At 60.8% G+C, this 228,053-nt stretch carries 202 protein-coding genes, 1 tRNA gene and 9 pseudogenes (1 of these 212 only partly in view); 121 read left to right on the top strand and 91 right to left on the bottom strand.

Annotation, left to right across the window (positions count from 1 at the left end; genetic code table 11):
• Positions 1 to 117: 117 nt before the first annotated feature.
• The 5 genes and pseudogenes from C4J84_RS12445 to C4J84_RS26755 form a co-directional block, all read left to right on the top strand.
• On the top strand, positions 118 to 1,926 hold the full coding sequence (locus C4J84_RS12445; RefSeq protein WP_124429586.1) for an ABC transporter ATP-binding protein: 1,809 nt from the start codon (positions 118 to 120) through the stop codon (positions 1,924 to 1,926).
• Between the two features lie 277 nt (positions 1,927 to 2,203).
• On the top strand, positions 2,204 to 3,301 hold the full coding sequence (locus C4J84_RS12450) for an ABC transporter substrate-binding protein (RefSeq protein WP_124435438.1): 1,098 nt from the start codon (positions 2,204 to 2,206) through the stop codon (positions 3,299 to 3,301).
• A 1,294-nt stretch (positions 3,302 to 4,595) separates the two neighbouring features.
• Positions 4,596 to 5,645, top strand: a pseudogene (locus C4J84_RS26745) (sensor histidine kinase); the annotation flags it as partial.
• A 246-nt stretch (positions 5,646 to 5,891) separates the two neighbouring features.
• Positions 5,892 to 6,180 (top strand): annotated as a pseudogene (locus C4J84_RS26750) (response regulator transcription factor); the annotation flags it as partial.
• A 518-nt stretch (positions 6,181 to 6,698) separates the two neighbouring features.
• Positions 6,699 to 7,037: pseudogene (locus tag C4J84_RS26755) on the top strand (ATP-binding protein); the annotation flags it as partial.
• Positions 7,038 to 7,203: 166 nt separating this feature from the next.
• Here C4J84_RS26755 and C4J84_RS12460 read toward each other — a convergent pair.
• Positions 7,204 to 8,118 (bottom strand): LysR family transcriptional regulator, encoded by a 915-nt coding sequence (locus C4J84_RS12460; protein ID WP_124367023.1) that lies wholly within the window; start codon positions 8,116 to 8,118, stop codon positions 7,204 to 7,206.
• 269 nt (positions 8,119 to 8,387) lie between these two features.
• Between C4J84_RS12460 and C4J84_RS12465 the strand changes: the two genes are divergently transcribed.
• From C4J84_RS12465 to pgm, 4 genes are all read left to right on the top strand, one after another.
• A complete protein-coding gene (locus C4J84_RS12465) occupies positions 8,388 to 9,410 on the top strand; it encodes a zinc-dependent alcohol dehydrogenase family protein (protein WP_124362828.1) in 1,023 nt (340 codons plus the stop codon).
• 703 nt (positions 9,411 to 10,113) lie between these two features.
• A complete protein-coding gene (locus C4J84_RS12470) occupies positions 10,114 to 11,532 on the top strand; it encodes a hypothetical protein (protein ID WP_124435440.1) in 1,419 nt (472 codons plus the stop codon).
• A 36-nt stretch (positions 11,533 to 11,568) separates the two neighbouring features.
• Positions 11,569 to 12,972 (top strand): PLP-dependent aminotransferase family protein, encoded by a 1,404-nt coding sequence (locus C4J84_RS12475; protein ID WP_124435441.1) that lies wholly within the window; start codon positions 11,569 to 11,571, stop codon positions 12,970 to 12,972.
• A 108-nt stretch (positions 12,973 to 13,080) separates the two neighbouring features.
• Positions 13,081 to 14,724, top strand: coding sequence for a phosphoglucomutase (alpha-D-glucose-1,6-bisphosphate-dependent) (gene pgm / locus C4J84_RS12480; RefSeq protein ID WP_124435442.1), 1,644 nt, complete (start codon positions 13,081 to 13,083; stop codon positions 14,722 to 14,724).
• Between the two features lie 126 nt (positions 14,725 to 14,850).
• Here pgm and C4J84_RS12485 read toward each other — a convergent pair whose 3' ends face one another.
• The gene (locus C4J84_RS12485; protein WP_124435443.1) at positions 14,851 to 15,546 is read right to left on the bottom strand and encodes a pirin family protein; all 696 of its coding nucleotides are present in this window, start codon (positions 15,544 to 15,546) and stop codon (positions 14,851 to 14,853) included.
• A gap of 217 nt (positions 15,547 to 15,763) precedes the next feature.
• Here C4J84_RS12485 and C4J84_RS12490 point away from each other — a divergent pair, with 217 nt between their 5' ends.
• Positions 15,764 to 18,205: a UvrD-helicase domain-containing protein gene (locus tag C4J84_RS12490; RefSeq protein WP_124435444.1), complete on the top strand. Its 2,442-nt coding sequence runs from the start codon at positions 15,764 to 15,766 to the stop codon at positions 18,203 to 18,205.
• A gap of 118 nt (positions 18,206 to 18,323) precedes the next feature.
• Here the strand turns inward: C4J84_RS12490 and C4J84_RS12495 are convergent, their stop codons facing one another.
• The gene (locus tag C4J84_RS12495) at positions 18,324 to 18,596 is read right to left on the bottom strand and encodes a DUF1652 domain-containing protein (protein ID WP_026013572.1); all 273 of its coding nucleotides are present in this window, start codon (positions 18,594 to 18,596) and stop codon (positions 18,324 to 18,326) included.
• A 646-nt stretch (positions 18,597 to 19,242) separates the two neighbouring features.
• On the opposite strand from C4J84_RS12495, the gene C4J84_RS12500 reads away from it, so the two are divergent.
• The 8 genes from C4J84_RS12500 to C4J84_RS12535 all read left to right on the top strand — a co-directional run bounded on the left by C4J84_RS12500 (position 19,243) and on the right by C4J84_RS12535 (position 33,526).
• Complete coding sequence (locus C4J84_RS12500) at positions 19,243 to 20,676, top strand: serralysin family metalloprotease (protein WP_124370688.1); 1,434 nt, start codon at positions 19,243 to 19,245, stop codon at positions 20,674 to 20,676.
• A 47-nt stretch (positions 20,677 to 20,723) separates the two neighbouring features.
• Positions 20,724 to 21,080, top strand: a complete 357-nt coding sequence (locus C4J84_RS12505) for a protease inhibitor Inh/omp19 family protein (protein WP_124367029.1) — start codon at positions 20,724 to 20,726, stop codon at positions 21,078 to 21,080.
• Positions 21,081 to 21,183: 103 nt separating this feature from the next.
• Positions 21,184 to 22,926, top strand: a complete 1,743-nt coding sequence (locus C4J84_RS12510; RefSeq protein ID WP_124435445.1) for a type I secretion system permease/ATPase — start codon at positions 21,184 to 21,186, stop codon at positions 22,924 to 22,926.
• Between the two features lie 91 nt (positions 22,927 to 23,017).
• Entirely contained in the window at positions 23,018 to 24,310 is a 1,293-nt protein-coding gene (locus tag C4J84_RS12515; protein WP_124435446.1) for an HlyD family type I secretion periplasmic adaptor subunit, read from the top strand.
• 2 nt (positions 24,311 to 24,312) lie between these two features.
• Positions 24,313 to 25,653, top strand: a complete 1,341-nt coding sequence (locus C4J84_RS12520; RefSeq protein WP_124435447.1) for a TolC family outer membrane protein — start codon at positions 24,313 to 24,315, stop codon at positions 25,651 to 25,653.
• Between the two features lie 32 nt (positions 25,654 to 25,685).
• Positions 25,686 to 28,643 carry an autotransporter serine protease gene (locus tag C4J84_RS12525; RefSeq protein WP_124435448.1) on the top strand — a complete coding sequence of 986 codons (2,958 nt, stop codon included), beginning with the start codon at positions 25,686 to 25,688 and terminating at the stop codon, positions 28,641 to 28,643.
• Positions 28,644 to 28,801: 158 nt separating this feature from the next.
• Complete coding sequence (locus C4J84_RS12530; protein WP_124435449.1) at positions 28,802 to 31,909, top strand: autotransporter serine protease; 3,108 nt, start codon at positions 28,802 to 28,804, stop codon at positions 31,907 to 31,909.
• Positions 31,910 to 32,101: 192 nt separating this feature from the next.
• The gene (locus C4J84_RS12535) at positions 32,102 to 33,526 is read left to right on the top strand and encodes a lipase (protein WP_124435450.1); all 1,425 of its coding nucleotides are present in this window, start codon (positions 32,102 to 32,104) and stop codon (positions 33,524 to 33,526) included.
• 150 nt (positions 33,527 to 33,676) lie between these two features.
• On the opposite strand, the gene C4J84_RS12540 is transcribed toward C4J84_RS12535, so the two are convergent.
• Complete coding sequence (locus C4J84_RS12540; RefSeq protein WP_124370696.1) at positions 33,677 to 33,901, bottom strand: YgdI/YgdR family lipoprotein; 225 nt, start codon at positions 33,899 to 33,901, stop codon at positions 33,677 to 33,679.
• Between the two features lie 187 nt (positions 33,902 to 34,088).
• Here C4J84_RS12540 and C4J84_RS12545 point away from each other — a divergent pair, with 187 nt between their 5' ends.
• A complete protein-coding gene (locus C4J84_RS12545) occupies positions 34,089 to 35,735 on the top strand; it encodes a VRR-NUC domain-containing protein (protein ID WP_124435451.1) in 1,647 nt (548 codons plus the stop codon).
• Entirely contained in the window at positions 35,732 to 37,990 is a 2,259-nt protein-coding gene (locus tag C4J84_RS12550; protein ID WP_124435452.1) for an ATP-dependent DNA helicase, read from the top strand. Before C4J84_RS12545 ends, C4J84_RS12550 begins: the two co-directional genes overlap by 4 nt.
• A 126-nt stretch (positions 37,991 to 38,116) precedes the next feature.
• Here the strand turns inward: C4J84_RS12550 and C4J84_RS12555 are convergent, their stop codons facing one another.
• On the bottom strand, positions 38,117 to 39,067 hold the full coding sequence (locus tag C4J84_RS12555) for an alpha-E domain-containing protein (protein WP_124362847.1): 951 nt from the start codon (positions 39,065 to 39,067) through the stop codon (positions 38,117 to 38,119).
• 2 nt (positions 39,068 to 39,069) lie between these two features.
• Entirely contained in the window at positions 39,070 to 40,479 is a 1,410-nt protein-coding gene (locus C4J84_RS12560; RefSeq protein WP_124362848.1) for a circularly permuted type 2 ATP-grasp protein, read from the bottom strand.
• A 350-nt stretch (positions 40,480 to 40,829) separates the two neighbouring features.
• Between C4J84_RS12560 and C4J84_RS12565 the strand changes: the two genes are divergently transcribed.
• From C4J84_RS12565 to C4J84_RS26435, 3 genes are all read left to right on the top strand, one after another.
• Positions 40,830 to 41,375: a hypothetical protein gene (locus C4J84_RS12565; protein ID WP_124367040.1), complete on the top strand. Its 546-nt coding sequence runs from the start codon at positions 40,830 to 40,832 to the stop codon at positions 41,373 to 41,375.
• Between the two features lie 85 nt (positions 41,376 to 41,460).
• On the top strand, positions 41,461 to 41,676 hold the full coding sequence (locus C4J84_RS12570) for a hypothetical protein (RefSeq protein WP_124429603.1): 216 nt from the start codon (positions 41,461 to 41,463) through the stop codon (positions 41,674 to 41,676).
• Between the two features lie 11 nt (positions 41,677 to 41,687).
• Positions 41,688 to 41,822: a hypothetical protein gene (locus C4J84_RS26435; protein ID WP_256658857.1), complete on the top strand. Its 135-nt coding sequence runs from the start codon at positions 41,688 to 41,690 to the stop codon at positions 41,820 to 41,822.
• Positions 41,823 to 41,857: 35 nt separating this feature from the next.
• Here the strand turns inward: C4J84_RS26435 and C4J84_RS26440 are convergent, their stop codons facing one another.
• From C4J84_RS26440 to C4J84_RS12600, 7 genes are all read right to left on the bottom strand, one after another.
• Positions 41,858 to 43,588, bottom strand: coding sequence for a glycosyltransferase family 32 protein (locus C4J84_RS26440; protein WP_256681408.1), 1,731 nt, complete (start codon positions 43,586 to 43,588; stop codon positions 41,858 to 41,860).
• Entirely contained in the window at positions 43,561 to 46,830 is a 3,270-nt protein-coding gene (locus C4J84_RS12575; RefSeq protein WP_256681409.1) for a hypothetical protein, read from the bottom strand. Before C4J84_RS12575 ends, C4J84_RS26440 begins: the two co-directional genes overlap by 28 nt.
• A gap of 136 nt (positions 46,831 to 46,966) precedes the next feature.
• A complete protein-coding gene (locus C4J84_RS12580) occupies positions 46,967 to 48,316 on the bottom strand; it encodes a sodium:proton antiporter (RefSeq protein WP_124367043.1) in 1,350 nt (449 codons plus the stop codon).
• Between the two features lie 111 nt (positions 48,317 to 48,427).
• On the bottom strand, positions 48,428 to 49,684 hold the full coding sequence (locus C4J84_RS12585) for an EAL domain-containing response regulator (protein WP_124435453.1): 1,257 nt from the start codon (positions 49,682 to 49,684) through the stop codon (positions 48,428 to 48,430).
• Positions 49,685 to 49,693: 9 nt separating this feature from the next.
• Positions 49,694 to 50,077, bottom strand: a complete 384-nt coding sequence (locus C4J84_RS12590; RefSeq protein ID WP_124367045.1) for a response regulator — start codon at positions 50,075 to 50,077, stop codon at positions 49,694 to 49,696.
• Entirely contained in the window at positions 50,062 to 51,402 is a 1,341-nt protein-coding gene (locus tag C4J84_RS12595) for a HAMP domain-containing sensor histidine kinase (protein WP_124362854.1), read from the bottom strand. Before C4J84_RS12595 ends, C4J84_RS12590 begins: the two co-directional genes overlap by 16 nt.
• Before the next feature lie 121 nt (positions 51,403 to 51,523).
• Positions 51,524 to 51,718: a hypothetical protein gene (locus C4J84_RS12600; RefSeq protein WP_124370702.1), complete on the bottom strand. Its 195-nt coding sequence runs from the start codon at positions 51,716 to 51,718 to the stop codon at positions 51,524 to 51,526.
• On the opposite strand from C4J84_RS12600, the gene C4J84_RS12605 reads away from it, so the two are divergent.
• Genes C4J84_RS12605 through xylB form a run of 5 tightly spaced genes read left to right on the top strand, consistent with a single transcriptional unit; the run spans position 51,717 to position 57,682 of the window.
• On the top strand, positions 51,717 to 53,249 hold the full coding sequence (locus C4J84_RS12605) for a sugar ABC transporter ATP-binding protein (protein WP_124435454.1): 1,533 nt from the start codon (positions 51,717 to 51,719) through the stop codon (positions 53,247 to 53,249). The genes C4J84_RS12600 and C4J84_RS12605 overlap by 2 nt on opposite strands.
• Complete coding sequence (locus C4J84_RS12610) at positions 53,242 to 54,225, top strand: ribose ABC transporter permease (RefSeq protein ID WP_124362856.1); 984 nt, start codon at positions 53,242 to 53,244, stop codon at positions 54,223 to 54,225. The genes C4J84_RS12605 and C4J84_RS12610 overlap by 8 nt, the downstream gene beginning before the upstream one ends.
• 34 nt (positions 54,226 to 54,259) lie before the next feature.
• Complete coding sequence (locus tag C4J84_RS12615; protein ID WP_124435455.1) at positions 54,260 to 55,192, top strand: ABC transporter substrate-binding protein; 933 nt, start codon at positions 54,260 to 54,262, stop codon at positions 55,190 to 55,192.
• A 21-nt stretch (positions 55,193 to 55,213) separates the two neighbouring features.
• Positions 55,214 to 56,206, top strand: a complete 993-nt coding sequence (locus tag C4J84_RS12620) for a LacI family DNA-binding transcriptional regulator (RefSeq protein ID WP_124435456.1) — start codon at positions 55,214 to 55,216, stop codon at positions 56,204 to 56,206.
• 15 nt (positions 56,207 to 56,221) lie between these two features.
• Positions 56,222 to 57,682: a xylulokinase gene (gene xylB, locus C4J84_RS12625; protein WP_124435457.1), complete on the top strand. Its 1,461-nt coding sequence runs from the start codon at positions 56,222 to 56,224 to the stop codon at positions 57,680 to 57,682.
• A 129-nt stretch (positions 57,683 to 57,811) separates the two neighbouring features.
• Here the strand turns inward: xylB and C4J84_RS12630 are convergent, their stop codons facing one another.
• The gene (locus tag C4J84_RS12630) at positions 57,812 to 58,252 is read right to left on the bottom strand and encodes an Lrp/AsnC family transcriptional regulator (RefSeq protein ID WP_124362860.1); all 441 of its coding nucleotides are present in this window, start codon (positions 58,250 to 58,252) and stop codon (positions 57,812 to 57,814) included.
• 109 nt (positions 58,253 to 58,361) lie between these two features.
• Between C4J84_RS12630 and C4J84_RS12635 the strand changes: the two genes are divergently transcribed.
• Complete coding sequence (locus tag C4J84_RS12635) at positions 58,362 to 59,270, top strand: DMT family transporter (protein WP_124435458.1); 909 nt, start codon at positions 58,362 to 58,364, stop codon at positions 59,268 to 59,270.
• Positions 59,271 to 59,343: 73 nt separating this feature from the next.
• Here C4J84_RS12635 and C4J84_RS12640 read toward each other — a convergent pair whose 3' ends face one another.
• The 3 genes from C4J84_RS12640 to C4J84_RS12650 all read right to left on the bottom strand — a co-directional run bounded on the left by C4J84_RS12640 (position 59,344) and on the right by C4J84_RS12650 (position 63,004).
• The gene (locus C4J84_RS12640) at positions 59,344 to 61,323 is read right to left on the bottom strand and encodes a U32 family peptidase (RefSeq protein WP_124435459.1); all 1,980 of its coding nucleotides are present in this window, start codon (positions 61,321 to 61,323) and stop codon (positions 59,344 to 59,346) included.
• A gap of 358 nt (positions 61,324 to 61,681) precedes the next feature.
• Positions 61,682 to 62,062: a RidA family protein gene (locus C4J84_RS12645; RefSeq protein ID WP_124404182.1), complete on the bottom strand. Its 381-nt coding sequence runs from the start codon at positions 62,060 to 62,062 to the stop codon at positions 61,682 to 61,684.
• A 72-nt stretch (positions 62,063 to 62,134) separates the two neighbouring features.
• Positions 62,135 to 63,004: an oxaloacetate decarboxylase gene (locus C4J84_RS12650; RefSeq protein WP_124362864.1), complete on the bottom strand. Its 870-nt coding sequence runs from the start codon at positions 63,002 to 63,004 to the stop codon at positions 62,135 to 62,137.
• 288 nt (positions 63,005 to 63,292) lie between these two features.
• Here C4J84_RS12650 and C4J84_RS12655 point away from each other — a divergent pair, with 288 nt between their 5' ends.
• The 3 genes from C4J84_RS12655 to C4J84_RS12665 all read left to right on the top strand — a co-directional run bounded on the left by C4J84_RS12655 (position 63,293) and on the right by C4J84_RS12665 (position 66,664).
• Complete coding sequence (locus tag C4J84_RS12655; RefSeq protein WP_124367055.1) at positions 63,293 to 64,249, top strand: ABC transporter substrate-binding protein; 957 nt, start codon at positions 63,293 to 63,295, stop codon at positions 64,247 to 64,249.
• Between the two features lie 23 nt (positions 64,250 to 64,272).
• Entirely contained in the window at positions 64,273 to 65,595 is a 1,323-nt protein-coding gene (locus C4J84_RS12660) for an LLM class flavin-dependent oxidoreductase (RefSeq protein WP_124435460.1), read from the top strand.
• A gap of 136 nt (positions 65,596 to 65,731) precedes the next feature.
• A complete protein-coding gene (locus C4J84_RS12665) occupies positions 65,732 to 66,664 on the top strand; it encodes a cupin (RefSeq protein WP_124435461.1) in 933 nt (310 codons plus the stop codon).
• Positions 66,665 to 66,693: 29 nt separating this feature from the next.
• Here C4J84_RS12665 and C4J84_RS12670 read toward each other — a convergent pair whose 3' ends face one another.
• Positions 66,694 to 66,954 (bottom strand): metallothionein, encoded by a 261-nt coding sequence (locus tag C4J84_RS12670; RefSeq protein ID WP_177412746.1) that lies wholly within the window; start codon positions 66,952 to 66,954, stop codon positions 66,694 to 66,696.
• Between the two features lie 194 nt (positions 66,955 to 67,148).
• Here C4J84_RS12670 and C4J84_RS12675 point away from each other — a divergent pair, with 194 nt between their 5' ends.
• The gene (locus tag C4J84_RS12675; protein ID WP_124362868.1) at positions 67,149 to 67,379 is read left to right on the top strand and encodes a DUF317 domain-containing protein; all 231 of its coding nucleotides are present in this window, start codon (positions 67,149 to 67,151) and stop codon (positions 67,377 to 67,379) included.
• Between the two features lie 22 nt (positions 67,380 to 67,401).
• Here C4J84_RS12675 and C4J84_RS12680 read toward each other — a convergent pair whose 3' ends face one another.
• Positions 67,402 to 67,629, bottom strand: coding sequence for a hypothetical protein (locus tag C4J84_RS12680; RefSeq protein ID WP_124367059.1), 228 nt, complete (start codon positions 67,627 to 67,629; stop codon positions 67,402 to 67,404).
• 310 nt (positions 67,630 to 67,939) lie between these two features.
• Between C4J84_RS12680 and C4J84_RS12685 the strand changes: the two genes are divergently transcribed.
• Entirely contained in the window at positions 67,940 to 68,557 is a 618-nt protein-coding gene (locus tag C4J84_RS12685) for a dTMP kinase (RefSeq protein WP_124435462.1), read from the top strand.
• Between the two features lie 145 nt (positions 68,558 to 68,702).
• Positions 68,703 to 69,914, top strand: a complete 1,212-nt coding sequence (locus C4J84_RS12690; RefSeq protein ID WP_124435463.1) for a cytochrome c biogenesis protein DipZ — start codon at positions 68,703 to 68,705, stop codon at positions 69,912 to 69,914.
• 49 nt (positions 69,915 to 69,963) lie between these two features.
• On the opposite strand, the gene C4J84_RS12695 is transcribed toward C4J84_RS12690, so the two are convergent.
• A complete protein-coding gene (locus tag C4J84_RS12695) occupies positions 69,964 to 70,212 on the bottom strand; it encodes a DUF6137 domain-containing protein (protein ID WP_124370715.1) in 249 nt (82 codons plus the stop codon).
• A gap of 270 nt (positions 70,213 to 70,482) precedes the next feature.
• Between C4J84_RS12695 and C4J84_RS12700 the strand changes: the two genes are divergently transcribed.
• Entirely contained in the window at positions 70,483 to 74,190 is a 3,708-nt protein-coding gene (locus tag C4J84_RS12700) for a hypothetical protein (RefSeq protein WP_124435464.1), read from the top strand.
• Here the strand turns inward: C4J84_RS12700 and C4J84_RS12705 are convergent.
• Together C4J84_RS12705 and C4J84_RS12710 are read right to left on the bottom strand one after the other, a co-directional pair.
• A complete protein-coding gene (locus tag C4J84_RS12705; protein WP_124435465.1) occupies positions 74,166 to 75,500 on the bottom strand; it encodes an ATP-binding protein in 1,335 nt (444 codons plus the stop codon). The two genes, C4J84_RS12700 and C4J84_RS12705, sit on opposite strands and share 25 nt — an antisense overlap.
• A complete protein-coding gene (locus C4J84_RS12710; protein WP_124370718.1) occupies positions 75,497 to 76,237 on the bottom strand; it encodes a response regulator in 741 nt (246 codons plus the stop codon). The genes C4J84_RS12705 and C4J84_RS12710 overlap by 4 nt, the downstream gene beginning before the upstream one ends.
• A gap of 268 nt (positions 76,238 to 76,505) precedes the next feature.
• Between C4J84_RS12710 and C4J84_RS12715 the strand changes: the two genes are divergently transcribed.
• From C4J84_RS12715 to C4J84_RS12730, 4 genes are all read left to right on the top strand, one after another.
• Positions 76,506 to 77,828: an epoxide hydrolase family protein gene (locus C4J84_RS12715; RefSeq protein ID WP_256681410.1), complete on the top strand. Its 1,323-nt coding sequence runs from the start codon at positions 76,506 to 76,508 to the stop codon at positions 77,826 to 77,828.
• A gap of 62 nt (positions 77,829 to 77,890) precedes the next feature.
• Positions 77,891 to 78,964 carry an alpha/beta fold hydrolase gene (locus C4J84_RS12720; RefSeq protein ID WP_124435466.1) on the top strand — a complete coding sequence of 358 codons (1,074 nt, stop codon included), beginning with the start codon at positions 77,891 to 77,893 and terminating at the stop codon, positions 78,962 to 78,964.
• 14 nt (positions 78,965 to 78,978) lie between these two features.
• On the top strand, positions 78,979 to 79,479 hold the full coding sequence (locus C4J84_RS12725) for a cytochrome P460 family protein (protein WP_124435467.1): 501 nt from the start codon (positions 78,979 to 78,981) through the stop codon (positions 79,477 to 79,479).
• A gap of 22 nt (positions 79,480 to 79,501) precedes the next feature.
• Positions 79,502 to 80,278 (top strand): alpha/beta fold hydrolase, encoded by a 777-nt coding sequence (locus C4J84_RS12730; RefSeq protein ID WP_124435468.1) that lies wholly within the window; start codon positions 79,502 to 79,504, stop codon positions 80,276 to 80,278.
• Between the two features lie 41 nt (positions 80,279 to 80,319).
• On the opposite strand, the gene C4J84_RS12735 is transcribed toward C4J84_RS12730, so the two are convergent.
• Entirely contained in the window at positions 80,320 to 81,039 is a 720-nt protein-coding gene (locus C4J84_RS12735) for a helix-turn-helix transcriptional regulator (protein ID WP_124370723.1), read from the bottom strand.
• Positions 81,040 to 81,113: 74 nt separating this feature from the next.
• Between C4J84_RS12735 and C4J84_RS12740 the strand changes: the two genes are divergently transcribed.
• Positions 81,114 to 82,289: a cytochrome P450 gene (locus C4J84_RS12740; protein ID WP_177412747.1), complete on the top strand. Its 1,176-nt coding sequence runs from the start codon at positions 81,114 to 81,116 to the stop codon at positions 82,287 to 82,289.
• Positions 82,290 to 82,332: 43 nt separating this feature from the next.
• On the opposite strand, the gene C4J84_RS12745 is transcribed toward C4J84_RS12740, so the two are convergent.
• Positions 82,333 to 83,244 carry a LysR family transcriptional regulator gene (locus C4J84_RS12745; protein ID WP_124429622.1) on the bottom strand — a complete coding sequence of 304 codons (912 nt, stop codon included), beginning with the start codon at positions 83,242 to 83,244 and terminating at the stop codon, positions 82,333 to 82,335.
• 121 nt (positions 83,245 to 83,365) lie between these two features.
• On the opposite strand from C4J84_RS12745, the gene C4J84_RS12750 reads away from it, so the two are divergent.
• Positions 83,366 to 84,106, top strand: coding sequence for an SDR family NAD(P)-dependent oxidoreductase (locus tag C4J84_RS12750; RefSeq protein WP_124370725.1), 741 nt, complete (start codon positions 83,366 to 83,368; stop codon positions 84,104 to 84,106).
• A gap of 19 nt (positions 84,107 to 84,125) precedes the next feature.
• Positions 84,126 to 84,341, top strand: a complete 216-nt coding sequence (locus C4J84_RS12755) for a 4-oxalocrotonate tautomerase family protein (RefSeq protein WP_124367070.1) — start codon at positions 84,126 to 84,128, stop codon at positions 84,339 to 84,341.
• 46 nt (positions 84,342 to 84,387) lie between these two features.
• Here the strand turns inward: C4J84_RS12755 and phzG are convergent, their stop codons facing one another.
• The 7 genes from phzG to C4J84_RS12790 are packed head-to-tail and all read right to left on the bottom strand — an operon-like array spanning position 84,388 to position 90,671.
• Complete coding sequence (gene phzG, locus C4J84_RS12760; RefSeq protein WP_124435469.1) at positions 84,388 to 85,056, bottom strand: phenazine biosynthesis FMN-dependent oxidase PhzG; 669 nt, start codon at positions 85,054 to 85,056, stop codon at positions 84,388 to 84,390.
• Entirely contained in the window at positions 85,053 to 85,889 is an 837-nt protein-coding gene (locus tag C4J84_RS12765) for a PhzF family phenazine biosynthesis protein (protein ID WP_124435470.1), read from the bottom strand. Before C4J84_RS12765 ends, phzG begins: the two co-directional genes overlap by 4 nt.
• A gap of 2 nt (positions 85,890 to 85,891) precedes the next feature.
• The gene (locus C4J84_RS12770; protein ID WP_372238209.1) at positions 85,892 to 87,781 is read right to left on the bottom strand and encodes an anthranilate synthase family protein; all 1,890 of its coding nucleotides are present in this window, start codon (positions 87,779 to 87,781) and stop codon (positions 85,892 to 85,894) included.
• Between the two features lie 20 nt (positions 87,782 to 87,801).
• Positions 87,802 to 88,425 (bottom strand): isochorismatase family protein, encoded by a 624-nt coding sequence (locus C4J84_RS12775; protein WP_124435472.1) that lies wholly within the window; start codon positions 88,423 to 88,425, stop codon positions 87,802 to 87,804.
• Positions 88,422 to 89,642: a 3-deoxy-7-phosphoheptulonate synthase gene (locus C4J84_RS12780; protein ID WP_124435473.1), complete on the bottom strand. Its 1,221-nt coding sequence runs from the start codon at positions 89,640 to 89,642 to the stop codon at positions 88,422 to 88,424. Before C4J84_RS12780 ends, C4J84_RS12775 begins: the two co-directional genes overlap by 4 nt.
• Positions 89,643 to 89,665: 23 nt before the next feature.
• Positions 89,666 to 90,154, bottom strand: a complete 489-nt coding sequence (locus C4J84_RS12785) for a PhzA/PhzB family protein (protein WP_124435474.1) — start codon at positions 90,152 to 90,154, stop codon at positions 89,666 to 89,668.
• A 25-nt stretch (positions 90,155 to 90,179) separates the two neighbouring features.
• The gene (locus C4J84_RS12790) at positions 90,180 to 90,671 is read right to left on the bottom strand and encodes a PhzA/PhzB family protein (protein WP_124435475.1); all 492 of its coding nucleotides are present in this window, start codon (positions 90,669 to 90,671) and stop codon (positions 90,180 to 90,182) included.
• Positions 90,672 to 91,072: 401 nt separating this feature from the next.
• Here C4J84_RS12790 and C4J84_RS12795 point away from each other — a divergent pair, with 401 nt between their 5' ends.
• The gene (locus tag C4J84_RS12795) at positions 91,073 to 91,798 is read left to right on the top strand and encodes an autoinducer binding domain-containing protein (protein ID WP_124435476.1); all 726 of its coding nucleotides are present in this window, start codon (positions 91,073 to 91,075) and stop codon (positions 91,796 to 91,798) included.
• A 47-nt stretch (positions 91,799 to 91,845) separates the two neighbouring features.
• On the opposite strand, the gene C4J84_RS12800 is transcribed toward C4J84_RS12795, so the two are convergent.
• A complete protein-coding gene (locus C4J84_RS12800) occupies positions 91,846 to 92,436 on the bottom strand; it encodes an acyl-homoserine-lactone synthase (protein WP_124435477.1) in 591 nt (196 codons plus the stop codon).
• 267 nt (positions 92,437 to 92,703) lie between these two features.
• Here C4J84_RS12800 and C4J84_RS12805 point away from each other — a divergent pair, with 267 nt between their 5' ends.
• From C4J84_RS12805 to C4J84_RS12820, 5 genes and pseudogenes are all read left to right on the top strand, one after another.
• Positions 92,704 to 94,887: a PAS domain S-box protein gene (locus C4J84_RS12805; RefSeq protein WP_124435478.1), complete on the top strand. Its 2,184-nt coding sequence runs from the start codon at positions 92,704 to 92,706 to the stop codon at positions 94,885 to 94,887.
• Positions 94,884 to 95,249 (top strand): response regulator, encoded by a 366-nt coding sequence (locus tag C4J84_RS12810; RefSeq protein WP_124367081.1) that lies wholly within the window; start codon positions 94,884 to 94,886, stop codon positions 95,247 to 95,249. The genes C4J84_RS12805 and C4J84_RS12810 overlap by 4 nt, the downstream gene beginning before the upstream one ends.
• A 207-nt stretch (positions 95,250 to 95,456) precedes the next feature.
• A pseudogene (locus C4J84_RS26760) lies at positions 95,457 to 96,134 on the top strand (PAS domain-containing protein); the annotation flags it as partial.
• 111 nt (positions 96,135 to 96,245) lie between these two features.
• Positions 96,246 to 96,722, top strand: a pseudogene (locus C4J84_RS26765) (methyl-accepting chemotaxis protein); the annotation flags it as partial.
• A 214-nt stretch (positions 96,723 to 96,936) separates the two neighbouring features.
• The gene (locus tag C4J84_RS12820) at positions 96,937 to 97,491 is read left to right on the top strand and encodes a hypothetical protein (RefSeq protein ID WP_124435479.1); all 555 of its coding nucleotides are present in this window, start codon (positions 96,937 to 96,939) and stop codon (positions 97,489 to 97,491) included.
• A gap of 104 nt (positions 97,492 to 97,595) precedes the next feature.
• Here C4J84_RS12820 and deoC read toward each other — a convergent pair whose 3' ends face one another.
• Entirely contained in the window at positions 97,596 to 98,279 is a 684-nt protein-coding gene (gene deoC / locus C4J84_RS12825; protein ID WP_124367085.1) for a deoxyribose-phosphate aldolase, read from the bottom strand.
• A 128-nt stretch (positions 98,280 to 98,407) separates the two neighbouring features.
• Between deoC and deoR the strand changes: the two genes are divergently transcribed.
• On the top strand, positions 98,408 to 99,166 hold the full coding sequence (gene deoR, locus C4J84_RS12830) for a DNA-binding transcriptional repressor DeoR (RefSeq protein WP_124362918.1): 759 nt from the start codon (positions 98,408 to 98,410) through the stop codon (positions 99,164 to 99,166).
• Here the strand turns inward: deoR and C4J84_RS12835 are convergent.
• The 5 genes and pseudogenes from C4J84_RS12835 to C4J84_RS26775 all read right to left on the bottom strand — a co-directional run.
• Entirely contained in the window at positions 99,163 to 100,209 is a 1,047-nt protein-coding gene (locus tag C4J84_RS12835) for an aldose 1-epimerase family protein (RefSeq protein WP_124435480.1), read from the bottom strand. The genes deoR and C4J84_RS12835 overlap by 4 nt on opposite strands.
• Positions 100,206 to 101,537, bottom strand: coding sequence for an L-fucose:H+ symporter permease (fucP, locus tag C4J84_RS12840; RefSeq protein ID WP_124407232.1), 1,332 nt, complete (start codon positions 101,535 to 101,537; stop codon positions 100,206 to 100,208). The genes C4J84_RS12835 and fucP overlap by 4 nt, the downstream gene beginning before the upstream one ends.
• A gap of 26 nt (positions 101,538 to 101,563) precedes the next feature.
• A complete protein-coding gene (gene rbsK, locus C4J84_RS12845) occupies positions 101,564 to 102,484 on the bottom strand; it encodes a ribokinase (protein ID WP_124407233.1) in 921 nt (306 codons plus the stop codon).
• Positions 102,485 to 102,675: 191 nt separating this feature from the next.
• Entirely contained in the window at positions 102,676 to 103,539 is an 864-nt protein-coding gene (locus C4J84_RS26770) for a methyl-accepting chemotaxis protein (RefSeq protein WP_372238019.1), read from the bottom strand.
• A pseudogene (locus C4J84_RS26775) lies at positions 103,534 to 104,289 on the bottom strand (MCP four helix bundle domain-containing protein); the annotation flags it as partial. The gene C4J84_RS26770 and the pseudogene C4J84_RS26775, both read right to left, overlap by 6 nt.
• 134 nt (positions 104,290 to 104,423) lie before the next feature.
• On the opposite strand from C4J84_RS26775, the gene C4J84_RS12855 reads away from it, so the two are divergent.
• Positions 104,424 to 105,620 (top strand): multidrug effflux MFS transporter, encoded by a 1,197-nt coding sequence (locus tag C4J84_RS12855; protein WP_124435482.1) that lies wholly within the window; start codon positions 104,424 to 104,426, stop codon positions 105,618 to 105,620.
• A 3-nt stretch (positions 105,621 to 105,623) separates the two neighbouring features.
• Here C4J84_RS12855 and xerC read toward each other — a convergent pair whose 3' ends face one another.
• Both xerC and C4J84_RS12865 read right to left on the bottom strand, forming a co-directional pair.
• Positions 105,624 to 106,538 carry a tyrosine recombinase XerC gene (gene xerC / locus C4J84_RS12860; RefSeq protein WP_124435483.1) on the bottom strand — a complete coding sequence of 305 codons (915 nt, stop codon included), beginning with the start codon at positions 106,536 to 106,538 and terminating at the stop codon, positions 105,624 to 105,626.
• A 108-nt stretch (positions 106,539 to 106,646) separates the two neighbouring features.
• Complete coding sequence (locus C4J84_RS12865; protein WP_124435484.1) at positions 106,647 to 107,459, bottom strand: M949_RS01915 family surface polysaccharide biosynthesis protein; 813 nt, start codon at positions 107,457 to 107,459, stop codon at positions 106,647 to 106,649.
• Between the two features lie 414 nt (positions 107,460 to 107,873).
• On the opposite strand from C4J84_RS12865, the gene arnC reads away from it, so the two are divergent.
• The 12 genes from arnC (at position 107,874) to C4J84_RS12925 (ending at position 120,914) form a co-directional block, all read left to right on the top strand.
• The gene (gene arnC, locus C4J84_RS12870; protein WP_124367093.1) at positions 107,874 to 108,905 is read left to right on the top strand and encodes an undecaprenyl-phosphate 4-deoxy-4-formamido-L-arabinose transferase; all 1,032 of its coding nucleotides are present in this window, start codon (positions 107,874 to 107,876) and stop codon (positions 108,903 to 108,905) included.
• Complete coding sequence (arnA, locus tag C4J84_RS12875; RefSeq protein ID WP_124435485.1) at positions 108,902 to 110,893, top strand: bifunctional UDP-4-amino-4-deoxy-L-arabinose formyltransferase/UDP-glucuronic acid oxidase ArnA; 1,992 nt, start codon at positions 108,902 to 108,904, stop codon at positions 110,891 to 110,893. The genes arnC and arnA overlap by 4 nt, the downstream gene beginning before the upstream one ends.
• Positions 110,893 to 111,777: a 4-deoxy-4-formamido-L-arabinose-phosphoundecaprenol deformylase gene (arnD, locus tag C4J84_RS12880; RefSeq protein ID WP_124370757.1), complete on the top strand. Its 885-nt coding sequence runs from the start codon at positions 110,893 to 110,895 to the stop codon at positions 111,775 to 111,777. Before arnA ends, arnD begins: the two co-directional genes overlap by 1 nt.
• The gene (gene arnT, locus C4J84_RS12885) at positions 111,774 to 113,429 is read left to right on the top strand and encodes a lipid IV(A) 4-amino-4-deoxy-L-arabinosyltransferase (protein WP_124435486.1); all 1,656 of its coding nucleotides are present in this window, start codon (positions 111,774 to 111,776) and stop codon (positions 113,427 to 113,429) included. Before arnD ends, arnT begins: the two co-directional genes overlap by 4 nt.
• Positions 113,426 to 113,773, top strand: a complete 348-nt coding sequence (arnE, locus tag C4J84_RS12890) for a 4-amino-4-deoxy-L-arabinose-phosphoundecaprenol flippase subunit ArnE (RefSeq protein WP_124435487.1) — start codon at positions 113,426 to 113,428, stop codon at positions 113,771 to 113,773. Before arnT ends, arnE begins: the two co-directional genes overlap by 4 nt.
• Positions 113,770 to 114,183, top strand: a complete 414-nt coding sequence (arnF, locus tag C4J84_RS12895) for a 4-amino-4-deoxy-L-arabinose-phosphoundecaprenol flippase subunit ArnF (protein WP_124435488.1) — start codon at positions 113,770 to 113,772, stop codon at positions 114,181 to 114,183. The genes arnE and arnF overlap by 4 nt, the downstream gene beginning before the upstream one ends.
• Entirely contained in the window at positions 114,180 to 115,559 is a 1,380-nt protein-coding gene (locus tag C4J84_RS12900; RefSeq protein WP_124429647.1) for a UDP-glucose/GDP-mannose dehydrogenase family protein, read from the top strand. Before arnF ends, C4J84_RS12900 begins: the two co-directional genes overlap by 4 nt.
• Positions 115,560 to 115,562: 3 nt before the next feature.
• A complete protein-coding gene (locus tag C4J84_RS12905; RefSeq protein ID WP_124435489.1) occupies positions 115,563 to 117,185 on the top strand; it encodes a glycosyltransferase family 39 protein in 1,623 nt (540 codons plus the stop codon).
• 287 nt (positions 117,186 to 117,472) lie between these two features.
• Positions 117,473 to 117,652: a hypothetical protein gene (locus C4J84_RS12910; protein WP_124435490.1), complete on the top strand. Its 180-nt coding sequence runs from the start codon at positions 117,473 to 117,475 to the stop codon at positions 117,650 to 117,652.
• A gap of 164 nt (positions 117,653 to 117,816) precedes the next feature.
• Positions 117,817 to 118,524 (top strand): HPP family protein, encoded by a 708-nt coding sequence (locus C4J84_RS12915; protein ID WP_124435491.1) that lies wholly within the window; start codon positions 117,817 to 117,819, stop codon positions 118,522 to 118,524.
• 131 nt (positions 118,525 to 118,655) lie between these two features.
• Positions 118,656 to 119,759 (top strand): enoyl-CoA hydratase/isomerase family protein, encoded by a 1,104-nt coding sequence (locus C4J84_RS12920; RefSeq protein ID WP_124435492.1) that lies wholly within the window; start codon positions 118,656 to 118,658, stop codon positions 119,757 to 119,759.
• A 3-nt stretch (positions 119,760 to 119,762) separates the two neighbouring features.
• On the top strand, positions 119,763 to 120,914 hold the full coding sequence (locus tag C4J84_RS12925; RefSeq protein ID WP_124404224.1) for an acyl-CoA dehydrogenase family protein: 1,152 nt from the start codon (positions 119,763 to 119,765) through the stop codon (positions 120,912 to 120,914).
• Positions 120,915 to 121,101: 187 nt separating this feature from the next.
• On the opposite strand, the gene C4J84_RS12930 is transcribed toward C4J84_RS12925, so the two are convergent.
• Genes C4J84_RS12930 through C4J84_RS12950 form a run of 5 tightly spaced genes read right to left on the bottom strand, consistent with a single transcriptional unit; the run spans position 121,102 to position 126,659 of the window.
• Positions 121,102 to 121,875, bottom strand: a complete 774-nt coding sequence (locus tag C4J84_RS12930; RefSeq protein ID WP_124429652.1) for an enoyl-CoA hydratase — start codon at positions 121,873 to 121,875, stop codon at positions 121,102 to 121,104.
• Between the two features lie 11 nt (positions 121,876 to 121,886).
• Positions 121,887 to 123,014 carry an acyl-CoA dehydrogenase gene (locus tag C4J84_RS12935; protein ID WP_124435493.1) on the bottom strand — a complete coding sequence of 376 codons (1,128 nt, stop codon included), beginning with the start codon at positions 123,012 to 123,014 and terminating at the stop codon, positions 121,887 to 121,889.
• Between the two features lie 9 nt (positions 123,015 to 123,023).
• Positions 123,024 to 124,208, bottom strand: coding sequence for an acetyl-CoA C-acyltransferase (locus tag C4J84_RS12940; protein WP_124435494.1), 1,185 nt, complete (start codon positions 124,206 to 124,208; stop codon positions 123,024 to 123,026).
• Between the two features lie 12 nt (positions 124,209 to 124,220).
• Positions 124,221 to 124,988 carry an SDR family NAD(P)-dependent oxidoreductase gene (locus C4J84_RS12945; protein ID WP_124436320.1) on the bottom strand — a complete coding sequence of 256 codons (768 nt, stop codon included), beginning with the start codon at positions 124,986 to 124,988 and terminating at the stop codon, positions 124,221 to 124,223.
• A 21-nt stretch (positions 124,989 to 125,009) separates the two neighbouring features.
• A complete protein-coding gene (locus C4J84_RS12950; protein ID WP_124435495.1) occupies positions 125,010 to 126,659 on the bottom strand; it encodes an AMP-binding protein in 1,650 nt (549 codons plus the stop codon).
• Positions 126,660 to 126,862: 203 nt separating this feature from the next.
• Here C4J84_RS12950 and C4J84_RS12955 point away from each other — a divergent pair, with 203 nt between their 5' ends.
• The 3 genes from C4J84_RS12955 (at position 126,863) to C4J84_RS12965 (ending at position 131,235) form a co-directional block, all read left to right on the top strand.
• Positions 126,863 to 127,921: a HEAT repeat domain-containing protein gene (locus tag C4J84_RS12955; RefSeq protein WP_124435496.1), complete on the top strand. Its 1,059-nt coding sequence runs from the start codon at positions 126,863 to 126,865 to the stop codon at positions 127,919 to 127,921.
• 144 nt (positions 127,922 to 128,065) lie between these two features.
• Entirely contained in the window at positions 128,066 to 129,562 is a 1,497-nt protein-coding gene (locus C4J84_RS12960; protein ID WP_124370772.1) for an ATPase domain-containing protein, read from the top strand.
• A gap of 2 nt (positions 129,563 to 129,564) precedes the next feature.
• Positions 129,565 to 131,235: a response regulator gene (locus tag C4J84_RS12965; protein ID WP_124435497.1), complete on the top strand. Its 1,671-nt coding sequence runs from the start codon at positions 129,565 to 129,567 to the stop codon at positions 131,233 to 131,235.
• Between the two features lie 25 nt (positions 131,236 to 131,260).
• On the opposite strand, the gene C4J84_RS12970 is transcribed toward C4J84_RS12965, so the two are convergent.
• From C4J84_RS12970 to C4J84_RS12990, 5 genes are all read right to left on the bottom strand, one after another.
• Positions 131,261 to 131,638: a response regulator gene (locus C4J84_RS12970; protein WP_124367112.1), complete on the bottom strand. Its 378-nt coding sequence runs from the start codon at positions 131,636 to 131,638 to the stop codon at positions 131,261 to 131,263.
• A 78-nt stretch (positions 131,639 to 131,716) separates the two neighbouring features.
• Positions 131,717 to 132,910, bottom strand: coding sequence for a hybrid sensor histidine kinase/response regulator (locus C4J84_RS12975; RefSeq protein WP_124435498.1), 1,194 nt, complete (start codon positions 132,908 to 132,910; stop codon positions 131,717 to 131,719).
• Positions 132,904 to 133,503, bottom strand: coding sequence for a chemotaxis protein CheB (locus C4J84_RS12980; protein ID WP_124435499.1), 600 nt, complete (start codon positions 133,501 to 133,503; stop codon positions 132,904 to 132,906). Before C4J84_RS12980 ends, C4J84_RS12975 begins: the two co-directional genes overlap by 7 nt.
• Positions 133,500 to 134,330 carry a protein-glutamate O-methyltransferase CheR gene (locus C4J84_RS12985; RefSeq protein WP_372237478.1) on the bottom strand — a complete coding sequence of 277 codons (831 nt, stop codon included), beginning with the start codon at positions 134,328 to 134,330 and terminating at the stop codon, positions 133,500 to 133,502. Before C4J84_RS12985 ends, C4J84_RS12980 begins: the two co-directional genes overlap by 4 nt.
• On the bottom strand, positions 134,331 to 137,828 hold the full coding sequence (locus C4J84_RS12990) for a response regulator (protein WP_124435500.1): 3,498 nt from the start codon (positions 137,826 to 137,828) through the stop codon (positions 134,331 to 134,333).
• 236 nt (positions 137,829 to 138,064) lie between these two features.
• Here C4J84_RS12990 and C4J84_RS12995 point away from each other — a divergent pair, with 236 nt between their 5' ends.
• Together C4J84_RS12995 and C4J84_RS13000 are read left to right on the top strand one after the other, a co-directional pair.
• Positions 138,065 to 138,421: a response regulator gene (locus tag C4J84_RS12995; RefSeq protein ID WP_124435501.1), complete on the top strand. Its 357-nt coding sequence runs from the start codon at positions 138,065 to 138,067 to the stop codon at positions 138,419 to 138,421.
• Positions 138,422 to 138,528: 107 nt separating this feature from the next.
• Positions 138,529 to 139,923, top strand: coding sequence for a DUF1254 domain-containing protein (locus C4J84_RS13000; protein WP_124407255.1), 1,395 nt, complete (start codon positions 138,529 to 138,531; stop codon positions 139,921 to 139,923).
• 54 nt (positions 139,924 to 139,977) lie between these two features.
• Here the strand turns inward: C4J84_RS13000 and C4J84_RS13005 are convergent, their stop codons facing one another.
• The 5 genes from C4J84_RS13005 to C4J84_RS13025 form a co-directional block, all read right to left on the bottom strand.
• Complete coding sequence (locus tag C4J84_RS13005; protein ID WP_124435502.1) at positions 139,978 to 140,649, bottom strand: DUF3313 domain-containing protein; 672 nt, start codon at positions 140,647 to 140,649, stop codon at positions 139,978 to 139,980.
• Positions 140,650 to 140,808: 159 nt separating this feature from the next.
• Positions 140,809 to 141,303: a hypothetical protein gene (locus C4J84_RS13010; RefSeq protein WP_124429663.1), complete on the bottom strand. Its 495-nt coding sequence runs from the start codon at positions 141,301 to 141,303 to the stop codon at positions 140,809 to 140,811.
• A 112-nt stretch (positions 141,304 to 141,415) separates the two neighbouring features.
• A complete protein-coding gene (gene idi, locus C4J84_RS13015) occupies positions 141,416 to 141,958 on the bottom strand; it encodes an isopentenyl-diphosphate Delta-isomerase (RefSeq protein WP_124367120.1) in 543 nt (180 codons plus the stop codon).
• 40 nt (positions 141,959 to 141,998) lie between these two features.
• Complete coding sequence (locus C4J84_RS13020) at positions 141,999 to 142,796, bottom strand: trans-aconitate 2-methyltransferase (protein ID WP_124435503.1); 798 nt, start codon at positions 142,794 to 142,796, stop codon at positions 141,999 to 142,001.
• Positions 142,793 to 145,015 carry a cytochrome P450 gene (locus tag C4J84_RS13025; RefSeq protein ID WP_124435504.1) on the bottom strand — a complete coding sequence of 741 codons (2,223 nt, stop codon included), beginning with the start codon at positions 145,013 to 145,015 and terminating at the stop codon, positions 142,793 to 142,795. Before C4J84_RS13025 ends, C4J84_RS13020 begins: the two co-directional genes overlap by 4 nt.
• Positions 145,016 to 145,270: 255 nt before the next feature.
• On the opposite strand from C4J84_RS13025, the gene C4J84_RS13030 reads away from it, so the two are divergent.
• On the top strand, positions 145,271 to 145,963 hold the full coding sequence (locus C4J84_RS13030; RefSeq protein ID WP_124435505.1) for an aspartate/glutamate racemase family protein: 693 nt from the start codon (positions 145,271 to 145,273) through the stop codon (positions 145,961 to 145,963).
• On the opposite strand, the gene C4J84_RS13035 is transcribed toward C4J84_RS13030, so the two are convergent.
• The 3 genes from C4J84_RS13035 to C4J84_RS13045 form a co-directional block, all read right to left on the bottom strand.
• The gene (locus C4J84_RS13035) at positions 145,960 to 146,472 is read right to left on the bottom strand and encodes a GNAT family N-acetyltransferase (protein ID WP_124435506.1); all 513 of its coding nucleotides are present in this window, start codon (positions 146,470 to 146,472) and stop codon (positions 145,960 to 145,962) included. The two genes, C4J84_RS13030 and C4J84_RS13035, sit on opposite strands and share 4 nt — an antisense overlap.
• Positions 146,473 to 146,685: 213 nt before the next feature.
• Positions 146,686 to 147,828, bottom strand: a complete 1,143-nt coding sequence (locus tag C4J84_RS13040) for a glycerate kinase (RefSeq protein ID WP_124435507.1) — start codon at positions 147,826 to 147,828, stop codon at positions 146,686 to 146,688.
• A gap of 97 nt (positions 147,829 to 147,925) precedes the next feature.
• The gene (locus C4J84_RS13045) at positions 147,926 to 149,026 is read right to left on the bottom strand and encodes a sugar diacid recognition domain-containing protein (protein WP_124435508.1); all 1,101 of its coding nucleotides are present in this window, start codon (positions 149,024 to 149,026) and stop codon (positions 147,926 to 147,928) included.
• 161 nt (positions 149,027 to 149,187) lie between these two features.
• Here C4J84_RS13045 and C4J84_RS13050 point away from each other — a divergent pair, with 161 nt between their 5' ends.
• Positions 149,188 to 150,498, top strand: coding sequence for an MFS transporter (locus C4J84_RS13050; RefSeq protein WP_124404242.1), 1,311 nt, complete (start codon positions 149,188 to 149,190; stop codon positions 150,496 to 150,498).
• A 21-nt stretch (positions 150,499 to 150,519) separates the two neighbouring features.
• Here the strand turns inward: C4J84_RS13050 and C4J84_RS13055 are convergent, their stop codons facing one another.
• Positions 150,520 to 151,224, bottom strand: coding sequence for an SDR family oxidoreductase (locus tag C4J84_RS13055; protein WP_124435509.1), 705 nt, complete (start codon positions 151,222 to 151,224; stop codon positions 150,520 to 150,522).
• A 99-nt stretch (positions 151,225 to 151,323) separates the two neighbouring features.
• On the opposite strand from C4J84_RS13055, the gene C4J84_RS13060 reads away from it, so the two are divergent.
• The 3 genes from C4J84_RS13060 (at position 151,324) to rarD (ending at position 154,339) form a co-directional block, all read left to right on the top strand.
• A complete protein-coding gene (locus tag C4J84_RS13060; RefSeq protein ID WP_124435510.1) occupies positions 151,324 to 152,226 on the top strand; it encodes a LysR family transcriptional regulator in 903 nt (300 codons plus the stop codon).
• Between the two features lie 81 nt (positions 152,227 to 152,307).
• Positions 152,308 to 153,321 (top strand): aldo/keto reductase, encoded by a 1,014-nt coding sequence (locus tag C4J84_RS13065; RefSeq protein ID WP_124435511.1) that lies wholly within the window; start codon positions 152,308 to 152,310, stop codon positions 153,319 to 153,321.
• 136 nt (positions 153,322 to 153,457) lie between these two features.
• The gene (gene rarD, locus C4J84_RS13070; protein WP_124362960.1) at positions 153,458 to 154,339 is read left to right on the top strand and encodes an EamA family transporter RarD; all 882 of its coding nucleotides are present in this window, start codon (positions 153,458 to 153,460) and stop codon (positions 154,337 to 154,339) included.
• Positions 154,340 to 154,895: 556 nt separating this feature from the next.
• Here the strand turns inward: rarD and hppD are convergent.
• Both hppD and C4J84_RS13080 read right to left on the bottom strand, forming a co-directional pair.
• Complete coding sequence (gene hppD, locus C4J84_RS13075; protein ID WP_124370790.1) at positions 154,896 to 155,972, bottom strand: 4-hydroxyphenylpyruvate dioxygenase; 1,077 nt, start codon at positions 155,970 to 155,972, stop codon at positions 154,896 to 154,898.
• Between the two features lie 260 nt (positions 155,973 to 156,232).
• Complete coding sequence (locus C4J84_RS13080; RefSeq protein WP_124435512.1) at positions 156,233 to 157,156, bottom strand: DMT family transporter; 924 nt, start codon at positions 157,154 to 157,156, stop codon at positions 156,233 to 156,235.
• A 73-nt stretch (positions 157,157 to 157,229) separates the two neighbouring features.
• Here C4J84_RS13080 and C4J84_RS13085 point away from each other — a divergent pair, with 73 nt between their 5' ends.
• The 3 genes from C4J84_RS13085 to C4J84_RS13095 all read left to right on the top strand — a co-directional run bounded on the left by C4J84_RS13085 (position 157,230) and on the right by C4J84_RS13095 (position 160,302).
• A complete protein-coding gene (locus C4J84_RS13085; protein WP_124435513.1) occupies positions 157,230 to 158,108 on the top strand; it encodes a LysR family transcriptional regulator in 879 nt (292 codons plus the stop codon).
• 94 nt (positions 158,109 to 158,202) lie between these two features.
• Positions 158,203 to 159,744: an EAL domain-containing protein gene (locus C4J84_RS13090; RefSeq protein WP_124435514.1), complete on the top strand. Its 1,542-nt coding sequence runs from the start codon at positions 158,203 to 158,205 to the stop codon at positions 159,742 to 159,744.
• Between the two features lie 192 nt (positions 159,745 to 159,936).
• Positions 159,937 to 160,302: a histone-like nucleoid-structuring protein, MvaT/MvaU family gene (locus C4J84_RS13095; RefSeq protein ID WP_124435515.1), complete on the top strand. Its 366-nt coding sequence runs from the start codon at positions 159,937 to 159,939 to the stop codon at positions 160,300 to 160,302.
• 100 nt (positions 160,303 to 160,402) lie between these two features.
• Here the strand turns inward: C4J84_RS13095 and C4J84_RS13100 are convergent, their stop codons facing one another.
• Entirely contained in the window at positions 160,403 to 160,939 is a 537-nt protein-coding gene (locus C4J84_RS13100) for a DUF4946 domain-containing protein (RefSeq protein WP_124405805.1), read from the bottom strand.
• A gap of 178 nt (positions 160,940 to 161,117) precedes the next feature.
• Here C4J84_RS13100 and gloA point away from each other — a divergent pair, with 178 nt between their 5' ends.
• A complete protein-coding gene (gloA, locus tag C4J84_RS13105; RefSeq protein WP_124362964.1) occupies positions 161,118 to 161,639 on the top strand; it encodes a lactoylglutathione lyase in 522 nt (173 codons plus the stop codon).
• Positions 161,640 to 161,688: 49 nt separating this feature from the next.
• Here the strand turns inward: gloA and ahpF are convergent, their stop codons facing one another.
• From ahpF to C4J84_RS13120, 3 genes are all read right to left on the bottom strand, one after another.
• Complete coding sequence (gene ahpF, locus C4J84_RS13110) at positions 161,689 to 163,254, bottom strand: alkyl hydroperoxide reductase subunit F (RefSeq protein ID WP_124370793.1); 1,566 nt, start codon at positions 163,252 to 163,254, stop codon at positions 161,689 to 161,691.
• Between the two features lie 123 nt (positions 163,255 to 163,377).
• Positions 163,378 to 163,941, bottom strand: a complete 564-nt coding sequence (gene ahpC, locus C4J84_RS13115; protein ID WP_124435516.1) for an alkyl hydroperoxide reductase subunit C — start codon at positions 163,939 to 163,941, stop codon at positions 163,378 to 163,380.
• Positions 163,942 to 164,074: 133 nt separating this feature from the next.
• On the bottom strand, positions 164,075 to 165,007 hold the full coding sequence (locus C4J84_RS13120) for a site-specific integrase (RefSeq protein ID WP_124362966.1): 933 nt from the start codon (positions 165,005 to 165,007) through the stop codon (positions 164,075 to 164,077).
• Positions 165,008 to 165,178: 171 nt separating this feature from the next.
• On the opposite strand from C4J84_RS13120, the gene C4J84_RS13125 reads away from it, so the two are divergent.
• Positions 165,179 to 166,186, top strand: a complete 1,008-nt coding sequence (locus tag C4J84_RS13125; RefSeq protein ID WP_124435517.1) for a DNA-binding protein — start codon at positions 165,179 to 165,181, stop codon at positions 166,184 to 166,186.
• Here the strand turns inward: C4J84_RS13125 and gorA are convergent, their stop codons facing one another.
• Together gorA and galU are read right to left on the bottom strand one after the other, a co-directional pair.
• Complete coding sequence (gorA, locus tag C4J84_RS13130; protein ID WP_124367137.1) at positions 166,187 to 167,545, bottom strand: glutathione-disulfide reductase; 1,359 nt, start codon at positions 167,543 to 167,545, stop codon at positions 166,187 to 166,189.
• 105 nt (positions 167,546 to 167,650) lie between these two features.
• Positions 167,651 to 168,490 (bottom strand): UTP--glucose-1-phosphate uridylyltransferase GalU, encoded by an 840-nt coding sequence (galU, locus tag C4J84_RS13135; RefSeq protein WP_043049885.1) that lies wholly within the window; start codon positions 168,488 to 168,490, stop codon positions 167,651 to 167,653.
• Between the two features lie 299 nt (positions 168,491 to 168,789).
• Between galU and C4J84_RS13140 the strand changes: the two genes are divergently transcribed.
• Both C4J84_RS13140 and C4J84_RS13145 read left to right on the top strand, forming a co-directional pair.
• Positions 168,790 to 168,975, top strand: coding sequence for a hypothetical protein (locus C4J84_RS13140; protein WP_003173828.1), 186 nt, complete (start codon positions 168,790 to 168,792; stop codon positions 168,973 to 168,975).
• Between the two features lie 143 nt (positions 168,976 to 169,118).
• Entirely contained in the window at positions 169,119 to 169,400 is a 282-nt protein-coding gene (locus tag C4J84_RS13145) for a hypothetical protein (protein WP_124362970.1), read from the top strand.
• Between the two features lie 9 nt (positions 169,401 to 169,409).
• On the opposite strand, the gene C4J84_RS13150 is transcribed toward C4J84_RS13145, so the two are convergent.
• The 4 genes from C4J84_RS13150 to C4J84_RS13165 form a co-directional block, all read right to left on the bottom strand.
• On the bottom strand, positions 169,410 to 169,640 hold the full coding sequence (locus tag C4J84_RS13150; RefSeq protein WP_124404254.1) for a hypothetical protein: 231 nt from the start codon (positions 169,638 to 169,640) through the stop codon (positions 169,410 to 169,412).
• Between the two features lie 75 nt (positions 169,641 to 169,715).
• Positions 169,716 to 170,627: a c-type cytochrome gene (locus C4J84_RS13155; protein ID WP_124435518.1), complete on the bottom strand. Its 912-nt coding sequence runs from the start codon at positions 170,625 to 170,627 to the stop codon at positions 169,716 to 169,718.
• Positions 170,624 to 171,271, bottom strand: coding sequence for a c-type cytochrome (locus C4J84_RS13160; protein ID WP_124435519.1), 648 nt, complete (start codon positions 171,269 to 171,271; stop codon positions 170,624 to 170,626). The genes C4J84_RS13155 and C4J84_RS13160 overlap by 4 nt, the downstream gene beginning before the upstream one ends.
• Positions 171,272 to 171,459: 188 nt before the next feature.
• The gene (locus tag C4J84_RS13165) at positions 171,460 to 171,810 is read right to left on the bottom strand and encodes a hypothetical protein (protein ID WP_034119649.1); all 351 of its coding nucleotides are present in this window, start codon (positions 171,808 to 171,810) and stop codon (positions 171,460 to 171,462) included.
• A 212-nt stretch (positions 171,811 to 172,022) separates the two neighbouring features.
• Between C4J84_RS13165 and C4J84_RS13170 the strand changes: the two genes are divergently transcribed.
• The 10 genes from C4J84_RS13170 to C4J84_RS13210 all read left to right on the top strand — a co-directional run bounded on the left by C4J84_RS13170 (position 172,023) and on the right by C4J84_RS13210 (position 180,657).
• Positions 172,023 to 172,325 carry a DUF1883 domain-containing protein gene (locus tag C4J84_RS13170; RefSeq protein ID WP_124362975.1) on the top strand — a complete coding sequence of 101 codons (303 nt, stop codon included), beginning with the start codon at positions 172,023 to 172,025 and terminating at the stop codon, positions 172,323 to 172,325.
• Positions 172,326 to 172,350: 25 nt separating this feature from the next.
• On the top strand, positions 172,351 to 172,518 hold the full coding sequence (locus C4J84_RS26280; RefSeq protein WP_164484542.1) for a hypothetical protein: 168 nt from the start codon (positions 172,351 to 172,353) through the stop codon (positions 172,516 to 172,518).
• 3 nt (positions 172,519 to 172,521) lie between these two features.
• Positions 172,522 to 173,187 (top strand): DNA oxidative demethylase AlkB, encoded by a 666-nt coding sequence (gene alkB, locus C4J84_RS13175; protein ID WP_124435520.1) that lies wholly within the window; start codon positions 172,522 to 172,524, stop codon positions 173,185 to 173,187.
• Between the two features lie 133 nt (positions 173,188 to 173,320).
• Positions 173,321 to 174,379 (top strand): nitronate monooxygenase family protein, encoded by a 1,059-nt coding sequence (locus C4J84_RS13180; RefSeq protein WP_124435521.1) that lies wholly within the window; start codon positions 173,321 to 173,323, stop codon positions 174,377 to 174,379.
• A gap of 105 nt (positions 174,380 to 174,484) precedes the next feature.
• Complete coding sequence (gene modA / locus C4J84_RS13185; protein ID WP_124435522.1) at positions 174,485 to 175,237, top strand: molybdate ABC transporter substrate-binding protein; 753 nt, start codon at positions 174,485 to 174,487, stop codon at positions 175,235 to 175,237.
• On the top strand, positions 175,238 to 175,918 hold the full coding sequence (gene modB / locus C4J84_RS13190) for a molybdate ABC transporter permease subunit (RefSeq protein ID WP_124435523.1): 681 nt from the start codon (positions 175,238 to 175,240) through the stop codon (positions 175,916 to 175,918).
• Positions 175,919 to 175,923: 5 nt separating this feature from the next.
• A complete protein-coding gene (gene modC / locus C4J84_RS13195; protein ID WP_124435524.1) occupies positions 175,924 to 177,003 on the top strand; it encodes a molybdenum ABC transporter ATP-binding protein in 1,080 nt (359 codons plus the stop codon).
• Between the two features lie 75 nt (positions 177,004 to 177,078).
• Positions 177,079 to 178,128, top strand: coding sequence for a DNA topoisomerase IB (locus C4J84_RS13200; RefSeq protein WP_124370803.1), 1,050 nt, complete (start codon positions 177,079 to 177,081; stop codon positions 178,126 to 178,128).
• Between the two features lie 125 nt (positions 178,129 to 178,253).
• Positions 178,254 to 179,888: an ATP-binding cassette domain-containing protein gene (locus tag C4J84_RS13205; RefSeq protein WP_124435525.1), complete on the top strand. Its 1,635-nt coding sequence runs from the start codon at positions 178,254 to 178,256 to the stop codon at positions 179,886 to 179,888.
• A gap of 64 nt (positions 179,889 to 179,952) precedes the next feature.
• Positions 179,953 to 180,657 carry a YoaK family protein gene (locus tag C4J84_RS13210; protein WP_124429686.1) on the top strand — a complete coding sequence of 235 codons (705 nt, stop codon included), beginning with the start codon at positions 179,953 to 179,955 and terminating at the stop codon, positions 180,655 to 180,657.
• 121 nt (positions 180,658 to 180,778) lie between these two features.
• Here the strand turns inward: C4J84_RS13210 and C4J84_RS13215 are convergent, their stop codons facing one another.
• The 4 genes from C4J84_RS13215 to C4J84_RS13230 form a co-directional block, all read right to left on the bottom strand.
• Positions 180,779 to 181,132, bottom strand: coding sequence for a hypothetical protein (locus C4J84_RS13215; RefSeq protein WP_124362984.1), 354 nt, complete (start codon positions 181,130 to 181,132; stop codon positions 180,779 to 180,781).
• Between the two features lie 172 nt (positions 181,133 to 181,304).
• Complete coding sequence (locus tag C4J84_RS13220; protein WP_124435526.1) at positions 181,305 to 181,616, bottom strand: AzlD domain-containing protein; 312 nt, start codon at positions 181,614 to 181,616, stop codon at positions 181,305 to 181,307.
• Entirely contained in the window at positions 181,613 to 182,308 is a 696-nt protein-coding gene (locus C4J84_RS13225) for an AzlC family ABC transporter permease (protein ID WP_124435527.1), read from the bottom strand. The genes C4J84_RS13220 and C4J84_RS13225 overlap by 4 nt, the downstream gene beginning before the upstream one ends.
• A 71-nt stretch (positions 182,309 to 182,379) precedes the next feature.
• The gene (locus tag C4J84_RS13230) at positions 182,380 to 182,595 is read right to left on the bottom strand and encodes a hypothetical protein (protein ID WP_046068240.1); all 216 of its coding nucleotides are present in this window, start codon (positions 182,593 to 182,595) and stop codon (positions 182,380 to 182,382) included.
• 772 nt (positions 182,596 to 183,367) lie between these two features.
• On the opposite strand from C4J84_RS13230, the gene ltrA reads away from it, so the two are divergent.
• The 4 genes from ltrA to C4J84_RS13260 all read left to right on the top strand — a co-directional run bounded on the left by ltrA (position 183,368) and on the right by C4J84_RS13260 (position 187,335).
• Complete coding sequence (gene ltrA, locus C4J84_RS13240; protein WP_124370008.1) at positions 183,368 to 184,735, top strand: group II intron reverse transcriptase/maturase; 1,368 nt, start codon at positions 183,368 to 183,370, stop codon at positions 184,733 to 184,735.
• 417 nt (positions 184,736 to 185,152) lie between these two features.
• Complete coding sequence (locus C4J84_RS13250) at positions 185,153 to 185,353, top strand: helix-turn-helix transcriptional regulator (protein WP_124370806.1); 201 nt, start codon at positions 185,153 to 185,155, stop codon at positions 185,351 to 185,353.
• Between the two features lie 19 nt (positions 185,354 to 185,372).
• Positions 185,373 to 186,656 carry an arsenic transporter gene (locus C4J84_RS13255; RefSeq protein WP_124435529.1) on the top strand — a complete coding sequence of 428 codons (1,284 nt, stop codon included), beginning with the start codon at positions 185,373 to 185,375 and terminating at the stop codon, positions 186,654 to 186,656.
• A gap of 67 nt (positions 186,657 to 186,723) precedes the next feature.
• Positions 186,724 to 187,335 carry a LysE family transporter gene (locus C4J84_RS13260; RefSeq protein WP_124370808.1) on the top strand — a complete coding sequence of 204 codons (612 nt, stop codon included), beginning with the start codon at positions 186,724 to 186,726 and terminating at the stop codon, positions 187,333 to 187,335.
• Between the two features lie 25 nt (positions 187,336 to 187,360).
• On the opposite strand, the gene C4J84_RS13265 is transcribed toward C4J84_RS13260, so the two are convergent.
• A complete protein-coding gene (locus tag C4J84_RS13265) occupies positions 187,361 to 188,059 on the bottom strand; it encodes a tellurite resistance TerB family protein (RefSeq protein WP_124370809.1) in 699 nt (232 codons plus the stop codon).
• A gap of 125 nt (positions 188,060 to 188,184) precedes the next feature.
• Between C4J84_RS13265 and C4J84_RS13270 the strand changes: the two genes are divergently transcribed.
• Positions 188,185 to 188,712: a DinB family protein gene (locus tag C4J84_RS13270; protein ID WP_124370810.1), complete on the top strand. Its 528-nt coding sequence runs from the start codon at positions 188,185 to 188,187 to the stop codon at positions 188,710 to 188,712.
• 10 nt (positions 188,713 to 188,722) lie between these two features.
• Here the strand turns inward: C4J84_RS13270 and C4J84_RS13275 are convergent, their stop codons facing one another.
• Positions 188,723 to 189,199 carry a hypothetical protein gene (locus C4J84_RS13275; RefSeq protein ID WP_124370811.1) on the bottom strand — a complete coding sequence of 159 codons (477 nt, stop codon included), beginning with the start codon at positions 189,197 to 189,199 and terminating at the stop codon, positions 188,723 to 188,725.
• Between the two features lie 224 nt (positions 189,200 to 189,423).
• Between C4J84_RS13275 and C4J84_RS13280 the strand changes: the two genes are divergently transcribed.
• A tRNA-Leu gene (locus tag C4J84_RS13280) sits at positions 189,424 to 189,510 on the top strand.
• A gap of 336 nt (positions 189,511 to 189,846) precedes the next feature.
• Positions 189,847 to 190,248 (top strand): hypothetical protein, encoded by a 402-nt coding sequence (locus C4J84_RS13290; RefSeq protein WP_124370813.1) that lies wholly within the window; start codon positions 189,847 to 189,849, stop codon positions 190,246 to 190,248.
• A 26-nt stretch (positions 190,249 to 190,274) separates the two neighbouring features.
• On the opposite strand, the pseudogene C4J84_RS13295 reads toward C4J84_RS13290, so the two are convergent.
• Positions 190,275 to 190,528 (bottom strand): annotated as a pseudogene (locus tag C4J84_RS13295) (hypothetical protein).
• Between the two features lie 117 nt (positions 190,529 to 190,645).
• Between C4J84_RS13295 and C4J84_RS13300 the strand changes: the two are divergent.
• Both C4J84_RS13300 and C4J84_RS13305 read left to right on the top strand, forming a co-directional pair.
• Positions 190,646 to 191,092, top strand: coding sequence for a lipoprotein (locus C4J84_RS13300; RefSeq protein WP_124367156.1), 447 nt, complete (start codon positions 190,646 to 190,648; stop codon positions 191,090 to 191,092).
• A 106-nt stretch (positions 191,093 to 191,198) separates the two neighbouring features.
• Entirely contained in the window at positions 191,199 to 191,564 is a 366-nt protein-coding gene (locus tag C4J84_RS13305; protein WP_124370814.1) for a hypothetical protein, read from the top strand.
• Between the two features lie 9 nt (positions 191,565 to 191,573).
• Here the strand turns inward: C4J84_RS13305 and C4J84_RS13310 are convergent, their stop codons facing one another.
• Positions 191,574 to 191,894 (bottom strand): hypothetical protein, encoded by a 321-nt coding sequence (locus C4J84_RS13310; protein ID WP_256660071.1) that lies wholly within the window; start codon positions 191,892 to 191,894, stop codon positions 191,574 to 191,576.
• A gap of 13 nt (positions 191,895 to 191,907) precedes the next feature.
• On the bottom strand, positions 191,908 to 192,183 hold the full coding sequence (locus C4J84_RS13315; protein WP_124362997.1) for a hypothetical protein: 276 nt from the start codon (positions 192,181 to 192,183) through the stop codon (positions 191,908 to 191,910).
• 43 nt (positions 192,184 to 192,226) lie between these two features.
• Here C4J84_RS13315 and C4J84_RS26610 point away from each other — a divergent pair.
• Positions 192,227 to 192,382, top strand: a pseudogene (locus C4J84_RS26610) (integrase); the annotation flags it as partial.
• 357 nt (positions 192,383 to 192,739) lie between these two features.
• The gene (locus tag C4J84_RS13325; protein WP_124367159.1) at positions 192,740 to 192,916 is read left to right on the top strand and encodes a DUF3606 domain-containing protein; all 177 of its coding nucleotides are present in this window, start codon (positions 192,740 to 192,742) and stop codon (positions 192,914 to 192,916) included.
• Positions 192,917 to 193,014: 98 nt separating this feature from the next.
• Here C4J84_RS13325 and C4J84_RS13330 read toward each other — a convergent pair whose 3' ends face one another.
• Positions 193,015 to 194,067: a D-isomer specific 2-hydroxyacid dehydrogenase family protein gene (locus tag C4J84_RS13330; protein WP_124370815.1), complete on the bottom strand. Its 1,053-nt coding sequence runs from the start codon at positions 194,065 to 194,067 to the stop codon at positions 193,015 to 193,017.
• An 80-nt stretch (positions 194,068 to 194,147) separates the two neighbouring features.
• Positions 194,148 to 194,606: a helix-turn-helix domain-containing protein gene (locus C4J84_RS13335; protein WP_124370816.1), complete on the bottom strand. Its 459-nt coding sequence runs from the start codon at positions 194,604 to 194,606 to the stop codon at positions 194,148 to 194,150.
• 95 nt (positions 194,607 to 194,701) lie between these two features.
• On the opposite strand from C4J84_RS13335, the gene C4J84_RS13340 reads away from it, so the two are divergent.
• Entirely contained in the window at positions 194,702 to 195,643 is a 942-nt protein-coding gene (locus tag C4J84_RS13340) for an aromatic alcohol reductase (protein ID WP_124370817.1), read from the top strand.
• Positions 195,644 to 195,720: 77 nt separating this feature from the next.
• On the opposite strand, the pseudogene C4J84_RS13345 reads toward C4J84_RS13340, so the two are convergent.
• Positions 195,721 to 196,236, bottom strand: a pseudogene (locus tag C4J84_RS13345) (POTRA domain-containing protein); the annotation flags it as partial.
• A 161-nt stretch (positions 196,237 to 196,397) separates the two neighbouring features.
• Positions 196,398 to 196,856, bottom strand: a complete 459-nt coding sequence (locus C4J84_RS13350; RefSeq protein WP_124363001.1) for an Hsp20 family protein — start codon at positions 196,854 to 196,856, stop codon at positions 196,398 to 196,400.
• Between the two features lie 229 nt (positions 196,857 to 197,085).
• On the opposite strand from C4J84_RS13350, the gene C4J84_RS13355 reads away from it, so the two are divergent.
• Positions 197,086 to 197,514, top strand: a complete 429-nt coding sequence (locus tag C4J84_RS13355; protein WP_124370818.1) for a hypothetical protein — start codon at positions 197,086 to 197,088, stop codon at positions 197,512 to 197,514.
• 59 nt (positions 197,515 to 197,573) lie between these two features.
• On the opposite strand, the gene treS is transcribed toward C4J84_RS13355, so the two are convergent.
• Together treS and C4J84_RS13365 are read right to left on the bottom strand one after the other, a co-directional pair.
• A complete protein-coding gene (treS, locus tag C4J84_RS13360) occupies positions 197,574 to 199,637 on the bottom strand; it encodes a maltose alpha-D-glucosyltransferase (protein ID WP_124370819.1) in 2,064 nt (687 codons plus the stop codon).
• Between the two features lie 280 nt (positions 199,638 to 199,917).
• Positions 199,918 to 200,688, bottom strand: coding sequence for an AraC family transcriptional regulator (locus tag C4J84_RS13365; protein WP_124372431.1), 771 nt, complete (start codon positions 200,686 to 200,688; stop codon positions 199,918 to 199,920).
• 187 nt (positions 200,689 to 200,875) lie between these two features.
• Here C4J84_RS13365 and C4J84_RS13370 point away from each other — a divergent pair, with 187 nt between their 5' ends.
• The 12 genes from C4J84_RS13370 (at position 200,876) to C4J84_RS13430 (ending at position 219,384) form a co-directional block, all read left to right on the top strand.
• On the top strand, positions 200,876 to 202,501 hold the full coding sequence (locus tag C4J84_RS13370) for an APC family permease (protein ID WP_124370820.1): 1,626 nt from the start codon (positions 200,876 to 200,878) through the stop codon (positions 202,499 to 202,501).
• Between the two features lie 11 nt (positions 202,502 to 202,512).
• Complete coding sequence (locus tag C4J84_RS13375) at positions 202,513 to 203,439, top strand: 4-hydroxyproline epimerase (RefSeq protein WP_124370821.1); 927 nt, start codon at positions 202,513 to 202,515, stop codon at positions 203,437 to 203,439.
• Positions 203,440 to 203,476: 37 nt separating this feature from the next.
• The gene (locus tag C4J84_RS13380) at positions 203,477 to 204,424 is read left to right on the top strand and encodes a dihydrodipicolinate synthase family protein (protein WP_124370822.1); all 948 of its coding nucleotides are present in this window, start codon (positions 203,477 to 203,479) and stop codon (positions 204,422 to 204,424) included.
• Positions 204,425 to 204,570: 146 nt separating this feature from the next.
• On the top strand, positions 204,571 to 206,142 hold the full coding sequence (locus C4J84_RS13390; protein ID WP_124370824.1) for an aldehyde dehydrogenase (NADP(+)): 1,572 nt from the start codon (positions 204,571 to 204,573) through the stop codon (positions 206,140 to 206,142).
• A gap of 3 nt (positions 206,143 to 206,145) precedes the next feature.
• Positions 206,146 to 207,405 (top strand): FAD-binding oxidoreductase, encoded by a 1,260-nt coding sequence (locus tag C4J84_RS13395; protein WP_124370825.1) that lies wholly within the window; start codon positions 206,146 to 206,148, stop codon positions 207,403 to 207,405.
• 221 nt (positions 207,406 to 207,626) lie between these two features.
• Positions 207,627 to 210,254, top strand: coding sequence for a LuxR C-terminal-related transcriptional regulator (locus C4J84_RS13400; protein ID WP_256681350.1), 2,628 nt, complete (start codon positions 207,627 to 207,629; stop codon positions 210,252 to 210,254).
• A 167-nt stretch (positions 210,255 to 210,421) separates the two neighbouring features.
• A complete protein-coding gene (locus C4J84_RS13405; RefSeq protein ID WP_256679870.1) occupies positions 210,422 to 212,500 on the top strand; it encodes a hydantoinase/oxoprolinase family protein in 2,079 nt (692 codons plus the stop codon).
• Positions 212,501 to 212,512: 12 nt separating this feature from the next.
• Positions 212,513 to 214,171 (top strand): hydantoinase B/oxoprolinase family protein, encoded by a 1,659-nt coding sequence (locus C4J84_RS13410; RefSeq protein ID WP_124370826.1) that lies wholly within the window; start codon positions 212,513 to 212,515, stop codon positions 214,169 to 214,171.
• Positions 214,172 to 214,379: 208 nt separating this feature from the next.
• Positions 214,380 to 215,126, top strand: a complete 747-nt coding sequence (locus C4J84_RS13415; protein ID WP_256681351.1) for a hypothetical protein — start codon at positions 214,380 to 214,382, stop codon at positions 215,124 to 215,126.
• A gap of 31 nt (positions 215,127 to 215,157) precedes the next feature.
• Complete coding sequence (locus tag C4J84_RS13420; RefSeq protein ID WP_124370828.1) at positions 215,158 to 215,979, top strand: aspartate/glutamate racemase family protein; 822 nt, start codon at positions 215,158 to 215,160, stop codon at positions 215,977 to 215,979.
• Between the two features lie 20 nt (positions 215,980 to 215,999).
• The gene (locus C4J84_RS13425) at positions 216,000 to 217,322 is read left to right on the top strand and encodes an MFS transporter (RefSeq protein WP_124435530.1); all 1,323 of its coding nucleotides are present in this window, start codon (positions 216,000 to 216,002) and stop codon (positions 217,320 to 217,322) included.
• 127 nt (positions 217,323 to 217,449) lie between these two features.
• The gene (locus C4J84_RS13430) at positions 217,450 to 219,384 is read left to right on the top strand and encodes an avidin/streptavidin family protein (protein ID WP_124370830.1); all 1,935 of its coding nucleotides are present in this window, start codon (positions 217,450 to 217,452) and stop codon (positions 219,382 to 219,384) included.
• Here the strand turns inward: C4J84_RS13430 and C4J84_RS13435 are convergent.
• The gene (locus tag C4J84_RS13435; protein ID WP_124368974.1) at positions 219,377 to 220,360 is read right to left on the bottom strand and encodes a GlxA family transcriptional regulator; all 984 of its coding nucleotides are present in this window, start codon (positions 220,358 to 220,360) and stop codon (positions 219,377 to 219,379) included. The genes C4J84_RS13430 and C4J84_RS13435 overlap by 8 nt on opposite strands.
• A gap of 101 nt (positions 220,361 to 220,461) precedes the next feature.
• Here C4J84_RS13435 and C4J84_RS13440 point away from each other — a divergent pair, with 101 nt between their 5' ends.
• Positions 220,462 to 220,716 (top strand): hypothetical protein, encoded by a 255-nt coding sequence (locus tag C4J84_RS13440; RefSeq protein ID WP_124370831.1) that lies wholly within the window; start codon positions 220,462 to 220,464, stop codon positions 220,714 to 220,716.
• A gap of 7 nt (positions 220,717 to 220,723) precedes the next feature.
• On the opposite strand, the gene C4J84_RS13445 is transcribed toward C4J84_RS13440, so the two are convergent.
• Positions 220,724 to 221,332 carry a LysE family translocator gene (locus C4J84_RS13445; RefSeq protein WP_124370832.1) on the bottom strand — a complete coding sequence of 203 codons (609 nt, stop codon included), beginning with the start codon at positions 221,330 to 221,332 and terminating at the stop codon, positions 220,724 to 220,726.
• A 214-nt stretch (positions 221,333 to 221,546) separates the two neighbouring features.
• On the opposite strand from C4J84_RS13445, the gene C4J84_RS13450 reads away from it, so the two are divergent.
• On the top strand, positions 221,547 to 221,804 hold the full coding sequence (locus tag C4J84_RS13450; protein WP_124370833.1) for a hypothetical protein: 258 nt from the start codon (positions 221,547 to 221,549) through the stop codon (positions 221,802 to 221,804).
• A gap of 33 nt (positions 221,805 to 221,837) precedes the next feature.
• On the opposite strand, the gene C4J84_RS13455 is transcribed toward C4J84_RS13450, so the two are convergent.
• From C4J84_RS13455 to C4J84_RS13465, 3 genes are all read right to left on the bottom strand, one after another.
• Complete coding sequence (locus C4J84_RS13455; protein ID WP_124363016.1) at positions 221,838 to 222,035, bottom strand: hypothetical protein; 198 nt, start codon at positions 222,033 to 222,035, stop codon at positions 221,838 to 221,840.
• Between the two features lie 130 nt (positions 222,036 to 222,165).
• Positions 222,166 to 222,675, bottom strand: a complete 510-nt coding sequence (gene mug / locus C4J84_RS13460; protein WP_124370834.1) for a G/U mismatch-specific DNA glycosylase — start codon at positions 222,673 to 222,675, stop codon at positions 222,166 to 222,168.
• Complete coding sequence (locus tag C4J84_RS13465) at positions 222,668 to 223,294, bottom strand: TetR/AcrR family transcriptional regulator (RefSeq protein ID WP_124370835.1); 627 nt, start codon at positions 223,292 to 223,294, stop codon at positions 222,668 to 222,670. Before C4J84_RS13465 ends, mug begins: the two co-directional genes overlap by 8 nt.
• Before the next feature lie 250 nt (positions 223,295 to 223,544).
• Here C4J84_RS13465 and C4J84_RS13470 point away from each other — a divergent pair, with 250 nt between their 5' ends.
• The 4 genes in view from C4J84_RS13470 to C4J84_RS13485 are tightly spaced (at most 30 nt apart) and all read left to right on the top strand, a layout consistent with a single transcriptional unit that may run on beyond the window.
• A complete protein-coding gene (locus tag C4J84_RS13470) occupies positions 223,545 to 224,666 on the top strand; it encodes an HlyD family secretion protein (protein WP_124367181.1) in 1,122 nt (373 codons plus the stop codon).
• Positions 224,663 to 226,162, top strand: coding sequence for a DHA2 family efflux MFS transporter permease subunit (locus C4J84_RS13475; protein ID WP_124370836.1), 1,500 nt, complete (start codon positions 224,663 to 224,665; stop codon positions 226,160 to 226,162). The genes C4J84_RS13470 and C4J84_RS13475 overlap by 4 nt, the downstream gene beginning before the upstream one ends.
• 18 nt (positions 226,163 to 226,180) lie before the next feature.
• Positions 226,181 to 227,635, top strand: coding sequence for an efflux transporter outer membrane subunit (locus tag C4J84_RS13480; RefSeq protein WP_124367183.1), 1,455 nt, complete (start codon positions 226,181 to 226,183; stop codon positions 227,633 to 227,635).
• Between the two features lie 30 nt (positions 227,636 to 227,665).
• Positions 227,666 to 228,053: the start of an aldo/keto reductase gene (locus C4J84_RS13485; RefSeq protein ID WP_124367184.1), read on the top strand. The gene runs 563 nt beyond the window's last position; only the first 388 of its 951 coding nucleotides appear in the window; it begins with the start codon at positions 227,666 to 227,668; the stop codon falls past the right edge of the window.

Here is a 228,053-nt window from a genome sequence, read left to right on the forward strand (position 1 = left end):
CTTTCAACTTAATAAGATCATCTATTTTTATTATCTGGCCGTTGGATGTGCGCGACGTCATCGCCTGTCATAATCCACCCGTCTCACCCCAGCCCCCACACGGAGTCCATACTATTGATGGTGCTGTTCAATCGATTGAGCGCGTTTTCCATACAGGCGCGCAGGGCACTAAAGCTGGTGTGGGGGACGTCGCGGCCCTTATTCATAGGCCTGCTGCTGGCAACCATCGTTGCCGGTCTGTTGCCTGCGCTGGCTGCCTGGATCGGCCAGCGTATTGTCGATGGCGTGGTGCACGCTATGCAGATTCACGCAGCCGGCAGCCAGGCGCCCGTGTGGCCAGTGATGCAATACGTGCTGGCCGAGGCGGGCGTGTTGGCGCTGTTGGCCGCCGCCCAGCGCGCGTTGTCGATGCAGCAATCGTTGCTGCGGGTGCAGTTGGGGGTGAAGGTCAACCTGATGATTCTGGAGAAAGCCCAGACCCTCTCACTCCTGCAATTTGAAGACGCCGAGTTCCACGACAAGCTGGTGCGCGTGCGCCAGGGCGCGTCGACACGGCCGCTGAGCCTGGTCACCAAGGGCCTGGGGCTGGTGCAGAACCTGATCTCGCTGATCAGCTTTGCCGTGCTGTTAGTGCACTTTTCGCCGTGGGCGCTGGTGATTCTGGTGGTCGGTGCCTTACCGGTGTTCTTCGCCGAGACGCATTTTTCGGGCAATGCGTTTCGCCTGTTCCACCGGCGCGCGCCCGAGACCCGTCAGCAGAATTACCTGGAATCGCTGCTGTCCCACGAGACCCATGCCAAAGAGGTCAAGCTGTTCGGCCTGGCGCCGCTGTTCCTCAAGCGCTACCGCGACAACGCCCGGCGCTTGTACACCGAAGACCGCCAGTTGACGGTGCGCCGGGATGCCTGGGGCTTTGCCCTGGGCCTGCTGGGCACCGCGGCGTTTTATGTGGCTTACGCCTGGGTGGTGCTGGACACCGTGCGCGGCCAGACCAGCCTGGGACAGATGACCATGTACATCGTGCTGTTCAAGCAGGGGCAAAGCGCGATCACCGCCAGCCTCAGCGCGATTGCCGGCCTGTATGACGACAGTCTGTTTCTGTCGGACCTTTATGAGTACCTGCTAACCCCGGTGGTCGTGCCAAGTGGCCGGCTTACCCAGGGCGCGCGTCCCGGCGACGGTCTGCGCTGCGAGCACGTGGGGTTCAGTTACCCAGGCGCTGAGCGGCCGGCATTGACTGATATCAACCTGCACCTGGCGCCGGGGCAAAGCCTGGCTCTGGTGGGCGAGAATGGCTCGGGCAAAACCAGCCTGATCAAACTGCTCACGCGCCTTTACACCCCGCACGAGGGGCGCATTCTGCTGGATGGCAGCGACTTGCAAGACTGGGATGAACAGACACTGCGCCAGCGCACTGGGGTGATTTTCCAGGATTACATCCGCTACCAGATGACCGTCGGCGAGAACCTTGGGGTGGGTGACGTCGATGCGCTGAACGACGAGGCGCGCTGGCGCACTGCCGCAACCCAGGGGGTGGCCGCCGAATTCATCGAGCGCCTGAGCAAGACCTACGGCACACAGTTAGGGCGCTGGCTTGGCGGCCAGGAGTTGTCGGGTGGGCAATGGCAGAAAGTCGCCTTGTCACGCGCGTATATGCGCCAGGAGGCGGATCTGCTGATTCTTGACGAGCCCACGGCCGCGCTGGACGCCGGCGCCGAGGCGGCGGTGTTCGAGCACTTTCGCGAACACGCCAAGGGCCGCATGACGTTGTTGATTTCCCATCGATTCTCCAGCGTGCGCAATGCCGACCACATCATCGTGCTGGACGGCGGGCGAATCCTGGAGGAGGGCAGCCATCACCAGCTGATGGCGGCGGGTGGGCGCTATGCCGAGTTGTTCGATGTCCAGGCGCGGGGGTATCGCTAGGTCCCCGAGCGCCCGTCCGGTCCATGGGGGCAGTCAGCTCGATTTCGCGCGCAGCAGGTCTGTTGAGACTATGCTCATCCCCACCTCGGGCCATGTACTGGCTTCAGTTGTCGTCCGCCAAGGAAAGGAGTCTGTACATGTCTGGTTCTTCATACCCGGTTCTATTGTTGCACTGGCCGAACGAGCAGTCCGACCCGCTGAAATGGCTTCATCGACAGGCTGTCGGCAGGTGTAGAGGGATGACGGTGGGTCAATCCCGGGCGCGATGGAGGACGGCATGAAGGCTCAACCGATCCACACAATCATGTGGCGCTTTGCCGGCTGCCTGGGTGGGCTAGTGATGATTGCCGCCAACCCGGTCCAGGCCGCCGACGGTGGTATCGCCGGCGGCCCTACCGCAAGCTATGGCATTGCCTTCAGCAACTCCTATGCGGGCAGTGATTTTCGCAAGGTGATGGTGCGCAACTGGCAGGAGATTGCGCTCCAGGCGCAAAAAGAGGGTTTGATCGGTGAGGCTCCGGTGGTCAGCGCCAATAACTCGGCCTCGGAACAAGCGGCCCATATTCAGGAGATGATCGTCAACGGCGTCAACGCCATCGTTATCCTGGCCGCGTCCGACACGGCCCTCAACGGGGTGATCCGCGATGCCTGCAACGCCGGCATCGTGGTGGTGGTCATGGCCAGCCTGGTCACCGAACCCTGTGTCTATACGGTGGACTACAACTGGTCCGCCATGGGCCGCGTGGAAATGGATTACATTGCCGAGCGCCTCAAGGGCAAAGGGACACTGCTGGAAATCCGCGGCATTGCCGGCGATGCCACCGATAAAAATATCAGCGACGGCATTCGCAAGGCCGCCAGTGACTATCCGGGCCTGAGGTTCGCCAAGACCGTGTACGGGAACTGGACGGAGTCTGTCGCACGCAAGGAGGTGGCGCTGGCGTTGCCATCGCTGCCCGGCATTGATGCCGTTGCTACTCAGGGAGGCGACGGTTATGGCGCGGCCATGGCGTTCAAGGCGGCGGGGCGTCCTTTGCCGATCATCGTGATGGGGAATCGTCAGGACGAACTCACCCTGTGGCAACAGGAGCGCGATGCCAACGGCTACGAGACCGTCTCCGTTTCCGCTTCTCCAAGTGTCTCCCAGGTGGGGTTCTGGGTGGCCCAGCAGGTGCTGGCGGGCAAGCAGGTGCCGAAGTTCGTCGAAGTACCGCTGGTGCGTATCGATGCGAAAGACCTCGACGCCTGGCTCGCCAGCATGCCGGTGGGCGGCGCCGCCAATCCGCTCTACAGCCAGGCTTCCGTTGCGGCGATGATCGACGCGGCCGCCAACCATACGGCGCCGCCGGCGCCTTTGCCGGAAGTTGCGAAGTAGTGGCGGGCGGGGGGCGCGGCTGCGGGGCGCCATGTTGATATTCAAACCCGTCAGTGATCGGCCCATTGCCGTCAAAATTGGCTTGGCGGTCGCCGCCCTGGTGTTCCTGATGTTGACGGTGTCTCTGGTGAACCTCTACGGCCTGCGAGGCATGGTTCGCGCGGTGGACTCGGCCAGTCATTCCGCAGAAATTCTGGCGTCGGTCAACGCGGCCACCGGGCGGGTGGAAAACTTCATTGCCACCCGCGATCAGGAAAGCTTGTCCCAGGCCGAGGGCAGGGTGGCGACGGCTATCGCTGGCCTCACCGCCATTCCGGTGGCCGAGGCGGAATCGCTCAAGGGCAGTCTGGAGCGGCTCGCCGCCGCGATCGCCGCCTTGCGCACGGCGAGCCTGACCATGGATGGCGAAACGGAGAACATGACCGCCCATTACGGCCGGATGCGAGAGGCGACGACTCTCGTCGAACAGGGCATCGCCGCTGGGTTGAAGGCGGTCGACGCTCGCGCCGTTGAGCACCAGGCGCGGGTGAGCAACATCGAAAGTGCCCACCGCATCCTCGATGTCCTGCGCAACGGCGAACGGCTCATCACCGCCAACGTGGCCAGGATGCTGGTGACCGGTGACGGGGCCGCCGCCACTGCGGTGCGTAATGCCTGCGCGGCACTCCGGCCCGTGGTCGAACAGTTGCGCGAGGTGATGGGGACGCCGCAGGAGAGCGAGGTCCTCGACCAGTTGGCCGCGGCGCTCGCGGCTGCCAGTGTGGCGATAGAGCGTCTTGGCGAGGCACCCAGGCTGCGCGCAGAGGAAGTTTTGCGGCATCTCTCCGCCGTGGGGGATGTGGCCGGGCGCCTCGAGGCGCTGTTGGGTAATGTGGAAGGGGACGTTACCCATGACGCCAGCGACATTCAGGCAGCCACCGGTTTGCTGCACAATGCAGCGGCGTTATCCAAGCGTTTCGCCGAGCGTGTGGCGACCCTGGAAGCGCAGACCCTGTCGTTTCGTCTGTCACCGTCGGCCGAGATCGCCGGCGCCGTCGGCACCCTCCTGGACGAGCTACTCCGTCTCTCTCGGGTGCTTCCTTCCTCCGTGGGGCTGCAAGGCACGGCTACGCCGCTGACTGTCAACGAGCAGATTGCCGGCTACCGGGCGGCATTCGCCAGATTCCATCAGGCGAGCAACGCCTTGAGCGACGCGCGTGACCAGGTTCGCAACGAGGCCCGCAGCGCCGGCCTGTTGGTTGCGCGCTTCGCGGGTCAAGCGCGCTCCGACGCCCTGGTCCACAATGACCGCGGCATGCTTGCGACGATCATTGCGGTTACCGTCGCCATCCTGCTGGCCGGCGCCATTGCCTGGAGCACCTCGCGATTTGTCGCGCAGCCCATCGTGGCTCTGGCCTCGGTCATGCGTCGGCTTGCGGCCGGCGACCTGCATGCCGAGATCGCCAGCGTCGGACGCGGCGACGAGATTGGCATCATGACCCGCGCCGTTCGGGTGTTCCAGGAGAATGCCCTGCGCATCCGGGTGCTGGAGGCCGAGGCCGAAACCGAACGACAGCAGGTCCAGGCCTCTTTGGAGAGAATGGTCGCCGAACGCACCGATACGCTGCACCAACAGACCGAAGTGCTGGAAGCGCAAGCCGTCGAACTTATCCAGGCGCGCAACCAGGCCGAGACGGCCAACCAGGCGAAGAGTGATTTCGTGGCCACGGTCAGCCACGAATTGCGCACACCCCTGACCCTCATTCTCGCACCCCTGGAGCAGCTCTCGGCGGCGGCCACCCCGCCCGTGGATTGGCGCGTGCAGATCGAGCGCGCCCAACGCAATGCGCTGCGCCTGATGAACCGGGTGAACGATATCCTCGATTTCTCCAAGGCTGAAGCGGGCAAGTTTGAGTTATGTCCAACGTCGGTTGATTTGAACAAAGCGGTGGGGGTGCTGGCCGAGGATGCCGCCATGGTGGCCGAGGGCAAGGGTTGCACCTTGACCTGCAGCATCGACCCCGCGCTCGGCACCGTGTTCCTGGACCCCCGACACTTCGAGAAGATCCTGCTCAACCTGGTGAGCAATGCCATCAAGTTCACGCCTGCTGGCGGCACGGTGCACCTGGCAGTGACGCCGATCGATGGCGAGCGATTTGAACTGGCAGTGCACGACTCGGGGATTGGCATCGCGCCCGACAAACTGCCGCTGCTGTTCCAGCGCTTTTCCCAGATCGACAATTCCGCCACGCGCCACTACAGCGGCACAGGCATCGGCCTGGCCCTGGTCAAGGATCTGGTCGAATTGATGGGCGGCGAAGTCGGCGTCAACAGCGAGCCCGGACGGGGCTCGTGTTTCTTTGTTCGACTTCCGCTGGGGGCTGAGCAAGACAGGATAGCGACCGAAGGCCGCCCTCTGTATGAGCAGCCGTCACTGAGCACAACAAGCTCAACCGAGCAGCGCCACCTGCGTTTTGACGACGGCCACCAGGGCGCCCCAACGCCAGACGCAGGCGAGGAGCAGCACCCGGAACACGCCTCGCGGTCCAGAGTGCTGGTGGTAGATGACAGCCCGGAAATGCTCAGCTATCTCACCGAGCTTTTGCACGACGACTACAGTGTCGCCACCGCAACGGATGGAGAGCAGGCCTGGGCGCTCCTGCAGCGTCGACCGATCGATGTCGTCGTTTCGGATGTGATGATGCCGCTGCTCGACGGCTTCGGCCTGACCGCCAGAATCAAGGCCAGCACCGGTTTTGCCCATTTGCCCGTGATCCTGGTGACCGCCCGCGGCGGCGGTGACGCCTGCGTTTCAGGGCTGGAAAGTGGCGCCGATGACTACATCGCCAAACCCTTCTCGCCGCTGGAGCTCAAGGCTCGCGTTCGCGCGGCGCTGCGCATGAGCCAGGTGCAAAGCGAACTGCATGCCAAATCGCGCCAGGCGGGCATGGCCGAAATCGCCACGGCTGTGCTGCACAACGTCGGCAACGTCCTCAACAGCGTGAACGTCTCGGCAGACCTGGTCAGCAACCAGTTGCGCGCATCCAAAGTCCATGGCCTGGGCAAGGTCGCTCAATTGATGAACGAACACGTCAACGACCTGAGCGATTTTCTTACCCAGGACCCCAAAGGCAAGATGCTGCCCGACTACCTGCTCAAGCTGGCGCAGGTGGTGACGGCAGAGCAAAAAGGCATTGTCGAAGAGCTCGGGCAACTCACCAAAGGCATTGACCACATCAAAACCATTGTCGCTGCCCAGCAGTCCTATGCCGTTGCTGTCAGTGTCGTGGAGACAGTGTCGGTCACCGCGTTAATCGATGATGCCTTGCGCATGAGTGCCGGCTCGCTGGAGCGCCAGGGGGTGACGGTGGTCAAGGAAATTGCCGATGTGCCTCTGCTCGCGCTGGACCGTCACCGTGTGCTGCTGATTCTGGTGAACCTGATCAGCAATGCCAAGCACGCGGTGGAAGGCGTGGCCGATCGCAGCCCATGCGTCACGCTCGATGCCGCCCTCGTTGACTCATCAGGGCTGCGTATTTCGGTGACCGACAACGGCAGCGGGATTACGCCAGAGCACCTGGCGCGGATCTTTTCGCATGGCTTCACCACACGCAAAGAGGGTCACGGCTTCGGCCTGCACAGCTGTGCACTGGCTGCGCAGGAAATGGGTGGCCGCTTGACTGTACACAGCGACGGCGCCGGACAAGGCGCCACGTTTACCCTGGATATCCCCCTTGATGCTTCGCTGAGTCAGTGATGAACAGCGGGAAAATGGATTACGCGCTGTGCCAGCCTGCCCAGAGAAGGAAAATCTTGCCCCCGCGGGCTCTGGAGTCCAGTGGGACTGGACGGACGTGACTGAATTAAATTTCACCGTAAGCTTATGTTAATAATGGTTTTTTTCTGACTTTAGTGGAATTCCATTACAAGCTATCGGGGTCCCCAAAAAACATCTGAATCCGCGACCGCAACCACCGCTCCCCCGGATCATTATCCTGCGACCCACGCCACGCCATGTGCAGCTCAAACGAACGCACCGGCAGCGGCGGGTCTTCGGCTCGCAAACCACCCGCCGAGGTCAGCGCCTCTGCCGCGTAATCCGGTACGGTGGCGAGGATATCGGTGCCTGCCAGTAACGTGCCCAGCCCATTGAACTGCGGCACGGCCAGCACGACGTGGCGTTTGCGATCGAGCTTTTCCAGCTCTTCGTCGATGAACCCGCTCAGGTCACCGGCAAACGAGACCAACGCATGTGGGCGGGCACAGAAGTCGTCCAGACTCAATGGGCCGGGTACGCTGTCGGCGCGCAGCAGTTTCGGCAGGCTGCGGCGCAGGACCTTGCGCTTGGCATTGGCCGGCAGGTCGGCGGTGTAGCTGACGCCGATGGAGATTTCGCCGGAGGCCAGCAAGCCGGGCATCAGGATGTAGTTGACGCGACGCACCACCAGTACGATGCCGGGGGCTTCGGCGCGCAGGCGTTTGAGCAATTGCGGCAGCAGGGCGAATTCCACGTCATCGGACAGGCCGATACGGAATACCGCAGTGCTGGTAGCTGGATCGAATTCGGCGGCGCGGCTGACGGCGGTGGAAATCGAGTCCAGGGCCGGGGAGAGCAGGGCGAAGATTTCCACGGCGCGGGCCGTTGGTTCCATGCTGCGCCCGGTGCGTACGAACAGCGGGTCGTCAAACAGCCCGCGCAGACGTGACAAGGCCGCGCTGATGGCCGGCTGGCCGAGAAACAGTTTCTCGGCGGCGCGGGTCACGCTGCGCTCGTGCATCAAGGTTTCGAATACGATCAAGAGGTTAAGGTCGACACGACGCAGGTCGTTACGGTTCATCTTGTGTCCTGGAAGAGTCAGCGAACTTGACGAGAGCGGCCATATCCAGAACCTCCAAGGTTCCGTTCAGAAGCATGACCGGCATGAATCTTACGGGGAAAGGCTGGTACTCTGCACAAGATAATTGAGTTTTCCTACGATAGCTGAGGTCTATGCCTCACATGCGGAATCAATGACAGACATGTCGACTATTAATGGCGACCGGTGGTCTTAGCGGGAAAGCCCAGATAGAGTTCATGGCATTAGAGGTTACTTTGACGAGGTTTGCGATGTCCCGCACGATTCGTTTTCACAAGTTTGGTCCGGCCGAGGTGCTCAAATGCGAAGAGCATGCAACCGCGCAGCCCGCACCGGGCGAAGTGCAGGTGCGTGTCGACGCGATTGGTATCAGCTGGTACGACGTTTTGTGGCGCCAGAACCTGGCGTCGTCCCATGCACGCCTGCCGTCTGGCCTGGGTCATGAAATGGCCGGCGTGGTTGTCGCCCTGGGCGACGGCGTGGATGACTTGGCGGTGGGCGACAAGGTCGCCAGTTTTCCTGCCGAAAGCCCTAACGATTACCCGGTGTATGGCGAGCAGATCGTCCTGCCCCGTTCGGCCCTGACCCGTTACCCGGATGTCTTGAGCCCCATTGAAGCGAGCGTGCACTACACGCCGCTGCTGATTGCCTACTTTGCCTACATGGACTTGGCGCGGGTCAAGCCTGGGCAATTTGCGTTGGTAACCGATGCCAGCCACTGCGCCGGGCCTTCGTTCGTGCAGTTGGGCAAAGCCTTGGGGGTACGGGTGATTGCCGCGACCAAAGACAGCGCGGAGCGTGAATACCTGCTGTCGTTGGGGGCGGAAAAGGTCATCGTCACCGAAGAGCAGGACCTGCTCATGCAAATCAACAAAATCACGGGTGACCGTGGCGTCGATGTGGTGTTCGACGGCCTTGGCGGGCCGCAGATGTCGCTGCTCGGTGATGTGCTGGCGCCGCGTGGCAGCCTGGTGTTGTATGGCCTGCAAGGCGGTAACCAGACACCTTTCCCGGCCTGCGCCGCGTTCCAGAAGAATATTCAGTTTTTCGTGCATTGCATCGGCAACTTCACCGGCAAGCCGGAGTTGGGCATCATTCAGGACCAGGTTGCGTTGCAGCGCGCCTTGCGGGATATCAACCAACTGACTGCCGACCGGGTACTGGTGCCGTTGAAAACCACGGTGTTTCCGTTCAGTCAATTCGTCGAAGCCCACCGCTATATGGACGAATGCCCGTGCCGCGAACGAGTTGCGTTGCAGGTTGAAGCTGTTTGAGCTGTAGGAGTATTCGCAAATGAATACTCCAGCGTCTGCGCGGATGCAGCAGATGCGCCATTTGTCATGGCTTGACCCACGAACGGGTTGAGCCACTCCGAGGGCGTTGCGCCCTGCAAACAATACCTTTGGCCCTTATGCCGCCCTGAAATCCAGCGCGGCGCTGTTGTGTGGGCGTCACTGAAGTTCGCGCCGCAGATCATCTGAACTGCTTTCCTGCGCGGTTCTGTATCTATTAATCATTAGTTGAGTGCCGATAATTGCGGCTTAACCATCATCTCAAGGATTGAGCAATGAACAGCTGCCCGACATTACTGTCTTGCATCAGCAAACTAACGAGGCGTTACCTTGCGCGTCGAAAAAAACGTTCGAAACATCCCTTCTTCTTGCAAGAAGCCAGATTAAGTGGGTGATTTATTATTTGTCGGAGGTTTCGCTAATTAATTAGTTAACGCGCTGTAGGGTAGTGTCGGAACATTCCTAGGAGCTGCCACTTGAGCACACGCGACTGCGGGTTAGCGCGTCTGTCTGTGGGATGGGTTGCCCGCGACTCAGGTGTCCGCTCCGGTAATTTTGTTGCAGGCTGCTAATGTTTAATCATTCTTATGCCCTGCCGCGCAAGACAGACCTACAGATGTAATGGGTCAGGCAACGACGTCGCAGAGTTGCTTGAAACTGATATTTCAACTCAGGTAGTAGAACAATGAGCGCAATTCACGAACAAGCCATGAACTATGTTTATCAGCAAGTTCTGCAACGTTTGATGGGGCACTTCACGCGCGCCGAACGGACTGCACTTCAATTGTTGATCCAGCGAATCGTGGTGGCGGCAGGCGGCATGGAACATGTGGGTAACTATAAAGTATTGATCGCCCACGGCGGCGGCGAAGTCAGCAGTTATACGTTGGCGCTGCTGCGTGCGGCGCAGTTGAGCATCGCCGGCCGTACGCCCAAGACCTTTCACCTGCGCGTGGCGACGCTGCGGCATGCAGGGATGACCCAGGCCACACTGGGCAGGCTGAATGAGGGCTATAGCGCGCTGTTTTTTCACGATGACCCGCGGGTGGAGGTGCTGATGGTGGAAAATCAGGAGGTGCAGCCTTTCAATCATCAGCGGCCCGCTTCCAGCGCCGGCCGTGAGGTCAACCAACGCGACCGGCTGATGATCGGGCACCTGACGTCCGGGGATGTGCGTGCCACGCTGTGCACTGACACTTACCTGGCCCTGGGGGATTTCTACCAGCGTGTGAGCACGTGGAACGGCGGCGTGCATGCGCTGGTCAGCGGCGACTCTGCGCGCAAGCAAAGCCAATACCTGGCCTGGCTGAAGCGTTCGGCCCTGGCTGCGGGTGTCGCTGTCCCGCCGCGCCGGCCCGCGTCGCTCAACATTCTGTTTGCGCGCATGGAAGAATGGAGTACCGGTTGCTACCGTGACCTCTACGGCGAGCAATACGTGGAGGCCCAGAGCCCGGGGCGTGGCGGGCACCGCCATGTGGCTTATATCGGGGTTGCCGACCTGCTCGACGAGGTCGACGTTGCCTCGTCACCGCTGCTCACCGAGTTCCTGGCCCACAAATCGGACCCGTTCGACTTTCACTTCAGTCATCCTGACTATCCCAACCCGTTGCTCATGGCGCATCTGCACGGGTTGCAGGCCCAATGCCTGCGTGAGCTGTCCTACGGCGAAGGCGTCGAGGCTTTTGTGCGGCAGGCGAGGGACGCGATGAGCCGTCGACACATTCCAGACACCTTGATCGACGCATTGGGCGGCCACGATGGGCGCGTATTGTCGACGACCTATGCCCAGGAGTTCTTCGGCCTGGACGAGGGCCAGTTGACTTGCCTGTTGTTCTCGCCCTTCATCCATCATGGCGAGCGCCTCGAGGGTTACCTGCGCCAATGCCATCCCGGCATGCTGGTGGGGCTTCCCGAGTTGCACAAGGCGCTGCAGGGCAAGCCCGCCGCAGAGATGCTGCAGCAGTGGCTGATTGACACCAGCGGCCTGCCATTGCCTCTGTTACAAAACCTGTACCGCAAGCGTCCTCAGCAGGCGGGTCGTGGCACCCAGGCGCGCAAACGGCGTGGGGCGCAGGCGCAGATTGCGCAAGTGTCGGGGCGTTAGCCGCGTGCCTGTGCGTGCGAACCCGGGCGGGCGCTCATGAAACTGCGCGGGGAGCGGCAAGCGGATTTTGCCTACCAGGCGGTGTATCGCTACATGATCAACCTGATCAACGAAGTCAGCCTGGAAAAACCGGTAAAGCTGCCGTCCCTGCGGCAGTTGTCGACCCGCTTGAAGGTGTCGATCTCGACGATCCAGTACGCCTACTCGATATTGGAAAAGGAAGGGCGGATCTACTCGGTGGCCAAGTCCGGCTACTTTGCCTGGCCGGTGGCCGCCAACGCGCCAATGGCCACGAGTGGGGACTTGCTTGAGCGCCTTTACGCGGCAGCGCGGCGGCCTGGCATGGTGGTACTCAGTGGCGACGAACCGGCGCTGCTGGGCTCACTCGATGGTGCGTTGCTTTCACTGGAGCGCCAACTGATCCGCCGCTATCCGCACCACCTGCAAACCCACTCGCAACCCTCCGGCGTCTGGGAGCTGCGTGCGGCGCTGGCGGCACGTTATACCTCATCGCCCACGCGCTGCTGGCAGGCGGACGAGGTGTATATCGGCGCCGACGTGCGTGGCGTCCTGGAGATCCTGATTGACGCCCTGGGCCTCAAGGGCAGCGTGGTGGTGGCCGAATCACCCTGCGATTACCTGGTCTTGCGCCTGTTGCAGGGGGCCGGCGTGCGGGTAATCGAATTGCCCTGGCTCGCCGACGGCCGCTTCGATCTGAGCACCTTTGAACACCTGCTCAGCCACGAGCCGGTGCACCTGGTGGTGCTGTCATCGGCGGTGAGCATGCCGTCGGGCAGTGTGCTGTCGGTTCAGGAGCGCATGCAGGTGGCGCAGTTGCTGGACCGATTCGGCTGCTGGCTGCTGGAGAATGACACCTTTGGCGAACTGAGCTTCGCACCGTCCTCCGTGCCCCTGCGGCACCTGGTCGACCCTGAACGGCTGATAGTGTTCTCCTCGTTCGAGAAGATCCTTGGCCCGGAGGCACCGTTTGGTTTTGTACTGTCGCGCCAGCTGAGCCGCGAGCTGCAGCGTCAGTTTTTATTGCGCGCATTCCGGTTGTCGTCGATTCGTCAGCGCGCCATTGCCCGCTTGTACGAAAGCGGGCGGTTTGACCAGCATGTGCAGACGTTACGCCAGCGCATGCGTGAGCAGGCACAGGCCATGGGCCTGCGCCTGGATGCACGTCTGGAGGGCCGGGTGAGCTATCAAATGCCCGGCGCCGGCGCGAGTTTCTGGCTGCAGTCTACGGCGGCAGTGGACATGCGCCATGTGTTCCAGCGCATGGTCACGCAGCAGGTGGTGATCGCCCCTGGCGAGCTGTTCAGCCTCAGCGGTCTGCATCACCAGCATATGCGGCTGGGGCATGCGTTCAGCGGGCATCCGAACCTGGACATCGCCTTGGATGCATTGGCCGAGGCACTGCAGCAGGCGCAGATTTGACGCGTATGAAATTTCTATATTAGTTGTTGGATCGATACCGTCGCGCCGTAGTCCAAGTCACCGTAAACTGTCATTTTTCCGAATCCTTATTTTTCTCGAGGTTTATGCATGACTATCAGTCCTTTTGCGGGCAAGCCGGCGCCAGCCCAGTTGCTGGTGGATATCCCGCGACTGGTCACGGCCTATTACACCGGCCAGCCTGATGCAGCGATCTCCACCCAGCGTGTGGCCTTTGGTACCTCCGGGCACCGTGGCAGCTCGTTCGAGCTGAGCTTCAACGAATGGCATGTGCTCGCGATCAGCCAGGCCATCTGCCTGTACCGCCAGGCCCAGGGCATCGACGGCCCGTTGTTTGTCGGCCTGGACACCCACGCACTGTCGACGCCGGCCGGCGCCAGTGCGCTGGAAGTGCTCGCCGCCAACGGCGTGCATGTGATGCTCGCCGAGGGCGACGAATACACACCCACGCCGGCAATTTCCCACGCGATCATCTGCTACAACCGTGGCCGCACCAGCGGGCTGGCGGACGGTGTCGTCATCACGCCGTCCCACAACCCGCCGCAAAGTGGCGGCTACAAGTACAACCCGCCTAACGGTGGCCCGGCCGACACCCACGTCACCAAGTGGATCGAAGCCAAGGCCAACGAGCTGCTGGCCAACAAGCTCGCCGGGGTCAAGCGCATCACCCACGCCCAGGCGCTGAAGGCCGATACCACGCACCGGCATGATTACCTCAACAGCTACGTGGCCGACCTGGTCAATGTGATCGACATGGACGCCATCCGCAGCGCCGGCCTGCGCCTGGGTGTTGACCCGCTGGGCGGAGCAGGGGTGCGCTACTGGTCGGCGATTGCCGAGCACTACCGGCTGAACCTGGAGGTGGTCAACACCGAAGTCGACGCTACCTTCCGCTTCATGAGCGTCGACTGGGACGGCCAGATCCGCATGGACCCGTCTTCCAGCTACGCCATGCAAGGCCTGATCGGCCTCAAGGAGCGCTTCGATGTGGCGTTTGCCTGCGACCCGGACCACGACCGTCACGGTATCGTGACCCCGTCCGGCGGGCTGTTGGCGCCGAATAACTACCTGGCGGTGTCCATCGATTATCTGTTCCAGAACCGTCCCGACTGGCGCGCCGATGCGGCGGTGGGCAAAACCGTGGTCAGCAGTGGCCTGATCGATCGCGTCGCCGCACGCATCGGTCGGCGTTTGTACGAAGTGCCGGTGGGCTTCAAATGGTTTGCTGACGGTTTGTTTGATGGTTCGCTGGGGTTTGGTGGCGAAGAAAGCGCCGGGGCTTCGTTCCTGCGCAAGGACGGTACGGTCTGGAGCACCGACAAGGACGGCCTGATCCCGGCTTTGCTTGCGGCCGAAATGACCTCGCGCAAAGGCCAGGACCCGAGTCAGATCTATCGCGGCCTGACCGACGCCCTCGGCGAACCCTTTGCCATCCGCGTCGATGCCAAGGCCACGCCAGCGCAAAAAGCCCTGCTGGGCAAACTGTCGCCGGAGCAGGTGACGTCCACGCAATTGGCCGGTGAAAGCATCCAGCAGATCCTCAGCCATGCGCCGGGTAACAACCAGGCGATCGGCGGCTTGAAAGTGATGACCGAAAACGGCTGGTTCGCCGCCCGTCCATCGGGCACCGAGGACATCTACAAGATCTATGCCGAGAGCTTTATCGGCGAAGATCACCTCAAGCAGCTGGTGGAAGAGGCTCAGGTACTGGTAGATGGAGCAATCTCCCAGTAATCACGCAACACCCATGTGGGAGGGGGCTTGCCCCCGATAGCGATGTGTCAGTCGATATATTCGATGCTGATCCACCGCGATCGGGAGCAAGCCCCCTCCCACATTAGAGGCCCACAAGGCTTGAGATCAGGCGAGATCGACCAACACAATCTCGCTGTCTTCAATCGCCGTCACCCGCAACACCTGCTCATCCGCAACCGCCACCCCGTCTCGAGCCTGTGCACGCAAGCCGTTGACTTCAATCGTCCCCGTTGCCGGCACCAGGTACGCCCGGCGGCCGCTGTCCAGCCGATACTCGGCACTTTCCCCGGCCTTCAGATTGGCCGCCACCAGGCGTGCATCGGCGCGAATGCGCAGGCTTTGCGTGTCTCCGGCCTTGCCGCTGGCCAGGGTCACGAAACCTTCGCGCGCACCCTTTGGAAACGGCCTGGCGCCCCAGGAGGGCGGTAGGCCGGCCTCATTCGGAATGATCCAGATCTGAAAGATCTTGGTCGGCGTGGCTTCCAGATTGTATTCGCTGTGAGCGATCCCGGTGCCAGCGCTCATCACCTGTACGTCGCCAGCCTCGGTACGACCCTTGTTGCCCAGGTTGTCGGCATGACTGATCGCGCCTTCTCGCACGTAGGTGATGATTTCCATGTCGCGGTGTGCGTGCTGCGGGAAGCCGCTGCCCGGCGCAATGATGTCGTCGTTCCACACCCGCAGGTTGCCCCAGTGCATACGCTCGGGGTCATGGTATTCGGCAAATGAAAAGTGATGATGGGCGTCGAGCCAGCCATGGTGGGCGCCGCCCAGGGTGTTGAAGGGTCGAAGTTCAAGCATGATCGTCTCCTGTGGATAGCCCTATGGTCCATCAGTGCATGATCGATAAAAAGCGTAAAAAATGCCTGATTCCTATCTGTTTATTTGATGTTTATTTCAGGTATCAACTTTCACTTCATCGCCTAACCGCATGAGATCAAAGCATTTGGCTGGAACTGAGCGGCAATTCCGGCGACCATGGCGCACTGTAAAAACCTAGCTCATCGCAGGAGTCCGCGTGCCGCACCCACAGCCTGATCTGCCCCCTGAACTGCGCCCCCTGGCTGAAATGCCGCTACTGAAACGGCTTGCCGCGCGCCTGTTCGGCCATGGCCTCACGCGTTTGCGCGCTCAGCACCGGTTTTCGTGGTTGCATGGCCAGGCCGACGGTTTTCGCAGCGGGCATGAAGCCGGGGTGGAATATGGTTACCGCGAGGGCAAGGCGGACGGGTTGGAGGAGGGCCGGCAAGTCTTGCTGATCCGCGATTTCCGGTCCGATGAACCCCGTGCGCCAGGTATTGATGACAGCCTGTTCGACGACTGGCGATTGCCGCTCACCGCTGACATAAAAAAGCGCATCAAGGCCGACGTTGCACGTTTGCTGCCGGCACACGCCCAGCCCAGTGCGGCGCAGTGGAAGATGATCTTCAGCGACACGCCGTCCACTTCGGTGATTGCCGGTGCCGGTGCGGGCAAGTCCACCTCTCTGGTGCTGCGCATCCTGCTGCTCACCCATTACCTGGGCTTCGAGTTGAGTTCGATGACCGTGGTGACGTTTACTCGCGAATCGCGCAAAGACTTCATCCAAAAGCTCATGCACATTCTCAGCTTATGGGGCCAACCCCTTGACCATAAAGAGGCCCAGGCGGTGGTGCGCACCTTTCACTCACGCATCCTGCCGATGGTGCGCAGCCTGCCGGGCTTTGAGCGGCTGCAAGCCTTCGAGAACCTCAGCGCCGGGTTCGAGGATGCCGACAGCAACCCGTTCGACCTGCGCATCAACGACGCCCAGCGTCAGCAGATGAACGCGTGTTACCACCGCTTGCACGGCCGCCATGCGCGTTTTCGCGAGTTGATCGCACCGCTGGCACGCCATGGGCTGCAGCTCAAGGAACTGGAGCGTGATCATCCCGATGTGCAGAAGCGCGTGGCGGTCACGGAATTGGCGGCCAAGCGTGACGAAGAACTCTGTGATGTCATCGAGGACCTGTGGTTTCGTGCTGGCGCCTGGCCCATCAAGGGCATTGAACCAAGCCGGCAAACGTTTGAGATCAATGGCGCGCAGTTTCATTGCCATGGCTATATCCCTGAACTGGATGCCTGGGTAGTGCTGGGCTTCGATTCGCGGGAAAACCCCCAGATCAGCCGGCCGAATGCCAAGCTGTCCGTGCGCGCAGAGTGGGCGGTAAAGCGCACGCTGTTTCAAGCTTTCTGTCGTAAGCCATTGATATGGATAGAAAGCTATGAGTCTTCAAAACGATTGTTAAGCTGCTTGGCGGGCGATGCCACGGCCGGGCCCGGGTTTGATTACAAGGTCAAGGGCGAGCTTGCCTCGGCGCCGCTCCTGGACAGCTTCGTCATGGCCGCCGGCTTTATCGAGAACCTCGGGTTGGATGTGCCCACCGCCGTGGGCCGGATGAGCTTCGCCAAAGACGATCCGGACCGCTTGTTCTTCGAGGCCCTGGGTATTTTCTGGAAGGCTCTGGAAGATCACTTGCTTGAGCAATCGCCGCCGACCATGACCTATAACCGCATGTTTTCGTTGTTTGGCGAAAACACCCCGGAGAACCTCAAGCTGCTCAGCGACGCGCTGCTGCGGCCGATGTCGCACCTGATGATCGACGAATTCCAGGATGTGTCGCCGCAGATCGTCTCGTGGATCCGCGCCAGCCTGCGTGAAATCCGCAGCCGTGGCCCGGCGATGCACGTGGGTCGCGGGGCGCAGCGTTCATCGTTGCTGTGCGTAGGGGATGACTGGCAGTCCATCTATGGCTGGCGCGGTAGCTCGCCCAAGTACTTCATGGAATTCAACAAGGAGTTCACCTCGCCGAGCACCACCCGCGTCATGCTGAGTGAGAATTACCGTAGCCACCAACACATCATCGACGCTGCCGAGCACATCGTACGCAGTGCCCCGGCCATTCCCGGCAAGAAGGCGAAGGCCGCTGGCGAGCCCAGGCCCTTGGTGCCCGTGGTGGTGCTGGAGCGCGACGACGCGGCGTTGGCCCGGCAGTTGATCGAGCACTATCAGCAGGGCGATACAGTATTAATGCTGTATCGAAAAAGCAGCGATAAGCTGTTGATACAAGAACATATTCAGGCGGTACTTAATCTGGATTCCAGCTTGCCGCCCCAGGCGCGCAGGCTGAAACAGCTGACCTACCACAGCGCCAAGGGCCTGCAGGCGGATGCGGTGTTTCTACTCGGGGACTGCCAACACCTGACCAGCTCGCCTTACAAGAACCAGGTCTACCGCATGGCAGGCCTGGGCAAGGACGGCGACAGCGAGGCGTACGACAACGCCCAAAAAGACGAAGTGCTGCGCCTGGCCTATGTCGGCATCACTCGCGCGGTAAGTCACTGTTATTGGTATGTGGAAAAGCCGGAAGGGGTGAATGTGCCAAGGGCGTCGGAGCGAGTAGACGGCAAGAAAGTATTTTTTGAAGATTTGCGCGGTTAGTGTGGGAGGGGGCTTGCTCCCGATAGCGGTGTGCCATTCGACCTGCAGTGACTGACCCAAAGCTATCGGGAGCAAGCCCCCCTCCCACAGTTGGATTTCATAGGTCTGCGGACATCGATCAGGCCCGCAACGACAACGGCGGCACAAAACACTCCAGCTCATCTTCCACCGCTTCAATGATGCGCTCCACATCGGCGGCGTTCATCACGGTGGCGCAGGGAATGCCGGCGATCGCGATCAGCGTCTCGCCGCTGGCCCGGTCGAACAAGCGGGCAACCATGCTGCCGGGGGCGTCCATGCTCCCTTCGAAGCCCATCGGATGAAAGTGCCAGCGCATCAACTGACAGGCGTTGGGGAATGTCACTTTGTTCATGTTGCCTACCTTGTTCATTGAGCGCTTCCTTTAGCTCGCGGCAGGGGCCAGGCCCTTCAATAGCCATGGCGTCGAACACTCAAAATAGCATTCGTTCGCAAGTACGGCGCGACTTTTTCAGGCCCGTTCGGCGGTTCTTTGAGCTGGCATTGACCTGGATCATGTCCCAAACCTACGGATTGCCCAGGTCATGCCCCAATGACGAAGACATGACCACCCAAAACGATGTCGCGGTGCCGGGCATGGCCTGGCCGGCGAGACGGTATTGGACGTGTGGCTGGCGTATATCCTGGTAAAAGGGGACAGCGCCGTTTTAATTGCGTAAGTAGTGGCTCTTTAATACTGCCAATGACACCGTGACAATATATTGGATCCCTTATTCAAGTAGGTTGCACAACTAGGCGGCTTTACTTGTATTTAATATTTAAATATCGCTGTGCACTATTCGGCCGCGTAAACACAATCGCCCCCAACAAACGCTACGCGCGACTTCCTCAAGTTGCATCTGGGTCAGCTTTTCCCCGCTGAAATATGTGTAGACGAAAGATTTCAGATTGTGTCAGTTTTCTTACGCCTTCAAAAGAGGTGAGTGATAGGACTATCCTCGCCCGCGAGGTTCCTATCGAACAAAGACTGATGCACTTGCAAACAAGGAAGTACGTTTATGTCAAAAGTAAAAGACAAGGCTATTGTATCTGCCGCGCAAGCCAGCACTGCTTACTCGCAAATCGATAGCTTCAGCCATTTGTATGACCGTGGCGGCAACCTGACGGTCAACGGCAAACCGTCCTACAGCGTGGACCAGGCAGCGACCCAGCTGCTGCGGGATGGCGCCGCGTACCGGGACTTTGATGGCAACGGCAAGATCGATCTGACCTACACCTTCCTCACCTCGGCATCCTCGAGCACCATGAACAAACATGGCATCTCGGGCTTCAGCCAATTCAACGCCCAGCAGAAAGCACAGGCCGCACTGGCCATGCAATCCTGGTCGGATGTTGCCAACGTGACCTTTACCGAAAAGGCTTCCGGCGGTGACGCACACATGACCTTCGGCAACTACAGCGGCGGCCAGGATGGCGCGGCGGCTTTCGCCTACCTGCCCGGCACCGGTGCAGGCTACGACGGCACCTCGTGGTACCTGACCAACAACAGCTACACGCCGAACAAGACCCCGGACCTGAACAACTATGGCCGGCAGACCCTGACCCACGAAATCGGCCACACCCTGGGCCTGGCTCACCCTGGCGACTACAACGCCGGGAATGGCAACCCGACCTATAACGACGCGACCTATGGACAGGACACGCGTGGCTATAGCGTCATGAGTTACTGGAGCGAGAGCAACACTAACCAGAACTTCAGCAAAGGCGGAGTGGAGGCTTACGCTTCCGGTCCGCTGATCGACGATATCGCCGCGATCCAGAAGCTCTACGGTGCCAATCTCAATACCCGCGCCGGTGACACCACCTACGGTTTCAACTCCAACACCGGGCGTGATTTCCTCAGCGCCACGTCCAATGCCGACAAGCTGGTGTTCTCGGTATGGGACGGTGGTGGCAATGACACCCTGGACTTCTCCGGTTTCACGCAAAACCAGAAGATCAACCTCAATGCCACCTCGTTCTCCGATGTCGGCGGCTTGGTGGGCAACGTTTCCATCGCCAAGGGCGTGACAGTCGAGAACGCCTTCGGTGGCGCGGGCAACGACCTGATCATTGGTAACCAGGCCGCCAACCTCATCAAGGGCGGGGCTGGCAACGACCTCATCTACGGTGGTGGCGGTGCGGACCAACTGTGGGGCGGCGCCGGCAGCGACACCTTTGTGTTCGGTGCCGTGTCCGATTCCAAGCCAGGGGCGGCGGACAAGATCTTTGACTTCACCTCAGGTTCGGACAAGATCGACCTGTCCGGTATCACCAAAGGCGCGGGCGTGAGCTTCGTCAACGCGTTTACCGGGCATGCCGGCGACGCGGTGCTGTCCTACGCATCAGGTACTAACCTGGGTACGTTGGCCGTTGACTTCTCCGGGCACGGCGTGGCGGATTTCCTCGTCACCACCGTTGGCCAGGCGGCTGCCAGCGACATCGTGGCGTGATGTAAAGCGCGGCGCTCCGGCGCCGCGCTCCAGGATGGAGCCAGGCAATGCAGCGTTTTTCCAAAGGGGTCACCCTATTGATCGTGTCGGCAGGAGCCCATGCAATGGCGAGCAGTCTTGTTTTACCCACTACCGCACAGTTGGCGGGGCATTGGCAGTTGCACCAGGATGACCAGGTGTGTGCGCTAGACCTGCTCGAGCAGCCCAACAGCCTGGGGGGCGATGTGGCGTGTGTCGCGCAATGGCTGGGGGATAAACCACTGACGTGGTCGCCGACGCCGGACGGCATCTGGCTGATGAATGCCGAAGGTAGTGGCATTACGCACTTGAATCGCCAGAAGGAGGGCGAATATCAGGCCCGCACTAAATCTGGAGCCGTCGTGGTGCTGCAACGTACACCTTAGTTTCAGGTTATAAGCTTATAACTTCATTTGTTAGTTGGCCGCCCGCTATTCAGGGGTAGGGCAACTAGTGCGCGTACTTTGGGTTCATGGAAGATAAGAAGATATGGCCAAGCCCCATACCGTTGCACCCTTGTTCAAGGCGCTGGGTGAATACAAGAGCATCTTGATCAGCGTTGGCTGTTTTACCGCCTTGATTAACCTGTTGATGCTGGTGCCCTCGATTTACATGCTGCAAGTGTACGACCGCGTGCTGTCCTCCCAGAATGAAACCACCCTGGTGATGTTGACGTTGATGGTCGTGGGGTTCTTTGCGTTTATAGGCCTGCTGGAAGTTATCCGCAGTTTTATCGTGATCCGCATCGGCGCCCAGTTGGAGCGGCAGTTCAACTTGCGCGTGTACAAAGCCGCATTCGAACGCAACCTGAAACGCGGCCAGGGACACGCCGGGCAGTCCTTGGGCGACTTGACCCATATTCGCCAGTTCATCACCGGGCCCGCGTTATTCGCATTTTTCGACGCGCCGTGGTTTCCCATCTACCTGTTCGTGATTTTCCTGTTCAACCTGTGGCTCGGCGTGTTGGCCACGTCCGGCGCTGTGCTGTTGATCGCACTGGCCTGCCTCAACGAATACCTGACCAAAAAGCCCCTGGGCGAAGCCAGCGGTTATTCCCAACAGTCGACTCAGTTGGCCACCAGCCATTTGCACAATGCCGAAACCATCCAGGCCATGGGCATGCTCGGCGCGCTGCGCCAGCGCTGGTTCGCGGTGCATTCGCAGTTCCTCGGCTTGCAGAACAAGGCCAGCGACACCGGTTCGGTGATCACCTCCCTGAGCAAATCCCTGCGCCTTTGCCTGCAATCCTTGGTGTTGGGCCTCGGTGCGCTGCTGGTGATCAAAGGCGATATGACCGCCGGGATGATGATCGCCGGTTCCATCCTGATGGGCCGGGTACTCAGCCCCATCGACCAGTTGATCGCGGTGTGGAAGCAGTGGAGCTCGGCCAAGCTGGCCTACCAGCGCCTCGATGAGCTGCTGCGTGAATTCCCGCCGCAGGCCGAGCAGATGGCCTTGCCGGCGCCAAAGGGCCAGGTGAGCTTCGAACAGGTCAGCGCCGGCCCGCCGGGTCGGCGCCTGGCGACCCTGCACCACGTCAACTTCAACCTCGGCGCCGGTGAAGTGCTGGGCGTGCTCGGCGCCTCGGGGTCCGGTAAATCCACCCTGGCCCGCGTACTGGTAGGCGTGTGGCCGACGCTGACCGGCACCGTGCGCCTGGACGGCGCGGATATTCACCGCTGGGACCGCGACGATCTCGGCCCGCATATCGGCTACTTGCCCCAGGACATCGAACTGTTCAGCGGCAGCATCGCCGACAACATCGCGCGCTTTCGCCAGGCCGACCCGCAGCTTGTGGTCAAGGCGGCGCAACAGGCCGGGGTGCACGAGTTGATCCTGCGCCTGCCCCAGGGCTACGACACCCTGCTGGGCGACAACGGCGGCGGCCTGTCCGGCGGGCAGAAGCAACGCGTGGCCCTGGCCCGCGCACTGTATGGCGGCCCGCGGCTGATCGTGCTGGATGAGCCCAACTCAAACCTCGACACCGTCGGCGAAGCCGCGCTGGCCAGCGCCATCGTGCAGATGAAGGCTCAGGGCAGCAGCGTGGTGCTGGTGACGCACCGTTCCTCCGCATTGGCCCAGGCCGACAAGTTGCTGATCCTCAACGAAGGTCAATTGCAGGCCTTCGGACCCAGTCAGGAAGTGCTGCGCGCGTTGTCCGGGCAGCAAGAGGCACCGAAGGAAAAAACCGGCGGTAGGAGCGAGCTTGCTCGCGAAAGTCGTCAACGATGACGCGCTCCGATTGGATACACACGGTGCATTTGGGTTTTTCGCGAGCAAGCTCGCTCCTACATGTTTTGCGTCAAGCAGTAAGGATACTTGCATGATTTACGAACAACACGACGCACGTTTCTTCGTCCGCATGGGCTGGCTGCTGACCGTGGTCGGCGCCGGCGGTTTTTTCCTCTGGGCCAGCCTGGCGCCGCTGGATCAAGGCATCCCGGTGCAGGGCACGGTGGTGGTGTCGGGCAAGCGCAAGGCCGTGCAAACCCTCAGCCCCGGCGTGGTCAGCCGGATTCTGGTGCGCGAAGGCGAGGTGGTGAAGCAGGGCCAGCCGCTGTTTCGCCTCGACCAGACCCAGCACCAGGCCGACGTGCAGTCGCTGCAAGCCCAGTACCGCATGGCCTGGGCCAGCGCCGCGCGCTGGCAGAGCGAACGTGACAACCTGCCAGGCGTGCGCTTTCCGGCCGAACTGAGCGCCAACCCCGACCCGGCCCTGGCGCTGGTGCTCGAAGGCCAACGCCAACTGTTCAGCAGTCGGCGCGAAGCCTTTGCCCGTGAGCAGGCCGGCATCCGTGCAAGCATCGACGGTGCCACCTCGCAATTGGGCGGCATGCGCCGCGCCCGCAGTGACCTGGCAGCCCAGGCGCAATCCCTGCGTGAGCAATTGAGCAACCTGCAACCCCTGGCCGATAACGGCTACATCCCGCGCAATCGGCTGATGGACTACCAGCGCCAGTTGTCCCAGGTGCAGCAGGACCTGGCGCAAAACGCCGGCGAGACCGGCTGCGTCGAGCAGGGCATTGTCGAATCGCGCCTCAAATTGCAGCAGCACACCGAGGAATATCAGAAGGAAGTGCGCAGCCAACTGGCCGATGCGCAACTGCGCAGCCTGACTCTGGAGCAGCAACTGACCTCCGCCGGGTTCGACCTGCAGCACAGCGAAATCAACGCGCCGGCCGACGGCATCGTGGTCAACCTCAGCGTCCACACCGAAGGCGCCGTGGTGCGGGCCGGTGAAACTCTGCTGGAGATCGTGCCCCAAGGCACGCGCCTGGAAGTGGAAGGGCACTTGCCGGTGCACCTGGTGGACAAGGTCGGCACGCACCTGCCGGTGGACATCCTCTTCACCGCCTTCAACCAGAGCCGCACCCCGCGCGTGCCGGGGGAGGTGAGCCTGATTTCCGCCGACCAGATGCTCGATGAAAAGACCGGCGCCCCCTATTACGTGTTGCGCACCACGGTCAGCGAGGCAGCGCTGGAAAAACTCCACGGCCTGGTGATCAAGCCGGGCATGCCCGCCGAGATGTTCGTGCGCACCGGCGAGCGCTCGTTGCTCAATTACCTGTTCAAGCCGCTGCTCGACCGCGCCGGCTCCGCGTTGACCGAGGAATGAGCATGAAACCTGTGTTCATCGCCTTGCTGTTCAGCTGTGCCAGCGCGCACGCCGCCATGGGCCCGTTCGATGTGTACGAGCAAGCCCTGCGCAATGACCCGGTGTTCCTCGGCGCGATCAAGGAGCGCGACGCCGGCCTGGAAAACCGCACCATCGGGCGCGCCGGCTTGTTGCCCCGGCTGTCGTACAACTACAACAAGGGCCGCAACAACTCCGAGGCGCACTTGCCCGATGGCCGTGGTGGCAGCTATCGCGACGACCGCAACTACAACAGCTACGGTTCCACCTTCAGCCTGCAACAGCCGCTGTTCGACTACGAAGCCTATGCCAACTACCGCAAGGGCGTGGCCCAGGCGCTGTTTGCCGATGAAAGCTTCCGCGACAAGAGCCAGGCGTTGCTGGTGCGGGTGTTGAGCTACTACACCCAGGCGCTGTTCGCCCAGGACCAGATCGACATCGCCCGTGCCAAGAAGAAAGCCTTCGAGCAACAGTTCCAACAGAACCAGCACCTGTTCCAGCAAGGCGAGGGCACCCGCACCGATATTCTCGAAGCGGAATCGCGTTATGAGCTGGCCACCGCCGAAGAGATCCAGGCCCTGGATGAGCAGGATGCGTCCCTGCGCGAGTTGGGCGCGTTGATTGGCGTGCAAAGCGTCAACATCAACGACCTGGCACCGCTGAACCAGGGCTTTGCCGCTTTCACCCTGACCCCAGCCAACTACGACACCTGGCATGAATTGGCAATCAGCAACAACCCGACACTCGCCTCCCAGCGCCAGGCCCTGGAAGTGGCGCGCTATGAAGTGGAGCGCAACCGCGCCGGGCATTTGCCCAAGGTCACTGCGTACGCCAGTTCGCGCAAGCAGGAGTCCGACAGCGGCAACACTTACAACCAGCGCTACGACACCAACACCATCGGCGTCGAAGTCAGCGTGCCGCTGTATGCCGGCCGCGGCATCTCGGCGTCCACGCGCCAGGCCAGCCGCGCCATGGAACAGGCCGAGTACGAACTGGAAGGCAAGACCCGCGAAACCCTGATCGAACTGCGTCGCCAGTTCAGCGCGTGCCTGTCGGGGGTGAGCAAGCTGCGCGCCTATCAAAAAGCCCTGACCTCCGCCGAGGCACTGGTGGTGTCGACCAAGCACAGCATCCTCGGCGGCGAGCGGGTCAACCTCGACGCATTGAATGCCGAGCAGCAGCTCTACAGCACCCGCCGCGACCTCGCCCAGGCGCGGTACGACTACCTGATGGCCTGGACCAAATTGCACTACTACGCGGGCAACTTGCGTGACACCGACCTGGCCAAGGTGGATGAAGCCTTCGGCCCGGAGAGAAAACTGTAGGCGTGTGAATAACAATAAACAGGAGTGTACGGATGATCACGGATTCACCACGTTTCAAACCTTTCACCGCAGGCTCATTGCTGCTGTTGTCCGTTGCGGCACAGGCGCAATACGCCGAAACCGGCCAGCCGGGTGATCCCGCCAGCTGGCGTTCCGCCGAGTACCAGAGCGACTGGGGCCTTGGGCGCATGAAGGCGGATGAAGCCTATGCCGCCGGGATCAGCGGCAATGGCGTGAAAATCGGTGCGCTGGACTCGGGTTTCGATACCAATCACCCCGAAGCGGCCAAAGACCGTTTCCACCCGGTCACCGCCAGCGGCACCTACGTCGATGGCAGCGCCTTCAGCACCACCGGCGCGCTCAACCCGAACAACGACTCCCACGGCACCCACGTCACCGGCACCATGGGCGCGGCCCGCGACGGCGTGGGCATGCACGGCGTGGCGTATAACGCGCAGGTGTATGTCGGCAACACCAACGCCAACGACAGCTTCCTGTTTGGCCCCACCCCGGACCCCAAGTATTTCAAGGCGGTGTACACCGCCCTGGTGGATTCCGGCGTGCGCGCCATCAACAACAGCTGGGGCAGCCAGCCCAAGGACGTCAGCTACCAGACCCTGGGCGACCTGCACGCGGCCTACGCCCAGCACTACAACCGCGGCACCTGGCTGGATGCGGCGGCGGATGTGGCCAAGGCCGGCGTGATCAACGTGTTCAGCGCCGGCAACAGCGGTTACGCGAACGCCAGCGTGCGCTCGGCGTTGCCCTACTTTCAGCCGGAACTGGAAGGCCACTGGCTGGCGGTGTCAGGGCTGGATAGGGCCAACAACCAGAAGTACAACAAGTGCGGCATCGCCAAGTACTGGTGCATTTCCACGCCCGGCGCGCTGATCAACAGCACCATCCCGGACGGCGGTTATGGCGTGAAGTCCGGCACCTCGATGTCGGCGCCCCATGCCACGGGCGCGTTGGCGCTGGTGATGGAACGCTATCCCTACATGACCAACGAGCAGGCGCTGCAGGTGCTGTTGACCACCGCCACCCAGCTCGACGGTTCGATCACCCAGGCGCCCAACGCCATCGTCGGCTGGGGCGTACCGGACCTGGGCCGGGCGATGCACGGCCCAGGGCAGTTGCTCGGTGCGATGGACGTGAACCTCGCAGCCGGGCAGGGCGATGTGTGGAGCAATGGTATTTCTGACCAGGCATTGCTCCAGCGTCAGGCAGAAGACCGCGCCGAGCACAGCGCCTGGCAGCAGACCCTGCTCGATAAGGGTTGGCAGAACGGCGTGGGCGCCACGGCCAGCCAGCAGGACCAGACCGACTACGCCGTAGGCAACGCGCGCGATCAAGCTGCAGCGAATCGCGTGTACGAAGGCAGCCTGATCAAATCCGGCGCGGGTAGCCTGGTGCTCAGCGGCGACAGCACCTATCGCGGCGCGACCACCGTCAACGGCGGCCTGCTGGCCGTGAACGGCTCGTTGACCTCGGCCGTCACCGTCAATAACAGCGCCACCTTGGGCGGTTCCGGGCGTATCGGCGCGCTGTCGGTCAACAACGGCGGGCGTGTCGCGCCGGGCAATTCAGTGGGCACGTTGCAGGTGGCGGGGGATGTGAACCTGGGCGCAGGTTCTACCTATGCGGTCGAACTGACCCCGACCAGCAGCGACCGCATTGTCGCCGGCGGCAAGGCCGTGCTCGGCGGCGGCACAGTGACCCTGGCCCTGGAAAACAGCCCGACCTTATTGAGCCAGAGCCAGGCCCAGAGCCTGATCGGTCGCCAATACTCGATCCTTGAAGCGGCCGGCGGTATCCAGGGCCAGTTCGGCCAAGTGCTGCCGAACTACCTGTTCCTCGGCGGCACCCTCGACTATGCCGCCAACGGCGTGCAACTGGCGGTCGGGCGCAATGACGCCAGCTTTGCCAGCGTCGGCGCCACCCGTAACCAGCGCGCCGTCGCCACGGCCGCCGAGCAATTGGGCGCCGGCAACCCGGTGTATGAAAGCCTGCTGCAGTCGGACTCGGTTGCCACGGCGCAACAGGGCTTGCAGCAACTGTCCGGTGAAATCTACCCGGCCGTGGGCGCGATGTTGATCAACGACAGCCGCCAACTGCGCGACGCGGTGGGTGAACGCTTACGCCATGTGCCGGTGGCCGGTGAAAGCAACCTGTGGCTCAAGGCCCTGGGCGCCTGGGGCAAGTCGGACACTCGCAGTGAAACGGCGGGCGCCACCACCTCCATCGGCGGCTTGCTGGCCGGGATCGACGGCGCACTCGACGAACAGACCCGCATCGGCGTGGTCGCTGGCTACAGCGACAGCTCCTTGAGCCTGGGCAGCGGCACGCATTCATCGGCGTCCATCGACAGCTACCACTTCGGCGCCTATGCCGGGCGCGAGCTGGGCGCCTGGCGGGTGAGCGTCGGCGGTGCCTACAGCTGGCATCGCGGCGATGTGAAGCGTGACCTGCAATACGGCGAGGTCAGCGGCAAGCAGAAAACCAAGCTGGATGCGCGCACCGCGCAGCTGTTCACCGAAGCCGCCTACCGCATTCACCTGGAACCGCTGGCACTGGAGCCGTTTGCCAACCTGGCCTACGTGCACCTGGACAGTGAGTCGTTCCACGAAAAAGGCGCCGCAGCGGCCCTGGAACGTGGCAGTGATCGCCGTGATGCAGTGCTCGGCACCCTGGGCCTGCGGGCGTTGAAAACCCTGGCGTTGAACGACCACCAGCAGCTTGATCTATCGGGCTCCCTGGGCTGGCAACACAGCCTCACCGCCGTCGAATCCGAAGAACACCTGGCGTTTGTCGCAGGTGGCCCTTCATTCGCCGTGCGCAGCGCGCCGTTGCTGCGCGATGCGGCTCTGGTGGGCGTGCAGGCGAGCCTGGCGCTGAGCCCGTCGACGCGGGTCAACCTGGATTACAACGGCCAATTGGGTGGACGCGAGAAAACCCAGGGCGTGGGGCTGAGCCTGAACTGGCAGTTCTAGGGGAAACACCGCAGTTCAACTGTGGGAGGGGGCTTGCTCCCGATGGCGGCGTGTCAGACGCCCGTTGTGCCGACTGATACATCGCCATCGGGAGCAAGCCCCCTCCCACATGGGAAGTGGTTCACATACTGGCAATAAGAAAACTAAGGAAGGTCACCGTGAAAAAACGCAAGTCAGGGTTAACTACCGCCATCCCCACAAGCCCGGGCTATCCGCTCAAGGGCTTGAGCAGCGTGCCATACGGCGCGTTGTTGTGTTGCCTGGCAAGCCTGGGGACCGCCCAGGCCGCACCCTATGTGGAAACCGGCAAGCTGGGCGACGCCGCCAGTTGGCGCAGCAATGAGTTCAAGGCCGATTGGGGCCTGGGCGCGGTACATGCCGACACCGCGTATGCGGCGGGCTACACCGGCAAGGGCGTCAAGCTGGGCATCTTCGACCAGCCGGTGTACGCCCAGCACCCGGAATTCGCCAGCCCCAACAAAGTGGTGACGATCGTCACCGAGGGCATCCGCCAATACACCGACCCGTATATCCCGGTGAAGGCCGGTGATGCGTTTCGCTATGACGGCACGCCGTCCCTGGGCTCCAACGGCAAGCTGGGCAACCACGGTACTCACGTCGGCGGGATTGCCGCCGGTAACCGCGACGGCGGGCCGATGCACGGCGTGGCGTTCAACGCGCAGATCATCAGCGCCGAAAACGGTGACCCAGGCCCGGAAGACGGGATCATACTGGGCAACGATGGTGCGGTGTACAAAGCCGGTTGGGATGCACTGGTGGCCAGTGGCGCGCGGATCATCAACAACAGTTGGGGCATCGGCATCGGTGATCAGTACGCCAAGGGCGGCCGCGATCCCGCCTTTCCGAACTTCACGGTCAATGAAGCCCAGGCGCAATTCAACACCATTCGGCCGATTCTCGGCACGATTGCCGGTGGTGCCTATCAAGGTGCGATCGACGCCGCGCGCAGCGGTGTGCTGACCATCTTTGCCGCTGGTAACGATTACAACCGCAACAACCCGGATGCGATTTCCGGCCTGGCGTATTTCGTGCCGGAAATTGCGCCGAACTGGCTGTCGGTGGCGGCCCTGCAGCAGAACCCGGACACCAGCAGTGCCAACCCGTACGTGATCAGCACCTTCTCTTCGCGCTGCGGCTATGCGGCGAGTTTCTGTGTGTCGGCACCGGGCACCAAGATTTTCAGTTCGATCATCAATGGCACCACCCTGGACAACCTGACCACCGACTACGCCAACTTCAACGGCACCTCCATGGCCGCGCCCCACGTGGCCGGCAGTGCGGCGGTGCTGATGGAGCGCTTCCCCTACATGAGTGGCGACCAGATCTCCACGCTGCTCAAGACCACCGCCACCGACCTCGGCGCGCCGGGCATCGATTCGCTGTACGGCTGGGGCATGATCAACCTGGGCAAGGCAGTCAATGGCCCGGGGATGTTCATTACCGCCGAGGACATTCCGGCTGAGTTTCGCATCGACGGCGCCTATGGCACTGGCCAGTTCGTCGCGGACTTGCCGGGCGTCGGCGCGGTGGTGGATGCCGGCAAACCGACCCAGCGCGTGTGCAACGACGTGCATTGCGGGCTGGATGTGTGGAGCAACGACATCGCCGGGCATGGCGGCCTGACCAAGCAGGGCATTGGCACCCTGGTGCTGACCGGCGCCAACACCTACAGCGGCCCGACCCTGGTCAACCAAGGCTTGTTGGCGATCAACGGCTCGGTTACCTCCGACGTGACCGTCAGCCAGAGCGGCATCGTCGGTGGCTCCGGGCGCATCGGTTCGCTGAGCGCAAACAGCGGCGGCACCGTGGCGCCGGGCAACTCCATCGGCACGCTGAACGTGGCGGGCAATGTCACCTTCGAGCCGGGCTCGACTTACGCGGTGGAATTATCGCCCACCAGCAGCGACCGTATCGTTGCCGGCGGCACCGCCACGCTGAACGGCGGCACCGTGACCCTGGCCCTGGAAAACAGTCCGACCCTGTTGAGCGCGACCCAGGCGCAAAGCCTGATCGGCCGCCAGTACAGCATCCTGCAAGCCGCAGGTGGCGTCACCGGCAGCTTTGGTGCGGTACTGCCGGACTACCTGTTCATCGGCGGCACCTTGAACTACGCGGCCAATGGTGTGCAGCTGGACGTGGCACGCACCAACAGCTTCGCCAGTGTGGCCGCCACACCGAACCAACGCGCCGTCGCCGCCGCCGCCGAGCAATTGGGCGCGGGCAATGGGGTGTATGAAAGCTTGCTGCTGGCACCGACGGCGGCCTCGGCCCAAGGCGCGTTCCAGCAACTGAGCGGCGAAGTCTACCCGGCGTTGGAAACGGCGTTGGTCAATGACAGCCGCTACGTACGCGAAGCGGTCGGTGAACGGCTGCGCAATGGTGAAATGGGCGCCACCAGCCAGGCCATCGACAGCCGTGGCAACGTGTGGGTCAAGGCGCTGGGTGCATGGGGCAAGACCGACAGCCGCAACGACACAGCGGGCTACACCACCTCGATCGGCGGCATGCTGGCCGGTGTCGACGGTGCCCTCGACGACGCGACACGCATCGGCCTGGTGGCGGGCTACAGCGATACCTCGTTGAACATGGGCAGCGATACCCATAGCCGCGCGTCGGTCGACAGCTACCACTTCGGCGCGTATGCCGGGCATGAAATCGGCGCCTGGCGCCTGAGCGGCGGCGCCACCTACAGCTGGCACCGTGCCGATGTGAAGCGCGACCTGCAATACGGTGACGTCAGCGGCAAGCAAAAAGCCAAGGTCGATGCCCACAGCACCCAGGTGTTCACCGAGGCGGCGTACCGCGTCAACCTGCAACCACTGGCCTTGGAGCCGTTCGCCAACCTGGCCTACGTGCACCTGGACACCGATGGGTTCACCGAGAAGGGCGATGCCGCCGCGCTGAAAAGCGGCGACGACAGCCGCGACCTGGTGCTGAGCACCCTGGGTGTACGCGCCCTGAAAACCTTCAACGTCAACGATCACCAGCAACTGGAAGTGTCCGGCACCCTGGGCTGGCAGCACAACCTGAGCAGCACCGACTCCGAACAGCACCTGGCGTTCGCGTCGGGTGGCCCTTCGTTCGCGGTGGAAAGCGCGCCAATGGTGCGTGATGCCGCGCTGGTCGGTGCGCGGGTGAGCCTGGCGTTGAGCAAGGATGCGCGGGTGAACTTCGATTACAACGGTTTGCTGGCCAGCAAGGAGAAGGTGCACGGCGTCGGTCTGAGCCTGGACTGGGCGTTCTAAGGCTTTAAAAACCACTGTAGGAGCGAGCTTGCTCGCGAAGATCGTCAACGATGACGCGCTCTACCTGAAAAAACGCGGCGCCTTTTAGTTTTTCGCGAGCAAGGGCTAGCCGCCCGCCTCGCTCCTACAGTCGGTAACGGATAACAGGTTTTTTGGCTTTCTCTACAAATCCAACAACAGAGAGGCAGTGCCATGGGTATCTTTGACTATAAAAACCTCGGGACCGAGGGCTCCAAAGCGTTGTTCGCCGATGCGATGGCGATCACGTTGTATTCCTACCACAACCTGGATAACGGCTTCGCCGTGGGGTATCAGCACAATGGCCTGGGCTTGGGCCTGCCGGCCACGCTGGTCGGGGCCTTGCTGGGCAGCACCGATTCCCAGGGGGTGATTCCCGGCGTGCCCTGGAACCCCGATTCGGAAAAAGCCGCGTTAGAGGCGGTGCAACAGGCCGGCTGGACGCCCATCAGCGCCAGCACCCTCGGCTACACCGGCAAGGTCGATGCGCGGGGTACCTTTTTCGGCGAGAAGCCCGGCTACACCACCGCACAGGTCGAGGTGCTGGGCAAGTACGATGACGCGGGCACGTTGCTGGAGATCGGTATCGGTTTTCGCGGTACGTCCGGGCCGCGTGAAAACTTGATCACCGATTCCATCGGCGACCTGGTCAGCGACCTGCTTGCTGCCCTCGGCCCCAAGGATTATGCGAAAAACTACGCCGGCGAAGCCTTCGGCGGCCTGCTCAAGAACGTCGCCGAGTATGCCGGTGCCCACGGCCTGAGCGGCCACGACGTGGTGGTCAGCGGCCACAGCCTCGGTGGGCTTGCGGTCAACAGCATGGCCGACTTGAGCGACAGCAAATGGTCGAGCTTTTACAAGGATTCCAACTACGTGGCTTATGCCTCGCCGACCCAGAGTGCCGGTGACAAGGTGCTGAACGTGGGCTACGAAAATGACCCGGTATTCCGTGCGCTGGATGGCTACTCCTCCAACCTGTCGTCGTTTGGCGTGCACGACAAGCCCCACGCGTCCAGTACCGATAATATCGTCAGCTTCAACGACCACTACGCGTCGACGCTATGGAACGCGCTGCCGTTTTCCATCCTCAACCTGCCAACCTGGGTGTCGCACCTGCCCACCGGCTATGGCGACGGCATGACGCGCATCCTCGACTCTGGCTTCTACGAGCAGATGACCCGCGACTCCACGGTGATCGTTGCCAACCTGTCCGACCCGGCGCGGGCCACCACCTGGGTGCAAGACCTCAACCGTAATGCCGAAGCGCACCAGGGCAATACCTTCATTATCGGCAGCCACGGCAACGACCTGATCCAGGGCGACAAGGGCGCGGACTTTATCGAGGCTGGCAAAGGTAACGACACGATTGGCGACAGCAGCGGGCATAACACCTTTCTGTTCAGCGGGCAGTTTGGCAATGACCGGGTGATCGGCTATCAGGCGACGGACAAGCTGGTGTTCACGGACGTGCAGGGCAGCACGGATTATCGTGACCACGCCAAGGTGGTGGGCGGCGATACCGTGATCAGCTTCGGCGCCGACTCGGTGACACTGGTGGGTGTGAGCAGTTTGTCGGGGGAGGGGATTGTGATCGGCTAACTATTGGAATGCGGTCAAAACTGTGGGAGGGGGCTTGCTCCCGATAGCGGTGGTCCAGTCACTTCATGTGTCGACTGTCATACCGTCATCGGGAGCAAGTCGAATCGTCGCACCGCCCCTCCCACATTTTGATCGGTGTTGACGGCAGGATTATTTTTCCTCGCGAACAGTCGCCACATCAGCGGCCTTGATACGGATGCGCTTGCCGGCGATATCGGTGAACTCATAGAAGCCGTCGGCGGTTTTGGCGTTGGGTGTGTCCTTGGTCAAATACTGTGTGCCGTTTTGCAACGTCACCACGGTTTGCGTTGAGCAACCGGCCAATACCAGAAAAGTGAGTGCAACCAGCGGCAGACCCAAATTCTTCATGTTCATTACCCTTACCTTTACCTTGAAAAGCCCCGCAGCGTCTGGCTGCGGGGCATAAATGTTACGCGATCAGCTCCCACATCTGATCGCTTTTTTGCAAAAAGTTGCAGGCGCCATTTATCTATTACCGATTGCAACAATGCGTTTGCAACGGCACTCTGTATGCATAACCAGTAGTTGATTGCTCTGCGCCATGGCCCACCCCCTCGAAGACCCCTTGTATTACCTGCACAACTTCCGCCAAGTGCTGATTGGGTTGCAGCAGCGCTACGCCGATTTGCTCGACCCGGACGAATTGCAGTTCATTCAGCAATTCGACAGGTTGCCGCAAGCGTCCCAGGCGTTATTGGTACGCATGGTCATGCGCAAGGGTGTGCATTTTCGTGGAGCAAAGCTCGATTACCTGGAAATCGGCTGCCCCCATGCGGCCATGCAGCCACTGCTGGCGAGCGGTTGGGTCGATGATCAATGCCTGTTGGGCTTTGATGAGCTGTTCGGCTTGCTGCAAAAAGGCGAACTGCTCATGGCCTTCAAGCCCTGGATCGACCAGCCCAACGCCAGGAAATCCGACTGGCTGGCGCCATTGGCCGTGCAATTCAATGAACGCCGCAGCTTTGCCCGTTGGTGCCCCGAGCTGCAGGACGTGCTCTACAGCCTCACCGTAATGGAGCTGTGCGACCGCCTGCGCCTGATGTTTTTCGGCAATCTCTATCAGGACTGGTCGGAGTTCGTGCTGGCGGACCTGGGCATTTACACCTATGAGAAGGTGCCGTTCTGCGCCGAGTCTCGTGGGTTGCGCAGCCGCGCCGACGTGGAGGGCTGTGTGTTCCTGCACCAGTGCCAGCAAGCGTTTGAGGCGGGTGAGGCGCTGGAAACGGTGTTGGCCCACATCGCCAGCTTGCACACCGACAACCCCTGGCTGGAAAAACGCCGCGCCAAGTTGCTGTTCCAGATCGGCCAATGCTGTGAACGCAGCGCTGAACTGGGCTTGGCCGAGCAGATCTATCGCGGCTGCAGCTATCCCGGCGCGCGCGCGCGATTGATCCGCGTATTGGAGCGCCAGGAGGCTTATGCGCCCGCCCTGGCGTTGGCCGTCGCCGCGCAACAGGCACCGGAAAGCGCCGCCGAGCAGCAACACCTGCTGCGCGTAGTACCGCGCCTGCGGCGCAAGCTGGGTGAGCCGAAGGTGGCGAAGGCCAAGCCGCGGGCCCTCACGCGGCTGGACCTCGCCTTGGCAATCCCCGAGCCGCTGATGTCGGTGGAATATTGCGTGCAGGCCCATCTGAGCGAGCCGGACGCGCCGGTGCATTATGTGGAAAATGGCCTGATCAATTCGCTGTTCGGCCTGCTGTGCTGGGATGTGATTTTCGCGCCGCTGCCGGGGGCGTTTTTCCACCCGTTCCAGCGCGGGCCGGCCGACCTGCACAGCGAAGACTTCCAACAACGCCGCGCCGCCTTGTTCAGCGCGTGTTTCGAGCAACTGCGCGACGAGCGCTACAAAACCACCATCCGCCAACGCTACGTGGACAAATGGGGAATTCAATCGCCCTTTGTGTTCTGGAACCTGCTCAGCGAAGAGCTGCTGGAACAAGCCCTGACGTGCCTGCCTGCCGAACATCTGCGCTACTGGTTCGAGCGGCTGCTGCTGGACATTCGCGCCAACCGCACCGGGATGCCCGACTTGATCCAGTTCTGGCCGGCGCAAAAAACCTACCGCATGATCGAGGTCAAGGGCCCTGGCGACCGCCTGCAGGACAACCAGCTGCGCTGGCTGGAATTCTGCGGCGAATACCAGATGCCGGTCACGGTCTGTTACGTGCGCTGGGCAGAGTCCGCTTGAGTTATAGCGTCGCGGTGCGGGCATTGTGCGAGTTCACGGCCAAGGTCGGCGACCTGGACCTGCGCTTTACTCCGTCGCCCAGCGCCCAGGAAGGCATCGTCGGCCATCGCACGGTGGCATTGCGGCGCAGCGCCCACTATCAGAATGAAGTGGCGCTGGAAGGCGAGTATCAGCAACTCAAGGTACGCGGCAGGGCGGACGGCTATGACCCGGACAGCAATCGCCTCGAAGAAGTAAAAACCTATCGCGGTGACCTCCAGGCCCAGCCGGCCAACCATCGGCAACTGCATTGGGCCCAGGTCAAGGTCTACGGCTGGTTGATGTGCCAGAAGCTCGGCCTCGATGACATCGAACTGGCGCTGGTGTACTTCGATATCGTCGGCGAGGGCGAAACCCTGCTCAAGCAACGCTTTGCCGCGCCCGACCTCGAACACTTCTTCAACCAGCAATGCGCGCTGTTCCTGCACTGGGCCCACCAACAGATGCAGCACCGTGAAGCGCGCAATAGCGCCGCGCAGAGCCTGGCGTTTCCCCATGCCGAGTTTCGCAGTGGCCAACGCGCGCTGGCCGAATCGGTGTACAAGGCGGTGAGTACCGGCCGCTGCCTGATGGCCCAGGCGCCTACCGGCATCGGCAAGACCGTCGGCACGCTGTTTCCGATGCTCAAGGCCCTGGCACCGCAGCAATTGGACACGGTGTTTTTCCTCACCGCCAAAACCCCCGGTCGCAAGTTGGCGTTGGATGCCGCCCAAGTGCTGTACGACAGCAGCCCCGACTTGCCTTTGCGGGTGCTGGAACTGGTAGCGCGGGACAAGGCGTGCGAGCACCCGGATAAAGCCTGCCACGGCGATTCGTGCCCGCTGGCCAAGGGCTTTTACGACCGTTTGCCCGCCGCGCGCCAGGCGGCGTCCGGGATTCGACTGCTTGATCAACGTAATCTGCGCGAGGTGGCGCTGGCCCACGACGTGTGCCCGTATTACCTGAGCCAGGAAATGGCGCGCTGGACCGACGTCGTGGTCGCCGACTACAACTACTATTTCGATTTTGGCGCGATGCTCTTTGGCTTGGCCCAGCTCAACCAATGGCGCGTCGCAGTGCTGGTGGACGAAGCCCATAACCTGGTCGAGCGCGCGCGTTCGATGTACAGCGCCAGCCTCGATCAGTACAGCCTCAAGACCCTACGCGAGAGTGCGCCCGAGGTGCTGAAAAAGCCCTTGCAGCGCCTGAACCGTGAGTGGAACGCCTTGCACAAGGACCAGCTCGCGCCGTATCAGGCCTACGCGGCCAAACCCGACAAGCTGCTCCAGGCCCTGAGCCTGTGCGCCAGCGCCATGGGCGATTACTTTAACGAGCACCCCGAAGCGCTCAATGGCGACCTGCAAGCCTTCTACTTCGAAGCGCTGCAATTTGCCAAGGTGGCCGAGCTGTTCAATGAGCACTTCATCTTCGACATCAGCAAGCGCTCGTTCAGCGGCAAGCGCAGCAGCTCGACCCTGTGCCTGCGCAACGTGGTGCCGGCCGAATTCATCCGGCCCCGGTTGACCGCCTCGCGCAGCAGCGTGCTGTTTTCCGCAACCCTTAGCCCGCGCCACTATTACGCCGACCTGCTCGGGTTGCCGACGGACACCGCCTGGATCGACGTCGAATCGCCGTTCCAGGCCGAGCAATTGCGGGTGAGCATCGTCGAGCGTATTTCCACACGCTTTGTGCATCGCCAGGCGTCGCTGGAACCCATTGTGGCCTTGATCGCCCGGCAATTTGCCGAGCAACCCGGCAACTACCTGGCGTTTTTCTCAAGCTTCGATTACCTGCAACAGGTGGCGCAGCTGATGGCCGAGCGTCATCCGCAGATTGCGCTGTGGTTGCAGTCGCGGGGCATGGCCGAGGCGCAGCGCCAGGCTTTTCTGGACCAGTTCACCCAGCACAGCCAGGGCATCGGCTTTGCGGTGCTGGGCGGCGCGTTTGGCGAAGGCATTGATTTGCCCGGTGCGCGCCTGATCGGGGCGTTTATCGCCACCTTGGGCTTGCCGCAGCTCAACCCGGTGAATGAACAGATGAAGATTCGCATGGGCGCGATCTTCGGCGCGGGGTATGACTACACCTATTTGTACCCCGGTATCCAGAAAGTCGTGCAGGCGGCGGGGAGGGTGATCCGCAGCCAGCACGACCGCGGGGTGGTGATGTTGATCGATGACCGCTTTGGCGAGGCGCGGGTGCGGCAGTTGTTGCCCAAATGGTGGTCGATTGATAGCTGACAGGTGGACTGCGGTCCATGTGGGAGGGGGCTTGCCCCCGATAGCGGTGGGTCAGCTACACATAAGCTGGCTGATAGACCGCCATCGGGAGCAAGCCCCCTCCCACAGTTTTGATCTGGGGTGCGCTTAGACCACTTCCAGATAGGAGCTTTGTATCGATCGCGCCAACTCGCGCACGCTGTCGATAAAGTCCGTCAGCCGTGTGTGCAGCCCGTCTTCCAGGATTTCATCGATGCCCGTGTACCTCAGACGCGCCTCGAACTCCGCCGCCAGGCGCTGCGCCGTGCGCCCGTAGCTGCCGGGCAGGTCGGCAAGGATATGGCTCAGTTCCTCGATGCACGCATGCAGCGAGCGCGGCACATCACTGCGCAGCAGCAGCAACTCCGACACCGAGCGTGCATTCAAGGCGTTCGGGTACAACTCGGTATACGCTTCGAACGACGATAACGCGCGCAGCAGGGCGCTCCACTGGTAATAACCGCGTGCCGACAGGTCGCTGACTTCCTCGGACTCTTCACCAAACATCTCATAACGCGCATCCAGCAGGCGCAGGGTGTTATCCGCGCGCTCGACAAAGGTGCCCAGGCGAATGAATCGATAGGCGTCATTGCGCATGATGGTGCCGGAAGTCGCGCCGCGAAACAGGTGCGAGCGTTGCTTGACCCAGTCACAGAAGTGGCTGATGCCGTGTCGCGCCAGGCCGCCGGCGGCGATGCTGCGCATTTCCAGCCAGGTGGCGTTGAGGTTTTCCCACATGTCGGCGGTGATGCGTCCGCGCACCGCGTGGGCGTTGCTCCGGGCGGCGCGCAGGCAGTTATAGATGCTCGCCGGGTTTTCTTCATCCAGGGCGAAGAAATGCAGCATGCGTTCGGCGTCCAGTTGCGTGTGGCGCTCCAGGTAACTGTCCAGGGTGCCGCTGCTGAGCAGTGACATCGCCAGTTCGTCCAGCCCATCGCTGCGCCCGGCCTGGGGCATCAACGACAGCGAATAGCTGACTTCCAGCATGCGCGCCAGGTTCTCGGCGCGTTCCAGGTAGCGGGACATCCAGTACAAGTCTGCGGCGGTTCTACTCAACATACTCAGCCCTCCACCACCCAGGTGTCCTTGGTTCCGCCGCCTTGCGACGAGTTGACGATCAGCGAGCCTTCACGCAACGCCACGCGCGTCAGGCCACCGGGCACCAGGCGCGTTTCCTTGCCCGACAGCACGAAGGGGCGCAGGTCGATATGCCGTGGCGCGATGCCGTTTTCGACAAAAGTCGGGCAGGTCGACAGGCTCAGGGTCGGCTGTGCAATGTAGGCGTGGGGCCGGGCCTTGATGCGCTGGCGGAAGTCCTCGATCTCGGCGGCGCTGGACGCCGGGCCGACCAGCATGCCATAGCCGCCGGAGCCCTGGGTTTCCTTGACCACCAGGTGCTCAAGGTTGGCCAGCACATGGGACAGTTCCTCCGGCTTGCGGCACTGGAAGGTCGGCACGTTTTGCAGCACCGGCTCTTCATCCAGGTAGAAGCGGATCATGGCCGGGACATAGGGGTAGATCGACTTGTCATCCGCCACGCCGGTGCCGATGGCGTTGGCCAGCACCACGTTGCCGGCGCAATACGCCGCGACCAGGCCGGGCACGCCGAGCATCGAGTCGGGATTGAACGCCTCGGGGTCGAGGAACGCGTCGTCAATGCGCCGGTAAATCACGTCCACTGCCTTGGGGCCGTCGGTGGTGCGCATGAACACCTTGAGGTCGTGGACGAACAGGTCGGCGCCTTCCACCAGCTCCACGCCCATCTCCCGGGCGAGGAAGGCGTGTTCGAAAAACGCGCTGTTGAAGCGGCCCGGCGTCAGTACCACCACGTTGGGGTTGTCCAGGCGGCTCGAACTTTTCAGGGTCTTGAGCAGCAGGTTGGGGTAATGGTCCACCGGCGCAATGCGCTGCTTGGCGAACACTTCCGGGAACAGGCGCATCATCATCTTGCGGTCTTCGAGCATGTAGCTCACGCCGCTGGGAGTGCGCAGGTTGTCTTCGAGCACGTAGTAGGTGCCGTCGCCGTCGCGCACTAGGTCCACCCCGGAAATATGCGAATAGATGCCCCGGTGCAGGTCGAGGCCGACCATTGCCTGTTGATAGCCCTCGTTGCCCAGCACCTGGTCGGCCGGGATGATTCCGGCCTTGATGATGCGCTGGTCGTGGTAGATGTCGGCGAGGAACATGTTCAGCGCGTTGACCCGCTGGATGCAGCCGCGCTCGATCACGCTCCATTCGCTGGCGGGGATGCTGCGCGGGATGATATCGAAGGGGATCAGGCGCTCGGTGTCCTGTTCGTCGCCATAGAGGGTGAAGGTGATCCCGGCGCGGTGGAACAGCAAATCGGCTTCGCGGCGTCGCTGGGCCAGCAGTTCCGGCGGCGTGTTGGCCAGCCAGCGGGAGAAATCCTGGTAGTGCGCGCGGCAAACGCCTTGCGCGTCATTCATTTCGTCAAAGAAAGATCGAGCCATTCCAGTACCTTGTCAGTGCCGAGGGGAGCGCGGGGGGCACTGCCGCTTTTAAACGCATTTTTTATGAGCCCGTGGTCGAGGGTGCCAACGGGCCTGGTCCTTACTTTCTTATGGGGTCGGCTCTGGGTCGGGGGGTAACGAATGCTCCTGAATGTGGGCAGATGAATGGTTTAAGCAAGGCGTGTGCCGGAACCGCTGAGGCACGGTGATTATCCCGTGGCGTGGGCGTTTGCCGCCGCTGGCTGCGAGGCGGCCCTCACCACGGCGCCTCAATTTGGTGCGCGACAAACTTGAACTTCCTCCAGACGCGCTTCTTCTAATAAGCCTTGAAACCTTGTGGAGCCCTCGTCGTGCCCAGAATCATTTCGCCCAACTCCCCGGAAGCGGCGCTGACCGATCACAGCGAGCACAACGCCAAGATCTTCGGTTCGCCCAAGGACCGTCTCGACTTCTATCGTCGCGAGATCCAGTACGAAACCAGCATCCTGGCCAACCGCACCGACGCCTACCTTACCGCCCAGTCATTCCTGGTCATTGCCTTCGTCTCCGGGATGGGCAATCTCAACCCGGAGTGGGGCAAGCTGTTCACCCTGCTGGTGCCGGCCATTCTCGCCGCGCTGGGGATCCTCAGCTCACTCAACGCCTGGCCGGGCATACGCGCCGCCTACGAGATCATCGATCACTGGCACTACAAGCAAAGCGAGCTGCTGCGCAGTGAACCGGTGATGGGCATGGCCTACGATGACTCGCCGTTGTTTTCCGAAATGGAGTCGACCCACAAGGGCTATCGCAAATCGCTGCTGTTTTCCATGCGCGCGCCTTGGTTATTCATGGGGTTCTGGCTGGTATTGGGCATCTATGCCTTCTACATCCAGGTCGACAACCCATTGCACTGAGCAATCGGACTGAACTTCATCCCGTAACGCGGCGCCTTAGCATTACGGGGTACAGATGCCCCACAGGCCTGTAAAGAGGTGTGCCATGACGACTAACAACGATCCTCAAACCAGTAACCGCAACGACCCAGCGATCGACGGTGCCGAGCCAGCCCCCAGCACTGGCGCCGATGCCCCCAAAGACCCAAAGCCGGCAAGCGACCCAGAGGCCAAGGAAAACGACTACAGTCCAGACTTCAAGCCTGAGCCGCTCGAGCCCAAGCCTGAAACCGATGCTGATATCGATACCCAAGGCGGTTAGAGGAGATGGTCATGTCAAAAGAACTGGACGAAGAACTCAACGATCCTGGAAATGAAGACCCAGGCTCGTTGATGGACGATGCCGAAGTGCCGCTCAACGACCTGGATGAAGCGGCGGACGTCGGCAACACCGAGGAGCAGGACTGATCCGTCCGGACGGGTAGAGGTTGAACGAGGGGCGATCAGCCAGTCTTCCAGGAATGGTCGGCCCCTGGTTTCACGTTGAATTTATGGCGAAGTGGGAAATAATGCTCGCGCATTTTACTGATATGAAGGCGCAGCAGCAGGGGCGGCTTAATACCCCGTTCTCGATATAAGTCCAGGGCTCTCTCTTCGTTATTGACGACCGGCCCAGACGAGACCAGTTCTCCGTCCACTACATTCGTATCTTTTGAGAACCCTTCCAGTCCCAGCTCATACATATCGGGTCGTTTTGCCTTGAGTGTGTCGTTGAGCAGGGTAGGGCCCGTCGTTTCGAATAGTTTTTTCCCGTATTCGTCGAGATCAGAGGTAAATGCACCACCGTTGATAGACTGCCGGGCCACCGGGCGGTTGTTCACAAAATAGGGTTTGTTCGCGGCAAAGCGCTTGTGCATTTCAGTGATGACTTCTTTCATCAACGGGTTGCCAGGCTGGGTGGCAAAGTTACTGTTGTTATAGAAAGGTTTGAAGTCGGTGGACCGATGCACAACCGGGTGACCGAGCAGGACATCATTGGCCCCCGCCATCAACGCGCCGGAATCGACGTTGGTCTGGATGAGGTCATCGGTGTCCAGGTAAACCCCACCATGCTTGTGCATGATTTGATAACGCGCGACATCCGAAGTGGCCGCCAGGTTTTTACCTTGTCCTTGACGGAAATAATTGTACATTTCGTCATTTTTCAACTGTGTGTAGAGGGCATCCTCACGAAAGTTCGTGACCGTCACGCCGGGGGCTTTGTCTTTCAGGGTGGTTTTTATCTTTTCAAAAATTTCAGGGGTATCGGCGTCAACATGGATGACTGAGGTGTATCCGGGCGCACGTCGGCTGTTTTTAGCCAGGTTGTCGGCCAAATGGGCGGGGAGGTCCTGGCCGGCCCAAAAATAATGCAAGCTCTGGGGTAAGGGGGTGACCTCTTTCGGGACTTTCGGGATCGCCGAAACATCGACGAACTGGTAGTGATGAGCGTCTGCCTTTTTAGCGCGAAGAAAGTCATTAATGTTGCCTTGCTGCCACGCTCCTTTAGGATTTCGCCAGAAATAGGGAGCGTCCAGGCTTGAAGAGACACCTCGCCAGGCGCCGTGTGTACTGTCAAAGTCGACGGCGTGGTCGACGCCCTTGACGTTGATCCTGAAAGGCGGGGCAGCGTTTTCCACCACCTTGATTCCGTCCATCGGCACGACATACGTGTTATCGCCCAATTGCCATGGTGTATGAAATTCCTTCGCGCCCCCCAGCAGACCGACAGACCTGGAGCGAGGCTCCCACCCGGAAATGCCGAGATCCTTGACCGGTATGTCAGGGCCCTTGCCTGTGGGGTGGAGGATGAATCGCTGGCCGTCCTTGACTTTGGATTCATACAGCGCTCCATCGATCTTCACATATTCCTTTTTACTGCGGCCTTGATACACGTTGCCCTGCAGGCCTTTACTCGAAAGCTCTCGCGGTTCGATGTAGTTGGCTTGATACCCCAACAAATCGGCATCCGCGACCCGTACTTCGCCACTGGCCGCTACCCGACTGGGGGTGAAGTCTTTCAATGGAGGGCCGACAGGTTGTTTTTTCAGCGGGTCGTATTGATGCCAATTGCCCTGAAACATCACAACGTTGCCTTCAACGCTCTTCTGTCCGACCTTGAATGTGCCGGCGGCTGCCAAGCCATGGCGTTGGCTGACGGTCGTTATCACGTCGTTGCTGCCGATCGCGTCCAATCCCCCCGTGGGCCAACACTGAACTGCTCGAGGGACTTGCCATAGGCCTGTTGCGTACGCGGGTCAAACGCAAACCACCTTTGCGTGCCTTCGTCGAATTTGGCCAGGGCAGGAATTTCATTGCCGTTACCGGCCAACCTGTAGGTGCCTTCGGCGATATCGGGCCTTTTGGCCAATTGCAGCAGGTCGACACTGCGGTGGTGATTGCGCAGGTGGTTAATACCCTTATAGCTTGCGTTGACGGCTTTTTTTCCAAGATGCAGGGCACCTCGCGCCAGATCGGCAACCCCGTCCAACGGGTTCAACGCGCCGAGTGCTGCTCGGCCGATGATTCTGACGACCTGACCTGCTTTTGCGAGCGTCGATGCACCCCTCGCCAGGGCGCTCAGGCCTTTGACCGCACCGCCGAAGCCCACCACGAAACCAAAGATATCAATAGCCAGTTCGACGGCACCTTCCTTGATATTACCCGCGATCAAATTCTCGATGCTTGACTTGAAGGGAATCAGGCCCACCACGATTGCTTCAATGGTCTTATGCAGGGGGACTTGGGTATCAAAGGTTGCCGCCCCTCGGGCGTAACGCTCTACCTCGGGCAAGTTCATGTCCGCAAACAGCGTGTCGATGATGTATTGGGTACTGGCGCTGTTGAAACTGTCAGGCGCACCGTGCCCGGCTGTTTTCCCGTCGGGCAGTGCTGGCGGTTGCGAACCCTCAGGTTTGACGGTGTCGTACCTTTGGCCTAATTGAGGAATAGTGCCATTTCTAGGTGGGTATTCGACGTAAGTCTGATCGGGCCGCCGAGTCACGGTGCCCTTGATCCGATCAATCGCGTAGGTCATTTTCTTGCCGTTGCGCTCGGTGTCGAACAGCAGTACGCCTTCTTCCACGACCCGGGGATGATCGTCTCGGTAATACCTGATGAGCTTGCGAACGGGCAGTTTGATGAACGCCAGGTTCTCGCGGTCTTCCAGCGGAAGTTTGGCGATCATCTGTTTGAACTGTGCGGACTTGATTTTCTTCAAGGCGCTTGAGAACTCAGCGTATTGCGGCTCGAACAGCTCTCTGGGGCGTGGCAGGGTTTTCAGCGTTTGAGTCACCTTGTCAAGGTCGAACTCTTTTGATGAGGATACCCAGGCTGCTGGCCGTGAATCTGGTCGCTCCTCGTTTTCCCTGGATACGAAAAGATTTTTGAAGTTGCGTGCTTCTTCCGACCAGAACTCCTCCCGGTTGGGCGTCCAGAAAAGCGGTCGGCCATCGATGTAGGCGTCAAGTATCGAGTAAGGCCCGGGGAACCGTTTATGGGGAGGGTCTATGGTGATGCATTTTTTCTCGAACAGTCTGGGGTCCATGGCCGGCAGCGCTTTTTTTAACTGCGCCAGTGCTATTTCTTTGGTCGTTGGCAGGTTGCCGAGTGATGTTTCGCTAGCCTCCCTCAGTTCGTTGATCATCGCACTGAACGTTTTGCGCACTTCGCTCATTACAAGGGGGGTGAGCGGCGGTTTTCTCCCGTTGGCGATGGCCCAATCCTTGAGCGCGTCATTCTGGGCGGCATATTCAATGTGGCGCTCTTGTTCACTGATCGGTGCGATGCTGGTTTCAAGCATGACTTGCGCAAAGGTCATGCCTGCCGTCGAGCCTGGCGCTTTTGCTTCGATGCGCGAAACAGCGGTGGCGAAACTGACCCAAGCGTGAGTGCCGATGGTTACCTCCTTCGGAATATCCTTGATCAGGAATTCCGGCGCTCTGCTGGTCAGCAAAAGGTGTGCTTGAATGGCGGCGGTTTCGGGGGACGAAGCCCTGTCGCTGGCGAGCAGATGATCGGTCAATGCCTTGACGACTGTTGAGGCGGTTTTGTTGGTGTTTTCAGCGCTGACCAGTCGATAGCCTTCAATGGTCAGTCCATCGCCGTTCTCTGTGTTTTTCTCCAGGCCCATGGCGGCGAGCAACCAATCGCTGGCGCTGCCCTTGATTTCGCGCGCTTCGAATGCAGCCTGAATCGCCTCTCCCAGGGCCTTGCTTTTAGGGGCTTCGATCAAGGTATCGATCAACTTGCGTGGATCGTTGAGGTCGGCAGCCGTGACCCTCCTGCCGTCGAGCAGATATTCCAGGACATTCTTGAAGGGGCTCACATTGATGTTGCCGAACTTGCCTGCGCCGATGTCTGCCTTGAGCTGCTGCTGGCTTTGCGTATCAAGCGGCACGGGCCACGCCAGCGCCCCGCCCAGGTTGCCATTGGGGGGCGAGTAGGGAGGCAGTGTGGAAAGTGCTGTGGTCAGGTTTTCCAGCTCGTTGTGATTGCTGGGGATGTCCAAGCCATGATCCCGCAGATAGTCAAACACACTGATGGTGTTCGCTGGTTGATGGTCGGCGGCGGGGTAGGTGGAGGGATAGGTGGAGGGATAGGTGTTATGAGCAGGCAGGGAGAGTTTCTTGCGCTTCAACTGGTTTTCAAGATCATCGGGGTGTTCGAAGCCGTCCTTGGGCAAGGGCGACAGCTCCTTTAGTTCGAAGACGACCTGATTGCGGATGAGGATATCGCCCACTAACGCTTGCTGGTGCAGGAGCGCGTCCTCGCTGCGGGATTCAATCAAGCCAGCGTCGGTGCCAGCATCAAGGGTCTTGAAGCTTGAGTTGCGCAGAATGCCGTGCGCCTGTGTACGCAGGTCACTCGCCGTCAGCGCCGGCGGCTGTTCCTGGTAAAAACGCGCGATTATCGATCCCGGAATTTGCACATCCTGAAGAACCTCCTGAGGCATGAAGGCTGTATCAGGATACCCGGCGCAGATAACCTGTGCGGCGTGAAGGATAGGCCCACGGATAGCGGCCCATTGCCGGTCTTCTGAACCAACCGTGTGCAGTTTCTGTTGGGGGTCAAGGTGGCGCTTGAGCTTGAAGGAAACTTGCCCTGACTGCGTGTTGAGTATCAGCGACGAAACGTCGATCCCTTTGTCTTGAGCCCACTGAACAACGTCGGGTAACTGAAGGGTGTTTTTCAACTGCTCGCGCCACTGGCCGAAGGTGGAGTGTGGGTCAATCGCGTTGATACGCACATCCGTACCGGCCTTGGCCGCGCGTAGCATTGCAAACCCATACTCGTTGGCCAACTCGCGATCGCCCGCGACACGCGACTTATCAGCTGTTTCCAGCGAGGGGGTTTCACGTTTGGGGCGAGAGAGGGGCTCGGATGGGATGTCCGTGCGCGGGACGTACGAAGCGATGCGGCTCAAAGTGGGAGTCATGTGTGCTGTCATCTCAGGGGGCAGGATGGTTCCAAGGCGTAGATTTGCTTGGTTTACCCCTGAGTAACTCTCGAACTTCATCGGTTCCAGCGTTTGTCAATACAGAGTTATCCGCTTATTTCCAATCGGCGTCTCTTCATTTTCCCATCGCTTGGCTGCGACGCTCGTACCACGCCAGCATCGGCTGGGTGCTCAGGCCATGCACGACAATGCTCAAGGCGATCACCGACACCGTGAGGTCCACGGCTACCGCGCTGCTGGTGCCGATCAGGCCGTGATTGAGGGCATAGAACAGGTAGAAGATACTGCCGATCCCGCGAATGCCGAACCAGCCCATCAAGCCGCGTTGGCGAAGGTCGATCAGGCGCCCCCAGGGCATCGCCAGTACGCTCAGCGGCCTGATCACGCAGAACAACAACGCCGCTATCGGCAGGGCGCGCCAGTCCCAATGGCTGGCCAGCACGATCCCCAGCACCGTCACCAGAAACACTTCCATCGAACGCTCCACCAGCCCGCCGAACGCCAGCATGTCGCCCATCATGACCCCGGCGGCAATTTGCGTGTCTTCCAGCGCGCTGACATCGCCGTGCAAGGCTTTTTCCGGCGCCACTTCAAGATGCCCGACCACGGGGCGGGCCAGGTGCTCGGACGGTGTCTGCGCTTTGCCGCTGGATTTGAATTCGGCCTGGCGCAACCCCAGCCCGGCAGCGAACACCGCCAGGAAGCCATAGCCACCCACGGCTTGCGCCGCCACGTAGGCCAAGGCAATCAGGGCCAGGGTCAGGTAATCGTTGGGCGACAGGGTGCTGTCGGCATTGGCGATGCGCATGCGCAAGGTCACACGCCCGATGCCCCGGCCCATCCAATAGCCAATCAACAAGCCGGCCGGCACCGCCCACAGCAGATTCTTCAGTACCCAGCCACCCAGCCAGTCACCGTCGAAGCCGCCGTGCTGCATGAACAGCAGCGCAAAAATCACAAAGGGAAAGGCCGTGCCATCGTTCAGCCCGGCTTCACCGGACAAGCCGAAACGCAACGGGTCATCGTCCTGGGCATTGTTGACCTGGACCAGGCCGGCCAGCACCGGGTCAGTCGGTGCGAGCATCGCGCCGACCAGCAATGACGCGCCCCATGACAACCCCAACAGATAGTGCAACGCCAGGCACACGCCGAGGATGGTCAACAGCATCACCGGCCCGGCCATGCCGAAGGCGATACGCCAGGTGCGATGCTTGAGGGGCAGGCGCAGTTTCAAGCCGCTGACAAACAGTGAAAACAGCACCGCGACTTCGGTCAGGTGCTCCATCCAGCGGGCCGAGCCCTTGATGTCCAGGTGCAGCAGGTCCGCACCCAGTGGGCCGATGGCGACCCCCAGCAACAGGCACACCGCCGAGGTGGTCACCGGCATCCAGCGCAGATAGGAGGAGGTGAGGGCCAATATCAGCAAAATAGCCCCGAGTACGGCCATCCATAAAATAAACGTCATCAAGCGTGCATCCGGCCGTGGTCTATGCAGGTTGGAGAGGCATGGCCGGATACAGGTTCAATGTGGTTTGACGCAGGCTAGCCGCAGTATCAAGAGCGCCGGAGTCCTCGGTCAATGCGCGGGTGCCAGGCGCTCCAGCAGCAGGCGCTCCAGGGTGGAAGCCGGCAACGGTCGGCTGAACAGGTAGCCCTGGATCTGGTCACACCCGGCCTCCTTCAAAAACGCCAGCTGATCCTGGGTTTCCACGCCTTCGGCCACCACCCGCAGGTTCAGGCTGTGGGCCAGTTCGATGATGGTGCGGGTGATGGCCGCATCCTGTGGGTTGGTCGTGACTTCGCGGATGAAGGCGATGTCGATCTTCAAGGTGTCGATGGGAAAACGGCGCAGATACGCCAGGCTTGAATAGCCGGTGCCGAAGTCATCGATGGAGATTTTCACGCCCATGGCGCGCAGGCGCTGCAGGCTGGCGATAGTGCGTTGGGTGTTCTCCATCAGCGAGCTTTCGGTCAGTTCGACCTCCAGGTAATGGGCCTGAACCCCGGTCCTGGCCAGGGTATGGGCGATATCGGCAATCAGGTCGCCTTCGATCAATTGATGGCCCGAGACATTCACCGACACTTCCACAGCGCCGATGACGCCGCGTTGCCAGGTCGCGATCTGTCGGCACACGCTGTCGATCACCCAGCGCCCGACAATCACGATCAAGCCCATGCTTTCCAGTATGGGAATGAACACCGCCGGAGACACTGGCCCATAGCCTGGGCGCTCCCAGCGCAGCAAGGCTTCCAGGGCGCATATCTGGCCACCGGCCAACTCGATCTTGGGCTGGTAGTGCAGGGTGAAATCCTGTTGCTCAACCGCCAGGCGCAAGTCTTTTTCCAGGTCCTGGCGCGCCAGGTCGTGCACGCTCATGCCGGTGGTCTGATCGGTTTGCCGCTGCAGTTGCTGCTCGAGCAACAGGCTATGGTTTTTCAGCTGGTCGCCACGGGCCTTGAGCCGCAGCAGGTTGCGCACCCGCAGCCATAACTCGACGCGCTCCACCGGCTTGCTGAGGAACTCCTCGGCGCCGGTTTCCAGGCCACTGACGCGGGCGCTGGACTCGCTCAGGGCCGAGAGCATGATGATCGGGATGCTGGCCGTGGTTTCATCACCCTTCAAGTGGCTGGCCACTTCGTAGCCGTCCATGCCCGGCATCATGATGTCCAGCAGGATCAGGTCCGGCGGCTGTTGCGCCACCAACAGCAGGGCTTCTTCACCGCTGGCGGCGCTCAGGGTCTGGTAGCCCTCATGCTGCAGCAGGGTTTCCAGCAGCTTGCGAACCTGGGGTTCGTCGTCAACGATCAACAGCGTGGCGGGTTGGCTGGCCATGGAGAGGGCTCATGTGAGGGGGTTGATAGTCTTTTGCAGCAAGCTGTCGATCACCTGGTACAGCTCTTTGTAGCGCAGCGGCTTGATGATGTAGGCATCGCAACCGGCCAGACGGGTTTTTTCGCGGTCTTCCTTCATCGCCATCGCGGTCAGGGCGATCACCGGGATATGGGCGGTGATGGGGTCTTGCTTGAGCAGGGACGTGGCGGCCAGGCCGTCCATGCCCGGCAGTTGGATGTCCATCAGGATCAGGGCCGGTTGTTTTTCCCGGGCCAGGGTCAGGCCGATTTCGGCATCGGCGGCCCACAGCACCGTGTGCCCGGCGTTGATCAGCAGCAGGCGGGCCAGGCGCATGTTGGCCTCGTTGTCTTCGACGATCAGGATGTTGGCCATGACGCCTCCGGGGCACGATGCAATGGCAGCCACACTACGAAGCGCGCGCCCAGGCCCACGCGACTGGCCACAGCGACGCTGCCGCCGTGCAGGTCGGTCAGTTGCTTGACCATCGCCAGCCCCAGGCCCGTGCCTTCAAACTTGCGCGCCAGGCTGCTGTCGATCTGGCTGAAGGCCTTGAACAGCTTGCTCATGTCGTCTTCGGCGATACCGATGCCGGCGTCGCTCACGCTCAGTTCCAGAAACCGCTGGTGCGCGCTGGGTTGCAGGGCGAAGCCATGGGCCGGCCAATCCCCCGGCACCTGGCCGACCTGGGCGCGGCTGACTTCGCGCACCGCCAGGGTCACGCGGCCGCCGTGTTCACTGAACTTCACCGCATTGGCCAGCAGGTTGTAGATGATCTGCTTGGTCTTGCGCAGGTCCAGCGCCAGCACGCCGAAATCCGTCGCGCATTCCAGTTTCAACTCGATGCGCTGCAGCGCGGCCTTTTCCCGCACGATCAGCAAGCTGTTGGCCAGCAACCCGTCGAGCGCCACGGCTTCCAGCTCCAGGTCCATCATCCCGGCCTCGACCTTGGACAGGTCGAGAATGTCGTTGATCAACGACAGCAAGTGCTGCCCGCTGGTGAAAATATCGCCGATGTATTCGCGCTGCACCTCGCTCATATCGCCCACCAGGCCATCCTTGAGCGCCTCGGAAAAGCCGATCACCGCGTTCAGCGGCGTGCGCAACTCGTGGGACATGGTCGCAAGGAACTCGGACTTCATGTGGCTGGCATGCTCCAGCTCCAGGTTCTTTTCTTCCAGCGCGCGCTCGAAGCCTTTGCGTTCGGCTTCCTCCTGCTTGCGTGCGGTGTTGTCGGTACCGATCAGCAGGTAGCCAATGATGGTGTCATGGCGGTTGCGCAAGGCGGTCACCGAGACCATGGCCGACAGGCGACTGCCATCCTTGCGGATATAGGTCAGTTCATAAATGTCTTCGATGCCACGGGAAGCCTTGAACACCAGGGCTTCGAAACCCGGTGTGATCGGCGTGTCGAGTTCCAGGCTGAGGGCAGCGGCGCGGGTGATCAGTTCAGCAGGGTCGGAGATGTCGGCGGGGGTGATGCGGTTGAGCACATCGGCAGCGGCGTAACCGAGCATGCGTTCGGCGCCGACGTTGAAAATCTGGATCACGCCTTTTTCGTCAGTGGCGATGCTGGAGAAATACGCGCTGTTGAAGATCGCATCCTGCAGCGCACCGGTCTTGAGCAAGGTTTTCTGGCGTTTGAACTCAACGATCTTTTCAGCGCGTGATTGGGGCGGGTCGGGTAGAGGGGTGTCCATTGCCAAGCATTCCGTGAACTTCAGGCCTGCCATCGGCAAAACACGATGGCGTGGAGCATGCTCATTGACGATCGCGCGAACGCGACGCGCAGGAGATGCGTTCCTGGGACAATAGCAGAAATCATGGCGTTTTGATGGCTACGCCATCCATTTGACGCGTAAAAGCCGGCGCGGCAAGGCTTCGCGTATTTTTGGCTGGGTGAAACGTTTCATCAAGCAAATAAATGCGCACGCAAGCGCTTGCGTAAGCAAATGTATCTGGACTAGAGTCGGCACCACTCGACAACAAAAACAATAAATCCAGGAGCTCATCCATGAGCCTTGAACCCTTGCTTGAGATGCAGGGCATCAGCAAAACCTTCAACGGTTTGCGCGTGCTCAAAAGCGTCGGCCTGAAGGTCTACCCCGGGGAAATCCACGCCTTGATGGGGGAGAACGGCGCCGGCAAATCCACGCTGATGAAAATCCTCTCCGGCGCCTATCAGGCCGACCCCGGCGGCGAAATCCGCATCGATGGCCAGCCCGTCGCCACCTTCACGCCCGCTACCGCAAAAGCCCTCGGCATCGCCGTGATCTACCAGGAATTGAGCCTGTGCCCGAACCTGAGCGTGGCCGAGAACATCTACCTGGGCCGCGAGCTGCGGCGTGGCTGGACCATCGACCGCAAGGGCATGCAGGACGGTTGCGTCGAGGTGCTGCAGCGCCTGGGCGCCGAGTTCAAACCCTCGACGCCGGTCAGCAGCCTGTCGATTGCCGAGCGTCAACTGGTGGAAATCGCCCGCGCCCTGCATGCCCACGCCCGGATCCTGGTGATGGACGAGCCGACCACGCCGCTGTCCTCCCGCGAGACCGACCGCCTGTTTGCGCTGATCAAACAACTGCGCGGCCAGGGCTTGGCGATCATCTACATCAGCCACCGCATGGCCGAGATCTACGAGTTGTCGGACCGTGTGTCGGTGCTGCGCGACGGCCAGTACATCGGCGAATTGACCCGCGATGCGTTGTCGGCCGAAGTGCTGGTGAAAATGATGGTCGGCCGCGATCTTTCCGGCTTCTACAAGAAAGAACACGCTGCCTATAACCCTGGCAACGTGGTGATGCGCGTGCGTGACATGGCCGACGGCAAACGCGTGCGCCAGTGCAGCTTCGACCTGCATGCCGGCGAAGTGCTGGGCATCGCCGGGCTGGTCGGGGCAGGGCGCACGGAGCTGGCGCGGCTGATCTTCGCCGCCGACCCACGCACCAGCGGCACCCTCGAAGTGGTCGGCAAGCACGTCACCCAATTGCGCACCCCGGCCGATGCGATCCGCGCCGGCGTGGTGTACCTCACCGAGGACCGCAAGGCCCAGGGCCTGTTCCTCGACATGAGCGTGGCCGACAACATCAATGTGTGCGCCTGTGTGCCGGATGCCCATGCCGGCGGTGTGCTGGATCGCAGCCATGGCGCACAGCGCGCCAACGACGCGATCAAGGCGCTGTCGATCCGCGTGGCGTCGGGCAAGGTCAATGTGGGCGCGCTGTCCGGTGGCAACCAGCAAAAGGTGTTGCTGGCGCGGCTGCTGGAGGTCAAGCCCCATGTGCTCATCCTGGATGAGCCCACCCGTGGCGTGGACATCGGCTCCAAATCCGAGATCTACCGCATCATCAATCAATTGGCCCAGGCGGGTGTCGGCATCGTGGTGATCTCCAGCGAGCTGCCGGAAATCATCGGCACCTGCGACCGTGTGCTGGTCATGCGCGAAGGCCAGTTGGTGGCTGAAGTCGGCGGGGCCTCCGGTCACGTCATCTCCCAGGAACGTATTATCGACCTCGCCACCGGTGGCGATCAGGTGGTGGTCAATGGCTGAATCGAATATCGCAACACCAACGACGGGCAAGGCTGAACGCGTACGCGAGCTGATGCGCACGGTGGGCATGTTGCCGGTGCTGGTGCTGCTGCTGGTGGGCTTTGCCCTGGCCAGCGAAAACTTCCTGACGATGCAGAACCTGTCGATCATCACGCAGCAGGCCTCGGTGAATGTGGTGTTGGCGGCCGGCATGACGTTCGTGATTCTGACGGCGGGTATCGACCTGTCCGTCGGCGCGATCCTCGCGGCGTCGGCGGTGGTCGCCCTGCAGGCGTCGATGTCGCCGCAGTTCGGCATGTTCGGGATTGCCGCCGGTATCGGCTTCGGGCTGTTGCTGGGCCTGGTCAACGGCGGGTTGATCGCGTTCATGCGCCTGCCGCCGTTTATCGTCACCCTCGGCGCGCTGACCGCCATGCGCGGCCTGGCGCGCTTGCTGGCCGATGACAAGACGGTGTTCAACCCGGACTTGCCGTTTGCCTTTATCGGCAACGACTCGATCCTCGGCGTGCCGTGGCTGGTGGTCATCGCCGTGGCCGTGGTAGCGCTGTCGTGGTTCATTCTGCGCCGCACGGTGATGGGCGTGCAGATCTACTCGGTGGGCGGCAACCCGGAAGCCGCGCGGCTGTCGGGGATCAAGGTGTGGAAAGTGCTGCTGTTCGTCTACGCCATGTCCGGCGCCCTGGCCGGGCTTGGCGCGGTGATGAGCGCCTCGCGCCTGTTCGCCGCCAATGGCCTGCAGTTGGGCCAGTCCTACGAGCTGGATGCGATCGCGGCGGTGATCCTCGGCGGCACCAGTTTCACCGGCGGCGTCGGCACCATCGGCGGCACGCTGATCGGCGCACTGATCATCGCGGTGCTCACCAATGGCCTGGTGCTGCTGGGGGTATCGGATATCTGGCAGTACATCATCAAGGGCATCGTGATCATCGGCGCGGTGGCGCTGGATCGCTATCGCCAGTCCGGCGCCCGAACCTGAGTTCACTCCTACAACAATCACAAGAGAGACCGCCATGAACGTCAAACATATCTTCCCCGTCATTGCCTTGGCTGCCCTGATGTCCCAGGCCGTGCAGGCCCGCGAACTCAAGGCGCTGGGCATCAGCATGGGCTCTTTGGGCAACCCGTATTTCGTGACCCTGGCCGACGGCGCCACGGCGCAGGCGAAGGCACTCAACCCCAACGTCAAGGTGACGTCGGTGTCGGCTGACTATGATTTGAGCAAGCAGTTCTCGCAGATCGACAACTTCATCTCGTCCAAGGTCGACCTGATCCTGATCAACGCCGTCGACCCGTCCGCCATGGCCTCGGCGATCAAGAAAGCCCGCGACGCCGGCATTGTGGTGGTGGCGGTAGATGTGGACGCCAAGGGTGTGAACGCCACGGTGCAGACCGACAACGTCGAAGCTGGCAAGCTGGCCTGCCAGTACTTGGTGGACAAGCTGTCGGGCAAAGGCAATGTGATCATCCAGAACGGCCCGCAAGTCACCGCCGTGACCGACCGCGTCAAAGGCTGCAAGGCCGCACTGGCCACCGCGCCGGATATCAAGCTGCTGTCCGACGACCAGGACGCCAAGGGCTCGCGCGAAGGCGGCCTGAACGCGATGCAAGGTTACCTGACACGCTTCCCGAAAATCGACGGGCTGTTCGCGATCAACGACCCGCAAGCCATCGGCAGCGACCTGGCGGCCAAGCAGCTCAAGCGCAGCGGCATCATCATTACCTCGGTGGACGGCGCGCCGGATATCGAGAATGCGCTCAAGACCGACACACAAATCCAGGCCTCTGCCAGCCAGGACCCGTGGGCCATGGCCCAGACGGCGGTGAACGTCGGCAATGACCTGCTCAATGACAAGGCCCCGGCCGAAGCGGTGACCCTGCTCACGCCCAAACTCATCACCCGCGACAACGTCGGCAGCTACAGCGGCTGGTCGAGCAAGCACTGATTGACTCAAGGGGAGCGCGCCGTGGTCACCATGGACGACGTGGCAAGCAGGGCAGGCGTGTCGCCGTCGACCGTGTCCCACGTGTTGAACGGCACCCGCAAGGTCAGCCCGGCCACGGTGCAGGCGGTACAGCGTGCGATCCGGGAGCTGGGCTACATCCCCAACACCCTGGCGCGCGCGCTGGCGCGTTCCACCACCAGCACCATTGGCGTGGCGATCTCGGCGCTGTCCAACCATTACTTCAGCGAGACGGTGCACGCGATTGAAACCGAGTGCGCCCGGCACGGCTACATGATGCTGTTTGTCGACACCCACGACGATCCGGAGCAGGAATTGCGCGTGGTCACCGCGCTGCATCACCGGCGGGTCGACGGGATTGTGCTGGCGCCGTCGAACGGCTCGCTGGCCCTGGACTACCTGCGCGCCAATGAGCTGCCTGCGGTGCTGGTGGATCGCATGATGAGCGAGCAGTTCGACCAGGTCGGGGTGGAGAACAGCCAGGCCACCCAGGCGTTGATCGAGCACCTGGTCGCCCACGGGCACCGGCGCATCGGCTTTATCGCCGGGCGTGCGGGCTTCAGCACCACCGATGAGCGGGTGGCGGGCTACCAGGCCGCGTTGCAGGCGGCGGGGCTGGCGTTCGATCCGCAGTTGCTGGTCAACGGCGGCTCCAATACCGAGCCGGCCCGCCAGGCCACCCGGCAGTTGCTGAGCCTGGCCGAACCGCCGACCGCCATCATGGCCGGCAATAACCTGATGACTCTCGGCGCGATGCACGCCCTGCGTGATGCGCAGATCGAAGTGCCGGGGAAAATGGCGTTGGTCGGCTTCGATGATTTCGAATGGGCGGACTTTTTCGTGCCGCGCCTGACCTTGATCGCCCAGCCGGTCCAGCAACTGGGCGCCCGCGCTGTCGAGCTGTTGCTGCAACGCATGGCAACCCCCACTGCACCCAAGCACAGCGTGCGCCTGGCGCCACGCCTGCAGGTGCGTAATTCCTGTGGCTGTGATTGATCGGACCCACCCCGTATGAACCGTCCTGTTTCCCTTGGTATAGACCTTGGCACCTCCGAACTCAAAGCCATCCTCATGGACCTCGACGGCAGCGTGCTGGCCCGCGCGGGCGTGCACTTGAGCGTGTCGCGCCGCCATGGCGGCTGGTCCGAGCAGGCGCCCGAAGACTGGTGGCAGGCCTGCCTGCAGGCACTGGACTCACTGCGCACCCATGAGGCGTTTGCCCGCGTGGCCTGTATCGGCCTGTCGGGGCAGATGCACGGCGCGGTATTGCTGGGGGCCGACAACCGCGTGTTGTACCCGGCGATCCTGTGGGATGACTCCCGCGCGGTTCGGCAGGCAGAACAACTGGGCACCGGCTATGCCGAGATCACCGGCAGCTTGCCGATGGCCGGGTTGACCGCGCCGAAACTACTCTGGCTGCAACAGCATGAGCCTGATGTGTTCAAGGCGATTGATTGCGTGCTGTCGCCCAAGGATTACCTGCGCTTGCGCCTGTGCGGGGAGCGGATCAGCGAGATGTCGGACGCCGCCGGCACCCTGTGGCTGGATGTGGCGCGGCGTGAGTGGTTTACCCCGATGCTGCACGCGACCGGCCTGACGCCTAAGCAGATGCCCAGGCTGGTGGAGGGCGGTGCCGCCAGTGCTTGTGTCACAGCCGCAGGCTTGGGCTTGTCGCCGCAGGTGGTGATCGCCGGGGGCGGTGGAGATAACCCAGTGGCGGCCGTCGGGATCGGCGCTGTCGATGCCGGTGACGGGTTTATCACCCTGGGTACCAGCGCGGCGATTGTCGCGATTACCGCTCACGCCGCCGGCAACCCGGCCAGTGCGGTGCACACCTTCTGCCATGCGCTGCCCGAACGCTGGTACACCATGGGCGCCATGCTGGCCGGCGCCAGTTGCTTGCGCTGGGTAACGCGCCTGACGGGCATGGCGGATGAACAAACGCTGTTGGACCAGGTGCAGGCGCAACTGCCAATCGAACACGCGGTGCCGCTGTCCACCCCGTTGTTTCTGCCGTACCTGGCGGGTGAGCGCACGCCGCATAACGACCCCTTGCTGCGCGGCGGTTTCATGGGGCTTGGCCATGACTGCACACCGGCGATGCTCGGCTATGCGGTAATGGAAGGCGTGGGTTTTGGCTTGCTCGACGCCTGGCGCGCGGTGCAGTCGACCGGTGCTGAGGTCAAATCCTTCGCGCTCGTCGGCGGAGGGGCGCGCAGTGAGTATTGGGCGCAACTGCTGGCGAATATTCTGCAGCGGGAGGTTTTTACCCTGCATGGCAGCGAACTGAGCGCGTGCATCGGGGCGGCGAAATTGGGGTTCATGGCCATCGGGAAGGGCGCTGATTTGCTGGCGGCGGGGATGCCGGTGAAGGCGCGGTATGTACCTGACGAGGGGGTGCAGCCGGTGTTGGCGGCGCGGTATGGCAAATTCCAGGGGCTGCTTGCAGCAGCGAAAGCGCTCCAGGATTAAATCGACGGCTGGAGCAGTCTAGTGTGGGAGGGGGCTTGCTCCCGATAGCGGAGTGTCAGTCAGCGCATCTGAAACTGACACTCCGCTATCGGGAGCAAGCCCCCTCCCACATGTTTGTGCAGTGCACTTTCAGTCAGTCAGCGGCGGCAAGCGCCGCTTGACCGGGGTTTTCTTGACGATGGCGGTGTTGGTTTCGGCATACCCGTTGATCCGGTCGAGCAGGCTGTCCAGGTGGTCCATGGTGCGCACATGCAGGCGGGCGATGAAGCAGTCTTCGCCGGTGACTTTGTCGCATTCGGTGAATTCGGGGATTGCCTGAATCTGCCGTTCCACTTCCTGCAACTTGCCGGGCAGCGGGCGGATGCGCACGATGGCTTGCAGCAGGTAGCCAAAGTGTTTGGGATCGATATCGACGGTGTAGTGGGTCAGCACACCGCGTTCCTCCAGGCGACGCAAGCGCTCGCCGACGCTTGGCGAAGACAGCCCGGTGATGCCTGCCAGGGCCTTGAGGGACAGACGCGAGTCATCCATCAAGGCGGCGATCAGTTGCTGGTCGATGGTGTCAATCATGCTGTTCGCCTAATAAGAAAAGGTGATTTGAAGTTTTGGCCTTTTTTAGTCACTGGAGCGGCTGTGAGCCAGCTTGCCATAATTGAGCCTCACTTGAGGAGCATCAATCATGGATACAGCTGTCCGTCGCGGAACCTGGGAAATGATCGCCGCCATGCTGATCTCCGGCACCATCGGCTGGTTTGTGCTGGTGTCCGGCGTGTCGGTGATCGAAGTGGTGTTCTGGCGCTGTGTAATCGGCGCGCTGGCGCTGCTGCTGGTGTGCGCATTGCTCGGCTACCTGAGGCTGGACTTGCTCAGTTGGGCAAGGTTCGGGCTGGCGGTACTCAGCGGTGTGGCCATCGTCGGCAACTGGCTGCTGCTGTTCGAATCCTACTCGCGTGCGTCAATCGCCATCAGTACGGCGGTGTACAACGTGCAACCGTTTCTATTGGTGATGCTGGCGGCGCTGTTTCTCGGTGAGAAAATCACCCTGCAGAAGATGGCCTGGCTGAGCGTGGCGTTCCTGGGCATGCTGGCAATCGTCACGGCCCATGGTGAACAACCGGCTGGAGATGACTACTTGGCCGGCATTGCACTGGCCCTGGGCGCGGCGTTGTTGTATGCGATTGCAGCGCTGATCATCAAGCAACTCAAGCAAGTGCCGCCGCATTTGATGGCGTTGATCCAGGTGACTACCGGCGCGGTATTGCTGGCGCCGCTGGTGCCTTGGGACCGCTTGCCCACGTCGACCGATGCCTGGGCGGCACTCGCCACCCTTGGCCTGGTGCACACCGGGTTGATGTATGTGTTGTTGTACGGAGCGATACAGAAGCTGCCGACTGCGATGACCGGCGCCTTGTCGTTCATCTATCCGATTGCGGCGATTTTCGTCGACTGGATCGCCTTCGGGCATCGCCTGGGGTGGCTGCAATGGTTGGGCGTGGCGGCGATTCTGCTGGCGGCAGCGGGGTTGCAGCGGGGCTGGTGGTGGCCCCGTAACCTCGGTAGGAGCGAGTTTGCTCGCGAAAAACGCTAACGATAACGCAGCCTATCGGGTTGACACGCGGCGTTCTCAGGTTTTTCGCGAGCAAGCTCGCTCCTACAGAGGGTCAGTGTGTGCCCTGGAAAATGATGTTTTCCGGGTTGAAATGCTCCACCGCGCTGCCCGGCTGCGGCAATCCGAGGATGTGCCCCTTGATCTTGCCGACCACGTGCATTTCGCATGGTTTGCAGTCGAACTTCAGCGTCAGCACTTCATCGCCATGGATCAACTGCATCGGCGCCACCTTGGTCTTCACCCCCGTCACACCCTTGGCCTGTTTAGGGCACAGGTTGAACGAGAAACGCAGGCAGTGCTTGGTGATCATCACCGGCACTTCGCCGGTTTCTTCGTGAGCCTCGAAGGCGGCATCGATCAGCTTCACACCGTGACGGTGGTAAAAGTCGCGGGCCTTCTGGTTGTAGACGTTGGCCAGGAACGACAGGTGCGCGTCAGGGTACACCGGCGGTGGCGTGGTCTCGGCCTTGCGACCACCGCGCGGGTGCGCGGCGACGCGAGCGACGGTCAGCGCTTCGATCACTTCACGGCGTAGCGCCTTGAGCTGCGAGTTGGGAATGAAGAACGCGTGCGGCGCGTCCAGCTCGATGCGGGTGGCGTGGTACTCGGTAGTACCGAGCTGGCCCAGCAGGTCGCGCAGGGTGTCCAGGGCCTGTTCCGGCTTGTTGGCCACGCCAAACGGGCCGGGCAGGGTGACGCTGGCGCTGATGCCTTCTTCGCTGGTGGCGGTGATTTGCAACTGTTCTTCACGCAGGCGCGCCACCCACGCCAGGCCGATACGGCGCTCGGCCGAGGTCTTGAGCAGCGCCTGTTGCCAGTCATGGTCCAGATTGCGGTTCAACGGGTGATTTGGGCGCAGTTGATGCAAGCCCGCCGGCATTTCGTTCGGTTCGACGCGGTAGCGATAGCGCTTCTCGCCGTCTTCCTCGAATTCGCCCTTGGGCTCGGCGATGTTGGCGCGGAACCCCACCACTTCACGCTTGACCAGTACATTGAGGCCGTCGCCGTTGGACAGCGGCTCATGGGTGACCACCTGCAAGTCGCGCTTGCCGGCTTTTTCCACCACACCCACCGGCAGGCCGGTGAAGGTCGGGGTGTCGAAGGCGCCGATATCGATCTTGCGGTCGCTGACAAAGTAGTCGGTGCTGCCACGGTGGAAGGTTTTTTCCGGATCGGGCAGGAAGAAGTGTGCGGTACGCCCGCTGGAAGCGCGGGCCAGGTCCGGGCGGTCTTCAAGCACGTCATCCAGGCGCTGGCGGTAATAGGCGGTGATGTTCTTCACGTAGCCCATGTCCTTGTAGCGGCCTTCAATCTTGAACGAACGCACGCCGGCTTCGACCAACGCGCGAATGTTGGCGCTCTGGTTGTTGTCTTTCATCGACAGCAGGTGCTTTTCAAAGGCGACGACGCGGCCCTGATCATCTTTGAGGGTATACGGCAGGCGACACGCCTGGGAGCAATCGCCACGGTTGGCGCTGCGGCCGTTCTGTGCGTGGGAGATATTGCATTGCCCGGAAAACGCCACGCACAAGGCGCCATGGATGAAGAACTCGATGGCGGCCTCGGTCTCGTCGGCGATGGCGCGGATTTCTTGCAGGTTCAGCTCGCGGGCCAGCACCAACTGGGAGAAACCGGCCTGGTCGAGAAACTTTGCCCGGCCCAGGGTGCGAATATCGGTCTGGGTGCTGGCGTGCAGCTCGATGGGCGGAATATCCAGCTCCATCACGCCCAGGTCTTGCACGATCAACGCATCGACACCGGCGTCGTAGAGCTGGTGGATCAGCTTGCGCGCCGGCTCCAGCTCGTTGTCATGCAAGATGGTGTTGATGGTGGTGAAAACGCGAGCGTGGTAACGGCGGGCGAATTCCACCAGTTGCGCGATATCGCTCACCTCGTTACAGGCATTGTGACGGGCGCCGAAGCTCGGCCCGCCGATGTAAATGGCGTCGGCGCCATGCAGGATAGCCTCGCGTGCGATGGCCACATCGCGGGCAGGGCTGAGCAATTCCAGGTGATGCTTGGGCAAGGACATAGTTTTTTTAGTCAGGCTTGTCACGGTCGAGGCGGGCATTGTAGCTGCGAAAAGTCTTACCGGCATCTACCATAGGGCTGTAGGGCTCATGGACCTGCCGCTGATGGCGGTGGGTCAGTCACACATGCACTTACTGGCAATGCCTCATCGGGGGCAAGCCCCCTCACACAGTTTTGACCGAGTTCGGCATCCCGCCCCGGTTGGCTCCGAGACCTTCTCGCTGTGTTTACCAAGGCTGTCGGTATGCGCCGAACCAATGTGGGAGGGGGCTTGCCCCCGATGGCGGTGGGTCAGTTACACATGCACTTGCTGACACTGCCTCATCGGGAGCAGGCCCCCTCCCACAGTTTTGACCCAGTCAGGCCTTGGCAGCCATTGCCGTTACTTCAACACGCATACCTTCTACAGCCAACGCGGCAACACCCACCGCCGCCCGTACCGGCCATGGCTTGGCGAAAAAGCGTTTGTAGACTTCGTTGAATGCGGCGCGGTCGGCCATGTCGGTCAGGTAGATGGTCAGGTGCATCACCCGGTCCATGGAGCTGCCGGCTTTTTCCAGCGCGACTTTCAGCGCTTGCAGGGTGCATTCGCTTTGCAGCGTGATATCGCCCAGCTCCAGGCTGCCGTCGGCGTGGGTTGGAATCTGGGTGGAGACGAGGATGCCGTTGAAGCCGATCACGTCGGAAGAGATCGAATCGGCATCCGGGTCGGGTGTGAAGGTCAGGTCGTGGTTGGCCATGGGTGCCTCATGTTGGCAGGAACGAAAAGGCGCCATGGTCCCTGAAAAAACCACCTGGGGCAAACCAGGGGTTTACTCTTTCACGTCCATGAACTCCTCAGCCCACGCCACATAGCTCTCCGGCAATGTATAGGTGTGGGTCAGCTCGGTCGCGCTGAGGTTCGATGTGCTGTGGGTCAACTGCCGTTGCGCGCGCAGGCTGTCGTAAGTGGCCTTGATCGCGGCAAAGTAGGCGCCATGCCCGGCCACCACGATGCGCACGCCCAGGCTCGCCAGGCGCTCGCTGTCGTGCAGTTGGGGGTTGCCGTAGGTCACCAGCATCAGCGGCACCGTGAGGTTTTCGGCGATTTTCTCCAGGTGGTCGAAGTCTTTGACGCCGACCATGCAGATTCCATCGGCGCCGGCCTTTTCATAGGCCTGGGTGCGCGCAATCACGTCTTCGGTGGGCAATACGCCGGCGTTGGTGCGCGCGATGATCGACAGTTCAGGATCGACACGCGCTTCGAGGGCTGCCTTGACCTTGCCGATGCCTTCTTCGACGGAGATCAGGTCCGTGGATTTACGCCCGAATTGCGCAGGCAGCAGGGTGTCTTCAATGGTCAGCGCCGCGACGCCAGCGCGTTCCAGCTCTTCAACCGTACGCATCACGTTCAGGGCATTGCCGTAGCCGTGGTCGGCGTCGGCAATGAACGGCAACTGCGCGACGCGGCCGATGCGGGTGGCCTGTTCGACGAACTCACTCAGGGTAATCAACGCAAAATCGGGTGCCGCCAGTACCTGCAGGGAGGCGACGGAGCCGCCGAGAATACCCACCTCAAAACCCAGGTCAGCCGCGATACGGGCGGACATGGGGTCGAAAACCGAGGCGGTTTCAACACAGATGGGCGTGGCAAGCAGTTCGCGGAAGTGACGGCGCAGCGCTGAGTGAGAAATCTTGGGCATGTTCTTTCCTGGCTTTGGTCATCGTCAAGTGACGATCAATGTCTATTCGTGGTGGCGTGAGATTACCACGCAGACGGGCAGGGGTTGATGACGTTTGAAGGCGCACGATGCGTGTTGCGCGGCGATGCGCGAATAAAATGCAATATGTGCATTTTTAGTGAATTACGTTATGCAATATAAATATTTTAAATGTCTTTCTTATAACCTCATCGTAGCCCCTTACGACCATCACCGAGACCGCACGCGCGGATCGACTTGACGTGCCTCCCATGGCATCTGGAGACGAACGTGCGTTACCTGTCAAAACTGGCGACCGGCATGGCCGCCGCATTGATCTGCCTCACCGCCCATGCGCAAACGCTAGTAGTGGGCGATCAAAGCTATAACGCCCAAGCCGCGATGGAAGCGGCGGGGGTGCTTGAGGATCTTCCCTACACCCTTGAATGGAAGCAGTTCACGGCCGGATCGCCGGTGGCCGAAGCGCTCAACGTCGGCAGCCTGGATATCGGCCTGCTCGGCGACGCGCCGGTGTTGTTCCTGGGCGCATTGGGCGCGCCGATCAAGGTGATCGCCGTCAGCCGGCAAAACCTGGCGGGCGTGGCGATTCTGGTCAAGCAGGACTCGTCGATCCACAGCCTGGCGGACCTGGCGGGCAAACGCGCAGCCATCTGGAAAGGTTCCTGGAGCCAGCAACTGCTGCTGAGCGCACTGGATAACGCCGGCGTTGCCCGCGACGCGCTGCAGTTGCGTTACCTCAGCGCACTGGATGCGTCCCATGCGCTGGAAGGCGGCTCGGTCGATGTCATCGCCACCTGGGAGCCTTATGTGACCCAGCAGGAACGCCAAGGTGCACGGGTACTCGCGACGGCCGAGGGGTTGATTCCCGCCCAGAGTTTTATCGCCGCCAACGCCACGGCGGTCGACGACAAACGCGCGCCCATCAACGACTTTCTCCAGCGCCTGAAAAAAGCCCGTGACTGGGCACGCCAGAGCCCGGCCAACACCAACGCTTACGCTGACGCATGGGCCAAACGCACCCGCGCCGACGCTGAAATCGCCCGCGCCTGGTTTGCCAGGGCACGCACCACGGTCGAACCGCTGACCGCCCAGGCACCGGTCGAGGCGCAAAAGACCGTGGACTTCTTCGCCAGCGAAGGCCTGATCAAGGCTTACCCGGCCGCCAGCCTGTTCGACCCGTCATTCGCCGCAGCCCTGCAGCCCGCCGTCGCCCAGGCACAGCCCTGAATACACCAAGGAATCTCTCTGACATGACCAAACGACAGCTCAAGCTGGGCGCCTTGACCATGGGTTGTGGGGGGCCGGGCCGCCACAACCTGTGGCTCGACCCGCAATTGCCGGCCGACGCCAGCGTGAACATCGACTGGTACATCGATATCGCGCGCCAGGCCGAGGCAGCGTTGTTCGACTTGATCTTTATCGTCGACAGCCAGTTCATCACCCCGGGCTCGCCTTCCCATTACCTCAATCGCCTTGAGCCGCTGACGCTGTTGTCGGCACTGGCGGTGAGCACGCGGCATATCGGCCTGGTCGGTACGCTGACCACCTCCTACAACGCGCCGTATAACGTTGCGCGGCGCCTGGCTTCCCTGGATCTGATCAGCAAAGGCCGCGCCGGCTGGAACGTGGTGACCAGCGGCGATGCCGGTACCGCCGGCAATTACAGCCGGGACGAGCATTATGACTACACCACGCGCTACAGCCGCGCCGCCGAACACGTCCAGGTGGTGCAGGGGCTGTGGAACTCCTATGAGGACGACGCCTTCGTGCGCGACCGCGCCACCGGCCAGTTTCTCGACCCGAGCAAACTGCATAGCCTGAATCATCAGGGCGAACACTTTGCGGTGGCCGGCCCGCTGAACATCCAGCGCTCACCCCAGGGGCAGCCGGTGATCTTCCAGGCCGGGGATTCAGAGCAAGGCCGCGACCTGGGCGCCGCCACCGCCGACGTCATCTTCACCCATGCCGCCAGTATCGAGCAGGGCCAGGCGTTTTACCGGGATATAAAGGGCAGGGCGCTGCAACGCGGGCGCGATCCGGAGCAGTTATTGATCATGCCCGGCGCGGAAATCTATGTGGGCGACACCGATGCCCACGCACGCGAAATCGAGCAGCATTATCACCAGGTCGACCATAGTTTCGAGCTTGCGCTGAAAGAATTCGGGCGCAATTTTGGCTGGCATGACTTCAGCCAGTACGACCTGGATGCGCCATTTCCTCAAGAAAGCCTGGAGGCTGCGCGCAGCAGTTTTTTCACTGCGGCCAAACGCATCGCCGATCAGGCCCGCGAGAAGGGTTTCAGCCTGCGCCAAGCCGTAGAATTTGGCCGCCAACTGCGTCCGGGAGCCTTCACCGGCACGGCTGACACGGTGGCGCAAAAAATGGCGGATTGGCTGCATGCCCGCGCCGTGGATGGTTTCAACATCTACATCGGACACCCGGAGCAGTTCACTCGCTTTACCCGAGAAGTCATACCGTTGCTGCAGGAACGCGGTGTTTACCGGACCGCGTATGAAGGGAGTACGTTACGCGAGCGCCTGGGGCTGGAAATTCCGCAGTTTGCACGGCGTTAAGCCGCTGCCATCGTTTGACCTGACCGCCGTGCGGATCAAGGGATGCATCCGCCGGCGCGCTATGCCTATAGTTCACTCACCCGCACAGCGCACTCGACGGCGCTGTGCAAACCAGCCGAAGACTGAGGTGAGCCTGATGAACCGTGAATTCAGCCGCGCATTGTCCGATCCCCACCAAGTGGACGCCGAGTACTTCGAGTACAGCAAGGCGGCCAACCCCATCAGTGCCAATCTCATACCGCGCATTCCCTACCACAGTTTTCCTGCCGCGCTGTATGACAGCGGCCCTTCACGCGTCGTGCCGCTGGACCTCAGCGACGCCCTGAGCTGCGAAGGCCCGGCCACAGGTCCCGGATTGTGCGCCAACTTTATGCGACTCAACCGTGGCGACACGCTGACCGTGCAACCCAACGCGACCTCCCAGGTGTTCTACGTGATCGCCGGGGAGGGCCGCGTGGTGCAGGCCGAGCATGAGATTCAATGGTCCAAAGGCTGCTTTATCGCGCTGCCGGGTTTGCAGGCGGCGCACTTCAGCGCCAGCGCGGATGCGCGCCTTTACTACGTGCACGATGAACCGTTGCTGCGCTACCTCGGGGTGGTACCCAGTGCAGATCGCTTCACACCAACGCTGTACCCTGCAGCGCTGGCAAACGCCAAGCTGCGCGAGGCGGCGGATGATCCGCGTGCCCAGGACCGCAGCCGCATCAGTATTCTGCTGGGCAATCGCAACTTTCCCCAAACGCGCACCGTCACCCACGTACTGTGGGCGATGTACGGCATTCTGCCGGCCGGATCGGTGCAAAAGCCCCACCGGCACCAGTCGATTGCCCTGGATTTCATCATTGACTGCCCGCCAGGCTGCTACTCCCTGGTCGGCACCGAGCTGGACACGGATGGGCAAATCCGCAATCCGGTTCGGGTCGACTGGTCGCCCGGCCTGGCGTTCGTAACGCCGCCTGGGTATTGGCATGCGCACTTCAATGAATCCGACACCGAGGCGTTCCTGATCCCGATCCAGGACGCGGGGCTGCAAACCTACCTGCGTGCGTTGGATATTCGGTTCAGTTGATAAAGCAACGCCCCATGTGGAGCGCACGATCAGGGTGAAATAGGATCGCTCGCCGGGAAGGTTTCTTCGATGGCCTCGTCAAGCTGGCTATCGCTGACAGCGCGGTCCTGCACCTTTACATGCGACTCGCAATGGCATTCGGCACTGGGGCATGCCTGACCGCGTGGGTGCAGGTCGGCGCAGGCCTGGCTGCAAAAGGCTTTACCGTCGCGTTCATAGCGTGCGGCAGCGGTTACCTGGCAACTGCAGCCTGGGCAGGCGCATGGCAAATCCGGGGTGGCGTGGTTCATGAGTCCTCCGATTGTCAGTCATGGTTGAAGCGTCCACACCTAGTTTGATAAGCCGAAATACAAGAGTTTAAAAAAACACAGGGTAGGGGTGATGAACGGCGGGTGTGCGTGTGTGAGACAAGAAAACGAACCCTGCGCTGCCTCGTGCGTCTATGGTGATAACAACGATCACACAGATACGAGGAGGTTTACCCATGAACGATTACCCAGCGGGCGACACCGATTCAGAAGCGCGCAACCGTTCGATCGGTAATGCCATAGGCCTGGCCGCCGATGAAGTCGAGTTGTGGGTGGCTTCGGTGGAAGAAGACGGCAGCGGCATGGGCTATGTGCTGACGTTTTCCGCGGACACGCCCAGCGAAATCCTCGCCAAGGTCGAGGGGCTGGGCGCTGACCGCACGATCAATATCGGTCCGATCGATTGAATCCTGCGAGTTCAGGGGCCATTTACGGCTGCTGGTAATGGCCCGGAATGTCGTGACCTTCGTCGGCCGGCTTAGTGCGTTTTTGCACTTGCACGTCGCTCAACCGCGCATCCTTGAGCTCTGCAAAGCGCTGCCTGAGCAGGGACTGAGCCAGTTGCGGGTCCAGCTCATCGCCATCGTACTCGAGCGAGCGGCTCTGCGGCTGGTTGTCGAGGATGAAGCTGACGAGGTAGTGCGGTTTGTCGAACATGACTGTTCCTCCGTTACACTTAAGAGTGATACCCGGGCAGGCCTGATGCCAGTCAGTTACGTGTAGGAGCGAGCTTGCTCGCGAAAAACGTCCAGGCTACGCGTTCATTCTGGATAAACGCGGGGGCCTGAGTTCTTCGCGAGCAAGCTCGCTCCCTACAAAAAGCCCTTAACTGACTGGCATTAGGGCAGGGGCTATTCGTTTGATGATGGGACGGCGCGGTGATTCAGAAAAAGTTAAGCATTCCTTCTGGCTTGACTGGCCCCGCGAACAACTCCCCCAACACGATGTCCGCCGTGGAGCAGGTCAAATGATTCGCCCGCTGTTCATTTCGCTGGACGGGCCCAAGGGCACCGGCAAGACCACGCTGCTGGAGGCTGTTACGTCAGCATTGAGGGCAGACGGCAAAAAGGTGATCCGACTGTGCGAAAAAAAGAGCGATCCCCATCGGGGTGAAACCATGGCGCTGGTCAACCAGCTCGTCAGAAATCCCAGCCCGGCGCTGGAGCTGGCGGTGTGTGAGCGGTTTGCTGACAGCCGTGGCTGGATTTCGCGGCACGTACTGCCCAAACAGCCTTCTGACAGCATCATCCTGATTGACCGCTGGTACCCGTCTGATGCGGCGTTTCGTCGACTGATGCCATTCGCGCAGATTCTAAAGTTGAACATCGAGCGTGGCGTGCAAGTGCCAGACCTGCATGTCGGGGTAGTCACCGACGCGGAAACTTCATGGGCAAGGGCGGCGGCACGAGCACGTGGACTGAGCAGTACGGTGCTGTACACGCTGGAGGAACAGGTGGCCTGCACGCTGGGGTTCGAGCGAGCGGTTGCCGATCACGGTTGGGTGCTATGCCGTAACGAAGGATCGATCGAGGACGCCACGGCGCAGGTGGTTGCTGAGATCTATGGCGTGCTGAGTGGGCGCTAGCAGTTCCGTATCGCAGTGTATCTACAGGCCCTGCGGATACTTGCGGACTCAATAGACCGCTTTACCGACATATCCGCGATACCTGCAGGCGGTTCAATTGGCTCCAGCGAGGGACACCCCCTCGGCCAATTGAGCAGGTAGCGCCATGTTCTTGATCGCCTTTCTCGGCGGCATCGTCACGGTACTCAGCCCGTGCATTCTTCCCGTCGTGCCGTTTTTATTCGCCCGTGCTGACCGCTCGCCAGCGTCAGTGTTGTGGACCCTGCTTGGCCTGGCGCTGACCTTTGCCCTCGTGTCCAGCCTCGCCGTGGTCAGCAGTGACTGGGTGGTAACAGCCAACGGTATTGGTCGCCAGCTCGCGCTGGTGGTGCTGGTAGTGTTCGCCCTGTCGTTGCTTTCCGCCAAGGTGGGTAATGGATTGATGCGGCCGTTGACGGCACTGGGTAATCGCCTCGATCCCGCCACGCGCAGATTGTCGGGGCCCGGCGCATCGCTGCTGATCGGGGTCGCAACCGGCTTGCTCTGGGCACCGTGCGCGGGGCCCATCCTCGGAATCATCCTGACCGGCGCAATGCTTCAAGGCCCGAGCGCGCACACCAGCCTGCTGCTGTTGGCCTACGGCTTGGGCAGTGCCGTCTCCTTGGGCGTGCTGATCTTCGCGGGCCGAGGCCTGGTTTCTCGGTTGAAGTTGTCGCTGCCCGTGATTGCCTGGCTGCGACGCGGCACAGGGCTGGCCGCGCTGGTGGTTGCAGGGGTGATCGCAAGTGGCTCACAAAGCCAATTACTCGCCGGCACTTCATCCCAGGGCGCCGCCAGGGTGGAGCAGTCGCTGCTGAGCGGTGTGCCCAAAGTCACTGATTACCTGGTGGACAGCGTCAAGGCCGCGACCACACCTGACCTGAGTGCCAAGGGTGAAATGCCGTCCCTCTCGGGCGCCGTCCAGTGGCTGAATTCACCGGAACTGAGCAAGGAGGCCTTGCGGGGCAAGGTGGTGTTGGTGGACTTCTGGACGTTCGACTGCATCAATTGCCAGCGCAGCATTCCGTATGTGAACGAGTGGGCACGCAAATACGAGGAGGAAGGTCTGGTTGTCATCGGCGTGCACACCCCGGAATATCCCTTTGAAAGGGTGATAGACAACGTGCGCAAAAACGTCGCGAAGCTGGGCCTCAACTACCCGATCGCGATCGACAACAACTATGCGATCTGGCGCGCATTCGACAATCAGTACTGGCCCGCACACTACCTCGTCGACGCCGAAGGCAAGATCCGCTACACCCACTTCGGCGAAGGCAGCTATGACACTCAGGAAAAGGTGATCCAGCAGTTGCTGGGTGAGGCTAAGAACAAGGGGTGATCACCGGGCGCCCGCGCACGCGACGGAGCGGTGTGCTATGGCAAGACGGTCAGATGACGATGTTATGTGTAACCCTTGCGTGCAGCATATGCATTAACTTCTCGATGGAGAACGATCGTTCGATCGAGGTCAACATACCGGTCTGGATGTCGAGCGTTGCTTCGAGCCGACTGAAGACCTGCTCCCAGTCGCGTGTATTCAATTCAACCCAGTCGAGGGCCGTAACCTCTTTAGGGGCCGCGCCGGTAACATTGCAGATCGTGTGAATGATGAGTTGGCGAATGAAGTAAGGAGTCATGAGCGTAGCCACTTTATGATGATATTTGGTTTGAAAAATAACACTATTTGGTAAAAGTTAAATTAACTAGGCAGAGAGATCTAGTTGGAGAATGGCAAGTTTTATTTTATGTAGGATGGCGGCGTAATATATTTCCTATATTTTTGTGGGAGTCTTTATATTTGCACCATAATCATTAGTTGGTTGGGTATCCAATGTAGTGTGTCCAGCTATTGCCTGCACAGTGACCTCAAGGCTCTAGTGTTTTAAATGTTCTTTGAGTACTAAACCATGCCTACACAAGAAGAACCGATCCACGCACCCAAGATGGATCGACTGCTGCGCATTCGGAGGATGGAAGCCCTGGGGAATCTTGTCCTGCCCGTCTTTCCGATCGCGCCATTGCCGACCGCAGTGCCGGGCAACCTGGCACAGGCGGATGACGCGGTATCGATTTACGCGGCCGCTTTTGAGAGGGCTTTTCCGCAGTTGATGCGGAGCGTGGAGGACGTCTGTGGCCCAGCGCCCTGGATCGTGCGTAGCGCAGGTAACGAGGACCTGACGAATCACGTCAATGCCGGCGGCTACGAAAGCCTGATATGTCCCGAGCCACAAGCGTTGATACAGTGCATTGCCGCTGTGGCCATGAGTGGATCGACCGAGCATGCACGACGCCAGCTTGCGCTCTCGGGGTGTAACGATCATGGCGGGGCAATTCCATGCTTTGTGCAGCCGCTGCTGAAGATTGATGTCTCCCGCGATGTCGGTCACGATCATTCGCCGTATCTGGACACGGCAGTTCTTGATCACATGGAAGCGGTCTGTAACGAGCTGATGCAGACGTTTGACTTCATAGCGATCGATTGTGAATGGGGCCTCGAGACGACGCTTGGTTTTGTGTCCGTGACCACCGTCATGCCGAGAAATCCACAACTGATGAACGTCGCGCATACGATTGGTTTCGGTTTTGCGAGCGCTCAGAATACCGGCTCGCGGGCGACGGCTTTGGTCCTGCGTCCGGCCTGCTCAGACCTTAGGCTATGGCGCGGACGCCATCTGCGCGAGACGACGGTGCTACGGATGCATCTGCTGCAGGCGCGGCCGGCGTATGCTGACGATGCATTTCGCGATCGTTATATGTTGACCGATGTATGCCGTGAAGCGTTGATCGGGCGCTACGATGTCGTGGAAGCAAGCTTGTTAACGCTGGGTGCCCAATCCTCGGGCCGCGCACTGGTGGCACCCGATCTTATGGGCGCTTGGCGCCGGTATCTTGCGCTCGGTCCAGGGGAGCAGGCCGACCTCGCGGTGGTGATAGTCGACGAGGGCAGTGCGGAGGAACACGCAGGTATCATGTTTCGCCAGCAGGAAATTACCTGTGTCAGGATGGACACACGACGCATGCCAGCCGGAGCCGACTGCGTTGTATTTGATCGCGGCGCCTGCATTCTCGGCGACCGGACGATGCTGCGATCAATTCAGAGTGAGCTGCGCCGAGAGTTGGTGTTGCCTGACGACTGTGCCCTTATCTTCACCGGTGAAGTGCTGGTACCTGGCGGCGAGCTGACGCGAGACTGCATCGATGTCCTCGCCCAGTTGCGTCGCCTGCCGGTCGCGCGTGAAGTCAAGGAGCAGCTGTTCGCACGTAGCGAACAGCCGATGCCGGCGAGGTGGATGCACCGCGCCGATGGCGTAGTGGAGTCACCCTCTTTGCTCGCGGCAATCGGGCGGTCAAAGCACCCAGGGTATGCCGGCGAATGCTGTGCACTGAATGAATTTGCGAGAGACTACCAACGTGCCGTCCAAGTGTCACAGGATGCGCCGCCGCGCGAACTGCGCACACTGTACGCGCTGTCGTCTGTGGCACGCGCGTTGGTCGCGAGTGGTGACCTTCGAATCGTCATGGCACTGCTCGACTGTGAGGTGGCGGCGTCCTGGGTACCGCCGCAAACGTTGTGCCGTCTGCTCGATTCGGCAACCGTGCAATTGAAGGCGCTTCGACGCGACAACGCCGTGTTGGTTCTTGAAAGCGTATCCTTCGTCAGGACGGAGTGCGCGCGACTGCCGGTTTATGTGTTGGAAGACGCCGTCTCTTACCTCGACGCATTGGCGCACGCTCTTGAAGACGGCTTGTTTGCCGACACGATGATATCCATACATTCATTGGAGTTGCCGATCGCAAGTGCAATCCTGCTTATGCGGCAGGCGCTCGATAATCCTACTGTCGTTGAACCGGTGGACGCATTCCGGCAGTCAGTCGCGTTGTTTAGAGGCATTGTGTCGGGTGGCGATGCGACGACAAGGCTTCCTCAGCAACTCAACGATACTTATTTCACACTCCGGGGCGCGCTGCACAAGGCAGGTCTGGAAAACGTCGCCGAGCAGATCAGAGGATCGCTGGTCGAAACGTACGACGCCTCATTAAAAGGGCTACTCGGGCGCGCGGTGGAGGAGGGCGACGACAGCAGCTACCGTCGCTACCTCAACGTGATGCAATGCTGGATCGAATTCCTGAGCATCGGATCGCTGTCTGAGCGCGATGCCGTGGTGCTTAAGTGCTTTCAAACTTGGCTGCGTCAGTGGACTGATGAGGCGATCCCTGAGTCATTCGAGATACAGGACCGTAACTGGCAGTTCGAGTTTGACGCCATTGTGGTTTCCCGCGAGACCGCGCAGCGATACGAAAATCCGCACGTTCTACACAATCTGCTCCACCAATACGCTCTAGCGGGACTACGGCTTGATACGCTGGGGCTACCACGACGCGTACAAGCGCTCGAGCACTTTTGCTCGACGTTTAGTAGTCGCTCGACGAAGGTTCTGCGTTTCGAGCGAGAGTTGCTCGAGATCCAGATTCCGATGGGAACGCACAAGGCGAGCTACGTGTTCACGCCAAGGCAGATCTCGGTAGAGTGGACGGAGCCGCCTGATTGCCCCGATGGCGAAATCGCGAGGATCCTGGCGTTTGAAATATTCCTGGATCGATTCCGCAGTTCGATGTTCCCAACAATGACGATCCGGCGCGAGCAAGTGCTGGGTACCTGGACGCTGTTCATCCGCCTCAATGCGCAAGGATCAGGTCCCTGGGATTACGAGCATTTATGGCACTTTGTGGTCGCCACGCGTTTGCTATTCGACGCCTCTTACGATTTCTCGTATGTCGCCAACGAAGCCGTCGACGCTTTCGCCGAACATTTCGACGGGTTGGAATGGGAGGCGATACTCACCACGCTGATACGGCATCGGGCGGTGCTTGAGGACGCGTCACAGTACGTTGCCTTGCATGCCCTGCCGATGTCGTCGACGGTCGCCGCTATTGCGCAGAGCCGGGTCGTTCGTGGTCTGCTCTTACGTTGTCAGCGCAGGGGGTTCGCTTATTGCTTGGGCTTAATTGACGGGTATGCACGTTGGCTAAATGTGGAGGCCAAGAACGATGGGCGGTGGTACGAACGCTATGAGTCGCTTCGGCAGGCCAGCCTTTTCCTGGCGGCCAAGTGGCCAGGCAAGGCACTTTCGGAGCTCGCCAGGCGGGTCGTGTTCAATATCGGCGATGACCTGATCGCGGCCTGCCTGTTCAAACGCTCGGACCTGGCGGATGACCTCCGGCAAATCGTGGCGGTGAGATCGTCAACACTGTCGGGAATGCCGGGGATGATCGTGCGGCATGCCCCCGAAATTGCTGTGGCGGACCGTGGTGTATCGGCTCTGGCTGAGCAACTGGTCGGCACTGGAGTTCGGTTTCGCCGCGCTAAACATTTTTTGGTCGCTCGGTTCGGCGACCGTCTTGATCAGGACCTGTTAGCGGCTCTACTACGGGACTTGGACACGGTTCCGTGGGGATATACCGCCGCCGTTGAGCAGGCCATCCAGACGCAGCTATTGATTCGCGGGCCTGTCTGTCGATTTGAACTGGAAAAAGGCATTGATTGGACGACGCTGGATTCGTGGCCGACTGTTGTGCAAAGGCATCCCGCCTACTTAGGGCCGACCGTGTGTTGACCCGAGAGCCTCGGCGGCAGTGTCAACTGCGCACACAGACCGCCACCGTCCCGGTTCCCCAAGCGCAGAGAGCCTTGCAGGGTAAGTGCCAGTTGTTGCGAAATCGCCAGGCCCAGTCCTGTACCACCGGTTTCCCGGTTTCGCGAGTTCTCCACGCGATAAAAAGGTTTCAGCACTTCGGGCAATTGGTGGTCAGGTATGCCGGGGCCACGGTCCAGCACTTGAATCAGCAGCCCACCGTCCGGCTGGCGCTGCGCGATGATTTGCACCTCTGATCCGAACTTCAAAGCATTGTCCAAGAGGTTGACCAACACCCTGCGCAGCGCATGGGGGCGGGTATCGATGGCTGCGCCGCCGTCAGCCTTTAACTTCACTAGCTTGCCGGTATCGAGGTAGTCAAAGACCAGGCTTTCCAGAAAGGAATCGACATCAATCCGCCGGCTGGGCTCATCGGAACCCGCCATGCTCCGCGCGTAGGCCACGCCTTCCTGGACCAGGTGCTGCATTTCCTCCAGGTCGTTGCAGAGCTTGTCCTTTTCCATCGAATCGTCCATGAACTCCGCGCGAAGCTTCATCCGTGTGATCGGGGTTTGCAGGTCGTGGGAAATCGCTGCCAACAGCTGCATGCGTTCCTTGACGTAATTCGCAATGCGCTCCTGCAGGGTATTGAAGGCGACGGCCGCGTAGACCACTTCGATTGGCCCTTCCTCCTTGAGCGGTTCGCCCTGGCCATTCGGATCCAGGCCGTCTACCGCCTGGGAAAGCCGCGTCAGTGGCCGTATGACCGTGCGTACCGCGAGCCAGGTGCAGACGAACAGCAGCAACAGTTGCGCAACCAGAACTGCCGGTAACCACGGTGATAGCGGCATCACCAAGGGTCTTACATCAATCGTCAGGGGGCTGCCGTCCTTGAGGCGCAAGTGGGCCTGATAATGAGGGCGCGCATCGGCAATATCGCTGAAGCTCAATGGGTAGTCCCGGCCCAGCGTGGCTTGCATGGAGCGCACGGAGACGGGAGCGCTGGTCATGTCCATTGGCGTGCCCGGCTGGCCCTCATCAAGTTCGTATCGGTAGTTGGGGTGTTCCAGGCGCGGCAACCATGCCTCACGCTCATTGGCCGGCAACCGCTCCAGTATCGCCAGTGAGGTGGTCAGGTCTTGTTCGAAATTGTCCAGCATCAACATCTTGGCACTTTGGTAGCGCTCATAGAACTGCAGCCCGAATGACAATCCATGGGCCACCGCCAGGCTCACCAGGAAGATCAGTGTCAACCGCGAGGCCAACGTGCGCGGCCAACGCGTCATGGTCATGGCTGTGCTCCTGACACTTGCACCGCGTAGGTAAAGACATAGCCCTCGCTGCGAACAGTCTTGATGTAGGCGGGATCGCGGGCATCGTCCTGCAGCCGGTGGCGCAGCCGACTGACGAGCAAGTCAATCGAACGGTCGAAGAGGTCGGCGTCGCGGCCCTGGGTGAGATTGAGCAGTTGATCGCGGTTCAGCACGCGCTGGGGGTGATCGAGGAAGACGCGCAGCAAGCGATACTCGCCGCCACTTAACGTCACGATGGTGCCTTCGCTGTCCAGCAGGTGTCGAGCCGTGGTGTCCAGCCGCCATTTGCCGAATGCGAGCAGCCGGCCTGCTTCGGTGACGATCAGGTTGGGCGGCAACATGCGGGTGCGGCGGAGCACGGCATTGATTCGCGCCAGTAACTCCCGGGCGACAAAGGGCTTGACCAGGTAATCGTCGGCGCCCATCTCCAGGCCGATGATTCGATCCGTATCGTCATTGCGCGCGGTCAGCATCAGAATCGGTGTGGCCTTATGCTTGCCTGCGCGCAGTTCCCGACACAGCACCAGCCCATCGTCTCCGGGCATCATGATGTCCATCACAATCAAGTCGACCGGCGTAGACGCCAGAAAGGCACGCATCTGGCGACCGTCCGCCACTACCGTCGTGCGCAGCCCGTTTTTCTGAAGATAATTCCCCACCAGCTCTCTGATCTCGCGGTCATCGTCGACGATGAGGATGTGATCTACGTGCTCCACTTGACTCACCTTTATCCCTGTTTAACGGCGTTGAAGAAGGTGGCGTCGAGTATATCCAGGTGACGCTTTCCAGCTGGTAAAACTTTTGCACCAGACTCGCCTGGTTGGGCTTGTATCGTTTTGTATCTGTGCCCCGGCCCGATACACAGTGATTCATTCAAGGCGGTTGGTGACACATACGGGATACCTGCGGGGCGTTAAATGAACACATCGAGAAGGCGCAGTCCCTCTTCAATTGATGGCTCATCTAACGCTCGGAGATCTCGTTATGCCCTGGAAAAACCCCGTGAGGATGGGCGTGTTTGGTTTGGCCCTGGTCGCAGGCAGCGGCGGTGCCTGGGCCGCCGAGGCGTCAGTTGCCAACTCGGCCGCGACCCAACCCGAATTGATTCGGCCATACCGAATTCATGTCGATGAAGCTCAACTGACCGATCTCAAACAGCGCATCGCCGCGACCCGCTGGCCAGACAAAGAGACGGTCAATGACGTCTCCCAAGGCGTGCAGCTGGCCCAGATTCAGGCGTTGGTGAAGTATTGGGGCAACGGCTATGACTGGCGCAAGGCCGAAGCGAAGCTCAATGCGCTGCCCGAATTCATCACCACCATTGACGGCGTGGATATTCAGTTCATCCATGTCCGCTCGCGCAACCCCAACGCGATGCCGCTGCTGCTGACACATGGATGGCCGGGCTCGCAATTTGAGTTCCTAAAGACCATCGGCCCGCTGACCGACCCTGTGGCTTACGGCGGTAAGGTCGAAGATTCGTTCGACGTGATCATCCCCTCGATCCCCGGACACGGCTTTTCCGGCAAGCCCACTGAGTTGGGCTGGGGGCCGGATCGCGTCGCGAAGGCGTGGGATGTGCTCATGAAGCGTCTCGGGTACTCCCACTATGTTTCCCAAGGTGGTGATCACGGCTCGGTGATATCGGATGCGCTGGGTCGCCTGAATCCGCCGGGTCTGTTGGGCATTCACTTGAACATGCCGGCCACCATTCCGCCCGAGCTGGTCAAGCCGATCAACTGTGGTGACCCGGCACCTGTCGGGCTCAGCGAGCCTGAACGCAAGGCGTTTGAGTCCCTGAGTACCTTCTTCAGCCGCAACGCGGCATACGGCGCGATGATGGTGACGCGCCCTCAGACCATCGGCTACCTGCTGGCCGATTCGCCCACCGGCACGGCGGCGTGGATGTACGAAAAAATCGCCGCCTGGACCGACAGCAACGGTCAGCCTGAACGGGTACTTAGCCGTGACGAGATGCTGGACGATATCAGCCTGTACTGGCTGACGAACGTCGGCGCATCGTCATCGCGTTTCTACTGGGAAAACAACAACAACAATTTCAGCGCCGCCGCGCAAAACACCGCAAGCATCAAGGTGCCGGTGGCGATCACGGTCTTCCCCCACGAAATCTATCAGGCACCCAAAAGCTGGGCGCAACGCGCTTACCCCTCACTGGCCTACTACAACCAGGTTAACGAGGGCGGCCACTTCGCTTCCTGGGAACAACCGCAACTATTCAGCGAAGAATTGCGTGAGGCCTTCCGGCCACTGCGCGCCAAGCTCGGCGTAACGAAGACCGCTCAGTAACGCCTACCCAAACCCGTCAACACACCGGGCTGCTATGGGGCGGCTCGCTACGGAGAAAAACCATGGAGATGGCCTTGCGCAACACCCAGAATAAATCCAGGCGCCTGCGGGGTGTTACCCCCTCGCTTCTGGCAGCAGCGGTACTGCAATTCGGCGCCGTGGCGGCAGGGTTTGCCCAGGCCAGCGCTGCTGACGTACCGGCCTCCACGGTGGCCGCTATTACGCCGGGCGCTCACACTTCGCTGGGTGACCTCAAGCATGTGAAAGCGGGTCTGCTGGACGTTTCATACGCGGAACTCGGCCCCGCCGATGGCCCGGTGGTTATTTTGCTGCACGGCTGGCCCTACGATATCAACGCCTTCGCTGATGTCGCGCCGGCTTTGGCGGACAAGGGCTATCGGGTGTTGATCCCGTCTGCCCGTGGGTATGGCGACACGCATTTTCTCTCGTCCAAGACCGTTCGCAATGGGCAACCCGCTGCGCTGGCCACCGACCTGATCGACTTCATGGATGCACTGAAAATCAACAAAGCCGTGCTGGGTGGATTCGACTGGGGCGCCCGCACTGCCGATATCGTTGCCGCACTGTGGCCGGAACGCGTGAAAGCCCTGGTGGCGGTCAGCGGATACCTGATCGGCAGCCAGGAAGCGGGCAAAGCACCACTGCCACCCGCCGCCGAGTTGCAGTGGTGGTACCAGTTCTACTTCGCAACCGAGCGCGGGCGTCTGGGCTACGAGAAAAACACCCATGACTTCGCCAAGCTCATCTGGAAGCTGGCGTCGCCAAAGTGGAATTTCGACGACGCCACCTTTGACCGCAGCGCGGCATCCCTGCAAAACCCGGATCACGTGGCCGTGTCGATGTTCAACTACCGCTGGCGCCTGGACTTGATCAAAGGCGAGCCCAAGTACGACGCGATCGAGAAGAAGCTGGCGGCATTCCCTACCATCAGCGTGCCGACCATCACGATGGAAGGCGACGCGAACGGTGCGCCCCATCCACCGGCTGAAGCGTATGCAAAACGGTTCACCGGCAAGTATGAGTACCGCCTTGTCAGCGGTGGAATAGGCCACAACCTGCCTCAGGAAGCGCCGCAGGCGTTCGCCCAGGCGGTGATTGACGCCGATCATCTCTGACAGGGAGCGTCACCATGAAACTCATGCATCTGTCCGGGGCTGTTGCAGCGCTTGCGCTCACCGTCGCTGGCCTCGCAATGGGCGATTCCGCTGGCGATGACGCTTCGCCGATCTACGGCGTGAAGATGTCCGAAGGCTATCGCCAGTGGCCGCTGATTGCGCCAGCGCAGGAAGCCGCGCCCTTGGATGAACTGCGCGCCGTGGTCGGCAATAACCTGGCAATCAAGGCCTACCAGGATTCAGCGCTGCCGTTTCCCGATGGCACGGTGCTGGTGAAACTGGCGTGGAAGCACGTCCAATCACCCGAGTTCGAGCCCGCCTCGATACCCGGCGCGGCCACCACGGTTCAAGTCATGGTGAAGGATTCGAAGCAGTACGCGGCGACCGGTGGGTGGGGCTTTGGGCGTTTTATCAACGGCAAAGCGGTCGACCAGGCTCAGCACGAGACGTGTTTTGCCTGTCATCAAGCGCGCGTCAAAAACCATGATTTCGTGTTCACCCGGTACGCCCCATAACCCCAAGTTCAAGGAGTTTTCCATGAAGAAAATCATTGCCTCGCTGGCAGTCGCTGCTTCTGTGTTGGTCGGTGCTGACGCGTTCGCGCAGACTGTGAAGCCAACGGTCGTGCTTGTTCACGGCGCCTTCGCCGACGCCTCGAGCTGGAACGGCGTGGTCAAGATCCTCGAAAAGGATGGCTACACCGTCGTCGCCGCAGCAAACCCGTTGCGCAGTGTGAAAAGTGATGCCGCATCCGTTGCGTCACTGATCGCGAGCATCAAGTCACCCGTGGTGCTGGTGGGGCATTCCTACGGCGGTAACGTCATCAGCGAAGCGGCTAATGACCAGGCCAACGTCAAGGCGCTGGTCTACGTGAGTGCGTTCGCCCCGGACACCGGCGAAACCGTCGCCGGCCTGGCCAGCCAGTTCCCCGGCAGCACGTTGGGACCAAGCCTCGCGGCACCGGTGGCGTTGAGTGAGGGTGGCAAGGATTTGTACATCCAGCAGGACAAATTTCACGCGCAGTTCGCCGCTGACGTGCCCGCCGCGCAAGCGGCAGTGATGGCCGCCACCCAGCGTCCGGTCACCGAAGCCGCGCTGAATGAGCCGTTTGCCACGCCGGCGTGGAAGCACATTCCAAGCTGGTCTATCTACGGCGACAAGGACAAGAACATTCCGCCCCAGGCACTGGCCTTCATGGCCAAGCGAGCGGAGGCTAAAGCCGTGGAAGTGGTGAAGGGCGCCTCCCATGTCGTGATGGTGTCAAACCCGGGGCCCGTTGCTCGCTTGATCGAGAGGGCCGCGTCTGCGAAATGATGAGCAGCGCTGCAAGCTACGGTATTGCGGAGCGCCCAGAGTTACTCGCACCCTTTTGCCGAACTCAGCATGATCCCGAATCGGTCAGACAGCTCCTTTCGTCCCTTGGATGTCACGGCCAGCGCTCGACTATCGAGGTCCTGGATAACCCACTTGCGGCTCATGGCCGTCTGTAGAACAGCCGCTCCGAGTGCCCCGGCAAGATGTGGGCGGCGCATGCTCCAGTCCAGGCAAGAGCACGCGAAACGGCGTCGCTGGGCTCTTGCTTTTTCTATCCCGATACCGAGACCGCTCATGGCTTTTTCGCCGCTTGTCGTAAGCTGATACAGGCCTTCACCTGAAACCGGAACGGTTAACCAGCCTGACGCCATGAAATGGTCGTGCAGTTGTACCGCCAGTGTTCCTGCCATGTGGTCATAACAGGTGCGCGCGAACTGCAATCGGGTTGGGGTCGTGGACACATATTGTGTCGCTGTGTTTTGGCTGATCACCATGAGAGCTTCAATAGCCTGGGCCACTTGCGCGTCAGCCAGGCTGTAGTAGCGATGCCTGCCTTGGGTGTGCAGCTTTACCAACCCATCCTCTTTTAGCCTTGCCAAATGCGCGCTCGCCGTGGATGCACTCACGTCGGCGATGACGGCCATTTCGGTACTGGTACGGGCGTGGCCGTCCATCAACGAACACAGCATTTTCGTTCTCGCAGGTTCGGCTATCGCGCCGGCTACCCGAGAAATCGCGGTGTCATTGCTTTGAGCGTCCATATTTCGTTCCTGAGCGAAGCGTCGCCATGAAGGATGTTCGATAGTAGCTGTTCTTTGTGAACAGGATTTGTGGAATGACGCCTTTTGACGCAGCGACCCATGCTGATCCATACGCTTATTACTCGGGCCTCAGGCGACAAAAAGGCCTGTTATTCGATGCAGGTTTGCGTTTATGGATCGCTAGCAGCGCCAACGCTGTAGAAGCCATTCTGGAGCACCCCGACTGTCGGGTGCGCCCGCTGAACGAGCCAGTACCGCCCGCCATTGCACAGGGCGCGGCGGGCATGATTTTCGGTCGGTTGATGCGCATGAACGAGGGCCCGCGGCACCTGTGCCCCAGGATGGCTATCGAACCCGCCCTGGCCTCCGTAGAGGTGCAAAGCATCGCAGCCATCGCGTCACGCTTGATCGAGACGCTCGATAAGCCGCTCGAAGACCCGGATGAGTTGATGTTCACGTTACCGGTTTGCGTCGTTGCGGCCTTGTTAGGCCTCCCATCCGAACGGCTACAGGAAGTAGCTCGACTGACACGGAGCTTTGTCGCTTGCTTTTCGCCCTTAAGCGATGCAACTCAACTCGGTGAATCCAATTCCGCAGCCGCTCGGCTGAGCCAGTTATTCAGCGCGCTGCTAAGTAAGGACGATCAACGCAGCTGCTTCTTGAGCCATATCTGGAGCGGCTGCGAAGCCACCGCCTGGAGAGATGATGAGGCATTGATCGCTAACCTGATCGGCCTGTTGTCACAGACCTGTGAAGCCACTGCGGGCCTGATCGGCAATAGCCTTGTAGCGCTCAATCGTAACCCTGGTCTGCTTGAAGACTTGCAAGCTGCGCCGATGCTCGTTGCAGACCTGGTGAAAGAGGTCGCGCGCTACGACTCGCCCGTGCAAAACACCCGGCGATTCGTTGCGAAACGATGCACTATCGAGGGCAGCCTCTTGGAGGCGGGTGATACGGTTCTAGTGTTACTCGCTTCAGCGAACAGGGATTCCTCTGCGAACCCGGACCCCGATAGCTTCTTGCTCAAACGAACTAATCGACGCCAATTCAGCTTCGGCTCTGGTAGACATGAATGCCCAGGCCAGCAACTTGCATTGACGATCGCCTCCGAGGCGATTTCGGCATGGCTACATCGCAAGCCAGCCTCGTCTGATCGTCATCATCAGTGGAGCTATTTACCCTCTCTTAATAGCCGCATTCCCAGGTTTTATCGTGATAGGGAACTCAGTAGTGATCGCAGTTATGTGTGAAGCATGGCTGCACGAAGAGTAACCGCCTTGCCTGACGTAATATTCAACGCGTCAGATGCTCCATCAAGTAGTCGATAAACACCCTGACACGCAGCGGCAGGTGCCTTTTTTGCGGAAATATCAGTAAAAATGGCCTGGTCGTACCGCCGTACTCGGTCAGCACCGCTTGCAGGGCGCCGCTGTCCAACTCGTCCTGAACCGTAAAACGGTACGCCTGCATCAGGCCCGCACCGCTTTTGGCCAGGGTTGCAGTAGCGAGGAAGTCGCTCTGGCAGGTGTAGTTGCCCGAGGTTTCCAATTCCACCTTCTGGCCGTTGATGTTAAATGCCCATAGCGACCTGCGCCCGCTGCTGGGCATTTCGAACTGGATGCATTCATGGCCGTTCAGGTCTGTCGGGGTCTGCGGTATACCGGCGCGTTTCAGGTAATCGGGAGTGGCAACCACCAACAGTTCCGTGTCTTCAAGACGCCTGGCGATCAAGCCGGAGTCGTCCGGTTGCCGTCCTCTGATGGCGAGGTCGAAACCTTCCTCTACGAAATCGATGTTGCGATTGCTCACATGAATGTCGATTTTTACGTGGGGATAACGCTGGCGGAAGCTCGGCAGCAGGGGCAGCAGCCGATAGTGCGCATAGGGAGTAGGGGCGCTGATGCGTATCCGCCCCGACGGTGCATCCTGGGCACCGGTGATCTCCCGTTCAGCCTCTATCAGTTGGGTCAATGCCTGCTGGCATTGCTCATAGTAGGCGCGGCCGCCTTCTGTCAGGCGCATTTGCCGCGTGGTGCGCACAAACAACACCACGCCCAGGCGCGCCTCCAGCCGGGCGATCGAGCGGCTCACTGCCGCCGGGCTCACGCCTGCCTTGGTGGATGCAGCCGTGAAGCTGCCACTTTCGGCGGTCAGGCAGAACAGCTCGATACTGCCCAGGTTGATGTCATCGAAATAGCGGCTCATGGCACTCTTATTCATTACATGGAGTATCAATTGAAATGCTTTCTACACCATTTTTCAACGCCAGGTTGTCATTTAGAGTGCAGCCTCATCCACATTAAATGCCTCAACAGGCGGAGCATCTATGAAAGCAGCACGAACTGTTATCGTCACGGGCGCGTCCAGCGGCCTGGGGTTTGCCATCGCCAAGGCCTACCTTGAGCGCGGTGACAACGTAGTCGGCAACGCCCGCACACACGCTCGGCTGCAGGAAGCCGCGGCTCGTCTGGGCAATCCTTCCAATTTCATCCTCGTGGCAGGCGATATCGCCAAGCCGGAAACCGCACAGACCTTGTTCGATCAGGCCGTGGCTGCTTTCGGCAAGGTCGACATCCTGATCAGCAATGCCGGCATCTTCATCCCCAAGCCGGTAGGTGAATACACCGAGGCCGATGTGGACGCCATGATCAACACTAACCTGAAGGGCTTTTTCTACCCAGCCCAACTGGCAGCCAGGCATATGGCCGCCAACCAAAGCGGTCACATCATTGCGATTACGGCATCCATAGCCATGCAGCCCAATATCAAGGTTCCGGCACTGTTGCCAGTGCTGATCAAGGGCGGCCTGAATCATGCCGTGCAGGGGCTCGCCCTTGAGCTGGCGGCGGCGCAGGTGAAGGTCAATGCGGTGGCGCCGGGCATTATCAACACGCCGATGCATGGCGACAGCGAGCAACTCCATGCTGCGCTCAAGGGCATGAGCCCGAGTGGCCGTATCGGCTCGCCTCAGGATGTGGTCGATGCGGTGCTGTATCTGACCGACTCCTCATTCGTCAGCGGCGCGATCCTGCCCGTGGATGGCGGCGCTACAGCCGGAACCTGGTGAACAATAGGAGAGCAGGCACATGCCGTACGTAAACATCAAAGTGACTCAGGAAGGCGTGACCGCTGAGCATAAGCGTCAACTTATCGAAGGTGTGACTGCGTTGTTGCACAGCGTGCTGAACAAGCCGCCGGCATCGACCTTCGTGGTGATTGACGAGGTGCCCACCGACAACTGGGGTGTTGCCGGCGAGACCATCACGGCGCTGCGAGTGAAGGAAAACGCCCTTAAGCCATAGCCTTCCCAGCAGCGCCTGCGTTCGGAGCGTGAGTTGGCCGCACGCTTCAGGGCTGCAAACGCCGCACCCTCCAGCCCGTATCGCTGCGGTCGTAGCGCAATCGCTCATGCAAGCGCTCCTGCCCATTCCCCCAGAACTCCAGCGATTCAAGCCGCAACTCGAACACGCAATACCCCTCGGGACGTGGCAGTGGGCCTTGCGCCTCGGCCAGTTGCCTGGCGGCGTTGCGCATGGCTTGCACGTCCTCTAAATCTTCACTCTGGTGCGATACCGATGACATCGGATGCGTCGCATACGGGCGCTTGAGCCATGCTTCATCGGCCTTGGCATCTGGCAGGCGCACGGCCTGGCCGTTGAGGATGATCTGCTGACTGGTCTCGCGCCAATACAGCACACCCGATGCCCACGGGTTGTCGGTCAGCTCACGGCCTTTCTGGCTGCCGGCATGGGTGCTGAACAACAGTCCGGCGTCGCTGATTTCACTGATGACCACGATCCGGGTGGAGGGCCGGCCCTGGCGGTCGGCGGTGGCCAGCGCCAGGGCCTTGGGTTCGCGGATGCCCACCCGGCGCGCACGTTCCAGCCAGTTGTGCAGCACGCTCATGGGGTCGGCGGGCAGCGTCTGATATTCGGGGAAGGGCGCATCCAGTGTGCCGGTGAGGGATTCCGACATGCCTTTACCCAGCAGCGGCTTGCCTTGCAGTGGAAGGTTCATAACACGATGCTCCCGCGTCCGAACGTGACGCCATGACCGGATACTTCGACTCGCATCACTTGATCGGCGCGGCCCTCGGCTTTGGCGAACATCAGTGAAGGGCGGCCGATTTCCACGCCCTGCAAAATCTCCACGGGTTGGCCGAACGCTATCTGGCCATGGCGCGCCAGGTGAATCGCCAACGGCCCGGCAGCAGAACCGGTGGCCGCATCCTCGACCACGCCGTAGGCCGGCGAGAACATCCGGCTGCGCCAATGGCGTCCCGCGCCGGCGAAACAGTTGATGGCCATGTCGTGGAAGCTGGACAGCGCGCGGTGGTCGGGGTGCAGGGCCGACAAGGCTGCAATGCTCGGCAGGCCGACGAACACATGGCGCGGGCCGTTGTGATAAATCTCGATGGGAAAGGTCGACTCGCCGATGCCCAGGGCCTCGAGCAATTCAGCGTCGCGGCCCAGGGCCGTCCAGGTCGGGATCGGCTGGTCCATGCTGGCGGCGATCACGCTGCCGTTCTGGCGCTCGAGTTCAAAAGCGATGGTGCCCATTTCGGTTTCCAGATACAGCCGGTGATTGGCGGTGTGTGCACCCAGGGCAATGGCCGTACCCAGCAACGGGTGGCCGGCGAAGGGCAGTTCGTTGACCGGGGTGAAAATCCGGATCAGCGCATCCCCATCGTTACGTGGCTTGAGTACGAAGGTGGTCTCCGACAGGTTCATTTCTCGGGCGATGCGTTGCATCTGCGGGGCCGGCAAGTCGTCGGCGTCAAAGAACACCGCGACCGGATTGCCTTCCAGCGGCACGCTGGCAAAGGCGTCGATGATGACGTAGTTGTGCATGGTTATCTCCCGGCGGCCGAAACGGTGCTGTCGACAGGTGCGTGGATGAGGGCGTGCCGCAGCAGGTCGGCGATGATGCGCGGGCCTTCCTGGGTCAGCAGCGACTCGGCATGAAACTGCATGGAGGCAAACGACGGCCCGCGCAGGGCATGGACCTCGCCGGTCTCGCTGTCGCGGCTGATCTCGACCGTGCCGATGCCGTCGATGTGCAGGCGGTCACTGCAACTTTGGGCCGCGAAGGTGTTGTAGAAACCCACCCGTTCGGCGTTGCCGAACAGGTCGATCTGTTTTTGCACGCCCTGGTTGGGAATGGCCTTGCGTTGCAACTGCAGGCCCAGGCACAGGCTCAGCACCTGATGACTCAGGCACACCGCCAGGAAGGGTCGCTGCTGGCTGAGCAAGGAACGGATCGCCACGTGCAGATGGTCGATTTTCGGCAGTTGAACATCGCTTGGGTTGCCAGGGCCAGGGCCCATGATCACCAGGTCGTAACCGTCGAAACTGTAGTCGTCGCTGAAGCTGCACACCGTCACCACCAGGCCCAGCGCCCGCAGCTGTTTGGCGATCATCGAGGTGAAGGTGTCTTCGGCGTCGACGATCAGCACATGCCGCCCGCTGAAGTCGGCCTGGGTCTGTTGGCGCTGCTGGCTGTCCATCAACCAGAAATCCGAGACGTAGGCATTGCGGCTGGCCAATGCTGCGCGCACCTGCAGATGGCCACCGAAGCGCGAAGGTGCCTGGTTCTTCAGTGCGGCGATCAGGCCGGCGGCCTTGGCCCGGCTTTCAGCAGCTTCGGTCAGCGGCTCGGAGTGGCGCACGATGGTCGAACCCACGCTGATGCGTACCTGCCCGCTGTTATCGATGTCGGCGGTGCGAATCAGGATCGCCGAGTCCAGGGAGCGTCCGCCTCTACCATCGCTGCCGATCAGCGCGGCCATGCCGCTGTAGTACGCACGGCCTTGCGGCTCATAGCGCTGAATCACCCGGCAGGCGCTTTCCAGCGGGCTGCCGGTAACCGTCGGGGCGAACAGGGTTTCGTGCAGGATCTCGCGCACATCGCGGCGGGTCTTGCCTTCGATGAAGTACTCGGTGTGGGCCAGGTGCGTCATTTCCTTGAGGTAAGGACCGAGCACGTGCCCGCCGTCTTCACAGATGCGCGCCATCATTTTCAGCTCTTCGTCGACCACCATGTACAGCTCATCGGCCTCCTTGCGATCAGCCAGGAAGTCCATGACGTCGGTCAGGCTGGGGCCGGCGGGCGGGTAGCGATAGGTGCCGCTGATGGGGTTCATCACCGCGAGCCCATCCTTGACGCTGATGTGGCGCTCGGGGGACGCGCCGACAAAGGTGCGACTGCCGGTGTGGATGATGAATGTCCAATAGACGCCTTTTTCCCGCTCCAGCAGATGACGAAAGAACGACAGCGCACTGGCCGGGCCGTACTCACTGATCTCGGCCAGAAAGGTGCGCTTGATCACGAAGTTGGCGCCTTCCCCGGAGCCGATTTCGTTGGCGATCACTTGGCTGACGATCTCGGCATAGGTGGCGTCGCTGAGGTCGAAGCGTTCGTTGTTCAATTGAATCGGCACGTTGGGCAGCAACGCCAGCAACTGCTCAATGCCGATGGACTGCTGCTCGGTGATGTTCATCGCCAGCAACGGTGACCCATCGTCCACCGCCTCGAAGCCGCGTTCTGCAATCTGGCGGTAGGGAATCAGCGTCAGTACATCCAGGCGCGGGGCACCGATCGACGGGGCAGGCAAGTCGATATCGGCCAAGACCCGTGGCTGCGACATCTCGCCGATCAGCACGTTCAGCAGCCCGGGGCCGCTGGATTCCGGACGGTACAAAAGGGCAAACGGTTCGGGCGCCGGTTGCAGGATGCGTTCCATGAGGCGGGCGGCGGCTTGGCTCATAGCACCACCTCGTCGGTGGTGATGACCATGGCGCAACGGCTGGCGGCGTATTCCATGGCCATCCAGTGATGCTCCTTGCTGAAGTCGGCGATCGCGTCGGCCACGAGGAAGGGTTGGATATCGTTGGAGTAGGCATCCACGCTGGAAATCAGCACTCCGACATGCGCATACACCCCGCACAGGATCAACTGGTCGCGCTCGCCTGCGTGCATACGTTGCAGCAAGTCGGAATTGAAGAAGGCGCTGTAGCGCCACTTGGTCAGCAGCCAGTCACCCGGTTTGGGCGTGAGGGCGTCGACCACCTCGCGGTCGGCCGGGCTGGCCTGCATGCCTGGGCCCCAGAAATCCTTGAGCAGCCCGCGTTGCTCCGCGTTCATGCTGCCCGGTTGGGCGGTGTAGGCCACCGGCACGTGGTTGTCGGCGGCCCACTGGCGAATGCGCGCGGCATTGCTCACGACCTCTTCACGCAGGGCCTGGGGCAAGGGCCGTAGGAAGTAGCGCTGCATGTCATGCACCAACAGCACGGCGCGCTCGGGGTCGATACGCCACTGCGCGAGGTTAGAGGGCAGGTCGCGGGAGGTGGGCAGGGCGTAAGGGACGATCGATGGAATGCCGGTCATGGCGACAAACTCCAGTCAGAGGGAACCAGGGGTGGAGGAGGGCAGGTTTGCCAGGCCATCACCGCAGCAATGGCTTGCCGGGGGTTCAGGCGCGGGTCGCACAGGCTTGTGTAGTGGCTGGCAACCTGGTTCAGGCCGGCGGCATCGGAGGCGCACTCGCTGACGTCATCCGGGGTGGTTTCCAGGTGCAGGCCGGCGGCCACGCCACCAGCGGAGGTCACGGCATGTTTGAAGGCGGTGATTTCCTCGGTGATGGTCTGCACCATGCGGGTCTTGTTGCCGCAGGGCGCGACGATGGTGTTGCCGTGCATCGGGTCGCTGAGCCAGATGATCTGGTGGCCGGCACGGCGCACCGCTTCAACCAGCGGTGGCAGGCGGTCGGCGACCTTGTGGGCGCCCATGCGGGCGATCAGCGTCAGCCGGCCGGGTTCGCGCCTGGGGTCCAGGCGCTCGCACAGGCTCAGCATCTGGTCCTGGGTGATGTCCGGGCCGACCTTGCAGGCCACCGGGTTGAGCACTTCGCTGAGCAAGGCTACGTGAGCGCCGGTCAACTGGCGGGTACGCTCGCCAATCCACGGCCAGTGGGTTGAGCCGAGAAATACCCGGCCCTGCTCGTCCTGGCGCACTTGCGGCAGTTCGTAGTCGAGCACCAGCATTTCGTGGCTGGTCCAGGCGGGAGAACCGCTGAGCGGCTCCTTGCCGGCCGGGTCCTTCCACCCCAGGTGTTGCATGATGTCCTGCGCAGCGTGATAGCCGCGCACCAGGCGCTGCGCATCATGCTGGCGATGGCCGCTGACTGCCTCGCGACCGTTGACCATGTCACCGCGATACACCGGCAACTTGACATCGCCGATGCGTTCGCTGTGGTTGGAACGCGGCTTGGCAAACTGCCCGGCAATCCGCCCCACCCGCACCACCGGTTGCTGGGTTACCAGCCGGAACGCACCGGCCAGGATGTCCAGCACTGCGGCTTTGCGCGTTACATGGCTGGGCGCGCTTTCATCCATGTCCTCGGCGCAGTCGCCGCACTGGATGATCATCGCTTCGCCAGCCGCGACCCTCGCCAGGGTGGCACGCAGGACCAGAATGTCTTCGACGCGAATCAGTGACGCGCTGTCCCTGAGGTAGGCCTGCGCGTCATGCAATTGCGAGGGTTCGCTCCATTGAGGCTGCTGGAACGCTTCACAATTTAGAACCCGTTTCAGTAAGTCTTCCATGATGCGATCACTCTCCCAAAGGATTAAGTAGGGATGCCTTCACGCTTGATGTGCGGTACCGCAATACCCAGGGCGCGCAGTTGTTGAAAGACGTTCATGAATTCACGATTGCGTTTTACTTTGCCGTCCTCCAGTTCGAAGGAGTGCAGGAAGTGATTCTCGTAATAACCTTCCGGATAACCCGGAAAGAGAATCTTGCCGTGACCATCGCACTCGACCCAAATATGGTTAGGGTCATCGGTTTCAAACACTTTGACGTTGTACCATTCCCAATCCGGGAAGCACTTGAGTGACCAAACAGCGTGTTCGGCCAATTTGGCTTTGCCACTGATTACAATCGGAGCGCCAGTATCCGTGGTCCATAAGCCGCCGGAACCGTCTTCAGTGAATAGTTCATGACGGCGCAGGCGATCCTGGCCTTTGGTGCGCATGTATTGCTCGACCGTGGCGCGGTTCTTGCGACGTAGTTCAGTGTCATTAGTTGTCAGTTGCTGTGCCGTGCTGGTAGACATGCTCAATCTCCAATGGATAAAGGGCTTATGAGGCGGGGATCCCCTCGCGCTTGATGCTTGGAATCGGGATGCCCAAGGCGCGAAGTTGTTGGAAGGGGTTCATGAATTCACGGTTTTGCGTGATCTTGCCGTTGTCCAACTCGAAGGAATGGATGTAATGGTTTTCGCAATACCCCTCCGGGTAACCGGGCACCAGGGACTTGCCGCGGCCGTCGCTTTCCACCCAGAAATGGTTGGGATTGGCGGTTTCGAACACCCGGACGTTGTGCCATTGCCAGTCTGGAAAGCACTTGTCCAGCCACACGCCGAGGGCGGCGAGTTTCGCGTGGCCTTTAAACACAAGGGGCTCCCCGGTTTCGGTATTCCAGGAGCCGCCGCTGCCATCCGGCGTGAACAGCTCATGCCGGCGCAGGCGATCTGTTCCGTTAGTGCGCATGTACTGTTCAACCGTGGCGCGATTTTTTTGGCGAAGTTCGAGCTGATCATTAAAACCGCCAGTGATAAGCGAAGCAGGCATGGGCAGCTTTCTCCTTAGTTGATTAAGATTAAAAAAATCAAGTAAATATTTAGTTAATTGCGCATGGCCTTATCTAACAGTTGTTTTAACTGTCGTGCCTTCGCGGCTGTTCCGAGCGGTGTTGTTTATACACCCGCATTTCCAGGGCTTGGAACTACCAGATCTTGTAGTGGCTCAAGCCTGAATGGGGCAGTGCGGCTGTCGGACAGGTTGTTGCATTATTATGAATGGGCAGGTTCATTCGTCGGCCGAGAAACAGTGGCCTATGGCTAGTTAGTTGGGTTAGACATAAGAAATCTAGTGCTAGTGCGAAGCAGTCTATGGCGCTGGAATTTTCTGTTTGACATGAGTTCAGGTTGGTTTAGTCTCACGACTCCTTTCAAGCTTTATAGGTGTTCAAAATGGAATTAGGACAACTGTTGGGGTGGGATGCTTATTTTTACAGTATCTTTGCGCAAACCATGAACATGGAGGAATTCACGGCGGTTTCATTGAGGGTCTTGCGTGAACTGCGGTTTGATTTCTTTGCCTATGGCATGTGCAGCGTGACGCCGTTCATGCGGCCCAGAACCCATATGTACAGCAATTATCCCGAGGACTGGATACAGCGCTATCAGGCAGCTAACTACGCAACGATCGACCCTACGGTGAAACACAGCAAAGTCTCGTCAGCCCCTATTTTGTGGAGCAATGAGCTGTTCCGAGGCTGCCCGCAGCTGTGGTCTGAAGCCAACGATTCGAATCTGTGCCACGGCCTGGCGCAACCTTCGTTCAACACCCAGGGGCGTGTCGGGGTGTTGAGCCTGGCACGCAAGGACAATGTCATCAGTCTTCAGGAGTTCGAAGCATTGAAGCCGGTGACCAAAGCGTTTGCCGCAGCGGCCCTGGCGAAGATTTCCGAGTTGGAAAGCGATGTTCGTGCGTTCAACACCGATGTGGAGTTCAGCGAGCGGGAATGTGATGTGTTGCGCTGGACCGCAGACGGCAAGACCTCGGAAGAAATTGGCGTAATCATGGGCGTGTGCGCCGACACCGTGAATTACCATCACCGCAACATCCAACGCAAACTCGGTGCCAGCAACCGCGTGCAAGCCGTGTCTTACGCGGTCGCGCTGGGCTATATCTGAGGTTCATCGACTGCGCCGAGTCGTCCAGCAGGACGACTCGGCCGGTATCATGCGGTCTCTTCCAGAAACGCCCCGGACGTGAAGGCTGAAGGCATGCGCGCACCACGGTGGTGTTCACGGTGAGCCGAAAGTTTGATGGCGAGGATCTTTTCGTCCTGGTGCAGGGTGACCGGCCCCAGACGTTCGTAGTTGACCCCATTAATTTTGTAATAGCGCTCCATCGTGCTGTTGACGATGCCGACGATGGCATCGGCGCCCGCCAGGCTGGCGATCTTGAGGCTTTTCCAGAACAAAGGCATGGCCAATTGCGGTTCGCGGGTGGTGAAGCGGGTCATTTCCCAGATGGCGGAATGCTTGGGCGGTGTGCCTGCGCAGGTATGGCTGAAGACGCCCTCCAGCAGGTTGGGGAATATTGTGGGTATCAGGCGGGCGCAGCCTATAATGGAATGATGCTCGTTGAACGCCAGGAGGTAGCGGGCGTGCTCCGTGTCGTATTGGTCCCACTCACAACCGGCCTGGTGCGGCTGGATGGGCAGTCGCCATCCAAGTTTCTCGACGAATTGTTCGTGCCGAAAGCGACCTAGCATGAGTTTGAGCTCGTCACTCATTTCGCTCAGCGTATGCTCTTCCATGTGCATGACAGGATGTTCCTTGGGGAGGGGGTAAGTGCGGGTTTTTATAGAGGACTTGTAGAGGCTTGGCACCTACAAGATCTTGTAGTGCGTTCTATGCTCCATTTTTACTGAACTACCGAAACCCATAACGATCTAGCGTCCATTGCAGGCTCAGAAAAGATCTTTCCGGGTGAAATGAGATTTATCTGAAGTGGAACGCCGTCTCAGGCAGAGTGGGTCCCAAGACGGTGAAAACAGATGCGTTCCAATCAGGTGTTTGAGGAATGAACGATGTTGAATTTTGAAGAGCGCCCCAGGGAAGCGCGCGAGCCCAGCGAGTACGAGAGCCTGGTCGCGATGGGAACCCGCACGCTCGATGCCATTCCTGGGGCTATCTACCTGTGTGACCGCGATGGGTGGCTCGTCAGGTTCAACAGCGAAGCGGTAGAGCTGTGGGGAAGAACCCCAGCGTTGGGGCAGGGCGGCGACCGCTTCTGCGGTTCGTATCGGCTTTATTCCACAGATGGCACGCCGTTGGCCGTTGACGAATGCCCGATGGCCTCGACCCTCAACGCGGGGCAGTGCGCGCGTAACCAGGAAGTCTTGATCGAGCGCCCTGACGGATCGCGATTCGTGGCACTCATGAGTATCCGCACGCTCAGAGACCGGGAGGGACACATCCAGGGCGCAATCAACTGCTTTCAGGATATCTCGACGCACCACGCCATCGCCGAGGAACTGCGGCGCAAAAGCTCCGACCTTGAAGACTTTTTCGAAAACAGCGCCGTGGGCCTGCATATTGTCAGCGGCGAAGGCATTATTCTGCGGGCCAACAAAGCCGAGTTGTCGCTGCTGGGCTATTCAGCGGACGAGTACATTGGCCGTCACATCACCGAATTTCATGTGGATGAGCCGGTTATCGGCGACATCCTCAGCAAGCTCGGCAACGGTGACTGCCTGAACAGCTACCCGGCACGTCTCAGAGCCAAGAACGGCACCATCAAGCATGTCGCCATTACCTCCAATGGTCGCTTTGAGAACGGCAAGTTCTTCAACACCCGTTGCTTCACCCTTGACGTGACCCGCGTGCACGACGCCGAAACCGAGCGCCAGGAGAGCGATGACCGCTTGGCGGCGACTTACGAGGCGGCGACCATCGGCATTGCGGAAGCAGGGGAGGACGGTCGCCTGCTGCGGGTGAACGATGCCCTGTGCACCATGCTCGGTCGGTCTCGCGAAGAACTGCTGGCGATGACCTTCCTGGACTACACCCACCCAGACAGTGTCGAGCAGGACGCGGCGTTATACGCACGGCAGGTGGCGGGCGAACTGGACAATTACGTGTTGCGCAAACGTGCCGTAAAGCTCGATGGCCAGCCGATCTATCTGGATATTCACAGCTCATCGGTAAGGGCTGCCGATGGCAGGTTCCGCTACGGCGTACGGGTCATCCAGGACGTGACGCTGGCCCGAGAGATGGAACACCGCGTGCGCGAAAGCGAGCGACACATGCGCAACCTGCTGGAGGCGCTGCCGGCGGCCGTCTACACCACCGACGCCGAAGGGCGCATCAACTTCTATAACGGCGCGGCCGTCGAGTTGTCGGGGCGCACACCGCAACTGGGCGACCTGTGGTGCGTCACTTGGAAACTGTTCAACACCGATGGCACGTATCTGCCTCACGACCAATGCCCGATGGCCGTGGCGCTCAGGGAAAATCGGCCGGTGCGGGGCGTCGAGGCCATTGCGGAACGCCCGGACGGCACGCGCGTGTCCTTTGCGCCGTATCCGACCCCTCTGCACGATGCCGACGGAAACCTGATCGGTGCGATCAACATGCTCGTGGACATTACTGAGCGAAAGCAGGCAGAAGACCGACAGAAAAACCTGATCGATGAACTCAATCACAGGGTCAAGAACACCCTGGCTACGGTCCAGTCTCTGGCGGCGCAAACAGCGCGCAGCGCGCGGGACGCCAACGAAGGCTATGTCCGCTTCGAAGCCCGGCTGCTCGCGCTGTCGCGTGCCCACGACCTCCTGACGAAGCGGCATTGGGGCCACACGCCGCTGGGCGTGCTTGCCCATGAAGTGCTAATGCCGGTATTCGGCGATGAACCTGGGCGCATCATGATCGCCGGTGATGCCATTGAAGTGGACACCCGCGTCGCCCTGAGCCTCACCATGACCCTCAATGAGCTGGCAATCAACGCCCTGAAATACGGTTCGATGTCGAACGAGACCGGGACACTTTACGTGAACTGGAGCGTTCAACCCCAGCCGGACGGCGCGCTACTCACCCTGGACTGGCGCGAGGAGGGCGGCCCTGCAGTGATCACGCCCGAACGCAAAGGGTTGGGTTCGCGTTTGATGCAGCGCTGCATCGAGCGTGATCTAGACGGTTCTTTTGAACTCGACTATGCCCATGAGGGCGTTCACTGCCGCTTCTCGTTTATGGTCGTTGAGAACACACCATGACCGTGTTCCCAGGGATCAGGGTGCTGTTGGTTGAAGACGAAGGCGCCATCGCGATGTTGATCGAGGAAATGCTCGAAGACATGGGATGCACGGTAGTCGCCTCCGTGGCCCGACTCGCGAAGGCACTCGAAAAGGCCAGTGTGCTCGACGTAGACCTGGCGATTCTGGACGTGAACCTGGCGGGAGAACGCGTGTTTCCGGTTGCCAGCGTTTTGCGTGCGCGCAATATTCCGTTTTTATTCAGCACGGGGTATGGAGCCAGCGGCCTGCCGAAGGAGTTTGCTGGCTGTCCGGTTTTGCATAAGCCGTTTGCGGAAGACGATCTTCGGTTGAAGATGGCGCTGGCGTTGAATGAGGCGTGATCAGAGCGCGGTTTATTGACGTCAAATCATAATTGTGTAGGGCGCCATTCAGTTGCCCGATTGACCGCCGATATCTATTCAAGTCGTATCCGTTGGCGGTAAACCGAGGGTCAGACCATGTTCAATAAAACTATAAAAGATGAACTGGAGGCCAGGAAGGCCGAAGTAGTGGGTTACAAGGGATTGTTCGAAGCACTGGGCCGCTCTATGGCGGTGGTTGAGTTTGATCTGGACGGAAAGGTGCTGCGAGCCAACGATAATTTTCTCGCCACCATGGGCTATAGCGCCGACCAATTGCCTGGTAAGTCGCATCGGGACTTCTGCACCCCTGCGTTAACCCGCAGCGCGGATTACAGCCAGTTTTGGGCGCAACTGCGTGCCGGTACATTCGTGTCGGGTACTTTCCAGCGAATTAACGCGATGGGGCAGAATGTCTGGCTTGAAGCCAGTTACAACCCGGTGCTCGACGAACGCGGTCAAGTGAACAGGATCGTCAAGTATGCACTGGACGTGACTGAAAAAGTCGCTCAAGAAGCGCTGGCGCGGGGCAAACTGGCCGCGCTGGATCGCGCCATGGCTGTGATTGAGTTTGATCTAACTGGCAATATCCTCTCGGCCAACGACAACTTTCTACACACCATGGGCTACGGCCTGAACGAGCTCAAGGGTAAGCACCACCGGCTGTTTTGCGAGCCAAGCTTGATCAATAGCAGCGAATACAGCGACTTCTGGCGTCGATTGAATGCCGGCGAGTTTTTCAGCGGCCAGTTCAAACGTATCGGCAAAAACGGACGGGTAGTCTGGCTGGAAGCGACCTATAACCCGGTGTATGACGCTGACGGCAAATTATCGAAGATCGTCAAGTTCGCCAGTGATATCACCGCGCGCATCGAGCGCTTTGAAGAGGACTCGCGCGGCGCTTCCCGGGCGTACCATATTTCCGCCGAGACCGAGAAAGTCGCCGAACAGGGCGCCCAAGTCATCCAGGAAACAGCCAGAGAGATGCGCCAGATAGCCGAAAACATTGGTGCGTCGGCGCGGCTGGTCGGTCAGTTGGGTGACCGTTCCGAACAGATCACGGCCATCGTCAATACCATTCGCGGTATCGCTGATCAGACCAACCTGCTGGCCCTCAACGCCGCCATTGAAGCCGCTCGAGCGGGCGATCAGGGCCGAGGCTTTGCGGTAGTGGCCGACGAAGTCCGACAGCTGGCGGGACGCACCAGTCGCTCGACTGCGGAAATCGCCGAAATGATCGGCAAGATCCTTTCCGAAACCCGTGATGCCGTCGCCAGCATGAATGCTACTCAAGAGGGCGCGCAACGCGGCGTAGGCCTGGCCGATCAGGCCGGCTCGGTGATATTGCAGATCCGCAGCGGCACCAGTGACGCCGTCGCGGCGGTGAGCATGTTCGCCTCCAAACTCGACGAGTCGGAAGTGATTCCTAAAACTGCTGTGAGTTGGGTTGGGTGAAAGGTTAGAGCAGGTGTGCGCTTTGGGGCATGCCTGTCTTAATAGCTAATTTAACATAATATACATTATGCGAACCGTCCTATACGGAGCTGGGGAGCTCTGGCAGTCAGATTTGAAGCCTGGCGAGACCTCTTCCTTTCAGCTTGGCGATGCGTCCCTCGCATGCTTGAATGCCGGCCGACAAACGTGCCTCACCAATTGACGGAGAAATTGCATGTGGCTTTGTACAGAATGGAAAATCGACTGGGACGCTGTAGCTGCTGTCGCAACGGCTGCTGCTGCAATCATCGCACTTATTATCTGGAGCTTTGATAAAGTGCAAAGGAGGCGCGAACGGGCTGCAAGCGCCAAGCTCTTAGCTCAGATTATGACAACTCCTTTTGGCGCAGCACAGGTTGAAATCGCTAAATTCCGTTGCGTGGTTCGTCCACTAAACGGAGACCAAACCTACTTGGCAGCCCTGAAAAATGATGAAAATGTGCGCCAGGATTTAGCGAATAAGGCAACAAAAGTAAGACTTGACCTCCCATCACAGTTTTTGGACAAGGCTGATATATTCACTGAAAAGGTTAACAACAGATTGGCAAATGCATTTGCCCAAGTTAACCGCCTTGAAAAAATATGTAGTCTGTTAGGTGATCTGCCAAATTCTGCGTCAGAAACTGACATTACTATTCATATAAACTCAGTGTTGACACAAATCAAAGAGACTGAAGAAGCAACCACGGAAGCTTTCCAAGCCCTTTTAGAAGCCGGAAAGTCATCTTGAGTTTGGGCGCACCCTACTCTACGCTAATGACGAATTAATATAACTATACTAAATGACTATTTAGTATAGTTATATCTACCGATCACTAATCAGCAAAAAAATCTTCAATAACCACCCGCCGCCGTCATCGCTCCGCCCACGATCGCAATTCCTGAACTACTGCCCAAACGTGTCGCCCCGGCTTCAATCATCTTTAAAGCCGTCGGATAATCGCGCACACCGCCGGACGCCTTTACACCAACCCCTGCGCCCACGGTCTGGCGCATCAGTGCCACATCTTCGACTGTCGCGCCGCTTCGGCTGAAGCCGGTGGAGGTCTTGACGAACGCCACACCCAAGTCGCGGCAGATTTCGCAGGCCTGGACCTTCTGCTTGTCGTCGAGCAGACAGGTTTCCAGTATGACCTTCAACGGCACGGCGCCGCAGGCCTCGTGGACCAGGGCGATGTCTTCGCGCACGGCGTCCAGCAGCCCGTCTTTCAACCATCCGATATTGAGCACCATATCGATCTCCCCTGCCCCGGCGGCAATTGCCCGTTGGGCTTCGAAAGCCTTGGTGTCACTCAGACCGGCCCCCAATGGAAAGCCCACAACAGCACAAATCACTACGCTTTTGTCGGTCAGGCATGACGCGGCGTAAGGTACTTGACCCGAGTTCAGGCATACGGAGTAAAAGCCGTGTTCGCGGGCCTCTTCGCACAAGGTTCGGATCTGCTCACGGGAGGCGTCGGGAGCCAGCAGGGTGTGATCGATGTACTTGGCCAATGCTGCGGGTGGAAGATTGTTCATTTAACGAGCCCTTGCCTGTATGTTGCCAATGATCGTGGCGCGCGTGTCACGGTGCGCATATAAAATAGTTACAATAATAACATTTAATGTTACTTATTTAACAACAACAATCAACCCCTGGAATACTCGTGGACAGTAGAAAAGCCGAGCGACTGAAGCTCATTCAACAAGCCTTGCAGGACCAGAATGCCATTCACTTGAAGGAAATGGCCGCGCTGCTGGAGGTTTCCGAAATGACCCTGCGCCGCGATCTCAACCACTTCAGCGATCATTTGCGCCTGCTGGGCGGCTACATCACGCGAGTCGGCAACGAGGCCGGCGATTATCGCGTGGCGGAGCAGGACACGCGTCACGTTGAGGAAAAACGCCGCATCGGAAAGCTCGCTGCCCAGTTGATCCAGGCCGGTGACACGGTATTTTTTGACTGCGGCACCACCTCGCCTTTTGTGGTTGATTTCATTCCCGATGCGCTGGAGTTCACGGCGGTGTGCAGTTCGCTGAACGTGCTGCTCAAACTGCAGAACAAGCCCAATTGCCACATCGTGTTGTGCGGTGGCACCTTTCACCGCAAGAACCAGGTTTTTGAAAGCCGCGCCGAAAGCAGCATCCTCGACAGCGTGCGCCTGACATGGGCCTTTGTGACCGCCGCCGGCGTCAGCCAGGAATTCGGCGTGACGTGCTTCAACTTCAACGAAGTCGAGGTCAAGCAAAAGGTCATACGCCAGGCCCAGCAGCGCGTGCTGCTCGCCGATTTCAGCAAGTTCGACACGGTGCGCACCGCTCACTTCGCCGCCCTGGAAGACTTTCATTACGTGGTCAGCGACAAGAAAATCCCCCGTGGCTACAAGGAAGTCATCCAGGCCAACGGCACGCAATTGCTGGTCTAACCCAACAGCTTCCGCCGCTCCTGCGCACTCAAGTAACCGGTGGTGACACTGAACGAAGCGCTGGCTCCAGCCGCCAGCACACGCACGTGACCTTTGGCTTTCTCGGCGTTATAGCCCTCGGGTTCACAGGTGGACGGCAGAACGAACGCCGCCACTTGCTGATCCGGCGTGTACAGGATCCAACGCGCGGCGTGCTCGAACTGTTCGGGACGGTAACGGGTGTAAAACGCCGCGCCATCGGGATGATCGAGTAGAAAGTGCGCCTGGCCCGCGGCGTCAGCGGCAACACCATCAAAGAAAAACACGATCTCGGGGTCGTACAGTGACGGCTGTTCAAGGCAGGCCAACTGAGTCGGGTGCTCGGCCAGTCGGGCCATGTAGGCGCTCCAGGCTGGCGTCGGCTTGACGTGGTCCGGCACGCTGGTACGCAGGCGCAGGCGTTGCACGCCCAACGGTTCGACAAACCGCGCACCGGTCACAAACGCGTAGTTCATGTGGGCCATGTACATCAGGTCCATGGGCTTTCTGGCCAGGTTCGTCACCTCCATATCGATATCGAACAAGGCCGAATCGGCGCGCAATGTGACGCTGGGGCAAGCCAGGTAACGATCGCCGAACCCCTTGGCGTACTGATACGAGCCGCCCAGGCGCACAAAGCCCTCGCCCACTTCCAGCCAGGCCGTGTCCAGGGGCGCGCAGGGCATTTCGCCGTGCAAGGCGTGCGTGTCGTCCGGTGTCGGGCAACCATTGCGCAGCAGGCCACTGTGAAACATGAAGCAGCCATAGGTGTCGATGACCGTCGGGCTGGGCCGAGGTTGCTCGAACAGGTTGTTCATGGTCAGGTTGCAACCGTCGAACTCGGCTGACCAGATCATCTGTCCTTGATAAGGCAGTACCACCAGCTTGCCACGACTGTTCTCCAGGCTCAGGGCCAACACACCGGACGCATAGGTCCAGGCGCTGACCTTGAATGCAGGGGATTGCAGGAGGATCTTTTCCTGCTCGCCAAACACCGCTCGGTACAGTGGGATACGTGTATTCATGAGGCCACCGCCCCGGTGGCGCCCGCCGGTAAGGTGCCGGGTTGGCGCATGCACTTGAGCGCATACATCACGATCACGATAAAGCACAGTAACGGCACGCTGTAAGCCAGCTGCATGTTGCCGCCGCTGGCGTCGGACAGCAGGCCCTGGAAGATCGGGATCACCCCGCCGCCTACAATACTCATCACCAGCAAAGAGCCACCGACACCGGTGTCTTCACCCAGGCCATCGATGGTCAGGCCGTAGATGGTCGGCCAGCAGGGGCCGAGGAAAATGCTCACGCCGACTGCTGCATACACCGCCGAAATGTTCGGCACCAGAATGGTATAAGCCAGCAGCACGATACACAGCACGCCGTAGATCGCCAGGACCTTGGCGGGGTGCAGCCGCCGCATCAACAGGTTGGCGATCAGCTTGCCGACAAAATACGCGGCAAAGGTGGTCAGCAAAAACCAGGAGGCGCTGCGCTCGTTCATACCGCCCATTTGCATGGCCAGGCGAATGGTGAAACTCCACACGCCGACCTGGGCGCCCACGTAAAGAAACTGCGCCAATACGCCAAAGGTAAAGCGTGGGTTGCGCCACAGCCGGCCCAGGCTCTGACGCAGACTGCCGGGCTTGCTGCCAGCGGGCTTATTGCCCTTGCAGGCGGGAAATCGCGTAATGGCGATCAGGATAAAGATCAGCACCAGCACGGCAATCATCCACTTGTAGGGCAAGAGCGTGGACTGGATCATTTGCAACTGTGCAACCGCCGCCTCGGAAGCGCTCATCTGAGTCAGTTGTTCCGTGGTGGCGTCCGTGTCCTTGAACATCACAAAGCTGCCTACGTACACCCCGGCCATTGCGCCGAAGGGGTGGAATGTTTGCGAAATGTTCAAGCGTCGGGTCCCGGTTTCCCGTGGCCCCATCAGTGTCGAATAGGTGTTGCACGCGGTTTCAAGGAACGACAGCCCGGCGGCTATTACAAACAGCGCCAACAGGAACATGCCGTACTTGGCCGTGGACGCCGCCGGAAAAAACAACAGGCAGCCGAACATATACAGCAGGAGACCGATCAGGATCGTGCTCTTGTAGCTGAGGCGACGCACCACCATCGCGGCCGGGATCGCCACGAAAAAGTAGCCCAGGTAGAACGCCGACTGCACAAAGGCGGTCTGGAAATCACTGAGCAGAAACGCTTTCTTGAAATGGGCGATCAGCACGTCGTTCATGCTCGCCGCCGCCGCCCACAGCGCAAAGATGCTGCACAGCAGGATAAAGGCGAACCAGGGCGTGCGGTTCAGGTAGAAGCCATCGGGAGTCGGTTGCAGCGCAGGTTTGTTCATTATTGTTCTCCGGGCTGGGTGGGGTGTTACCGCTGTTGCTGGAAACGCGTGAACGTTTCGTGGTCGGGATAAGACGTTTGCGTACCCAGCGCCATGACCGAGCACGCGGAATACGCTACCGCCTGTTCAATGGCCTGGCGGATATGGCCGTCGCGGTTCCAGTGGTGAATGAAGCATCCGATAAAGGCATCGCCGGCCCCCGTGGTATCACGGGCCACCACCTGAACGCCGGGCACATGGAATTCGCCCTCTTCGCCCACGTACAACGCACCGTGCTCGCCAAGGGTGACGATCACGTGGCGAATGCCGCTGGTGACCAGGCTGCGCGCGGCGGCCTGGGCCGAGGCCGGCGAGTTCACGACGTGACCGGTGATCAGCGCCAGTTCCGATTCGTTGGGGATCAGGAAGTCCAGGTGCGCCAAATGCTTGGCGCTCAACCCGGTCAGCGCCGGTGCCGGGTTGAGCAGCACCGCGATAGCGTGTCGGTGAGCGAATTCGATGGCGTGGTAGACCGTCTCCAGGTTGATTTCCAATTGCAGCACGATCAGCGTGCATTCACGCAGGTCCGCTGCAGCGGCATCGATGTCCGCCGGCGACAGATGCGCATTGGCTCCTTTGACGATCAATATGCTGTTGTGCGAGTCAGTTCGCACGAAGATCGGCGCGACGCCGCTGGAAACACCCGGCACGCGCTGCACGTAACGGGTGTCGATGCCAAAGCGTTGGAAGTTGGCCACGGTGTTGTCGGCAAACATGTCGTCGCCGACCTTGCTCAGCATCAGGACATCAGCCCCCAACTTGGCGGCCGCGACGGCCTGGTTGGCCCCCTTGCCGCCGCAACCGAGGGCAAAACCCGGCGCTTCGAGGGTCTCGCCCTGGGCCGGCATGCGGTCGATGTAGGTAATCAGATCAACCATATTGCTGCCGATGACTGCGATCTTGCTCATTGCTATTCCACCTTGTTACGGCACGACGAGGCAAAGCGTGCCGCTCTTGTTTTGTTATTTAAATAACATTAGGTGTGAATATTCAATCTTTTTTTGTGGGGTCGGATCAATTTTGCCGGATGGTCTTACCCGGTTCCCCTTTCTCCGGACAAAAAAAACCGGCCTCAGAGGCCGGCCGTTAATCAACAGGTCTACACGCTGAACCGATCCACCGACTGCGACAATTTCCCGGCCAGGCCGGCCAGCTCATCGGTGGTCGCGGCTGTCTCACCGATGACGCGGCTATTGTTTTGCGACATACCGGCGATCATCTCCACCTGGTGGGCGATTTCATTGCTGGCCAGGCTCTGCTCGCCGATGGTCCGGGAGATGTCGTTGACCAACTCCGTGGTGCTCAAGGTGGCCTGCAGAATCTCGCGAATGGCGCGCTCCACATCGGCGGTCACGGCCATGCCTTTGTCCACCTGGGCGACGCCCTCCTCCATGCTGGTCACCGCTTCCCGGGTGCTTTGCTGGATACGCCCGACCATGCTGGCGATTTCCTGGGTGGAGGCGCTGGTGCGGCCGGCCAGGCTGCGTACTTCGTCGGCAACAACGGCAAAACCGCGCCCTTGTTCACCGGCGCGAGCGGCTTCGATGGCGGCGTTGAGGGCCAGCAGGTTGGTTTGGTCGGCAATGCCCTTGATCACTTGGATGATGCTGTAGATGGCCTCGGATTCCTTGTCCAGGGTGCGAATGACCAGGGCCGATTGTTGGGCGGAACGGGCAATGCCGTCCATGTCGCTGACCACTTGGTGAATCACCCGGCCGCCGTCCTTGGCCAGGGCTTCGGCCTGGTTGGCCATGTCCAGCGCGCGCCCGGCGTGGCGGGTGATTTCTTCGATGCTGGCGGTCATTTCGCTGGCGGCGGCGGCCATGGTGCTGGCTGCGGCGCTTTGCTGCTGGCTGCTGCCCGCCACTTCATGGCAGCCCTGGCTCAGTCGTTCGCTCACGCCATTGACGCCGTGGGCATTGCTGCGCACCACGTCGATCATGCCGCGCAGGTCGCGCTGCATGGTGGCAAGGCTGCGAATCAATGAACTGGCTTCGTCCTTGCGGCTGGGCTCGACAATCGGTTCGCTCAAGTTGCCGCCGGCGATACTCGCGGCGATGCGGCTGGCCGCCTGCAGGGGTCCCATGATGCTGAGAATTACCCAGCGTCCCTGGGCCAGCAGCAGCAACAGGCTGGCGATCAAGACTGCGCCCAGGATCAGATTGGCGTTATGAATAGTGCGTTGGGTAGCCTCGCCGGTGCGTTCGGTATGGCTTTCGATCAACTCGCTGAAGGCGCCCATTTGATCTTCGAGCTGGCTGAAGGCTTTATTGAAGGTTTCAAGCTCCCCGCGAGCGCCTTCGGGGTTGCCCAAGGCCAGCGCGACGATACGCTCGGCGGCGCCGATGTAGGTGTCCAGGCTGGGCTTGATGTTGTCGAGGTTGGTTTTGAGCGTGGCTTCCAACGGCAACTTGAGGTTGTCCCCCAGTACCTTGCGAAAGTTCTCGGCGTGCTCCTTGAGCGAACTATTGACCTCTGCGGCGGTGGTGGTGCTTTTGCCCAGGCCCACCAGCATGGCGGACAACACATCGGCGCGCAGCGCGTCATGCATCATGTCGGCTTCCATGTGGTTGCGCAAAACGGTCATGCTGACCTCGTTTTCCTGCACGGCAGCGCTCATCTGTCGGTTTCCAAGGTAACCGGCCAGGCTCATGACCAGGGCGGTCAGCAACCCGGTCGCAATCAACAGCGTCAAGCGTAATTTGATCGTCATGCGGATATCCCCTTACCCAAGCGCCGATGCGTCGTTACTAGCGTTATCGGCATCACTGGCTGTTAGTGAAGCTCAAGTTTGCGGATCTGCGCGGATACCTTAAGCTGGGCGTCTTTTGCTTGCCCGGGACACCCATGCCTCAACGTATTGCCCACCTCGCCTTGCTGCTGGGGTTGATCACCGCCATCGGCCCGTTCGCCATCGACAGCTACCTCCCCGCCCTGCCCACCCTGGGCGCCAGCCTGCAGGCGTCGCCCGCCGCCGTGCAGATGAGCCTCACGGTATTTTTCATGATCATCGGCGTGTGCCAGCTGTTCTACGGGCCGCTCAGCGATGTGTATGGACGCAAGCCGCCGATCTACGCCGGCCTGGTGATTTTCGCCGTGGCCAGCGTCGGTTGCGCGTTGGCGCCGACCATTGAAGTGCTGATCGGGTTTCGCGCCCTGCAAGCGTTTGGCGCGTGCGCCGGCATGGTCATCCCGCGGGCGATCGTGCGCGACCTCTATACCGGCCATCAAGCCGCGCGCTTGATGGCGCTGCTGATGCTGGTGATGAGTGTGTCGCCGATCCTTGCGCCTCTGGCCGGCAGTGTGGTGATTTCACTCTGGAGCTGGCGCGAGGTGTTCGCCGTGCTGGCGGTGGTGGCCATGCTGTGCCTGGTGATGACCGTTGTACAACTGCCCGAAACCCACCCGGCCGAGCGGCGCCTGGGCAAAACCCTGGGCGGTGCGATCCGCAGTTACGGGGCGCTGCTGCGCGATCCGGTGTTTATCGGCTTGGCAGTGGTCAGTGGCTTTGGCCTGGCCACGTTCTTCGTGTTTATCGGCAGTGCGCCGTTCGTGTATATCCAGTATTTCGGCTTGACGCCTACCCAGTTCAGCCTGTGCTTTGCCGTCAACGCCGCCTCGTTTTTCGCCATGAGCCAGCTGACAGCCCGTCTGAGCGCGCGCTTTGGCCTGGCACCGCTGATTCGCTGGTCGGTAATTGCCGTGGCGGCCGTGATGGCGCTGCTGGCGGCCACCACGCTGTGGGGCGATAACCTGGCGTTGATGATGACCCTGCTGTTTGTCGGCTTCGGCTTTCTCGGCCTGTTGTTGCCGGCCGCCGGGGTGTTGTCGCTGGAGGATCACGGTGCGGTGGCAGGGTCGGCGTCGGCGTTGCTGGGCGCGATTCAGATGGTCACCGCCGCTGTGTCGATGACGCTGGTGGGGTTGTTCGCCGACCATACGCCCGCGCCGATGCTGGTGGGCATCGCGCTGTGCGCGGCCGCCGCCCTGCTCACGGTGATATGGACGCTGCGCCGCTTGCCGCCGCACCTGGCGAGTGCTTGAGCCTTACAAATCGAAGCGATCCACCGCGCGCCGCCGCTCATTGTCGTCACGCACGTCATAGCTGGCGGTGGTCTGGATGTTGGTGTGATGGGCCAGCTTCTGCGCGATCGACAGGTCATGCTCCTCGATCACCCGGGTAATGAACGAGCGGCGAAAATCATGGGGCATGATCTTCACGCCCACCTGGTCCCCGCGCTGGCGAGCGATGTAGTAAATCGCGTGTTTAGTGATGCGTTCCCGGGTGATATGGCTGCCGCGACGGATTCGGTTGAACAGGAACGGGTCGTCCTGTTCGCCTTCCTTGAGTTGTCCGCGACGAAACTCCAGCCAGGCCTGCAGTTTGGCGAAGGCCCAGTCCGGCGCGTATTTGATCAGCTCTTTATTGCCCTTGCCGATCACGCGCAAGCTGCGCTGCTCAAAATCGACCTGCGCCAGATCAAGGTTGACCGACTCCGACTTGCGCATGCCCGAGCCGTACAGGATGCCGATCACGGCGGCATCGCGCAGGCCTTGCGGGCGCGGGTCGGCGGCGCAGACCTCCATCATTTCGCGGATCAACGTGCGGCGCAGGTTACGCCCCTGCCCCAGGCGCGTACCGGACGCGGCCTTGACCGAGCGCATCTTCAACAAGTGTTCCTGGCTGATCAGGCTCATCCGCCACGCTTCGTTCATCACCCCGCGCACGGCATTCACATACAGCGACGAGGTGTTCGGCGCATAGCCGTCTTCGCGCAACGCGGCGACCAGGGCGATTACCTGTTCGGGCTGCAGCAGGTGCCAGTCAATGTCTTCAAGGTTGGCGTCTTCAAAGCCCAGGCGGTCGGCGGCGTCCTGCAGCACGTAGCGCATGGTCAGCTGGCTGGAGGGCGCCAGGCGGGTGAGGTAGAGGGTCAGCGGGTTGCGGATGGACTCAGTCAAGGTAGATCAGCCTTTGGATTAAATATCACGAGCAATCTATTGATTAATCGCGATATTTATTGAATTGGCGAGGGCCGAGTCTAGCGCAGTCTTGGCACTGCCATCAAATCACGGCGCCACGTCATCCTCTTCCGTGGGCTGCTGGGGTTGGGTCTGTGACTGGCTCCAGTCGGCATCCTGTTTTTTCATCAGCGCAAACCAGTGCTGACGCATGAACGCCAGGTAGCTGTCCGGCGCCTTGGCAAAATCCTTCTCGTCGCCATAGCAGCCCGGCAGCGGTAGCTCGGTGCCCTGCTCTTTGTACTGGCTGACCAGCGCCTGCTGCGCGGCAACGCTGCAATCGGTCGGCAACGGCATGCCGCGCAGGGCGCCGGCGTCCTCGTCCCACCAGGCTGCGCCGTAACGGTCGACGCCGCGCAGGCGATACTTCTCGGACTTGCCCGTGTGCATGATCAGCTTGAATTCATTGGGGCTGACATCGCTGGTGCAGGTGCGCGAGTAGCCAACAGTCGCCTGGGTCGTGCCGTCACCCAAAAGGTCGGTGACTCGGGTGGCTGCCGTGTCAAAGTGCAGCCCGGCGTCGAATTCGCACTGGCGCACATCGTCGTAAAGCATCCACACGCGCTTGGGATGCTCGCCGGCCAGCAGGTACTGGGCCGCATAGACAAAGGCCGACTGGGTGCCATCGTCGTCCCGCTCGCTGACCTGCTCGGCCAGCACCAGCAGGTTCTTGCCCTGGCGGTCGTCCCAGGTATAGGCAGCGACCTGCTTGCCGTGTACTTCGACGCCTTCCGGCACCTGATCAACGCTGGCCAGGGCCACGCCCTCATCGGCCCGCACTGTCGTGACCCAGGCAACGCACACCAACAATCCGATCAACACCGGCCGCAACTGGCCGCGTAAAAGCTGCACGCTATTCATCCGAGTACCCTGGCAAGAGATGGCTTACTTTACCGGCACTTGAAGGGCAATGCAGAGAAGATTGTTGAATAGAGGCAGTGGAGCCATCACGTGCGCCGATCACGTGAACCAAATACGTGTCAGCCCGTTCCTATTCGGCTGAACATTCACAGGGTTTAACACCTTGGCCACATAGCTGAACACTGGCTGTCTACCTGTCAAATAAACGAGTTTTTCATCCGCCTTTCATATTCGTTGAACATTTTTGCGCTTAACCTTATAGGCATCACTTCAGAGCAATCCGGGGTTTATCGACTAACCTATTGATTACACTTTATCTTTAGCGCGGCTTTGTCATCTGCGGGCTGTAGTTTTGCCCAACAAACGCTGCAGTTTTCGCGCTCCAAGTTTGCTTCAGCCCGAGGTCATGAATCTTTGAAACCCTACCCTATTCAGTGCGTATCGATCGTTATCCCGGTTTATAACGAACAAGAGAGCCTGCCTGAGTTGCTGCGCCGCACCACCGCCGCTTGCCAACAACTGGCCTACGACTACGAAATAATCCTGGTGGATGACGGTAGTCGCGACAATTCGGCGCAATTGCTTGAAGACGCCGCCGCCGAAGATGGCAGCAAGGTAGTGGCGGTGATTCTCAACCGTAACTATGGCCAGCACGCCGCGATCATGGCGGGTTTCGAACAGTGCCGCGGCGAAGTGGTGATTACCCTCGACGCCGACCTGCAAAACCCGCCGGAAGAAATCCCGCGCCTGGTGGAACAAGCCGCCCTGGGCTACGACGTGGTCGCCACGGTGCGCAACAATCGCCAGGATTCGGCCTTCCGCCGCTGGCCTTCGCGCCTGATCAACCTCGCCGTGCAGCGCTCCACCGGCGTGGCCATGACCGATTACGGCTGCATGCTGCGCGCCTACCGCCGCACCATCGTCGACGCGATGCTGGCCTGCCGCGAGCGCAGTACCTTTATCCCGATCCTGGCCAACGGCTTCGCCCGACACACCACGGAAATCCTGGTGCACCACGCCGAGCGTGAACACGGCGAGTCCAAATACAGCGCCATGCGCCTGATCAGCCTGATGTTCGACCTGCTCACCTGCATGACCACCACGCCGTTGCGCCTGCTGTCCATCGTCGGGTTCAGCCTGGCGGCGCTGGGCGTGCTGTTTGCCTTCGCGCTGATTGTCATGCGCCTGGCCTTCGGCGCCACTTGGGCGGGCGACGGCCTGTTCGTGCTGTTTGCGGTGCTGTTCGTGTTCACCGGTGGCCAGTTCATCGGCATGGGCCTGTTGGGTGAGTACCTGGGGCGCATGTACAGCGATGTGCGCGCCCGCCCGCGCTTCTTTATTGAAAAAGTGCTGCGCAACCAACCGGCCGCACCGGCTCCCGTGGTCGTCGTCGATGGCCTGGTGTCTTCCCATACTTCTACTTCTTCCGATCAGGTTCAGTCATGAGTTCAAAAGCCGTTGTATTCGCCTACCACGACATTGGTTGTGCAGGTATTGAAGCCCTGCTGGCTGCGGGTTACGACATTGCCGCCGTATTCACCCATGCCGATGACCCCAAGGAAAACAACTTCTACGGCTCCGTCGCCCAGCTGTGCGCCCGCAACGGCATCCCGGTGCATGCCCCGGAAGACGCCAACCATCCGCTGTGGGTCGAGCGCATCGCCAAGCTGAACCCGGATTTCATCTTCTCGTTCTACTACCGCAACCTGCTCAGCGAACCGCTGCTGGCCCTCGCCCGCCAAGGCGCGTTCAACCTGCATGGTTCGCTGCTGCCCAAATACCGTGGCCGCGCGCCGGCCAACTGGGTGCTGGTCAACGGTGAAACCGAAACCGGCGTGACCCTGCACCGCATGGTCAAGCGTGCCGATGCCGGCGCGATCCTGGCCCAACACAAAGTCAGCATCGAGCGCAGCGACACCGGTTTGAGCCTGCACGCCAAGCTGCGAGAGGCCGCCAGCCACCTGCTGCGCGACGCCCTGCCGCAACTGGCCCAGGGCAAACTGGCTGAAACTGCCCAGGACGAAAGCCACGCCACCTGCTTCGGCCGCCGTACCGCCGCCGATGGCAAGATCGACTGGAACAAGCCCGCCGAACAATTGTTCAACCTGGTGCGTGCCGTGACTCAGCCTTACCCTGGCGCCTTCTGCGCCGTGGGCGAGCACAAGCTCATCGTTTGGCAGGCCGACGTGGCCAAAGGCAACGAAGGCCTGGCGCCGGGCCGCGTGATCAGCGTCAATCCGTTGCGCATCGCCTGCGGTGAAGACTCGCTGGTGATCAAGTTCGGCCAGCGCAACGACAACGGCCTTTACCTGGCCGGCCCGTCCCTGGCCGATGAACTGGGCCTGGTGGACGGCTCTGTGCTGCGCGGCGCCGAGTCGGGCCGCAAGCCACGCCGCACCCGCGTGCTGATCCTGGGGGTGAACGGCTTTATCGGTAACCACCTGTCCGAGCGCCTGTTGCGTGACGACCGCTATGAAGTCTACGGCCTGGATATCGGTTCAGACGCCATCGAGCGCCTGCGCAGCCACCCCAATTTCCACTATGTGGAAGGCGATATCAGCATTCACACCGAGTGGATCGAGTACCACATCAAGAAGTGCGACGTGGTGCTGCCGCTGGTGGCCATCGCCACGCCGATCGAGTACACCCGCAACCCGCTGCGCGTGTTCGAGCTGGACTTCGAAGAAAACCTCAAGCTGGTGCGCTACTGCGTCAAGTACAACAAGCGCGTGATCTTCCCCTCGACCTCTGAAGTCTATGGCATGTGCCAGGACCAGTACTTCGACGAAGACACCTCCAACCTGGTGGTGGGCCCGGTCAACAAGCAACGCTGGATCTACTCGGTCTCCAAGCAACTGCTCGACCGCGTGATCTGGGCCTACGGCGACAAGGGCCTCAAGTTCACCCTGTTCCGTCCGTTCAACTGGATGGGCCCGCGCCTGGACCGCCTGGATTCAGCGCGTATCGGCAGTTCCCGCGCCATCACCCAGCTGATCCTGAACCTGGTGGAAGGCACGCCGATCCGCTTGTTCGACGGCGGCGAGCAGAAGCGTTGCTTCACCGACATTGCCGACGGCATCGAAGCCCTGGCGCGCATCATCGATAACGACAAGGGCGTCTGCGACGGCCAGATCATCAACATCGGCAACCCGGAAAACGAAGCCAGCATCCGTCAGTTGGGCGAAGAGCTGCTGCGTCAGTTCGAAGCGCACCCGCTGCGCGGCAACTTCCCGCCGTTCGCGGGTTTTCGCGACGTGGAAAGCAAGGCGTTCTACGGCACCGGTTACCAGGACGTGGCACACCGCAAGCCGAGCATCGAGAACGCCAAGCGCCTGCTGAACTGGGAGCCAACCGTGGCGATGAGCGAAACCATCGGCAACACGCTGGATTTCTTCCTGCGTGAAGCGATGCTTGAAATAGCGGACAAAAAGTAATGAAGGCAGGCCTGCGCATCGACGTCGACACCTACCGAGGCACCCGTGAAGGCGTGCCACGGCTGCTCGAGTCCCTGGACGAAGCCGGGATTAAAGCGACGTTCTTTTTCAGCGTCGGGCCGGACAACATGGGGCGCCACTTGTGGCGCCTGATCCGCCCGCAGTTCCTGTGGAAAATGCTGCGTTCCAATGCCGCCGGCCTGTATGGCTGGGACATCCTGCTGGCCGGCACCGCCTGGCCGGGCAAGCCGATCGGCCGTGACCTGGGGCACTTGATGCGCCAGGCCAAGGCCGCCGGGCATGAAGTTGGCCTGCACGCGTGGGACCACCACGGCTGGCAGGCCAATACCGGGCGTTGGAGCGACGCACAACTGGTCGAGCAGATCCGACGCGGCGTGGATACCTTGAGCGACATCCTCGGTGAGCGGATCGACTGTTCAGCGGCCGCCGGTTGGCGCGCCGACGAGCGCGTGGTGCAAGCCAAACAAGCCTTCAACTTTCGCTACAACAGTGATTGCCGGGGCACCAGCCTGTTTCGACCGACCTTGGCCGATGGCAGCGCGGGCACCCCACAAATTCCGGTAGACCTGCCGACCTTCGACGAAGTCGTCGGGCCGGTAGTGGCTGCCAAGGACTTCAACACGTTCATCCTTGACCGGTTCAACGCGTCGAAGCTGAACGTCTACACCATTCACGCAGAAGTAGAAGGGATTCTGATGGCCCAGGATTTTCGCCAGTTGCTCGCCCAGGCGGGGCAGCGCGGCATTGATTTCCAACCCCTGAGCGCGTTATTGCCCGCGGATGTGACCACCCTGCCCCAGCAACAACTGGTGCGCGGCGTATTGAGCGGCCGCGAAGGTTGGCTCGGAGTGCAGCAGGCATGATCCGCCGCTGGGCATTGCCCTTGCTCCTGTTGGCGTTTGGCGTGTTTTACCTGGTACCGCTGGCCACCCACGGCCTGTGGATTCCGGATGAAACCCGCTACGCGCAGATCAGCCAGGAAATGCTGCTGACCGGCAAGTGGGCCGCGCCGCACTTCATGGGCATTCGCTACTTCGAAAAACCGGCGGCGGGCTACTGGATGATCGCGCTGGGCCAGGCGATCTTCGGCCAGAACCTGTTCGGCGTGCGCTTTGCGTCGGCCTTGAGCACCGGCTTGAGCATTCTGCTGGTTTACTTGCTGTCGCGCCGGTTGTGGAACGACCCGCAGAAAAGCCTGATCAGCAGCGTGCTGTACATGAGTTTCGTCAGCGTGGCGATGCTCGGTGGCTACGCCAATCTGGACCCGCAGTTCACCTTCTGGGTCAACCTCACAGGCGTTGCCCTGTGGTTTTGCTTCGACAGCCGCACGCAGCGGGCCAGGTTGTGGTCCTGGGCCGTGCTGGGCCTGGCCTGTGGCATGGGCTTCATGACCAAAGGCTTCCTGGCGTGGTTGCTGCCGGTGTTGATCGCCCTGCCCTACGCCCTCTGGCAGAAACGTTCGCTGGAACTGTTCAAGTACGGCCCGGTGGCCGTGGCTGCGGCGATCCTGGTCAGCTTGCCATGGGCCCTGGCCGTGCACCTGCAAGAGCCGGATTACTGGCACTTCTTCTTCTGGCACGAGCATATCCAGCGCTTTGCCGGTGAAGACGCGCAGCACGCCGAGCCGTTCTGGTATTACCTGCCGTTGCTGGTGGCGTTCACCCTGCCCTGGGTTGCGCTGCTGCCGTCCAGCCTCAAACAGGCGTGGCTGGACCGGCGCCTGCCGAACACCGCGTTCCTGTTGCTGTGGCTGCTGATGCCCTTGGCCTTTTTCAGCCTGGCCAAAGGCAAACTGCCCGCCTACATCATGCCGTGCCTGCTGCCCCTGGCCTTGCTGATGGGTTCGACCTTGAGTGACAAGCTCGCTCAAGGCCGTGGCCGCGTGATGCGCATCAACGGTTGGCTGAACCTGGTCATTGGCGTGCTCGCCCTGTTGGCAATCATCTGGTTCCAGTGGAAGAAACCGGTGTACGAACCCGGTGAAGAAACCCTCAGCCTGGTGCTGCTGTTTACCTGTCTGTTCGGCTGGATCCTGGCCAACCTGTTTCAGGCTGCCCGCCCGCTGAAACTGTGGGCCGCGCCGCTGATCGGCAGTGCCTTGCTGGTTGCCCTGGTGCCCGCCGCACTGCCCCATTCGGTGGTTTATAACAAGACCCCGGACCAGTTCATCATCGATCATGCCGAAGAACTCAAGCCCTCCATTGCGCTGTTGAGCAACGACCTGGGCGCCTCCGCTGCGCTGTCGTGGCGCCTGAAACGGCCCGACATCACGCTCTACAACACCTCTGGCGAGGTGAAATACGGCCTGGCTTATGCGGACACCGCCGAGCGTCTGGTCGACCGCAATCGAATCCAGGCCTGGATGGCCGAAACCCGCCGCAGCGGCGCCGTCGGCGTGGTGATGCGCGTCAACAGCCAGGGCGAAAAGGAAGAACTCGCCCTGCTGCCCGCGGATGGCAAGCGCTATGCCCAGGGCAACATCGTGATTCTGATTTTCCCGCAGGTCGCGCAATGATCACCCTGCTTCTGTTACTCAGCGCCTGCCTGCTTACGTGCGCGGGCCAGGTCTCGCAGAAATTTGCCGTGGAAAGCTGGCGTGAATTGCCCGACGGTTGGGCGCTGAAGCTGCGCTCACCCTGGTTGTGGTCGGCGCTGGTGTGCCTGGGCCTCGGCTTGCTGGTATGGCTGCTGGTGTTGCAGCGCCTGGAAGTGGGTATCGCCTACCCGATGCTCAGCCTGAACTTTGTCGTGGTCACGCTGGTGGCGCGCTTTGTTTTTGCTGAACACATCGATGGCCGCCACTGGCTGGGCGTGGCGCTGATCATTGCAGGCGTTGTGCTGCTGGGGCGCCAGGTATGAGCCGGGTGCGCGGTTTTGCCCTGGCCCTGGGCAGTGTCGGCCTGGTCAGCGCGGCCCAATTGGGCATGCGCTGGAGCATGACGCGCCTGCCGTTGCCGGAGGCGTGGTTGAGCGCCTTGAACAGCGCCAGCCTCGACCTGAACGCCCTGGGCGTGGTGGTCCTGGCGATCATCGCCTATGCACTGTCGATGCTCTGCTGGCTCGGCGCGCTGAAGCACTTGCCCCTCGGGCGCGCTTACTCGCTGCTGAGCATCAGCTACGCGCTGGTGTACCTGCTGGCCGCCTGCCTGCCGGTATTCAACGAACACTTTTCGCTTGCAAAAACCCTGGGGGTGGCCTTGGTCATCCTCGGCGTACTGGTTATCAACTCTCGTCGTGCTAGCACCTCAAGTCCCAGGAATACCCCATGAAAATCAGTGTATTTGGTAGTGGTTACGTCGGCTTGGTACAGGCCACCGTATTAGCCGAAGTCGGTCACGATGTTATTTGCATGGACGTTGACCGGAGCAAGGTCGAGTCGCTGCAGAAGGGCCATGTGACGATCTTCGAGCCGGGCCTGGCGGCCATGGTCAAGGAAAACCTGGAAAGCGGACGCCTGCGTTTTACCTACGACGAAAAACTCGCCGTCGAGCATGGTGAGGTGCTGTTCATTGCGGTGGGTACGCCGTCGGATGAGGACGGTTCGGCCGACCTGAAATACGTGTTGTCGGTGGGTGACGCGGTGGCGCGCCATCGCGTGGCGCCGGTGATTCTGGTGGAAAAGTCCACCGTGCCAGTGGGGACCGGCGACACCCTGCGCGATCATATGCACAAAAAGCTGCACGCAGCGGGCCGTGAGCTGCAGTTCGATATCGTCTCCAACCCGGAGTTTCTCAAGGAAGGCTCTGCCGTGGCCGACTGCCGCCGCCCTGATCGCATCATCATTGGCTGCGAGCGCGAAGAAGTGCGGGAGATCATGCGTGACCTGTACGCGCCGTTCAACCGCAACCATGACCGCATCATCTTTATGGATGTGCGCAGCGCCGAACTGACCAAGTACGCCGCCAACTGCATGCTCGCCACCAAGATCAGCTTCATCAACCAGATCGCCGAGCTGGCCGAACACCTGGGCGCCGACATCGAAGCCGTGCGCCTGGGCATTGGCGCCGACTCGCGCATCGGCTACCACTTCATTTATCCCGGTTGCGGCTACGGCGGCTCCTGTTTCCCCAAGGACATGCGCGCCCTGATCCACAGCGCCAAGCAGGCCAACTGTTCCAGCGACCTGCTGGAAGCCGTGGAAGCGATCAACCAGCGCCAGAAAAGCAAGTTGTTCGAGCGTATCAACGCGTTCTTCAAAGGTGACCTGCGCGGCAAGACCTTCGCCCTGTGGGGCCTGGCCTTCAAGCCCAACACCGACGACATGCGTGACGCGCCGAGCCGCGTGCTGATGGAAGCCTTGTGGGCCGCCGGCGCCAATGTACGTGCGTTCGACCCCGAAGCCATGCAGGAAACCCAGCGCATCTACGGCGACGACCCACGACTGATGCTGATGGGCACGCCGGAGTCCACCCTGGGCGGCGCCGATGCGCTGATCGTCTGCACCGAGTGGCAGCAATTCAAGGCACCGGACTTCGACCTGATCCACCAGCGCCTGAAAACCCCGGTGATCTTCGACGGCCGTAACCTGTACGACGGCGAGCGCCTGACGCGCAAAGGCTTCAAATACTTCCCGATTGGCCGTGGTGACTCCTGCGAGTTGCCGATCCCCCAGCAAAACTGGGTGCAACAGGCCAAGGCAGGCTGATCAGTGCACAAGGTTCACCCGCCCCTGCTCACGCCAACGCTCCGCCGACAGTCACTGGGGTTGGGGCTGTTGGCGCTGCTGCTGTTCATCGCGGGCAGCTGGCACCAGGCGATTATCGGCTTCGACTCGCGCTTCGTGGTGTTTGCCCAGGAGATGCTGCGCCATGGGCCGAGCTTCTTTCCCACCACCTACGGCCAGCCGTATGCCGATTACCTGGCCACCTCGACCTTGCTGACCTGGTTGTTGTCCCTGCCTATCGGCCAGGTCACCAGCTTCACGGCCTGGCTGCCCAGCGCTGTGGCTTCGGCGTCCATCGTGGTGCTGGTCTATCGGCTCACCGCGCCGTACTCCGCGCGCTGGGGCCTGCTGAGCATCGCAATGTTGCTGCTCAGCAGCACCTTTGTCAGCCAAACCCGCGCCGTCTCCCTCGACCAGATGCTCGCGGCCGTGACCCTGGCGGTGTTTTACTTTGGGTATGCCCATGAGCATTTTGCTGCGGCCAAACGCCTGCACTGGGTGTTTGCGCTGTTGATGCTGGGGTTTGCGATTCGTGGGCCGATCGGCCTGGTGATTCCTACCGGGGTGCTGTGCAGTTATTACCTGATCAACCGTCAATGGCGCCAGTTGTTCAGCTTCGGGCTGTTGGCGCTGGCGTTGCTGGCGGCGTGTATCGGCCTGCTGTTGCTGCTGGCCAAGCTCAGCGGTGGCGAAGACTTCATGCGTGAGGTGATTCGCATGCAGTTTCTGGGGCGCATGGATGGCAGCGAAGGCTCTGGCGGCGTGCTGTATTACTTCACCAGCTCCATCGGCAACTACGCCCTGGCCTATCCGGTGGCGCTGCTGGTGCTGCTGGCCGTGCTGAGCGGCGGCCGCCGAGCGCCAGACCCGGCGTTGAAGCTGGTGCTGTACTGCGCGGCGGCGGGTGTGCTGGTGATGCTTGGCTTGTCGGTACCCCAGGCAAAAAAGGCGCGGTATATCCTGCCGATGCTGCCGATGGCGGCGATCATTGCCGCGTATCCGTTTCAGGTCGCCCAAGGCCGTCTGTTCAGCGGGTTGCGCGGTTTGATGCTGGCGCTGTGGACGCTGCTGCCGGCGCTGTTGGCGGTGGGCCTGATTGTTGCGCGACGGCGTTACCCGCAACTGCTGGCCGATCTCGGGCTGATGTTTGGCGTGCTGGCGGTGCTGCAGGTACTGGCGTTGCTGGCACTGTTCCAGGCTCGGCTGCGCCCGGTCGGTCCGGCATTCGCGGCAGTCATGGCGATCTGGACGACTTACATCATGGTCGTCGAACCCTTGGAGCGCAGCCTTTACGACACCCGTACGTTCACCCTGGCGGCCAAGGAGCAGATCCTGCAACAACCGGCGCCATTGGTCTTGCATGCGTTGGGCAAAGACGCAAAAGCCATCAAGTTCATGGTCAACTTCAATTGCGACAAGGTTCCGCTGTTTACCCAGTTGCCCATCGAGCTCCAGCCTGTTCAGGCGCCCGCCTGGCTGGTGATGAGCCAGGCCGACTTTAACAGCCTGACTGACCCACGCTTGCGTGCGCTCACGCCGACGCTCACCGGGGCGTTCGATATGACTCCCTATGTGTTGCTGCACCTGGAGAAAAAAGCACCTCTCTGAGTGTGTTTGCAGCCGTCAGGTAAGAAAAACGCCCGCTTATAAACCCCCTGGGCGTTTTTCATCATAATCACCGAGAAACCCCCTACAGTGCTTTGCGTAACGGCCGCTGAACTTTGCCTTCCGGTGCCTGGAGCCCGACTGTAGACTCGTTTGCAAGGGCATTAACTATCTACCACCCGTATCAAGGGCTGCCTGTAACAGCCCTGGTCAGGGACCTGCATAACAACAAGGAGGGCAATGCCGTGCGAGAGGATCGGTTATCTGTAGCCACGCCGAGACTGGATCGGTTGAGGGGCTTACGTGACGCGCTGGTAGCGTTGAAGGGGCCGCTGGCCGACGAACCCGGCCTGCAGGCGAACCTGCAAAAACGCTTGTTCAACGAAGAAGTCGACAGCCTTGTACTGGGCAAGATCTGCACGCCCGCCGCCCATGACACCGATCGGACTTTTTTTGACGAAGCCCCTTAAGTACATAATTTTTGCATTCAACCCTCATTAATATGCATTGGCGCCGCTGCAACTCAGTTGGCACACTGTTCGGGTTCCTTCCCCCAATGTTGGAACTTTCAAGGGCTTTTCCGGGAAACCAGGCAGGCCTTTTTTTTCGCCTTCAGTTTCAGGACCCCTCTTCAATGCTCGCTCGCTGGTTACCTGCTGCCATCAATACCCGTCCTTCCGAATGGAGTCGCGCCGCTATCGGCATGGCCTTGGGCACGCTGCTCAGTGTCTGGGTGTGTGCCCAGGTGTTCGGCATGGAAGTCGCCCTGCACCTGCTCGGCCCGCTGGGGGCGTCGGCGGTGCTGCTGTTTGCCGTGTCGTCGGGGGCGCTGGCGCAACCCTGGTCGATCATGGGCAGCTATCTGTGTGCTGGCGTGGTGGCGTTGCTCGTGGCGCGAGTGTTGGGACGCACCCTGGGCAGCGCTTGCCTGGCGGCGGGCATGACGGTCGTGCTGATCTGCTGGCTGCGCTGCCTGCATCCCCCGGCCGGCGGCCTGGCCATGACGCTGGTACTGGCCGACCCTGCCTCCATCGCCCTCGGCTGGCATGAGCTGGCACCGGTCATGCTCGGCGCCGCTGCCCTGCTGGCGTGTGCGCTGGCCTACAATAATGCCACCCGCACGCGTTATCCCAAGAGGCAAGCCGAGCCGGTACCTGTCATGCTCGGCAGCGCGCCGGCGACCGACCCGGCCATCACCGCCGCCGACCTCAAGTTGGCATTGGCTGACATGGAGCAGTTCTTCGACGTCGAGCCCACGGAGCTGGAGCAATTGATTCATGCCGCCGAAGGCCATGCGCGACGGCGCAGTATCGGCGAAGTCCTGGCCAGTCGTGTGGTTTGACGCGGTGTGCATAAATGCAACAACGACCTGCAGGATTCCGGGTTGTAGGCGGCAAATTTGCGCTGGTAGGATCACGCGATAGTTCGCCCGCGAACATCTTGATAAAGAACAATAAAAGCAGGGAGTTAGTGATGACGGCTCAGGTGTCCTCCGAAGCACGCCACACCGATATTCAGCAGGAAGCAGTACTGAGTGAGGTGCGTAACCATATCGGTTACCTCACCCTCAACCGCCCCGCCGGCTTGAATGCCATTACCCTGGACATGGTGCGTCTGCTGACGACGCAGCTGCAGGCCTGGGCTGATGATCCGCTTGTCTACGCCGTGGTGCTGCGCGGTGCCGGCGACAAGGCCTTCTGTGCCGGCGGCGATATCCGTTCCCTGTACGACAGTTTCAAGCGTGGCGACACCCTGCATGAAGACTTCTTCGTCGAGGAATACGCGCTCGACCTGGCCATCCACCATTACCCTAAACCCGTGCTGGCCTTGATGGACGGCTTCGTGCTCGGCGGAGGCATGGGGCTGGTGCAGGGCGCCGACCTGCGCGTCGTGACCGAGCGCAGCCGCCTGGCGATGCCGGAAGTGGCCATCGGCTATTTTCCGGACGTGGGTGGCAGCTACTTCCTGCCGCGTATCCCAGGCGAGCTGGGGATTTACCTCGGCGTCACCGGGGTGCAGATCCGTGCGGCGGACGCCCTGTACTGCGGCCTGGCCGATTGGTACCTCGACAGCGCCAAACTGACGGAGCTTGGGCACGCGCTCGACAGCCTGCAATGGCGCGACTCGCCCCTCAAGGACCTGCAAGGCGTGCTCGCCAGGCTCGCCGTACAACAACTGCCGGATGCGCCACTGGCGGCCTTGCGCCCGGCCATCGACCATTTCTTCGGCCTGCCGGACGTGCCGAGCATGGTCGAGCAGCTACAGCAAGTTACCGTCGCCGACAGCCACCACTGGGCGCTGACCACCGCCGCCCTGATGCAGACCCGCTCGCCCCTGGCCATGGCCGTCACCCTGCAGATGCTGCGCCGTGGGCGCCACCTGCCGCTGGAACAGTGCTTTGCCCTGGAGCTGCATCTGGACCGCCAGTGGTTCGCACGCGGCGATCTGATCGAAGGGGTTCGCGCCCTGATCATCGATAAAGACAAGAACCCGCAGTGGAACCCGCCCACCCTGCAAGGGCTGGGCGCCGATCACGTCGACAGCTTCTTTCGCGACTTCACGCAGATTGAGAAATAAGCCATGCAAGATCTTGAATACACTGAAGAACAAGTGATGATCCGCGACATGGCGCGTGACTTTGCCCGCGGCGAAATCGCACCCCACGCCCAGGCCTGGGAAAAGGCCGGTTGGATCGACGACGCGCTGGTGGCCAAGATGGGCGAGCTGGGCCTGCTCGGCATGGTGGTGCCGGAAGAATGGGGCGGCACCTACGTGGATTACGTCGCCTATGCCCTGGCCGTGGAGGAAATTTCCGCCGGTGATGGCGCCACGGGCGCACTGATGAGTATCCATAATTCAGTGGGTTGCGGCCCACTCCTCAACTACGGCACAGAGGCGCAGAAACACACCTGGCTGGCCGCGCTCGCCAGCGGCCAGGCCATCGGTTGCTTCTGCCTGACCGAGCCCCAGGCCGGCTCTGAAGCCCATAACCTGCGCACCCGCGCCGAACTGCGCGACGGCCAGTGGGTGATCAACGGCGCCAAGCAGTTTGTCAGCAATGGCAAGCGCGCGAAGTTGGCCATTGTGTTCGCCGTGACCGACCCGGAGCTGGGCAAGAAAGGCCTTTCGGCGTTCCTGGTCCCCACGGATACGCCGGGCTTCGTGGTCGACCGCACCGAACACAAAATGGGCATTCGGGCGTCGGACACCTGCGCCGTCACCTTCAACCAATGCACAGTGCCCGAAGCCAACCTGCTGGGCGAGCGCGGCAAAGGCCTGGCCATCGCCCTGTCCAACCTGGAGGGCGGCCGTATCGGCATCGCCGCCCAGGCTTTGGGCATCGCACGTGCCGCCTTTGAAGCGGCGCTGGCCTATGCCCGTGACCGGGTGCAGTTCGACAAGGCGATCATCGAACACCAGAGCGTGGCCAACCTGCTGGCCGACATGCAAACCCAACTGAACGCAGCGCGCCTGCTGATCCTGCACGCCGCACGCCTGCGCAGCGCCGGTAAGCCATGCCTGTCGGAAGCGTCCCAGGCCAAGCTGTTCGCCTCGGAAATGGCCGAAAAAGTCTGCTCGAAGGCGATGCAGATTCATGGCGGGTATGGGTATCTGGAAGACTATCCGGTGGAGCGTTACTACCGGGATGCACGGATCACGCAGATTTACGAAGGCACCAGCGAGATTCAGCGGATGGTGATTGCCAGGGAGTTGAAGAACTATCAGCTCTGACTGATACACCATAGTAACTGTGAGAGGGGGCTTGCTCCCGATGAGGGTAGATCAGTCAATATCTCAGTTGACTGTTACACCGCCATCGGGAGCAAGCCCCCTCCCACTTTTGGATCTCCAGCGCTCGGGAGGTTTGATCGTTCCCACGCTCTGCGTGGGAATGCCACCTGGGACGCTCCGCGTCCCGCTACTTGTCTTTGAACTCCGGCGCGCGCTTGGCCACGAACGCCGCCATCCCTTCCTTCTGATCCTGGGTCGCAAACGCTGCATGAAACACGCGGCGCTCAAAACGCACGCCTTCGGACAGGCTCACTTCAAACGCGCGGTTCACGCTTTCCTTGACCATCATGCTGATCGGCACCGATTTGCCGGCGATCAGCGTGGCCACTTTCAACGCTTCGTCCAGCAGCTCGTCAGCAGGCACGATGCGCGCAACGATGCCGCAACGTTCGGCTTCTACAGCATCGATAAAGCGCCCGGTCAGGCACATTTCCATGGCCTTCGCCTTGCCCACCGCACGGGTAAGCCGCTGAGTACCGCCCATGCCCGGCAGCACGCCCAGGTTGATCTCGGGCTGGCCGAACTTGGCGTTGTCACCGGCCAGGATGAAGTCGCACATCAGCGCCAGCTCGCAGCCACCACCGAGGGCGAAGCCGTTCACGGCGGCTATGATCGGCTTGCGGCGGTTGGCCACGCGGTCGCTGTCGCTGAACAGGTCGTCCAGGTAGATCTGCGGGTAGGTCAGCTCAGCCATTTCCTTGATGTCGGCGCCGGCGGCGAAGGCTTTCTTCGAGCCGGTCAGCACGATGCAGCCGATTTCCGGATTGGCTTCCAGGCCATCCAGCGCCTGGTTCAACTCGCTGACCAGTTGGGCGTTCAAGGCGTTCAGCGCCTGCGGGCGGTTGAGGGTAATCAGCCCGACGCGGCCTTGGACTTCGAGCAAAATAGTTTCGTAACTCATGTATCGGCTCCTTAAAGATTGCGTGAGATGACCATGCGCTGGATATCGCTGGTGCCTTCGTAAATCTGGCAGACCCGCACATCGCGGTAGATCCGCTCCAGCGGGAAGTCGCTCAGGTAACCGTAACCGCCCAGGGTTTGCAAGGCAGCCGAACAGACTTTCTCGGCCATTTCCGAGGCGAACAGCTTGGCCATCGACGCCTCGACCAAGGCCGGTTTGCCGCTGTCGCGCAGGGCTGCCGCGTAATGGACCATCTGTCGGGCGACGGCAATTTGCGTAGCCATGTCCGCCAGGCGAAAGGCCACGGCCTGGTGTTCGATCAGCGCCTTGCCGAAGGTTTCACGCTCGCGGGCGTAGTCGCGGGCCGCTTCAAAGGCGGCACGGGCCATACCTACCGATTGCGCGGCAATGCCCACGCGTCCGCCTTCGAGGTTGGCCAGGGCGATCCTGTAGCCCTCGCCCTCCTCGCCCAGACGGTTGGCGACCGGTACCTTCACGTCTTCAAACAGGATCTGGCAGGTATCCGATGCGTGCTGCCCCAGCTTGTCCTCGACCCGCGCCACGGTGTAGCCCGGCGAATCAGTGGGAACGATAAACGCACTGATGCCGCGCTTGCCCGCCGCCGGGTCAGTAACCGCAAACACAATCACCACGCCGGCGTTTTGCCCGGAGGTAATGAATTGTTTGCAGCCGTTGAGCACGTAGTGATCACCGTCCAGGCGTGCACGGGTTTTAAGGCTGCTGGCGTCGGAACCGGCCTGGGGCTCGGTCAGCGCAAAGGCGCCGAGCATGGCGCCGCTGGCCAGGGGCCTGAGGAACTGCTCTTTCTGTTGGTCATTGCCGAACTTCAGGATTGGCACGCAACCCACCGAGTTGTGCACGCTCATGATGGTCGAGCAGGCCCCGTCGCCGGCGGCGATTTCTTCCAGGGCCATGGCGTAGGCCAGGTAACCCGTGTCGCAGCCGCCCCATTGTTCCGGTACCAGCATGCCGAAAAAGCCCAGTTCGGCCATTTCACCGACGGCTTCCTTGGGAAAGCGATGCTCGCGGTCCCACTCGGCGGCGAAGGGTTTCAGACGCTCCTGGGCAAACTGCCGGGCCGCGTCGCTGATTTGCAGTTGTTCGTCATTAGGCAGCATGGTCAGTCCTTAATACAGGCATTCAACGGCCATGGCCGTGGCTTCACCACCGCCGATGCAGATGGCGGCGACCCCGCGCTTGAGGCCTTTCTGGCGCAGGGCCGAGACCAAGGTCACCAGGATGCGCGCGCCCGAGGCGCCGATCGGGTGGCCCAGGGCGCAGGCGCCGCCGTGCACGTTGACCTTGCTGTGGGGAATCTCCAGTTTGCTCATGGTCACCAGGCTGACCACTGCGAACGCTTCGTTGATCTCGAACAGGTCGACATCCGCCACGTTCCAGCCGGTTTTGCTCATCAACTTACGGATCGCGCCGACAGGCGCCACCGGAAACAGCCCCGGCTCATCGGCAAACGCTGCATGCCCATGAATCACCGCCAACGGCTTGAGGCCGCGTTGCCGTGCATCGGACTCACGCATCAACAGCAGCGCCGCTGCCCCGTCGGAGATCGAGCTGGAGTTGGCTGCGGTCACCGTGCCGCCGTCGCGGAAGGCCGGTTTCAGGCTGGCGATCTTGTCCAGCTTGGCCTTGGGCGGCTGTTCGTCATGCAGGATGGTTTTTTGCTCTTTGCCGACAGTGACCTGTACCGGGACTATTTCGGCGGCAAAGCTGCCGTGGGTGATGGCTTCCTGCGCACGCGTCAGCGAGGCAATCGCAAAGGCGTCCTGGGCTTGCCGGGTAAAACCGTTGTGCTCGGCGCAATCTTCAGCAAAGGTGCCCATCAGGCGCCCCCTGTCGTAGGCGTCTTCCAGGCCGTCGAGGAACATGTGGTCGAGGACTTTGCCGTGGCCCATGCGATAGCCGCTGCGGGCGCGGTCGAGCAGGTACGGCGCGTTGGACATGCTCTCCATGCCGCCGGCAATCACCACGTCGACGCTGCCGGCGCGCAACGCGTCGTGGGCCAGAATCGTCGCCTGCATGCCGGAACCGCACATCTTGTTGAGCGTGGTGCAGCGGGTGGCTTTGTCCAGCCCGGCGCCCAGCGCTGCCTGGCGTGCCGGCGCCTGGCCGAGGCCGGCGGGCAGCACGCAGCCAAACAACACCTCATCGACGGCGTCGCTGGCGATACCCGCGCGCTCCACGGCCGCACGAATCGCGGCGGCGCCCAATTGCGGTGCGGTCAGGCCCTTGAGGTCGCCCTGGAACCCGCCCATGGGCGTGCGCACGGCGCTGACGATAACGATAGGATCGTTCATGAAGAGACCTCCTTACTTGGCAGCCATACGCAAGGCACCGTCAAGACGGATCACCTCGCCATTGAGCATGCTGTTTTCAATGATATGCCGCACCAGGGCTGCATATTCGGCGGGTTTGCCCAGGCGCGGCGGGAACGGCACGCCGGCGGCAAGGGAATCGCGGACTTGCGGGGTCATGCCGGCCATCATCGGGGTTTCGAAAATGCCGGGCGCGATGGTCATCACTCGGATACCGAAACGCGCCAATTCCCGTGCGGCCGGCAAGGTGAGGCTGGCAATCGCGCCCTTGGAGGCGGCATACGCGGCCTGGCCGATCTGCCCGTCGAACGCCGCCACCGAAGCGGTATTGATGATCACACCGCGTTCGCCATCGGCATCCGCAGATGTTTCGGCGATAGCCGCCGCAGCCAGGCGCAGCAGGTTGAAGCTGCCGATCAGGTTGACGTTGATCACCTGGGCGAAGCTGGCCAGGGCGTGCGGGCCGTTTTTACCGAGGATTTTCTCACCGCGCACCACACCGGCGCAGTTGACCAAGCCATGCAACCCGCCAAAAGCGGCAACGGCGGCCTGCACAGCCGCTTCGGCAGCGGCTTCCTGGCTGATATCCGCCACGGCGCTGCGGGCGTTGTCGCCAAGCTGCCGGGCCTTGGCTGCGACAGCGTCGGCGTTGAGGTCTACCAGCATGACTTTGGCACCCGCTGCGACCAGCATGTCGGCAGTGGCCGCACCGAGGCCCGAAGCGCCGCCGCTGACCACAAATACCTTGTTTTTAATCTGCATCATGGTTTTCCTTTTAAAGGGTCACGCCACGGCCGCCTGGGCCTTGGCGATTTCCTGATTACGCAAAATAAAACGTTGCAGCTTGCCGCTGGGGGTCTTGGGCAAGTCGCTGACGAATTCGATTTCTCGCGGGTACGCATGGGCCGCCAGGCGCTGGCGCACATGCAGGCGCAATTCTTCGGCGAGTTCTGGAGTCGCGCGGTACTGCTCGTTGATCACCACGAAGGCTTTCACCAGCTCGGTGCGCTCCGGGCAGGGCTTGCCGACCACGGCGGCCTCGACCACGGCCGGGTGTTCGACCAGAGCGCTCTCTACGTCGAACGGCCCCACGCGATAGCCGGAGGTGGTAATCACGTCATCACTGCGCCCGACAAAACTGATGCTGCCGTCCGGGTTGAGCTCCACGGTGTCGCCGCTGAGGTAGTACTTGCCGACGAAGGCTTTGGTGTTGACGCCTTCATACCCGGCGAACCAGCACATCGGCGATTGCTCGCGGTCGATGGCGAGAATGCCGGGCTGACCGGCGGGCAATTCCTGGTGATTGTCATCCAGCACCACGATGCGATGCCCAGGCGAGGCGAACCCGGCCGAGCCGACGTGTACCGGATGCGCCAGGCCGTGGTGATTGCACAGCACCATGCCCAGTTCGGTCTGCCCGTAGTGATCGTGGATGGTCACGCCAAGGTTGTCGGCGAACCAGCGGATCACCTCGGGGTTCAGGGGCTCGCCGGCGCTGCTGACGATGCGCAGCTTGCCCTTGATCGAACGGGCGAACGGCTCGCCGCCGGCAATCAACAGTCGATACGCGGTGGGCGAACCGGTGAGGTTGGTAATGCCGTATTTGTTGATGATCCGGCAGGTGCTTTCCACGCTGAAGGGACCATCGTAGAAGGTGATCGGATGCCCCAGGGACAGCGGCCCGGTCACGCCGAAGTAGATGCCATAGGCCCAGCCCGGATCGGCTACGTTCCAGAACGCGTCTTCTGGGCGCAGGTCCACCGCGTCGCGGGTGTAGCTCTGGAACGCGACAATCGCCTTGAGCGGCACCGACAGGGCTTTGGACGGGCCGGTGGTGCCCGAGGTGAACATCAGCAGGAAGGGCTCGTCGCCCCCCAGCAGCACAGGCTCGCAGACGTTCGAGTGGTTGGGCAGTTCGGCCCAGAAGCTGAAATCGCCGCGTACCAGGCCTTCGCCCTTGACCCCGCTGACCGTCACGATGGTGGGGCAGCCGTCCACGTCGGTGAGCTTGGGCCGGTTCACGGCATCGGTGACGACCAGCGCGGCGCCGGAACTGTTCAGGCGATGCTCAATCGCCTTGGGCCCGAACGCCGTAAACAACGGTTGATAGACCGCGCCGATACGCCAGGTGGCGAACACCACCACCAGCAGTTCGGCTGTGCGCGGCAACAGGCCGGCGACCTTGTCGCCGCGCTTGACGCCCTGGGCCAGCAGGAAATTGGCGAAGCGTGAGGCCTGGTCCTGCAGCTCGCTGAAGGTGACCGTGGCGCTGCGCCCGTCCCTGCCCTCCCAGAACAGCGCAATACGCCCAGGCAATGCGTGACGGTCACAGCATTCCACACAGGCGTTGAGCGCCTGCAGGTTGCCGGCCAGGGCGGCGTCGACGGTGTGCTGGTAATCGAACTCGGTGGTGGCGGCCAGGTAATCACGCATCGCTTCAGTTCCTTGTGTGTTTTTGTTTTAAGGACACTTTCCAGGCGGTCAATCGCCCTCAAATAGTCGCTCTGCAGCGGCGCTACGAGCAATGGTCAAAGCCTCCAACATGGCTGACCGGTTTGGCCAATCGGGTTTGACACTCGCCCTGCACTGGCCGAAGCTTGCGGCTCTGTACCCGTACCCTGCCTTCGGACACCTGCATGTCAAAGTCACGCCGTTACGCCATCGTCGGCCTGTGCGCCCTGTTGTCGATTTTGTTGATCACCTGGTTTTTCGCCCGCGCAACGCCGGTGGCCGTGCCTCCGGCGATTGCCCATGGTTATGCCAAAGCCTTAAAGCAGGCGCGCAACGGTGAGCCGGGCGCGGCGCGGGTGTTGTATCAACAGCTGGGGCGGCCGGACCTTTCACCTGAGCGGCGCGGCGCGCTGCATGCCGAATTGCCCAACTACCCTAGCCCCCAGGCGTTGAAGCTGGCAGACAAAGACCTGGCCGATGAGTCGCCCCTGGTGCGTGAAGCCGCGATCCACAGCATTGTCGGCCTGGTGCCTTCCGGCCAGCGCACCTTGCTGCTCGGCCCGGTGCTGGATGACCCCGAGCAGCCGGTGCGCTTTGCCGCCGCCAACGCCCTGCTCGGCCTGTCGCCGGACACCCTGGGCCTGTACTTCGGCCCGCTGCAGCAAGTGCTCGACGAATTCGCCAATACCCTCAAGGCCCAACCCGAGACCGCCGAAGGCTGGATTCAATTGGCGCGCCTGTATATCCACAGCGCCCTGCTGCCGGAGGCGCAAAACGCCCTGCAGCAGGCCATGCGCCTGCAACCGGATAACCTGCAAGCGGTGGTGGCGCAGATCGAGCTGCTGGATAAACAGGGCAAGACCGACGAATCGCGCCAGTTGCTCGCGCAGCAATTGGCGGCGCACCCGGAATCGGCCTACCTGCAACACGCCCTGGGTATGTGGCTGCTGCACCATGGCGCGCGCCCCTATGCCTTGCTCGGTCTGTCCAAGGCGGTGGAACTAGAGCCGGACAATCAGAACTACCGCTACGACCTGGCCACCACGCTGCACGACCAGGACGAACTCGAGGCCGCCCAGCGCCAGTTGGAAGACATCGTGCAGCGCCACCCGGCCAATCGAAAAGCGCGGGTGTTGCTGGTCAACTATTGGAAAGAGAGCGGCCAACTGCAGAACGTTCAAGTGCTGCTGGCACAGCTGGAGCAACAGAACCCGGATGACCCTGCGCTGCAGCAAGGTCTGTGACCGCGCTCAAAAAAATGCGTAGAAGATGCCGGCGCCGCGTACAAATAATCCAAAACGTTGAACCGCCACAGGTCGACACGGTCAAGTGAATATGGCGCGCCACAGCGGTGCGCACCCAACTTGTACGTGACCTGAGGGCACTTCTTGTCTACATCTAATTCGCTTTTAAGTGAAAAGGCAGCCACTGGTATCGAAGGTCTTGATGACATTCTTTCCGGGGGGCTATCGCGCAGCCACTTGTTCCTGCTGGAAGGCGAGCCGGGCACGGGTAAAACCACCGTCGCGCTGCACTTTCTGCAGGCGGGAGCGAAAGACGGTGAAAAATCGCTGTATATCACCTTGTCCGAAACCGAACATGAGCTGCGCCAAGGCGCCAAGTCCCATGGTTGGGACCTGGACGACAACATCCATATCTTCGAATTGACCCCGCCGGAAAGCCTGCTCAACGCCGAGCATCAGCAGAGCCTGCTGTACTCCTCGGACCTTGAGCTGGGCGAAGCCACGCGGCAGATTTTCGAGGTAGTGGAACGGGTCAAGCCGACCCGCGTAGTGGTCGACAGCCTGTCGGAGATCCGCCTGTTGGCGCAGAGCTCCCTGCGCTATCGCCGGCAGATCCTGGCGATCAAGCACTATTTCGTGCGGTATGACGCCACGGTACTGCTGCTCGATGACCTGACCACCGAATCCCTCGACAAAACCGTTCACAGTGTGGCCCACGGCGTGATTCGCCTGGAAGAACTGACACCCAGCTACGGTGCCGAAAGGCGCCGGGTACGGGTGGTGAAATACCGGGGCCAGAAATACCGTGGCGGTTTTCATGATTTCACCATCATGGGCGACGGTGTACATGTGTTCCCTCGCCTGGTGGCCGCCGAACATCGCGGTGGGTATACACGCCAGACCAAGAGCAGCGGCATCCCCGAACTCGATGCGCTGATGGGCGGCGGCGTCGAAACGGGTTCCAGCAGCCTGATCCTGGGCCCGGCCGGCACCGGCAAATCGCTGATTTCAATGGTCTTCGCTGCAGCCGCCGTAGAGCGTGGCGAAAAGGCCGCGCTGTTCATTTTTGACGAAGAGATGGGCTTGCTGTTCGAGCGCATGAAGAACATGGGTATCGATCTGGCTGCGATGCAGGCCACCGGCAACCTGTTGATCGAACAGGTCGACGCGGCAGAGCTGTCCCCTGGGGAATTCTCTCACCGAGTACGGCGTTGCGTGGACGAAGGCGGCATCAAAACCGTAGTCATCGACAGCATCAACGGCTACCAGGCGGCCATGCCGGAAGAGAACGCGCTGATCCTGCACATGCACGAACTGCTGCTGTACCTGAACCGGCGTGGTGCCGCAACGTTCATGACCGTCGCCCAGCATGGCCTGGTCGGCGATATGCAGACCCCCGTCGATATCACCTACCTGGCCGATACCGTGATCCTGCTGCGTTACTTCGAGGCACTGGGAAAGGTCCGTCGGGCCATTTCGGTGATCAAGAAACGCACCGGTAGCCATGAGTCGACGATTCGCGAGTACCGCATCAGCGGTCGCGGCATGACCGTTGGCGAACCCCTGGATAATTTCCAGGGCGTGCTGCGCGGCATTCCGATCTACATGGGCGCCGGCTCGCCTCTGCTCAAGGAAGAGTAAGTGTGACGCCCCTTTCTTCAGTCTTTGAACGGGCCATTATTCTTGCGCCTGTGGGCCGCGACAGCTCGTTGGCGCTGATGATGCTCAATGAGGCCGGCTATCATGGCATGGTAGCCAGAAGCCTTGCCGACTTGTGCGAAGCGCTGCATGAGGGCGCCGGCTTGCTCATTATTGCCGCCGAAGCCTTGCGCGGCGTGGACATGGAGCCGCTGCTGGAGTACCTGCACCAGCAGCCGGCCTGGTCGGACTTGCCCATTGTGCTGATGACCCATCACGGCGGCAGCGAGCAAAATGGCTCGTCGCACCTAAGCGGGCTACTGGGCAATGTCACTTTCCTTGAGCGCCCCTTCCACCCGGTGACCCTGATCAGCCTGGTCAGTACCGCCCTGCGTGGGCGGCGCCGGCAATACGAAGCCCGGGACCGCTTGGTCGACCTGAGCGCCAGTGAACTGCGCCTGCAACGCACCCTGGAAACCCTCGAACAGCAAGTGGAAGAACGTACCGCGCAATTGCGCAGCAATGAAGAAGCCCTGCGCCAGTCGCAGAAAATGGAAGCCGTCGGCCAATTGACCGGTGGCATCGCTCATGACTTCAACAACATGCTGACCGGCATTATCGGCAGCCTGGAACTGCTGCGCCGGCGTGTGGCGCGGGGCAAGCTGGACGATCTGGACAGCCTGATCGACCTGGGTGTCACCTCGGCCAACCGCGCTGCTGGCCTCACCCATCGCCTGCTGGCGTTTTCGCGCCGGCAGTCGCTGGACCCGAAACCGGTGGAGATCAATAAACTGGTGACCTCCATGGGTGAGCTGCTGGAACGCAGTATCAATGAAAGTATCTGCCTGCAAATGCGCCTGAGCGATACGCTATGGACGGCCGAAGCCGACCCGAATCAATTGGAAAGCGCCCTGCTCAACCTGGTGATCAATGCGCGTGACGCGATGCCCAGCGGCGGCAGCCTCACCGTGGAAACCACCAACCGTCACCTCGATAGCGTGTTCACCGCCGCCTATGGCACTTTGAGCCCGGGTGACTACGTCGAGTTAAGCGTCAGTGACACCGGCTGCGGCATTCCCGAGAGTGTCATGGGCCGAGTGTTCGACCCCTTCTTCACCACCAAGCCGATCGGCCAGGGCACCGGCCTGGGGCTGTCGATGATCTATGGGTTTGCCCGTCAATCCCGGGGGCACGTCACGCTGCACAGCGAAGTGGACAAGGGCACGACCGTCAGTTTGTTCCTGCCGCGCTTTGTCGGGGAAATGGTTGAGGATGCGGCGGTGAATCCGGCCTTGTTGCCGTTCGCCAATGACGGAGAGACCGTCCTGATCGTCGAAGATGACCCGGCGGTGCGGGTGCTGGTGAGCGCGGTGCTCAAAGAGTTGGGATACGCCTTTGTCGAAGCCGGTGACGCCAGCACGGCGGTACCGATCATCGAATCCGATCAGCGTATCGACCTGTTGATCAGCGACGTTGGCCTGCCTGGCATGAATGGCCGGCAATTGGCGGAAATCGGTCGACAAATCCGCCCTGACCTCAAAGTGCTGTTCATCACTGGTTATGCCGAACATGCGGCGGTGCGTGGCGGGTTTCTGGACCCCGGCATGCAACTGATTACCAAGCCGTTCACGTTCGACCTGCTGACCGAGAAGGTGCGCGAGATGATCAGAGACTAGGGCTGCACGGCAGCCCTGGAGGACGTCAGGCCAACAGGCGCTGGATATGCTCGTGCAGCGTATCCAGGTCAAACGGCTTGGCCAGGATCGGCGCGTTGCGCGTGATCGGGCTGTCGCAGTCGAGAATTTCCTGCGGATAACCGCTGATAAAGATCACTTTCAACTCCGGTCGCACCTTGAGCGCCGGTTCGGCGATCTGCACGCCGGAAATGCCGCCGGGCAGGCGGTAGTCGGTGACCATCAGGTCCAGGTGCGGTTTGGTCGCGAGGATTTCAAACGCCTCTTTTCCATTGACCGCCTTCAACACCCGATAACCCAGGCCCGCCAGGTATTCACCCAGCACAAACATAATGGACTCGTCGTCTTCGACGATCAGTACGACATCTTGCGCATCTTCACTCATGGGAAGCCTTTGTTCGGTCAATTGCTGGTGTTACGACCATGGGGTCACGTAGAGGTTGCGTCCAGGTGACGATTGATTTCATGCCGCCGCCTGGAGCGGCAGGCACACCCGGAACAGCGCGCCCTCGCCTATCTGGCTTTCGACCTCGATGGTCCCGCCGTGGGCTGCGACGATCTGTTCGGAAATGAACAGCCCCAGGCCCAGGCCGGCCGCCGCGTGGTTGACCGAAACCCGCTCGAACTGCTGAAAAATGCGCTTCTGGTTCTCTTCACTGATACCAATGCCGTGGTCACGCACTTCCACGCGCGCTTCGCCGTGTTCGCTGTAAACCCGCACTTCGACCGGGCTCTTGGCGCCGTAGCGCAGGGCGTTGGTCAACAGGTTGGTGACCACCTGCTCGATGCGGAACTCATCCCAATGGCCTTCCACCGGCTCGTCGGCGACCAGCTGCATCGACGATTCGGCAGCCGCGACCTGTGGCTCGAAGTTATGCACCAGGTTGCGCACCAGTTGCGCCAGGTCAAAGCGCGCCGGGCGTATGGACAGTTTGCCGGTGCGGATGCGCGACACGTCGAGCATGTCCTCGATCAGGCGGATCAGGCTTTTGATCTGGCGCTCATCGCGGTCGACCATCGCATGCATCTTGTCCAGGGTGAACGCCGCGGCGTTGTCGCGGGCCAAGTGCATCTTGCGCAATTGGGTTTCCAGGATCAGCCCGTTGAGCGGCGTACGCACTTCATGGGCGACGATTGACATGAAGTCATCGCGCATGCGCACGGCCTGCTCCAGCTCCGCCTGGGTGGCCTGCAGGCGCGTGAGCAGCAGCTCCTGCTCGCGGCGGCTGCGCTCCAGGGCTTCGACCTGCAGCTTCATCGCCTTGCTCTGGCGGTACAGGTCGACGAATACATTGACCTTGCTCTTCACCGCGTGGATATCCAGCGGCTTGTGCAGGAAGTCCACCGCACCGCTTTCATAGCCCTTGAAGGCGTAATTGAGTTCGCGGCCGGCGGCGCTGACGAACACGATAGGGATGTTCTTGGTTTTTTCGGTGCCGCGCATCAGTTCGGCCAGTTCGAAACCGTTCATGCCAGGCATCTGCACGTCGAGGATCGCCATGGCGAATTCATGTTCCAGCAACAGGGACAACGCCTCGTCGGCACTCAATGCCTTGAATACCTGGCGGTCTTCGCGCTTGATCAGCGCTTCGAGGGCCAGCAGGTTTTCCGGCAGATCGTCGACGATCAGCAGTTTGGCCTGGACAGTACTTAACATGGGGAAGGTTCCAGGGAAGCCAGCAATGAGCCAATCTGGCTCAAGAAAAGAATATGGTCGGGTGTGTGCAACGCCAGGGCCGCCAGGGGCATCACGGCAATCCGGGCTTCAGCGGGGTCCTGTACAACGGTGATGCCGCCCGATTGCTTGACGTGAGCCAGGCCGCGCGCGCCGTCCTGGTTCGCGCCGGTCAGCAGGATCGCCAGCAGGCCTCGCCCGTAGGCATCGGCGGCCGAGGCGAAGAGAAAATCGATGGCTGGCCGGGAATGGTGCACGCGGTCCTCCTGGCTCAGGGACAGGCTGCGGTCGTGTTCCACCGACAAATGATAGCCGGGGCCGGCGAAATACAAGGTGCCCGCCTCGATCGACTCTTTGTCCCGCGCCTCCTTGACCGGAATGCGCAAGCGCCGCGCAAAGACCTCCGCCAACTGGCTGCGACGTTCATCCGGCAGGTGCAGTACGGCAACGATCGGCAGGCCGAACGTAGTCGGCAACCCGCCAAAAATACTCAGCAACGCCTCCACGCCGCCGGCGGAGGCGCCGACGACGATGGCTTCAATCCCGATGATCGGGGTGATTGCAGCGTCGCTCATAATTTGCGGTAGATCCGTTCCTGTTTGACCAAGGGTTCGAATTGCTTGCTGTAGGCGGAAAAATCCAGGGTTTCCTTGCTGCCCAGCACCAGGAAACCGCGATGGCACAGCGACTCATGAAACAACCCAAACGCTCTGTCTTGCAACTTTTTATTGAAATAAATCAACACGTTGCGGCATGAAATTAATTGAGTTTCTGAGAATACGCTGTCGGTCGCCAGGCTATGGTCGGCAAACGTGACGTTCTCGCGCAGCGTCTTGTCGAAGATCGCGTTATCGTAAGCTGCGGTGTAGTAGTCGGCAAATGAGCGTTGGCCGCCGGCCTGCTGATAATTAGCCGTGTAGGCGCGCACGTTCTCCAGGGAGAAGATGCCTTGCTTGGCTTTGTCCAGCGAGGCCGGGTTGATGTCGGTGGCGTAGATGATGGTGCGCTCGAGCAAGCCTTCTTCGCGCAGCAGGATCGCCATGGAGTAAACCTCCTCGCCGGTGCTGCAGCCGGCGATCCAGATCTTGATCGACGGGTAGGTCTTGAGCAGCGGCACCACTTCCCGGCGAATCGCGAGAAAGTGCGAGGGGTCGCGAAACATCTCGCTCACGGGGATCGTCAGGAACTGCAGCAACTGCATGAACGCGGCCGGGTCGTGCAGCACCCGCTCCTGCAGCGCGGAAATGGTCGCACAGTCGAACTGGCGCAAGGCGTGGGCCACCCGCCGTTTGACCGACGCACCGGAGTAGTCGCGAAAGTCGTAGCTGTACTTGAGGTAAATCGCCTCGATCAACAGGCGCAGCTCAATGTCGCTGCTTTTGTCCAAAAAACTTCGCTCCACTTAAATGCGTTCCATCTTTGGTAGCCATACGCGAATCAACGAGAACAGCCGGTCCAGATCTATCGGTTTGGCCAGGTAGTCGTTGGAACCTGCCGCCAGGCAACGCTCCTGGTCGTCCTTCATGGCCTTGGCCGTCACGGCGATGATCGGCAGCTTCTTCCAGCGCGGGTCCTGGCGGATCAGGGCGGTGGCTTCGTAACCGTCCATCTCCGGCATCATCACGTCCATCAGTACCAGATCGATATCCTCGACCTCATTGAGCTTGTCGATGGCTTCGCGGCCGTTGCGCCCGATCACCACCACGGCGCCTTTGTGCTCCAGGGCGCTGGTCAGGGCAAAGATATTGCGCACGTCGTCGTCCACCAGCAGGATCTTGCGCCCTTCGAACACCTTGTCGCGGCTGCGCGCGGTCTTGAGCATCTTCTGGCGGTCATGGGACAACTGCGATTCGACTTTGTGCAGAAAGAGTGTGACTTCATCGAGCAGGCGCTCCGGAGAACGGGCGCCCTTGATAATGATCGAACGCGAATACTTGCGCAGTTCGGCCTCTTCGTCGCGGGTCAGGTTGCGCCCGGTGTAGACGATCACCGGCGGGAACGAGCAGATATCCTCGGTGGCCATGCGCTTGAGCAGCTCGTTGCCGAGCATGTCCGGCAGCTTGAGGTCGATGATCATGCAGTCGTAGACATTGGTGCGCAGCAGGTCCAGTGCAGCTTGGGCGTAGCCGACATCGGTGATTTCAATGTCATCGTCGCCGATCAGGCGGGCAATGCTGTCGCGCTGCAGGTCGTCATCCTCGACCAGCAGCACGCGCTTGACCTTTTGCGTCAGCTTGGCTTCCAGGCGCGCGAACACGTCCTTGAGCTCTTCACGGGTGGTGGGCTTCACCGCGTAACCGATGGCGCCCATGTGCATGGCGGCTTCGACGCGGTCTTCCACGGAAATCACATGCACCGGAATGTGCCGGGTATTGGCGTGCGCCTTGAGACGCTGCAGCACCGTCAGCCCGGAATGGTCCGGCAGGCGCATGTCGAGCAGGATCGCGTCGGGGATGAACTCCTCGGCCAGGCTGTAGCCTTCGTCAGCACCGTGGGCGACCAGGCAGTTGTAGCCCAGCTCATGGGCCAGGTCGAAGAGGATGCGCGCAAAATTCGGCTCATCTTCCACCACCAGGATGCAGCGGGTGGTGAATGGCCCTTTGTCACGGTCGTCGGCAAAGCGCGGGATCGGCTCGGCATCGGCTAACGGCAACGTCGCAACCTTTACGGGCGCGGGGGCCGGTACCGCTACGGCCTGGCGCGGGGCCTCGATCGGCGCGGCGTCTTCAGCGCGTTCAACATACTGTTCCGGCAATACCAGCGTGAAAATGCTGCCCTTGCCCGGCTCGCTGGCCACGCTGATGTAGCCGCCCAGCAAGTTAGCCAGGTCACGGGAAATGGACAGGCCCAGGCCGGTACCGCCGTAACGGCGATTGGTGGTGCCATCGGCCTGGCGGAAGGCTTCGAAGATGCTTTCCTGCTGATCCTGGGCAATACCGATGCCCGAGTCGCGCACCGTAAAGGCAATGCCCTCCCCCGGTGCACGGGACACCGTCAGGCTGACATCGCCCTGCTCGGTGAACTTGATGGCGTTGGACAGCAGGTTCTTGAGGATCTGCTCCAGGCGTTGGCGATCGGTGAACAGCAAGGCCGGTGCGCCTTCCTGCAGGTCGATCTGGAAGCCCAGATTGCGATCCTTGGCCAGCGGCTCGAACATGCCGCGCAGGCCATCCACCAGGCGTTCGACGCTGGAGTTTTCCGGGCGCACTTCCAACTTGCCGGCCTCTACCTTGGAAATATCCAGGATGTCGTTGATCAGGTTGAGCAGGTCATTGCCGGCCGAATAGATCGACTCGGCAAACTTGACCTGTTCGGCACTGAGGTTTTCCTGGGGGTTCTCGGCCAGCAACTTGGCCAGGATCAACGAACTGTTCAGCGGCGTGCGCAGCTCGTGGGACATGTTGGCGAGGAACTCGGACTTGTACTTGCTGGAGCGCTGCAGCTCATCGGCGCGGTCTTCGAGTTCCAGCTGCACCCGGTTGAGTTCGATGTTCTTGCGGTCCATGGCATCGCGCTGGTCGGCCAGGGTCTGGGTCTGTTCGGCCAGTTGTTCGTTGGTCTGCTCAAGCTCCGCTTGCTGGGTTTCCAGGTGCGCCTGGGACTCCTTGAGGATGCGTGACTGTTCTTCCAGCTCCTCGTTGGCGGTTTTGAGTTCTTCCTGCTGCACTTGCAGCTCTTCGTTGAGCTGCTGGGTTTCAGCGAGTACTTCCTGCAGACGCTGGCGATAGCGCGCGGCTTCGATGGACGTACCGATATTGCCCGCGATCAGCTCCAGCAATTCGACATCGCGTTCTTCCAGCGGGCGCAGGAAGCCCAGCTCGATCACGCCGTTGACGCGGTCGTCATCGCTGGTCGGCACCACCAGTACGCTGCGGGCCGCGCCCTCGCCCAGCCCCGAGCTGACCTTGAAGTAGTCCACCGGTACGTCGTCCAGGCGGATCAGGCGATCGAGCTGGGCGGCCTGCCCCACAATGCCTTCGTCGCTGTAGATCGCTTGTTCCAGCTGCGCCTGTTCGCGGGAGAAGCCGTAGGTGGCCACGCGTTTGAGCCCGCCGTGTTCTTCGCGCACATACAACGCTCCAACGGCCGAGCCCATGTATTGGGCAAAGAACTGCAGGATATTGCGGCCCAACAGGTTCAGGGTCAGCTGGCCGAGCACCTGTTCGGCCAGTTCAGTTTGGCCGTTGCGCAGCCAGGCTTGCTGCTCCAGGCGCTTGGCGATCTTCTTTTGTGACGCGAGGCTTGCGCTGTAACTGTTTGAAAGTTCGAGCAAATTTCTTCTGCCGATATACGCCAGAAACCCACTGAGCCCGAGTACGAACACCAGGTACAGGGTGACGCTGAGCACCGTGGTGCGGGTGACCTCTTCATTGCGGGTGATACGGAACTGCTGCTCCATCGCCACCGCGTCGTCATATTCCTTGCGAATTTCATCGGTCAGGCGCTTACCCCGGCCCGCCTTCACCGCACCGCGGAAGTCGCCGCTGTCGCGCTGCAATTCAATCATCGACTGCGCGTAGTTGTTCCACTCTGCCTGCAACGCTTCAAGACGCTTGAGGCGGTCGACCTGCTGCGGGTTGTCGGCCACCAATTCCTGCAAATTGCGCAGGTCAGCAATGATTCGCGGCTTGGCCACCTCGTAAGGGTCGAGGAAATGCTCGTCACCGGTAATCAGGAAGCCGCGCATGCCGGTTTCCAGGTCGACCGTCAGTTTGGACGACTCATTGAGGTTGTTGATGACCCGGTCGGTGTGCTCCACCCACTGGATCACCGACAGCAAGTAAGTGATCAGGAAAACGAAAAACACCGCACTGAGCACACCCACGCCCAATGGCAGGGCCACGTTGCGGCTCAGGAGTTTACGGAAGCTCTTTTCATCAACTGACGACGCGGGAGTCATGGGCATGCCTTGGCCAAGTGCGGAAAAACCGCGAGTTTGCCCCAAAGTGACGATCAAGACCATTTTTCTGGAATGATTTGGTACAGATTCCTACGATAGAACAGGCTATTCTGCCTGGTCTTTTCTATCGTTTTTACCGCCCGACGGAACTTGTCGATAACCTGCGCTTACTCAAGTAACAGGTCGGTCAGAACGGCCGCTGGTAAAAACCTCGTCTTTTTTGGGAACGCCTTACTATGTCTAGCTCCACCATCCTTGTTGTCGAAGATGACGCTATCGTGCGCATGCTGATCGTCGATGTGCTTGAGGAGTTGGAGTTCACGGTACTCGAGGCCGCCGATGCCGAAGAGGCGCTGAAGATTGTCGAAGGCAAAGACACGGTCATCGACCTGATGATGACCGACGTCGGCCTGCCGGATATGGACGGTAAGCAACTGGCGACCAAGGTGCGCGAACTGCGCCCCACCCTGCCCATCCTGTTCGCCAGCGGCTATGCCGAAAACATCGACGTGCCAGCCGGTATGCAAGTGATTGGCAAGCCATTCTCGATCGATCAACTGCGCGATAAAGTCAAATCGATGTTGCCCACGTGATCCCTTGTCCTTTTGCAGGTTTTAACGTGACGTCCGGGAAATAAAACAGGAAACTCATCGCCTTCATTTCCCCGTCAGTCAAACGAACTCTGGAAGGACGCAACAACATGATTGGACAACCCGCGCGCCTGGTGTTGGCGAGCCTCTCGATACTTCTGAGCACCAGCGCCTGGGCCGACTTCACGGCGACGCCGACCGAAGCACGGGCCATTGCCAAGGAAGCCTATTTGTACGGCTATCCTGTGGTGCAGATGTACAAGACGCTCTATACCCAGGCCGTTGATAAAGGCGGTGTCAACTACAAGGCCGCGTTCAATCACATCGGTAATACCGCGCAGGTTTTCACCCCCAAGGACACCGCGTTCGTGACCCCGAACTCGGACACGCCCTACTCCTTCGTCTGGATGGATCTGCGCAAGGAACCCTTGGTGCTGACCCTGCCCAAGGTCGAAGACAACCGCTACTACTCGGTGCAGTTGATCGACCTCTATACCCACAACATTGCCTACCTGGGCACGCGCAGCACCGGCAACAACGGCGGTCACTACATGATCGCGGGGCCCGACTGGAAGGGTCAGCAGCCAGTCGACATCGATCGCGTGGTCTACAGCGAAAGCAATATCGCCTACGCGCTGTATCGCACCCAGCTGTTCGATGAAAAAGACTTGAGCAAGGTCAAGCAAATCCAGAGCGGCTATAAAGTGCAGCCGCTGAGCAGCTACGTGAAACAAGTGGCCCCGGCCAAAGTGCCGAAGATCGAGTGGCCCAAGCCAATGGCGAACATGAGCGACAGCCCGCAGTTGTTCCGCTACTTGAACTTCATGCTGGCCTTTGCGGCGCCGCAGGACAGTGAGAAGGACCTGCTGGCGCGTTTTGCCACCATCGGCATCGCCCCCGGCGCGCCCTTTAAGCTGAACCAGCTGACCGCCGAACAGCGTAAAGCGCTGGAAGATGGGATTGCCGACGGCAAGGCCGAGTTCGCCGCTTTCAAGAAAGACAAGATCGACACTCACCAAGTCTCCAGCGGCGAGTTGTTCGGCAGCCGTGACCGCCTGAAAAACAATTACCTGTACCGTTACGCCGGCGCCAACCTGGGCATCTTCGGCAACTCTACCGACGAAGCTGTTTACTTCACCTACTTCGATGACAGCGAAGGCAAGCCGGCCAACGGCGCACGCCGCAGCTATACCGTGCACTTTGCCAAGGACCAGCTGCCGCCCGCCGATGCGTTCTGGTCGCTGACCATGTATGACGCCAAGACCAAGTTGCTGGTGCCCAACCACAAGAAACGTTACCTGATCAACTCACGCATGTTGCCTGAGCTGAAGCGGGACGCCGACGGAGGCCTGACCCTGGCGCTGCAGCATCATGAGCCACCGAAGGCCGAACAGAGCAACTGGCTGCCCGCCCCCACCGGGCCGTTCTTCGCGGTGCTGCGTATTTACCTGCCCAAGCCTGAAATCAGTCAATGGACGTTGCCGCCGTTGACGCCGCTCAAGTAACACCACGCGCGGCGGGAGTCGACTCACAGTGGCCTCCCGTCGCGCGTTTATGCGTCATTGCTGTTTGAGCTTCAGAAAAGACTGATGCAGGTCGGATGCCCATCCATCGATGACACTTTTCACATCACCGGCCTTCATCACCTGAGTGTCGTTTGCCAAGGGCTCCCCTGTGCCTTTGCGCACCACCTGGGCAATCACTTTTCCGTTGGCGCCATCAAGGAACTGCGCCTCGGTGCCCAAGGTGGTTTCCTGGTCGCGAATCCCCGTGCCGGTACTCACCGCCGCCGCGACAAACGCAACCGGAATGAACTCGTAAGGCTTGAGCCCTTCGGTTTTACTGCCGACGGCCGTAATCGCTGCGCGCACGACGATTACCCCGGGGCCTGGGCCATTTGCCAACGGCATTGAACGGGCCAGTTCACGCTTGAGGGCCTGGTTGTAATAGTCGTTGATGCCGCGCAGGGTGCTGTCTGGAATCCGGGGGGTGGCTTGAGGCTTGGGATAGAACTGCGTGGGTTCGATGTACACCGCGCTGTAGCGGTTCAGGTCCAGTGTGGGATCGACCCAGCGCATCACTTCGGCTCCGGAGGGCGACTTGGCTTCCTTGAGCCGGCTGTAGTCCGACAGAAAGCCCGAATATTCGTCCGGTTGCGTGACCTTGCTGGCGCAGCCCGCCATGCCGATCGAGGCGATGCACAGCGTGCCGACCATTAGCCTGAGTTTCATCGTTGGAGCTCCCCATCGATAGATTGAGCTCTAGGTATAGACAATCTTGGCAAAACGGGCTGCTTATTTTGGCCATGAGCCATGGGGGGCGAAGCCTCAGGTTGTCAGCTACGAGACAGACTCAACCCCCGCCGCCTCGCCCCTCATGATCAGTATTGCTCAGCCGCGTTCGCGGGGGATCAGGCTCTGCAACTGCGCAGCCAGGAAATTGGCGTCGAAGGCGAAGGTATCCGGGTCTTTCAGGCCATTGGTCTTCTTCCAGAGCCAATCATTTTTATCCGCCGGCAGCACCAGCGACACGCTGCCGTGGCGGGCGGCGGTCAGGCCCATTACCGCAACAGAAATAAACCCATCGGCGCCCATCACGTCCGGCACGAACTCCACGCTTTTACCCGTGATGAGCACATTCAACTTCTCGGTCTTGAAGGTCGATGCCTCCACTGGCACGCTCGGACTGCTAGCGACATAGGCTTCCCGACGCACCTCCAGCAAACCGGCGCGTTTGACCGGTTCCAGCCACTGTTCGATCTGCTCGAACAACTCGCCAAGCTTCTGCGCCCAACGCGCCGACTGCAGCTCGAATTGCTGTTTTTTCTGCGCTTCGCTCTCGGCGTAATGACGAAGCATCTCGCCCAGTTGCTGTACATCGTCCATTGCGGATTTCCTTGGGTGAGCCAGGTTGCGAAGCCTGATCATCGCAGATGCGCGGGCCAGGCGTACGGGTTAAAGGTGATTGCGCCTGGTTCGGCAATCGGCGGCAAGCAGGTCATGCCTGCGGTAACGGTGTATCGAACGAAGGATGCTCCAGTAGAAGGCGACGCCACTGCAGTCGAAACCAGGGCGTAAATGACGCGTGCGGCTCAGCAAGCCGGGCTGATATTTCGGCACGGGTCAGCCAGCTGATTTCGCTGATTTCGTCAGGAACGGGTGAAACCACAGCGTCCGATCGAGCCACCAGCACGTGACACAGTTCGTGCTCGGCGCCGATCGAGCCAAAGCGGGCATGGTACTCAAAGCTGTATAGCGCCCCACAGGAAGCTCGGACGCCCAGCTCTTCGCGCAAGCGCCGAGACGCGGCATCCAGCACAGTCTCGCCAGGCGCCGGGTGACTGCAGCAGGCATTCGACCAGAAACCTGACCAGAGCATTTTCCCTGGCGCACGACGCTGAAGCAGATGACGCCCGCGCCGGTCGATCAAATGTACCGAAAACGCACGGTGAAGCTGCCCCGCTCCCAGGTGCGCATCGCGTTTGCCACACACGCCGATCGGTACATCGTGTGCGTCTACCAACACCACATCATTGTTCATTCATAGTTCCTTCGCTGACCGGCTCGGCGCCTTGCTCCTGTTAGACAACCTGTCCCCACGCGCTGACCAGGGTCAACGCCGCGGCAGTGAACGCGGGATCGGCCCGTAGCCGGGTCATGCCATCCAGGTCGGCCTGTTCGAGTAGCCCACGTTTGAGCAACGCTGGCCCGGCCTGTGCCGTGGTTGCGGCCCAAAAGGTGTCGGCGGGGCTGTTATCGCCGATACGGCCTTCAAGGGTGCGATGCCCTACATTGGCAAGCCCTCGATCACGTAACCGATCCGGGAGCGTAGCGGCCCAAAGCATGTCGGAGCCCACGGTCTGCTCCAGCAGCGTAATCCCGGCTTGGGCCACTTTTCGGAACAACGGGTTCGCGGCGCTCAGGCTCGGCTGCAGGCTCACGTCCTCAATCACCAACCAGCCTCCCGGGCGCAGCCAGGTGATGGCTCGCGTCAATAGGTGCTCACGCTCGCCGAGGTGACACAGCAGCGCCCTGGCATGTACCACGTCAAAGGAGGCAACAGGAAAATCATCGGTCGCGGCATTGTGGGTAAGCACCCGGATACCGGGGATATCGGTAAGGAACCGGGTGTCGATATCCGTGGCGGTGACGCTCGCTTGGGGATATCGCTGGCTCAGCCAGCCGGCGAGCGATCCGGCCCCGGCGCCTAGATCGAGGATGGTAGGCTTGTCGGCAAGCACCAACTGATCAAAAACCCCTTGGCTCAACGGGTCAAAGACACGTTCCAGGGTGCGCAGCCGTGCCAGTTGGCCAGCGTGCTGGTCAGCGAGAAAGCTGCTGGTATAGCCGGGTTCGTCGAGGTTGACGGTAAGGGTCACAGTACGACCTCCAGTCGATCAGGGCAGCGATTGAGGAAACCGCGCTCAATGGGCTTGAAACCCGGAGCCCAGCGCACGTTTGGAAAGGTCTGCAGCAGCAGGCGAGCGCCGAGCGTGATTTCCAACCGCGCCAGCATTGACCCCAGGCAGAAGTGGCGGCCTGCACCGAAGGCGAAATGGCTGGTAGCCTGTTCGCTGCGCGACAGATCAAACGTGTCCGGGTCGCTGAAGTGGTCCGGATCACGGTTGGCCGAACCAATCAGGCAGGCCATTGTTGCGCCAGCCGGAATCGTGCCCGAAGGCAGTTGCAGCGGTTCACGGGCTTCGCGCAGCACGAGCTGCAAGGGCGGGTTGCGTCGCAGGGTTTCGGCGAGGGCGTTATCCATCAGCTCTGGATCAGCGATCACCGCGTCTTTGACGCCCGGTTCGCTCAGCAGATTCACAATCAGGTTCGCCAGCGCGCCGTGGCTGGTTTCGCTACCCGCCGTCATCAGGATCGCGCAGTAAGCGCGCACGAACGTCTCGGACAATGGCTGGCCGTCAATCCGTGCCGCCAGGAGCTGCGAGATCAAGTCGTCCGTGGGTTCGGCGCGTCGAGCGTCAATGTGGGGCTGAATAAAGTCGTAGAAACTGTCTCGGTTGGATAATCCACCGGTCAGCAGCGCCGGGTCCTGTCGATAGTTGCCCATATACGCGAAGCCGATGGCGCACCACCGCTTCAGCCGCTCCACCTCTGCGCAGGTTTGCGCCGGCAGCCCCAGTGCATGCGCCATCACCCGTACCGGCAGCGCAGCGGTGAAATCGGCGATCAGGTCAACCTGGGGGCGACCGTGCATGTGCGCCAGCAAGTCTGTGGTCACCGCGATGATGGAAGCTTCAAGCGCCGCGAGGGCCTTGCCACGAAACGCAGGGCTGAGCAACGCGCGGTGCTGGGCGTGTTCACATCCGTCCATCGTGACGATGGTGTGGCCCAGCAGCGGTCCGATTTGCCAACTGTAGTTATTGTTGCTTGCACCCGGATGAGTCAGGGCGGCTTTGACGTCCACATGCCGGCTGACCAGCCACACATCGGTGGGCTCGTCGTAAGCGATCGGCAGCGTGGTACGCAATTGCTCATACAACGGGTATGGGTCGATTTCGAACTGCCGGGATTTGAGCGTCGGAGGGATAAGTTTCAGGTCCACTTGCTGATCGTTCCGGGCCGCAGAATCGGCGGCATGCAGCAGATAACGAGAGACGCTGCGGTGCCAGTCGCCTGCCGCCCGCACAACCTGACGCAGCCGGTCCGGGTCGGTCGCCGCGCTCGGCGGGTGGCGCGCAGGCTCGGCAGCGAGCGCCGTGAACTGCGCCACTGCCGTGTTTATCATCTGATGGGCGGATTCGATCGCGGCGGGCCAATCCATGCCAGCGCAGGCTGCGAGTACCGACACCAGGTTGAAGCGCTCACCACACACCACATCCTTGGCAATCGAGTGGATATCGTTGGTCCAGGCGATGATATCGGCAGCGTGCTCACGCATCGTGCTCCACGCTTGAACATCCTCTGGGGACGCATACGGATCGAGGGTTTCGGCCCCATCGATGAGATCAAAGAAGAACAGTGCGCCGAACGAATCCCGGCGCAACGGCAGATAGTCGGCCAATGTGAGCGCTGTGTCGGTTTCCCGCACGTGCACCAGCGTTGCCTGCGCACGCAAATGCTGGATCAGATGTCGCACCAGCCGGGCCCGCCAACGGTCGCCGCCCCAGCTCCGGGTCCGCGGCCAAAGATCATCGACCAGAACGGCGAGCATCGGGTCCTCGAACCGGCTGCTTTGGCCTGGGGAAGCAGCGCCGCTGCTTTCGGTCAGCGCCTGCACCGAAGCGATGAAACCTTCCAATGCTCCGTTTTCCGCCCAGGGCCCATCGTCGATACGGTCATCCAGCGTGAGCGCCCACAGGTACCAGCACACCAGGATCTCGGCTCGGTGCGTGGGCGCCCTGCCGCATAATGCCAGCCCCAGGTCGAGCAGCGCCGTGGTACTCAATCGATGCGCACCACGGCGCCCGATCAAGCCGTATCGCTGCGCCCAGGCGAGGGCATGCGCGCGCAACTGCTCGCTGTCGGAGCGTGGCGGCGGACCGGCGAAAGGAAACTGAATCTCGGGGATGATAAGGGGCGGCGGTGGGTGATCTCTGTGGCTGGGGCCGGGGTCGTCCTCGCAGTGTGGCGGTGCCATGATGAACTCCTCTTGAATGAACTTTCATTAAGAACGACCTTACAGAAAACCAACCCCATCAGGGTGTGAGGGGAGTCTGACTATTCATCTAGTAAAGGCAGCTCTGGAGCGTAGGAAAAGGTCTATCGCCATCGTGAGCAGTGACCGGTCATCAACATTGCATGAACTGCACTGGTGGATTGGCCGGCAACTGCACATGACTAATGCGCCTTCGGTGAGTATGGTGGAATCCACATTCCCTGCCCGGAGCATCGCATGCGCACCATCGGCCTTATCGGCGGCATGAGCTGGGAGTCCAGCGCCGAGTATTACCGCATCATCAACCAGCAAGTACGCGACCGGCTCGGCCCGCTGCGTTCGGCGCAACTGTTGATGTACAGCGTGGACTTCGGCCCGGTGGAACAGGCCCAGCACGCCGGGCGCTGGGACGATACCGCGCTGATCCTGGAAGACGCCGCGCGCCGTTTGCAGGCCGGGGGCGCCGAGTGTGTGGTGCTGTGTACCAACACCATGCACCGGGTGGCGCCGCGTATCGAGGCGGCGGTGTCGATTCCCTTCCTGCATATCGCCGATGCGGCGGGCGCTGTCGCCGTACAGGCGGGCACCTTGACCGTGGGATTGCTCGGCACTGCATTCACCATGGAACAGGACTTCCTCAAGTCCCGCCTGGCCGCACAGGGCCTGACCGTACTGGTACCGGATGCGGACGAACGCAAGGCGGTGCACCGGATCATCTATGAAGAGTTGTGTGTGGGGATGATCAGCGCCGAATCACGCGCCGTCTACCAGCGGGTGATCGAGTCCCTGGCCGTACGCGGCGCCCAGGCGGTGATCCTCGGCTGTACGGAAATCAGCCTGCTGATCAAGCCCGAGCACTGCGACCTGCCGCTGTTGGACACCACCGAGCTGCATGCGCGGGCTGCGGTGGCGTTTGCGCTGGAGGACTAAACCGGCGTGCGCAGGCGCGCCATGCTCAAGGTGTCGACGAACACACCGTCACGCAGGGCGTAATCGCGCAAACAGCCTTCGACCTCGAAGCCGAATTTGCGGTACAGGTTGTGCGCCGCCTCGTTGTCGGCGTACACCGTGAGTTCTACGCGATGCAGGTTCATCCAGTTGTCAGCCACATCCAGCGCGGCCGTCAGCAACTTCGAACCCACGCCCTTACCCTGCCAGGCCGTCGCCACCCCCATGCCGAGCGACCCCACATGCGCCTGGCGCACGCGCAGGTACTGTTCCAACCCCAATTGACCAATCACTTCGCCGCCGTGCATCGCCACCAGTCGCAAACGGCGTTCGTTATCCATTACCAGGCGCTTGCGCCACGCTTCCACTGACTGAAAAGGCATTTGCAGCACCTGACGGCATACCGCCGGTTCGTTATAGAGCGCAGCGACTCCCTCAAGATGGGCCTCGGTGAAACGCTGGATCACGATATGGGGCTCAGGGGTGTGCATCGTATTTCATCCTTTGAAAGACAAGTGGCCGTCTAGTGTAGGGCATAGGCATCGAAGCGACGTTGTAGCAGCCTACGGAAAACACGCTGACCTGTAGGAGCGAGCTTGCTTGCGAAAAACCCCGGGCCTCCGCGTTTATTCAGAATGAACGCGTTGCCTGGAGGTTTTTCGCGAGCAAGGGCTAGCCGCCCGCCTCGCTCCTACAAAAGGCATTTAAGCAACAGGCCGTGCCAAGCGCCACACCCGCGCAATATCCGAGGCCCGCTCACGCAACAAGCGCGGCGCCTCGCTGCATGCCTGGGCAAGACTCATCGGCCCCGAGGGCAACGCAAAGGCGGCATCCACGCCGTGGGCGTACATCTGCTCGTAGCCATCGCCCAGGGTTCCGGCGATCACGATCACCGGGACATTGTGTTGCCGTGCAATACGCGCCACGCCAAACGGGGTTTTCCCGCGCAGGGTCTGGGCATCGAAGCGGCCTTCGCCGGTGATGACCAGGTCGGCGCCACGCACCACAGCGTCGAGGCCAACCAGCTCGGCCACCACTTCAACGCCGGCGCGGAACTGCGCGCCGAGGAATGCCTTGGCGGCGAACCCCAAGCCGCCTGCCGCGCCGCTGCCGGGTTCGTCACGCACGTCCTGGGCCAGCACCCTGGCGCAGTGGTCGGCAAAATGACCAAGGGCGGCATCCAGCTGCTGCACCTGTTCGGGGTTGGCGCCCTTTTGCGGGCCAAAAATCGCCGAGGCGCCGTGGGGACCGCACAGCGGGTTGTTCACATCCGCCGCGATTTCGAAGCAGACCCGCGCCAGGCGTGGGTCAAGGTTTTCCAGGCTGATACGCGCCAGGCCGCTCAACGCCAAGCCACCGGGTGCCAAGGGCTGGTTCCGGGCGTCGAACAACTGCACGCCGAGCGCTTGCATCGCGCCTGCGCCGCCATCGTTGGTGGCACTGCCGCCGATCGCCAGGATAATGCGCCGGGCGCCCAGGTCGAGCGCGGCGCGGATCAGCTCGCCGGTGCCATACGTGCTGCTGGAGCAGGCGTCGCGCTGGCCCGGTGCGACCAACTGCAGGCCACTGGCCTCAGCCATTTCGATGATCGCGGTGTGGCTGTCGGCCAACCAGCCCCAATGCGCCTGCACCGTATCGCCCATTGGCCCGCGCACGGCCTGGCTGCGCAATTGGCCGTTACACGCGGCGAGCACTGCTTCGACTGTCCCCTCACCGCCGTCCGCCATCGGGCATTGCACCAGCTGTGCGTCAGGCCAGACCTGAGCCAACCCTTGCGCAATCGCCTGGGCGACCCCTTCGGCACTCAGGCTGTCCTTGAACGAGTCGGGGGCGATGATGATTTTCATGGGCGTTCTCCGGTTTTTATAACGCCCATGCTGCCAGTTGGCACCGCTGATGACGCCGGTCCAATGCACAAGTGCAGCTGAGGTTTGTTGTTCATTTTTACAAAGCCTGGGGCAACAGTTGCACGCCCAGGTACAGCGCCAGCATGCCATCCAGGCTCAGAGGGTCAACGCCGCTCAGTTCGGCAATCCGTTCCATGCGGTAGCGCAGGCTGTTGCGGTGAATCCCCAGGGCATCGGCACAGGCCTGGCTTTGCCCGTCGTGATCGCACCATGCGCGCAGCGTGGCCAGCAGTTGGCCGTTGTTGTCCTTGGCGAGGACTTTGCGCAGCGGGTTGAGCAATTCATCCAGGGCATCGTCGTTGCGATGGCGCCAGAGCATGACCGGCAGACGATAGCGATTGAGGATCAACAGGCGCGAATGCGGCAGGATATCGCGACCGTAGGCCAGCAAATCGCTGACACGGCGATAGCACCGCCGCAACCCGGCCAAACCTTGCGCCTGCCCGCCTACGGCGACCCGCAGGACAGTCCAGCCCAGGCCGTCGAGCTTTTCCAGCAGGCGCGGGTTATCGATCTGCACTGACGCGGGTCGACACCACAACAGCGACAACGGCGCTGAACTGACGCACCAACTGTCCGGATAACGCGACGTCAGCCAGGCACTCAAGGCGTCGGCCGACTGCCCCGCGCCCAGTTCGAACAGGTAAGGCGTACGCGCCAGTTGCGGCTTGAGGCCCAGTTGTTGCGCTTCGTCGACCAGGCGCGGCGAGTCACCGGTATCGGCCAGCAGCAATGCCAGCAGGTCGTCACAGCGCTGGCGCCGCCACTGCTGCTCGGCCTGCTGGTGGCGCTGACTGACCAGCATCTCGGCGGTCATGCGCACCAGTTCGGCGTAGGTGCGCAGGCCTTGCGGTTCACCGGTGATACCCAGCACACCGATCAGGCGCTGATCATGCATCAGCGGCAAGTTGATGCCAGGCAGCACACCCTTGAGGTGCTTGGCAGTCTGCCCATCGATTTCCACCACGCGCCCGTTCGTCAGCACCAGTTGGGCGCCTTCATGTCGGGTGTTGATGCGTTCCGGTTCGCCGCTGCCGAGGATCAGGCCCTGGTTGTCCATAACGTTGACGTTGTAGGGCAGGATCGCCATGGTGCGATCGACGATATCCTGTGCCAGCTCATGATCCAGCTCGAACATAGGGCTATTTTCCTTCCAAAGCGAATTGGTCACCGGCACAGCGCAAAGCGGGCATGGCTGTGCGCAAGCACAAAGACAGTTGCCCATCGCGTCGCCGAGACTGTTTGGGCGATCAACGTTACCCTCGCATCGCTAAAAAACATAATAAAGAGAGACTCGCCATGTCACAGAGCGCCGCCGCAGCACTGGCCACCGATGACGATAAAAACGCCATCTACAAGCGCGTTACCCTGCGCCTGATCCCCTTCATCTTTATCTGCTACCTGTTCAACTACCTTGACCGGGTGAACGTTGGCTTTGCCAAGTTGCAGATGCTCGACGCGTTGAAATTCAGTGAAACCGTGTACGGCCTGGGTGCCGGGATCTTCTTTATCGGCTACGTGCTGTGTGGCGTGCCGAGCAACCTGGCGCTGACCCGGTTCGGGCCAAGGCGCTGGATAGCGCTGATGATGATCGTGTGGGGCACCTTGTCCACCTGCCTGTTGTTCGTGACCACGCCGACGCATTTCTACACCTTGCGCCTGTTCACCGGCGCCGCCGAGGCGGGGTTCTTTCCCGGTGTGGTGCTGTACCTCTCGCAGTGGTTTCCGACGTTTCGCCGGGGCCGGATCATGGCGCTGTTCATGTCCGCGATTCCGGTCTCCGGCCTGCTCGGCAGCCCGTTCTCCGGCTGGATTCTCAACCACTTTGCGGCAGGTCAAGGCGGCCTCGCCGGTTGGCAGTGGATGTTCCTGTTGCAAGGCATTCCCACCGTGATCCTCGGCGCCCTCGCCTACTTCCTGCTCAGTGACAGCTTCGCCCACGCCAAGTGGCTCAAGCCCCACGAACGCGCGGTACTGGAAGCCGACCAGGCCACCGATCTTGCGAACAAACCGAAGACCACCACCGACTCCCTGGCCGAGGTGTTCAAGAACCCGGCGATCTGGGCATTCGGCCTGATCTACTTCTGCATCCAGAGCGGCGTCTACGCGATCAACTTCTGGCTGCCATCGATCATCAAGAACCTGGGGTTCAGCGATAACCTGGTGATCGGCTGGCTCAGTGCGATCCCGTACCTGCTGGCCGCAGTGTTCATGTTGCTGGTGGGCCGTTCCGCAGACTTGCGCAAGGAACGCCGTTGGCACTTGGTGGTACCGATGCTGATGGGCGCGATTGGCCTGGTGATCGCGGTGAATTTCGCTACCACCCCGGCGATCGCCATTCTCGGCCTGACGATCGCCACCATGGGCGCCCTCACCGGGCTGCCGATGTTCTGGCCGGTGCCCACCGCCATGCTCAGCGCGGGCGCGGCGGCGGGTGGGCTGGCGTTGATCAACTCTATGGGCCAGATGGCCGGGTTTCTCAGCCCCTACATCGTCGGGTTCGTGAAGGATGCGACGGGGTCCACGGATGTGGCGCTGTACTTGCTGGCAGCGGTCATCGTGGCCGGCAGTGTGTTGGCGTTGCGCATGACACGCACCTTGAAGGTGTAAAGCGCCCCACACTGGACGCTGTTACAGCAAACCGCCGCCGTCGATATCGATCACGGCGCCGGTCATGAAGCCGTTTTCCATGGCCAGCACATACCCTGCCGCCACTTCCTGCGCCTGCCCGACGCGCCCAACCGGCAAGGCCCCACCGGCCTTGGCAAACATCGCCAGACGCTGCTCTTCGCCAAGCCCGGCGTACGCCGGCGTATCGATCACCCCGGGGCTGATCACGTTGACGCGGCGCGGCGCCAGTTCCTTGGCCAGCTGCTTGCCCAGCGCTTCGGTGGCGGCATTGATGCCGACCTTGATGAACTGTCCCGCAACCAATTTGCGCCCCAACTGGCCGGAGGTCAGGCTGATGCTGCCGTGCTCATGCAGAAATGGCAGTGCCTGTTGAATCGCGCGCAACGCACCCCAGAGTTTCACATTGAAGTTGGCCTGGGCTTCGTCCAGGTCGGTGTCGATCAGGGTCTTGGCCTTGACCGAAGGGCCTGATGTGTAAACCAGATGATCAAAGTGCCCCACTGTTTCGAACAGGCGTTGCAAGGATGCGCTGTCGTTGACATCCACCGGCTCGCTGCGCATGCCGTCGTGCTGCGCCGAGGTCAAGCGGCGCCCCGCCACCACTACCTGCGCACCCCGCTCGGCCGCCGCTTTGGCGACGGCTGCACCGATGCCGCTGCTGCCGCCGATCACGATAATGGTTTTGCCGCGAAGAGACGTTGTCATGGGAAATGTCCGGTTGAGGAAGTGAGCGTTCATCTTCCACGCTTGGTAATCGGAGAAAAATCCCGGTAAAACGACAAGATCTTTAAAGGAATTTTACAAATGAGTTCGATCCTGGACCTTGAAGTGTTCGTGCGCACCGCCGATGCGGGCAGCCTGTCTGCTGCGGCACGCGGGCTTGGCCTGACCCCGGCAGCGGCCAGTATCGCCCTCAAGCGCCTGGAAACCCGCCTGGGCCTGCGCTTGTTCGCCCGTTCCACCCGCAGCATGCGGCTGACCGAGGAAGGCCGGCGCTATCTGGACAGCGTACGCGTTGCGCTGGCCGCATTGAGCGAGGGTGAACAGGCGCTCAAGCAGCAAAGCCAGGGCCTGACCGGTTTGCTGCAAGTGGCGGCACCGTCGGATTTCGGGCGCAATGTGGTGCTGGGTTGGCTGGACGCCTTCAAGGCCGAACACCCGAACATCCGTCTGCAACTGATGCTCAACGACAGCAACGCCGACCTGTTTCGCGAAACGGTCGACATCGCCCTGCGCTTTGGCGTGCTGCAGGATTCCAGCCTGGTCGCCCTGCCCATCGTCCCCGACCACCATCGCGTTGCCTGTGCAAGCCCCGCCTACCTGGCGCGCCATGGCGCACCGCAACATCCAACGCAACTGTCAGGGCACAGCGCGTTGCGTTACATGCGCCAAGGTCAAGTCAGCAAGACCTGGCGCTTTCGCCAGGGCGCGCAGGTGGAAGACGTCGAGGTCAGCGGCGACTTTCTCAGCGACGACGGCGAGGTCGTGCGCCGTTGGGCGCTGGCCGGCCACGGCATCGCCTATAAAGCCCGGCTGGATGTAGTGGGCGACCTTGCCGCCGGCCGGCTGGTGGCATTGTTTGATGGATGGCAAGGCGAACCTGCGCCCTTCAACCTGATGTGCCCCCATCGTCTGCAGGTATCGGAACGGGTGAAGGTGCTGCAGCGTTTTCTACAGGAGCGCTGCCAGGCGTTGCTGAGTGCATGAAGAAACACACACAGGGCTTGTTCCAGAGCGTTGGTGTCTGGTATTGCATTACCCACGTTTGCCTGCCATGAGGAGCTTTGCATGATTTACCGCACGTTGGGCCAGTCCGGGTTGAAGGTCAGCGCACTGACACTGGGCACCATGATGTTTGGCGAACAGACCAGCACCGAAGATTCGTTGCGCATCATCGACAAGGCCTGGGATCAAGGCATCAACTTTATCGACACCGCCGACGTCTATACCGGCGGGCGCTCCGAGGAGATCGTCGGCGAGGCCATCGCGCGCAACCGCCCGGACTGGGTGGTGGCGTCGAAGGTCGGTTTCGGCCCGGCGGATGGCGTGCCCAACCGCAATGGGCTGAGCCGCAAACGCCTGTTCAACGCGTTGGAGGCGAGCCTGGCGCGCTTGGACACCGATTACCTGGACATCTACTACCTGCACCGCGAGGACCACGACACGCCGCTGGAAGTCACGGTATCGGCGATCGGCGACCTGATTCGCCAGGGCAAAGTGCGCTACTGGGGGTTATCCAACTACCGTGGCTGGCGTATCGCCGAGGTCATCCGCGTGGCCGAGCGCCTTGGCGTTGACAGGCCCGTCATCAGTCAGCCGTTGTACAACATCGTCAATCGCCAGGCCGAGGTCGAGCAGATCACCGCCGCGGCTGCCTATGGACTGGGCGTGGTGCCCTACAGCCCGTTGGCGCGTGGCGTGCTCAGCGGCAAATACGCACCCGACCTGGCACCTGAACCGGGCAGCCGCGCGGCGCGCCAGGACAAACGCATCCTGGAAACCGAATGGCGCGTGGAATCGCTGCGCATCGCCCAGCAGATCCAGCAATACACCCAGGGCCGTGGCGTGGGCATGGTTGAGTTCGCGATTGCCTGGGTGCTGAACAACGCGGCTGTGAGTTCAGCGATTGTCGGCCCGCGCACCGAGGCGCAGTGGGATGCATATACCGGGGCATTGGCGGTAGAGATCACGGCGCAGGATGAGGCGTTCGTCGACTCACTGGTGACGCCGGGGCATTCGTCCACGCCGGGGTTCAATGACGTAGGGCATTTCGTGTCGGGCCGAGTGACGCAGTCTCGCTGACCACTGGAACGCGCTCAAACCGCGGGTTACACGAAAGTTCACGCAAGCCCGCCCCAAAACAGCGCAGCGCTTTAACGCTAAAAGCACCATAATCCTTTGCTGGAACTGGATCTGAATCGGCTTTCGCGAGGACAGCGTGTCTAAAGGTGTTGCGTTATCGGTATTGGCCTCGGTGTTGTTCGCCGTGATGTATTACTTCACGTCCCTGCTCACACCACTGAGTGGCCTGGAAATTTTCGGCTGGCGCATGCTGCTGACCGTGCCCTGCATGACCGTATTCATGGTAGTCAGCGGCGAATGGCGGCGGGTGTGGGAGTTGCTGCGTCTGCTGGCGGCCAGGCCGCGCTTGATCGGCGGCGTGCTGGTGTCGTCCGCGTTGCTCGGCGTGCAGTTATGGCTGTTCATGTGGGCACCGCTCAATGGCCGCAGCCTGGATGTGTCGGTGGGGTATTTCCTGTTGCCGCTGACCATGGTGTTGACCGGGCGCCTGGTCTACGGCGAACAGTTGTCGCGCTTGCAGCAGATCGCCGTGGTATTTGCCGCATTGGGTGTGCTCAACGAGCTGTACCAGGCCGGCGGTTTTTCCTGGGCGACCCTGGTAGTGATCATCGGTTACCCCGTGTATTTCGTGGTGCGTAAATACCTGACCACCGACCATCTGGGCGGCCTGTGGCTGGACATGGCGTTGATGCTACCGGTGGCCTGGTGGTTCGTGCAAAGCGGTGAACAGGGCTTTGCGGTACTGGATGCACAGCCCAAGCTCTACGCGTTGATTCCGATGCTGGGCGTGATCAGTGCGTCGGCGCTGGTGAGCTATATCATCGCCAGCCGTTTGCTCGCCTTCAGCCTGTTCGGCCTGCTCAGTTATGTGGAGCCGGTGTTGTTGCTGGCAGTCGCGCTACTGCTGGGCGAAGGCATCAAGGGCGGGCAATGGCTGACCTATATCCCGATCTGGCTGGCGGTGATGGTGCTGGTGTATGAAGGATTCAAGCACTTGGTGCGTCAGCGCAAGGCTTGACTCGGTCAAACATGTGGGAGGGGGCTTGCCCCCGATAAGCATAGATATCTACACAACTTTGGCGTAGCCCTGAACCTGTGGCGAGGGAGCTTGCTCCTGTGGCGACCTGGCGGCCTATAGCTATCTGACTGATGCCGCGCGATCCAAATGTGGGAGGGGGCTTGCTCCCGATGGCGGCCTGACAGCCGACCAGGATGCTGGATCAGGGCGAGTACATATCCGTTGCTGCGGTAACGGCTGCTATGGGTTCCGCCCTTACGGCGTCTCACTTTTGAAAAGCGCAAAAGTAAGCAAAACGCTCTTGCCCCACCACTCGGCACCTCGCTTAGGCTCGGTGTGCCCGTAATCCGACAGCGTGGTTTAACGGGGCGCCTAGATCAAAAGCAAGATCAAGAGCGGCTCGCTTCGCATCGTGGTTACCGTAGGCTGCTACAAAGTTGTGTAGATACCTATGCCCCGATAAGGCAGTGTCAGTCAGCGCATATGTGACTGAGCCACCGCCATCAGGGGCAAGCCCCCTCCCACATTTGATCGCTGTTGTGTCAGGGATTATTGCTTAGTCAGCGGTCAACACACCGCGACGTACCTGATCACGCTCGATGGACTCGAACAACGCCTTGAAATTGCCCTCGCCGAAGCCATCGTCGCCTTTACGCTGAATGAATTCGAAGAACACCGGGCCCATCAGGGTTTCCGAGAAGATCTGCAGCAGCAGGCGCTTGTCGCCCTCGATTGAGGAGCCATCGAGCAAAATGCCGCGTGCCTGCAGTTGGTCCACCGGTTCGCCGTGGTTCGGCAGGCGGCCTTCGAGCATCTCGTAGTAGGTGTCCGGCGGCGCGGTCATGAAACGCATGCCGATCTTCTTCAGCGCGTCCCAGGTCTTGACCAGGTCGTCGGTGAGGAACGCCACGTGCTGGATGCCCTCGCCGTTGAACTGCATCAGGAACTCTTCGATCTGGCCGGCGCCCTTGGAGGACTCTTCGTTCAACGGGATGCGGATCATGCCATCCGGCGCGCTCATGGCCTTGGAGGTCAGGCCGGTGTATTCGCCCTTGATATCGAAGTAGCGCGCTTCACGGAAGTTGAACAGCTTCTCGTAGAAGTTGGCCCAGTACGCCATGCGGCCGCGGTAGACGTTGTGGGTCAGGTGATCGATGACCTTCAGGCCGGCGCCCTGCGGGTTGCGGTCTACGCCTTCGAGGTAGACGAAGTCGATGTCATAGATAGAGCTGCCTTCGCCAAAACGGTCGATCAGGTACAGCGGCGCCCCGCCGATGCCTTTGATCGCTGGCAGGTTCAATTCCATCGGGCCGGTGTCGATATGAATCGGCTGGGCCCCGAGTTCCAGGGCGCGCTTGTAGGCTTCCTGCGAGTTCTTCACGCGAAACGCCATGCCGCACACCGACGGCCCATGCTCGGCGGCGAAGTACGAGGCAAGGCTGTTGGGCTCATTATTGAGGATCAGGTTGATCTCGCCCTGGCGGAACAGGTGCACGTTCTTGGAGCGGTGGGTTGCCACCTTGGTGAAGCCCATGATCTCGAAGATCGGCTCCAGAGTGCCCGGGGTCGGCGAGGCGAATTCAATGAACTCAAAGCCCATCAGGCCCATCGGGTTTTCGTATTGGTCGGTCATGTTCGGTGCCTCATCATGCTTGGGGTAACAGCTAGTTTTTTACTAGCTATGTGGTTATTTGCGGGCAAGGATGAGGTCAGCGGGTGGCGCACAGGAAAGGCCTCGCACGCTGCGGGCGAGGAAGTCACCAAAGATGAGGGGCGAGCCGAGTTGCTTCATGTCATCAGTCTCTGACGGCGAGGCTTGCGTGAGCGCAAGTCCATATTCTTGTATGCGTAAATCGATTCTACACAGCGTAACAGTGTTTGTCCGTACTCTTATCAAATCTCCATTGCCTTGCCTTGCGCAAGGGGTTTGTTACACAGGTAAATGCCCAGCAGGATCACACTGCCGCCAAGCAGCATGGGCAGCGTCAGGTGTTCGCCAAGTAACAACGCCGCGCAAATGACGGCGGTCAGCGGGTTGAGCGCAATGAACACGCCGGAACGCGTCGCGCCGATGCGCCGAATGCCATCGTAATAGCCGATATAGGCCAGGGCCGAGCCCATTATGCCCAGGTACCCCAAGCTGGCCCATTGCGACACATGCAGCACGCTCAGGCCCGCCAGGGTCATGCGCCCGGTGACAAGGGTCGCGGCCAGGAGCATCACCGTGCCCAGCAGAATTGACCATGTTACGGTTTGCAACGGCCCGAGGCTGTGATTCAACTGGCGCGAGCCCAATGAATAGACGCCCCACCCCACGACGCAGCCGAGTATCAACAGATCGCCGCGCCAGGCATCCACATTGCCCTGCAGCAATTGCGGGTTGCGACTGATAATGACAGCCGCCGCCCCGCCCAGGCACAACGCAATACCCACGCACTTGGCGCGCTCCAGGCGCTCGTTGAACAACCACCAACCCGCCAGGCCGATCACGGCCGGGTTCAAGGCGACAATCAGTGAAGCCCGCGACGCATTGATGTAATGCAACCCATAGAAAAAGCACAAGTTGTAGAAAAAAATCCCGAAGAAACCCAGCGTCGCCAATTGCACCCATTGCCGTGGGCTCGGGCAGGTCAATCGGACCCGGGCGAACAGCATGTACAACGACAACGCCACGCTGGCCAGCACAAAGCGCAAGCTTGCCGCGAGCAACGGGTCTACCTGATCGGCCAGGTAGCGCCCGGCAACGAAGGTTCCGCCCCAGATAACGCTGACAGCGGCAAGCTTGAGATAAGTGAAACCATCGGCAATGCGGCGCATAAATTTGCTCGAAGAATAAGGGAGAGCCTATTCTTCAAGTAATGACCAATCATCGTAAAATGAGTCTTTTCTCATGACCCTGACCCAGTTGGAAATCTTTTCCCTGGTAGCTGAACTGCAAGGCTTTACCAGCGCCGCTCACCGCCTGGGTATCAGCCAGTCGGCGGTGTCCCATGCGATCAAGGCACTGGAGCAGGAGTTGGGTGTGGAATTGTTCCGACGTCACCAGACCCTGGTTGAACCGAGCGATATCGGCGTGCAATTGCTGGGGCGCGCCCGTGCCATGCTGGGCCTGGCCAACACGTTGCAGCAGGAAGCCGCCGACGCCCGTGGCATGAAGCGCGGTACGCTGCGTATAGGCTCGTTCGGGCCCACTGCTTCAATCCGCTTGCTGCCCAACATCCTCAGCCACTTTCGGCAGGCTTTCCCAGGCATAGAGGTACACGTCGACGAAGGCCCCGACCGGCAGGTCATACAGTGGCTGGATGAGCGGCGGGTGGATGTCGGGTTTGTCGTTTTGGAGCAGGACCGCTTCGATACCGTGGCGCTGTTGCAGGATCAATGGGTAGCGCTGTTACCGGCCGGGCATCGGTTAACCGCCCAGGTCGCGCTGCCCCTGCAAGCGTTATGTGATGACCCGTTTATCCTGACTGAAGCCGGATCGTCGGAATGGGTCACGCACCTGTTCAGCCAGGCCCGATTACAGCCGAAGGTGCGTTACCGCTGCGCGCAGTTGCTCAGCACGCTGGGAGCGGTCAGCCGTGGCGACGGACTGAGCATTGTCGCACAGGCATCGCTGCCGGCAGCCATCGATCCGCGTTATGTGGTGCGGCCATTGGCGCCTCAAGTGCCGCGCCAGATTGGTCTGGCTGTGCTCGACCGTCGCCAGTCATCACCCGCGACACTGGCGTTCATTGCAGTGGCGCAAAAGTTGTATCCCGCCCCGGTTTGAACTCGATCAAGCGCTGTTACGTTTTGCCGAGCACCGTGTGGCAATGCCATCTATCATCGGCATAGTCTCCCCTTTTCTGCATGGCTGCCCCTCTATGCCCCTGACCTCCCAAGGCCCACGAAGCCGAGTCGCCCGCTATTCGTTCAGCGCAGTCTGCGGCCTGCTTCCCGTTCTCCTTGGGGTGGTGATTCTTTATTGGCAGGCCGACCGCACGCTTGAGCAAAGCACCGCTCAAACGGCGCAGGAAGCCGTGCGTCAGTTCGACTTGATGCTCGACAACACCGCCGCCGCCGCCCAAGCGCTGTTACCACTGGCCGGCTTGCCGTGTGATAAGGCCGCGAAGCTGGCACTGCGTGAGCAGGTCACTCGTCGGCCGTTCGTGCGCGCCACCACCCTGTCCTGGCAGAGAAACATTTATTGCAGTTCGTTGTTTGGCAGCGGTTATGAGTCGCCGGTCAACCCGGACGACTACGTTGACGGCAGTTTGTGGTTGATGAACGGCAACCCCGTCACGCCGGATACCGCGCTGCTGGTTTACCGGCTGGTCGATGGCGATCGAGCCGCGTTCGCCTCGATTGACGGCTATCACCTCACCAACGCCCTGCGCCTGATCAGCCGCTATGCCTTCCTGGTGCTGAAAGTTGGCCCCCATTGGCTGGACGCCGAGGGCAAGGTGCATACCAGCACACCGCCGAGGTTTGCCGTGGCCCAGCACTTTTTGGCCTCCAACCGCTATCCGTACAGCGTTGACGTGGGCATGCCCGAGGGCGAGGTGTGGCGTTATATGCAGGCGCGTTACCCGGCGGTGTTCAGTTTGGTGGTATTTTTTGGAGTGCTGGCCGGCGTCCTGGCCCATTGGCTGCAGAAGCGCTCTTCGGCGCCTACCCACGAGTTGCAACGGGCCCTGGGCGCCAATGAATTCATTGCGTATTTCCAGCCGGTGGTGCGCGGCGACACGCGCCAATGGGCCGGCTGCGAAGTGCTGATGCGCTGGAAGCATCCTAAAGAGGGGCTGGTCCGGCCGGACCTGTTTATCCCCCTGGCCGAACACTGCGGACTGATCGTGCCGATGACCCGCGCCCTGCTCCGCCAGACCGCCGCGCAATTGGCGCCGCATGCCGAGCACTTCAGCCCGGGTTTCCATATCGGCGTGAACATCACCGCGCGGCATTGCCACGATCTGGATCTGGTGGATGATTGCCGGGAGTTCCTCGCGGCCTTCCCGCCCGGCCAGGTCACCCTGGTCCTGGAATTGACCGAGCGCGAGCTGATCGAACCCACCGACATCACGCGCCGCCTGTTCGACGCTCTGCACCAGTTGGGCGTGATGATCGCAATCGACGACTTCGGCACCGGGCATTCCAGCCTGGGCTACTTGCGCAACTTCAATGTGGATTACTTGAAGATCGATCAAAGCTTCGTCGCCATGATCGGAGCGGATGCGCTCTCCCGGCATATTCTCGACAGCATCATAGAACTGTCCGCCAAGCTCGACCTGGGTATCGTGGCTGAGGGTGTGGAAACAGCGCAGCAGTGTGATTACCTTGTTGCAAAAGGCGTGGACTTTTTGCAAGGTTACCTGTTCGGCCGCCCGGTACCTTGCGATGAATTCATTAAGGCGTTGACCCGCCATTGAATAGCCATCGACTTTAGATGAAACAATCTTATTTAGACAAAGACATGATTTACTCGAAGTGAATTAACCACTACAATTTTTCGTGCCGGCGATACACTCACGCAGGTGTTTTCGTTGAGTTAGCTTAATCCTCTTGGCTTAAGGCTTTCTTCGCAGTAGCTATCAGCTAACTACACTATTGGAGTACAGATTTTGTCCAGACTCGCCGAATTTCGTGCAGCAGAAAAAGCCCTTCAAGAGCAGCTCGCCCAGCTGGAATCGCTGAAGAACGACGCCGGGCTGAAGAAAGAAATCGAATTCGAAGAAAAACTTACAAAGCTGATGAGCAGTTATGACAAGAGCCTGCGCGATGTGATCGCCATCCTTGATCCAAACTCGGGCAAATCGGCTGCTGCAGCCGTTCGTGCGCCGAAACAGCGCCGTGCACGTGTGGTCAAGGTTTACCAGAACCCGCATACCGGCGAGCTGATCGAGACCAAAGGCGGCAACCACCGCGGCCTTAAAGCCTGGAAAGAAGAGCACGGCGCAGCCACTGTAGACTCTTGGCTTCGCGGTTGATTAACATGCACTAACAGAAAGCCCCGCTTACGCGGGGCTTTTCGTTTATAGGTTCACAAACGAAACTAACTTAAGTTCACATTCGTTCGCCTGGAACCATTCAAAGTTTGAGGCTATCACGCACCGAACTGACCTCATCTTTGCTGGCCTCGTACGCTTGCGCCTGGCCCGCATATGAAAACACGTAGGCTTTATCGACATCCACTGCCCCCACTAGTGTTTGCGACAGCACATGTCGACCGTTCTCGGTAATCACACAGGTAGTTTCCAGCGCCTCAAGACGGCTCAATGTAGCGGGGTGCATTTTGGTGCACACACTTTGATAACCACCCTGGGCAAAATCTTTCTGGATGGATTTACGCATTTCCAGCAAAACGCCTTGAAGATTGACATTATGCCCAGCCTCGATCGGCGTACCGGTCAACTCCATCACCATCAAGGTCTTGCCATTTTCATCATTTTTGATCGCGCGCTGTCGCGACACGGCCTGGGTCCTCCCGGCTGCGTTGCCATCGGGCTCAACTTCCTCGACCTGCCAGCCGCTGGGCCAATGAATTTCCGGCTCGGCCGCCAGTACGAACGGGCTGCCCAATACTAAGCACAACGTAGCCAATAACGGTTTACGAAACTCGATCATTGCCAAAAGCATCCAAGGTTCCAGCACCAAAGTTTGCGGCCCGAGCCCCGCCCCTCGCAAGGGCCGCGTGAGCTTTTTCATTTGGCGCGATCGGCAGGCCTTGCGTATCATGGCTCGGCTGCACGGATGCTTGCCGCAAGCCAAGGGACCGCTTTGCCCCATTTTTTCTGGAGGGCCCATGAGCCTGCACGAACTGAACACCTTTCCCGGCGTCACTGCCCAACCGGATACCGCCACCACCAACTTCGTGTTCAACCACACCATGTTGCGGGTCAAGGACATCACCAAGTCGCTGGATTTCTACACCCGCGTCCTGGGGTTTTCCCTGGTTGAAAAACGCGATTTCCCGGAGGCCGAATTCAGCCTGTATTTCCTGGCCCTGGTGGACAAGGCACAGATCCCGGCTGACGCTGCCGAGCGCACCCAGTGGATGAAGTCGATCCCAGGCATTCTGGAACTGACCCACAACCACGGCACCGAAAACGACGCCGACTTCGCCTACCACAACGGCAACACCGACCCGCGTGGCTTTGGCCATATCTGCATTTCGGTGCCGGATATTGTCGCGGCCTGCGAACGCTTCGAGGCCCTGGGCTGCGATTTCCAGAAGCGCCTGAGCGATGGCCGCATGAAAAGCCTGGCCTTCATCAAGGACCCGGACGCTTACTGGGTTGAGATCATTCAGCCAGCACCGCTGTAAAACAAAAACCCCATGATCGCTCATGGGGTTTTTTATTTGCGCGCTGTTTTTACGCCGGCGCGGACGTGCGGATCAGATGGTCGAACGCGCTAAGGGAAGCCTTGGCGCCCTCACCTACCGCGATGACGATCTGCTTATACGGTACAGTCGTCACATCACCGGCGGCGAATACGCCCGGCAATGAGGTCTCGCCACGCGCATCGACGATGATCTCGCCGCGTGGCGTCAGTTCCACGGTGCCTTTGAGCCAGTCGGTGTTAGGCAGCAAACCGATCTGCACGAAAATGCCTTCCAGGTCGATGGTCTTGAACTCGCCGCTGTCGCGGTCCTTGTAGGCAAGACCGGTGACTTTCTGGCCATCGCCTTTGACTTCACTGGTCAACGCGCTAGTGATCACATCAACGTTGGGCAGGCTGTGCAGCTTGCGCTGCAACACAGCGTCAGCGCGCAGCTTGTTGTCGAACTCGAGCAACGTGACGTGGCTGACGATGCCGGCCAGGTCGATGGCCGCTTCGACGCCGGAGTTACCGCCACCGATCACTGCCACGCGCTTGCCCTTGAACAGCGGGCCATCGCAGTGCGGGCAGAAGCACACGCCTTTGGCTTTGTATTCCTGCTCGCCCGGCACACCCATTTCCCGCCAGCGCGCACCGGTGGCCAGGATCACCGTCTTGGACTTGAGCGTCGCGCCGCTTTCGAAGCGAATTTCGTGCAACTCACCGGCATTCTTCGCAGGTACCAGGCTGCTGGCACGCTGCAGGTTCATGATGTCGACGTCGTACTGACGCACGTGGGCTTCCAGGGCGCTGGCCAGCTTCGGGCCTTCGGTTTCCTGGACCGAGATAAAGTTCTCGATGGACATGGTGTCCAGCACCTGGCCACCAAAACGCTCGGCGGCCACGCCGGTACGGATGCCTTTGCGTGCAGCGTAGATCGCGGCCGATGAGCCCGCCGGGCCACCGCCGACGACCAGTACATCAAAAGCATCCTTGGCACTGATTTTCTCAGCCGCTTTTTCGATGCCGCTGGTGTCGAGCTTGGCGAGAATTTCTTCCAGGCCCATGCGGCCCTGGCCGAAGTTCACACCGTTGAGGTAGACACTGGGCACTGCCATGATCTGACGCTCATCCACTTCGGCCTGGAACAGCGCGCCGTCGATGGCCACGTGGCGGATATTGGGATTAAGCACGGCCATCAGGTTCAGCGCCTGGACCACGTCCGGGCAGTTCTGGCACGACAGCGAGAAGTACGTCTCGAAGCTGAACTCGCCTTTCAGCGCGCGGATCTGTTCGATCACTTCGACACTGGCCTTCGACGGGTGGCCACCGACTTGCAGCAGGGCCAACACCAGTGAAGTAAATTCATGGCCCATGGGGATGCCGGCGAAACGCAGGCTGATATCGGCACCCGGGCGATTGATGGAGAACGACGGCTTGCGCGCATCATTGCCATCGGTGTTCAGGGTAATCAGCGTAGTGAGGCTGGCTACGTCCTGCAAAAGAGCGAGCATTTCCTGGGATTTCGCACCGTCGTCGAGGGAGGCGACGATCTCGATCGGCTGGGTGACCCGCTCCAGGTAAGATTTCAACTGAGCTTTAAGATTGGCGTCCAACATACGGGCGATTTCCTTTAATTCTGGGTATAAAAAAACGCCCGAGCGAATCTCGCCCGGGCGTTTTTGAGGGCGGTTGCAGCTTACTGGGTAGGTGCGGATACCCGCCCTTGGGACTTCACAGACTTAGATCTTGCCGACCAGGTCCAGGGACGGAGCCAGGGTGGCCTCGCCTTCTTTCCACTTGGCTGGGCACACTTCGCCTGGGTGGGCAGCGACATACTGAGCAGCCTTGATCTTGCGCAGCAGCTCGGAAGCGTCACGGCCAACACCGCCGTCGTTCAGTTCAACGATCTTGATCTGGCCTTCCGGGTTGATCACGAAGGTACCGCGGTCTGCCAGGCCAGCTTCTTCGATCAGCACGTCGAAGTTGCGGGAGATGGTCAGGGTTGGGTCGCCGATCATGGTGTACTGGATCTTGCCGATGGCTGGCGAGGTGTTGTGCCAGGCAGCGTGGGCAAAGTGGGTGTCGGTGGACACGCTGTAGATTTCGACGCCCAGTTTCTTGAATTCGGCGTAGTTGTCAGCCAGGTCTTCCAGTTCAGTCGGGCAAACGAAGGTGAAGTCGGCTGGGTAGAAGAACACTACGGACCACTTGCCTTTCAGGTCAGCGTCGGTCACATCGACGAAGCTGCCGTTTTTGAAAGCGGTAGCTTTAAACGGTTTTACTTGGCTGTTGATGATAGGCATCGTTGACTCTCCGTCAGGGGTTAAGAAGTTGATGAGGTGAATCCTACCCACTCCGACCGACGATGGCTCATTGGCAAACCTGATGCTGACGATTGGTTTTCCCTATCAGGCAGCTGTATTAATAGAAGAAATCTCACAGCAGCGGTTGAGTCGCCAGGGTCATGCCGAGAAAGGGGGTCGCTTCAACATAGCGCATGGCCGATTTCATGTCGCTCCAGCCGACGTAACTCATCAATGACTTCAAATCCCAGCCGCTGCGATGGGCCCAGGTAGCGAAGCCACGTCGCAGGGAGTGGCTGGTGTACTGCTCGGCGGGGATGCCTGCGCGCTCAAGGGCTTGACGCAATAATGGGATCACGCTGTTGGGGTGCAGCCCCTCCTCCCCCAGATTGCCCCAGCGATCGATCCCGCGAAACACCGGGCCACGTACCAATGCCGAGGCACTAAGCCATTCGCTATAAGCCTGTACCGGGCACAAGCGCAACAGCGCGGGGGTGTGGTAGGTCTTGCCGAGGTTATCGCGGTCACTTTTGCTGCGCGGCAAGTACAGGCTGATGCCGGCCCCAGGCACGGCCTGGACATGCTCGATGCTCAAGCGACACAACTCATCGCTGCGAAAGCCGCGCCAGAACCCCAACAGGATCAGCGCCGTGTCGCGCTTGGCGCGCAGTAATCCGGGCTGATCCTGGTTTTCAGCGGCTTGCCTGGCCTCATTTTCAAGCGATGCAACCACCTGCTCCAGATGCGTGAGCTGCAATGGCTGCGCTTGCCGCTCCTGCGCCGGGTGCACGGCGCGGATGCCCTTGAGCACCTTGCGCACCACCGGCGCTTTGGTCGGGTCGGCAAACCCCTGGCTGGTATGCCATTGCGCCAAGGCCGATAGCCGCAACTTCAAGGTGTTCACGGCCAGCACGCCCGCATGCGCCACCAGATAGCGCGCCACGCTGTCGCTGGTGGCCGGCAGGAACCCACCCCAACTGACTTCGAAATGCTCGATGGCCGCGCGGTAGCTACGGCGGGTGTTATCGCGGGTAGCGGCATTGAGGTAACGGTCAAGATCACTCATGGCAGGGCCTATTCGTACTGCGAACGCCTGGATCGACGCTGGAAACGCTAATGACACGGGATAATACGCCAATATCCCATCTGTTAAATAATGAATTTAAAGAGTTTTTCGGCCGTGATACAGTATGTATATACATATCATGTACCACAGTACGAAATCGACGGAGACCCTATGGCACGTGGTGGCATAAACAAAGCGGTGGTTCAAACGGCACGCCAGGCAATCCTCGCCCGCGGTGAAAACCCCAGCATCGATGCTGTACGCATCGAGATGGGCAATACCGGCTCGAAAACCACGATTCATCGTTACTTGAAGGAACTGGACGAAAGCGAAACCCGGCAAATCATCACCGAAGCGCCTATCGACGATGAGCTGGGTGAATTGGTGGCACGTCTCGCACAGCGCCTGAAGGAGAAGGCTCAGGAACCCATCGACCTCGCCCTTGCGCAGTTCGAACAGCAGAAAAGCGCCCTGCTCACTCAGCTTGAAGCCCTGCAGGAGTCCCATCACCAGTTGCAACAGCAGTTCGACATCCAGGCCGCCGCCCTCGTCGAGGAAAGCGCCGCCCTGCACACCGCCAGCACCAGCCTGCAAGCCGAGCAAACGCGTAACGCCGGGCTAAGCCAGGCATGCAGCGATTACGAACTGAGGATCAACGACAAGGACGAGCAGATTCGCTCCCTGGAAGACAAGCACCTCCACGCCCGCGATGCGCTTGAGCACTACCGCAATGCCGTCAAGGAGCAGCGTGAGCAGGAGCAGCGTCGCCATGAAGGCCAGTTGCAGCAGGTACAGGCCGAACTGCGCCAGGCCCAGCAGAGTGCCCTGGTGCGTCAGGACGAAATCACCCAGTTGCATCGAGACAACGAGCGCTTGTTGATCGAGCATCGGGTGACTGCCAAGGAGCTGAGCGCACTGCAGGAGCAGGTGCGCAAAGACCAAGGCTTGCGCATCGAGTTGAACGAGAAGATCAGCCAGGTCGACAGCGAGCGCACGCTGCTTCAGGAGCGCTTGCGGGTTGCGCTGCTGGAAAGTCAGTCACGAAAGGACGCGCTGACTGAACATCAACAGGCCAACAAGGCGCTGGAACTGGACCTGATCAAGGCCCAGGCCAGCATTGAAGCGTTGCGCCTGGCCGCCGTCGTTGCAACGACGCCAGAAGCAACGCCCGAGACCTGATCAGCCTGCCACAGGCGTGCGCATGGTGACGAACTCTTCCGCCGCCGTCGGATGCACGCCAATGGTCTCGTCGAAATGCTGTTTGGTCGCACCGGCCTTGAGCGCGATCGCCAGGCCCTGGACGATTTCGCCGGCGTCGGGCCCGACCATGTGGCAGCCCAGCACTTTGTCGGTGTCGGCGTCGACCACCAGCTTCATCAGGGTCTTTTCCTGGCAGTCCGTCAGGGTCAGCTTCATCGGGCGGAAACGGCTTTCGAAGATCTGCACCTTGTGGCCGTTCTTCTTCGCCTCCTCTTCCGTGAGGCCCACCGTACCGATATTCGGCAGGCTGAACACGGCCGTCGGGATCATCGCGTAATCCACCGCGCGGTATTGCTCGGGCTTGAACAGGCGACGCGCCACCGCCATGCCTTCGGCCAGGGCGACCGGGGTCAACTGCACGCGGCCGATCACATCACCGATGGCCAGGATCGACGGCTCGGCGGTTTGATACAGATCGTCCACACTGACAAAGCCACGCTCATCGAGTGTGACACCGGTGTTCTCCAGGCCCAGGTTGTCCAGCATCGGCCGGCGGCCGGTGGCGTAGAACACGCAATCGGCTTCCAGCACGCGACCGTCTTTCAAGGTGGCCTTGAGACTGCCATCGGCTTGCTTGTCGATGCGCTCGATATCGGCATTGAATTGCAGGTCGAGGCCGCGCTTGGTCAACTCTTCCTGCAAATGCTTGCGCACCGCGCCATCGAACCCGCGCAGGAACAGGTCGCCGCGGTACAGCAACGAGGTCCGTGCGCCCAAGCCATGGAAAATGCCTGCGAACTCAACGGCGATATAACCACCGCCCACCACCAGTACACGCTTTGGCAGCTCTTTCAGGAAGAATGCTTCGTTAGAACCGATGGCGTGCTCACGTCCTGGAATCTCAGGGATCTGCGGCCAGCCGCCGGTGGCGATCAGGATATGTTTGGCGCTGAAGCGCTCGCCGTTTATTTCCACCTGATGGGGATCAACCAGGCGCGCATGCCCTTCGTGCAGGGTTACACCGCTGTTGACCAGCAAATTGCGATAGATGCCGTTGAGACGGTTGATCTCGCGATCTTTGTTGGCGATCAGGGTCGCCCAGTCAAAGTTCGCCTCACCCAACGACCAGCCAAAACCGCTGGCCTGTTCGAAGTCTTCGGCAAAGTGCGCGCCGTACACCAACAACTTCTTTGGCACGCAGCCGACATTCACACAGGTACCGCCCAGGTAGCGGCTTTCCGCCACGGCCACCTTGGCGCCAAAGCCGGCGGCAAAGCGCGCCGCGCGAACACCGCCGGAACCGGCGCCAATTACATACAGGTCAAAATCGTAGGCCATTTCATTCTCCTCGGCAGGCCACCAGCATACCGACTTACATGGGGCTGAAAAACGAAAAAGCCACCCGGAGGTGGCTTTCTCTTGAAACCGGTTGGCTGACGTGAATCAGTAAGCCTTGCCAGTCTTGTAGAAGTGCTCGAAGCAGAAGTTGGTCGCTTCGATGTAGCCTTCAGCACCACCGCAGTCGAAACGCTGGCCTTTGAATTTGTAGGCGATGACGCAACCGTCTTTGGCTTGCTTCATCAGGGCGTCGGTGATTTGAATCTCGCCGCCTTTGCCCGGCTCGGTTTCTTCAATCAACTTGAAGATGTCCGGCGTCAGGATGTAGCGACCGATAATGGCCAGGTTCGATGGGGCATCTTCAGGGGCTGGCTTCTCGACCATGTCACGTACGCGGATCAGGCCATCACCAATGTCGTCACCGGCGATGACGCCGTACTTGTTGGTTTGCGATGGGTCCACTTCCATCACCGCGACGATGGTGCAGCGGTATTTCTGGTAGAGCTTGACCATCTGGGTCAGCACGCCGTCGCCTTCCAGGTTCACGCACAGGTCATCGGCCAGTACCACGGCGAACGGTTCGTCACCGATCAGCGGGCGACCGGTGAGGATGGCGTGGCCGAGGCCTTTCATCTGGGTCTGACGGGTGTAGGAGAACGAGCATTCGTCGAGCAGCTTGCGGATACCGACCAGGTATTTTTCCTTGTCGGTGCCCTTGATCTGGTTTTCCAGCTCATAGCTGATGTCGAAGTGGTCTTCCAGCGCGCGCTTGCCACGGCCGGTCACGATGGAGATTTCATTCAAGCCGGCATCCAGTGCCTCTTCGACGCCGTACTGAATCAGTGGCTTGTTCACCACCGGCAGCATCTCTTTGGGCATGGCTTTGGTCGCTGGCAGGAAGCGAGTGCCGTAACCGGCTGCTGGGAACAAGCATTTCTTGATCATATGAGTCCTTACAGAGGGCTGTGCGTACGGAATTCGGCGCAGTCTAATCAGGCCGCAGTCACCTTACAATGGGTCCTGCTGGCGCCGCGATGTCATCATAGAGAAAATATGTCGGCGTAAGTTCCGCTGATCTTTCAACAGGCAGACGGACCGGCGCCTGGGTGTTGATGTTTCCAGAGGCTGCACCCTTTGTAGCACGCTTTTCGGCACCGGGCACCGGGCTTGAATTACTTGGGCAAACCCCGCGTATTTGCGGCTATCATTGCACCCTTGAATCAGCTTACGAGATTGCTAATTAGATGTCAGAACCAAAAGGCGTAAACGGCTACCTGATCACCCAACGTGCGGACGGCTGGCACCTGATCAACTTTCATGGCGACAGCGTCGCAGGCGTATTCGAGACCGAAAGCATGGCGATTGCGGTTGCCGAAGTGTTCGTCGATGAAGCAGGTCATGCGTCGAGCAAGCGGCCAAAGGGCAAATAAGCCGCGCTGCCTTGCATCAAAAGCCCCGCCAAGCGGGGCTTTTTTGTGTTTGGCTGTACCTAGATGGCAGTTCGCTATAATCTTCCGCCAACGCCCCACACTAGTGTCAGCGCTCCCCTCAACACCTTCGAAGACGATTCTCTATGAACAAAATCCTGGCACTCACTGCGGTATTGGCGCTGGCCGGCTGCACCACCACGTCGGACACTTATCTGAAAAATGGTGAACAAGGCTTGACCATCGACTGCTCGGGCGAAGCCAACTCGTGGGCCAGTTGCTATGAGAAAGCTGACGCCTCGTGCGCGGGGACTGGCTACCGTATCGTCGGCACCGACGGCACCCCATCACTCAAGGAAAGCGAACAGACCCTGGGCAAGGACGTGGGCAATTTCAAAAGTCGCAGCGTAGTGGTGGTGTGCAAGTAAGCCGCAAGGCTACAGGTGAACCTCGGCGAACTTGATCCCCAGGCTGCGCAGGATGTCGATCAAGTCATCCAGGCGCGGAAATGACTCGACCTCATCCTGATCGTCCACCAGGAAGTAACTGCGGCCGTCACTCTTCTTGAAAAAGACGATCCACTCGCCCAGGTCGGCGGGGTTCTGGATGACGTGGGTCGCCGTGATCTGACCTTCAGCATGGCGGGCTTTGACGTGTTCTCGCTTCATAATGGGCGTTCCAGGCAGGGCATGCCGCTCAGACCCAGGGTTTGAGCGGCATTTTTGTAGGCGGTGACCGACAGTTTACCGGATGCCTTGCCCGATCAACACGCCGTCTACCGTCTGGCCATAGAGATTGACGCCATCATTGGCGTGAAACTTGATGCGAGTCTTCTCTATCGATCCCTCGACCAGCCTCGGATCCTGCGGCCGCTCGTGGCTGTTGATGTACGCCGCGACATCCCATGCCTGCTGATCGCTCAAGCTGCCGATCTTGCCCAGCGGCATGTTGTGCTTGATGAAGGACGCTGCCGTGTTGATCCTGTGCATACCGGCGCCCCAATTGTAGGAATCCTTACCCCATAACGGCGGCATGACATAACCCTCGCCCACCTTCTGCCCCTGCCCTTCAGCGCCATGGCACACCGCGCATTGCCCGTTGTACACCTGCGCGCCCTGGGCCAGGTCGTAGCCTTTAGCCGGTTGCGTCACCTCGGGATAGCCGCGCCCGGGTAATTCAACCCCCAAGGGCGCTTTGCTGGAGAGCCAGTAGGCATACACCGACAGCGCGGTGATTTCGGGACTGTCCGCCGCCGGTGGGGTACCGCCGTTCATGCTGAACTGGAAGCAGCCCTGCAAGCGTTCGGCAAAGGTATTGACCTTGTCATTCTTCTTGCGATAAGCCGGGTACATCGGGTACGCACCCCACAATGGCGCCGAGTTGGCCATGCGGCCTTGGTCGAGGTGGCAGTTGCTGCAGTTGAGCCCGTTGCCTACAAACTGTGGTGCCAGGCGCTTGGTGTCGACGAACAAACCATACCCCTGCCTGACCAGCTTGCCGTAGGCATTGTCCGGCAGTTCGCTTTCCTGAGGGGGTTGAAAGGCAGGGGCATTGGGGTGCGCAGCGGCCTGCAATTGGGATTGGTCTTCCATGGCGATCGGCGTGGCATGGGCGGGCACTGCCATCAACATCCCCATCAACATGAGCGCCTTCATGGCTTGGCCTCCAGCGGTAATGAGGCGAAATACTGGGCCACGCCCTGCACCTCATCCGGGGTCAGGGATTTGGCGATGTGCCCCATCAGGTCATTGGGATCGTCGCGCCGTGTACCGTTCTGCCAGGCGCTCAATTGCGCGGCCAGGTACGCCGCCGGCTGGCCGGCCAACGGCGGGAATGCGTCCCCCACACCGACACCGGAAGGGCCGTGACAACTGACGCACGCGGGAATCTGCCGCTCCCACGCCCCTTGCAGGGCCAGTTTCTGTATCGGGTTGGCAGGCATTTCGCTGCGGGGCATCCTGGCAGTTAAAGGGGCTGGCATCGCGGCCACAGCCTCGCTTAGCGCGGCGATTTCGGCGTCAGTGAGCGCCTTTGCCAACGGCTGCATCACCGGATTACTTCGCGCCCCACTGGCAAAGTCCGACAATTGCCTGCGCACGTACTGCGAAGGCAATCCCGCCAACCTGGGGAAACTTGCCGCCGCAAGCCCCAGCCCATCGGCGCCATGACACGCCACACAGGGCATCGCGCCGGGCTGAGAACCGCCCTCGGTATAAATTGTGTTGCCGTCGAGCGCGTAGGCATTACCCAACAGCAGCCATAACGCGCTTCCCACCAGTGCTCGTTCCAGAGACATCATCACAGCTCCATCTTTATAGTTATAAGCTTAGGCATAAACTGCATAACCATACAGATGGTATGGGAATTGATCCGGCGTCACAACACCCTGAAACGGCCAAAAAAAAGCCCCACCCTGTAGGAGCGAAGGTGCTCGTGCCTACAGGGTGGGGCTTTTATCGGGTTCAGTGCGTGGGGATACGCCTTGGCTTAACCGGAAATGCAATCTTCCCCGGCTTTCTTCACATCGCCCGGCCGGATCGGCACGTTGGACATGCTTTCGTAGAGTTTGATGCTGCTGCCGCTGGAGCGGTCTTCGATTTCGAAGATCGCCGACGGATCGGCCGAGAACTTCTGCGGCACGATCACTTGAAAACCATCTTTATGGGGTTCGATCTGCGGTGGACGACGTGTCGCCTCCAATTTGCGCACTACACACGCAGCATATTCCTGCGGCTTTTTCCCGGAAATGACCACCAACGTAGGTGGGGTCTGCTTGATATCTGCAACCGAAGCACAGCCACCTATCGCCAAGGCCAGCACCAACACACTCCACTTCATACTAAAACCTCCGATAAAGACCCTACGACAGCGGGCGCAGGAGATTTCTCCCGCCGATGTGGGATTTATCTCTGAAAACTCGGTAAATAACTGTTTTAAATTGTCGAAGTCGTCGACGACGACCCGATAATAAACGCGCTGGGGCTGATAAACTCCATCTTATCCTACGTATCGTTCTGATTTTTCAGAAAAAGCCCTTCTGGAGACACCCCATGAAATTTATCCATCAGCGTGAGCACCTCAACGAGGGAGACATTGTCGTCATCGAATGCTCGCAGACCTGTAATATTCGTCTCATGAGCGACGCGAATTTTCGCAGCTTCAAGAACGGCGGCCGCCATACCTACCACGGTGGGGCATTCGACACATTCCCGGCAAAAATCACTGCGCCCAGCACCGGTTTCTGGAACATCACCCTTGACGTGGTCACGCGCCGCGCCATCAGCGTTACCCGCAAGCCAGCGCTGTCCCACAAGATTCGCATCGTTCGTCGCACCGGCACCAAGCTGAGCTGACCCGAACACCGCAAGGAAAAAAGCTGTGACCACCACGACCAAATACGTCATCAAGTACAAGCTCAACGGCGAACGTCGCTTCGAATTTGCCCAATTGACCAGCAATAGCGTTGAGGAAGCCAAACAAGCCCTGGCGAAAATCCACGATGCAAGCGACGAAATTACTGACATAAACGTGAGCAAGGCGCTGTAAGCCATGCCGGGCCCTACTGCTGACCTGTTCGCCGATGACGCCTTGCAACAACCCGCAAGGCGCGAACAGATTGGCGAAGCGTCTTACGTTCTGGGGGGCTACGCCCTGCCCTGGATTGAGCGTTTACTGCCTGAGCTGCGGCGTGTCCTGGCCCAATCGCCGTTTCGGCAAATGGTCACGCCCGGCGGCTTTACCATGTCGGCCGCGCTGAGCAGTTGCGGCGAGCTGGGCTGGACCACCGACACGTCCGGCTATCGCTACAGCCCGCTCGATCCGCGTAGCCAGCAACCTTGGCCGGCGATGCCCGACGCATTGCGCGAACTGGCGATATCGGCGGCAAACGCGGCGGGCTTCGCCGATTTCTCACCGGATGCCTGCCTGATTAACCGTTATGTGCCCGGCGCAAAAATGTCCCTGCACCAGGACAAGAACGAGCGGCGCTACGATGCACCGGTGGTCTCGGTGTCCCTCGGTCTGCCAGCGATTTTTCTGTTCGGTGGTCACCAGCGCAGCGACAAGGCGCAAAAGATTTCGCTGTTCCACGGTGATGTGGTGGTCTGGGGCGGCGTGGATCGCCTGCGCTACCACGGGGTGATGCCGGTCCGAGAAGGCGTGCACCCGATCATGGGGCCGCAACGCATCAACCTGACCTTTCGCACCGCCGGCTGATTTGACCGCAAGCTTCGCCCGTTAACCCGCTGCACAACGCACCGCCCCCGTCCAGTGAATAAAACAGACTGGCCGGGCGCCAGGGGGCCTGCTAAAACAGCGCAACGCCTTACTGAAGCTGGAGACGCACCCCATGAGCACCTGGCCAGACACGCGCATTATCGATCTGCTGGGCATCGAGCTGCCCATCATCCAGGCCCCGATGGCGGGAGCGACCACTACCGCCATGGTGATCGCCGCCTGTCAGGCCGGTGCGCTGGGGTCCATGCCTGCGGCGGCGCTGAGCATCGAGCAACTGCGCGAAGCATTGACCGTCATTCGCCAGGCCGGCACCCGCCCGCTCAATGTCAACTTTTTCTGCCACCAGCCGCCCGAGGCGGACGAAGCGCGCGACCGTCGCTGGAAAGCGTTGCTTGCGCCCTACTACCGCGAACTGGGCGCCGATTTTGATGCGCCGACTCCAGTATCCAATCGTGCGCCCTTCAACGAAGCGGCATGTGAAGTGGTTGAAACCTTCCGCCCTGAAGTCGTCAGTTTTCACTTCGGTCTGCCGGAAAAATCCTTGCTGGCCCGGGTAAAAGCCACCGGCGCCAAGGTGTTGTCATCGGCTACAACGGTGGAGGAAGCGGTCTGGCTGGAAGAAAACGGTTGTGACGCCGTGATTGCAATGGGCATTGAAGCCGGTGGGCACCGCGGGATGTTCCTCAGCGACGACCTCAACAGCCAGATCGGCTTGATGGCGCTGCTGCCGCAAATCGTCGACGCCGTCAGCGTGCCGGTGATCGCGGCCGGTGGTATCGCCGACTCGCGCGGGATGGTCGCGGCCTTTGCCTTGGGCGCATCGGCGGTGCAGGTCGGCACGGCGTATCTCTTCACCCCCGAAGCCAGCGTCAGCGCTGCCCATCATCATGCGTTGCGACATGCCCAGGCCAGCGAAACAGCGCTCACCAATCTGTTCACCGGCCGTCCGGCGCGGGGCATTGTCAATCGGGTGATGCGTGAGCTGGGCGCGATCAACCCCGCTGCACCGGCGTTTCCACGGGCCGGCGGCGCGTTGATGCCGCTCAAGGCCAAGGACGAAGCTGGCTTCAGTAACCTGTGGGCCGGCCAGGCGTTGCGGCTGGGCAACGAGCGTTCCACTTATGACCTGACCCGCCTTCTGGCTGAGCAGACCTTGGCCAAACTGCAATAACAGCATTAGCGCTTTGAGCAACGTGGCACTGTACCGGCAGCCAGCAACCGCTATATATTCCCCTACATAGCGATAACCCGCCGTACACCCTCAAGGAGTTGCTTAATGTTGATCCGCGCCTCACGCCTGGCCCCCCTGCTTGCCGTCTTTGTCTTGGGTTCGGCCCATGCCGATGAGGTGCAAGTCGCCGTGGCCGCCAACTTTACCGCGCCGATCCAGGCCATTGCCGCCGACTTCGAAAAAGACACCGGTCACACGCTGATCGCGGCCTACGGGGCGACCGGGCAGTTCTATACCCAGATCAAGAACGGCGCGCCGTTCGAAGTGTTCCTCAGTGCCGACGACACCACCCCGCAAAAACTCGAGGCCGAAGGCGATACCGTCAAGGGTTCGCGCTTTACCTATGCGGTCGGCACCTTGGCCCTGTGGTCGGCCAAAGAAGGCTACGTGGATGCCAATGGCGACGTGCTCAAACAGAATGCATTCAAGCACCTGTCCATCGCCAACCCGAAAGCCGCGCCCTACGGCCTGGCCGCCACCCAGGTGCTGGCCAGGGAAGGCTTGACCGACAAGGTCAAGGACAAGCTCGTCGAAGGCCAGAACATTACCCAGGCCTATCAATTCGTCTCCACGGGTAACGCCGAGTTGGGTTTTGTGGCGTTGTCGCAGATCTATAAGGACGGCAAAGTGTCCAGCGGTTCGGCGTGGATCGTGCCGTCGTCCTTGCATGACCCGATCAAACAAGACGCCGTAATCCTCAATAAAGGCAAGGACAGTGCTGCCGCCAAGGCGCTGGTTGACTACCTGAAAGGGCCGAAGGCCGCTGCGGTGATCAAGTCCTACGGTTACGAGCTGTAAATGCCGCTGACGAGCGCCGATTTTTCCGCGATCTGGTTGACGGTCAAACTGGCGTCGCTGACCACTGTGATCCTGTTGGTGATCGGTACGCCGATTGCCTTGTGGCTGTCGCGCACCCGTTCCTGGTGGCGCGGCCCGGTGAGGGCCGTGGTTGCGTTGCCATTGGTGTTGCCGCCGACGGTCATCGGCTTTTACCTGCTGTTGTCCATGGGGCCCCATGGCTACTTCGGCCAGTTCACCCAGTGGCTCGGCCTGGGCACCCTGACTTTCAGCTTTGCCGGGCTGGTGATAGGGTCGGTGATCTACTCCATGCCCTTCGTCGTGCAACCGTTGCAGAACGCGTTCTCAGCCATCGGCACGCGCCCGCTGGAAGTGGCCGCGACCTTGCGCGCCGGTCCTTGGGACACTTTTTTCACAGTCATCCTGCCGCTGGCACGCCCGGGCTTCATTACGGCGTCGATTCTCGGCTTCGCCCACACCGTCGGCGAGTTCGGCGTGGTGCTGATGATCGGCGGCAATATTCCGGACAAGACCCGGGTGGTTTCGGTGCAGATCTACGACCACGTCGAAGCCATGGAATATGCCCAGGCCCATTGGCTGGCCGGCGCGATGGTGGTGTTCGCATTCCTCGTGCTGCTGGCGCTCTACTCCAGCCGTAAAACCAACATGGGCTGGAGTTGAGCGCGATGATTGAAGTACGTCTGCACTTGAAATACTCCGGCTTCGCACTGGACGTGGAGCTGCAACTGCCCGGCCGTGGCGTCACCGCCCTGTACGGCCCGTCGGGCTCCGGCAAAACCACCTGCCTGCGCTGTATCGCTGGCCTGGAGCGCGCCGAAGACGGATTTGTGCAGATCAACGATGAGGTCTGGCAAGACAGCCGTAGCGGGCAGTTCGTGGCGCCGCATAAACGCGCCTTGGGTTATGTCTTCCAGGAGGCGAGCCTGTTCCCTCATCTGTCGGTGCGGGCCAATCTGGCGTTTGGCCTCAAGCGCATCCCGCGTTTGCAGCGGCGTGTGGAGATGGCCCACGCCACTGAGTTGCTGGGCATCGCGCACCTGCTAGAGCGCAATCCGCAGCATCTGTCCGGCGGTGAGCGCCAGCGCGTCGGCATCGCACGCGCGTTGCTCACCAGCCCCCGATTGCTGCTGATGGATGAACCCCTGGCGGCCCTCGACAGCCAGCGCAAAAATGAAATCCTGCCCTATCTCGAACGCCTGCACGACGAACTGGATATCCCGGTGCTCTACGTCAGCCATGCCCAGGACGAAGTGGCGCGGCTGGCCGACCACCTTGTCCTGCTCGGCGACGGCAAGGTGGTGGCCAGCGGGCCCATCGGCGAAACCCTGGCGCGGCTCGATCTGCCCCTGGCACGGGGCGACGATGCCGGTGTGGTGGTCACGGGCAGCGTGATTGCCTACGACGATCACTATCAGTTGCTCACCCTGCAATTGCCCGAATGCCCGCTGCAGATACGCGTGGCCCACACGCCGATGGCCGTGGGCAAACAGCTGCGGGTAAAAATTCAGGCGCGGGACGTCAGCCTCAGCCATCAGGCGCAGGAACACAGCAGCATCCTCAATCGCCTGCCGGTGACGGTCATCCAGGACGTCGCCGCAGATAACAGCGCCCATGTACTGGTACGCCTGGATGCCGGTGGCACGCCGTTGCTGGCGCGCATCACGCGGTTCTCGCGGGATCAGCTACAAGTGCAGCCGGGCCAGGTGCTGTGGGCGCAAATCAAGGCGGTGGCGGTGCTGGCCTAAACCATTTGGCACGACCGCAGGGCGACGCGGTCAATCAGACATACCGGCCTGATCCATTGCCAAGGAACCTGCACCATGTCCGACTCTTCGCCGCCCGTCGCTCTGCCTCGCGACCTGCATTACGTTGACGACACCCAACCCGGCATCCGCCGCAAAAAACTGCGTGGCAAGTTTCAGTATTTCGGCCCCGACGGCGAGCGCATCACCGATGCCGATGAGATCAAGCGCCTGAATGCCCTGGCGGTACCGCCCGCCTACACCGATGTGTGGATCTGCGCCGACCCGCAGGGGCACCTGCAAGCCACCGGCCGCGACGCCCGTGGCCGCAAGCAGTACCGTTACCACACGCGTTGGCGCGAAGTGCGCGACAGCGACAAGTACGCGCGGCTGCAGGCATTCGGCAACGCCCTGCCCAAGTTGCGCAAACAGCTGGAAGCCCAGATCGCCGAACCCGGCTTCACCCGCGAAAAGGTGCTGGCCACGGTGGTGATGTTGCTCGATGCCACGCTGATCCGTGTCGGCAATACTCAGTACGCCCGCGACAATAAATCCTACGGCCTGACCACCCTGCGCAACCGCCATGTGGACATCAAGGGCAGCGAGATAAAATTCCAGTTTCGCGGCAAAAGCGGCGTGGAGCATCAGATCAGCGTCAAGGACCGGCGCCTGGCCAGCGTGGTCAAGCGGTGCATGGAGCTGCCGGGGCAGAACCTGTTCCAGTATCTGGACGAGGACGGTCAACGCCATACCGTCAGCTCCCAGGACGTCAATGCTTACCTGCATAGCCTGACCGGCGAAGATTTCACCGCCAAGGACTATCGCACCTGGGCCGGCACGGCCATGGCGCTGGCGGTGTTGCGCGAGTTGGCGTGGCAACCGGAGTCCGATGCCAAACGGCACGTGGTGACCATGGTCAAGGACGTCGCCCGGCAGTTGGGGAATACGCCGGCGGTGTGTCGCAAGTGCTATATCCACCCGGCGGTGCTGGAGCATTTCAGCCTGGGTGAGTTGTCGAAACTGCCCAAGCCACGGGTGCGCAAGGGGCTGAAAGCCGAAGAAGTCGCCCTGGCCATGTTCCTTGAGCAACTGGCCGCCGACTTGCCCGGCCAAGCCAAGGTGGGTTAGCCTCTGCCTCCCTTCTGAATCGCGGGACGATCGCCGACGTGAACAACTAAGCCTTCCAAAATGTATCTGCAACAAGCCCGCCTGGCGCGCTTGTTGGCCTGTTCGACATTTTCCTGGAGGTGCTGATGACTCACGTCAACCGGCTGCCCGTACTGGTCTCCCTGCAACACCTGTCTTTCCAGTTCGCCAATGGCGAAACCTTGCTGGAAGACCTCACCTTGTCCATCGACCACACGCCGACCGGCATTGTCGGCCGCAACGGGCGTGGCAAAAGTATCCTCGCGCAACTGATCGCCGGCATCCTGCAACCCTCCTCAGGTACGCTGAACGCACCGGCCCAGGTGGCTTACGTGCCCCAGACCGTGGCGGTGCGGCCGGGTGCGACTGTCGCCGATATCACCGGCACCACCCAATGCCTGGCAGCCCTTGCACGCATGGCCCAGGGCACAGGCGTGGCCGGTGACCTGGAACTGATCGATGATCGCTGGGACCTCGCCGAACGCCTGCGCGTGGCCCTGGATACGGCGGGGCTGCCCTCGCTCAGCGCGACTTCCCGGGCCGACCGGCTCAGTGGTGGCCAATTGGCCAAGGTGGCGCTGATCGGCGCATTGTTGGCGGCGCCGCCGTTACTGATCCTCGACGAACCCAGCAACCACCTCGACAGCCTCGGGCGCGTTTGGCTGCTGCAGCAATTAGCGCAATGGCGCGGTGGCCTGGTGGTGGTCAGCCATGATCGCCAATTGCTCAACGCCATGGGCCGGATCATCGAACTGTCGCCCCTGGGTGCGCAGGTGTATGGCGGCAACTACAATGCCTATCTTCAGCAACGCGACACACAACGGCAGGCGGCTATCGCGGCGTGGGAACACGCCCGCGAACAGCGCAGCCGCGAACGTCGACGCTTGCAAAAAGACCATGACAACCTGCAGCGCAATGCGGCGCGTGCACGCCAATATGCAGCGACCGCCAACGTCGACCGGTTTACCAAGGCACGATGGAAAAGCGCGGCCACGCAAATCGTCAGCACCCTGGGCAGCGCCCATCATGATCAAAAAGACACCCTCAATGCGCAGGTGCGCCAAGCTTACGAGCGCGTGGTGGATGAGACGCCGACCTTGTTGGCCTTGCCGGGTGCGGCGGTGCCCAACGGCCGCCAGGTTCTGAGCCTGCAACAGGCACAGTTGCCCTGGCTGGATCCGCAGGCACCTTCCACCTTTCTGACGCTTGACCTGACCGGCCCCATGCGGGTGGCTGTGCGCGGGCCGAACGGTTGCGGCAAATCCACCCTGCTCAAGCTGCTTGCCGGGCAATGGCAAGCGCTCAGTGGGACGTGCACGGTGGCGCTGCCCTGCGCGTATATCGACCAGCACCTGACGCTGCTGGATGACCAGCGCACTGTCGTCGAACAGCTCAACCTGCTCGATACGCCGCTGGTCGAAGCCGAACTGCGCACGCGTCTGGCCTTGCTGCAACTGGATGCCTCGCGGGTGACCCAGCCGGCAGGTCAACTCAGCGGTGGCGAGCGGTTGAAAGCGGCGATGGCGATCGCTTTGTGGCGCGGCGTGCCGGCGCAACTGTTGCTGTTGGATGAGCCGACCAACCACCTCGACCTGGAGACGGTGATTGCCTTTGAACAGGCCTTGGAAGGTTTCACCGGGGCATTGCTGGTGGTGTCCCACGATGAAGCCTTCCTGCAGGCGACCGAGCCCAGCCATTACTTGAGCTGGCATAGCACGGGCTGGCGCCTGGAGCCGGTGTGAGGTGATTGCGCGCACACGCAAAGCGCCCTAGGGTAGTGGCCGAATAACTTCACTGGAAAGCCCTATGCTGCCTTCGCCCGCCAAGCCTTACACCAACGCCGCGCTCGCCCATCGACAGCGCTGGCGTGGGCGTGTGGGCTTGATGCTGGTGGCCGGTTTGTCGGTACTGGCAGGCATGACCGATGCCATTGGTTTCATGGCCAGCGGCGATTTTGTCTCGTTCATGAGCGGCAACACCACGCGCCTGGCGGTTGCGATCAGTGCGGGTGACCTTGGCCTTACCGGGCGGTTGCTGTTGCTGGTTGCCACCTTCATCGTCGGCAATGCCTTGGGCGTGGTTGTCAGCCGCGTAAGCAAGCGTCGCGCGCTGCCCTTGTTGCTGAGCATCGGCGCGCTGCTCTGCGGCGCGGCGCTGCTGCCATGGGCCGAGACCCTGCCCGCCCTGTTAGCGGCGATTATCGCCATGGGCATGCTCAACGCGGCCGTCGAGCAAGTGAACGGGGTGCCGGTAGGGCTCACCTATGTCACGGGGGCGCTGTCGCGTTTCGGTCGCGGGCTGGGCCGCTGGTTGTTGGGCGAGCGCCGCAATGGCTGGCGCATGCAGCTGATACCTTGGGCGGGGATGTTTATCGGCGCCGTGATCGGCGCGCTGCTGGAGCAGCAGATCGGCCTGAGCGCCCTGTGGGTCAGCGGTGCGTTGGCGGGATCATTGGGCCTGGCGACCCTGGCGATTCCGCGACGCTGGCAGTTAGGCTTCATGCCACGCTGAACAGCGGCCCCGAAAGGAGTTGCCCGCCCGACGTTTAAGCCTCGACATCCGTGTACCGGTAAAGAGCCATTACGTCGGGCGAGCGGTTGAATAATAGGCCAAATATGACCAAGGCAAGGTATTAAAGACAAGTGGCGAGTGCGGCCAAACGGCGTTTGGCGGGCATCGTGTCTTCTGCGGCGTAATACTTGACGGTAGAACCTGCGCCCGTGCTCAGCACATCCACAAAATAGTCACCGCCGGTGGTGTACACCGTGAAACCCCCGGCCTCGGTGGCTTCCTTGAAGCCGCCGGCGTCGACGCCAAACACGCTTTCGTCCTGCCAGCCGTACTGGATGCATTGGGCGACCACCAGGGTGGCTTTATCCGAGGCCATGGTCTTGTAAGGGCTGCCCGCGCGCGCCTCTTTCATCTTCGAACCCGCGCAACCGGCCAGTGCTGCCAGTACCAATGCGCCTATCACCGCTTTATGCATGCTCGTGCTTCCCTGGAAAAACCGTGACTCTACCATTGCGCCGCCGCCAACTGACGCGCCCATGAATTTTGTTTCACTGTGCAGGCAAAACCGGCCGCTTATAGTGGCCAGGCTCATTTTCAAGAAGTCCTCCTTCTGCCCGCCCTCCCGCGGGCTTTTTTTCGCCTGCGGCTCACAACCACCAGCGCAACAGATAGAACAACACCATGCTCGACAACACCGTGATCAGCACGCTGCGCGTCCAAATCATCAGCGCCACGGCGCAGATGCCAGCCAGCAAATAGGGGTTGCTCGGGCTCAGGTTGAGCTGGTGGTCTTTGATGAAAATAATCGGCCCGCAAATCGCGGTGAGCATGCCCGGCACGGCGAACCCGAGGAACTCACGCGCCCCCCGATTGAGCCGCACCGGCAGGCGCGGTTCGATAAACAGGTAGCGATTGAAAAACACCGCCAACCCCATCGCCACAATCATCAGATAGATCATCGCTGCCCTACTCCCAGGCGCTTGCAGGCGAACCCGGCGCTCATTCCCAACACCCCCGAGACCACCACCGCCGATTCCCAGTGCAGGTAACTCAGCCACACCGAGCACAACAGCGAGACGGCAACGCAGACCACCGTCGGCACGTCGCGCACTACCGGCGTGATCAGGGCGATAAAGGTTGCGGCAATCGAAAACTCCAGCCCCAACTGGTCCAGGCCGGGAATGCTTTTGCCCAGGACGATGCCGGCCAGGGTAAACAGGTTCCAGATGATATAGAACGTCAGGCCGACACCCAGGGCATACCAGCGATTGAAGGTCTGGCGGTCATAGTGGTTGACCAGGGCAAAGAACTCGTCGGTCAACAGAAAGCCCAGGCTCATGCGCCAGCGGGTGTTGAGCGAGGACAGCGTCGGACGCATGTGCATGCCGTAGAGCAAGTGCTGGGAGGTCAGCAGCAAGGTGGTCAGCACGATGGAGATCAGGCTCGCGCCGCTTTTGACCATGCCGATCGCCACCAACTGAGCGGCACCGGCGAACACGATGGCGGACAACCCTTGGGCTTGCAGCGGGGTGAACTGCGCATCGATTGCCATTGAGCCGGTGAGCAAGCCCCAGGGGGCACAGGCCAGGGATAACGGAATAACGGCGATTGCGCCACGCGTGAACGCGTCATGAGGGAGGGCAGTAGGCATGGAGGGGGCTCATCGACAGACAGTCGGCAAGCATGCCAGCGCGCCCAGGCACTTGTCTTGAACGATCTTGCTCAGGCCAGTTTTACCGACACCAGCTCCACCGAGTCGCGCGCTTCGCGCAGTTCGTAGGCGTCCTGGTTCAACCGGTGAATGGTGTTGAGCAGGCGCTGGCGCAGCACCTCATCGCCGAGTTTTTCGACGGCACGCATCAGGTCGAACGCGGCGGTTTCGTTATTTTCCGCAACGGAATCCAGGGTCTTGCGCAGGTTACGAGTGGCTCGGGTCACGCGGTCTCTTCCTTCATCAGCAATGGGCGGCACTTTAGGACATTCGTGTTTCAGTTTAATTTCAATCACTTGTGGCTGATTAGAAGGCAGTTGATCCACGTCAAACGAAATCAGGATTTGGCTTACATTGAGGCTTATCCGTTTGAGCACGGGTATCTACATAACTTTGGCGTGACCCAGAACGCGTGGCCAGGGAGCTTGCTCCCGTGACGTCTCGGCAGGCGACGAATGCCTAAACTGATGCCCCGCGACCAAAATGTGGGAGGGGCGGTGCGACGATTCGACTTGCCCCCGATGGCGGCCTGACAGCCGACCGAGATGCTGGATCAGAGCGAGTACATATCCGTTGCTGCGGTAACGGCGGCTTAGGGTTCCGCCCTGACGGCGGGTCACTTGTGCGCCCGGCATGGGCGCCATCTTGGAGGTGAAAGTCCTCTCGTAAGCTGGCCACAGCGAACGAAGCGAAGCGCAACTGCAGAAGGGTGACCGACTGTGGGGAGGAAGCGTGGAGCATAAACCTCGAGCCGAGGTACACGAATCGCATCTGAGGCGGATTCGGTCAGGGCGAGCAGCCAAGTGCCTGCGAAGCTCTTGTGGCCTAAAGGCCGGATACGTAAATGCGGCGGTTGTGAGGTGAAGGATGGCGTTCTTACCCGGGGAGATCTCGCCTCATGCCTGAAAGGGCGACGGTGTGAGCCGGAGCGAGAAGTCAGCAGAGGTCGTAGTAGCTGCTTGGCAGTGAAGGACCAAACGAGAAGAAAAGCGGTTTGACATGACGATACAGCAGGCCATGCAACAGATGCCCGGGCAACCGGGGCGGGAAGCGACGGCGAAGGGTGAATCTCCAAGCTGCGCGTCCAGCGTTGAAGCTGGCTGTCCGCGACATGATCCAAACCCCACAGGAGAGGGGCTGCTACAAGCAGCCCTTAGCAAAGAAAACTTACTGCTTGCCCTCAAACGGGTGCGTTCTAACAAAGGTGTTGCGGGTGTGGACGGTCTGACGATCGACGAAACCGTGCAACACCTGAAAACGGCATGGCCGGGAATACGCAGCCAGTTACTGGCAGGTGAATACCGGCCTGCTCCCGTGCGCAGGGTCCTGATCCCGAAACCGGATGGTGGCGAGCGCAAGCTTGGCATCCCGACGGTCACGGACAGACTCATTCAGCAGGCACTATTGCAGGTTCTCCAGCCGTTGCTGGATCCTGGTTTCAGTGAACACAGCTACGGCTTTCGTCCGGGGCGCAGCGCTCACCAGGCCGTTCTGGCGGCGCAGCAATATATCCATTCGGGGCGTCAGGTTGTGGTGGATGTCGATATCGAGCAGTTTTTCGATTGCGTCAACCATGACCTGCTGATCGCCCGACTGAGCAGGAGGGTGACTGATCGGGGCGTACTGTGCCTGATCCGGGCCTACCTGAACTGCGGGACGTTGATCGGAAAAGACGTAGTGATCAACAGGCAGGGGACGCCGCAAGGCGGCCCGCTTTCACCGCTGTTGGCGAATGTGGTGCTGGATGAAGTGGACAAGGAACTGGAACGAAGAGGTCATTGCTTCGTCAGGTATGCGGACGATGCCAATGTTTATGTACGCAGCCCCAAAGCCGGCCTGCGGGTGATGGCAGTGCTCCAACGCCTCTACGGTCGCCTTGGGTTGCGCATGAACGAAGGCAAGAGCGCAGTTGCCAGTGTGTTCGGTCGAAAATTCCTTGGGTACGGCTTCTGGCTGACACCCGACGGAAAGATCAGGCGCTGGGCAACAAACAAGGCACTCCAGGCTTTCAAACAACGCATCCGGGAATTGACTTCGCGTAACGGCGGTCGAAGCCTGGAGCAGGTCATTGGAAGATTGAGGCCGTACCTACTGGGCTGGAAGGCGTATTTCTGCCTGTCGCAAACCATAGCGATGTGGAAACGGCTGGATGGATGGATACGTCGAAGACTCAGGGCAATCCAGCTCAAGCAGTGGAAGACCGGCAGGACGACCTATCGTGAGCTGTGCAGGATGGGGGCGACCCCGGATCTAGCTGCGCAAATAGCGGTGGATAGCCACAGGATCTGGCACAACAGCGCCGGGCTGATTCATAGCGTTCTGACGGTCGCGTGGTTTGATCGGCTGGGGCTTCCCCGCCTCAGTTAACCTGAACTTCTCGAACCGCCCGGTGCGGACCCGCATGCCGGGTGGTGTGGCAGGGGAGCGGCCAGATGGCCGCCCCCTATGCCGATTGGAAAAGAGCCCCAAAGTAACCAAAGGGCTCTTGCCCCACCACTCGGCACCTCGCTTAGGCTCGGTGTGCCCGTAATCCGACAGTGATTTGGGGGGCCGCCGCCACGCGCCATCCATGGCGCGGGGCGGCTAAACCGGCATCCCTGCCGGTTTACCCCCCAAATCACTATCGGATTCCGGCCAGCGTGGTTTAACGGGGCGCCTCAGATCAAGAGCAGGATCAAGAGCAAGATCAAGAACGGCTCGCTTCGCATCGTGGTAACGGTTGGCTGCTACAACGTTGTGTAGATACCTACGCCGCCTGTGCGAAGCCGCAGATATGCAAACGCCATGGATAGATCGGCCCCGACCCTGTTTAAATGCCTGGCCAACGCCACCCGAGCACAGTTGATGCGATTGATCCTGCGCAAAGGCGAACTTTACGTGGGCGAACTGATCCATGCCTTGGATGACAGCCCGCCAGGGTTGCAAAACGACGCGCGGCGTCTGGATGCAATGGGCGACAGATCACAACAGGCCAGCAGTTGCTGAGCCATCGGAGCGTTTATTCATGCTTGTCGCAATTGCTATTTTCATCATCACCATCGTGCTGGTCATCTGGCAGCCCAGGGGCCTGGGCGTCGGCTGGAGCGCCTCCCTGGGCGCGATCCTGGCCCTGGCCTGCGGGGTGATCAGCCTGGCGGATATTCCGGTGGTGTGGCACATCATCTGGAATGCCACCGGCACCTTTGTCGCGTTGATCATCATCAGCCTGTTGCTGGATGAAGCCGGGTTCTTTGCCTGGACCGCGCTGCATGTGGCGCGCTGGGGGCGTGGCCGGGGCCGGCGATTGTTTGCCTATATGGTGCTGCTGGGCGCACTGGTGTCGGCGTTGTTCGCCAACGACGGCGCGGCGTTGATCCTCACCCCGATTGTGATGTCGATGCTGTTGGCCCTGCGCTTTTCGCCGGCGGCGACGCTGGCATTCGTCATGGGCGCGGGCTTTATCGCCGACACGGCAAGCCTGCCGCTGGTGGTGTCGAACCTGGTGAATATCGTCTCGGCGGACTATTTCAAGATCGGCTTCAATGAATACGCCGCCGTGATGGTGCCGGTGAACCTGGTCAGCGTCGCCGCGACCCTGGCCGTGCTGCTATGGTTTTTCCGTCGCGATATTCCGCAGTCTTACGACCCCGCCGACCTGGAACAACCCGCCAGTACCATTCACGACCGTGCGACCTTTCGCGCCGGCTGGTGGGTGCTGGGTATTTTGCTGGTGGGCTGCTTCGCGCTGGAACCGCTGGGCATTCCCATCAGTGCGATTTCCGCAGTATGCGCGGTGCTGTTGCTGGTGATCGCGGCCAAGGGCCACACGATCTCCACACGCAAGGTGCTGAAAGACGCACCGTGGCAGATCGTGGTCTTTTCCCTGGGGATGTACCTGGTGGTCTATGGCTTGCGTAACGCCGGCCTGACCGACTACCTGGCCACCTGGCTCGACACCTTCGCCAACTACGGGGTGTGGGGCGCGGCCATGGGCACCGGCGTGCTCACCGCGCTGTTGTCCTCGGCGATGAACAACCTGCCAACGGTGTTGATCGGCGCGCTGTCCATCGAGTCGAGCCATGCCGTGGGCGTGGTCAAGGATGCGATGATCTACGCCAACGTGATCGGCAGCGACCTGGGCCCGAAAATCACCCCTATCGGCAGCCTGGCGACCTTGCTGTGGCTACATATTCTGGCGCGCAAAGGCATCACCATCACCTGGGGTTACTACTTCAAGGTCGGGATTGTGCTGACCGTGCCGGTGCTGTTGATCACCCTCGCCGCCCTGGCCTTGCGCCTGAGCGTGTAAAGAGACGCGGTGTTCATTCATCTCGACACTGACGTATGCTCTCGCACTTTCTCGAAAGGACGCGGGCATGCTGACGATCTTTTTCTATGCGCTGGTTTTCGGTTTTGTGTTTTGCCTGTCTCCCGGCGCGGTGCTCGCTGAAACCCTGCGCCGTGGCTTGCTCTACGGTTTCACTCCGGCTCTGTTGGTGCAGATCGGCTCGTTGGTGGGCGATGCGGTCTGGGCGGTGATCGGGCTGACTGGCATCGCGCTGCTGATCCAGCATGACGCGGTGCGCGTGCCGCTGACGGTGGTCTGCGCGCTGTACCTGGCCTGGCTGGGCATTCGCAGCCTGATGGATGCGTGGCAGTTACCGCACGTCGAGGGTGCACCCGCCAGCTCCGGGAAAAACGCCCTTGCGGTGGGCGCAGCGATCTCCCTGGCCAATCCGAAGAACATCGTCTACTGGGGCGCCCTGGGCAGCGCGTTGTCGGGCATCGTCGGCACCACCCCGAGCCATGGGCAAACCCTGATGTTTTTTGCCGGCTTCATGCTGGCGTCGGTGCTGTCATGCTTTCTGACTGCCGCGCTGGTCAACGTGCTGCGCAAGAATGCTTCGCCAACTTGGCAACGCATCAGCTATGGCGCCTGTGGCCTGGTATTGATTTATCTGGCCATTCTCGCGGCGCAGGGTATTTAACAGGCCGGGGCGCGACGGTGAGGTTTCAGGCCTTGGCCTTGGCTTGGTGCTCCAACTGCACTTGCAACTGCGCATCGATTTGCAACTGAGCGGCTAAATCGTCCAGGTAATTGCGCTCTGCGTCCTGCTGGTCATCCACCAACATGACGCTGGCCAGATACACCTCGGCCGCAAGCGCCGGGTCGCTGGCGAACTCGGCGAAATCTGCCGCATCCAGAGGCTTGGCGACTTCAGCGTCGAGCCACTGCTGCAATTGCGGGTCGTCGGTATGCTTGCCCAGCTCATCGGAGATCAACTGCTGCTCTTCCGCATCGATCCGGCCATCGGCCTTGGCGGCAGCGATCAGTGCGCGCAACACGGCGTGGCTGTGCGCTTCGATTTGCGCGCCCGACAGCTGATCGGCCGTCCGGAAGGCCTGCTGCGGCTGGCTCGCCTGTTGGCTCTGCCAGGCCTGATACGCCTTGTAGGCCATCATCCCCAGAGAAGCCAACGCGGCATAGTTCATACCACCGGCGCGCCCTTGCGCCGGGCGCGTTGCGGCGCCACCGCCCAACATGCCCCCCAGCCCACCCAATAGTCCACCCAGGCCGCCGCCGGCCGAAGCATTGCCGGCGCTGGTGCCTTTGAGCAGACCGCCAAGCAGACCGCCCAACCCGCCGCTCGAAGAAGCACCGCCCTGCCCTGCGCCGCGCAACAGTTGTTCCAGTAGATCGCTGGTATTCATGGTGTCGCCCTCCAGGGCGCATAGTGGCGTTAAATCAACCTTAGTCCGCCGCTGATGGAACACCATGACCGCCGGGCGGGCAAGCTTTATGATGGCGCCACTCCGCCATTCGAGAGGACGCATCGGTGAACCGCATTGAGCACATCAGGTTGATGGCCAGCCACAACCAATGGATGAATCGCAAGGTCTACGAAGCCGCCGGCAAGCTGACAGACGCGGCGTTGGTTGCGAACCGACAAGCGTTTTTCGGCTCGATCCTCGGCACCCTGAATCACCTGGTGCTGGGCGACACGGTCTGGCTCAAGCGCTTTGCCGAGCACCCTGCAGGCTTTTCCGCGTTGCTACCCCTGAGCACCGTCGCCACACCCGTCGACCTGAGGCAGTTGGCGTTCGCAGACATACGCGAACTCTCGGCCCAGCGTGCCTGGCTGGATCAATTGATCCTCAATTGGGCCGACAGCCTGCGGGAAACCGACCTGGACCTGCGTTTGCGCTACCACACCATGCACGGGGCAGCGGCGGAGAAGGTGTTCTTCGGCTTGGTAGCGCATTTTTTCAATCACCAGACACATCATCGTGGCCAAGTGACCACGCTGTTGAGCCAGGCCGGGGTGGATGTGGGCGATACTGATCTACTGGCGTTGTTTGACTGAGCGCGACTGATCATTTCACCTTGCTGCTCAGCGTCTCCACACTGCGCTTCAAATCATCCAGGCTGCGCTTTAAGCCCTCGATCTCGCTTTTCTGCCGATCGATAGTGCTCTTCTGCTCGTCCAATGCACGCTTGAGGCTGGCAAGCTGACTCTCATTGCTACCGGTGCTGGAGCCATCCTTGCGCTTGAATTCGTCGAAGGCGCGGTCCTGATCCTCTACTTTACTTTTGAGGCTTTTCAGTTCGCTGGCGGTAAGTTTTCGCGCCTCTTTAAGCTCCTCAATATCCCCGACTTTGATACTCGACGGATTCAACACTAACGCGGTACCCGGCCCCAATGTAGCAGCGGTCAGCGGGTCTTCCGACCGCGCTCTGCGGTCACCCCACTGCACCGCAGTCGCAGCCTGCGCCGGGGCGATTATCGCAGCGCTCAAAAAACCAACCATGCCTGCAGCCATCATCCAAGAATGCATACGGACCTTGCGCATCAACTGACTCCCTAACGAACTGCCGGGGTGGCATATCGCTATGACTGTCATTTGTAGAGCTTGTTCCTGGGTTGGGCCCATGCCATGGGAATAATCTGGAAGGCTGCGTAGATCACTGATCTGGCAGGTTTTTTCGGATAACTGTTTGTGCAGGAAAGCGTGCATCGAGGTTGCGCCGAAGCCGCTGGATCTATATATTCGCAACCCTGCTGCACCGCGCTACCGCCCGAATGGCGAAACTGGTAGACGCATGGGACTTAAAATCCCCCGCTCGTAAGGGCGTCCCGGTTCGATTCCGGGTTCGGGCACCATAGATATCAAGGGCTTGCCGGGGAAACCTGGGCAGGCCCTTATCTTTTCTGCTGCGCAACTTTAGAGTCCGCTCCGCAATTCCCTTCCTTCGGCGTCCCGCCGACCTATCTCCCTATTCATAATTTGCCTGCTACTTTGTTCACTCCACGGAGGAACACTGATGCCGAGCACCTCAGAGGCTGGTGTCAGGCGGATGCAGAAGTCGGCTTGGTCAGACAGCTCAAGTATTGAGGGCGGAGGGAATGGCCTATCCATGGGGCACCTTGAGCTTGTAATAGTCGCGACTTGCCGGTTATAAGTCGCCCGATAACGCTACAGAGTTCAAGGTGTAGGAAATGGATAACCTGATAAAGCTGCGTATCGGACTGACAATTGCGGCGGTTGTCGGGCTTGTACCAATCACCATCCTCTTCGCGGTCGGCGTAGTGGCGTTCTTTATTCCGCTCATTTTTGTCGCCAAAAGTCCTCCGCTTGGGGCGCTAGCACTTATAGGCGCAGCAATCGTCTCGGCATTCGCGATATGGTCGGCATGGAAGATCTATGCACTTTCAATGGCAGCGGCACCCGTTGTAAGCAACTCACACTTGCGGGCATCGGGAGCGGTGATTGCGATGATTTGGGGTATGGTCCTCGCGTACTGGACGCGCGATCTGCCCGAACTCACATACATATTTCTTATGCCGGGAATAGTCTCGAGCTCCATGCTCGCCCTTACATTGAAAAGAGCGAAGGCTTGAGGCGGGCGACGAGTTGGGTCAGCATTTTACCCTTCTGAATTTTCCAGCAGCACATCATTCAGCTTCTGCTCGCCCAGGCGCATCACGCTGAGACACTGCAGATCGTCGGACTTGGGCCGGGGCCGAACACCGTCACCTCTCCCTTGGCGCCGATCATGGTCAGCGCACCCACGGTGCATTCGGGATGCTCACCCGCATCGAGGTCGTCGGCGATCTTGCGCCGGGTCTTGGCAGCGTCGCGACAGTCTTCCCGCTTGAACTCCAGCAATTTGACGGTCATTCAGGCCACCATGAATTTGTTGATCTACAAGCTGCGCGCCAGCATGATCTAACATTCCGATCCGTAAAAACGTGACCAGACTGCCTGGCACTACACCAGTCAAAGGATACTGACCTAATGAAGTCAATGCTCACCGCTGCAGCGCTAATATCTGCGACGACTCTTATTGCAGCCTGTCAGAGTGGGCCATACACCCCGCCGGAGCCTAAAACTGAAGTACCGACTACCAAAATGAGCGTTGGCAACTTCATTTCACCGAAAGCGTGTACGAGTGGCACAAATACTCTGAATGGCAAATTGATTGGAGCCAGCCTATGTATCCGATCGCAGAAATATGAAGTCTTCGGCGGCCCAGATATCACCCTGAGCTTCAATCGTGAGCTCGTTACGGTGCTTACCCCTGAGGAAGCGGTCAAAGGGTTCAGAGCTACAAAATACGGCGTCACTGCTTCATTCAAGTGCGAAGAAATCCCGAAAAAAGACACCGATGAAGGGCGCTCTTATCATTGCTCCTACGATGCAAGCAATCTTCCTTTGATCAGGGCTGATATCACATTTCCATAGCCGAGCATGACACCCAATCTCGCGCCACGATTTAGCGCATTCGAAAACGTGGCGCGGATGAGCCGGGTCTACTCCGCTGAATTTGATTTTATGAGACTTCAACACCATGCACGGACGCTTGTATCTCATCGCGTTACTTCTCGCTGGCCCCGCACTGGCATCGGAGCCATCCCGCTACAGCTACGACGAAGCCCCTACTGACGGCTACATGTACGCCGTTAGGTATAAACAGGCCAAGCTGGCTTGTGAATCGCTGCCTGATGGCCTTGAAGCGGACTATGCGAAAGCGATGCGCCTTACCAAAGAAGCTAACCCCGAATTTGAGCGAACTTTCGTCAAAGGCTTAGCGGCAGATCTTAGGTGGCGCAAACCAGCGACGCCCGAAGATCAGCAGTTGGAGTGCGATCAAAGTCAGCATGCACTGCGCGTGACGGTAAGCCTCGCCCGCCAGTGGTTTCCAGGGGCATGGTAGGCGCTTGTATTATTTGGTCCGCCGCTCGACACCATCATGCGCCTTGTCACAATGCAGGCAGTGCTCGCAGCTCAGCGTCCGACATAGCCAGACCTTCACCCGCTGCCAGTACGTGACCATGAAGATGTGCCGGGCACCGGCCAAAGCCAGGGATACGTGTAGCGTCGGACCGGCGGTGGTCGGGCCGAAGAAGATATTCTGGCTACTCACCGACACAACGAAACCGGTGATGGCGATCGTGGTGTAGATCAGCTTCCCAAGATCGCCACCCTCTGGTTCGCCTACGTCTGCATCTGAGGGGCGGAATTTATGGCTGTAGACGACAGCCATCCTGAAGCCTTCGTCATTTCCTTGGAAATAGACATCTTAGAGCAACCGCAAGAGCCGCCGCTAAGAAGGAGGCAGCAATTTTCGAAGAGGAATGAATCACATTGAGAAAATCACCGAAGGTCGCCGTCTCCGGATCAGCTTTCAGGAGAAATAATACGATGAAGCCAAGATAACAGCCTAGAGCACACCCTAAAAACGCCTTCATTTCAGATCGCGCGAAAGCGATGGAGCGTTGAGTTAACAAAGCACCACTGTGGGCGGCACTTCTTAGCGACTCGTTGAAATTCATAGGCTGGTTCCTTCCATTGATTGTTGGCGGACCAATAGTAAATCAGATGCGCGACTCGCGCGCTAAGGCAGGTACCGACAAGGCAGAGTCGAGCGGTGACATTTTGCAAGCTCGTGATCAGCTCGGGCACACCACCGTGGTCATGGCCGAGAACTACATTCGCAAAAGGATCGGCAAAAAGGTCACGCCGACGAGGTGAGTTCTGCACCGCAATCATTTTCTCCCCCTTGAAAACAAAGAACTGCAAGGGGTATTAAGAGAACGCATAGCGGTGCAGAATTGACGCTATGTCATTGTTTTAAACGATTACATTGCGGACTTAAAAACCCCGCTCGTAAGGGCGTCCCGGTTCAATTCCGGGTTCGGGCACCATAGATATCAAGGGCTTGCCGGGGAAACCTGGGCAGGCCCTTATCTTTTCTGCTGCGCAATTACCCTTCTCCGGCGTTCTGCCGATCAATTGACTCCTACCAAAAATCAACCGAACTACGCACGCATCCCAAGGCTCTATCAGGCGACGCCTGGACATTTCCAGGCCAACCGCATGGAGCTGAACATGTCTGACGATCTGAAAAACCGTGGCCCGCAAGACCGTGCTCGAGTGAACACCTCCGAAGCTTGGGAGTTGAAACATTGGACGAAAGAATTTGGTGTGACCGAGCAACAGCTCAAGGAGGCAGTGAAAGCTGTTGGTCCAATGGTTGAGGACGTGCGTAAAAAGCTCGGCAAGTGAGAGTGGTGACGCCCATCTGCAGCATCAACTGAAGCCGCACCTGTTGCGGCTCCAGTCGTTGGCCTTTGCATGATGTGGCCTTCCTTGTGGCCTGTCGGTTAACCCGTGTTTGCAGCACTGAATGCGTGGATCTCCTCGACGATCTGGCGTGATGCCATTCTGATTGCCGTGGTGGTATTGCCGGCGATATGCGGCGTCAGTTGCGCGTTGGGAATACCGATCAAGGGCGAGTCGAACCGGTCTTTTTCCAGGGCAAAGGTATCGATGGCGACCGCCTTGATATGCCTGGGAAACTGACTCATGAAGGCCGCCAACTGATGTTCGTCGACGATTCCGCCGCGAGCGGTATTGATGAGGATTGAACCTTGGCGCATCTGCCGGAACTCGGCAGTGCCGAACAAGCCTCGGGTCAACGTGGTGAGCGGTACGTGGATCGAGACGATGTCCGCCTCGGCCAGTAACTGCGCAAGGCCTGCCCGTCGATCAAGCTCAAGACTGCGCGCCACCGCTTCGGTAAAACGCTCGGACCCGGTGGCGATCACCTTGATCCCCAGCGCCGCAGCCTTGCGCGCCACCTGCCGGGCAATGCTGCCGGTGCCCACCAGCCCAAGCGTAAGTTCGGCGTATTCGGGGGTGGGTGCCAAGGTGCCTTTTGCCCAGTGAGCGTTGTGCGTTTCGCCGTTGTAGTAATCCAGCTCGCGAGACAGAAACAGCGTCTGGGCCACGACGTATTCGGCAACGGCGGCCGCGTTGGAGCCCGGCGTGTTGAGTATCGCCACGCCGCACTGCTCGCACTCAAGCCGATCAATGTGATTGACTCCCGTACCGGCCTGGGCGATGGCGCGCAGTGGTGTGGCCAGCTCAGGCGAGGTGGCGGCGCGGATCAGACTGGCGCCGAAAGGGATGTTCAGGCGCGTCTTGAACACGTCGTAACCCCCGGCCCGACTCACGGCAGCAATAAACGCAGGCTCGTCATGGCAGTTGATCTCGGCGTATTGAATGCGCGTGTTGTAGTGCTGCCGGATGCGGTCTTTGTCCGCGAAATAGTGCAGGTTGAGGGTGACGGCCAGGCCCAGCTCAAGAAAGCGATCGACTTCCTCAAACAGTAGCGGCGGGCCGGGGGCATCCAGTATCAGGGTGGTAAATGCCATACAGTTGATCCTCTCGGAGGAGCGTGCCCTCTTCGGTCAAATCGAATGTCAACCTGAACATCTCCAAACTACTCATTCAATTACTCAGGCATGTTTGAATCGGCCGGAATCGGCGTGGGGATTTGCCATGAAGGTTTTTTACCGTCCTGACTGTCGTAAGTGCGCCGCGCCTCGCGGAAGTCGTCGACGTTTTCGACTACCCAGGTCCAAATAGGCGACATCCGGACCAACAGCCCCATGCCCAACGGCGTCAACTCGTACTCGACGCGGGGCGGAATTTCAGCGTATTCCCGTCGAAGCAACAGACCATCGCGCTCAAGGGAACGTAGCGTCTTCGTCAACATCCGCTGAGTCACGCCGACCATCTGCCTTTTTATCTCAGCGTGGCGCAACTTACCGTATACACCCAAGGCATGCAGGATGCCCAATGACCAGCGGCTGCCCGCGTGAGCGAGGACTTCCCGCCTGACGCCATCATCCTCTTCTCGAAGCGTCCGGCAGATAGCCTCGGCCTGCCTCAGCGCCTCCTGATCGGTCATTTCTTTCCCTGGTATCACACGTGTGCCTTCTTATAAGCGCTGCCGAATCGTGCAAGCATTTGCTCATCGTACAGGCAACAGTCTCAGGAGACATCATGACCGAAGTGACCCCGCTAGCCCCCCAATCTATTCTCGTTCTAGGCGCCGGTGAACTTGGCCTTCCAGTGTTGCGCAACCTCGCGCGGATGGCATCGCGCGCGCCTGGTTCCACCGTCAGCGTCCTGCTGAGGGAGTCGACCATCCACACTCAGGCGCCGGAGAAAAAGCGGGAAATCGATGAGCTTCGTCGCCTGGGCGTCCAAATGGTCGCTGCGGACCTGGTGAAGGATTCAATCGAGCAGCTTGCTGAAGTGTTCGCACGCTTCGACACGCTGATAGGCTGCGCAGGCATGGTCGCGGGCCGAGAAACGCCGATGAAATTGGCTAGCGCAGCACTCAAGTCCGGCGTGAAGCGCTACTTCCCCTGGCAGTTTGGCGTCGATTTCGAGGTGATTGGCCGAGGCAGCCCTCAAGACCTGTTCGACGCTCAGCTGGACGTACGCGAGCTGCTTCGCGCCCAAGACAAAACTGAATGGGGCATCATCTCGACGGGTATGTTCACCAGCTTCCTCTTCGAGCCTGTCTTTGAGGTAGTCGACTTCGAAAACGACACCGTAAACGCCCTGGGCAGCCTCGAAAACAGCGTGACGCTCACTACGCCCGATGACATCGGCATACTGACCGCAGAGATTGTTTTCTTCCAACCACGCTTGCGCAATCAAATCGTCTACCTAGCTGGCGACACCGTGACCTATGGGCAGGTTGCAAGCATCCTTGAGCGTGTGCTGGGACGTCCTTTCACACGCAACGTGTGGACTGTTCCGTATCTAATCCAGGAACTGGAGAAAGACCCCACTCACCACATCAAAAAATACCGCGCAGTGTTCGCACAAGGCAGAGGGGTGGCGTGGCCTAAAGCTGGCACGTTCAATGAGCAGCAGTCGATTCAGGTTACCACTGCGGAACAGTGGGCTCGGAAAAGCCTCGCTGGAAAGTGAGTGTGAGAAGCTAAAAACACTCCCACAATCACCAATGGTCCACCCGTTTCTGTACAAACTGGGTGCTACCTGTGGCCTACCGCAGGTTGACGCTCGGTGATGCCGCTGCCCTCGGCGCCCTTCAGGCTCTCAAGCTCGCCTTCGACAACCTGAATCCTGAGAGTGCCCTGGGAAAGGTCCTGCTGCAGCAGGTAGGCGCGACTGGTGACCAGGCCTTTGGCGAGGTACCGGTCGGTGATGACCTTCAACACTTCGTTGAGCTGCGGCACACCGAGGCATTGGCCGATGTAGGGTTTGATCAGACGCGTGCGCTCAGCCTCGGTCAGCGCATCGGCGCCGCCCAGTTCGAGGGTTCTGATCGGGAAGCAGCGGGTGTCGACGGGGGTGGCCGGTGCTGCTGTCGCAACGGACTTGCCCGGCAGGTCTTTGAGTTCGTCGATGCGCCGTTGCTGCTGTTCGAGCAAACGGTCTTGGCGGTCGCGAATCAGGTCGGTGATGCCCGGCGTGTTCTGCGCCGTGGCGGCTTGCACCCACCCGGTGGTGCTCAAGCAAACGATAACGGACAGGCCGCCCAGACGTATCAAACGCCACATGTCTAGATCCTTCTATGTGGCTCAATGCCACCAACGGGCGCGGATCTTAAAGTGGCATTTTGATGGCGTCAATTAAATGTAGAAATTTGTTTCGCTGGGCAGCCCTGCGCGATTCAAACAAAAAAGGCGCTCCGTAGAGGGCCTTCTTACCGCCGATTGCGTTACTGCAAACTCACCTGACGCAACTCAGGCTTTGCCTCGCTACCAATCGTGATGCGTTTGGGTTTGGCCTCTTCAGGCACCTCGCGCAGCAGGTCGATGCTCAGCAAGCCGTTGTTCAGGGATGCGCCACGCACTTCGATGTGGTCCGCCAGGCGGAACGACAGCCGGAACGCACGTTGGGCGATGCCCTGGTGCAGGTAAGCGACCTTCTCGTCGGTTTCGCGTTTTCCGCCGGAAACCGTCAGAACGCCTCGTTCGACCTGGATATCCAGATCCTCCTCGGTCAGGCCAGCCACTGCGATGACAATCCGGTAGGCGTCATCACCGTGCTTTTCCACGTTATGAGGTGGATAGGAATTCGGAGCCTCGCTGCGCAGCGCCGACTCGAACAGGTCATTGAAGCGGTCAAAGCCCACCGATTGACGGAACAGTGGGGCCAACGAAAGGGTAGTAGCCATTTTAAAATCTCCTGAGTTTCTCCAAGTGATTTAGTACGCGACCCGTCTTCGGCATCGCGTGATCAAAAATTTATGGACGCGCAGAAAGAATTCAAGGGGGCTGAAAAAAATTTTTATCTGGTGGATACCTCTATCGCGAGAACTGCGACGTCACCGCTTGTGCTCTAATCTTAAGCCCAGGCGTGCTTTAACCCGTGAGCGCCTGAGACAGCCCTTGAGGTATAAAAAAATGAAAATGACTCTCCCTGCCCTCGCATTGGGCATCCTGATTTCCCAAGGCGCCATGGCCGCCGGGGATGGCACTGCCGCCCTGGGCGGTGGTGTCGGCGGAGTGCTGGGCAATGTGGTGGGCCAGCAGCTCGGTGGTTCGACCGGCGCGGCCATCGGCGCCGGTGTAGGTGGCGCAGCCGGCGGTGCGGTAGGCGCGCAGAAAGGCAATCGCACGGAAGCAGCGCTTGGCGGCGGGGTCGGGGCTGCAGGGGGTTCGGTTATCGGTAACCACCTGGGCGGCAGTACCGGTTCGACCATCGGCGCAGGCCTGGGTGGCGCCGCCGGTGGCGCGGTGGGCAACAACCTGGCGGATGACGAGAGCAGCCATCGCTCCGACGGCCGCAAGCACAACGGCAACAAGCATAAACACAAGAACAAGCACCGTTGATCATCTGACGCTGCCCGGGCTGAACGACGTTAAGCGCCGTTCAGCCCGGCCTGTCAGCCTTACATCGGCGTACTGCTCACCACGCGCAACGCCAGCCCTTCATACGCATCCAGCGTAATCGTGAACGTCCCCTCTTCCGTCAGGTCCCCTTCCACCCGCTCATTGATGATGTCCACCACCGGCCCCGGTGCGATGTTGGGCAGGTGCAGGGATTCGGTGATCGGCGTGGCGCCGAAGTTCAGCGCAGTGATCTGCGTGCCCTTACCCGCCGGCAATTCGTGAACCATGATCAGCAGGCCTGGGTGCTCCACATCCGGGATCAGGATCTGGCGGCTGGCGGCGATGTCGTAGGCGCGGCGCACGCCGAGGATTTTCTGCAGTTGCGAGGCGAATGAGTCCGGGTCCTGCAACTGGCTGTTCAAGCTGCCATACAGGCTTCTGGAACGCGGCATCTGCCCGGCCGACAGCTCGGCGTCGGGGTTGAGGTCGACCAGGTCGTAGGCGCCACGATGAATCCAGCGCGTGTCACCATCGGCCATCAGGTGCGCGACTTCTTCGGCGGCCAACGGCAGCGCGCCCACCAGGTCCCAACCCGATAGCGCAAACACCCCAGGCTGCATGGCGTTGTACATCACCAGCAGCAAATGGATCTGGCGAATCTGCTGAATATCGGCTGCGGTGATGGCCTCCAGGTCACGAATGCCGAGAGCGGCGGTAATGATGCTGGCGGTGGTGCAGGACACGCCGTTGGTGACGAATTTGAGGTTATACGGCGCGTGTTCACCGGTCAGGCGTTCGTACATCTGCTCGCGGATATGCTCGCGCAGGATGTTGCCGGGGAAGGTCTGGCCCTGGAACATAAAGCTGTCATGGGCATGCAACGTCCAGAAGTGCACCAGCTCCAGGGTCAGTTCATCGTGGTTTTGCAGCGCGTGGATCAGCGAGCCAGGGTCGATGCCGAGGCTGTGCATCTGGCGCAGCATCAGGCGCAGGAATTCAGTGTCGCCCATCAGCAACGCGTGCTGGTAGGCCGGCCGGGTGATGAAGTCATAGGACAGGTCGGCGCCGCCATGGGACATGGACGCGATGTCGTCCACGGTGAGGTTGAGCTCCTGGAAACTGAAACCGCCGGCCTTGCGGATCGCCCCGCCGAGTAACTGGTTGCCGGTGATCGACAGCGGATGGCTTTCCGACCAGGCGCTGCCGTCGAGCTTGCGCTCCACGCCGAGGAAGCCGTTGGCGTCCAGGCGCAGGATTTTCGCGCCCATCACGTCGATAGCGTGCAGCGCGTCGCCGATGATCATCTGCTGGGCGGCGAAGGAGGGATCGAGCCAGTTCAGCGACGGCTGCCCTTCCTTGAAGTAATGCAGGTACACCCAGCGGCGCGGCTTGCCGTCGACGCCCACCACCACCGGCGTGGCGCTCCAGTCGGTTTCCTTGACGCCGGGCTCGAAGAAAATCACCCGCTGCAATTGGCCGACGATGTAGTGCTTGTCGCGCAGCGCATCCACCTGCGGTGGGCTCAGGTTCTGCGCGTCGCGGCCCTCGACGACATCCGGCAGCAACGGCCAGTCTTCTTCGCGGATTTCGACCATGTGATACAGGCCGGGGTAGTCTTCATAAGCCATTTCCGCCAGGCGAAAATCCGCGCCTTTGCCGGTATGCGAAGGGATCACGTCGTCGATGATCACCGCGTTGTGCGCGGCGGCCATGCGTGTCAGCGCCTGCAACTGCGCCTCGGTGCCCAGCTGCGGGTCGATTTCGAAGCTGATGCGGTCGAAATTGCCGTCGATGGTCGGCGTATGTTCGGTACCGGACAAGCCGCCGGATTTCTTCAACGGCCCGTTGTGAATGCCCTGGATGCCGATCTTCGACAGCACATGCCACAGGGTTTCGTCGCCCAGCGCTTCCAGCACCGTGCCGTCTTCGCGGGTCACGATCGATGCCGGATACGCCGTGAACCACACCGATGACAGGGCCGACGCGTCACGCGGCCGGGTTTGCGCAAAGGGCTGCTGCCACATCCGCCCCTGCCCCGAATAGAGTTTGGCCCGCTGGCGCGCCGCGTGCAGCATGGAGCCTTGCACCAGCCAATTCACATGATCGTTGTCCGCCGCCGTCATAAGCTTGATACCTGTGGTCGTGAAAGGTTACTCGTACGCATAGGAGCGACGCGCGGGTCGATTCGTTGCATTGAGATGCAGATTCAACTGTGGGAGGAGGCTTGCTGATCGTCCCCACGCTCTGCGTGGGAATGCCTCCTGGGACGCTCCGCGTCCCGCCGACCGCTGCACCTGGGAGCGACTGCGCATAGGTGACGCAGAGCGTCACGGGCTGCATTCCCACGCGGGAGCGTGGGAACGATCGTCATTAGGGCTTGCCCCCTCCCACAGTGGATAGCAGCTAAATCAAGTCTTGCGTCGCCTGTCGGTACTGCCTCGGCGTGAACCCCGTCGAGGCCTTGAACTGCCGGGTAAACGCGCTGTGGTCGGTGTACCCGCACTGCAACGCCACGTCGGTGATCGGCAGCGCGGTATGCAGCAATCGGTGGGCATGTTCGAGCCGCACCTTCTGGATCATCTGCCGGGGCGTGAGGTGGAACACGCGCTTGCAGTAGCGCTCCAGCTGCGCCACGGAGATGCCCGCAATGCGCGTCAGCTCGCCGAGGGTGACACGGCGGTTGAAGTGCGCGCGGATATGCGCGTCCACTGCCGCCAGGCGCTGGTAGGCCGGGTGGGTTTCGCTGGCCGATTGCAGGTCGACCGAGATGCCGGCCAGGCCGATGATCGTGCCGCTATCGCTGTACAGCGGCCATTTGTGCGTGAGGCACCAGCCGGGTTCGCGGCTGCCGTACAGGTGCAGCTCAAGCTGATCTTGCAGGACGAAACCCTGTTGCAGCACCCGTCGGTCCTGCTCGGTATAGCCCGGCCCCAGTTGCGCGGGGAACACTTCGGCGCTGGTCTTGCCCAGCAGCGGTTGCAGGTGCCGCAGGCCGCAGCGCTGCACCAGGGTGCGGTTGGCGAGTACGTAGCGGGCGTCGATGTCCTTGATGAAAATCGCCGCGTTGGGGATCACGTCCAGTAACGGCAACAGCTGCGCGGCGCCCGTCAGCAGTTGCTCGATGCTGTGGGGGCGGCTGCCCTGCAAGAGACTCGCAAGCATGTTCTGCACCATGACATTCATCGCCCGTTTCTGACCCCGACGCCGAGCAGAGTGCCCCATGCCCGGGACGCTGTCGAGCGCCGGCGATTGTGCTGAATTCGTCATCCATCCCCACAAAAAACATCAATCGCCGTGGGTTTATCGGGCTCACGATAGGGCCCCTGCATGCCTATCCAATAACTCACAAGAAGGCGCCGCTATGTCAGGCCAAGGCAAGTTCAAGAAACAGCTGTCATTGATGGACCTCACCTTTATCGGGTTGGGTGCCATCTTCGGTTCGGGTTGGTTATTCGCCGCCAGTCATGTGTCTGCAATCGCCGGTCCCGCCGGGATTATCTCCTGGCTTATCGGTGGCTTCGCCGTGCTGCTGCTGGGCATTGTGTACTGCGAACTCGGCGCCGCCCTGCCCCGTGCCGGTGGCGTGGTGCGTTACCCGGTGTATTCCCATGGCCCGCTGTTGGGTTACCTGATGGGGTTTATCACGCTGATCGCGTTTTCCAGCCTGGTGGCGATCGAGGTGGTCGCCTCGCGCCAATACGCTGGGGCGTGGTTTCCCGAGCTGACCAAGGCCGGCTCCAGCGACCCCACCACCCTGGGCTGGCTGGTGCAATTCGCCTTACTGTGCCTGTTCTTCCTCCTCAACTACCGCAGCGTGAAGACCTTCGCCATCGCCAATAACCTGGTGAGCGTGTTCAAGTTCATCGTGCCGCTGCTGGTGATCGGCGTGTTGTTCACGTTTTTCAAGCCGGCGAATTTCCAGGTGCAGGGCTTTGCGCCGTTCGGGCTGTCGGGCATCGAGATGGCGGTGTCGGCCGGCGGGGTGATCTTCGCCTACCTGGGGCTGACGCCGATCATTTCGGTGGCCAGTGAAGTGAAGAACCCGCAACGTACGATTCCGATTGCATTGATCCTTTCGGTACTGCTGTCGACGGCGATCTACGTGCTGCTGCAAACCGCGTTCCTGGGTGGCGTGCCCACCGAGATGCTTGCCAACGGCTGGGCCGGGATCAGCAAGGAATTGGCGCTGCCCTACCGCGATATCGCCCTGGCACTCGGCGTAGGCTGGCTGGCCTACCTGGTGGTGGCCGATGCGGTGATCTCCCCCAGCGGCTGCGGCAATATCTACATGAACGCCACCCCGCGTGTGGTGTATGGCTGGGCGCAGACCGGCACGTTTTTCAAGATTTTCACTCGCATCGATGAAAAATCCGGCATCCCGCGCCCGGCCCTGTGGCTGACCTTCGGCCTGTCGGTGTTCTGGACCCTGCCCTTCCCGTCCTGGGAGGCGCTGATCAACGTGGTCTCCGCCGCGCTGATCCTGAGTTACGCCGTAGCCCCGGTCACCGTTGCCGCGCTGCGCCGCAATGCACCGCAGTTGGCGCGGCCGTTCCGGGTCAAGGGCATGGCGCTACTGGGCCCGCTGTCGTTCATCATCGCCGCGCTGATTGTGTACTGGTCGGGCTGGAGCACGGTGTCGTGGTTGCTCGGCCTGCAGATCCTGATGTTCGTGGTGTACCTGCTGTGCGCACGCTGGGTGCCCACCGCGCACCTGAACCTCAAGCAACAGGTGCGCTCGTCGGCCTGGCTGATCGGTTTCTATGCGGTGACTATCCTGCTCTCCAAGCTCGGCAGTTTCGGCGGCATCGGCCTTATCAGCCATCCGTTCGACACCGTCGTCGTGGCGGTCTGCGCCCTGGGCATTTACTACTGGGGCGCTGCCACCGGCGTACCGGCCCACCTGGTGCGCCTGGAAAGCGAAGACGATGAAAGCGAAGCCGTCAATGACGATCGCTACAGCCCACCCCTCTCTGCAGCCACTCACTGATGGAGCCTTGCATGAAACGCCTGCACGTCATCGACTCCCACACCGGCGGCGAACCTACGCGCCTGATCATGAACGGCTTCCCGGCGCTGGCGGGTGCCACCGTCGCCGAGCAACTCGACGACCTGCGCAGCCACCACGACCAATGGCGCCGCGCCTGTCTGCTGGAACCGCGCGGCAACGATGTGTTGGTGGGCGCACTGTATTGCGCGCCGGTCACCCCAGGCGCCACCTGCGGCGTGATCTTTTTCAACAACGCCGGCTACCTCGGCATGTGCGGCCACGGCACCATCGGCCTGGTTGCCTCGCTGCACTACCTGGGGCTGATCGAGCCGGGCGTACACACCCTCGACACCCCGGTTGGCCCGGTGGCGGCCACGCTGCACGACGACGGCACAGTGACCCTGCGCAACGTGCCCGCCTATCGCTATCGCCGGCACGTCGCGGTGGACGTGCCCGGCCATGGCGCGGTGGTAGGGGATATTGCCTGGGGCGGCAACTGGTTCTTCCTGGTGTCCGACCACGGCCAGGCGTTGCAGATGAGCAACGTCGACGCCCTCACCGACTACACCTGGGCCATGCTCAAGGCCCTTGAGGCCCAGGGTATCCATGGCGCAGACGGCGCGCTGATCGACCACATCGAACTGTTCGCCGATGACGCCCATGCCGACAGCCGCAACTTTGTGATGTGCCCCGGCAAGGCCTATGACCGTTCCCCTTGCGGCACCGGCACCAGCGCCAAGCTCGCCTGCCTGGCCGCCGACGGCACACTCGGCCCCGGCGAGCCGTGGGTTCAGGCCAGCATCACCGGCAGCCAGTTCCAGGCCCGCTATGAATGGGACGGCGAACGCATACGCCCGTTCATCACCGGCCGCGCCCACATGACCGCCGACAGCACCTTGCTGATCGACGAGCAAGACCCTTTTGCCTGGGGCATCTGAGCCCCTCTTCCTACTCGAGTACCAAGGAGTCAGCACCATGAGCGACAACATCTTCACCGGCTGCATGCCCGCCCTGATGACGCCATGCACCCCGGCGCGCACACCCGACTTCGATGCCCTGGTGGCCAAGGGTCGCGAGCTGGTCGATATCGGCATGAGCGCCGTGGTGTATTGCGGCTCCATGGGCGACTGGCCGCTGCTCACCGAAGCCGAGCGCCAGGAAGGCGTGGCGCGCCTGGTGGCCGCCGGCGTACCAACGATCGTGGGCACCGGCGCGGTCAACAGCCGTGAGGCCGTGGCCCACGCCGCGCATGCCGCCAAGGTCGGCGCGCAGGGCTTGATGGTGATTCCGCGCGTGCTGTCCCGTGGCGCCTCCGCCACCGCACAAAAGGCTCACTTCGCGGCGATCCTCAACGCGGCGCCGAAGCTGCCAGCGGTGATCTACAACAGCCCGTATTACGGTTTCGCCACCCGCGCCGAGCTGTTCTTCGAACTGCGCCGCGAGCACCCGAACTTGATCGGTTTCAAGGAATTCGGCGGCGCTGCCGACCTGCGCTATGCAGCGGAAAACATCACCTCCCAGGACGATGACGTGACCCTGATGGTGGGCGTCGATACCCAGGTAGTGCACGGCTTCGTCAATTGCAACGCCACCGGCGCGATCACCGGCATCGGCAACGCATTGCCACGGGAAGTGCTGCAACTGGTGGCATTGAGCAAAAAGGCCGCCAAGGGCGATGCCAAGGCGCGTCGCCAGGCGCGGGAGCTGGAAGCGGCGCTGGCGGTGCTGTCGTCTTTCGATGAAGGCTGCGACCTGGTGCTGTATTACAAGCACTTGATGGTCCTCAACGGTGACCAGGGTTATGCCCTGCACTTCAACGAAACCGACGTGCTCAGCGACGCGCAGCGCCGCTATGCCGAGCAGCAGTACGCGCTGTTCCGCCAGTGGTACGCCAACTGGTCGGCTGAGCAGAACGTCGATTGATCCTTGTGGCGAGGGAGCTTGCTCCCGCTGGCTGCATAGCAGCCTCCGGCCTTTATTGGGGGGCGCTGCGCACCCCAGCGCAAGCAAGCTTGCTCGCCACAAATGTCTCGCGCCTACTTACTCTTTGTGTTTTCCAGGATGATCCCATGACTCTGACGGGCAATATGCTGATCGGTCAGCAATCCCTTTGCGGCACGCGCGAAGCGATCCGGGCCGTTAACCCCGCCACCGACACGCCCCTGGAGCCCGCCTATGCCGGTGGCGACAGCCAGCATGTCGAACAGGCTTGCGCGCTGGCGTGGTCCGCTGCTGACGCTTACCGCGAAACTTCCGTGGCCGCCCGTGCCACATTTCTCGAGACCATCGCCGACAACATCGAAGCCCTTGGCGATGCGCTGATCGACCGCACCATCGCCGAAACCGGCCTGCCCCGTGCCCGAATCCTGGGCGAACGCGGCCGCACCTGCGGGCAGTTGCGCACCTTTGCCCGCACCGTGCGCCTGGGTGAATGGCTGGACGTGCGGGTGGACCCCGCGCAACCCGAGCGCCAGCCCTTGCCCCGCGCAGACCTGCGCCAACGCCACATTCCCCTGGGCCCGGTGGCGGTGTTTGGCGCCAGCAACTTTCCCCTGGCTTTCTCGGTGGCTGGCGGCGATACCGCATCGGCACTCGCTGCCGGTTGCCCGGTGATCGTCAAGGCTCACCCGGCCCACCCCGGCACCAGTGAGCTGGTGGGCCGCGCCATCGCCCAGGCGGTGCAACACTGCGGCTTGCCACACGGGGTGTTTTCGTTGCTCTACGACGCCGGGCATGAGGTGGGTACCGCGCTGGTGACCGACCCGCGTATCAAGGCGGTGGGCTTTACCGGTTCGCGCAGCGGCGGCATCGCGTTGTGCCGGGCGGCCCAGGCACGCCCCGAGCCGATCCCGGTGTATGCGGAAATGAGTTCGATCAACCCGGTGTACCTGTTTCCAGCCGCGCTGCAAGCCCGGGGCACGGTGCTGGCCGAAGCGTTTGTCGCCTCACTGACCCAGGGCGCCGGCCAGTTCTGCACCAACCCAGGCCTGGTGATCGCCGTGCAGGGCGCCGCCCTGGAGCGCTTCATCCACAGCGCCAGCGATGCGCTCCAGCGCTGCCCGGCGCAGACCATGCTCACCCCCGGTATCTTCCACGCCTACGAACGTGGCGTAGCCAGTCTGACCCAGCATGCGCGAAGCGCCGCACAGGGCTTAGCGGCGAGCGGACCGAACCAGGGCCAGGCCCAGTTGTTCGTGACCCAGGCCGAGGCCTTCCTGAGCAATCCACACTTGCAAGCCGAAGTCTTCGGCGCGGCCTCACTTGTGGTGGAATGCCGCAATGCCGAGCAGGTGCGCCAGGTATCTGAACGCCTGGAAGGCCAACTCACCGCCACCCTGCATCTGGATGAACCTGACCTGCCACAGGCACAGGCGTTGCTGCCGGTGCTGGAGCGCAAGGCCGGTCGCCTGCTGGTCAACGGCTGGCCGACAGGCGTGGAAGTGTGCGACGCCATGGTGCATGGCGGGCCGTTTCCGGCCACCTCGGATGCGCGCAGCACCTCGGTGGGTACGGCGGCGATCCTGCGGTTCCTGCGCCCAGTGTGCTACCAGGACTTCCCGGACGCCTTGCTACCCACCGCGCTGCAGCAGGGCAACCCGTTGCGGTTGCGCCGCTTGCTCGACGGCCAGAGAGAGGCGTAGACGATGGCCAAGCCCAACTCAGCGGATATCGTCGTGGTCGGCGCCGGCATCATCGGCCTCGCCTGTGCCGTGCAACTGGCGCGACAAGGGCGCCAGGTGCGGGTGATCGACGCGCAGGCGCCCGGCCTGGGCGCCTCCTATGGCAATGCCGGGCACCTGGCGACCGAGCAGGTGTTTCCCATCGCCGACCTGTCGATCCTCAAGCGCTTGCCGGCCATGCTGCTGGACCCCACGGGCCCGCTGCGCCTGGACTGGACCTACCTGCCCCGCGGCCTGCCCTGGTTTATCCGCTTGCTGCTGAACCTGCGACCGGCCCCCTACCAGCGCAGCGTTGCCGGCATTCGTGCATTGAACGAAGCCAGCCTCGGCGCGTGGCAGCGCTTGTTGCAGTCCATCGGGCAACCTCAGTTATTACGCGAAGACGGTTCGCTGCTGGTGTATGAGCGCGCCGAATCCCGCGCAGCGCTGGATGCCTTGCAGCAACGCATGATGGCGCAAGGCGTGCCGGTGGCGTTCTGGTCGGCTGAAGCGGTGCACGCGGCGGCGCCGCAGTTGAGCGAGGCCATACAGGGCGGCTTGTTTTTCCCCGCTACGGGGCATTTTCTCGACCCGTACACGGTGGTTGGCGCCCTGGTAGACGCGGCCAAGGCCCTGGGCGTGGACTTCCTGCAGCAGCGCGTGCTGGACGCCCGCGTGGACGGCAGCGGCGTGTCACTGCTGACCGACCAAGGCGCAGTCACGGCGCGCCAGGTCCTGATCGCCTGCGGCGCCCACTCGGCGGCGCTGACCGCCGCACTCACCGGCAAACGCGTGCCGCTGGACACCGAGCGCGGCTATCACCTGATGCTGCCCCACGAACACGCGCGCCTGCCCTTCGCCGTCACCTCGCTGGAGCGCAAATTCATCATGACCCCCATGCCCGGCGGCCTGCGCCTGGCCGGCACCGTCGAATTCGCCGGCCTGCAACGCCCGGCGAACATGCAGCGGGCGTGGCAGTTGCATCGCTTGGCCAACGGGCTGTTCCGCCAGCCGTTGAATGCTGACGAAGCCACGCCATGGATGGGTTTCCGGCCGTCGCTGCCCGACTCATTGCCGATCATTGATCGGGTGTGCGATGGCAAGGTGTTGCTTGCGTTCGGTCATCAGCATTTGGGGTTGACTCAGGCGGCGGTGACGGCAGAGCTGGTTGGGCGGTTGGCAGCAGCTGATGTGGAACAGCGCGACACATCCTTTATTGCGCCCTATCGCCTCGGGCGATTTTGATACGGCAGCAACTTACGAAAAACCAGGAGAATCCCTACAAAGAGCCGTTGAAGCCTCCGCCGCAGCTTAAAAACAAGGCTTAGCGGGCGGATGAAGGTCACACGCGCTCTGGCGTTGGCCCCCTAAACGGCACGTTTAAACATCAAGCAATAATTCAACCCGTGCGCTGGAAACGTTGCTGATAAAACCATAGGCGGGCCCCTCTCCACGAGAACAACGCCGTGAAAACCCCGTCCTCTAACGACTCGATCAGCGCCTGGTGCTGGGTGGGCAAACTGACGCCGCCCCTGACGTTACTGACAACCTTGCCACGCACAGCCTTACTCGACACTTTGCGTATGCGCACCAAAGGCACGTTGGTGTTGGTGGTCGCACCGGCCGGATACGGCAAGACGACACTCTTGATGCAATGGCGACAAGCGTTGCTGGCGAGCACTCCACCGGCATCCGTAGCCTGGTTGTCATTGGACGAAGCTGACGCGGACCCTAATCGTTTCCTGTCTTATTTGATCCTTACCCTGGACCGCGCCGGGTTCGATCTGGGTCACTTGCCACGCCTGGCGCACAACCAATCACTGGATGCACAGCCCAAGCGCACGCTGACCGCCCTGCTTCACGCACTGGCCAGGGCGAACCGCCAGATCACATTGTTTGTCGATGACTATCACGCCGCTGCAAATCGTGATCTTGACCCCCTTGTGCAGGCCCTGCTCGAACAGGCCGCGCCTTGGCTGGAATGGGTAGTGTCCGCGCGGATACGTCCGGATTGGCCCTTGGCACAGTGGAAGGCCCATGGCTGGGTGCATGAGGTGTCCGCCCAGGCACTGAAACTGACAATGGCCGAGACCGGCGAAATCCTGGGGGCCGAGGTTGCGCCTCGCGAACTTCAACATGTTCATGAAATAACCGAAGGGTGGCCGGTGGCTGTGCAACTGGCCCGTCTGTGGCGCGCCGAGGGTGATACATCCATGTATGGCCTGGCGGATTTTAGCGGGCGCATTACCGACATGACCGACTACCTGACAGGGCAAGTAGTCCAACGACTGTCGCCTGAATGTCAGGACCTCCTGCGTGACATGGCACTGCTGGAACGCTTCAATGCCGAACTGGCCAACGCTGTGCGCGGGCGCAGTGACAGCGCACGGTTATTGATGCAGATGGCCCATCTGGACGCCCTCCTCGTGCCACTGGACGCCAAGCGCCAGTGGTTTCGTCACCATCGCCTGCTGCGGGACTTTCTCAAGCAAAGCATCGATGCCGAGGCGGCGCGCACTATCCATTACGCGGCGGCGCAATGGTTCGCTGAAGAACGACACTGGGCAGCGGCAATCGCCCACGCATTGGGCGCATGCGACACACGGCTGGCGGTCGACTTGCTGGTGCGTGCAGGGGGCTGGGAGGTGGTGCTGTACCACGGCATTCGCTACGCCCAAAGCCTGCTGCACTTGTTCGAAGAACATACCCGCAGGACAGAACCCGATCTGCTCCTGCTCCAGGCCTACTTGCACGCCAAACTCGGCGACTACGCCCTCGCTGCTCAATGGCTTGATGAAGCCCGACGTCGGATCAAGGACGCTCCGCGCCTGGCACGCGACTTTCACGTAATCCAGACACTGGCCAACGCCTACGTGGATCAATTTGAGCGCCATCCCTGCACAGACATCGTAAGCGACGGCTCGCTGGCACAGGCTACGCTCGCGTGTGTGCATGCACTGCAAGCGTTAGTGGAGGGGCAGTTGCCGCAGGCTTTGGAGACCATCCGCGCGGCGCACCTGAAGATGCGCCTGGTCGCCAGCTTGCGCGGCGAACACTATTGCAGGGTGCATGAAGCACAGGTGCTGGCCATCGCGGGCGATGTGCGTGTGTCAGCCAGGACGGTCGATGAAACGTTGGCAATGGCCGACAGGGAGTTCGGCAGCGAAAGTTCTGTACGAGCGCTAGTGGGCTGCCTCAAGGCACAGCATCTGTACTGGCAGGGCTTATGGACCGAGGCAACGCCCTGGTTTCGCGATGGCTGGGTGTCGCTGGAGCACACGGATGGCTGGCTGGATATCGCAGCCGTCACTGCGGAAGTCGCATGGCGTATAGCGTTGAGAAACCTGGGCTTGCAACCGGCCTTGCTGGAGCTTGAGCACGCCAGTCAATTGGCGGCCTCGCGCAACTGGCAACGCCTGGCCCGGTTGGTGCGTACCTGGCGAGTCGATGCGCTGGTACAGAGTGGTTCATTGACCCAGGCGCGCCAAGAGGCGCTGGCGGCCCAATTGGAAAAGGCGGCAGCGAGCCCGGACGACTGGCGCAACCAGGAGGCCGCCACGCTGGCGTTGGCCAGGCTTAACTTCGCGACAGGCGCATCCGGCGTCGCGCTCAATGGTTTACGAGCCGGGGCCAAGGCTCTGCAGGACAAAGGCTTGCAATTGCCCGCCTGGCGCCTGCAACTACTGACACTCGCAGGCTACGCAAAGGGCCACGCCGTCAGCCAGGATGCAGTCCTGGCGTCCATTCCAGCGTATGTGTTGCCAGGGCTGCTGCTGGAGGCCGGCCCATGCTTACTCACTGCACTGGAAGCGAGCCCCACCACCCGCGCCAACCAGCAGGCAGTTATCACACGCATAAGGGGATGGCGCGCGCACCCTATTCGCCCACGCTCCTCATTCAGCGCCAAGGAAACCCGGATTCTGATCCTGCTTGCCGAAGGGCAATCGAACAAGGCGATCGCCCAGGCCATGGCTATTTCCGAGAACACCGTGAAGTTCCATCTCAAACACGTATTCACCAAGCTCAATGTAGAAAGCCGCACAGCGGCTGTGGCTGCAGCGTTGCGCCTGGGCCTCGTTGCCGCACTTGATTGACCCACCAACCTACCCGGACGGGTAGTCGACCTGCCCTGTGCATCACGCCCTACCCGCCACCCGTGTAGCCGTCTCCCCAGCCGCGCCCCTAGTCTTTTATCAACACCAGCGAGAGGCGTTCTCCTGGCTGCGAAAACAATAAAGACAACAGGAGACTCCCTATGGGTATGAACGGCAAAACAGTGCGTGTGGCCACCGATGTCGGTGGAACCTTCACTGACCTTGTGTATTTCGAGAGCGATTCGATCACTGGCGAACAGACAATTCGTACCGCCAAAGTCGATACCACCGCGCCGAACTTCGCCGACGGGGTGCTCAACGTGATTCGCAAAGCCAACGTCGACCTCGACACCGTGGATTTCCTGGCACACGGCACCACGGTTGTCATCAATGCCCTCACCGAGCGCCGGGGTGTCAAGACAGCCCTGATCACGACCCAGGGTTTCCGTGACGTACTGGAGATCGCCCGGGCCAATCGCCCCGACTATTTCAACCTTAAATGGGTCAAGCCGGCGCCTTTCGTGCCGCGCTATTTGCGCCGCGAGGTTGCCGGCCGCCTAGGCACCTCGGGCCAGGAACGCGAGCCGCTCGACCTCTCGCAACTGCCTGAAATCCTTGAAGCGTTTCGTGCCGACAAGGTGCAAGCCATTGCGATCTGCCTGCTGCACGCTTATGCCAACCCGGCGCATGAGCAGGCACTGTTGCGCGAAGTCCGCAGGCTTTGGCCGACCGTATCGGTCGTAGCGTCCCATCAGATCACCCGCGAATGGCGTGAGTATGAGCGCTCAAGTACCACCGCACTCTGTGCGTACATACAACCTATCGCTGCGCGTTATCTCGATGACCTCGCCGACGGATTGCGCGAGGGCGGATATAAAGCACCCTTGTACATCATGCAGTCCAACTGCGGCGTCGATAGCGTGGAGCATGCACGGGAAACGCCGATCACCATGGTCGAGTCGGGCCCTGCAAGTGGTTTTTGGGCTGCGGCCGAACTGGGAAAATTAATCGACGAGCCCAATATATTGGGCCTAGATATTGGCGGCACTACCGCTAAATGTGCGTTGATTCGCAACGGCCAGGTATCGATAAAAACCGACTACTGGATCGAGCGCAATCGAATCAATGCGGGCTATCCCATCATGGTGCCAGTGGTCGACCTGGTCGAGATCGGCAACGGTGGCGGGTCAATTGCCTGGGTCGACGATTTCGACAAGCTGCACGTCGGCCCCCTCTCTGCCGGCGCCGTACCGGGCCCGGCCGCTTATGGCAACGGTGGCACCATGATCACCACCACCGACGCCAACCTGGTGCTCGGGCGCATCAACCCGGATTACTTTTGTGGCGGCAGCATAGTTGCCGACCTGCCGGCTGTAACCCGCGGCCTGAATGACCTTGGGCAACGCTTGCAACTGCCGACCGCTGAAGTGGCCCGGGGCATCGTGCGCCTGGCCAACGATAATATGGTCAACGCCTTGAAGCTCGTGTCCTTGAGCCGTGGCCATGACCCACGAGAATTGACGCTGATGGCGTTCGGCGGCGGCGGTGCCATGCACGCTGTCGCGCTTGCGCAAGAACTGGGCGTGGAGAAAGTGATCGTTCCACGCAGCGCGTCGGTCTTCTCCGCCTGGGGCATGACGCTCTCGGACCTGCGGCGGGACCTGTTTATCAACCGCTTCGTGGATACCACACAAGACGGCAGTCTTGCGCAGACACAGCAGTTCCTCGATGAGCTGACAGGCCGCGCCCGCGAGCAGTTCGTCACTGAAGCGATCCATCCGCAACAGGTCGAACTCCAGGTTCTGTGCAAGCTGCGCTATCAGAACCAGGAACATTCCGTCGAGGTCCCCCTCAACTCGCTTGAGTCCCTGCACATCGATTGGGCGGCGATCGAGCAACGCTTCCATGACCTTTACGAACAGCACTACACCTATCGTCTGCAGGCACCTTTGGAAATCATCGGTTTTCACATCGTCGCCGTTGGCCAGATTGACAAGTTGACGCCCCATGCACTGCCGATTACCGGCCGCCGGGTCAGCGAAGCCTGCAAAGGCCAGCGCCTGGTGGATTACGCCCAGGAAGGCATTCATGAGGCCAGCCTTTACGACTACAGCCTGCTCGAACCCCTGATGACATTTTTCGGGCCGGCCATCGTCGAGGACGCGGGCACCACCGTAGTGGTTCACCCCGGCAACCGCGTGCACGTAGACCGCCTCGGCAACCTGCACATCATGATCAACGGCTAAGGGAGCACTGCCATGAGTAGTCTCGATATTTTCACTCGCGACATCATTCAAAACTCACTCCAGGCGATCGCGGACGAAATGTTCACCGTCATGCGCAAAGCCGCAATGAGCCCGGTGATCTACGAAGTGTTGGACATGGGCACCGGGATTACCGACGCCCAAGGCGAAATCGCCAGTTCCGGCGCGGGTATCCCGGCGTTTGTCGGTGTGCTGGACAAAGCAGTCAAGAAAATCCTGCTGCATCACCCTTTGCCTCAAGACATCGAAGATGGTGACGTTTTCATCAGCAACGACCCACATGACGGCGCGGTCACCCACCTCAATGATGTGGTGCTGGCGATGCCTGTGTTCGCAGACGGTCAACTGGTCGCCTGGACCGCCAACATCGCGCACTGGAATGATGTCGGCGGCCGAGTCCCCGGATCACTGTCCACGGATGCCACGGATATTTTCCAGGAGGGCTTGCGCCTGGCATCGGTCAAGTTGATCAGCCGAGGGCAACCGATTCGCTCGGTGTTGCAGATCCTGCACGCCAACACGCGAATGCCGGACTTCATGGAAGGCGACTTGTGGGCGGGGGTGGCTGCGGTGCGCGGCGGGGCCACGCGATTGCGAGAGTTGGTGAGCAAGTACGGCAGCACGCTGTTTCTACTGGCCATGCAAGACTTCATGGACCTTGGCGAAAAAGTTTCGCTCAGAGCCCTTGCCGCGTTGCCCGCCGGGCAATTGAACCTGGAAGAACTGCAAGACGACGGCAGTCTGTTCAAGGTGCGTATCGATATACGCAACACCGAATTGGTGATTGACCTTCGGGATAATCCCGACCAATGCCTGGGCCCGACCAACCTCAGCCGTGACGGTACTGTGGTCGCGGCACAGATGGCCTTCAAGGCGTTGACCGCCCCGCAAGGCATCACCAATGGCGGCACGTTTCGCCCGCTCCGGGTATTGACCCGCCCCGGGTCGCTGTTCGACGCATTGCCGCCTGCCGCTGAAGGCTTCTATTTCGAAAACCTGATTCGCGTGCATGACTTGATCCTGTGTTGCCTGGCGCAACACTTCCCCGACCGGCTGCCCGCCGGAAACTTTGCCTCGGTGTGCGCCACGATCATTGGCGGCGTGCACCCGGACTCCGGCCGCACGTTCACCCTTGTCGAACCGGAAATCGGCGGTTGGGGCGCCGAACCAGGGCGCGACGGCAATAACGCTGTTTACTCCGGATTACATGGCGAAACTTACAACTGTCCGGTTGAGGTCTGTGAGGCCCGCTATGGGCTGTATGTCGAACGTATGACACTCAATGATGAACCCGGCGGGCATGGGCAGTTTCGCGGCGGGCGCGGTGTGTGCATTGACTACCGCATTCGTGCCGACGGCAGCTTCCTGACTTGCGGCTATACGCGCTCGGTCATTCCGCCCTGGGGCCTGGAACAGGGGGCCGAAGGCACGCCCAATTACGTCGAAGTCGTCCGCACGAACGGTGACAGCGAACGCTATTGCATGGCCAGTGGCATCGCCCTGAGCGCCGGGGACCTGGTCAGAGTGCGCACTGGAGCCGGTGGTGGATACGGCCCTGCCAGCCAACGTGATCCGGACGCAGTACGCGACGACCTTAAAAACGGCTATGTCGACGCCGCCACGGCGCGGCAGGTGTACGGCCTGGTGACGTGATCCCTGGGAGAGACTGACCTCCCGCGCAGACCTCAAGAACAACAACAAAAAAGAGAGCAGCACTATGAAACCGCAATACTCATCGCGTTTATGGGTAGGGCCCATCCTTGCCTTGGTTTTAGCAATCAGCCCAGCAGCTCGGGGCGATCAGTTCATTGGATTTGCTCAACCAGGCCTACCCGGGACGTGGGCCCTGGAATCGTTTCCAGTGTTCAACCGCACCGCAAAAGGCGACGTTCGCGCCGGCAGCAATACCGTTCTGGCGTACTTTTCGGAAACCGGCGTTACGGGAACGCAGCGTGACCAATTGCAATTCTGGGTGGGCGCCGATACGGGGTATACCAGCACCAATGGCACCCGCAACGATGATTCATGGAGCGTCGCATCACCGAACCTGGGCCTGGCTTATTACTACAACGTGCTTGAGCCCACCAGCGCTTATGGTTCGGATGACTACACCACCTTCTGGGTCAATCCGACGCTCTCCCTTGAGTTTCCCAACGGCAATGATCAAGGAACGGGTTATGGCGCTTTTGCCAACCGTTATGGCGCCAGCTTCAGCCTTCCCTTCTACGTTCGCATGGGCCGCTTTGCCGCCACGGTCACCCCCGCCGGCATCCACTACGCGGCACGCAATCGACACGCCACCGACCTCGGCGACGGCAACCCGAGCCAACTGCGCGGTGGCGTCAGTTACTGGCTGGCCAATATCGCCGCCGGGTATGCGGTGACGGACGACCTCTGGCTCGGGGTGCATCACGCCTACCACATCAACAACCGCTCGGCATCGGACTTCAAGGAGTCCCGGCAAGGCAAGATCGGTCCGGCGATGACCTACACAGGTTTCAGCAAACAGAAGTTCTACCTGTCCGCCAACCTGAATTTTGACTACTACCACAGCGATAACCTGCCCTATTCCAATAGTTTGACCATGGCTCTGGTGAAGTTTTTCTAGTGCCATCAGCCCACCGAGAGAGGAAGACCCTATGGACAGTTCAAGTTCGAACAACCCCGCGCAAGACGTACCCGTGACCGTACGCTGGCTCAACCCGATTGGCTGCTCGACGTTCGACACACCCATTGCGCAATTGCTACATAGCATCAAACAACCCTCCACGCGGATCGAGGTGGTGTCGTTTGACATGAATCCCAGCCCGACACACCTGGAATATCGTGCCTATGAGGCACTCACCTATGAGCGCATCGTGCGCATTGCCCGTGACTGCGAGCCGTCGGGCGTGGATGCGCTGGTACTGGGCTGCTTCTACGATCCGGCACTGGAAGATGCCCGTGAAATATCAGGTGAAACCCTGGTAGTCGGGCCGTGCCAGGCGAGCCTGCAAGTCATGGAGCACCTGGCCAATCGGTTTTCGGTGATTGTCGGCCGGACCAAATGGATCGAACAGATGCGTACGCGAGTGAGCGGCTACGGCGCAGGCAATCGACTGGCGTCAATGCGATCGTTGGACATGGGTGTGGATGAATTCCAGCGTGACCCTGCCCTGACGCGACGCAAGATTATCGAGCAAGCCCATCGCGCGGTACAGGAAGACGGCGCCGAGGCCGTCATCCTCGGTTGCACCATCGAGTTCGGTTTTTTCGAGCAGGTACAACGAGAAGTGGGCGTACCGGTGATAGACCCCGTCGTCGCTGCCTTCAAGGTCGCGGAATCCATGGCAGGAATGAAGCGCCGGTTTGGATGGCGGCCCAGTCGGGTCGGCAGTTGTGAACCGCCGCCTGAAGCCGAAATCGCACGGTTCGGACTCTTTCAGGGCCCCGCCCCGATCGGCAACCGCGTTGAAGCCTGACACTAAAGAGGATCGTCACCATGAGTGAGATACCGTCGACGCTCGCCCCCAACGTGGGCGATGTGTTCAAAGACGTCCCCCTGACACGCACGCATCTGCGATGCTGCCTTGTCCTGTTCCTGGTATTTGCGATCGAAGCCTGGGAGATGATGATCATCGTCTACACCGCGCCGCTGATTGCAGAAGAGTTTTCCCTGGATGCGCTTGCCGTAGGCAACCTGATCGGCGCGATGTTCATCGGCATGCTGCTCGGCGCGCTGGCGTGGGGCAGGCTCGCTGAACGCATTGGCCGTAAACGCGCAATTATCTGGAGCCTGGCCTCGTATGGGGTGGTTTCGCTGGCCAGCGCATTTTCGCCTGACTACTCGACGCTGTACGCCTTGCGCTTGCTGTCGGGCATTGCGGCGGTGGGCATGATGGTGGTGACCTTTGCGCATTTCCAGGAGCTGTTGCCGATACGCCATCGAGGTGCACTGACCGTGTATCTCGCGTCCGGCTGGCCCATCGGCATGCTGCTGGCCCTCGGCGCGACGGTCTGGTTGCTGCCCCAAGGATGGCGAGCGATCATCATCTTGAGCTCGCTCGGTGGGCTCTGGGCCATTGCGGTCGCGCGCTGGGTTCCGGAGTCGCCTTACTGGCTGGCCTCGGTGGGTCGACAACAGGAAGCCCGGGCGTCGATCAATGCCTTGAGCCGGGGCACAGTGAAGCTCGATGATGAATGTGTATTGCAGGTTGACCGCAGTACCTCGGGCCTGCACCGGGAATTGTTCAAGGGCGGCTTGCTCGGCATCAGCCTGCTGCAGATCACCGTCAACTTCACCTTCTCCTGGGGCTACTGGGGCTTACAGACGTGGCTCCCCACGTTGCTGCAACAACGTGGCCTCAACCTGCCGCAAAGCTACGGTTTCATTGCGCTGTCGGCGCTCTGCATGATCCCCGGCTACATGACCGCGTCGTACCTGACAGGACGTTTCGGGCGCAAGAAAATCATCGTGGGTTTTATCAGCGCCTCCGTCCTGGCCGGCTACGGTTTTGCCAATTCCACCAGCCTGGAAATGCTCTACCTGAGCAACTTCGCCTTGGCATTCTTCAGCCTGGGGGCATGGGGCGTATGGGGCGCGTGGATCGGTGAGCTGTACCCGACATCATTGCGTACAGTGAGCTACGGCTGGGCGATTTTCGCGCAACGCATGGCGAACGTACTGGCGCCCTCGCTGATTGGTGCGCTGATCGCATACGGTTCGTCGTTCAACCAGACGACCACGATCATCAACGCGTTCCTGGTGGTCACGGTGGTTCTCACCGCGTTCATGCCCGAAACCGAGGGCAAGGCATTACGTTGAAGTCACCTGGTCAGCGCAGAATCCGACGCGTCGCAGGACTCTGCGCTGACTGTGCCCCACTTCAAAACCAGGCTGAATGACAGCCGCCACACCCAACAATCCTTCCCCCCTTGGAAACGGAGTTCCCATGGATAATCAACACCCCCCAACCCGCCTGGTAGTGCCCATGCAGCGCGGGGCTTATCAAAACAACGGCGCTTCACCCTGGTTCTGCACCCTGAAACTTGGCACCCCTGCTCAACCGCTCAGGTTCGCGATTGACACGGGTACGAATATGAATTGGATTACCTCGACACTGTGCCCTGCCGACCAGTGCGTGCACTTTTCCGGTGGCCGTTTCGATTTCGCGGCGTCCAGCACCTTCGCCTTTACCGATTGCCTGCGACGCCCCTACAGCTTCGGACCCTGGGGCACGATGCAGGTCGAGGCCGCCAGCGACGTATTGGCCGTTCCCAGCGACGACCTCGTGGATATCCAGTTGTTCTTAACGGCCGCCTACGAGGGAGAGCAATTCAAACAGCTGGACTGGGACGGTGGTCTGGGCCTGCCGTGCAGCAGTGCCTACCTGGAAAACCGCAACTCGTTTGTACTTCAATCATTGATGCGTGAAGGTCAACTGGCCCCTACCTGTCCCTACGTGACGTTTGATTGGAACAGCCGGTCGCGCAACGGCACTTGCCAAATGGGCGCCGTCGATCCGTCAAAAACCCAAGGGCCCCATCTGTTTTTACCTTGGTCCGTCTATAACAAGTTGCCCGGAGTGGAATACATCTGGTCAACAGCGCTGGAATCCTATTCGGTCGGCTCGCACTTATTGGCGAGGGACATTCAATTCGCACTCGATTCCGGCTCTTCACAATTCAAGGGCGACGATTCACTTATGCGTCAAACATTGGCGCTTATTGCACAGGGGGAGCACCCAGATATCGTGCTCGGGTTCACCGATGGAGAAATAACCTTAGGCGCAGACCTTTATAACTGCCTGATCGAGGAAGGTCCGCAAAAAGGCCAAAGGCTGCCTCAGTTCGCACCGTTGGGCATGACTGACCTGGTGTTGGTCGGGTCGCTGGTGATGGAGCACTGCTACACCGTGTATGAGTATCAGGTGGTCAAATGTGATCGCGAGGTCTATTCGTTGGCGCCCGTAGGTGTTTGGTTGTTCAATCGGCCCGACGGCCCGCAGATCATTACGCGATCCTCTTCGAAACGCTTCGTACCTGGAGCGCGAGCGGTACTCAACCATAAAGTCACCCTCCCAGGCCCTATGGCTAAAACGACTTCGGTGGCGGGCATCTGGAAAAACGACTATGGATCAGTCATGAGCCTGGCGGTATCGGGACACAACATCCACGGGTCGTATCGTTCCTCGACCGGCTCGACGGGCGAGTACCGGATCACCGGATATTCAGCGGGGCCAGGCGCAACCCGTACCAAGAGTCAGCCAGTCGCATTAGCCATTGAATGGCACGATCTAGGTAATGAAAAGCCCGATCCCAGCTGGAACTGGACCTCGGGACTCAGTGGCCAATTGAGCGTCTCGCCCGAGGGTGATGTGCTGACCCTTTCCCACCTGTTGGTTGCCAGTGGCGATTTCCCTGAGCTTGCGAGCTGTGGTACCTATGTCGACAAGCTGATTTATCATCGCGCTGAACCGTCACTGCGTCATGCGCCGGTTGCCCCCTCAGAATGGCTGCCGGTTGAAAACGCCCTGGCAGGCAGATGGAACGCCGCTGATGGCACATCGTTGGTACTGAGTGTGCGCAGTGATAGCCAGCAGCGCTTTGGAAGCGTTCACGGCCACTTCACCAGCATCCACTCAAGCATAGCCACTGAAATTTCCGGCTTTACCGACATCCATGCGCTGGCCAGCAAACTCACCTTGCAGTCAGTCAGCATCACCGTCGCCACTACGCAAGACTCAGCAGTTTCCAGCCTGAGCGGGATTCTGGATTTGAAGAGCGACGCGTTGCATCTGCAGGTTTTGGCCAGTTCATCAATCGCTCCCGACCATGCGTACCTCGCCACCAAACTCTCAGCCATGCAGTTCACCCGCGCTACTTGACCAACCTTTTTTCTTTCGATGGCCTGTAGCCGAAATACGCGCTGTAACACTTGCTGAAATGACTCGGCGACACGAACCCGCACGCCACCAGCACGTCGACTTGCGACAGCTCGGTGTGCTGCAACAGGCGCCGCGCTTCGGTGACGCGCAATTCCATGTAATAGCGTTGCGGCGTGGTGCCCAGTTGTTCCTTGAACAGGCGCTCCAGCTGGCGGCGCGAGCGGCCGGCGTAGACGGCGAGCTGGTCGAGTTCCAGAGGTTCTTCGAGGTTGGCGTCCATCAATTTGACCACTTCGCGTAGCGGTGCGCTGACGCAGACGTTTTCGGTCGGTTTGATACGCCGATAGCGCGACTCTTCGAAGGCGAGGATGTCTTCGATGCCTTCGACCAGCGCCTTGCCGTGCAGGCTCTTGATCCAGTCCAGGGCCATATGGAAGGCGCCCGACGGGCTGGAAGCGGTCAGGCGATCACGGTCGATTACATAGGGCTCGCTGGTCACCTGCGCGGCCTTGGACACCTCCGCCAGTGCCGGGCGATGCTCCGGGTGGATGGCGCAGCGGTAGCCCTGCAACAACCCGGCGCGGCCGAGGAACCACGAGCCGTTCCACAAACCGGCAAGCCCGATGCCGTGTTCGGCGGCGGCGCGCAGGATCTGAATGAAGTCTTCACTGGCCTTGAGTTCGGTGCGAAATCCACCACAGATCACCAGCAGGTCCAACTCCGCCAGCACGGCCAGCTCCAGGCGCGCATCGGGGCGGATGACCAGCCCAAGGTCGCTGATGACCTCACGCTCGTCCCAACCGAACGTGCGCGTCGCGAACAGCTCGGGGCGCAGCAGGTTGGCGGTGACCAGGGTGTCGAGGGTTTGGGTGAAGGCAGGCAGGGAGAAGTGTTCGAGCAACAAAAAGCCGATGCGGGTGACCGCAGCCGGCTGCCGGGGGTTGTCATTGAGGTAGCGCAGGTTCTTGCCCTTCATGCCACCGCTGAACTGGCGTCTTTCCATCGAGGGTTGGCCCACTCTTCTTGTTGATGCAATGGGCGCTATCTTAGGGGCAAATGGGGTACCTGTCTCATTCCATGCCGCTGATCTTTAAAAACCGTGGGGCTTTTAAACCCCCCGGTTCAGCCGCTGCGGCGCAATCTGATACGGTTTTTTGCGCGCCATCTGCGTCTGTATCGAAAACCGCCCGAAGCGGACAATGGCGCCACCCCGACATTTCTGTCGCCCCCCTTCCCTTCGGAGGCCTTATGACCAAGATGGCTATTTTCCTGTTCGGTTTTCTGGTGCTGACCATCGGCATCGGCTTGCTGGCGACCATCTCGCCGGTCTAGTGCGCTGTCACCCGGCAACGAGCATCGGATACAACGACAGCACCAACAGACCCGCCATCGTCCAGTTGAACACCTTCAACCAGCGCGGTTCGCGCAATACGCTGCGCAAGCCGCTGCCGCAGCCGACCCACACGCACACACTGGGCAAGTTGACCACGGCAAACACCAGCGCGATCACCAGCACATTGGTCACATAACCCTCGGCCGGCGTGTAGGTAGTGATCGCGCCCAGCGCCATGATCCACGCCTTGGGGTTGACCCACTGGAAGGCCGCTGCGCCGAGAAAAGTCATCGGCTTGCCCTGTTCGTCCGTGCTGTCCGCCATACCGCCAGCGTTGGCGATCTTCCAGGCCAGGTACAGCAGATAAGCAGCACCGACATAGCGCAACAGCGTGTACGCCCAAGGGAACAGCTTGAACACTTCGCCCAGGCCCAACCCCACGCAAATCACCAGCACCATGAAGCCAATACTGATACCCAGTGCATGAGGCATCGAACGCCGAAAACCGAAATTCACGCCGGAGGCCAGCAACATGGTGTTGTTGGGGCCCGGCGTGATCGAGGAGACGAAGGCGAACAGCACAAAGGCTGACAGAAGGCTGGTGGACATGAACATGGCGCGGCATCCAAGCGGGTTGATGTCCTGCGACAGTAGAGGGGTGCGCAGTTTATCGCCCCATACAGCTGGTGTTGGATCGAGGAATACACTTTGATGACATGGGTTTCACAAAGCTTTCACAGACGCAGGCCTAAGGTTAACCCAGCTCCTACATGAACACCTTTTAGCCCGCTCCCCCATCGCGGGCTTTTCTTTGCCTACGAATAATGCGGTGGACACGGTGATAGAGAATCTGGACGGCCCCAGGACCGCGCAGCAGGAATTGTTCTACGACCTTGAAGATGCCAGCGCTGTCATCGGCTGGTCGGTGGTTGAGCTGACGGCCCTGGCAGCCGCCGACAACGCTTGTGATCAGGCGCCAATGCTTAAGAAGGTATGCGAGCTGTTAGCCGTCCAGCAGCAACGTATTGAAGCCTACGCGCAGGAAGTCAAAGCGCAGCGGATCAGCAGAGCCGAGGCGGCTGGTTGAGGGCAGCCGCCAGGCCGGGTTCAGAAACTTGCACTAGTTATCCGGATGTTCACTCGCCACCGAATCGGCCGCATCTACATCGGACATATCCTCCTCCAGAGGCGCCTCGTCGTCCGGCGGCAACGGAATGCCATCTTCGTCGCGCTTGGGATCGTGCCCGGTTTCGTTGTCCGTGCTGCGGGTCACTGCCTGCTGGGAAAGGTTTCCTGGGGCATTTTCATTGATGTGCATGCTGGCTCTCCGTTCAAAAACGCTCGGGATATCCGCGCTTGATATTCAGAGACGGCATGGCAGGCAGAGTGCCGGCTGTTAGACGAATGGTGGTCGGCTCAGCGTTTCCGGAGTCGGCGCAAACACGTCCTTAGTTGCATGCGACCTGCCTGAGCTGCTGGTAGGCCACCACCAGTTGCTCCAGGCTGAACGCCAGGTTTCGCCCACTGGGGTTGGGCAAGACCCACACGGCGGCATTGCCGAAAGTCCTGCTCTGCAGCCCCCACTCCACGTGGCGCTGCCCGGATAACGCCGCGTACGCCGCCTTGCCGAGAAACGCCACATAGCGCGGTGCATAACGAGCGATCTTCTGTTCGAAAGCCACGGCCGCTGCGATGAACTCCTGCCTGGACAATTGATCGGCCCGTGCCGTTGGCCGTTCGACCACGGCGGTCAGTCCGCACTGGTACTGAAGCAGGGTGCGATCACTTTGCGCAGGCACTTGCCCAGGCGTAAACCCGGCCAGATGCAGCGTGCGCCAGAAGCGATTGCCTCGGCCCGCAAAGTGATGCCCTTGAGCGGCAGCGGTCATGCCGGGGTTGATTCCGCAAAACACCACCGCCAACTGCTCGGCCAGTATGTCTTCTAGGCCTTCATTCACCGCAGATCACGCTTACCGCCTTGCGTACCAACTCGGTCAGCTCATTGCGGGGTTTACCCGCCCGTGCACGGATAGAGATGCTGTGCAGCAACGATGACGCCAGTACCGCCAGCGCTGCGGCGTCAACATCGCCTCTCAACTCTCCGGACTCAATGGCCGCTCGCAGGCGCACTTCCAGGTCGGCATCGAGGCGGCCGAGGCGGTCCGACAGCACCGCGCGAATTTCCGGGTCCTCGACCGCTTCGGTGGTCGCCGTGCCGATCGCGAAGCAGCCACGCGGCTGACCTTCGCCCGAAAAGTAGATCGACAACTGCCCCTCATAGAAACGCAGCAACGCCTCACGCAATGTCAGGCTGCTATCCGTCAGCGCCGCCTGCATCTCGGCGCCGGCAACGTCCCAATATTGCTCCAGCGCCCTGATGTACAGCGAATGCTTGCCACCGAAGGCCGCGTAAAGGCTCGGGCGATTCATGCCTGCCGCTGTGGCGATGCTGTCCAGAGACGCGCCGGAGTAGCCGGTACTCCAGAACACATCGAGCGCTTGTTGCAGCGCTGTCTGCGGGTCATATGCACGGGGTCGGCCGCGGCCTTTACCCTCTGTCGGTTTATTTTGTGCCATATCGTACAAAATCCTTGCAGGAAGGTGAATGTGGGGATATTTTTACACCATCGCACAAAAACAAGGAATCACAAATTCCTTGATCCATGTTTGTTCACGCGAAGCTCAAACCGGGTGTTGCAACGACGAAACAGAGGTGGCGGAGCAACCCTCCCAACCACCTGCGGGTTTGCTTTCCAACAGCAGTTATTCCTGTCGGTGCCAGGCGACGACGCCAGGCCCGGCTTCCCGGTTAAAGGTGCACTCGATCATGACTACGCAAATCGACCTCCCGGCTTCGCAGGCCTTTGAAACCCCATCGCCCATCAACACCTCCTTGAAGGAAAAGGTGCGGCCCTGGCTGATGGTCGGCGTGCCCGCGCTCTTCGCCGTCGTTGGCTACGCGTACTACGTGGCCGGCGTGCCTTTCATCACGACCAATAACGCCTACGCCCGGGTAGCCAAGGCCACGATCAACGCACGTATTTCCGGGCAGGTAGTGGAAATCATGGTTGACGACAATCAAAAGGTGGCCCAAGGCCAAGCGTTGTTTCGCATCGACCCCAAGCCGTTGCAGATCGCGATCGATCGTGCCGAAGCGCAACTGGGTGTCGCACGGCTGCGCATCGATGGCCTCAAGGCCAGCTATCGCCAGCAACAGGCGCAACTGCAGTCGGCGAAAGCGTCGGCGGGCTTCGACCGCAAGGAATTTGCCCGCAAGAAAGCGTTGGTGGCAACCGAGTTCGTGTCCCGTTCCCTTTATGAACGCTCGGAAACCGACCTCAAGGTGGCGCTGCAGCGCATCGCGTCCATCGAACAACAGATCGCCGCCACCGTTTCAGCGTTGAACGGCAACCCGAACATCGAAGCCGACACTCACCCCAGCGTCCGAGAGGCCAGGGCCATTCTGGACGAGGCGCAGCTCTACCTGTCGTATGCCACGGTTTACGCGCCGGCTGACGGTATCGTTGCCAAGGTCGATGACGTTCAGGTGGGCAACCACCTCGACAGCGGCGCGCCGGCCTTTGCGTTGATTGACGACCGCCAAACCTGGGTTGAGGCCAACTTCCGCGAAACCCAGCTGACGCACATGCGCCCCGGCCAGGAAGCGACCATCCGCATCGACACCTACCCGGACCGCGTGTTCAAGGCCCACGTCACCAGCATGAGCCCCGGCGCCGGTTCGGACTTCGCCCTGCTGCCGCCGGAAAATGCCACCGGCAACTGGGTGAAAGTGGTCCAGCGCGTCCCGGTTCGCCTTGAACTGGATGACGCAGACCCTGCCCTGCCGCTGTTTTCAGGCACCAGCGCTACGGTCACGGTGGATACCGGACATCGCACGCCATGGTGGCACCCGCTCAAATCGTTACTGTCGGCAGGTCACTTGCAATGAACGCCCATGCTCAGACAACCCCGCATGCAAGCAGTGCGCGCTCGCTCAGGTTGGCCGTTCTGCTCGCGACCTACATGCAGTCGGCGAACCTGCCGTTGCCGAACGCGGTACTGCGGTTGATTCAAGGCAGCCTGTCGATGACCGACGACCAGGCGGGCTGGATCTTCACCGCGTACCTGGCGGCGAGCGCGATCACCCTGCCGGTCGCGCAATGGCTTACCGCACGTTTTGGCTTGAAGCGGGTGTATCAAGCCGCGCTGGCCTTCTTTGTGCTCGGCTTGCTGCTGGCTACGGTTTCCAGCACTGCGCTGGCGTTCATCGGCGCACGAGTCATCCAGGGCCTGGCCAGTGGCGTGTTGGCGCCCCTGTCGATGGCAATTGCCATGGAGACGTTGGCCCCCGAAAAACGCCTGAAGTTCGGCGCAACCTGGACGGCCATCGTGCTGGTGGGCATCGTCAGCGGCCCGGCCATCGGTGGCTGGATTGCCGAGCATTACGACTGGCGCCCGATTTTCTACGTCAGCCTGCCGTTGTCGGCCTACATCTTCCTGGTCGTGGCATTGCTGCTGGCCGAGAAAAAAGCCACGAAGGCCCCGGCGTTCGACTTCTTTGGTTTTGGTACCTTCACCCTGGCATTGATCAGCCTGCAAATGCTGCTCGACCGTGGCGAGCGCATGGACTGGTTCGACTCGCCGGAAATCTGGGCCGAGGCGCTGGCCAGTGCGCTCGGCCTGTATGGGTTCCTGGCGCATGTATTGACCAGAAAGGCTCATTTCCTCAACAAGCGTCTACTGGGTGATCGCAATTTCGTGCTGTCGACGATCATTTTTTTCGCCGTGGGTTTTGTGCTGCTGTCGACCATGGCCCTGACGTCGCCGATGCTCAATGAGATTCTCGGCTACCCGCCCGACACCACCGGTGCGCTGACCCTGCCACGGGGCATCGCCCTGGTCGGCGGGTTCCTGTTGATGGGGCGTGTGCCTGAGCGCTTCGACCGTCGACTGTTCGTGGCGGCAGGCGCGGGAGCGGTGATTTATGCCAACTGGCTGATGCTCGGCTATTCGCCGTTGATGGACGGCTGGCCCGTTGCGGTAACCGGTGCGATACAGGGAATCGGCATCGGCATCCTGATGCCGGCGCTGACCAAGGTTGCGTTCAGCACCCTCGACCCCGCGTTGCGTGCCGAAGGCACCGGCCTGTTCAATCTGTCGCGGGTATACGGCAGCACTCTCGGCGTGGCGATCGTGCAGATTTTCTTCTTCAACACCACCCAGGCGATGCACTCGGCGCTGGCCAGCAACGTGACGGCCTATCGCGCTGCTGCCCATTTCGGCAGCGCGCCGCTGTCGCTGCAGGCGCTTGAAGGGCTCAACCACCTGATCACCCACCAGGCGGCGTTCATCGCTGTGGTCAACCAATTCAAGATCCTGATGGTGGCCATGCTGGTGGTGTGCCCGCTAATGCTCTTTCTTCGCAAACCTGCTGCGGCCAACTAGCTTCGTGGAGTGTGCCCAATGAAATCCATCCACCTGTTCCAACCGAAACTCGCGGCACTGTCGGCACTGGCTTTTCTCTCGGCCTGCAGCGTTGGCCCTGACTTCAAAGCACCTGAACCGAGCCCTTCGCAGCATTACGACCCGCAGGCCGAACAACGTCTGGGCGCTCAGCAACGCATTGCGCTCGGTCAAAAAGTCAGCGGGCAATGGTGGTCTGCCTTGCGCTCAGCCAAGCTGGACCAGGTAATGCGCCGTGCCATTGATGGCAACCTTGAACTGGTTGCTGCCGACGCAACCCTTCGCCAGGCGTCTCAAGCCGTGGCAGCGGCACAAGGTGCGCTGTACCCGCAAGCCGACTTCGGCGCCACGGCGGGTCGCCAGCGCGTGCACAACGCCCAGGCACCTTCGACCGCCAATATCTACGCGGTCGGGCCTAGGGTCGGTTTTGATCTGGATGTGTTCGGCGGCAATCAACGGCTGGTCGAACAGCGGCAAGCGTTTACCGAGCTGCAACGGCATCGTTTCGAAGCGGCGTACCTGACCCTGACCGGCGAAGTCGCCAGTCAGGCCTTGCGGGTGGCCTCGGCCAATGCGCAAATCCTGGCCGTGGAAAAACTGCTGGCCAATGACAGCAAAAACCTCGAACTGGTGCGCGCGGCCCGTCTCAACGGCAGTGCCACGCGAATCGACGTGTCGTTGGCCGAAACGCGTCTGGCCCAGGACCGCACCCTGCTGCCACCGCTGGCCCAGCAACGGCAGGCGGCCGGCCATGCGCTGTCGATCCTGGCCGGCAAGGGACCGGCTGACTGGATCGCGCCGGACTTCCATCTCGATGAATTCACCTTGCCATCAAACGTGCCGGTGAGCCTGCCCTCGGAAATGGCGCACAACCGCCCGGACGTACGCCAGGCCGAGGCCGGGCTGCACATTGCCAGCGCCGCTGTCGGCGTGGCCACCGCCAATTTGTATCCACGGGTGACGTTGTCCGCCTCGTTCGCCCAGGCGGCGTCAGGCAATGGCGCTGCTGCGCTCTGGGGTTTCGCGGCGGGCGTCGCCGGGCCGATCTTCAATGGCGGCAGCCTCAAGGCCGAGCAGCAGGCAGCGATTGAAGGCTACAACGCGGCGCTGGCCGGCTATCAGCAGACCGTCATCAGCTCGTTCGGCCAGGTCGCGGACACGCTGCAAGCGATCAACCATGACGCCGAAGAGTTGCGCGCCCAAGAAGAGGCCCTGCAAGCGGCGCAAACCAGCCTGGGGCTGAACCAGCAAGCCTACGCCCTGGGTGAAACCAGCATCCTCCAGGTATTGGAAGCCGAGCGCGCCTATCAACAGTCGTTGCTGGGCCATGTCCGCGCGAAGACCGCGCAGTACCTCGACATCGTGCAGCTGTTTGTCGCCCTCGGCGGCAACACCGTCGGCGTCGGTGAGCAACGGATTGCTCGCCACCAAGCCCCACAACGTGCCTATCAGTAGAGGCTGCGGCCTCGATATTGGAGTAATGACATGTCCTACGAAGCGTTTCACGATGAACTGCGCGCTACAACATTTGCGCTGAATCACGGCACGGGCAAAATGCCCGCCGTCGGTTTCGGCACCCTGTTCAAAGACCTCAGCGTCACCACCGAGGCGGTCACCCACGCGCTGGAAACCGGGTTCCGCCATTTTGATTGCGCCGAGCGGTATCGCAACGAAGAACGTGTAGGCGTTGCCTTCAAAGCCTTCATGGACACGGGCAAGGCGCGGCGCGAAGACCTGTTCATCACCACCAAGCTGTGGAACACCAACCACCGTCCCGAGCGCGTATTGCCTGCGTTCGAGGCCAGTTGCCGTCGGCTTCAGGTGGACTACATCGATTGCTATCTGATCCACACGCCCTTCGCATTCAAGGCAG

It is taken from the genome of Pseudomonas sp. R11-23-07 (assembly GCF_003852295.1).
GTDB lineage: Bacteria > Pseudomonadota > Gammaproteobacteria > Pseudomonadales > Pseudomonadaceae > Aquipseudomonas.

What these genes read in the sequence shown, in the direction of transcription:
- C4J84_RS12445 (WP_124429586.1), top strand. Translation starts at nt 118, where the DNA reads ATGGTGCTGTTCAATCGATTGAGCGCGTTTTCCATACAGGCGCGCAGG.
- C4J84_RS12450 (WP_124435438.1), top strand. Translation starts at nt 2,204, where the DNA reads ATGAAGGCTCAACCGATCCACACAATCATGTGGCGCTTTGCCGGCTGC.
- C4J84_RS12460 (WP_124367023.1), bottom strand. Translation starts at nt 8,118, where the DNA reads ATGAACCGTAACGACCTGCGTCGTGTCGACCTTAACCTCTTGATCGTA.
- C4J84_RS12465 (WP_124362828.1), top strand. Translation starts at nt 8,388, where the DNA reads ATGTCCCGCACGATTCGTTTTCACAAGTTTGGTCCGGCCGAGGTGCTC.
- C4J84_RS12470 (WP_124435440.1), top strand. Translation starts at nt 10,114, where the DNA reads ATGAGCGCAATTCACGAACAAGCCATGAACTATGTTTATCAGCAAGTT.
- C4J84_RS12475 (WP_124435441.1), top strand. Translation starts at nt 11,569, where the DNA reads ATGAAACTGCGCGGGGAGCGGCAAGCGGATTTTGCCTACCAGGCGGTG.
- pgm (WP_124435442.1), top strand. Translation starts at nt 13,081, where the DNA reads ATGACTATCAGTCCTTTTGCGGGCAAGCCGGCGCCAGCCCAGTTGCTG.
- C4J84_RS12485 (WP_124435443.1), bottom strand. Translation starts at nt 15,546, where the DNA reads ATGCTTGAACTTCGACCCTTCAACACCCTGGGCGGCGCCCACCATGGC.
- C4J84_RS12495 (WP_026013572.1), bottom strand. Translation starts at nt 18,596, where the DNA reads ATGAACAAGGTAGGCAACATGAACAAAGTGACATTCCCCAACGCCTGT.
- C4J84_RS12500 (WP_124370688.1), top strand. Translation starts at nt 19,243, where the DNA reads ATGTCAAAAGTAAAAGACAAGGCTATTGTATCTGCCGCGCAAGCCAGC.
- C4J84_RS12505 (WP_124367029.1), top strand. Translation starts at nt 20,724, where the DNA reads ATGCAGCGTTTTTCCAAAGGGGTCACCCTATTGATCGTGTCGGCAGGA.
- C4J84_RS12510 (WP_124435445.1), top strand. Translation starts at nt 21,184, where the DNA reads ATGGCCAAGCCCCATACCGTTGCACCCTTGTTCAAGGCGCTGGGTGAA.
- C4J84_RS12515 (WP_124435446.1), top strand. Translation starts at nt 23,018, where the DNA reads ATGATTTACGAACAACACGACGCACGTTTCTTCGTCCGCATGGGCTGG.
- C4J84_RS12520 (WP_124435447.1), top strand. Translation starts at nt 24,313, where the DNA reads ATGAAACCTGTGTTCATCGCCTTGCTGTTCAGCTGTGCCAGCGCGCAC.
- C4J84_RS12525 (WP_124435448.1), top strand. Translation starts at nt 25,686, where the DNA reads ATGATCACGGATTCACCACGTTTCAAACCTTTCACCGCAGGCTCATTG.
- C4J84_RS12535 (WP_124435450.1), top strand. Translation starts at nt 32,102, where the DNA reads ATGGGTATCTTTGACTATAAAAACCTCGGGACCGAGGGCTCCAAAGCG.
- C4J84_RS12540 (WP_124370696.1), bottom strand. Translation starts at nt 33,901, where the DNA reads ATGAACATGAAGAATTTGGGTCTGCCGCTGGTTGCACTCACTTTTCTG.
- C4J84_RS12545 (WP_124435451.1), top strand. Translation starts at nt 34,089, where the DNA reads ATGGCCCACCCCCTCGAAGACCCCTTGTATTACCTGCACAACTTCCGC.
- C4J84_RS12555 (WP_124362847.1), bottom strand. Translation starts at nt 39,067, where the DNA reads ATGTTGAGTAGAACCGCCGCAGACTTGTACTGGATGTCCCGCTACCTG.
- C4J84_RS12560 (WP_124362848.1), bottom strand. Translation starts at nt 40,479, where the DNA reads ATGGCTCGATCTTTCTTTGACGAAATGAATGACGCGCAAGGCGTTTGC.
- C4J84_RS12570 (WP_124429603.1), top strand. Translation starts at nt 41,461, where the DNA reads ATGACGACTAACAACGATCCTCAAACCAGTAACCGCAACGACCCAGCG.
- C4J84_RS26435 (WP_256658857.1), top strand. Translation starts at nt 41,688, where the DNA reads ATGTCAAAAGAACTGGACGAAGAACTCAACGATCCTGGAAATGAAGAC.
- C4J84_RS12575 (WP_256681409.1), bottom strand. Translation starts at nt 46,830, where the DNA reads ATGACTCCCACTTTGAGCCGCATCGCTTCGTACGTCCCGCGCACGGAC.
- C4J84_RS12580 (WP_124367043.1), bottom strand. Translation starts at nt 48,316, where the DNA reads ATGACGTTTATTTTATGGATGGCCGTACTCGGGGCTATTTTGCTGATA.
- C4J84_RS12585 (WP_124435453.1), bottom strand. Translation starts at nt 49,684, where the DNA reads ATGGCCAGCCAACCCGCCACGCTGTTGATCGTTGACGACGAACCCCAG.
- C4J84_RS12590 (WP_124367045.1), bottom strand. Translation starts at nt 50,077, where the DNA reads ATGGCCAACATCCTGATCGTCGAAGACAACGAGGCCAACATGCGCCTG.
- C4J84_RS12595 (WP_124362854.1), bottom strand. Translation starts at nt 51,402, where the DNA reads ATGGACACCCCTCTACCCGACCCGCCCCAATCACGCGCTGAAAAGATC.
- C4J84_RS12605 (WP_124435454.1), top strand. Translation starts at nt 51,717, where the DNA reads ATGAGCCTTGAACCCTTGCTTGAGATGCAGGGCATCAGCAAAACCTTC.
- C4J84_RS12600 (WP_124370702.1), bottom strand. Translation starts at nt 51,718, where the DNA reads ATGGATGAGCTCCTGGATTTATTGTTTTTGTTGTCGAGTGGTGCCGAC.
- C4J84_RS12610 (WP_124362856.1), top strand. Translation starts at nt 53,242, where the DNA reads ATGGCTGAATCGAATATCGCAACACCAACGACGGGCAAGGCTGAACGC.
- C4J84_RS12615 (WP_124435455.1), top strand. Translation starts at nt 54,260, where the DNA reads ATGAACGTCAAACATATCTTCCCCGTCATTGCCTTGGCTGCCCTGATG.
- xylB (WP_124435457.1), top strand. Translation starts at nt 56,222, where the DNA reads ATGAACCGTCCTGTTTCCCTTGGTATAGACCTTGGCACCTCCGAACTC.
- C4J84_RS12630 (WP_124362860.1), bottom strand. Translation starts at nt 58,252, where the DNA reads ATGATTGACACCATCGACCAGCAACTGATCGCCGCCTTGATGGATGAC.
- C4J84_RS12635 (WP_124435458.1), top strand. Translation starts at nt 58,362, where the DNA reads ATGGATACAGCTGTCCGTCGCGGAACCTGGGAAATGATCGCCGCCATG.
- C4J84_RS12640 (WP_124435459.1), bottom strand. Translation starts at nt 61,323, where the DNA reads ATGTCCTTGCCCAAGCATCACCTGGAATTGCTCAGCCCTGCCCGCGAT.
- C4J84_RS12645 (WP_124404182.1), bottom strand. Translation starts at nt 62,062, where the DNA reads ATGGCCAACCACGACCTGACCTTCACACCCGACCCGGATGCCGATTCG.
- C4J84_RS12650 (WP_124362864.1), bottom strand. Translation starts at nt 63,004, where the DNA reads ATGCCCAAGATTTCTCACTCAGCGCTGCGCCGTCACTTCCGCGAACTG.
- C4J84_RS12660 (WP_124435460.1), top strand. Translation starts at nt 64,273, where the DNA reads ATGACCAAACGACAGCTCAAGCTGGGCGCCTTGACCATGGGTTGTGGG.
- C4J84_RS12665 (WP_124435461.1), top strand. Translation starts at nt 65,732, where the DNA reads ATGAACCGTGAATTCAGCCGCGCATTGTCCGATCCCCACCAAGTGGAC.
- C4J84_RS12670 (WP_177412746.1), bottom strand. Translation starts at nt 66,954, where the DNA reads ATGAACCACGCCACCCCGGATTTGCCATGCGCCTGCCCAGGCTGCAGT.
- C4J84_RS12675 (WP_124362868.1), top strand. Translation starts at nt 67,149, where the DNA reads ATGAACGATTACCCAGCGGGCGACACCGATTCAGAAGCGCGCAACCGT.
- C4J84_RS12680 (WP_124367059.1), bottom strand. Translation starts at nt 67,629, where the DNA reads ATGTTCGACAAACCGCACTACCTCGTCAGCTTCATCCTCGACAACCAG.
- C4J84_RS12685 (WP_124435462.1), top strand. Translation starts at nt 67,940, where the DNA reads ATGATTCGCCCGCTGTTCATTTCGCTGGACGGGCCCAAGGGCACCGGC.
- C4J84_RS12690 (WP_124435463.1), top strand. Translation starts at nt 68,703, where the DNA reads ATGTTCTTGATCGCCTTTCTCGGCGGCATCGTCACGGTACTCAGCCCG.
- C4J84_RS12695 (WP_124370715.1), bottom strand. Translation starts at nt 70,212, where the DNA reads ATGACTCCTTACTTCATTCGCCAACTCATCATTCACACGATCTGCAAT.
- C4J84_RS12700 (WP_124435464.1), top strand. Translation starts at nt 70,483, where the DNA reads ATGCCTACACAAGAAGAACCGATCCACGCACCCAAGATGGATCGACTG.
- C4J84_RS12705 (WP_124435465.1), bottom strand. Translation starts at nt 75,500, where the DNA reads ATGACCATGACGCGTTGGCCGCGCACGTTGGCCTCGCGGTTGACACTG.
- C4J84_RS12715 (WP_256681410.1), top strand. Translation starts at nt 76,506, where the DNA reads ATGCCCTGGAAAAACCCCGTGAGGATGGGCGTGTTTGGTTTGGCCCTG.
- C4J84_RS12720 (WP_124435466.1), top strand. Translation starts at nt 77,891, where the DNA reads ATGGAGATGGCCTTGCGCAACACCCAGAATAAATCCAGGCGCCTGCGG.
- C4J84_RS12725 (WP_124435467.1), top strand. Translation starts at nt 78,979, where the DNA reads ATGAAACTCATGCATCTGTCCGGGGCTGTTGCAGCGCTTGCGCTCACC.
- C4J84_RS12730 (WP_124435468.1), top strand. Translation starts at nt 79,502, where the DNA reads ATGAAGAAAATCATTGCCTCGCTGGCAGTCGCTGCTTCTGTGTTGGTC.
- C4J84_RS12735 (WP_124370723.1), bottom strand. Translation starts at nt 81,039, where the DNA reads ATGGACGCTCAAAGCAATGACACCGCGATTTCTCGGGTAGCCGGCGCG.
- C4J84_RS12740 (WP_177412747.1), top strand. Translation starts at nt 81,114, where the DNA reads ATGACGCCTTTTGACGCAGCGACCCATGCTGATCCATACGCTTATTAC.
- C4J84_RS12745 (WP_124429622.1), bottom strand. Translation starts at nt 83,244, where the DNA reads ATGAGCCGCTATTTCGATGACATCAACCTGGGCAGTATCGAGCTGTTC.
- C4J84_RS12750 (WP_124370725.1), top strand. Translation starts at nt 83,366, where the DNA reads ATGAAAGCAGCACGAACTGTTATCGTCACGGGCGCGTCCAGCGGCCTG.
- C4J84_RS12755 (WP_124367070.1), top strand. Translation starts at nt 84,126, where the DNA reads ATGCCGTACGTAAACATCAAAGTGACTCAGGAAGGCGTGACCGCTGAG.
- phzG (WP_124435469.1), bottom strand. Translation starts at nt 85,056, where the DNA reads ATGAACCTTCCACTGCAAGGCAAGCCGCTGCTGGGTAAAGGCATGTCG.
- C4J84_RS12765 (WP_124435470.1), bottom strand. Translation starts at nt 85,889, where the DNA reads ATGCACAACTACGTCATCATCGACGCCTTTGCCAGCGTGCCGCTGGAA.
- C4J84_RS12770 (WP_372238209.1), bottom strand. Translation starts at nt 87,781, where the DNA reads ATGGAACGCATCCTGCAACCGGCGCCCGAACCGTTTGCCCTTTTGTAC.
- C4J84_RS12775 (WP_124435472.1), bottom strand. Translation starts at nt 88,425, where the DNA reads ATGACCGGCATTCCATCGATCGTCCCTTACGCCCTGCCCACCTCCCGC.
- C4J84_RS12780 (WP_124435473.1), bottom strand. Translation starts at nt 89,642, where the DNA reads ATGGAAGACTTACTGAAACGGGTTCTAAATTGTGAAGCGTTCCAGCAG.
- C4J84_RS12785 (WP_124435474.1), bottom strand. Translation starts at nt 90,154, where the DNA reads ATGTCTACCAGCACGGCACAGCAACTGACAACTAATGACACTGAACTA.
- C4J84_RS12790 (WP_124435475.1), bottom strand. Translation starts at nt 90,671, where the DNA reads ATGCCTGCTTCGCTTATCACTGGCGGTTTTAATGATCAGCTCGAACTT.
- C4J84_RS12795 (WP_124435476.1), top strand. Translation starts at nt 91,073, where the DNA reads ATGGAATTAGGACAACTGTTGGGGTGGGATGCTTATTTTTACAGTATC.
- C4J84_RS12800 (WP_124435477.1), bottom strand. Translation starts at nt 92,436, where the DNA reads ATGCACATGGAAGAGCATACGCTGAGCGAAATGAGTGACGAGCTCAAA.
- C4J84_RS12805 (WP_124435478.1), top strand. Translation starts at nt 92,704, where the DNA reads ATGTTGAATTTTGAAGAGCGCCCCAGGGAAGCGCGCGAGCCCAGCGAG.
- C4J84_RS12810 (WP_124367081.1), top strand. Translation starts at nt 94,884, where the DNA reads ATGACCGTGTTCCCAGGGATCAGGGTGCTGTTGGTTGAAGACGAAGGC.
- C4J84_RS12820 (WP_124435479.1), top strand. Translation starts at nt 96,937, where the DNA reads ATGTGGCTTTGTACAGAATGGAAAATCGACTGGGACGCTGTAGCTGCT.
- deoC (WP_124367085.1), bottom strand. Translation starts at nt 98,279, where the DNA reads ATGAACAATCTTCCACCCGCAGCATTGGCCAAGTACATCGATCACACC.
- C4J84_RS12835 (WP_124435480.1), bottom strand. Translation starts at nt 100,209, where the DNA reads ATGAATACACGTATCCCACTGTACCGAGCGGTGTTTGGCGAGCAGGAA.
- fucP (WP_124407232.1), bottom strand. Translation starts at nt 101,537, where the DNA reads ATGAACAAACCTGCGCTGCAACCGACTCCCGATGGCTTCTACCTGAAC.
- rbsK (WP_124407233.1), bottom strand. Translation starts at nt 102,484, where the DNA reads ATGAGCAAGATCGCAGTCATCGGCAGCAATATGGTTGATCTGATTACC.
- C4J84_RS26770 (WP_372238019.1), bottom strand. Translation starts at nt 103,539, where the DNA reads ATGCAGCGCGACCTGCGCGGCATGATCGACGTGGTGCGCAGCAATGCC.
- C4J84_RS12855 (WP_124435482.1), top strand. Translation starts at nt 104,424, where the DNA reads ATGCCTCAACGTATTGCCCACCTCGCCTTGCTGCTGGGGTTGATCACC.
- C4J84_RS12865 (WP_124435484.1), bottom strand. Translation starts at nt 107,459, where the DNA reads ATGAATAGCGTGCAGCTTTTACGCGGCCAGTTGCGGCCGGTGTTGATC.
- arnA (WP_124435485.1), top strand. Translation starts at nt 108,902, where the DNA reads ATGAGTTCAAAAGCCGTTGTATTCGCCTACCACGACATTGGTTGTGCA.
- arnD (WP_124370757.1), top strand. Translation starts at nt 110,893, where the DNA reads ATGAAGGCAGGCCTGCGCATCGACGTCGACACCTACCGAGGCACCCGT.
- arnT (WP_124435486.1), top strand. Translation starts at nt 111,774, where the DNA reads ATGATCCGCCGCTGGGCATTGCCCTTGCTCCTGTTGGCGTTTGGCGTG.
- arnE (WP_124435487.1), top strand. Translation starts at nt 113,426, where the DNA reads ATGATCACCCTGCTTCTGTTACTCAGCGCCTGCCTGCTTACGTGCGCG.
- arnF (WP_124435488.1), top strand. Translation starts at nt 113,770, where the DNA reads ATGAGCCGGGTGCGCGGTTTTGCCCTGGCCCTGGGCAGTGTCGGCCTG.
- C4J84_RS12900 (WP_124429647.1), top strand. Translation starts at nt 114,180, where the DNA reads ATGAAAATCAGTGTATTTGGTAGTGGTTACGTCGGCTTGGTACAGGCC.
- C4J84_RS12915 (WP_124435491.1), top strand. Translation starts at nt 117,817, where the DNA reads ATGCTCGCTCGCTGGTTACCTGCTGCCATCAATACCCGTCCTTCCGAA.
- C4J84_RS12920 (WP_124435492.1), top strand. Translation starts at nt 118,656, where the DNA reads ATGACGGCTCAGGTGTCCTCCGAAGCACGCCACACCGATATTCAGCAG.
- C4J84_RS12925 (WP_124404224.1), top strand. Translation starts at nt 119,763, where the DNA reads ATGCAAGATCTTGAATACACTGAAGAACAAGTGATGATCCGCGACATG.
- C4J84_RS12930 (WP_124429652.1), bottom strand. Translation starts at nt 121,875, where the DNA reads ATGAGTTACGAAACTATTTTGCTCGAAGTCCAAGGCCGCGTCGGGCTG.
- C4J84_RS12935 (WP_124435493.1), bottom strand. Translation starts at nt 123,014, where the DNA reads ATGCTGCCTAATGACGAACAACTGCAAATCAGCGACGCGGCCCGGCAG.
- C4J84_RS12940 (WP_124435494.1), bottom strand. Translation starts at nt 124,208, where the DNA reads ATGAACGATCCTATCGTTATCGTCAGCGCCGTGCGCACGCCCATGGGC.
- C4J84_RS12945 (WP_124436320.1), bottom strand. Translation starts at nt 124,988, where the DNA reads ATGCAGATTAAAAACAAGGTATTTGTGGTCAGCGGCGGCGCTTCGGGC.
- C4J84_RS12950 (WP_124435495.1), bottom strand. Translation starts at nt 126,659, where the DNA reads ATGCGTGATTACCTGGCCGCCACCACCGAGTTCGATTACCAGCACACC.
- C4J84_RS12955 (WP_124435496.1), top strand. Translation starts at nt 126,863, where the DNA reads ATGTCAAAGTCACGCCGTTACGCCATCGTCGGCCTGTGCGCCCTGTTG.
- C4J84_RS12970 (WP_124367112.1), bottom strand. Translation starts at nt 131,638, where the DNA reads ATGAGTGAAGATGCGCAAGATGTCGTACTGATCGTCGAAGACGACGAG.
- C4J84_RS12975 (WP_124435498.1), bottom strand. Translation starts at nt 132,910, where the DNA reads ATGTTAAGTACTGTCCAGGCCAAACTGCTGATCGTCGACGATCTGCCG.
- C4J84_RS12980 (WP_124435499.1), bottom strand. Translation starts at nt 133,503, where the DNA reads ATGAGCGACGCTGCAATCACCCCGATCATCGGGATTGAAGCCATCGTC.
- C4J84_RS12990 (WP_124435500.1), bottom strand. Translation starts at nt 137,828, where the DNA reads ATGACTCCCGCGTCGTCAGTTGATGAAAAGAGCTTCCGTAAACTCCTG.
- C4J84_RS12995 (WP_124435501.1), top strand. Translation starts at nt 138,065, where the DNA reads ATGTCTAGCTCCACCATCCTTGTTGTCGAAGATGACGCTATCGTGCGC.
- C4J84_RS13000 (WP_124407255.1), top strand. Translation starts at nt 138,529, where the DNA reads ATGATTGGACAACCCGCGCGCCTGGTGTTGGCGAGCCTCTCGATACTT.
- C4J84_RS13005 (WP_124435502.1), bottom strand. Translation starts at nt 140,649, where the DNA reads ATGAAACTCAGGCTAATGGTCGGCACGCTGTGCATCGCCTCGATCGGC.
- C4J84_RS13010 (WP_124429663.1), bottom strand. Translation starts at nt 141,303, where the DNA reads ATGGACGATGTACAGCAACTGGGCGAGATGCTTCGTCATTACGCCGAG.
- idi (WP_124367120.1), bottom strand. Translation starts at nt 141,958, where the DNA reads ATGAACAATGATGTGGTGTTGGTAGACGCACACGATGTACCGATCGGC.
- C4J84_RS13025 (WP_124435504.1), bottom strand. Translation starts at nt 145,015, where the DNA reads ATGGCACCGCCACACTGCGAGGACGACCCCGGCCCCAGCCACAGAGAT.
- C4J84_RS13030 (WP_124435505.1), top strand. Translation starts at nt 145,271, where the DNA reads ATGCGCACCATCGGCCTTATCGGCGGCATGAGCTGGGAGTCCAGCGCC.
- C4J84_RS13035 (WP_124435506.1), bottom strand. Translation starts at nt 146,472, where the DNA reads ATGCACACCCCTGAGCCCCATATCGTGATCCAGCGTTTCACCGAGGCC.
- C4J84_RS13040 (WP_124435507.1), bottom strand. Translation starts at nt 147,828, where the DNA reads ATGAAAATCATCATCGCCCCCGACTCGTTCAAGGACAGCCTGAGTGCC.
- C4J84_RS13045 (WP_124435508.1), bottom strand. Translation starts at nt 149,026, where the DNA reads ATGTTCGAGCTGGATCATGAGCTGGCACAGGATATCGTCGATCGCACC.
- C4J84_RS13050 (WP_124404242.1), top strand. Translation starts at nt 149,188, where the DNA reads ATGTCACAGAGCGCCGCCGCAGCACTGGCCACCGATGACGATAAAAAC.
- C4J84_RS13055 (WP_124435509.1), bottom strand. Translation starts at nt 151,224, where the DNA reads ATGACAACGTCTCTTCGCGGCAAAACCATTATCGTGATCGGCGGCAGC.
- C4J84_RS13060 (WP_124435510.1), top strand. Translation starts at nt 151,324, where the DNA reads ATGAGTTCGATCCTGGACCTTGAAGTGTTCGTGCGCACCGCCGATGCG.
- C4J84_RS13065 (WP_124435511.1), top strand. Translation starts at nt 152,308, where the DNA reads ATGATTTACCGCACGTTGGGCCAGTCCGGGTTGAAGGTCAGCGCACTG.
- hppD (WP_124370790.1), bottom strand. Translation starts at nt 155,972, where the DNA reads ATGACCGACCAATACGAAAACCCGATGGGCCTGATGGGCTTTGAGTTC.
- C4J84_RS13080 (WP_124435512.1), bottom strand. Translation starts at nt 157,156, where the DNA reads ATGCGCCGCATTGCCGATGGTTTCACTTATCTCAAGCTTGCCGCTGTC.
- C4J84_RS13085 (WP_124435513.1), top strand. Translation starts at nt 157,230, where the DNA reads ATGACCCTGACCCAGTTGGAAATCTTTTCCCTGGTAGCTGAACTGCAA.
- C4J84_RS13090 (WP_124435514.1), top strand. Translation starts at nt 158,203, where the DNA reads ATGCCCCTGACCTCCCAAGGCCCACGAAGCCGAGTCGCCCGCTATTCG.
- C4J84_RS13100 (WP_124405805.1), bottom strand. Translation starts at nt 160,939, where the DNA reads ATGATCGAGTTTCGTAAACCGTTATTGGCTACGTTGTGCTTAGTATTG.
- gloA (WP_124362964.1), top strand. Translation starts at nt 161,118, where the DNA reads ATGAGCCTGCACGAACTGAACACCTTTCCCGGCGTCACTGCCCAACCG.
- ahpF (WP_124370793.1), bottom strand. Translation starts at nt 163,254, where the DNA reads ATGTTGGACGCCAATCTTAAAGCTCAGTTGAAATCTTACCTGGAGCGG.
- ahpC (WP_124435516.1), bottom strand. Translation starts at nt 163,941, where the DNA reads ATGCCTATCATCAACAGCCAAGTAAAACCGTTTAAAGCTACCGCTTTC.
- C4J84_RS13120 (WP_124362966.1), bottom strand. Translation starts at nt 165,007, where the DNA reads ATGAGTGATCTTGACCGTTACCTCAATGCCGCTACCCGCGATAACACC.
- C4J84_RS13125 (WP_124435517.1), top strand. Translation starts at nt 165,179, where the DNA reads ATGGCACGTGGTGGCATAAACAAAGCGGTGGTTCAAACGGCACGCCAG.
- gorA (WP_124367137.1), bottom strand. Translation starts at nt 167,545, where the DNA reads ATGGCCTACGATTTTGACCTGTATGTAATTGGCGCCGGTTCCGGCGGT.
- galU (WP_043049885.1), bottom strand. Translation starts at nt 168,490, where the DNA reads ATGATCAAGAAATGCTTGTTCCCAGCAGCCGGTTACGGCACTCGCTTC.
- C4J84_RS13140 (WP_003173828.1), top strand. Translation starts at nt 168,790, where the DNA reads ATGTCAGAACCAAAAGGCGTAAACGGCTACCTGATCACCCAACGTGCG.
- C4J84_RS13145 (WP_124362970.1), top strand. Translation starts at nt 169,119, where the DNA reads ATGAACAAAATCCTGGCACTCACTGCGGTATTGGCGCTGGCCGGCTGC.
- C4J84_RS13150 (WP_124404254.1), bottom strand. Translation starts at nt 169,640, where the DNA reads ATGAAGCGAGAACACGTCAAAGCCCGCCATGCTGAAGGTCAGATCACG.
- C4J84_RS13155 (WP_124435518.1), bottom strand. Translation starts at nt 170,627, where the DNA reads ATGAAGGCGCTCATGTTGATGGGGATGTTGATGGCAGTGCCCGCCCAT.
- C4J84_RS13160 (WP_124435519.1), bottom strand. Translation starts at nt 171,271, where the DNA reads ATGATGTCTCTGGAACGAGCACTGGTGGGAAGCGCGTTATGGCTGCTG.
- C4J84_RS13165 (WP_034119649.1), bottom strand. Translation starts at nt 171,810, where the DNA reads ATGAAGTGGAGTGTGTTGGTGCTGGCCTTGGCGATAGGTGGCTGTGCT.
- C4J84_RS13170 (WP_124362975.1), top strand. Translation starts at nt 172,023, where the DNA reads ATGAAATTTATCCATCAGCGTGAGCACCTCAACGAGGGAGACATTGTC.
- alkB (WP_124435520.1), top strand. Translation starts at nt 172,522, where the DNA reads ATGCCGGGCCCTACTGCTGACCTGTTCGCCGATGACGCCTTGCAACAA.
- C4J84_RS13180 (WP_124435521.1), top strand. Translation starts at nt 173,321, where the DNA reads ATGAGCACCTGGCCAGACACGCGCATTATCGATCTGCTGGGCATCGAG.
- modA (WP_124435522.1), top strand. Translation starts at nt 174,485, where the DNA reads ATGTTGATCCGCGCCTCACGCCTGGCCCCCCTGCTTGCCGTCTTTGTC.
- modB (WP_124435523.1), top strand. Translation starts at nt 175,238, where the DNA reads ATGCCGCTGACGAGCGCCGATTTTTCCGCGATCTGGTTGACGGTCAAA.
- modC (WP_124435524.1), top strand. Translation starts at nt 175,924, where the DNA reads ATGATTGAAGTACGTCTGCACTTGAAATACTCCGGCTTCGCACTGGAC.
- C4J84_RS13200 (WP_124370803.1), top strand. Translation starts at nt 177,079, where the DNA reads ATGTCCGACTCTTCGCCGCCCGTCGCTCTGCCTCGCGACCTGCATTAC.
- C4J84_RS13205 (WP_124435525.1), top strand. Translation starts at nt 178,254, where the DNA reads ATGACTCACGTCAACCGGCTGCCCGTACTGGTCTCCCTGCAACACCTG.
- C4J84_RS13210 (WP_124429686.1), top strand. Translation starts at nt 179,953, where the DNA reads ATGCTGCCTTCGCCCGCCAAGCCTTACACCAACGCCGCGCTCGCCCAT.
- C4J84_RS13215 (WP_124362984.1), bottom strand. Translation starts at nt 181,132, where the DNA reads ATGCATAAAGCGGTGATAGGCGCATTGGTACTGGCAGCACTGGCCGGT.
- C4J84_RS13220 (WP_124435526.1), bottom strand. Translation starts at nt 181,616, where the DNA reads ATGATCTATCTGATGATTGTGGCGATGGGGTTGGCGGTGTTTTTCAAT.
- C4J84_RS13225 (WP_124435527.1), bottom strand. Translation starts at nt 182,308, where the DNA reads ATGCCTACTGCCCTCCCTCATGACGCGTTCACGCGTGGCGCAATCGCC.
- ltrA (WP_124370008.1), top strand. Translation starts at nt 183,368, where the DNA reads ATGACGATACAGCAGGCCATGCAACAGATGCCCGGGCAACCGGGGCGG.
- C4J84_RS13250 (WP_124370806.1), top strand. Translation starts at nt 185,153, where the DNA reads ATGGATAGATCGGCCCCGACCCTGTTTAAATGCCTGGCCAACGCCACC.
- C4J84_RS13255 (WP_124435529.1), top strand. Translation starts at nt 185,373, where the DNA reads ATGCTTGTCGCAATTGCTATTTTCATCATCACCATCGTGCTGGTCATC.
- C4J84_RS13260 (WP_124370808.1), top strand. Translation starts at nt 186,724, where the DNA reads ATGCTGACGATCTTTTTCTATGCGCTGGTTTTCGGTTTTGTGTTTTGC.
- C4J84_RS13265 (WP_124370809.1), bottom strand. Translation starts at nt 188,059, where the DNA reads ATGAATACCAGCGATCTACTGGAACAACTGTTGCGCGGCGCAGGGCAG.
- C4J84_RS13275 (WP_124370811.1), bottom strand. Translation starts at nt 189,199, where the DNA reads ATGCGCAAGGTCCGTATGCATTCTTGGATGATGGCTGCAGGCATGGTT.
- C4J84_RS13290 (WP_124370813.1), top strand. Translation starts at nt 189,847, where the DNA reads ATGGATAACCTGATAAAGCTGCGTATCGGACTGACAATTGCGGCGGTT.
- C4J84_RS13300 (WP_124367156.1), top strand. Translation starts at nt 190,646, where the DNA reads ATGAAGTCAATGCTCACCGCTGCAGCGCTAATATCTGCGACGACTCTT.
- C4J84_RS13305 (WP_124370814.1), top strand. Translation starts at nt 191,199, where the DNA reads ATGCACGGACGCTTGTATCTCATCGCGTTACTTCTCGCTGGCCCCGCA.
- C4J84_RS13310 (WP_256660071.1), bottom strand. Translation starts at nt 191,894, where the DNA reads ATGGCTGTCGTCTACAGCCATAAATTCCGCCCCTCAGATGCAGACGTA.
- C4J84_RS13315 (WP_124362997.1), bottom strand. Translation starts at nt 192,183, where the DNA reads ATGAATTTCAACGAGTCGCTAAGAAGTGCCGCCCACAGTGGTGCTTTG.
- C4J84_RS13325 (WP_124367159.1), top strand. Translation starts at nt 192,740, where the DNA reads ATGTCTGACGATCTGAAAAACCGTGGCCCGCAAGACCGTGCTCGAGTG.
- C4J84_RS13330 (WP_124370815.1), bottom strand. Translation starts at nt 194,067, where the DNA reads ATGGCATTTACCACCCTGATACTGGATGCCCCCGGCCCGCCGCTACTG.
- C4J84_RS13335 (WP_124370816.1), bottom strand. Translation starts at nt 194,606, where the DNA reads ATGACCGATCAGGAGGCGCTGAGGCAGGCCGAGGCTATCTGCCGGACG.
- C4J84_RS13340 (WP_124370817.1), top strand. Translation starts at nt 194,702, where the DNA reads ATGACCGAAGTGACCCCGCTAGCCCCCCAATCTATTCTCGTTCTAGGC.
- C4J84_RS13350 (WP_124363001.1), bottom strand. Translation starts at nt 196,856, where the DNA reads ATGGCTACTACCCTTTCGTTGGCCCCACTGTTCCGTCAATCGGTGGGC.
- C4J84_RS13355 (WP_124370818.1), top strand. Translation starts at nt 197,086, where the DNA reads ATGAAAATGACTCTCCCTGCCCTCGCATTGGGCATCCTGATTTCCCAA.
- treS (WP_124370819.1), bottom strand. Translation starts at nt 199,637, where the DNA reads ATGACGGCGGCGGACAACGATCATGTGAATTGGCTGGTGCAAGGCTCC.
- C4J84_RS13365 (WP_124372431.1), bottom strand. Translation starts at nt 200,688, where the DNA reads ATGGTGCAGAACATGCTTGCGAGTCTCTTGCAGGGCAGCCGCCCCCAC.
- C4J84_RS13370 (WP_124370820.1), top strand. Translation starts at nt 200,876, where the DNA reads ATGTCAGGCCAAGGCAAGTTCAAGAAACAGCTGTCATTGATGGACCTC.
- C4J84_RS13375 (WP_124370821.1), top strand. Translation starts at nt 202,513, where the DNA reads ATGAAACGCCTGCACGTCATCGACTCCCACACCGGCGGCGAACCTACG.
- C4J84_RS13380 (WP_124370822.1), top strand. Translation starts at nt 203,477, where the DNA reads ATGAGCGACAACATCTTCACCGGCTGCATGCCCGCCCTGATGACGCCA.
- C4J84_RS13390 (WP_124370824.1), top strand. Translation starts at nt 204,571, where the DNA reads ATGACTCTGACGGGCAATATGCTGATCGGTCAGCAATCCCTTTGCGGC.
- C4J84_RS13395 (WP_124370825.1), top strand. Translation starts at nt 206,146, where the DNA reads ATGGCCAAGCCCAACTCAGCGGATATCGTCGTGGTCGGCGCCGGCATC.
- C4J84_RS13405 (WP_256679870.1), top strand. Translation starts at nt 210,422, where the DNA reads ATGAACGGCAAAACAGTGCGTGTGGCCACCGATGTCGGTGGAACCTTC.
- C4J84_RS13410 (WP_124370826.1), top strand. Translation starts at nt 212,513, where the DNA reads ATGAGTAGTCTCGATATTTTCACTCGCGACATCATTCAAAACTCACTC.
- C4J84_RS13420 (WP_124370828.1), top strand. Translation starts at nt 215,158, where the DNA reads ATGGACAGTTCAAGTTCGAACAACCCCGCGCAAGACGTACCCGTGACC.
- C4J84_RS13425 (WP_124435530.1), top strand. Translation starts at nt 216,000, where the DNA reads ATGAGTGAGATACCGTCGACGCTCGCCCCCAACGTGGGCGATGTGTTC.
- C4J84_RS13430 (WP_124370830.1), top strand. Translation starts at nt 217,450, where the DNA reads ATGGATAATCAACACCCCCCAACCCGCCTGGTAGTGCCCATGCAGCGC.
- C4J84_RS13435 (WP_124368974.1), bottom strand. Translation starts at nt 220,360, where the DNA reads ATGAAGGGCAAGAACCTGCGCTACCTCAATGACAACCCCCGGCAGCCG.
- C4J84_RS13440 (WP_124370831.1), top strand. Translation starts at nt 220,462, where the DNA reads ATGCCGCTGATCTTTAAAAACCGTGGGGCTTTTAAACCCCCCGGTTCA.
- C4J84_RS13445 (WP_124370832.1), bottom strand. Translation starts at nt 221,332, where the DNA reads ATGTTCATGTCCACCAGCCTTCTGTCAGCCTTTGTGCTGTTCGCCTTC.
- C4J84_RS13455 (WP_124363016.1), bottom strand. Translation starts at nt 222,035, where the DNA reads ATGCACATCAATGAAAATGCCCCAGGAAACCTTTCCCAGCAGGCAGTG.
- C4J84_RS13465 (WP_124370835.1), bottom strand. Translation starts at nt 223,294, where the DNA reads ATGGCACAAAATAAACCGACAGAGGGTAAAGGCCGCGGCCGACCCCGT.
- C4J84_RS13470 (WP_124367181.1), top strand. Translation starts at nt 223,545, where the DNA reads ATGACTACGCAAATCGACCTCCCGGCTTCGCAGGCCTTTGAAACCCCA.
- C4J84_RS13475 (WP_124370836.1), top strand. Translation starts at nt 224,663, where the DNA reads ATGAACGCCCATGCTCAGACAACCCCGCATGCAAGCAGTGCGCGCTCG.
- C4J84_RS13480 (WP_124367183.1), top strand. Translation starts at nt 226,181, where the DNA reads ATGAAATCCATCCACCTGTTCCAACCGAAACTCGCGGCACTGTCGGCA.